At 43.2% G+C, this 230686-nt stretch carries 228 protein-coding genes, 1 other RNA gene and 1 pseudogene (1 of these 230 only partly in view); 125 read left to right on the plus strand and 105 right to left on the minus strand.

Annotated elements, in window-relative coordinates; translation table 11 throughout:
* The first annotated feature begins 150 nt into the window (after positions 1–150).
* The 9 genes from U5K72_01325 (at position 151) to U5K72_01365 (ending at position 7710) form a co-directional block, all read left to right on the plus strand.
* Positions 151–1239, plus strand: a complete 1089-nt coding sequence (locus tag U5K72_01325; GenBank protein ID MDZ7717442.1) for a family 10 glycosylhydrolase — start codon at positions 151–153, stop codon at positions 1237–1239.
* Between the two features lie 500 nt (positions 1240–1739).
* Positions 1740–2930: a glycine C-acetyltransferase gene (kbl, locus tag U5K72_01330; GenBank protein ID MDZ7717443.1), complete on the plus strand. Its 1191-nt coding sequence runs from the start codon at positions 1740–1742 to the stop codon at positions 2928–2930.
* Between the two features lie 142 nt (positions 2931–3072).
* Entirely contained in the window at positions 3073–3453 is a 381-nt protein-coding gene (locus U5K72_01335) for a four helix bundle protein (protein ID MDZ7717444.1), read from the plus strand.
* Between the two features lie 91 nt (positions 3454–3544).
* Entirely contained in the window at positions 3545–3721 is a 177-nt protein-coding gene (locus U5K72_01340) for a hypothetical protein (protein MDZ7717445.1), read from the plus strand.
* Positions 3705–3875, plus strand: a complete 171-nt coding sequence (locus U5K72_01345) for a hypothetical protein (GenBank protein ID MDZ7717446.1) — start codon at positions 3705–3707, stop codon at positions 3873–3875. Before U5K72_01340 ends, U5K72_01345 begins: the two co-directional genes overlap by 17 nt.
* The gene (locus tag U5K72_01350) at positions 3850–4521 is read left to right on the plus strand and encodes an NAD-dependent epimerase/dehydratase family protein (protein MDZ7717447.1); all 672 of its coding nucleotides are present in this window, start codon (positions 3850–3852) and stop codon (positions 4519–4521) included. The genes U5K72_01345 and U5K72_01350 overlap by 26 nt, the downstream gene beginning before the upstream one ends.
* A gap of 134 nt (positions 4522–4655) precedes the next feature.
* On the plus strand, positions 4656–6221 hold the full coding sequence (locus U5K72_01355; GenBank protein MDZ7717448.1) for an amidohydrolase family protein: 1566 nt from the start codon (positions 4656–4658) through the stop codon (positions 6219–6221).
* A 477-nt stretch (positions 6222–6698) separates the two neighbouring features.
* Entirely contained in the window at positions 6699–7313 is a 615-nt protein-coding gene (locus tag U5K72_01360) for a hypothetical protein (protein ID MDZ7717449.1), read from the plus strand.
* Entirely contained in the window at positions 7273–7710 is a 438-nt protein-coding gene (locus U5K72_01365; protein MDZ7717450.1) for a hypothetical protein, read from the plus strand. The genes U5K72_01360 and U5K72_01365 overlap by 41 nt, the downstream gene beginning before the upstream one ends.
* A 131-nt stretch (positions 7711–7841) precedes the next feature.
* Here the strand turns inward: U5K72_01365 and U5K72_01370 are convergent, their stop codons facing one another.
* The 11 genes from U5K72_01370 to U5K72_01420 all read right to left on the minus strand — a co-directional run bounded on the left by U5K72_01370 (position 7842) and on the right by U5K72_01420 (position 16584).
* Positions 7842–8576: a carbohydrate-binding family 9-like protein gene (locus U5K72_01370; GenBank protein ID MDZ7717451.1), complete on the minus strand. Its 735-nt coding sequence runs from the start codon at positions 8574–8576 to the stop codon at positions 7842–7844.
* Between the two features lie 135 nt (positions 8577–8711).
* Positions 8712–9551 carry a hypothetical protein gene (locus U5K72_01375; protein MDZ7717452.1) on the minus strand — a complete coding sequence of 280 codons (840 nt, stop codon included), beginning with the start codon at positions 9549–9551 and terminating at the stop codon, positions 8712–8714.
* Positions 9552–9562: 11 nt separating this feature from the next.
* Positions 9563–9832, minus strand: coding sequence for a hypothetical protein (locus tag U5K72_01380; GenBank protein MDZ7717453.1), 270 nt, complete (start codon positions 9830–9832; stop codon positions 9563–9565).
* Positions 9833–9925: 93 nt separating this feature from the next.
* Positions 9926–10609, minus strand: coding sequence for an ABC transporter ATP-binding protein (locus U5K72_01385; GenBank protein MDZ7717454.1), 684 nt, complete (start codon positions 10607–10609; stop codon positions 9926–9928).
* Between the two features lie 274 nt (positions 10610–10883).
* Positions 10884–12107, minus strand: a complete 1224-nt coding sequence (locus tag U5K72_01390; GenBank protein MDZ7717455.1) for an FtsX-like permease family protein — start codon at positions 12105–12107, stop codon at positions 10884–10886.
* Between the two features lies 1 nt (position 12108).
* Entirely contained in the window at positions 12109–12906 is a 798-nt protein-coding gene (locus U5K72_01395; protein MDZ7717456.1) for an FtsX-like permease family protein, read from the minus strand.
* Positions 12907–12947: 41 nt separating this feature from the next.
* A complete protein-coding gene (locus tag U5K72_01400) occupies positions 12948–13331 on the minus strand; it encodes a hypothetical protein (protein ID MDZ7717457.1) in 384 nt (127 codons plus the stop codon).
* A 101-nt stretch (positions 13332–13432) separates the two neighbouring features.
* Positions 13433–14188, minus strand: a complete 756-nt coding sequence (locus U5K72_01405) for an outer membrane lipoprotein-sorting protein (protein ID MDZ7717458.1) — start codon at positions 14186–14188, stop codon at positions 13433–13435.
* A complete protein-coding gene (locus U5K72_01410) occupies positions 14175–14753 on the minus strand; it encodes a TetR/AcrR family transcriptional regulator (protein MDZ7717459.1) in 579 nt (192 codons plus the stop codon). Before U5K72_01410 ends, U5K72_01405 begins: the two co-directional genes overlap by 14 nt.
* Before the next feature lie 463 nt (positions 14754–15216).
* The gene (locus U5K72_01415) at positions 15217–16272 is read right to left on the minus strand and encodes a family 16 glycosylhydrolase (GenBank protein ID MDZ7717460.1); all 1056 of its coding nucleotides are present in this window, start codon (positions 16270–16272) and stop codon (positions 15217–15219) included.
* A 72-nt stretch (positions 16273–16344) separates the two neighbouring features.
* Positions 16345–16584: a hypothetical protein gene (locus tag U5K72_01420; protein ID MDZ7717461.1), complete on the minus strand. Its 240-nt coding sequence runs from the start codon at positions 16582–16584 to the stop codon at positions 16345–16347.
* A 187-nt stretch (positions 16585–16771) separates the two neighbouring features.
* Between U5K72_01420 and U5K72_01425 the strand changes: the two genes are divergently transcribed.
* The 4 genes from U5K72_01425 to smpB all read left to right on the plus strand — a co-directional run bounded on the left by U5K72_01425 (position 16772) and on the right by smpB (position 20431).
* Positions 16772–17992, plus strand: a complete 1221-nt coding sequence (locus U5K72_01425) for an arginine deiminase family protein (GenBank protein ID MDZ7717462.1) — start codon at positions 16772–16774, stop codon at positions 17990–17992.
* 35 nt (positions 17993–18027) lie between these two features.
* Complete coding sequence (locus tag U5K72_01430) at positions 18028–19233, plus strand: site-2 protease family protein (protein MDZ7717463.1); 1206 nt, start codon at positions 18028–18030, stop codon at positions 19231–19233.
* 163 nt (positions 19234–19396) lie between these two features.
* The gene (locus U5K72_01435; GenBank protein MDZ7717464.1) at positions 19397–19831 is read left to right on the plus strand and encodes a hypothetical protein; all 435 of its coding nucleotides are present in this window, start codon (positions 19397–19399) and stop codon (positions 19829–19831) included.
* Positions 19832–19945: 114 nt separating this feature from the next.
* Entirely contained in the window at positions 19946–20431 is a 486-nt protein-coding gene (gene smpB / locus U5K72_01440; GenBank protein ID MDZ7717465.1) for an SsrA-binding protein SmpB, read from the plus strand.
* A gap of 112 nt (positions 20432–20543) precedes the next feature.
* Here the strand turns inward: smpB and U5K72_01445 are convergent, their stop codons facing one another.
* From U5K72_01445 to U5K72_01460, 4 genes are all read right to left on the minus strand, one after another.
* Positions 20544–21062 (minus strand): DUF4168 domain-containing protein, encoded by a 519-nt coding sequence (locus tag U5K72_01445; protein MDZ7717466.1) that lies wholly within the window; start codon positions 21060–21062, stop codon positions 20544–20546.
* A gap of 132 nt (positions 21063–21194) precedes the next feature.
* An RNA gene (gene rnpB / locus U5K72_01450) (RNase P RNA component class A) lies at positions 21195–21599 on the minus strand.
* Between the two features lie 569 nt (positions 21600–22168).
* Complete coding sequence (locus U5K72_01455; GenBank protein ID MDZ7717467.1) at positions 22169–22903, minus strand: hypothetical protein; 735 nt, start codon at positions 22901–22903, stop codon at positions 22169–22171.
* A gap of 19 nt (positions 22904–22922) precedes the next feature.
* Complete coding sequence (locus U5K72_01460; protein ID MDZ7717468.1) at positions 22923–23975, minus strand: Nif3-like dinuclear metal center hexameric protein; 1053 nt, start codon at positions 23973–23975, stop codon at positions 22923–22925.
* Between the two features lie 347 nt (positions 23976–24322).
* Between U5K72_01460 and U5K72_01465 the strand changes: the two genes are divergently transcribed.
* From U5K72_01465 to U5K72_01495, 7 genes are all read left to right on the plus strand, one after another.
* A complete protein-coding gene (locus U5K72_01465) occupies positions 24323–25021 on the plus strand; it encodes a YggS family pyridoxal phosphate-dependent enzyme (GenBank protein ID MDZ7717469.1) in 699 nt (232 codons plus the stop codon).
* A 96-nt stretch (positions 25022–25117) separates the two neighbouring features.
* A complete protein-coding gene (locus U5K72_01470) occupies positions 25118–25432 on the plus strand; it encodes a hypothetical protein (protein ID MDZ7717470.1) in 315 nt (104 codons plus the stop codon).
* A 2-nt stretch (positions 25433–25434) separates the two neighbouring features.
* The gene (locus U5K72_01475) at positions 25435–25800 is read left to right on the plus strand and encodes a hypothetical protein (protein MDZ7717471.1); all 366 of its coding nucleotides are present in this window, start codon (positions 25435–25437) and stop codon (positions 25798–25800) included.
* 12 nt (positions 25801–25812) lie between these two features.
* Positions 25813–26169 carry a hypothetical protein gene (locus U5K72_01480; protein ID MDZ7717472.1) on the plus strand — a complete coding sequence of 119 codons (357 nt, stop codon included), beginning with the start codon at positions 25813–25815 and terminating at the stop codon, positions 26167–26169.
* A 97-nt stretch (positions 26170–26266) separates the two neighbouring features.
* Positions 26267–26872, plus strand: coding sequence for a DivIVA domain-containing protein (locus U5K72_01485; protein ID MDZ7717473.1), 606 nt, complete (start codon positions 26267–26269; stop codon positions 26870–26872).
* Between the two features lie 27 nt (positions 26873–26899).
* Positions 26900–27736 carry a purine-nucleoside phosphorylase gene (locus U5K72_01490; GenBank protein ID MDZ7717474.1) on the plus strand — a complete coding sequence of 279 codons (837 nt, stop codon included), beginning with the start codon at positions 26900–26902 and terminating at the stop codon, positions 27734–27736.
* 214 nt (positions 27737–27950) lie between these two features.
* Positions 27951–28733, plus strand: coding sequence for a hypothetical protein (locus U5K72_01495; GenBank protein ID MDZ7717475.1), 783 nt, complete (start codon positions 27951–27953; stop codon positions 28731–28733).
* Here U5K72_01495 and U5K72_01500 read toward each other — a convergent pair.
* Positions 28715–30181, minus strand: coding sequence for an aminotransferase class V-fold PLP-dependent enzyme (locus U5K72_01500; protein MDZ7717476.1), 1467 nt, complete (start codon positions 30179–30181; stop codon positions 28715–28717). The genes U5K72_01495 and U5K72_01500 overlap by 19 nt on opposite strands.
* A gap of 126 nt (positions 30182–30307) precedes the next feature.
* Between U5K72_01500 and U5K72_01505 the strand changes: the two genes are divergently transcribed.
* A complete protein-coding gene (locus U5K72_01505; protein ID MDZ7717477.1) occupies positions 30308–31450 on the plus strand; it encodes a glycoside hydrolase family 18 protein in 1143 nt (380 codons plus the stop codon).
* A 51-nt stretch (positions 31451–31501) separates the two neighbouring features.
* Here U5K72_01505 and phoU read toward each other — a convergent pair whose 3' ends face one another.
* The 16 genes from phoU to U5K72_01585 all read right to left on the minus strand — a co-directional run bounded on the left by phoU (position 31502) and on the right by U5K72_01585 (position 49204).
* A complete protein-coding gene (gene phoU, locus U5K72_01510; protein ID MDZ7717478.1) occupies positions 31502–32155 on the minus strand; it encodes a phosphate signaling complex protein PhoU in 654 nt (217 codons plus the stop codon).
* Between the two features lie 29 nt (positions 32156–32184).
* Positions 32185–33021, minus strand: coding sequence for a phosphate ABC transporter ATP-binding protein PstB (gene pstB, locus U5K72_01515; GenBank protein MDZ7717479.1), 837 nt, complete (start codon positions 33019–33021; stop codon positions 32185–32187).
* A gap of 12 nt (positions 33022–33033) precedes the next feature.
* A complete protein-coding gene (pstA, locus tag U5K72_01520) occupies positions 33034–33900 on the minus strand; it encodes a phosphate ABC transporter permease PstA (GenBank protein ID MDZ7717480.1) in 867 nt (288 codons plus the stop codon).
* The gene (gene pstC, locus U5K72_01525; protein ID MDZ7717481.1) at positions 33897–34895 is read right to left on the minus strand and encodes a phosphate ABC transporter permease subunit PstC; all 999 of its coding nucleotides are present in this window, start codon (positions 34893–34895) and stop codon (positions 33897–33899) included. Before pstC ends, pstA begins: the two co-directional genes overlap by 4 nt.
* 276 nt (positions 34896–35171) lie before the next feature.
* Positions 35172–36290 (minus strand): phosphate ABC transporter substrate-binding protein PstS, encoded by a 1119-nt coding sequence (gene pstS / locus U5K72_01530; protein ID MDZ7717482.1) that lies wholly within the window; start codon positions 36288–36290, stop codon positions 35172–35174.
* 799 nt (positions 36291–37089) lie between these two features.
* Positions 37090–38049 carry a GTP 3',8-cyclase MoaA gene (gene moaA / locus U5K72_01535; GenBank protein MDZ7717483.1) on the minus strand — a complete coding sequence of 320 codons (960 nt, stop codon included), beginning with the start codon at positions 38047–38049 and terminating at the stop codon, positions 37090–37092.
* A 224-nt stretch (positions 38050–38273) separates the two neighbouring features.
* The gene (locus U5K72_01540) at positions 38274–39254 is read right to left on the minus strand and encodes a permease (protein ID MDZ7717484.1); all 981 of its coding nucleotides are present in this window, start codon (positions 39252–39254) and stop codon (positions 38274–38276) included.
* A gap of 23 nt (positions 39255–39277) precedes the next feature.
* Entirely contained in the window at positions 39278–39670 is a 393-nt protein-coding gene (locus U5K72_01545; GenBank protein MDZ7717485.1) for a rhodanese-like domain-containing protein, read from the minus strand.
* A gap of 19 nt (positions 39671–39689) precedes the next feature.
* Positions 39690–39926 (minus strand): thioredoxin family protein, encoded by a 237-nt coding sequence (locus U5K72_01550; GenBank protein MDZ7717486.1) that lies wholly within the window; start codon positions 39924–39926, stop codon positions 39690–39692.
* 1149 nt (positions 39927–41075) lie between these two features.
* A complete protein-coding gene (locus U5K72_01555; protein MDZ7717487.1) occupies positions 41076–41822 on the minus strand; it encodes a sulfite exporter TauE/SafE family protein in 747 nt (248 codons plus the stop codon).
* Between the two features lie 33 nt (positions 41823–41855).
* Entirely contained in the window at positions 41856–42272 is a 417-nt protein-coding gene (locus U5K72_01560; GenBank protein MDZ7717488.1) for a carboxymuconolactone decarboxylase family protein, read from the minus strand.
* 412 nt (positions 42273–42684) lie between these two features.
* Positions 42685–45864, minus strand: coding sequence for a molybdopterin-dependent oxidoreductase (locus tag U5K72_01565; GenBank protein ID MDZ7717489.1), 3180 nt, complete (start codon positions 45862–45864; stop codon positions 42685–42687).
* Between the two features lie 38 nt (positions 45865–45902).
* Positions 45903–47081 (minus strand): NrfD/PsrC family molybdoenzyme membrane anchor subunit, encoded by a 1179-nt coding sequence (gene nrfD / locus U5K72_01570; protein ID MDZ7717490.1) that lies wholly within the window; start codon positions 47079–47081, stop codon positions 45903–45905.
* A 30-nt stretch (positions 47082–47111) separates the two neighbouring features.
* On the minus strand, positions 47112–47756 hold the full coding sequence (locus U5K72_01575) for a 4Fe-4S dicluster domain-containing protein (protein MDZ7717491.1): 645 nt from the start codon (positions 47754–47756) through the stop codon (positions 47112–47114).
* 157 nt (positions 47757–47913) lie between these two features.
* Positions 47914–48108, minus strand: coding sequence for a hypothetical protein (locus U5K72_01580; GenBank protein ID MDZ7717492.1), 195 nt, complete (start codon positions 48106–48108; stop codon positions 47914–47916).
* A 22-nt stretch (positions 48109–48130) separates the two neighbouring features.
* Positions 48131–49204 carry a hypothetical protein gene (locus U5K72_01585; protein MDZ7717493.1) on the minus strand — a complete coding sequence of 358 codons (1074 nt, stop codon included), beginning with the start codon at positions 49202–49204 and terminating at the stop codon, positions 48131–48133.
* 570 nt (positions 49205–49774) lie between these two features.
* Between U5K72_01585 and U5K72_01590 the strand changes: the two genes are divergently transcribed.
* From U5K72_01590 to moaCB, 9 genes are all read left to right on the plus strand, one after another.
* The gene (locus U5K72_01590) at positions 49775–50446 is read left to right on the plus strand and encodes a thioredoxin domain-containing protein (GenBank protein MDZ7717494.1); all 672 of its coding nucleotides are present in this window, start codon (positions 49775–49777) and stop codon (positions 50444–50446) included.
* Positions 50447–50560: 114 nt separating this feature from the next.
* Complete coding sequence (locus tag U5K72_01595; GenBank protein MDZ7717495.1) at positions 50561–50998, plus strand: vitamin K epoxide reductase family protein; 438 nt, start codon at positions 50561–50563, stop codon at positions 50996–50998.
* 443 nt (positions 50999–51441) lie between these two features.
* Complete coding sequence (locus tag U5K72_01600) at positions 51442–52314, plus strand: molybdopterin molybdotransferase MoeA (GenBank protein MDZ7717496.1); 873 nt, start codon at positions 51442–51444, stop codon at positions 52312–52314.
* A gap of 143 nt (positions 52315–52457) precedes the next feature.
* On the plus strand, positions 52458–52643 hold the full coding sequence (locus U5K72_01605) for a hypothetical protein (GenBank protein MDZ7717497.1): 186 nt from the start codon (positions 52458–52460) through the stop codon (positions 52641–52643).
* Positions 52640–53230 (plus strand): molybdenum cofactor guanylyltransferase, encoded by a 591-nt coding sequence (locus U5K72_01610; GenBank protein ID MDZ7717498.1) that lies wholly within the window; start codon positions 52640–52642, stop codon positions 53228–53230. The genes U5K72_01605 and U5K72_01610 overlap by 4 nt, the downstream gene beginning before the upstream one ends.
* On the plus strand, positions 53220–53453 hold the full coding sequence (locus U5K72_01615) for a MoaD/ThiS family protein (protein ID MDZ7717499.1): 234 nt from the start codon (positions 53220–53222) through the stop codon (positions 53451–53453). Before U5K72_01610 ends, U5K72_01615 begins: the two co-directional genes overlap by 11 nt.
* A 3-nt stretch (positions 53454–53456) precedes the next feature.
* Complete coding sequence (locus U5K72_01620) at positions 53457–54587, plus strand: HesA/MoeB/ThiF family protein (GenBank protein MDZ7717500.1); 1131 nt, start codon at positions 53457–53459, stop codon at positions 54585–54587.
* Positions 54580–55017, plus strand: a complete 438-nt coding sequence (locus tag U5K72_01625) for a molybdenum cofactor biosynthesis protein MoaE (protein ID MDZ7717501.1) — start codon at positions 54580–54582, stop codon at positions 55015–55017. The genes U5K72_01620 and U5K72_01625 overlap by 8 nt, the downstream gene beginning before the upstream one ends.
* A gap of 4 nt (positions 55018–55021) precedes the next feature.
* Positions 55022–55939 (plus strand): bifunctional molybdenum cofactor biosynthesis protein MoaC/MoaB, encoded by a 918-nt coding sequence (gene moaCB / locus U5K72_01630; protein ID MDZ7717502.1) that lies wholly within the window; start codon positions 55022–55024, stop codon positions 55937–55939.
* 534 nt (positions 55940–56473) lie between these two features.
* Here the strand turns inward: moaCB and U5K72_01635 are convergent.
* The 6 genes from U5K72_01635 to U5K72_01660 all read right to left on the minus strand — a co-directional run bounded on the left by U5K72_01635 (position 56474) and on the right by U5K72_01660 (position 62398).
* Entirely contained in the window at positions 56474–56779 is a 306-nt protein-coding gene (locus U5K72_01635) for a hypothetical protein (GenBank protein ID MDZ7717503.1), read from the minus strand.
* Positions 56780–57136: 357 nt separating this feature from the next.
* The gene (locus tag U5K72_01640; GenBank protein ID MDZ7717504.1) at positions 57137–57541 is read right to left on the minus strand and encodes a hypothetical protein; all 405 of its coding nucleotides are present in this window, start codon (positions 57539–57541) and stop codon (positions 57137–57139) included.
* 1254 nt (positions 57542–58795) lie between these two features.
* A complete protein-coding gene (locus tag U5K72_01645; protein ID MDZ7717505.1) occupies positions 58796–59494 on the minus strand; it encodes a sensor histidine kinase in 699 nt (232 codons plus the stop codon).
* Positions 59491–61734 (minus strand): PAS domain-containing protein, encoded by a 2244-nt coding sequence (locus U5K72_01650; protein ID MDZ7717506.1) that lies wholly within the window; start codon positions 61732–61734, stop codon positions 59491–59493. Before U5K72_01650 ends, U5K72_01645 begins: the two co-directional genes overlap by 4 nt.
* On the minus strand, positions 61731–61907 hold the full coding sequence (locus U5K72_01655) for a hypothetical protein (GenBank protein MDZ7717507.1): 177 nt from the start codon (positions 61905–61907) through the stop codon (positions 61731–61733). The genes U5K72_01650 and U5K72_01655 overlap by 4 nt, the downstream gene beginning before the upstream one ends.
* 347 nt (positions 61908–62254) lie before the next feature.
* Positions 62255–62398 (minus strand): hypothetical protein, encoded by a 144-nt coding sequence (locus tag U5K72_01660; GenBank protein ID MDZ7717508.1) that lies wholly within the window; start codon positions 62396–62398, stop codon positions 62255–62257.
* A 1039-nt stretch (positions 62399–63437) separates the two neighbouring features.
* Here U5K72_01660 and U5K72_01665 point away from each other — a divergent pair.
* From U5K72_01665 to cfa, 11 genes are all read left to right on the plus strand, one after another.
* Positions 63438–63626: an arsenic metallochaperone ArsD family protein gene (locus U5K72_01665; GenBank protein ID MDZ7717509.1), complete on the plus strand. Its 189-nt coding sequence runs from the start codon at positions 63438–63440 to the stop codon at positions 63624–63626.
* Between the two features lies 1 nt (position 63627).
* The gene (locus tag U5K72_01670) at positions 63628–63945 is read left to right on the plus strand and encodes a metalloregulator ArsR/SmtB family transcription factor (GenBank protein MDZ7717510.1); all 318 of its coding nucleotides are present in this window, start codon (positions 63628–63630) and stop codon (positions 63943–63945) included.
* Positions 63946–63970: 25 nt separating this feature from the next.
* Positions 63971–64735, plus strand: coding sequence for a metallophosphoesterase family protein (locus U5K72_01675; GenBank protein ID MDZ7717511.1), 765 nt, complete (start codon positions 63971–63973; stop codon positions 64733–64735).
* 159 nt (positions 64736–64894) lie between these two features.
* Positions 64895–65275, plus strand: a complete 381-nt coding sequence (locus U5K72_01680) for a hypothetical protein (protein MDZ7717512.1) — start codon at positions 64895–64897, stop codon at positions 65273–65275.
* Between the two features lie 6 nt (positions 65276–65281).
* Entirely contained in the window at positions 65282–65725 is a 444-nt protein-coding gene (locus U5K72_01685) for a DinB family protein (protein MDZ7717513.1), read from the plus strand.
* A 188-nt stretch (positions 65726–65913) separates the two neighbouring features.
* Positions 65914–66549 carry an arsenite efflux transporter metallochaperone ArsD gene (arsD, locus tag U5K72_01690; protein MDZ7717514.1) on the plus strand — a complete coding sequence of 212 codons (636 nt, stop codon included), beginning with the start codon at positions 65914–65916 and terminating at the stop codon, positions 66547–66549.
* 201 nt (positions 66550–66750) lie between these two features.
* On the plus strand, positions 66751–68535 hold the full coding sequence (arsA, locus tag U5K72_01695) for an arsenical pump-driving ATPase (protein MDZ7717515.1): 1785 nt from the start codon (positions 66751–66753) through the stop codon (positions 68533–68535).
* 159 nt (positions 68536–68694) lie between these two features.
* Positions 68695–69528 carry a universal stress protein gene (locus tag U5K72_01700; GenBank protein MDZ7717516.1) on the plus strand — a complete coding sequence of 278 codons (834 nt, stop codon included), beginning with the start codon at positions 68695–68697 and terminating at the stop codon, positions 69526–69528.
* 52 nt (positions 69529–69580) lie between these two features.
* Positions 69581–70663, plus strand: coding sequence for an ACR3 family arsenite efflux transporter (gene arsB, locus U5K72_01705; GenBank protein ID MDZ7717517.1), 1083 nt, complete (start codon positions 69581–69583; stop codon positions 70661–70663).
* 155 nt (positions 70664–70818) lie between these two features.
* Positions 70819–71154: a metalloregulator ArsR/SmtB family transcription factor gene (locus U5K72_01710; GenBank protein MDZ7717518.1), complete on the plus strand. Its 336-nt coding sequence runs from the start codon at positions 70819–70821 to the stop codon at positions 71152–71154.
* A 344-nt stretch (positions 71155–71498) separates the two neighbouring features.
* Positions 71499–72629, plus strand: coding sequence for a cyclopropane fatty acyl phospholipid synthase (gene cfa, locus U5K72_01715; protein ID MDZ7717519.1), 1131 nt, complete (start codon positions 71499–71501; stop codon positions 72627–72629).
* Here the strand turns inward: cfa and U5K72_01720 are convergent.
* A complete protein-coding gene (locus U5K72_01720) occupies positions 72611–72775 on the minus strand; it encodes a hypothetical protein (GenBank protein MDZ7717520.1) in 165 nt (54 codons plus the stop codon). The genes cfa and U5K72_01720 overlap by 19 nt on opposite strands.
* A gap of 41 nt (positions 72776–72816) precedes the next feature.
* Here U5K72_01720 and U5K72_01725 point away from each other — a divergent pair, with 41 nt between their 5' ends.
* From U5K72_01725 to arsB (U5K72_01760), 8 genes are all read left to right on the plus strand, one after another.
* Complete coding sequence (locus U5K72_01725) at positions 72817–73092, plus strand: transposase (protein ID MDZ7717521.1); 276 nt, start codon at positions 72817–72819, stop codon at positions 73090–73092.
* A gap of 207 nt (positions 73093–73299) precedes the next feature.
* Positions 73300–73632 (plus strand): metalloregulator ArsR/SmtB family transcription factor, encoded by a 333-nt coding sequence (locus U5K72_01730; protein MDZ7717522.1) that lies wholly within the window; start codon positions 73300–73302, stop codon positions 73630–73632.
* 27 nt (positions 73633–73659) lie between these two features.
* A complete protein-coding gene (locus U5K72_01735) occupies positions 73660–74538 on the plus strand; it encodes a universal stress protein (protein ID MDZ7717523.1) in 879 nt (292 codons plus the stop codon).
* A 6-nt stretch (positions 74539–74544) separates the two neighbouring features.
* On the plus strand, positions 74545–74976 hold the full coding sequence (locus tag U5K72_01740) for a DinB family protein (protein ID MDZ7717524.1): 432 nt from the start codon (positions 74545–74547) through the stop codon (positions 74974–74976).
* Positions 74977–75291: 315 nt separating this feature from the next.
* Positions 75292–75915 (plus strand): arsenite efflux transporter metallochaperone ArsD, encoded by a 624-nt coding sequence (gene arsD / locus U5K72_01745; GenBank protein MDZ7717525.1) that lies wholly within the window; start codon positions 75292–75294, stop codon positions 75913–75915.
* A gap of 56 nt (positions 75916–75971) precedes the next feature.
* Complete coding sequence (locus U5K72_01750) at positions 75972–76526, plus strand: TRC40/GET3/ArsA family transport-energizing ATPase (protein ID MDZ7717526.1); 555 nt, start codon at positions 75972–75974, stop codon at positions 76524–76526.
* Positions 76468–77745 (plus strand): ArsA-related P-loop ATPase, encoded by a 1278-nt coding sequence (locus tag U5K72_01755; protein ID MDZ7717527.1) that lies wholly within the window; start codon positions 76468–76470, stop codon positions 77743–77745. The genes U5K72_01750 and U5K72_01755 overlap by 59 nt, the downstream gene beginning before the upstream one ends.
* Positions 77746–77780: 35 nt before the next feature.
* Positions 77781–78821 carry an ACR3 family arsenite efflux transporter gene (gene arsB / locus U5K72_01760; protein MDZ7717528.1) on the plus strand — a complete coding sequence of 347 codons (1041 nt, stop codon included), beginning with the start codon at positions 77781–77783 and terminating at the stop codon, positions 78819–78821.
* Between the two features lie 111 nt (positions 78822–78932).
* Here arsB (U5K72_01760) and U5K72_01765 read toward each other — a convergent pair whose 3' ends face one another.
* The 6 genes from U5K72_01765 to U5K72_01790 all read right to left on the minus strand — a co-directional run bounded on the left by U5K72_01765 (position 78933) and on the right by U5K72_01790 (position 85761).
* Entirely contained in the window at positions 78933–80060 is a 1128-nt protein-coding gene (locus tag U5K72_01765) for a porin (protein ID MDZ7717529.1), read from the minus strand.
* Positions 80061–80168: 108 nt separating this feature from the next.
* Positions 80169–80849 (minus strand): PhoU domain-containing protein, encoded by a 681-nt coding sequence (locus U5K72_01770; protein MDZ7717530.1) that lies wholly within the window; start codon positions 80847–80849, stop codon positions 80169–80171.
* Between the two features lie 49 nt (positions 80850–80898).
* Entirely contained in the window at positions 80899–81912 is a 1014-nt protein-coding gene (locus U5K72_01775) for a Na/Pi symporter (protein ID MDZ7717531.1), read from the minus strand.
* 318 nt (positions 81913–82230) lie between these two features.
* Positions 82231–83229, minus strand: a complete 999-nt coding sequence (locus tag U5K72_01780; protein MDZ7717532.1) for an isoaspartyl peptidase/L-asparaginase — start codon at positions 83227–83229, stop codon at positions 82231–82233.
* 464 nt (positions 83230–83693) lie between these two features.
* Entirely contained in the window at positions 83694–84377 is a 684-nt protein-coding gene (locus U5K72_01785; protein MDZ7717533.1) for a slipin family protein, read from the minus strand.
* Between the two features lie 34 nt (positions 84378–84411).
* Positions 84412–85761 carry a nodulation protein NfeD gene (locus tag U5K72_01790; protein ID MDZ7717534.1) on the minus strand — a complete coding sequence of 450 codons (1350 nt, stop codon included), beginning with the start codon at positions 85759–85761 and terminating at the stop codon, positions 84412–84414.
* Between the two features lie 675 nt (positions 85762–86436).
* On the opposite strand from U5K72_01790, the gene argF reads away from it, so the two are divergent.
* The 5 genes from argF (at position 86437) to U5K72_01815 (ending at position 91940) form a co-directional block, all read left to right on the plus strand.
* The gene (gene argF, locus U5K72_01795; GenBank protein ID MDZ7717535.1) at positions 86437–87411 is read left to right on the plus strand and encodes an ornithine carbamoyltransferase; all 975 of its coding nucleotides are present in this window, start codon (positions 86437–86439) and stop codon (positions 87409–87411) included.
* Between the two features lie 45 nt (positions 87412–87456).
* Positions 87457–88737, plus strand: a complete 1281-nt coding sequence (locus U5K72_01800) for an argininosuccinate synthase (GenBank protein MDZ7717536.1) — start codon at positions 87457–87459, stop codon at positions 88735–88737.
* 322 nt (positions 88738–89059) lie between these two features.
* A complete protein-coding gene (gene argH / locus U5K72_01805; protein MDZ7717537.1) occupies positions 89060–90364 on the plus strand; it encodes an argininosuccinate lyase in 1305 nt (434 codons plus the stop codon).
* Between the two features lie 192 nt (positions 90365–90556).
* Positions 90557–91444 carry a serine hydrolase gene (locus tag U5K72_01810; protein MDZ7717538.1) on the plus strand — a complete coding sequence of 296 codons (888 nt, stop codon included), beginning with the start codon at positions 90557–90559 and terminating at the stop codon, positions 91442–91444.
* Positions 91445–91544: 100 nt separating this feature from the next.
* Complete coding sequence (locus U5K72_01815) at positions 91545–91940, plus strand: TraR/DksA C4-type zinc finger protein (GenBank protein ID MDZ7717539.1); 396 nt, start codon at positions 91545–91547, stop codon at positions 91938–91940.
* 325 nt (positions 91941–92265) lie between these two features.
* On the opposite strand, the gene U5K72_01820 is transcribed toward U5K72_01815, so the two are convergent.
* Positions 92266–93024: an SUMF1/EgtB/PvdO family nonheme iron enzyme gene (locus U5K72_01820; protein MDZ7717540.1), complete on the minus strand. Its 759-nt coding sequence runs from the start codon at positions 93022–93024 to the stop codon at positions 92266–92268.
* 193 nt (positions 93025–93217) lie between these two features.
* Between U5K72_01820 and U5K72_01825 the strand changes: the two genes are divergently transcribed.
* The 3 genes from U5K72_01825 to U5K72_01835 all read left to right on the plus strand — a co-directional run bounded on the left by U5K72_01825 (position 93218) and on the right by U5K72_01835 (position 96261).
* Positions 93218–94306 carry a M14 family zinc carboxypeptidase gene (locus U5K72_01825; GenBank protein ID MDZ7717541.1) on the plus strand — a complete coding sequence of 363 codons (1089 nt, stop codon included), beginning with the start codon at positions 93218–93220 and terminating at the stop codon, positions 94304–94306.
* A gap of 169 nt (positions 94307–94475) precedes the next feature.
* Positions 94476–95801, plus strand: a complete 1326-nt coding sequence (locus tag U5K72_01830; protein ID MDZ7717542.1) for a hypothetical protein — start codon at positions 94476–94478, stop codon at positions 95799–95801.
* 52 nt (positions 95802–95853) lie between these two features.
* Positions 95854–96261 carry a VOC family protein gene (locus U5K72_01835; GenBank protein MDZ7717543.1) on the plus strand — a complete coding sequence of 136 codons (408 nt, stop codon included), beginning with the start codon at positions 95854–95856 and terminating at the stop codon, positions 96259–96261.
* Positions 96262–96289: 28 nt separating this feature from the next.
* On the opposite strand, the gene U5K72_01840 is transcribed toward U5K72_01835, so the two are convergent.
* Entirely contained in the window at positions 96290–96691 is a 402-nt protein-coding gene (locus U5K72_01840) for a MarR family transcriptional regulator (protein MDZ7717544.1), read from the minus strand.
* 120 nt (positions 96692–96811) lie between these two features.
* Entirely contained in the window at positions 96812–97801 is a 990-nt protein-coding gene (locus U5K72_01845; GenBank protein ID MDZ7717545.1) for a hypothetical protein, read from the minus strand.
* A gap of 378 nt (positions 97802–98179) precedes the next feature.
* On the opposite strand from U5K72_01845, the gene U5K72_01850 reads away from it, so the two are divergent.
* The 4 genes from U5K72_01850 (at position 98180) to U5K72_01865 (ending at position 101699) form a co-directional block, all read left to right on the plus strand.
* The gene (locus U5K72_01850) at positions 98180–98947 is read left to right on the plus strand and encodes a segregation/condensation protein A (GenBank protein MDZ7717546.1); all 768 of its coding nucleotides are present in this window, start codon (positions 98180–98182) and stop codon (positions 98945–98947) included.
* Positions 98944–99225, plus strand: a complete 282-nt coding sequence (locus tag U5K72_01855; protein MDZ7717547.1) for a hypothetical protein — start codon at positions 98944–98946, stop codon at positions 99223–99225. Before U5K72_01850 ends, U5K72_01855 begins: the two co-directional genes overlap by 4 nt.
* Positions 99155–100630 carry a M20/M25/M40 family metallo-hydrolase gene (locus tag U5K72_01860; GenBank protein MDZ7717548.1) on the plus strand — a complete coding sequence of 492 codons (1476 nt, stop codon included), beginning with the start codon at positions 99155–99157 and terminating at the stop codon, positions 100628–100630. The genes U5K72_01855 and U5K72_01860 overlap by 71 nt, the downstream gene beginning before the upstream one ends.
* Before the next feature lie 217 nt (positions 100631–100847).
* A complete protein-coding gene (locus U5K72_01865; protein ID MDZ7717549.1) occupies positions 100848–101699 on the plus strand; it encodes a hypothetical protein in 852 nt (283 codons plus the stop codon).
* Positions 101700–102658: 959 nt separating this feature from the next.
* On the opposite strand, the gene U5K72_01870 is transcribed toward U5K72_01865, so the two are convergent.
* From U5K72_01870 to U5K72_01900, 7 genes are all read right to left on the minus strand, one after another.
* Positions 102659–103126 (minus strand): hypothetical protein, encoded by a 468-nt coding sequence (locus U5K72_01870; protein ID MDZ7717550.1) that lies wholly within the window; start codon positions 103124–103126, stop codon positions 102659–102661.
* 16 nt (positions 103127–103142) lie between these two features.
* Entirely contained in the window at positions 103143–103862 is a 720-nt protein-coding gene (locus U5K72_01875) for a hypothetical protein (GenBank protein MDZ7717551.1), read from the minus strand.
* A 213-nt stretch (positions 103863–104075) separates the two neighbouring features.
* Positions 104076–104471, minus strand: a complete 396-nt coding sequence (locus U5K72_01880; protein ID MDZ7717552.1) for a hypothetical protein — start codon at positions 104469–104471, stop codon at positions 104076–104078.
* A 203-nt stretch (positions 104472–104674) separates the two neighbouring features.
* The gene (locus U5K72_01885) at positions 104675–104800 is read right to left on the minus strand and encodes a hypothetical protein (GenBank protein ID MDZ7717553.1); all 126 of its coding nucleotides are present in this window, start codon (positions 104798–104800) and stop codon (positions 104675–104677) included.
* Between the two features lie 308 nt (positions 104801–105108).
* Positions 105109–106494 (minus strand): T9SS type A sorting domain-containing protein, encoded by a 1386-nt coding sequence (locus U5K72_01890; GenBank protein ID MDZ7717554.1) that lies wholly within the window; start codon positions 106492–106494, stop codon positions 105109–105111.
* Entirely contained in the window at positions 106436–109756 is a 3321-nt protein-coding gene (locus tag U5K72_01895) for a GLUG motif-containing protein (GenBank protein MDZ7717555.1), read from the minus strand. The genes U5K72_01890 and U5K72_01895 overlap by 59 nt, the downstream gene beginning before the upstream one ends.
* A complete protein-coding gene (locus U5K72_01900) occupies positions 109757–110188 on the minus strand; it encodes a hypothetical protein (protein MDZ7717556.1) in 432 nt (143 codons plus the stop codon).
* Between the two features lie 682 nt (positions 110189–110870).
* Here U5K72_01900 and U5K72_01905 point away from each other — a divergent pair.
* Both U5K72_01905 and U5K72_01910 read left to right on the plus strand, forming a co-directional pair.
* Positions 110871–112937, plus strand: coding sequence for a hypothetical protein (locus tag U5K72_01905; protein MDZ7717557.1), 2067 nt, complete (start codon positions 110871–110873; stop codon positions 112935–112937).
* A 106-nt stretch (positions 112938–113043) separates the two neighbouring features.
* A complete protein-coding gene (locus U5K72_01910) occupies positions 113044–114900 on the plus strand; it encodes a hybrid sensor histidine kinase/response regulator transcription factor (GenBank protein ID MDZ7717558.1) in 1857 nt (618 codons plus the stop codon).
* 106 nt (positions 114901–115006) lie between these two features.
* On the opposite strand, the gene U5K72_01915 is transcribed toward U5K72_01910, so the two are convergent.
* The 8 genes from U5K72_01915 to U5K72_01950 form a co-directional block, all read right to left on the minus strand.
* Positions 115007–115138, minus strand: a complete 132-nt coding sequence (locus U5K72_01915; GenBank protein MDZ7717559.1) for a hypothetical protein — start codon at positions 115136–115138, stop codon at positions 115007–115009.
* A 382-nt stretch (positions 115139–115520) separates the two neighbouring features.
* Positions 115521–115907: a T9SS type A sorting domain-containing protein gene (locus U5K72_01920; GenBank protein MDZ7717560.1), complete on the minus strand. Its 387-nt coding sequence runs from the start codon at positions 115905–115907 to the stop codon at positions 115521–115523.
* Positions 115908–115965: 58 nt separating this feature from the next.
* Positions 115966–117444 (minus strand): hypothetical protein, encoded by a 1479-nt coding sequence (locus U5K72_01925; protein ID MDZ7717561.1) that lies wholly within the window; start codon positions 117442–117444, stop codon positions 115966–115968.
* Positions 117386–118525 carry a BspA family leucine-rich repeat surface protein gene (locus U5K72_01930; protein MDZ7717562.1) on the minus strand — a complete coding sequence of 380 codons (1140 nt, stop codon included), beginning with the start codon at positions 118523–118525 and terminating at the stop codon, positions 117386–117388. Before U5K72_01930 ends, U5K72_01925 begins: the two co-directional genes overlap by 59 nt.
* Positions 118509–119837, minus strand: coding sequence for a BspA family leucine-rich repeat surface protein (locus U5K72_01935; protein ID MDZ7717563.1), 1329 nt, complete (start codon positions 119835–119837; stop codon positions 118509–118511). Before U5K72_01935 ends, U5K72_01930 begins: the two co-directional genes overlap by 17 nt.
* Positions 119838–119901: 64 nt before the next feature.
* Complete coding sequence (locus U5K72_01940; protein ID MDZ7717564.1) at positions 119902–120558, minus strand: BspA family leucine-rich repeat surface protein; 657 nt, start codon at positions 120556–120558, stop codon at positions 119902–119904.
* Positions 120559–120656: 98 nt separating this feature from the next.
* Positions 120657–120947, minus strand: a complete 291-nt coding sequence (locus tag U5K72_01945; protein ID MDZ7717565.1) for a hypothetical protein — start codon at positions 120945–120947, stop codon at positions 120657–120659.
* Positions 120948–121040: 93 nt separating this feature from the next.
* A complete protein-coding gene (locus U5K72_01950; GenBank protein ID MDZ7717566.1) occupies positions 121041–121949 on the minus strand; it encodes a hypothetical protein in 909 nt (302 codons plus the stop codon).
* Positions 121950–122143: 194 nt separating this feature from the next.
* Here U5K72_01950 and U5K72_01955 point away from each other — a divergent pair, with 194 nt between their 5' ends.
* The 5 genes from U5K72_01955 to U5K72_01975 all read left to right on the plus strand — a co-directional run bounded on the left by U5K72_01955 (position 122144) and on the right by U5K72_01975 (position 128244).
* The gene (locus U5K72_01955) at positions 122144–122713 is read left to right on the plus strand and encodes an ECF-type sigma factor (GenBank protein ID MDZ7717567.1); all 570 of its coding nucleotides are present in this window, start codon (positions 122144–122146) and stop codon (positions 122711–122713) included.
* 236 nt (positions 122714–122949) lie between these two features.
* The gene (locus U5K72_01960) at positions 122950–125343 is read left to right on the plus strand and encodes a protein kinase (protein MDZ7717568.1); all 2394 of its coding nucleotides are present in this window, start codon (positions 122950–122952) and stop codon (positions 125341–125343) included.
* A gap of 217 nt (positions 125344–125560) precedes the next feature.
* The gene (locus tag U5K72_01965) at positions 125561–126583 is read left to right on the plus strand and encodes a nucleotidyltransferase family protein (protein ID MDZ7717569.1); all 1023 of its coding nucleotides are present in this window, start codon (positions 125561–125563) and stop codon (positions 126581–126583) included.
* Positions 126584–126919: 336 nt separating this feature from the next.
* Positions 126920–127531 (plus strand): SLC13 family permease, encoded by a 612-nt coding sequence (locus U5K72_01970; GenBank protein MDZ7717570.1) that lies wholly within the window; start codon positions 126920–126922, stop codon positions 127529–127531.
* 131 nt (positions 127532–127662) lie between these two features.
* Positions 127663–128244 (plus strand): Na+/H+ antiporter NhaC family protein, encoded by a 582-nt coding sequence (locus U5K72_01975; protein MDZ7717571.1) that lies wholly within the window; start codon positions 127663–127665, stop codon positions 128242–128244.
* A 113-nt stretch (positions 128245–128357) separates the two neighbouring features.
* On the opposite strand, the gene deoC is transcribed toward U5K72_01975, so the two are convergent.
* On the minus strand, positions 128358–129068 hold the full coding sequence (deoC, locus tag U5K72_01980; protein ID MDZ7717572.1) for a deoxyribose-phosphate aldolase: 711 nt from the start codon (positions 129066–129068) through the stop codon (positions 128358–128360).
* 159 nt (positions 129069–129227) lie between these two features.
* On the opposite strand from deoC, the gene U5K72_01985 reads away from it, so the two are divergent.
* On the plus strand, positions 129228–129773 hold the full coding sequence (locus U5K72_01985) for a hypothetical protein (GenBank protein MDZ7717573.1): 546 nt from the start codon (positions 129228–129230) through the stop codon (positions 129771–129773).
* 231 nt (positions 129774–130004) lie between these two features.
* On the opposite strand, the gene U5K72_01990 is transcribed toward U5K72_01985, so the two are convergent.
* Positions 130005–133055 carry a CHAT domain-containing tetratricopeptide repeat protein gene (locus U5K72_01990; protein ID MDZ7717574.1) on the minus strand — a complete coding sequence of 1017 codons (3051 nt, stop codon included), beginning with the start codon at positions 133053–133055 and terminating at the stop codon, positions 130005–130007.
* An 847-nt stretch (positions 133056–133902) separates the two neighbouring features.
* On the minus strand, positions 133903–134856 hold the full coding sequence (ftsY, locus tag U5K72_01995; GenBank protein MDZ7717575.1) for a signal recognition particle-docking protein FtsY: 954 nt from the start codon (positions 134854–134856) through the stop codon (positions 133903–133905).
* Positions 134857–135352: 496 nt separating this feature from the next.
* On the opposite strand from ftsY, the gene U5K72_02000 reads away from it, so the two are divergent.
* Positions 135353–135604: a hypothetical protein gene (locus U5K72_02000; GenBank protein MDZ7717576.1), complete on the plus strand. Its 252-nt coding sequence runs from the start codon at positions 135353–135355 to the stop codon at positions 135602–135604.
* Positions 135591–135875 (plus strand): type II toxin-antitoxin system RelE/ParE family toxin, encoded by a 285-nt coding sequence (locus tag U5K72_02005; protein ID MDZ7717577.1) that lies wholly within the window; start codon positions 135591–135593, stop codon positions 135873–135875. Before U5K72_02000 ends, U5K72_02005 begins: the two co-directional genes overlap by 14 nt.
* Positions 135876–135990: 115 nt before the next feature.
* On the opposite strand, the gene U5K72_02010 is transcribed toward U5K72_02005, so the two are convergent.
* A complete protein-coding gene (locus tag U5K72_02010; GenBank protein MDZ7717578.1) occupies positions 135991–136584 on the minus strand; it encodes a CDP-alcohol phosphatidyltransferase family protein in 594 nt (197 codons plus the stop codon).
* Positions 136585–136885: 301 nt separating this feature from the next.
* On the opposite strand from U5K72_02010, the gene U5K72_02015 reads away from it, so the two are divergent.
* Positions 136886–137488, plus strand: a complete 603-nt coding sequence (locus U5K72_02015; protein ID MDZ7717579.1) for an NUDIX hydrolase — start codon at positions 136886–136888, stop codon at positions 137486–137488.
* A 164-nt stretch (positions 137489–137652) separates the two neighbouring features.
* On the opposite strand, the gene U5K72_02020 is transcribed toward U5K72_02015, so the two are convergent.
* Together U5K72_02020 and U5K72_02025 are read right to left on the minus strand one after the other, a co-directional pair.
* Positions 137653–137943 carry a hypothetical protein gene (locus tag U5K72_02020; GenBank protein MDZ7717580.1) on the minus strand — a complete coding sequence of 97 codons (291 nt, stop codon included), beginning with the start codon at positions 137941–137943 and terminating at the stop codon, positions 137653–137655.
* Positions 137944–138079: 136 nt separating this feature from the next.
* Positions 138080–138487: a helix-turn-helix domain-containing protein gene (locus U5K72_02025; GenBank protein MDZ7717581.1), complete on the minus strand. Its 408-nt coding sequence runs from the start codon at positions 138485–138487 to the stop codon at positions 138080–138082.
* Positions 138488–138918: 431 nt separating this feature from the next.
* Between U5K72_02025 and U5K72_02030 the strand changes: the two genes are divergently transcribed.
* Positions 138919–139941 (plus strand): metal-dependent hydrolase, encoded by a 1023-nt coding sequence (locus tag U5K72_02030; GenBank protein ID MDZ7717582.1) that lies wholly within the window; start codon positions 138919–138921, stop codon positions 139939–139941.
* A gap of 143 nt (positions 139942–140084) precedes the next feature.
* A complete protein-coding gene (locus tag U5K72_02035) occupies positions 140085–140567 on the plus strand; it encodes a thioredoxin fold domain-containing protein (protein ID MDZ7717583.1) in 483 nt (160 codons plus the stop codon).
* Between the two features lie 284 nt (positions 140568–140851).
* Here the strand turns inward: U5K72_02035 and U5K72_02040 are convergent, their stop codons facing one another.
* The 3 genes from U5K72_02040 to U5K72_02050 form a co-directional block, all read right to left on the minus strand.
* A complete protein-coding gene (locus U5K72_02040; GenBank protein MDZ7717584.1) occupies positions 140852–142138 on the minus strand; it encodes a mandelate racemase/muconate lactonizing enzyme family protein in 1287 nt (428 codons plus the stop codon).
* Between the two features lie 107 nt (positions 142139–142245).
* Positions 142246–143193 carry a hypothetical protein gene (locus U5K72_02045; protein MDZ7717585.1) on the minus strand — a complete coding sequence of 316 codons (948 nt, stop codon included), beginning with the start codon at positions 143191–143193 and terminating at the stop codon, positions 142246–142248.
* Between the two features lie 271 nt (positions 143194–143464).
* Positions 143465–144901, minus strand: a complete 1437-nt coding sequence (locus tag U5K72_02050; GenBank protein MDZ7717586.1) for an alkaline phosphatase — start codon at positions 144899–144901, stop codon at positions 143465–143467.
* A 349-nt stretch (positions 144902–145250) separates the two neighbouring features.
* Here U5K72_02050 and U5K72_02055 point away from each other — a divergent pair, with 349 nt between their 5' ends.
* The 3 genes from U5K72_02055 to U5K72_02065 all read left to right on the plus strand — a co-directional run bounded on the left by U5K72_02055 (position 145251) and on the right by U5K72_02065 (position 150626).
* Positions 145251–147314: a S9 family peptidase gene (locus U5K72_02055; protein ID MDZ7717587.1), complete on the plus strand. Its 2064-nt coding sequence runs from the start codon at positions 145251–145253 to the stop codon at positions 147312–147314.
* Positions 147315–147437: 123 nt separating this feature from the next.
* Positions 147438–148277 carry a monofunctional biosynthetic peptidoglycan transglycosylase gene (gene mtgA / locus U5K72_02060; protein MDZ7717588.1) on the plus strand — a complete coding sequence of 280 codons (840 nt, stop codon included), beginning with the start codon at positions 147438–147440 and terminating at the stop codon, positions 148275–148277.
* Positions 148278–148493: 216 nt separating this feature from the next.
* Complete coding sequence (locus U5K72_02065) at positions 148494–150626, plus strand: tetratricopeptide repeat protein (protein ID MDZ7717589.1); 2133 nt, start codon at positions 148494–148496, stop codon at positions 150624–150626.
* Between the two features lie 25 nt (positions 150627–150651).
* Here U5K72_02065 and U5K72_02070 read toward each other — a convergent pair whose 3' ends face one another.
* From U5K72_02070 to U5K72_02085, 4 genes are all read right to left on the minus strand, one after another.
* Complete coding sequence (locus U5K72_02070; GenBank protein ID MDZ7717590.1) at positions 150652–151338, minus strand: HD domain-containing protein; 687 nt, start codon at positions 151336–151338, stop codon at positions 150652–150654.
* Positions 151339–151525: 187 nt separating this feature from the next.
* Positions 151526–152428 carry a sulfurtransferase gene (locus tag U5K72_02075; GenBank protein ID MDZ7717591.1) on the minus strand — a complete coding sequence of 301 codons (903 nt, stop codon included), beginning with the start codon at positions 152426–152428 and terminating at the stop codon, positions 151526–151528.
* A 669-nt stretch (positions 152429–153097) separates the two neighbouring features.
* Positions 153098–154270 carry a hypothetical protein gene (locus U5K72_02080; protein MDZ7717592.1) on the minus strand — a complete coding sequence of 391 codons (1173 nt, stop codon included), beginning with the start codon at positions 154268–154270 and terminating at the stop codon, positions 153098–153100.
* 222 nt (positions 154271–154492) lie between these two features.
* Positions 154493–155704 carry a hypothetical protein gene (locus U5K72_02085; GenBank protein ID MDZ7717593.1) on the minus strand — a complete coding sequence of 404 codons (1212 nt, stop codon included), beginning with the start codon at positions 155702–155704 and terminating at the stop codon, positions 154493–154495.
* 184 nt (positions 155705–155888) lie between these two features.
* Here U5K72_02085 and U5K72_02090 point away from each other — a divergent pair, with 184 nt between their 5' ends.
* From U5K72_02090 to U5K72_02120, 7 genes are all read left to right on the plus strand, one after another.
* Positions 155889–156326 (plus strand): CHRD domain-containing protein, encoded by a 438-nt coding sequence (locus U5K72_02090; GenBank protein MDZ7717594.1) that lies wholly within the window; start codon positions 155889–155891, stop codon positions 156324–156326.
* Between the two features lie 39 nt (positions 156327–156365).
* Positions 156366–157013 carry an SDR family oxidoreductase gene (locus U5K72_02095; protein MDZ7717595.1) on the plus strand — a complete coding sequence of 216 codons (648 nt, stop codon included), beginning with the start codon at positions 156366–156368 and terminating at the stop codon, positions 157011–157013.
* A 107-nt stretch (positions 157014–157120) separates the two neighbouring features.
* On the plus strand, positions 157121–157276 hold the full coding sequence (locus tag U5K72_02100) for a hypothetical protein (GenBank protein MDZ7717596.1): 156 nt from the start codon (positions 157121–157123) through the stop codon (positions 157274–157276).
* Positions 157277–157360: 84 nt separating this feature from the next.
* Complete coding sequence (locus U5K72_02105) at positions 157361–157795, plus strand: lasso peptide biosynthesis B2 protein (protein ID MDZ7717597.1); 435 nt, start codon at positions 157361–157363, stop codon at positions 157793–157795.
* A gap of 18 nt (positions 157796–157813) precedes the next feature.
* The gene (locus U5K72_02110; protein ID MDZ7717598.1) at positions 157814–158158 is read left to right on the plus strand and encodes a hypothetical protein; all 345 of its coding nucleotides are present in this window, start codon (positions 157814–157816) and stop codon (positions 158156–158158) included.
* 18 nt (positions 158159–158176) lie between these two features.
* Positions 158177–159754: an asparagine synthase-related protein gene (locus U5K72_02115; protein MDZ7717599.1), complete on the plus strand. Its 1578-nt coding sequence runs from the start codon at positions 158177–158179 to the stop codon at positions 159752–159754.
* Between the two features lie 95 nt (positions 159755–159849).
* Positions 159850–160125, plus strand: a complete 276-nt coding sequence (locus U5K72_02120; protein MDZ7717600.1) for a PqqD family protein — start codon at positions 159850–159852, stop codon at positions 160123–160125.
* A gap of 133 nt (positions 160126–160258) precedes the next feature.
* Here U5K72_02120 and U5K72_02125 read toward each other — a convergent pair whose 3' ends face one another.
* Positions 160259–160528: a hypothetical protein gene (locus U5K72_02125; GenBank protein ID MDZ7717601.1), complete on the minus strand. Its 270-nt coding sequence runs from the start codon at positions 160526–160528 to the stop codon at positions 160259–160261.
* A gap of 160 nt (positions 160529–160688) precedes the next feature.
* On the opposite strand from U5K72_02125, the gene U5K72_02130 reads away from it, so the two are divergent.
* Complete coding sequence (locus U5K72_02130; protein ID MDZ7717602.1) at positions 160689–161648, plus strand: Gfo/Idh/MocA family oxidoreductase; 960 nt, start codon at positions 160689–160691, stop codon at positions 161646–161648.
* A 1014-nt stretch (positions 161649–162662) separates the two neighbouring features.
* Here U5K72_02130 and U5K72_02135 read toward each other — a convergent pair.
* The 8 genes from U5K72_02135 to U5K72_02170 all read right to left on the minus strand — a co-directional run bounded on the left by U5K72_02135 (position 162663) and on the right by U5K72_02170 (position 170322).
* Positions 162663–163586, minus strand: coding sequence for a hypothetical protein (locus U5K72_02135; protein MDZ7717603.1), 924 nt, complete (start codon positions 163584–163586; stop codon positions 162663–162665).
* On the minus strand, positions 163567–163899 hold the full coding sequence (locus tag U5K72_02140; protein MDZ7717604.1) for an FAD-dependent oxidoreductase: 333 nt from the start codon (positions 163897–163899) through the stop codon (positions 163567–163569). Before U5K72_02140 ends, U5K72_02135 begins: the two co-directional genes overlap by 20 nt.
* A gap of 192 nt (positions 163900–164091) precedes the next feature.
* A complete protein-coding gene (gene pgm, locus U5K72_02145) occupies positions 164092–165738 on the minus strand; it encodes a phosphoglucomutase (alpha-D-glucose-1,6-bisphosphate-dependent) (protein ID MDZ7717605.1) in 1647 nt (548 codons plus the stop codon).
* A 356-nt stretch (positions 165739–166094) separates the two neighbouring features.
* Entirely contained in the window at positions 166095–166613 is a 519-nt protein-coding gene (locus U5K72_02150) for a DUF6141 family protein (GenBank protein MDZ7717606.1), read from the minus strand.
* Positions 166610–167221, minus strand: a complete 612-nt coding sequence (locus tag U5K72_02155) for a nitroreductase family protein (protein ID MDZ7717607.1) — start codon at positions 167219–167221, stop codon at positions 166610–166612. The genes U5K72_02150 and U5K72_02155 overlap by 4 nt, the downstream gene beginning before the upstream one ends.
* A gap of 130 nt (positions 167222–167351) precedes the next feature.
* Positions 167352–167909 carry a hypothetical protein gene (locus U5K72_02160; protein MDZ7717608.1) on the minus strand — a complete coding sequence of 186 codons (558 nt, stop codon included), beginning with the start codon at positions 167907–167909 and terminating at the stop codon, positions 167352–167354.
* Between the two features lie 1037 nt (positions 167910–168946).
* Complete coding sequence (locus U5K72_02165; protein MDZ7717609.1) at positions 168947–169240, minus strand: hypothetical protein; 294 nt, start codon at positions 169238–169240, stop codon at positions 168947–168949.
* Between the two features lie 311 nt (positions 169241–169551).
* A complete protein-coding gene (locus tag U5K72_02170) occupies positions 169552–170322 on the minus strand; it encodes a M90 family metallopeptidase (protein ID MDZ7717610.1) in 771 nt (256 codons plus the stop codon).
* Positions 170323–171079: 757 nt separating this feature from the next.
* Between U5K72_02170 and U5K72_02175 the strand changes: the two genes are divergently transcribed.
* The 17 genes and pseudogenes from U5K72_02175 to U5K72_02255 all read left to right on the plus strand — a co-directional run bounded on the left by U5K72_02175 (position 171080) and on the right by U5K72_02255 (position 180734).
* A complete protein-coding gene (locus U5K72_02175; GenBank protein MDZ7717611.1) occupies positions 171080–171646 on the plus strand; it encodes a 3'-5' exonuclease in 567 nt (188 codons plus the stop codon).
* Positions 171647–171661: 15 nt separating this feature from the next.
* Entirely contained in the window at positions 171662–172177 is a 516-nt protein-coding gene (locus U5K72_02180; protein ID MDZ7717612.1) for a CRISPR-associated endonuclease Cas3'', read from the plus strand.
* 112 nt (positions 172178–172289) lie between these two features.
* On the plus strand, positions 172290–172811 hold the full coding sequence (locus tag U5K72_02185) for a hypothetical protein (GenBank protein MDZ7717613.1): 522 nt from the start codon (positions 172290–172292) through the stop codon (positions 172809–172811).
* Positions 172756–173421 carry a hypothetical protein gene (locus tag U5K72_02190; protein MDZ7717614.1) on the plus strand — a complete coding sequence of 222 codons (666 nt, stop codon included), beginning with the start codon at positions 172756–172758 and terminating at the stop codon, positions 173419–173421. Before U5K72_02185 ends, U5K72_02190 begins: the two co-directional genes overlap by 56 nt.
* Before the next feature lie 296 nt (positions 173422–173717).
* Positions 173718–173918, plus strand: a complete 201-nt coding sequence (locus U5K72_02195) for a hypothetical protein (GenBank protein MDZ7717615.1) — start codon at positions 173718–173720, stop codon at positions 173916–173918.
* A complete protein-coding gene (locus U5K72_02200; GenBank protein ID MDZ7717616.1) occupies positions 173915–174292 on the plus strand; it encodes a hypothetical protein in 378 nt (125 codons plus the stop codon). The genes U5K72_02195 and U5K72_02200 overlap by 4 nt, the downstream gene beginning before the upstream one ends.
* A gap of 350 nt (positions 174293–174642) precedes the next feature.
* Positions 174643–175059, plus strand: a complete 417-nt coding sequence (locus U5K72_02205) for a hypothetical protein (protein ID MDZ7717617.1) — start codon at positions 174643–174645, stop codon at positions 175057–175059.
* On the plus strand, positions 174989–175468 hold the full coding sequence (locus U5K72_02210; GenBank protein ID MDZ7717618.1) for a hypothetical protein: 480 nt from the start codon (positions 174989–174991) through the stop codon (positions 175466–175468). Before U5K72_02205 ends, U5K72_02210 begins: the two co-directional genes overlap by 71 nt.
* A 190-nt stretch (positions 175469–175658) precedes the next feature.
* A complete protein-coding gene (locus tag U5K72_02215; protein ID MDZ7717619.1) occupies positions 175659–175826 on the plus strand; it encodes a hypothetical protein in 168 nt (55 codons plus the stop codon).
* Positions 175827–175874: 48 nt separating this feature from the next.
* Positions 175875–176441 (plus strand): type I-E CRISPR-associated protein Cse2/CasB, encoded by a 567-nt coding sequence (casB, locus tag U5K72_02220; GenBank protein MDZ7717620.1) that lies wholly within the window; start codon positions 175875–175877, stop codon positions 176439–176441.
* Between the two features lie 117 nt (positions 176442–176558).
* Entirely contained in the window at positions 176559–176951 is a 393-nt protein-coding gene (locus U5K72_02225; GenBank protein ID MDZ7717621.1) for a type I-E CRISPR-associated protein Cas7/Cse4/CasC, read from the plus strand.
* A pseudogene (locus tag U5K72_02230) lies at positions 176854–177693 on the plus strand (type I-E CRISPR-associated protein Cas7/Cse4/CasC). The gene U5K72_02225 and the pseudogene U5K72_02230 overlap by 98 nt, the downstream one beginning before the upstream one ends.
* Before the next feature lie 78 nt (positions 177694–177771).
* Complete coding sequence (gene cas5e, locus U5K72_02235; GenBank protein MDZ7717622.1) at positions 177772–178377, plus strand: type I-E CRISPR-associated protein Cas5/CasD; 606 nt, start codon at positions 177772–177774, stop codon at positions 178375–178377.
* A 2-nt stretch (positions 178378–178379) separates the two neighbouring features.
* Positions 178380–179282, plus strand: coding sequence for a type I-E CRISPR-associated protein Cas6/Cse3/CasE (gene cas6e / locus U5K72_02240; protein ID MDZ7717623.1), 903 nt, complete (start codon positions 178380–178382; stop codon positions 179280–179282).
* Between the two features lie 125 nt (positions 179283–179407).
* Complete coding sequence (locus U5K72_02245) at positions 179408–179623, plus strand: DUF433 domain-containing protein (GenBank protein MDZ7717624.1); 216 nt, start codon at positions 179408–179410, stop codon at positions 179621–179623.
* On the plus strand, positions 179620–179952 hold the full coding sequence (locus U5K72_02250; GenBank protein ID MDZ7717625.1) for a hypothetical protein: 333 nt from the start codon (positions 179620–179622) through the stop codon (positions 179950–179952). The genes U5K72_02245 and U5K72_02250 overlap by 4 nt, the downstream gene beginning before the upstream one ends.
* A gap of 164 nt (positions 179953–180116) precedes the next feature.
* Positions 180117–180734 carry a CRISPR-associated endonuclease Cas1 gene (locus tag U5K72_02255; protein ID MDZ7717626.1) on the plus strand — a complete coding sequence of 206 codons (618 nt, stop codon included), beginning with the start codon at positions 180117–180119 and terminating at the stop codon, positions 180732–180734.
* Positions 180735–180760: 26 nt separating this feature from the next.
* On the opposite strand, the gene U5K72_02260 is transcribed toward U5K72_02255, so the two are convergent.
* The 6 genes from U5K72_02260 to U5K72_02285 form a co-directional block, all read right to left on the minus strand.
* On the minus strand, positions 180761–181615 hold the full coding sequence (locus U5K72_02260; protein MDZ7717627.1) for a universal stress protein: 855 nt from the start codon (positions 181613–181615) through the stop codon (positions 180761–180763).
* Positions 181616–181682: 67 nt separating this feature from the next.
* Entirely contained in the window at positions 181683–182813 is a 1131-nt protein-coding gene (locus U5K72_02265; GenBank protein ID MDZ7717628.1) for a chemotaxis protein CheB, read from the minus strand.
* A gap of 306 nt (positions 182814–183119) precedes the next feature.
* Positions 183120–185609 (minus strand): hypothetical protein, encoded by a 2490-nt coding sequence (locus U5K72_02270; protein ID MDZ7717629.1) that lies wholly within the window; start codon positions 185607–185609, stop codon positions 183120–183122.
* Complete coding sequence (locus U5K72_02275) at positions 185602–191808, minus strand: glucoamylase family protein (protein MDZ7717630.1); 6207 nt, start codon at positions 191806–191808, stop codon at positions 185602–185604. Before U5K72_02275 ends, U5K72_02270 begins: the two co-directional genes overlap by 8 nt.
* Positions 191809–191909: 101 nt before the next feature.
* Positions 191910–192158: a hypothetical protein gene (locus U5K72_02280; protein ID MDZ7717631.1), complete on the minus strand. Its 249-nt coding sequence runs from the start codon at positions 192156–192158 to the stop codon at positions 191910–191912.
* 346 nt (positions 192159–192504) lie between these two features.
* Positions 192505–192675, minus strand: coding sequence for a hypothetical protein (locus tag U5K72_02285; GenBank protein MDZ7717632.1), 171 nt, complete (start codon positions 192673–192675; stop codon positions 192505–192507).
* Between the two features lie 791 nt (positions 192676–193466).
* Between U5K72_02285 and U5K72_02290 the strand changes: the two genes are divergently transcribed.
* The 20 genes from U5K72_02290 (at position 193467) to U5K72_02385 (ending at position 214384) form a co-directional block, all read left to right on the plus strand.
* Entirely contained in the window at positions 193467–193919 is a 453-nt protein-coding gene (locus U5K72_02290; GenBank protein ID MDZ7717633.1) for an NADH-quinone oxidoreductase subunit A, read from the plus strand.
* 38 nt (positions 193920–193957) lie between these two features.
* A complete protein-coding gene (locus U5K72_02295) occupies positions 193958–194455 on the plus strand; it encodes an NADH-quinone oxidoreductase subunit B family protein (GenBank protein MDZ7717634.1) in 498 nt (165 codons plus the stop codon).
* Positions 194456–194475: 20 nt separating this feature from the next.
* On the plus strand, positions 194476–194961 hold the full coding sequence (locus tag U5K72_02300; GenBank protein ID MDZ7717635.1) for an NADH-quinone oxidoreductase subunit C: 486 nt from the start codon (positions 194476–194478) through the stop codon (positions 194959–194961).
* 18 nt (positions 194962–194979) lie between these two features.
* The gene (locus tag U5K72_02305; protein MDZ7717636.1) at positions 194980–196119 is read left to right on the plus strand and encodes an NADH-quinone oxidoreductase subunit D; all 1140 of its coding nucleotides are present in this window, start codon (positions 194980–194982) and stop codon (positions 196117–196119) included.
* Positions 196120–196223: 104 nt separating this feature from the next.
* Positions 196224–197252, plus strand: coding sequence for an NADH-quinone oxidoreductase subunit NuoH (nuoH, locus tag U5K72_02310; protein MDZ7717637.1), 1029 nt, complete (start codon positions 196224–196226; stop codon positions 197250–197252).
* 19 nt (positions 197253–197271) lie between these two features.
* Complete coding sequence (locus U5K72_02315) at positions 197272–197862, plus strand: NADH-quinone oxidoreductase subunit I (protein ID MDZ7717638.1); 591 nt, start codon at positions 197272–197274, stop codon at positions 197860–197862.
* A gap of 3 nt (positions 197863–197865) precedes the next feature.
* Positions 197866–198384 (plus strand): NADH-quinone oxidoreductase subunit J, encoded by a 519-nt coding sequence (locus U5K72_02320; protein MDZ7717639.1) that lies wholly within the window; start codon positions 197866–197868, stop codon positions 198382–198384.
* Position 198385: 1 nt separating this feature from the next.
* Entirely contained in the window at positions 198386–198721 is a 336-nt protein-coding gene (gene nuoK, locus U5K72_02325) for an NADH-quinone oxidoreductase subunit NuoK (GenBank protein MDZ7717640.1), read from the plus strand.
* A gap of 39 nt (positions 198722–198760) precedes the next feature.
* Positions 198761–200797, plus strand: a complete 2037-nt coding sequence (nuoL, locus tag U5K72_02330; GenBank protein ID MDZ7717641.1) for an NADH-quinone oxidoreductase subunit L — start codon at positions 198761–198763, stop codon at positions 200795–200797.
* 38 nt (positions 200798–200835) lie between these two features.
* Complete coding sequence (locus U5K72_02335) at positions 200836–202413, plus strand: NADH-quinone oxidoreductase subunit M (GenBank protein MDZ7717642.1); 1578 nt, start codon at positions 200836–200838, stop codon at positions 202411–202413.
* Positions 202414–202427: 14 nt separating this feature from the next.
* Positions 202428–203918 carry an NADH-quinone oxidoreductase subunit N gene (locus tag U5K72_02340; GenBank protein MDZ7717643.1) on the plus strand — a complete coding sequence of 497 codons (1491 nt, stop codon included), beginning with the start codon at positions 202428–202430 and terminating at the stop codon, positions 203916–203918.
* Positions 203919–203976: 58 nt separating this feature from the next.
* Positions 203977–204402 carry a hypothetical protein gene (locus U5K72_02345; GenBank protein ID MDZ7717644.1) on the plus strand — a complete coding sequence of 142 codons (426 nt, stop codon included), beginning with the start codon at positions 203977–203979 and terminating at the stop codon, positions 204400–204402.
* 120 nt (positions 204403–204522) lie between these two features.
* Positions 204523–205098 (plus strand): Rrf2 family transcriptional regulator, encoded by a 576-nt coding sequence (locus U5K72_02350; GenBank protein MDZ7717645.1) that lies wholly within the window; start codon positions 204523–204525, stop codon positions 205096–205098.
* 179 nt (positions 205099–205277) lie between these two features.
* The gene (locus U5K72_02355; GenBank protein MDZ7717646.1) at positions 205278–205649 is read left to right on the plus strand and encodes a 4Fe-4S dicluster domain-containing protein; all 372 of its coding nucleotides are present in this window, start codon (positions 205278–205280) and stop codon (positions 205647–205649) included.
* Between the two features lie 116 nt (positions 205650–205765).
* On the plus strand, positions 205766–206203 hold the full coding sequence (locus U5K72_02360) for an Rrf2 family transcriptional regulator (protein ID MDZ7717647.1): 438 nt from the start codon (positions 205766–205768) through the stop codon (positions 206201–206203).
* Positions 206204–206275: 72 nt separating this feature from the next.
* Complete coding sequence (gene nifJ / locus U5K72_02365; protein MDZ7717648.1) at positions 206276–209845, plus strand: pyruvate:ferredoxin (flavodoxin) oxidoreductase; 3570 nt, start codon at positions 206276–206278, stop codon at positions 209843–209845.
* A 90-nt stretch (positions 209846–209935) separates the two neighbouring features.
* Positions 209936–210943, plus strand: coding sequence for a dihydroorotate dehydrogenase-like protein (locus U5K72_02370; GenBank protein MDZ7717649.1), 1008 nt, complete (start codon positions 209936–209938; stop codon positions 210941–210943).
* Between the two features lie 163 nt (positions 210944–211106).
* The gene (locus U5K72_02375; GenBank protein MDZ7717650.1) at positions 211107–211457 is read left to right on the plus strand and encodes a 4Fe-4S dicluster domain-containing protein; all 351 of its coding nucleotides are present in this window, start codon (positions 211107–211109) and stop codon (positions 211455–211457) included.
* Between the two features lie 60 nt (positions 211458–211517).
* Positions 211518–213365: a 2-oxoacid:acceptor oxidoreductase subunit alpha gene (locus U5K72_02380; protein MDZ7717651.1), complete on the plus strand. Its 1848-nt coding sequence runs from the start codon at positions 211518–211520 to the stop codon at positions 213363–213365.
* Positions 213366–213367: 2 nt separating this feature from the next.
* Positions 213368–214384 (plus strand): 2-oxoacid:ferredoxin oxidoreductase subunit beta, encoded by a 1017-nt coding sequence (locus U5K72_02385; GenBank protein MDZ7717652.1) that lies wholly within the window; start codon positions 213368–213370, stop codon positions 214382–214384.
* Positions 214385–214487: 103 nt separating this feature from the next.
* Here the strand turns inward: U5K72_02385 and U5K72_02390 are convergent, their stop codons facing one another.
* From U5K72_02390 to U5K72_02410, 5 genes are all read right to left on the minus strand, one after another.
* Entirely contained in the window at positions 214488–215432 is a 945-nt protein-coding gene (locus tag U5K72_02390; protein MDZ7717653.1) for a hypothetical protein, read from the minus strand.
* A gap of 1014 nt (positions 215433–216446) precedes the next feature.
* Positions 216447–216767: a hypothetical protein gene (locus tag U5K72_02395; protein ID MDZ7717654.1), complete on the minus strand. Its 321-nt coding sequence runs from the start codon at positions 216765–216767 to the stop codon at positions 216447–216449.
* Positions 216768–217266: 499 nt separating this feature from the next.
* Positions 217267–218124: a hypothetical protein gene (locus tag U5K72_02400; protein ID MDZ7717655.1), complete on the minus strand. Its 858-nt coding sequence runs from the start codon at positions 218122–218124 to the stop codon at positions 217267–217269.
* Positions 218125–218132: 8 nt separating this feature from the next.
* Positions 218133–218540, minus strand: coding sequence for a hypothetical protein (locus tag U5K72_02405; protein MDZ7717656.1), 408 nt, complete (start codon positions 218538–218540; stop codon positions 218133–218135).
* Positions 218541–218754: 214 nt separating this feature from the next.
* On the minus strand, positions 218755–219624 hold the full coding sequence (locus U5K72_02410) for a hypothetical protein (GenBank protein ID MDZ7717657.1): 870 nt from the start codon (positions 219622–219624) through the stop codon (positions 218755–218757).
* Between the two features lie 451 nt (positions 219625–220075).
* On the opposite strand from U5K72_02410, the gene U5K72_02415 reads away from it, so the two are divergent.
* Positions 220076–220984 (plus strand): polysaccharide deacetylase family protein, encoded by a 909-nt coding sequence (locus tag U5K72_02415; GenBank protein MDZ7717658.1) that lies wholly within the window; start codon positions 220076–220078, stop codon positions 220982–220984.
* A 132-nt stretch (positions 220985–221116) separates the two neighbouring features.
* Here U5K72_02415 and U5K72_02420 read toward each other — a convergent pair whose 3' ends face one another.
* Positions 221117–221575 carry a hypothetical protein gene (locus U5K72_02420; protein ID MDZ7717659.1) on the minus strand — a complete coding sequence of 153 codons (459 nt, stop codon included), beginning with the start codon at positions 221573–221575 and terminating at the stop codon, positions 221117–221119.
* A 228-nt stretch (positions 221576–221803) separates the two neighbouring features.
* On the opposite strand from U5K72_02420, the gene U5K72_02425 reads away from it, so the two are divergent.
* Positions 221804–222493 (plus strand): dienelactone hydrolase family protein, encoded by a 690-nt coding sequence (locus U5K72_02425; GenBank protein MDZ7717660.1) that lies wholly within the window; start codon positions 221804–221806, stop codon positions 222491–222493.
* Between the two features lie 97 nt (positions 222494–222590).
* Here U5K72_02425 and U5K72_02430 read toward each other — a convergent pair whose 3' ends face one another.
* A complete protein-coding gene (locus U5K72_02430) occupies positions 222591–222788 on the minus strand; it encodes a dodecin family protein (GenBank protein MDZ7717661.1) in 198 nt (65 codons plus the stop codon).
* 53 nt (positions 222789–222841) lie between these two features.
* Positions 222842–223288: a DUF2267 domain-containing protein gene (locus U5K72_02435; GenBank protein ID MDZ7717662.1), complete on the minus strand. Its 447-nt coding sequence runs from the start codon at positions 223286–223288 to the stop codon at positions 222842–222844.
* Between the two features lie 341 nt (positions 223289–223629).
* Between U5K72_02435 and U5K72_02440 the strand changes: the two genes are divergently transcribed.
* On the plus strand, positions 223630–223881 hold the full coding sequence (locus tag U5K72_02440; protein MDZ7717663.1) for a hypothetical protein: 252 nt from the start codon (positions 223630–223632) through the stop codon (positions 223879–223881).
* A gap of 204 nt (positions 223882–224085) precedes the next feature.
* Here U5K72_02440 and U5K72_02445 read toward each other — a convergent pair whose 3' ends face one another.
* From U5K72_02445 to U5K72_02470, 6 genes are all read right to left on the minus strand, one after another.
* Positions 224086–224655 (minus strand): putative PEP-binding protein, encoded by a 570-nt coding sequence (locus tag U5K72_02445; GenBank protein MDZ7717664.1) that lies wholly within the window; start codon positions 224653–224655, stop codon positions 224086–224088.
* Positions 224540–226531, minus strand: coding sequence for a phosphoenolpyruvate synthase (gene ppsA, locus U5K72_02450; protein MDZ7717665.1), 1992 nt, complete (start codon positions 226529–226531; stop codon positions 224540–224542). The genes U5K72_02445 and ppsA overlap by 116 nt, the downstream gene beginning before the upstream one ends.
* Positions 226532–226610: 79 nt before the next feature.
* A complete protein-coding gene (locus U5K72_02455; protein MDZ7717666.1) occupies positions 226611–227369 on the minus strand; it encodes an SDR family oxidoreductase in 759 nt (252 codons plus the stop codon).
* 798 nt (positions 227370–228167) lie between these two features.
* Positions 228168–228863 carry a response regulator transcription factor gene (locus U5K72_02460; GenBank protein MDZ7717667.1) on the minus strand — a complete coding sequence of 232 codons (696 nt, stop codon included), beginning with the start codon at positions 228861–228863 and terminating at the stop codon, positions 228168–228170.
* Positions 228838–230247 (minus strand): PAS domain S-box protein, encoded by a 1410-nt coding sequence (locus U5K72_02465; protein ID MDZ7717668.1) that lies wholly within the window; start codon positions 230245–230247, stop codon positions 228838–228840. Before U5K72_02465 ends, U5K72_02460 begins: the two co-directional genes overlap by 26 nt.
* 119 nt (positions 230248–230366) lie before the next feature.
* Positions 230367–230686, minus strand: partial view of an HAD-IA family hydrolase gene (locus U5K72_02470; GenBank protein MDZ7717669.1) — the 3' end only. Its footprint extends 397 nt past the window's final position; 320 of the gene's 717 nt are visible here — the last part of the coding sequence; its start codon lies off the right edge, out of view — the gene reads right to left on this strand; it ends in the stop codon at positions 230367–230369.

A 230686-nucleotide genomic window follows, 5' to 3' on the forward strand; every position in this document is an offset into this window, starting at 1 on the left:
GCAGAGCATTTAGCGGAGGCATCAGGGGTGTGTTCACGGTATGCAATCACGAAACACACCCCTCGTCATACTGCTAAACGCAGTCTGACTTTTCCCTCTCAAGAGGGGAATTCAAATACAATCCTTATTAACGAAAAATAACCCACCACCATGAACAGAAAATCATTTCTCAAGAAAGTTGGAACCGGAACAATTGGCCTCACCGCATTACAGACAATGCCTTTTCAAGTAGCAAATGCATTCCAGGGGCGAAAATGGAATTCACAAAACTACGCATGGATCTCCAATCACAATGGAACAGATGATGAACTCCGAACTCGCCTTGAACTCATGAAAAACGCCGGGCTGGATGGGATTCTTCCGTCGGGTCAGTATGAAAAGTGGATTCGTCTGGCTGAAGAGTTTGATCTCGATGTTCACGCTTGGTTCGTAACCCTTCAACGGGGCGGCGATGACTGGCTGATCGAAAATCACCCCGAGTGGTTTATGGTGAACCGGAATGGAGAATCATCCGTCGATAACCCTGCTTATGTAGATTATTACAAATGGCTCTGTCCAACAAGGCCTGAAGCGCAGGAATACATCCTCAACAAAGTGGATGAGATCCTGAAGATCTCAGAAATCAAAAGTGTGCATCTGGATTATATCCGCTACCCCGATGTGATTTTGCCGATCCAGTTGCAGCCTGGTTATGGAATTGTCCAGGATAAAGAGTATCCGCAGTACGATTACTGTTTCTGTGATACGTGCCGGAGCAAGTATGAGAGTTTGTATGGCAAAGACCCGATGGATCTCGAAAATCCAACCGAGCACGATACCTTCAGTCAGTTTCGATACAACCAGGTTACGCATCTGGTAAACAGAGTGGCCATGAAAGTCCACGATCATGGAGTGAAATTAACAGCCGCTGTTTTCCCCACACCTGATATCGCGAGATCCCTCGTTCGCCAAAACTGGCCTGACTGGAATCTCGATGCCGTCTTCCCGATGCAGTACAACCACTTTTATCACAAACCGGTGAGCTGGATTGGGCAAGCCGCCGCAGAGGCGAGAAGAGAATTGCCAGCCACAACAGAAATGTACAGCGGACTTTATGTACCGGAAATGACTCCCATCGAAGTTTCCCAAGCCTATGAATATGCAATGGAAAATGGTGCGAATGGAATCTGCATCTTCTCAGATCACAGCATGACACAAGAGCATTGGGATTATCTGAGCCGGGTGTTACAAAAAGGCTAAATGTACAACGGGCAGCTTGCCCGTTACTGATCAATTCAGAACAATCGAAATATGAGGAATAGGATACCTGACTTCAGTTCAATATCTAAACTCATGGCCTTCAACTGAACAACTGTTCACTGGGCCGGAGAAGCTCTCCGGCGTACAACGGGCAGCTTGCCCGTTACTGATCAATTCAAAACTACCGATACGTGTTGGTCAGGTTACCAGCCTACAGTTCAAGATCTAAACTCATGTTCTTCAGCAGAACAAAGATTAGAGCCGGAGAAGCTCTCCGGCGTACGACAGGGAGTCAGCCGTATCTTGTTGAAGTAATAATACAAAAACCTCCAAGGTTTCCTTTGAGAATTAGCAATCAATAAGCTTATCTCCTCTCTTTTCATTATAAAAACCTTGGAGGTTTCAGACCGGACAAGCTGTCCGGCGTACTTTTTTTTCTTACTTTTGAATGGAATTAAACTGACACCATCCCCTTCAAATATGAAAATAATTAAGGCATTATGTATACATCTCTGAAAGACAATTTGCGTGAGGAATTGGACCAAATCAAGAAAGATGGACTCTACAAAGAAGAGCGGGTTATCACAACTCCCCAGGGTGCCGTGATTCAAACAACTCAAGGCAAGGAAGTCATCAATTTTTGTGCGAATAATTATTTAGGACTTTCCTCTCATCCACGGGTGATTGAAGCTGCGAAAAAAACGGTTGATGAATATGGATATGGAATGTCCTCCGTGAGATTCATCTGCGGAACGCAAACCATTCATAAAGAGCTGGAAGCCAAAATTGCCGAATTTTTGGGGATGGAAGACGCCATTCTCTACGCCGCTGCGTTTGATGCCAACGGCGGTGTTTTTGAACCGCTTTTGGGACCGGAAGATGCCATTATTTCTGATCAGCTCAATCACGCATCCATCATCGATGGTGTTCGATTGTGCAAGGCTCAGCGATATGTGTACAAACACAACGACATGAATGATCTCGAAGAGAAACTGAAAGAAGCCTCCGATACCCGAACCAAAGTGATTGCCACCGACGGCGTTTTCTCGATGGACGGCACCATCGCTCAGCTGGATAAGATTTGTGATCTGGCTGAAAAGTATGATGCTTTAGTGATGTCCGACGAATGCCACGCCACCGGATTTGTTGGAAAAACCGGCCGCGGCGTTCATGAGTATCGGGATGTGATGGGACGAATCGATATCATTACCGGAACGCTGGGTAAAGCACTTGGCGGAGCTTCCGGCGGGTTTACCGCATCGCACAAGGAAGTGGTTGATATGCTGCGACAGCGATCACGTCCCTATCTCTTTTCAAACACCCTCGCGCCGGCCATTACCGGAGCCTCGATAGAAGTACTGAATCTGCTGAGCGAAACAACCGAACTCCGTGACAAACTGGAAACCAACACAACCTATTTCAGAGAACAGATGACCGACGCCGGGTTCGACATCAAACCAGGCTCGCATCCCATCGTGCCGGTCATGCTCTACGAAGCCAAACTGGCCCAGGATTTCGCCGAAAAACTTCTTGAAAAAGGAATTTATGTGATCGGATTTTTCTATCCAGTTGTTCCCAAAGGCGAGGCCCGAATTCGTGTTCAACTTTCCGCGGCGCATGAGAAAAAGCATCTGGACCAGGCTGTGGAGGCGTTTTCGGAGATAGGCAAGGAACTTGGGGTGATCAGTTAGCAGTAGGCAGTAGGCAGTAGGCAGTAGGCAAGGTTAATAAATGGTACTTTATTATGTCTTCGAGTTTTCGGAATTCGCCAAATGTTAAATTGACAGTTGACAATAGGCAATTGACAAATCCCCGAATGATAAGCGAATAATTATGGCTTCTAACTTTAGAGATCTGACGGTTTATAAAAAGGCATACTCTTTAGCGATGGAAGTATTTGAGGTTACAAAATCATTCCCGAAAGAAGAAACATATGCATTGACCGATCAGGTCAGAAGATCATCTCGTTCTGTTTGTAGAGCTATAGGTGAAGGATATCGAAAAAGGCAGTATCCAAAGTATTTTGTAAACAAAATGAGCGATGCAGACATGGAAAATACTGAAACTCAAATATCACTCGATTTCGCTGAATCTTGCGGATACATTCAACCAGAATTGAATCTGAAACTTCGAGAAAAATCAGAAGAGGTGGGAAGGTTGTTAAATCACATGATACAATACCCCGAAAAGTACAGAAGAAAATCGGGTTCGTGATGACAACAATTTGTCAACTACCTATTGCCTACTGTCAACTTCTAATGAACTGGGAAAAGACTCAAAACGATTTTAATTTTAAAAACACAAAATGAGCAAGATATTAATCACCGGCGCCTGCGGACAACTCGGGAGTGAACTTACCTCCGAACTTCGGCGAATTCATGGAAATAATCAGGTAATTGCATCTGATATTTCTGAACCAAATGACCGGCTTGGCGAAGGTCCATTTGAGCACCTGGATGTGACAGATGAATCGAAGAATTAAAGAAATTGTCGACAAATATGATGTAAAGATCATCTATCATCTCGCCGCTCTCCTCTCTGCCAGTGCAGAGAAAAATATCTATCTCGGGTGGAAGCTCAACGTTAACGGACTGCTGAATGTGCTTGGAAGTGGCCAGGGAAAAATCAGTCGATAAGATCTTCTGGCCAAGTTCCATTGCTGTTTTTGGGCCGGATGCCAAAAAGGAAGGCACACCTCAAAACAGCGCCTGCAATCCAACAACCGTTTACGGAATCAGCAAGCTGGCCGGGGAGCAGTGGTGTGCGTATTATCACAGAAAATTTGGGGTGGATGTTCGGAGTCTTCGGTATCCCGGTTTGATTGGGTACAAAGCGATGCCCGGAGGCGGCACGACGGATTACGCTGTAGACATCTATCACAAAGCAATTAAAGGCGAGACTTTTGATTGCTTTCTCGAAAAAGACACCAAACTCCCGATGATGTACATGCAGGACGCCGTGAAAGCGACAATCACTCTGATGAATGCTCCGTCTGAGAAGATTTCGATTCGAACCAGTTACAATGTTTCTGCCATCAGTTTTTCACCTGAGGAGATTGCCGAATCGATCAAGCAAAAAATTCCCGGATTCGAGATTCAATACAATCCCGATCACAGACAGGAGATCGCAGCCACCTGGCCGGACAGTATCGACGACTCCAAAGCGCGCGAGGACTGGAATTGGAAACCCGGTTATAATCTCGAAAAAATGACGGATGATATTATTAAAACATCTGCCAGAATTTTGGGATCTGGAAGTGCCGGATACGGTTCGGTAAGTTAAGAGAAAGAAATCCCTCCTCGAGGAGGGTGGCTGAAATTTGTGCCTTTGAAATTTCAGACGGGAGGTGTTTTCAGGAATCAATGAAAGCAACACCCCTCAGATCCATTAGATGAATTATTCACGCCCAATCGATTATGACATTTGATAAAAAAATTCTGACTTCCCTCTTTCTAATATTCACCTTTCTGATCTCTTGTTCTGAAACCACCCCATCTCAAATCGAATATGATCTCCTAATCACAAACGCTCAAATCGTAGATGGCACCGGAACCGAGGCTTATTCAGGACATCTCTTAGTCGATGGCGGAATCATCCAAAAAGTGGGTGAGTTTTCTGCGGATACGATTCAGGCTGCTCAAACTATCGATGCAGAGGGACGAGTCGTTTCTCCAGGATTTATCGATACGCATTCTCATGGCAATCCGCTTGAAACACCGCGATTTGATAACTTTCTCTCGATGGGTGTAACCACAATCAGCTTGGGACAGGATGGAGGCAGCCCGTCCACAACCGACCTTTCCGGCTGGATGGATCGGATTGATTCTGTCGGCACCGGTCCGAATATTCTCCACTTCATGGGCCATGGAACTTTACGGCAATTGACCAACACCCCGCAACAGCCGATGCTCTCCGATTCTAATCTCGAATCGATGGTGGACCTGATGAACGATGCGATGGATAATGGGTCTTTTGGGTTGACTACAGGACTGGAATATGAATCCGGTCGCTATGCCACACTCCCGGAGTTGGTCGCGTTGGCGGAACCCGTTGCAAATCACAATGGATTGGTGATGAGTCATGTTCGCAGCGAAGACGATAGCGAGATTGAAGATTCCATTCGAGAGCTGATTGAACAGGGGAAAAAATCCGGCGCGAAGGTCCACGTCTCACACATCAAAATTGTGTATGCCAATGATCCAAAACGGGCGGAAGGTGTGTTGGCGTTGATGGATGAGGCGAGAAAAAGCGGTGTTCAGATTACTGCTGATGTCTATCCATACACAGCAAGTTTTACAGGAATTGGAATTGTGTTTCCGAACTGGGTTACACCTGGAAATTTTGATGAGATCAAAGAGACTCGCCGTGCAGAACTTGAAGAATATCTTCGCAATAGAATTGAAAAACGAAACGGCCCCGAAGCCACGCTTTTCGGAACGGCACCCTGGGCCGGAATGACTCTGGCTGAGATAGCCGACTCCCTCAACAAACCGTTCGAAGATGTGCTGATTGATGATATTGGCCCAACCGGAGCCAGCGCTGCCTATTTTGTGATGAATGAAGAGGTGATGAAACGATTCTTGCAAGATCCCCACGTGATGGTTAGCTCCGACGGCAGCCCAACGATGCGCCACCCGCGAGGCTACGGAAGTTTCGCCAAAATTATTGACAATTATGTGATGGAAGAGAATCTTCTGACGCTCGAAGAAGCCATCCATAAAATGACCGGACTTCCCGCAGAAACACTCGGCTTATCCGACTCCTCCCAGGTTGAAATTCCGCGCGGACTGATCCGCGAAGGCTTCGCTGCTGACCTTCTGATTTATGATCCCGCCAATGTTCAAGATCTGGCTGACTTCGAAAACCCCCACCAGTACGCCCAGGGGTTTGATTGGGTTTTTGTAAATGGGGAAGCGGTTATTGAGGAGGGGGAGAGGAATGAGATAAGGCCGGGTGGGGTAATTAGAAAATCGGTTCAATAATCTCAACTGCCGAATCCACTTCGGCTGTCGAATTTTCCGTCTGCCATTCATCGGATGATTGAACCCGTCAGACCGCTTCAAGCGGTCAGACGGGTAGCCAAATTCGAGCTATACATTTATACGATGAGTCGGTTTAGACCCTATAAATTCGCCAACCGAAAAAAGCGGCAGGTGAAAGGAGAGTATCGACTGCCAAATCCATCTTGGCTGCCGAATCTTTAAGGCTGTTTTTCGTGGAATTCGATAAAAAAAATCACATGGCCCTCTACGGTGCAATCGGCAGACGATGATACTTCTATAATTTTGAAAGATATTTTCAAATCCTCTCTTTGGCTACTTCCATTAAATACGCCTTTCACATAAAATCAGAAATCATTTATAAACAATAAATTACACCATAATATCCATTGAATTTTTTCTGTCATTTATTAATCTTTTAAAAAGTTTTAAATAAACTCATAAAAAAGTTTGCAGACAATGATTCATCAAAAGCTTAAAAAGGGCAAAGTTATAAATTTTATCTTCTTATTACTTATTTCCGCTTTGGTGAGCGGATGTGGCACTTCTGATTCAACCGAAGTTTACCAGTTAACGGCTAATTCAACTCCGGCAGAGGGCGGAACCGTCAATCCATCTTCCGCGGAATACGATGAAGGAACCACCGTTCAAATTGAAGCGGAACCTTCCGAAGAATTTCTGTTCGTACAATGGGAAGGAGATATAACAGGAACAGACAACCCACATTCTTTTGAAATTACCGACGATGTTGATGTCACAGCGATTTTTGAAAGAAAGCAGTATACACTAACATTAGAAACAGTAGGTGATGGCAACGTTCAGGAAGAGATCGTTCAGGCACCCAAACAGACGGATTATGAACATGGAACGGTAGTAGAGCTCACCGCTATACCAGAACAAAGCCGGGTTTTTACCGGTTGGCAAGGTGATCTCGAGGGCCAGCAAAATCCGGAAACTATTGTTGTTGAGAGTCCAAAATCGGTAACGGCTGTGTTTGACTGGGGATCTCCGGATAATGAAGATTGCCTGACTTATGATGCCAGAGAATATCGAGATAGAAGAATTTGGAGATAACTGGCGTCTTGTGGAAGGAAATAGCGCAATTCTGTTGTTTGAAGAGTTTGAAAATGCCAAGAAGGCTCAGGAAATTATACAGTATTATGAGTTTAGCAATCATTGCTTTGTTGATCGCCCAAACGCACCAATGGAGTATTGGCTTGTTGACGGCGCACCTGCTGAAGTAGATGAAGATGTTCCGTTTTCTGAGGACTGTTTAGAAGTAAATCCTGAGAATGTTGAAATTGAACAGTCTGGAAGTGACTGGCATGTTGTGGATGGCAACTCACTAATTTTTACGTATGAAGATCGTGCCGAGGCGGCCAAAGCCCGGGATACTATTCAATTCTATGGATTTACCCAAATTTGCTTTGTTGGACGTCCTGATCCCGGAATGCAGTACTGGCTTCGATAAATATTTGCTGTTTAAAAAACGATAGGTCGTTTGATAAGGAGATCGGCTGCTGAATTCTTTTCAGCTGCCGATTTTTGTTTTAGGGTACCTATGATTCGCCAGCTCAAAAAAGCAATGAGCAGGCGAGGTACTCACTCAAACATCAACACCCCAAAGTTTTGATAGTCGTGGAAGTTCCCTTCGAACGGACTCCATGACCAATAGGCTCCCTCATCATCGTAATCAACCCGGTAGAAATTCGCGCGCCAGGTAGTGCCGGGTTTAGGGTCAATATTTTTTAAAGGATGAAGCAGCTTGTACGGAATAAACATCTCCGCTGTCCATGAGTCTATGGAGGCTCCATTTTCCTTTTCACCGTTTGTGACGGTTGTTTTGTGGCGCACTTTTCGGTCCTCCCGGTAGGTGTCATCAAACGGAATCCAACTCAAAAGCTCTCCATCTATGTTTGATACAATGAGCGGCAGTTCGTAATCCAGCGGGGTGATCTCATATTCAAAATAGTCCGGCTCCGACTGATTCGTCCACAGGAAAACCTCCACCACATCACCCAGCCAAAGATTTTTAAAATTTTCCGTAAAAGGCGTGGTTACCAGGCTATCTTCGTTTTGAAACAACACGTACAACCCGGTTTCTGAATAAAGTAGCTTCATTTTGGTTGCCCTCTCAGGCGTATTATCCATCAGATTTCTCTGGGTAATGTCAATCCATTCCGTTTGATTCCATTCTTCGGCTGAACCATCACCTGTCAATTCAAAATCACCTGTTTTCTTTACTGTATGATTGGGTCTTTCAATCGGTTGAATTTGTCCATATACCAGCGTTGAGACAGAAAAAATCAGAAGAAAAAGTATGAAGATATGTTTCATTTGTGTGGCTGACTTGTTTGATTCGGTTTCAATCAAAATAAATTGTTTTACCCATTTTAAAAGAATTGATTTTGACGAGGGATTTAAAGAGTCACAAATTTGGCAGATGCAAAAAGACAATCGGCAGACGAAGTTTTAATAACTCCATTTCAGACGGAAATAAAGCACATTTGGTGTGTCTATGAATTCAGTTAGAAATGAGCCTTTCAACAGTTGAGCCAGAGCTAAAAAATCGATGTTATTGGTAAGTGAGTGAGAAATCTGGGGAATCAATATCACAAATTCTTCATCGAAACTTCCTAATACTCCGCCGGAGATATTTGTTAGAGGTGTTACGGGGTAGGAAGCGCTCAAATAGAATCCGGTTTTAGTAACAAACAAATTGTCAGCGCTGGGAGGTTGGAGAAGTTCAAAAACCGGGCTTCCTCGTCCCCTATTCCCTCCGTTGTACAGAACCTCTCCTTGTGCATACAGTGAATTCGAAAACATGTAATCTAAACCAGTTGTGGCGGTAATATTTCCTTTCGATTTCAAAAAGTTCTCCTCCGGTTGAAAGTAGGAGATCTCGCCTTTAAAACCGGCATCTTTAATATAACCGGCCCAACCAATACCAAGGGTAATCTTATCAAAATAATGCCCGCCTATAAATTGCAGATCGTATTGATTCCAGTTGGTTCGGTACATCCCGGCGATTACCATCTCCTCGAACGTCTCGCCAAGCTTAACAGCCATTTCAATACTGGAAGCAAAATCGAGGTTGTATATGGCGGAAACGGCATCCACGCCGGGACGCTCTTCGTAATCGAAATCAAGAAATGCGTAATTGTTGAACAGGTCGTTGGGATTCCACACGTAGGTTTTTCCCCAGTTAATTCGCTGCCGACCGGCATAGATCTCCAGCGGTCCATTAAAATAGCTAAGATGCAGTCGGTCGATTTGGGAGTGTAACAGCAGCTTATCCGAATCTTCCCACACCCACCACAGATCTACAAGGTCAGGATCATTCTCATAGAACGCGTTCCCAGTCCCGGTGTATGTCTTACGCTATATCCGCTCAATAATCTTGTTCGAATATCTGCATTCAGTTCAAAATTATGCGTAAAACTCCACTCCGTTTCCAGCCGGTGATGCAAAATATTATCGTACCGAAAAGTTGATAAACCATTATCAATGGATACCTGTCCAAGTTCTTTCAGATATCCGCTGATATCAAGAATGTCAGAGAATTGGGCTTTTGATGAAAAAGGCAGGCACAAGAATTAATAAGAGGAAAGCGCAACTCTTGAAGGTCCGTTGGACTCTTCCAGCTTGCTTTGGTTTGATGATATTCTCTCTTTTTTGAGTACTTTTCATCTCTTTTCATCTGTATCAATTTTACCGTCCACGAGGGTTACCACTCTCCTCGCACGGTCAATAACCCGCTGATCGTGGGTGGAGAATACGAAGGTCATCTCTTCGCGTTCATTCAGTTCCAGCATCATGTCCAACAATTCTGCGGTGGAAACGGAATCGAGATTGGCAGTCGGTTCATCGGCCAAAACAAATGCGGGTTTGGATGCCAGCGCTCTCGCCACGGCCACACGCTGCTGCTGTCCTCCGGAAAGTTCTGAAGGTCGTTTGTTAATTTTATCTTCCAGGCCAACCTCTTTTAACAACTCCATACTTTTTTTGCGACACTCTTTTGCCGGGCGACCCTGCATCTGCATGATGAAGGATACATTTTCGATCGCTGTCAAAACCGGAATTAAATTATACGCCTGGAACACAAACCCGATGTGATGCAGCCGAAAATTGATCAGCTTACGGTCTGAAAGAGTGCTCAAATCGGTATCCTGAATCTGTGCTCTTCCTTCGGTCGGTTCATCCAATCCACCAATAATATTGAGCAGAGTTGTTTTTCCTGATCCGGAAGGCCCCACGATAGACGTAAACTCCCCTTTCTCAATCGTGAGATCCACTCCTCTGAGGGCATGAACCGGCACCTGATCCGGGTTGTACACTTTGGTTAATCCGGTTGTTGTTATGACTGACATGGCGATCTGGTTACAGGTTGCGGGTTACTTGTTCCGAAGGCCTTCCTTCGGAACATTGCCCTTGGAAGCTCTGCTTCTGGTAAAATATCTGTAGTGTTTGAATCCATTTGATTGGTGTGATGGTTGAATGGAAGCGGAGCTTCAGGTTGGCGTTCCGAAGGAGGACCTTCGGAACGAGTAAAAAGTAGCAACACTCATCCGATGACTGTTTTGTATAAAATTTGATGTTCATGAATTTTGTACTTGATGTTTCCACATTCCGCACTCCTCATCTTTAATTAAACTTTCGAATCGCTTGAACGGGTTTCAGCTTTAAGGTTCGCCAGGCGGGATATAAAGCTGACAATAATGACGCCGCTGCAATCATCAGCATGATATTCAGATAATACGGCCATGTGAGTGACGGATACACGACCGTTCCGATTCCCCACTGATTCAACCCCTGTGCAAACGCACTCAAATCTATTCCAACATTTCCAAAATAGGTGATAAAGATCCAGCCCAGGAAGACTCCGCCGGGAGCGCCCACCATCGTCAGAAATACAGTTTCAATCATTACCATACTGAAGGTTCGCGATTTATTCATTCCAATGGCACGCAGCATTCCAAGTTCGCGGGTTCGTTCCAGGACGGCCATCAACATGGTGTTGATGATGCTGAAGATCAGGCCAATAATAATAATGATCATTACGATGTAGAGTGTGAGATCCATCATATCAAAAGAGTATCTCAACTCGGGAGCAATATCTCGCCAGGTTTTTACTTCTACATCGGGGAACTCTTGCTTGATTTGTGCTGCATACATTTCAGCCATCGAAAGATCATCCGTATCTATCCTGATATTGTGGATGGCATTCATATTTCCAAGAAGCCCGTTCAAATCACTCTTCCGGACAAATACATTTCCTTCATCAAACTGATTCATAAAAGTGTCGAAAATTCCTGCAACACGAAATGCTCCACCGGTGATATCACCCGTCACGTCCTGGAAACTTAACACCATTCTTGATCCTAATTCCAGGTCAAGCCGTTCGGCGAGTTCAATGCCAATCAGGATTGGATTCCAGGTGGTGGTGTTAATCATTTCGCCCTTTGTGATATACTGCTTCACAGTCAGTGAGGTATCTGCTTCAAGATCAATTCCGTAAATGTTAACCCCAAAACTGCTGTGGGGACTTTGAGCCAAACCGGTCGCCATACTTTTGGCCGACACATCTTCTGTATATGATTTTTCTTCAGCATACTGAATGATCTCATCCGCATTTGAAATGGAAAATTTCGGATTGTTGAGATCCCCGAATTGAGGGTGCTCAATCTGGATGTGCCCGATAGATAGTTCAATCTGGTTGTGCAGATAATCTTCCATAAATCCGTTAAAAAATCCTGCACTGAAAATACCGGCCCAGGTTCCCAGCAGCACCGCTACAATGACCACTCCGCTGCGCGCCGGATTTCTCCATACATTTTTCCACCCGAGTTTTATGATGTTTTTGACCATATTATCCTCTCAATGCCTCCACCGGGTTGAGCCTGCTGGCTTTAATCAAAGGAATAATGCTGAAAACCAATGTGATGATAAAAATTGTGACAGCCTGCGAATAGAACACAACCGGCTCGGTGGAAAATTGCATCACAGCTTCCATTCCATAGGATTGATATACCTCGGCAATATCACCTGAAAACTCGATGGGATTGATGTTGAAATACCATGCAATGGGAATCGAAACCAAAATACCGATTCCGCTTCCCACCAGCGCCATCAACAGAATTTCGATTGCCAGCATCAAGGCGATGACAAAACGCGGCGTTCCAACCGAAATCATCACCCCAAATTCGTAGGTTCGTTCGGTAATCATCATCAACACCGTTCCTAAAATTCCAAAGCCTACTACGATGTACAAAACAAATATCATGATCAATCCGGCGCCTCGATCGGCTTCTATGGTTTGAACCAATTCGGGCATCATCGTTTGCCAGCTCATAACTTCGAACTCATCAGAAAATATTGATTGAAGACTCTTTACGGTCGCATCAACCTGTTCCGTATCATCCAGGATAATGGAGAGGGAGGTCAGACGGTTTTCTGCGGCAAGAAAGTATTGAGCCGTTTCGAGCGGCATCATCACCAGGTTTCGGTTGAGCTGTGGATTTGGAAAAGCAATGGTCCCGCGGATTCTGTAGAGGCCGGTGGCACTTTGTCCCCTGAAACCCTGGCCAATCATGACTAAACTATCGCCAAGCTGAACATCCAGCCGCTGCATTAATTCCTGGCCCAGGATTACGGATCGCTCATTCATTACTTTCAAAGTATGACCCGGACTGAATACGCTTTTCGGGATCACTCAATGATTTCTCGGCATTCTACATCTATTCCCATCACCATCGCAGGCCGGCTTTGATTTTCTCCTGCTGCCAGTGCAAACGATTCCAGCCGGGGAACCACGGCTTGTACAGATTGCTCGCTCTGAATGTTGGCATATACCGAATCTGCAGCAACGAAGGTATTATCGAGTGTTTTATCCTCCCAGTAACCTTTTCCATGGACCTGCACATATCCAGAAAACGTGCCTACCGTGTTTTCAACCATATCTGTGTACTGCCCTTCCTGCATGGAACGCATCACAGCTGCCAGTAAAACAGCCACAACAATGGAGAGCATCGTGATAATTGTACGACGCTTATTCCTCCAGATATTTCGCCAGGCTAATTGTAAGTATAGCATATTTAGTTGATGCTAAAGTATGTAGCCGTCAGACCGTTTGGAGCGGTCAGACGGCTGAAGATTTTAAACTGATAACTGCTTATTGTTTACTGCTAACTGTTTCACTGTACCCTCTTCATATTTTGAATGCTAAAGAAACTTTCAGAGATATCGATATTGAATTCAATATCCTGGTACGTAATAACCGTTCTGTTTCCTTCCTCTTCAACAGGTATCATCTCCATTTTTGTTGGAATGAGCCGTCCCCCCAATACTTTCACCTCAGATCCAGCCATGATGCGAACCAACGTATCATCTTCATCAAAATATTCAACCCGAAGGTTCAAATATTCATCTTTTGAAATATAGCTGACTACCCTCGCCCACACGATGGGAGCATCCGGTTTAGGGATCATCTCGATAACATGGCAATCGTACCCATCCACAGTCTCACTATCCATCATAATGTATGTATAATCTGTTATGACCGAAGATTCGCGAACCAGATCATTATTGGAAAAGTCAGAACCCATCCACGACTGGCTCATCATAGAAGGCGGCATTTTGATGGTCCGGTTTACATCCGGCAGCCAGTTCCATATTTCATTGTTTCTCATCAGGAATGATGTTCCTTCATCACGGGCAGGGGCAGTAATCAAAATCAGGCTGTAATCTTCTCCCAAGCTCCAGCTTTTCATGGATACACTTCGGGTCCAATTAGGGCGTACAATTTCCATTGTAATCTCTGCTCGCGAACTCTCGCCCTCCATTTTTTTATATGCTTCGCGTACAATTTCTTCAGCTGATTGAGCCGAAACTGAAATTGAAATCAACCCAAACAAACAAACTGCAATAGCAACTCTTTTAATCAGGTACATATTCCTCCAGTATTTTAGCTTTTAATTCCTGTAACGGATAATCATCGCCCATAGCAATATATCCCATCAAAATTCCATCCAACATGGCCCCCAGTTGATACGCTTCCAGTTCGGGCTCGGAGCACCCCAAATCCCACATAATCTCTTTAAACATCAGAATCTGTCTCTCTTGAACTTTATCCAGTTTTGGTTTGAGGCTGTCAAATACATCCGGTTGAAGCGCTAACGAAACCATCAATCGGCCCATTCCCGTTTCGTTCTCTATGAAATCGAAGGTTTGCTCCAGGGTTTGTTTGATCTTTTCCACGGGACCAGACTCTTCCGGGAAGTCCATCATTTGATCTCCCATGCTCACCAACTGATCAAAAATAGCTTCTAAAATGGCTTCTTTGCTATCAAAGTAATGATAGATCAGTCCTTTGGAAATCCCTGCTTTTTTAGCAACTGCCGCAATACTCGTTTTAGAATAGCCTTCATTGGCAAACAACTCGAATGCAGAATCAATAATTTGCTTTTGGGTTTGCTGCCGAATTTCCTCGTTTTGTTGTGCTGTCCGTGGGCTCATTTTTAATTGACTAAACGTTCAGTCAAAAATTTAGATAAAAAATTGTACAAAACAAACAAAATACTTCGATTACGCTTCGGTGCCTCAATATGAGGTGAGCGGAAGTCCTGTAATGAGTTTTGAATCTTGTTAGTATAGCAGCCGGTAAATTAATATAGTGTTAGAATCAATAAATCAATTTAATAGTCAACTTTAAAAGAGGCCACAAAAGCACAAAAACACTAAAAATTTTGTGGTTTCGTGTTTTTGTGGCTATCTGATTGGCTATACTTTTTTAAAGATTATAACACTAATTGGGGAAAGACAATTAGAATTGCAGGATACTCTCATTACTCAAATACACGAATGTAATCCACTACCATCTCTTGAGGGAATTCGGTGGTTTGATCGGGCGGACCGGGCCAGTTCCCACCCACAGCCACATTCATGATGAAAAAGAAGCGCGCATTAAAAGGATAGAAATTTACATTGGGATCGAAGCCGAAAAGGTCTTAAACCATTGATTGTCCACATACCAACTAATTTGATCTTTCTCCCAAACCAAGGTGTAGACGTGAAACTGATCGGAATATGTTCCGCAGGATAACCCCTTCATACCGGTTGATGAATCGTATCCGCCATCATCGTAATGAACAGTGCCGTGAACAATGCTTGGTTCATGCCCAACCAACTCCATGATGTCAATCTCACCGCTCATCGGCCAGCCAACCTGATCGATATTGGCACCAAGCATCCAGATAGCCGGCCAGATTCCTTGTCCTTTTGGAAGTTTGGCGCGGATATCAATCCGGCCGTATTGAAGTTCCACTTTATCTTCGGTTTTGATTCGTGCCGATGTGTAGTCACTGCCATCCTTCCGGGCAGTTATTGTAAGCATACCATTTTCGACATTTGAATTCGAATCGATATCCGTGTAATCCTGAAGCTCTCTATTCCCCCATTGGCAGAGATCAGGACAACCATCCCCAATTTCATAGGTCCAATCGGCGGTGTTTAGCTGATCACCATTGAATTCATCACTCCATTTTAAACTCATGGACGGATATTCTTCAGGTGTATAAAATCCATCTTCATCCGAGAGGATTTCGGCCATATCATCGTTGTCAGAAATGGTGATTATAAATGTTGTTGAACGGCCATCAGCTGTCAGCTTTACTTTAAATGTTTCCGAGAGTTCAAAATACTCATCACCCATCACCTCTACCGGAATAACGGCTTTTAAATTATCGGGACTAAAGGTTATCTCTCCATTTGTTGCATTCAGATCATCCCCATTTAATGCCGTTCCCTCTTCAATTTCATACGATACAGTTACGTCCGAAACCAGCGACCCCTCCAAATTAACAGGGATTTCGGCGATGGTATCAGCATTACCCTCAACTATTGTTGCAGTTTGAATCGTGAGCTTGTCAATTTCATTTTCCTGATTACTCTCTTCACTACATCCTGAAAAAATCATGAACAGAATAAAAAAGAGAAGAAGTATAGAACTTTTGGCGGCACTCAATGCATCAATCATTTTATAGTACAATTTGATCGGTCGTTTGATACTAAATTAACAATATTTCACAGAACAAATTGCATGAACCTCTCAAAAGAGTTGAATACCGGCAGACATCTCTACCCAAAAATCGAAATTATGAGTGCCTCTGTTGCCATCAAAAAAGGAATACCATGAATAGTTGGGTGCTTCAACGCCATTGGTACTCAAACCGGGAAGAAGAGTCACCCGAAAAGTTCTATACTTCAGGTCAGAATTTTGTTGAGCTTTTGTTGTTTCAAGCCCCAGAAAACAGGATAATAAAAGTAAAAACAGCAGATTTTTCTTCATTTCTTTGGATAGTATAGTTGAGCTTATTTATTAAAAACCAGTACGAAAAAATGGCTTCTTTGTTTTATAAAAATGATCCAAAAAATTTGTTTGTATGAAAGCCAATTCTCACACTTTACTGATCGATTCTTCTTAAAAAAGCTGCACGAAAAAGCGTATCTTCATCCTCTCATTTAACCTGAACTCTATGAATATCAATATTTCTTCTGAAACCGGCGTGCTTCGGGGCTTGATTGTACATTCGCCCGGACGTGAAGTTTCCCTGGTGAATCCAAATATTAAGGAAGAGCTTCTTTTTGATGACATCATCTTTGAAAGTGATGCCAAATATGAACATATCGATATGCTGAAAATCTTCAGCACTGCAATGCCTGATGATGGAGAAATTTTTGAAATTCTGGATCTGGCCGAGGAGGTTTTTGCATCAGAAGATATACGCGCAGAATTTATTGAATGGATGATTAAAGAGCAGCCATTTGAAAATATTCATACCGTAGAAAAAGAACTTATCCGGCTCCATCCGAAAGAATTTGTCCGGTTTGTGGCCGAGGGAGTTTTGGGAGATCACACGTTCAATCTTCATCCAGCCCCCAATTTACTGTTCACCCGCGATCTTGCCGCCGTTGCACGAAATACTGTAATTCTTTCACGAGCAGCAAAAGAAGCCCGGGCAAGGGAATTTTTGTTGATGCGGACGATTGTGCATCATCATCCACTGTTTGAATCGGTAAAAGAAAACGCCATAACAGTTGGCGGGCATCAAACCATCGAGGGCGGAGATGTATTGATTGCATCAGACGATATTGTACTGATTGGTATGAGCGAACGCACCTCATTCAGCGGTTTGATGGGAGTTGCCGAGCAGTTACTGCATCACGGAGTGGAACATGTGCTGGCAGTTGATATTCCCAAACAACGATCGTCCATGCATCTCGACACCATTTTTACATTTGCAGATAAAACTGAATGTGTAGTCTTTCCACCCTCTATTGAGGAGAAAGAGAATAATGTTGTAGATCTTTTTTTAAACGGTGATGCAGTTCAGTGCAGGCAGTGTACATCTCTGAAAGAGATATTGGAGGAATTAACCGGCAAAGAGTTTACGTTTATTAAATGCGGCGGCGAAAAACGTATCGATCAGTTTCGGGAACAATGGACAGACGGTGCAAACTTGTTTGCCCTGGCACCGGGAATTGTTGTAGGATATGGCCGCAACACAAAAACGTTTGAGGCGTTAGTGAGCCATGGCTACAGGCACATGAACCAATATGAGTTTATTGAAGAATTTGAAAACAAAGATCTTAATCCTGAAAAAGAGGGTAAGATTGCAATCAGCTTTGAAGGTCACGAACTTTGTCGGGGCCGGGGCGGAGCGCGTTGTATGACGATGCCCATTTCACGTACATGACAGTTTTAATTGAAAAAAATTTAATCTGAAGTAGTTTGGCATTTCCAGAGGCAGAAACACAGACGCAGGAACTTCCCAATATTAAAGAGCAGCCTAAGAATCAACCCGGCTTATGGACTATCCTGAAGCATGTGGCGTTGTTTATTGCCACGTTTGCATGCGTCACATTCGTCGGAATCTTCTGGGTGGGTCAATCGGCAGATACCGCATCTTATCTTGATATGTGGCCGGAAGGAGCTCTATTCGCCACTTTGCTTCTGGCATTCCTGGCCACGCATGAGTTCGGACACTATTTCGCAGCCGTTTATCACAATGTAAAAGTTACCCTGCCTTACTTTATTCCTATTCCACTCGGGATTGGAACCATGGGCGCCGTTATTAAAATTGAAGAGCGCATCCAGGAAACGAAGAAACTGTTTGATATCGGTATAGCGGGGCCAATTGCAGGCTTTCTGGTGTCTCTTATTGTTTTACTTTATGGATTCTCAACCCTGCCTGATCCATCATTCATCGAAAATTTTGCAGGACACGAAGAGGTTATCAGCCATGTTCAGGAAACGGGACAGTACCCGGAAACGCCCCCGGAAATTGAAAATGCGCCCGAGGGTTCAACCATTATGCTGGGACATACTTTACTGTTTTCATTCCTGGCCAGCTTTTTTGAGAATGTACCGCCCATGTACGAAATGTATCATTTCCCGTTTCTTTTTGCAGGATGGCTGGGACTCTTTTTTACAGCGCTGAACCTAATGCCGATTGGCCAGCTTGACGGCGGACATATTTTATACTCTTTGATTGGATACAAAAAACACCGAACGGTGGCCAGAATTTGCTTTGGATCTATTGCTACACTCGGAGGAATTGAAGCGATCCCTTTTCTCTTTCTAAATATTGACGGATGGATGCCCGGATATGGATTTCTCTCCATAATGCTCTGGGCACTAATCTTATTATTTCTGTTTAGAAAAGGATTTTACAGTGAACATGTCTGGATCGCCCCCATGTGGGCCATATCTCTGATATCAACGGTAGCATACCTTTATTTTACATCCGGGTTTACACAAACCGGATCGTTAATCTGGGTATTTTGGAGTTTCTTTCTTGTTTATTTTGTAAAAATGGAACACCCTCCTGTTATCTTTGAGCGGCCATTGTCGCCATGGAGGAAACGGCTCGGCTGGATCAGTATGGCTGTATTTATCCTCTGTATCAGCCCGACACCCATTTATTTTGTGAATTGATAGCTTCCCCCTTTGAAGGGGGAATGTGAGCACGACGAATGTCGTGTGAACTCGGGGGATGACACCCCGTTCTCACGACATTCAATCATGCGCACATTCCCCTTCGAAGGGGAGATTAATTTACCTCAAACTATGACCTGATATTTAATCCTTTTTTCGTTCAATGAACCTTCTTAAACTTTCGATCCCTCTTTTTCTCTTACTCCTGATCTCCTGCGGTGAATCTGAACCCGATGTTGTAGATGAAAACGCCCCGCTTCCCGAAAAGGTAGATCAGTTAATTCAGGCCAATGAATATGAAACGGCTCTCTCTTTGTTGAGTGAAGAAAATCAACAAGATCCAACGATTCAACAACTGCTGGAAAAAACACACCTCAATTACGGGCTTCACAGCATGAATACATTCGATCAGACCGAGATGAGAACACGTATGAACAGGGCTCTAACTCAATTTACAGAAGTGTTACGCATCAACCCGGAAAACCAGGTTGCCCGAACGAATATCAACCAAATTCTGTCGATCTATAAAACCATTCCTGACCGCAACCCCGAGCCGGATGTTTTGGAAGGATTAGAAGAAGTGGGAATTGAGTATTAAAAATCTTGGGTTTCCATCGGCTACATTGTCGTGTTCATTATTCTGAGTTCAACAAGAATCTGCTTACCTTGTTCAACAGAGAACGAATTCTAAACCTATCAATCACAAATCGCATTGGCGAAAAAGAATCAAAACTCAAATACAACACCCACTCTAAAAAACCGCAAAGCCCGGCACGATTTCCATATTGATGAAACGTATGAGGCCGGTATTTCTTTGAAGGGTACAGAAGTTAAATCACTGCGCCAGGGGAAGGCCAGCCTGAATGAGGCTTTTGCTTATCTGCAGAACGGAGAGGTTTGGTTGAAGAATATGTATATCAAACCGTATAAGTTTGGATCCTATGCTAATCACGATGAGAGACGCGACCGAAAGCTATTATTGAAACGAAGGGAGATTCGCGAAATAGACAAGAACATTAATCAGAAAGGGTATACTCTTGTACCACTCAAGCTCTATTTTAAACGCGGATATGCAAAAATTCTGATGGGATTAGCTCGTGGTAAAAAACAGTACGACAAACGAGAAGACATTAAAGAGAAAGATATACGCCGCGAACTTGACCGGAAGATCAAAGGGAATTACAGCGTAAACCTGTAACCAACGTAAATTCTGGCAAGCTTTACCCTGAAACCGCGAAATCTCTCCTTGAAATAAAAAAGGCCTGATTCGAAATGAACCAAGCCTTTCAATCAACTTTTATTGTAAACTGTTATTGTTGGTTGCCTTGTTGTGGTAAGCCCAACTCATCTTCCACTCGGGACATCAGTTCGGGATCTTGTTGCGCTCCCATTATAATCTGCTGATATCGCTGCATTGTTAAACCATTTTCCTCAATTTTAGTGCTCATTTGCTGACGAGCCTCGGTTTGAATCTGCATGAGTGTTGGCTGCAACGTTTGAATTTTGGATTTCTCTTCATCCGTAATATTCACCTGCTGTGCCATTTGTGGATTCTGCATGGCCATCATCATCTGTTGAAATCTTTCAAAAGTCAGGTCTTCCTTTTCAACTGCTGATCTTATTTTCTCCTGTGTTTCTGCCTGAATAGGCTCTAACTCCTCAACAGCCTCTCCAAGTTGTGTGATCTCTTCATCGCTGACATCAGATGAGGTAGGTAAATCTTGCTGTTGCGGCGGCATTTGCGGTTGCTGCTGCGCCTGAGCAAACATAGAACCGGCAGCAAAAAGTGAACAAATAAGTGTAAGTACTAATTTTTTTGAAATATGCATTATGTAGAATTAATTCTTGTTGAATTTGCAGTTTGCTAACTACTGCAAGATGCTTTTATTATGATTAATTAAATGGCACATCATCTCAGATGTTTCGAAGAAAATTGGCTATTTCAAGACGAAACAGCCAATTTGTTTAGGTTTTCGATAAGCCGAATTCTGTACCCCAACTATAAGTCGGGGTGGCAACCATTTATCTGGCCCCGATGTTGCCATCGGGATCGTATGCGTTCTACCCGGTTGTATAGCGACGAGTGGCGCACAACCTGCGTGAACTTGCACCCTGTAAGGTTTGCCCTGCCCCCGAATGTCACCACCGGGGCGGTGAGCTCTTACCTCACCTTTTCACCTTTACCCTCCGAAGCTTCAGCGAAGGAGGATTTACCCCGTTCTTCTCCACTTTGAAGGGAAGTCTGTTTTCTGTGGCACTGGCTATCCCGTTATTGATCCGGAATCTTCCCGTTAGGAAGTACAGTACTCGTAGGTGTTCGGACTTTCCTTCCCGACCGTGGCCGGAACGATTGCCTGAAAACCTTTTAAAAGATAATGATTATAAGGCGATTTAAATAACGATTGGACTGACGATTCCATTTTGCAGAAATATTAAACCGCTCGCTGAGCTGGTATCATCCGTTCTACAACGGGCAGCTTGCCCATTATTTCTAAACGTTGATTCAGTTACGCTCACTACACAACGGAAGAATGATTCAGTACGGTTGTTCCCGATATGATATAAGAAGGCTTTGCAAAACCGTGGGTATGCGTCTATCTGAACTCGATTCAGATTCTCCATTCGTCTTTATAGCCAGTATCTGGAGATCCTGAATCAAGTTCAGGATGACGGTCATTGTTTTGCATAGCCTTCTATAATAGATCTATATCATATTGTACGTATTTAGCGCGCGAAAGACTCCTTGTTCCAGGCCATTCATCGTTTCGCCCTCTCCCCCGCGAGAGGGGTGAGGGCGAAAAAACGGTCTGTGCCAAGAGATTGGCTTTTTTTCGTCTGTCAGATCGCTAAACAGGTACATCAGATCTATTCGATACCGGAGAAACCCCGGTAGTTCGGGATGGGCCGGTCACTCTCCGGCACATAACGGTCAGATTTAAATCTCAAGCTGTTTTTTAGCCTCTTCAAAAAAGGAGGGATCAATTACAATACGGCCGCTGTTTTCGTCAATAATAACTTTGTTCTTGCGGCGAACTTCAACCTGCGTTTGGGGAGGGAGTGCCATTCCCAGGGCAGCGCCTTTCTCCATACCGACAACAGCAATTCCGTTTGATAAACCATCTCTGAGACGATTATAGCTGCGAACGTAGCGGTTGTCAAGCTCTTCTTCCAGCTCTTCTCTTTTTTCAAGGAGCTTCTCCTCTTCAGATTTAGTGTTCTCAATAACTTCATCAAGATTCTCTTTTTTCTCTTCGTGAAGTTTATTGGTCTCTTCAAGCCTTTCCTCTATTTCACCCAATTTCTCATCGAGCTCTTCCTGGCGTTTTTCAATCTCTTCGATTCTTGAAGTTGAGTTTTCAACAAACTGTTTTTGAGCCTCAATCTCTTTAGTCAGAGCATCGTACTCTCGGTTGTTTCGGACAGTTAGTTGCTGCTCCTCGTACTTCTCTGTTTTTTCAAGAGAAGACTCAATTTCAAGCTCCAGTTTTTTCTTTTCGCCTGTAAGCTCTTCCTTCTCTTCCTTGAGCTGATTAATTTTAGCGTTTAACCGGTTAATATTTGTTTCAATGTCCAGAACTTCTTCTGGTAAATCACCACGGAGCTGCCGTATTTCATCAATCCGGCTGTCAATGTATTGAAGATTTGCGAGTTGTTGGAGTACCTCTTGCATGGTATTGAATTAGGAAATTTTAAATGTTTTTATTTTCAAATTCGGTAACGTAAATCTCCATCGGGTTTGTTACGTTTTCTGTTGCGTCAACCTGCAGGTTTTCAAACGCTTCAGATAGTTCTTTACGGATCGCTTCTACAACCGGGAATTCACTTTCATAGTGCCCGGCATCCACCAGTAAAAAATTCGTTCGTTCGATAAAGTAGTCATGATATTTAATATCGGCGGTTACAAAAGCATCTGCCCCCGATTTTATGGCTTTGTCCTTCAGAAAAGCACCAGCTCCACCACATACAGCTACTTTTTTAATTCGTTCTGCATTGCCGGAATATCGCAGGGAAGGAACATCCAGTGCCCTGCATACCAGATGTAAAAATTCATCCTTCGCAATTCCATCATCAGGATAGTAGCCCAACACTCCCATTCCAAAATTATTGGTTGGGGTAGACATCTCAATCACCTGGAAACTTCCCTTTTTAAGCAGACCCTCTTTCTCGAGCGCATTGCGAAGCTGCGAAACGTAGTGCTGATCAATAATCGCTTCAAAATTTTTCTGGCCGTCTTTTCTTCCGTCCACTTCATAAAAGTGAGCTTCCTCGGCAGAATAGTAATTCAAAAGTTTTAAGACGGCTTCAGTGTCCTCATAGTCCGTAGTGAGGGAAATTTTACGGCTAATGTTATAAGCTTTATCGAGAAACTGAAGGTTATCCAAACCCAAATTATTTGCCAGTACAAACGAAACACCATCCAAAGCAGCGTCTAAGTTTGTGTGTGCGGACAGAAGGGCAATGTTGTTTCGGATCATTTTATAGATGATCCGCCCTTGCTCGTGGGTGGGATTGATGCTGGAAATTTCTTTGAAAATAAGTGGATGGTGGGAAACAATGAGTTCACATTCTTTCTCGAGTGCTTCATCAACAACCTCTTCGGTCACATCGAGGCAAACAAGAATTCGTGAAACAGAAGCCTTGGGATCGCCAAGTAAAAGTCCAACATTATCATAACTCATTTTTATGCCCGGGGGAGCCCACTGGTGCATAAAGTTTGTTATATGACTTACCTGGATGTTCAAGTTTGTTCTCCTCCCCTCAAGAATTGATATGTTCTTTCAGACTTTCGGGATTTGAACCCTGCGGCTTTCCTATGTATGGACTTTCGCTGGTGTGTCATTGTTTTTTTCACAGATCTCAAAAATACGAATCATTTTATTCCATTAAAAACAATTTTTATCCATTTTTACCTGATCTGATAATTAAGTTTGAAAACCTGTTTCTTTCATATTGAAAATTGGAATCAAATCTGAGCTTTTACACATTACTTGTGTTTATGTGAATCAATCAGATACCTTTATTGTATTATCTTGTAGTTGCAGCAATGAATTAACAACTGTCTATAATAAAACGTGCCAAAAGATTTTCTATGAGCGAAATTATACATGAACGATATCAACAGGTAAAAAACCAAATTAAAGAAGCCTGCATAAAAGCGGGCAGAGATCCCTCAGAAGTATTACTAATTGCAGTAAGCAAACTGAAACCGGATGAAGATATCCATGAACTGCTAAAAGACAATCAGGTTCACTTTGGCGAGAACCGTGCGAAGGCCCTGGAAGACAGAATGGAGTCCATCCCGGATGAATCAATTCAATGGCACTTCATCGGGAATTTACAGACCAATAAAATTAAATATATGGCTCACCGGGTAAACTGGATTCAATCGGTTCATAAAAAGAAAGCCCTGAAAGAGATTGAGAAGCGAGCATCGAGGGAGGGAAGAATCATCAATGCCCTGGTTCAGGTAAATATCAGTGATGAAGATCAAAAAAGCGGATGCGATCCCGAAGATTTGGAAAAAATTCTAAAATACGGACAGGATCTTAAACACACGCGTGTACGGGGGTTGATGGGAATGGCAACCTTTACAGATGACCATGATGTTGTTCGGCCTGAATTTAAACTCTTGAAACAACTTTCGGATGAGCATCAGCATTTAAATGATGGAGCTGTAAACCTGGAGCATATTTCCATGGGAATGACAAACGACTTTACTGTGGCTATTGAAGAGGGCTCCACCATGGTTCGCATTGGAACAGCCATTTTTGGTGAGCGCAACTATTAAAGAGTACAAACGTTATAAAAATCGTCTTGAAAAACTTGCTATTTACGCATTTGATCTTTTACATAGACCGTAGGGTTCAATTTAAATAAACACATTATGTCTGGCGCTTTAGTTGCTGTTATTATCCTGGTTGCTATTCTTGGAGGATATTTGATTGACTATCAAAAGAACAAGCTTCAATGGGAGTCTAAAAATAGTAAACAGGATGAAGAGGTAGATGACCTGCGTAAATTGGTTCAGCAGATGAAAAAGAGAATAGAAAATCTTGAAGCCATAGCAGCACAAAATCCGGATGATTTTAAAATGAACGATGCAAATCCCCGGGATTTTATCGAAGTTGATGATAAGCAGTCCATAACGGAGGAAAACAAACAAAAAGTGGCTGACCGTGCAAAAACAAAACGTGAATAAATATGGAATATCTACAATTTCTTGAACCGTGGATGATCCCCATCGTCATTATGATCTGTGTGACGGTGATTGTTATTGTCTCGTCTGTAACAACGATTATCACGACGTCAATAAAGGAAAAGAACAGGAGTGGAGAACTGACCGAAAACAAAGAGTTTTTAAATGCTCTGCGCGAATTCAAAGAGAATATGGATTCCCGTGTGCAAAATCTTGAAAAAATTGCGGCGGCTGAAAATCCTGCCGCAGACAGATCGAAAAATCGAGTTACTCAAAAACAGAGTTCAATTGAGTTTGATTTAGATGACAACAGAACTGAGAAGGAAGCATTGAACCCGCCATCTAAACTCAAAAATATGTTAAACAAATAAATAACCGCTATTATGAATGAAGATATTTTTATCGTAGCAATTGTATTTGGCAGCATCGTATCGATCGTCTTTTTAGGCGTTATTGGCAGTATTATCAAGGCCTGGGTAAAAAAGGGATCCTCAAAGAATCTCTCTGAAAACCAGGAATTTCTATCCGCACTCCGGGAATTTAAAGAGAAGACCGATCAGCGATTATCGAACCTGGAAGCTATTGTTAGCGACGAAAAACCCTCGTCTCAAAAGAGATCAAGCACGAAAGAGCTACCCAAAAAAGAACAAAAAAGTGCTATTGAGATAGAAATTGAAAATGATGACAAAAAAGAGGACTCAAAAGAAAGTGGGAAATTGCGCAATATGTTAAATCAATAACTGTTAATTTTGGGGACTGTTTGTTTTTAAGACTTTACTCTATTTTATTATTTCATAGCTACAACATCTTATTGAATCCACATAGATCATCCCCCACATGAAATTAACAGCACTTGAGATCAAACAACAGCAGTTTGAAAAATCTCTCCGCGGTTACGACACAACAGAAGTTCAATCTTACCTGAATCTTATTGCCAGCGAATGGGAGCATATGGTTGGAAAAATTCGCGAGCTCGAAAACCAGGTTGATAAAATGAACAGCAAACTACAACACTACGAACGGGTAGAAGAAGCACTGCATGAAACCCTTCAAACTGCTAAAAGCTCTGCCGAGGAGAAATTGAGTGGAGCAAAAAAAGAGGCGAATATGATTCGCGAAAAGGCCGAGATGGAGGCAGAATCGATTGTTAAGGACGCTAATCAGCAGCGCAGGGAAGTCCGGCAAAGCATCATGCAGCTTATTGACAAACGCGAAGAGATGATTCGCAGCATGAGATCTTACCTTGAAAATACGCAGGAATCCCTCGAGCAATTCAATAAAGACGACCGATCACTTTTCACACCACCCGAGCACATCGAACAGGAAGCCAATCCTGTAGTTCAAAAGGAAAAAACAAAAGAAGAGAAGACGCATTCACCAAAGGAGAGCCGTAACATCCCCGGAGCGGAAAAAATTGACGATATCATCGACGAACTTGATTAATGAATCACCTTTTCAATATTTAATAAAATGGCATTAGACTCAGTAAAACTCTTTAGGGAAAAACGCGACGAAGCTTTACAATTTATTCAATCTCATACAGACTTACGTCCCAATTATATGTTAATACTGGGAACCGGTTTGGGGCAGCTTGCCGATGAGATGAATATAGTTGACCAGATCTCTTACGATCAAATTCCTCATTTTCCTGTTTCAACTGTGGAAAGCCATGCCGGAAAATTGCTGTTTGGCACTCTTGGCGGAAAGGAGGTGGTAGCCATGCAGGGACGCTTCCACTATTATGAAGGATACACCATGCAGCAGATCGTTTTCCCGATTCGCATACTGAAGGAGAATGGAGCTGATACACTGTTTGTAAGTAACGCTTGCGGCGGAATGAATCCCCAATATAAACGGGGGGATATCATGCTGATTTCAGATCATATCAATCTGTTGGGAGACAACCCGCTCATCGGCCCGAATGATGATGAACTGGGACCAAGATTTCCTGATATGAGTGATCCTTACACCGAACGTTTACGTGAAATTGCACAGACTGTAGCACTTGAAGACTCCATACCGATGCATCAAGGCGTGTATGTAGCTGTAAGCGGGCCAATGCTTGAAACCAAATCTGAATATCGTTTTCTGCGTTTGATCGGTGCGGATGTGGTTGGAATGAGTACCATCCCTGAAGTGATTTCTGCCGTACATATGGGAATGGATGTTTTAGGTATTTCCGCAATTACAGACGAATGTTTTCCCGACGCACTGGAACCTGTTAATATCGAAGATATTTTAGAAGCGGCCGGCATAGCAGAACCTAAAATGACAAAAGTGATCATCCGGGTTTTAGAAAAACTATAAGCACGAGTGGTTTAAAGTTAAAGTTTATTGATCAGAGTTTGATGTCAATAACCTTAGACATTGAACCTTAAACTTTAAACCAATTTTAACTACGGATAAATACTTAAATTTTGCCTGGTACTGTTATTCTTTTTGGAAAGATTGTATTTTGCATATGGAGTTCAACAGATCATTTTCCTTTTTACTTTAACCTCTAATCATATAGCGTCACTGCATGAGCACAGACGGTTTTAATGATGGTTCCACTTGGAACGAATTCCAATGGGAGTCTCACCTTAATGAAATTGAAAAGCGCAGCGAACAGTTGCGGCGATTCATCACCTCTGACCCAAAAGGAAAAACCCCTCGATGGATTACTCTTTTGCAGGAAAGCCTGGATGAACTGGATGCCGTTGAAGCATTCATAGAAGAGGAACTTCTGCTTGATGAAGCTTACTTTCCCGAAGATGAAGATGACTGGGAAGATGATGAAGATGAGTTTGATGATGACGACTTTTTCTTCAAAGATTCATCTTTTCCGTTTTATGATGAAGAGGATGAATTTGACGATGACGATTTTGACTATGGCGAAGAATGGAAAGAGTTAAGCGATGATTTTACGCTCTCCGATTATGGCTCCATAGAAAACCTTGATATCTACCAGGATGCCCGATCCTATGCTGTTGATACTCTGAAATGGGCTGAAATGATTCCCCGGCAGATGCAAAACAAACATGTACATGATTACATCACCAACGTTCTGAAGATAACGGCCAAACTTGCCGGTGGTTATTCGTTTGGCTTTGAGCAAGATGTGTTGGGCGGAAACATCGCCTATACAAAAAAAGCTCTCTACAGTGCCAATTCAGCGTTGAAACATCTTCATTACATGAAAAAGGAACCTTACATTACCTCTCTTGCCTATTCTAAATTTCACGAGCGGTTGTTTGAGCTTCGAAACGATATAGGAATTTACATCCAGGAATTACGAGATCGATTTCAGCTGGGGCTTGAATAGCCGCGCTTCTCTTTAATCTCTCTAATTTTTTCCCGGATGATGTCAACCAACTCATTCACCTCATTCAGATGTGTTCGTACCGACAGAATTGCAACACGAAAAAAGAAAACTCCATCCACTTCTGTTGTTGAGAGGAAAAAACGCCCATCTTTTAAAATCAATTTGTGAAGCTCTCTATTTAATGCATCTAAATCATCACCACCGGGATTCCACCGAAACATAAAGATGCTCAGTTGAGGTTCAGGGCCAACTTCAATTTCATCCATCGACTTCATCTTTTCCCACAAGTATCGGGCTAATAACTGCTTTTCATCCAGGGCATCCCGAAATCGTTTCACGCCATGTAACTTCAACGGCATCCACATTCGTAAGCCCCGAAAATGTTTACTCAATTCAGGTGATATCTCAGCCGGAGAATAGATACCGGATTTAATATTCGCATCTTTCATATAGTTGGCTTCAAAGCGGTGAGCTTCGGCCAGCTTCTTCACATCTTTTACAATTAGAGCGCCGGTTCCGTAGGGAAGAAACAACCCTTTGTGGGGATCCATCACAACAGAATCTGACTTTTCAATACCCTTGAGCTTTTTCTTCCCATCTTCCGTCAGGATAAAAAATCCACCGTATGCGGCATCCACGTGATACCATAAATCGTTCTTTTTTGCCGTTTCACCAATCTCATCCAATGGATCTATCGCCCCGGTATCAGTTGATCCGGCCGATGCCACCACAACCCAGGGAATCAATCCATCTTTCCGATCCTGATCTATGCTTCTTTCCAGTTCAAATGGAATCATCCGAAACTTATCATCCATCGGGATATACCGGCGGTGGCACTCTCTCATCCCAATAATATTCAGCGCCCGGTCTACGCAGTGATGTGTTTGCTTCGTCAGATATACTACGGCTTTGGAATAGTCCGCAGCTTTTAACCCGGCACTGTCTCTTGCCGTAACCAACGCTGTGAGATTTGCATGACTTCCGCCGGATGACAAATACCCACCCGGCTGCTCATCATACCCGATCAATTCACACAACCAGTTTATAAGCCTCGTTTCAATAACAACCGCTCCGGGCGAGGATGCATACACTCCCGCATATCGATTGGTCATAGCAGCTAAAAAGTCTCCTACAGCCGATGAAGCCAATCCTCCGCCGGGGATATAACCAAAATGGCGGCCCGATACGGTATTAAGGCCGGGCCGAACCACAACATTTTCAATTTGCCGGATGATCTTTTCTGCCCCGCCGGGTTCCTCATTTACCGGTTCATCCAGCAATTTTTTTACGGATTCATCAAACTCCCGATATGCTTTTTGATCTTGCTGAGAATCATAAAACCGATTGGCATAATTGATGGCCACATTTTGCAGGTGAATTCTCTCTTTCGGATCTGGATCTAACTTTGAAGAACTTTGTTTGAGTTCTATAAGTTTTTTTTGAATCATCTACTGGGCAAATAACTTTTGATATTTTAATTGGTTCAAATATCGCGAAAATTTTTTCCATTTTAGACAAACATTCTGTACTTATTCTCTAATTAAACCTCAACTCATTCAGATAAAATTCACGGCATGAAAAAACTGACTGCACTCTGTATCACGTGTTTCATTTTCTTTCTTTCATCGAGCCTGCTTTTCGGTCAGCAGAACAACAGAGGTGATTATAAAATTGTAGGATATGTAGCCGGCTGGCACGATTGGTCCACCGGGATGATTGATGCACAGAAACTCACTCACATCAACTACGCTTTTGCTGATATTATTGACGGCAAAGTTGCCTCGTACCTGGATAATGATAACTACAACTTTCGGATGCTGGATTCGCTCAAGACAGATAATCCCGATCTGAAAATTTTGATTTCGGTCGGCGGCTGGTCTCGTTCCAAATTCTTCTCAGACGCAGCTTTGACAGAAAAATCCCGCGAACTGTTTGCAGAAAGCGCTGTTGATTTCATGAAAAAATATAAGCTTGATGGCGTGGATCTCGACTGGGAATATCCCGGATTATCCGGCGATGGAAATGTCTACCGCACAGTAGACAAACAGAATTTCACGCTGATGTTAAAAACATTGCGCGAACACCTCGACAGGCAAACAGAATTAGATGGGAGAGATGAGAATCCATATTTACTGACTATTGCCACCGGTGCCAGCAAAAATTACCTGGAGCACACCGAAATGCACAAAGCCCATCAGTACCTCGATTTCATCAATATTATGACGTACGATTTTCACACCGGCGGATCGCCTGTTGCGGGTCATCATTCCAACTTGTATCCATCGCAAAGCATCCATTTTACGGGTCCATCGGCCGATCAATCGGTACAATGGCATATTGATGCCGGAATTCCGTCTGAAAAGCTGGTACTTGGCGTGCCGTTTTATGGAAGATCGTGGTCAGGTGTTCGGCCAGAGGATAACGGTCTTTATCAATGGACGGGCGGTGACGAACGCGGCTCAGCCGGATTTGACAGGCTTAAAGATGAACTGATCAACAAAAATGGATTTACCCGTTACTGGGATGATGAAGCCAAAGCCCCTTACCTTTGGAATCCCGATACACAAACCATTTTTGTGTACGATGATGAGGAATCACTCCAAATTAAAACGGATTACATCAAAGCTCGCGGCCTGGGAGGAGCGATGTTCTGGGAATACAGCAGTAATCTTGGGGAAGAGTTGTTAAATGTCCTCTATGATGGCTTGAATGATTGATACTCAAAAAAATAAATAGTCTCTCTCTTTTTAAACCTGATTAAGAATAGACTATAAATCCTCGGCCATTTCGCCTGACACTAAATAGATAATACGTTCGCAAATATTGGTTACCCGGTCGCCAATTCGCTCCAGGTTATGGGATGCCCACAACAGATGAGTACATTGAGAAATATTATCGGGATTTTCGATCATAAACGAGAGAAGCTCTCTGTAAACCTGGTTGTACAGATCATCGATATCATCATCCTGGCTGTGGATCATTCTGGCGGATTTTTCATTGTGATTCACATACGCCTTCATCGAATTTTCAACCATATCTACTGCAATTTCTCTCATTCGCGGAACATCAATCAGCGGTTTTACGTGCTTCTCATCACCAATCATCAGAGTGATTTTTGCAATTCCGGCAGCATAGTCACCAATTCGCTCCAATTCTGTATTAATGGTAAGAAGTGCAATCAGTTCTCTTAAATCAGAAGCGACCGGCTGCTGTGTAGCAATGAGATTAATACAATCATCTTCAATTTCCCAGCGAATATCATTGATGATTTTGTCCTCTTTTTTAATCAGTTTCGCTTTTTTCAGGTCCTGATCAACCAAAGCATCTACAGACTCTTCAATCGCTGATATAACTTTTTCTGACATATCAATCAGCTTCTGATTAATCTCTTCAATTTGTTCTTGTGTTATCGTATTCATCATAATATCCAAATTACTTAAAGGCTATATCACTATCCAAAACGCCCTGTAATATAATCTTCTGTCTTCTTCTTTGTTGGATTTGTAAACAACGTTTTTGTATCTCCGAGCTCAACAAGGTTTCCTACATAGAAAAAAGCCGTTTTATCAGAAACGCGGGCTGCCTGCTGCATATTATGAGTAATAATGACAATAGTTATATCCTTTTTCAGCTCGTGTATTAAATCTTCAATTCGAAGTGTTGATTGAGGATCGAGTGAACTGGTTGGTTCATCCATCAGCATCACTTCGGGTTCTACGGCTAAAGCACGTGCTATAGAGAGGCGCTGCTGCTGCCCGCCGGAGAGGTCAACAGCGGCTGTATCTAAACGATCTTTCACTTCATCAAACAGAGCCGCCTGTTTCAGGGCTTTTTCACATGCTTCGTTTAGCGTATTTTTATCCCGGATTCCCACCAATTTTAAACCGGCCACAACATTATCATAAATAGACATGGTTGGAAACGGTGTGGGCTTTTGAAATACCATACCAATTTTTCTGCGGATAATAACCGGGTTGATATCCTCGCCATAGATATTGGTATTTTCAAGAAGTACTTCTCCTTCAACTTTGGCAACCCTGGTTAGATCGTGCATTCTGTTTAGCGCACGTAAAAAAGTTGTTTTACCGCATCCAGATGGACCAATCAGTGCCGTAACTGTTCTATTTTCAATTGGAATAGAGATATCTTTTACACCGATCTCTTCTCCATATTTTACAGTTAGATTTTTGGTTTCCATTTTTAAACTCATGTCACGATGGTCTTTGGTTTCATAGAATTTAATAGCAGATTTCTTTTGCTGTTTTGGCTCTTTGACTACAATCGACATAGTATCATCTCCCTAACTTTGCTGCATTTTATGTCTTGTTAAATACCTGGCGGTTACAAATGTTAAGATTACAAAACTAAACAGAACGATTGCCGCTGCCCAACCCATACCATGCCACTCTTCGTAAGGACTGATAGCCAGGCTGTAAAGCCGCTGTGGCAAGGTATCTACCGGCTCGAAGAAAAATCCCAGCCAACTGTTGGGCAGGTAGTTATTGCCAAAAGAAGTAAACAGCAATGGAGCCGCTTCACCTGCCGCACGGGCAAATGCCAGCAGAACGCCGGTAACCAATCCGGTTTTAGCCGCGGGCACGACCGTTGAAAGTACCACTCTCCAACGGGGAATTCCAAGCGCGAGACCGGCTTCCCGGATCGTCCAGGAGATTCCCTGAAGAGCACTTTCGGTTGTTCGGGCAATAATCGGCAGCATCACAAAACAGAGGGCAACCGAACCGGATATTCCCGAAAAGGTTCCCATTGGTTTAACAATTAAAACAAACGCAAACAGTCCTTTTAAAATGGCCGGCATTCCGTTCAGCGTATCATTCATAATTCTGAGAGTGGGATTCAGCGCATGCTCGGGATATTCGGAAAGCATAATGCCTGCACCTATTCCAATCGGCACGGCGATAGCCAAAGCGAGGAGGTCAACAACTACAGTTCCAAGAATGGTGTGAACAAGGCCTGTAGGCTCTCCCAACATAGCCCTTGATGGCGAACCAAGTTCTTCTGTAAAAAAATCGTAGTTTAAAGCACTCACTCCCTCAATAATTACATGAGCGAAGATAATAACCAATGGAGCAAGCACAACGATTGTTGCAACAATCAGCAGGCCCTCCATTATTTTTTCATGAATTCTGCGCCTTTTTAAACTTTTCATACTGCGTTGCTGCCTCCAACTGAAATTTTCCTGTTAATGTATGCAGCGGTTAGATTTACAATTAGTGAAATAATAAAGAGAAGAAAACCGATCGCCATCAAACTGGACAGATGCAGGCTTTCAACCGCCTCACGAAATTCATTCACAATAACAGACGGCATCGTTGCGGCGGCACCGAAAACAGAAAACGGAAGCGTGTTTTTATTACCAATCAACATAGCTACGGCCATTGTCTCGCCTATTGCACGGCCCAGCGACAGAATAGCTCCGGCCACAATACCGCCTCTTGCATAGGGTAAAACAGCCATGCGAATTACTTCCCACCGGGTTGAACCCAACGCCCACATCGCTTCCCGCTGATCTTTTGGAACGGCCTGGATGGCATCTTTTGCAAGAGATGTTGTGTAGGGCACAATCATCAGTGCCAAAACAATGGTAGCGGTAGCCATTCCATACCCGATTGGGTTTCCAAGTATCGGTAATAGCGCCGGATAACTTGCTTCTGCCCATTCGTAAATTGGTACGTAAACCGCGTCACGCAACCAGGGTGCAAGGATAAAAATACCCCAAATCCCGATAACCACACTCGGGATGGCTGCAATGAGTTGAACTAAATTGTCGATAATACTTGAAAGCCATTTAGGTGCATACTCTGCTGAAAATATAGCCACCGCAAGAGCCGGGAAAAAAGAGATCAGCAGTGCAACACTGCTGGTAATAATAGTACCGAAGAGAAATGGCCATGCACCAAATACCAGTTGAACAGCAGGGTCCCAGGTTGTATTCGTAAGGAACTCAAAAAAACCGAATTTATGAAGAGCTAAACTTCCCTCATCATATAAAACCCAAGCCATCCCCAGGGCAAGTAATATGATAGAAATCCCCAGGCTTATGACGACTACAGAGAAGATTTTATCGCCCAGCCACCGGTAAAGAATACCCGGTTCTTTTTTTAATTCGTCCCCGTCAGGCGACTGCTTTGATAATTCAGACATCGTTTAAAATTCTATTTATCGCAGAGTTAAAATATTCTAAAATGATTAGTGTCGAGTCAAGAATCAAATGTCGGTTAAAAAGTCCCCTACTTTCCTCCAAAGGGATACCTTCGGGAGAAGGGGGAAAGCGAACGGAGTGAGCAGGGGGAATGTACACCCCTCCCGGCTTCGCCGTACTCCCCTCCAGGGGAGAATAACCACCCCGGCCCCTTCTTCATAAGGAGGGGAAAATTATAACTCCATTCAGAAAACTGAAATTTTATACTTGACATAGTACTATATCAACCCTTGTTCTTCGAGTAATTTCCGTCCAATCTCTTCACCTTCCCATTTTATCTGCCGGATCATCGCGATATTTTTTTCTAAAGCTGCATCCGGAATTCTCGCAAAGCCAAGCGGTTCCGCCAGATCCTGCCCTTCCGTGATACTCCAAATCAGGAATTTGACAAGCTCTTCTGCCTGCCGCCGGTTTTCAATGGCATTGTTTTGATCGAGATTTTCATAAACCAGCATCCAGGCAAAACCGGCAATCGGATATCCATTTTCGGCCGGTGTATTGGTAAACAGAATTCGTGTGTCATCGGGCAGTTCAATATCTGCGGCTGCCGTGGTTGCTTCGTAGGAGGGTCGAATAACATTCCCGGAACTGTTTATTACCGATCCGTACGACATATCGTTTAAGACGGCATAGGTAAGGCTGTTATATCCAATGGCACCCGGTGTATTCATCACCGTTCCGGCAACTCCTTCGTTTCCGTTACCCCCAATCCCGGTTGGCCAGTTGACGCTGGTTGCATATCCTACTTTTTCTCTCCATTCATCAGAAACTCTGGTCAGGTAACTGGTCCACACATTTGTGGTTCCCGATCCGTCCGATCTGTGGACAACCGTAATGTTTCTGTCCGGCAGATCTACATTTGGATTCAGCTCGGCAATTTTGGCATCATTCCATCGTGTAATATTCCCTAAAAATATATCGACCAACACCTCACCGCTAAACACAAGGTCTTCTTCAACCGATGGCAGGTTGTAGGTTGGCACAACATCAGCCAGGGTTATGGGCATATTAAACGCCTTTCCACCTGTCTGCTCTTCGATATTTGCAATCACTTCATCGGAGAGAAAAGCTTCACTCATTCCAAACATCACGGTCTGTTCCATAAATTGCCGGACACCTCCGCCGGAACCGATGGACTGATAGTTGACGGTAACACGACGATTTGTAAGATCTCTGTATTCATCAGCCATATTTGTAATTAATGGCGCAGGAAATGTAGCACCAGCACCCAGTATGTTTGTTTGTTCCTGCGAAGTGGATCCCTCTTCACCCCCACCACACGAGATTATTAAAACCGACAGAACCAGAACTCCTAATAAGCTGCTAAGTCTTTTCATTTTGATATAACGGATTTTGTTAATTGCATTTTCTGAAATCATTTAGTTCTAAAACTTACAAACTCAATGTTACCTAACTATTAACAATTGGAAATTAATGCGTTCATTGGTAAAAGGACCCTAAGCGTCCGAAGGTCCATCTTTAACAAAGTGATCGCTTTGTGGGAAACGTTCTTTTATGGAGACTTGCTTTAAGAAAACATGACGCTTGCCCCAACGGGATGCCTTGAGTAAAGAGCTTCCGCTCTGTCTGTCTGCCGAAACCTCGGCAAAGGTAAGCTTCAGCCGCTTCTCCAATAGGGATCCATCGCGGGGAAGGACATTTTTTGGTTAACCGGCAAATGCGTGGGAATTAGACTGAGGACTTACCCCATTTTTATGATGTAACCTTGTTGCACATGCTTTATTCTTTTGTCTTGATACAAAAGAAAGAAAAGATCAAGGCTGTGAATAGTCGGCGGCGGACACGAGTTCACCGTGGAATCCTTTCAATGGTCCATATCGCCCAAAAACTTTAAAATTCGCTATTCACCGGTATGAAAGGATTCTTCTCACGGTTCAATCGTTGTCCTTTTTTCCGCCAACTATTCAAGGCCTACCCATACTAATTAATTAAGTTTCCACTTATAAAATAATACAAAGTATTGATATTATTTTGTTTATAGATTATGAATTTTGAATTTCGGGGTAACTCCACAATTAGACTGGGTAGATTTTTTCATTTACCCAGCAAATTTGCAATGGGTATTTAGGATGGGCTGTAAAAAAAGATTGGCAAATTTGTTGGCTGAGGCTTCAATCAGCCGCCAATTGTTGTCATCGTCCGGTTTTTCTGATTGGATAAGTTAAACATACCGGCGTGTTTGGCTTTTTTGTGATAGAGTGCTTCCCTTATGATGGATTCCAGGTTGTCGCCATTTCGTAAGGGTTGCAGAAGATTGGTCTCGTCGGGGGAGAACAGGCAGTTTTTGATGGAGCCGTTGGCCAGCAGGCGAATGCGATTGCAGCTTCCGCAAAATTGCTCACTCATGGAACTGATGACACCGATTTGTCCTTTGAATCCATCGATGGAGTAGTGCTTGGTGGTGTCATGCGGGGCATCTTCATCACGAATTAATGTGTATCGCTCCGAGAGGCGTTCCCGGATCTCATCTGCCGACACCATTTTTTCATTATTCCAGCGGTTACCGTCAAACGGCATAAATTCGATGTAGCGGATAATGATCGGAAGGTCTTTCGCAAGTAGCGCGAAATCTGCAATCTCTTCCTCATTCATTCCTCGCATCACCACCATATTTATTTTGGTATTAAATCCGCGCTCCACAAGGGTATAGATATTTTCAAGCACGCGATCAAAGCCAGAACGGCGGGTGATCAGGTTGAATTTATCGGCGTCCAGCGTGTCCAGGCTGACATTTACATTTCTCAGGCCGCATGATTCAAACACGTCAATAAACCGGTCGACGATCAATCCGTTGGTTGTGATGGCAAGCTCAACCGGCCGCTTGCCCAGTTCGTGAAGAATGTGATCGGCATCTTTTCGCACGAGAGGCTCCCCGCCGGTAAGGCGTATTTTATTGACTCCCAGTTCAATAAACGTATCAATAATTTGCAGCAGCTCTTCGTAGCTGCAGATATGTGATTTCGGAGTCAGATCAATTCCTTCTTCCGGCATGCAGTAGGTACAGCGAAAATTACACCTCTCGGTGAGAGATACTCTCAGGTAATTGTGAACGCGTCCATGTTTGTCTTTTAACATGTATTATTGGATATCGATGTTCAAAATTCTAAATACTGGCTGCGGAGCAAGTTCAATCTAATAATCAGGTAAATTTTAGTTTTACCCACATCCTAAAAAGTACGCTGAATAAAGCTCATTTTAAAATCATTTCGGTCGCTTTTCTGTCCACTACCGCAACATTATCAAGAAGAGATATTTCGGTAATTTTCCCTATTTCATTCGATGTGAATTAGCTACATGAATTATAATAGCAAATTAAACAGGTACCCGGAAAGAATAATGAAGAGGGTAACGATTCCGAAAAAGATGGCAATTAATTTAAATGTCATCACTTTTTTCAACAGAGTACCTTCGGGCAGAGATAGGCCAACCGTAGCCATCATAAAAGCCAGGGCGGTTCCGAGCGGTATCCCTTTTGTGACGAAGACTTCAATAACCGGCACGATTGCCGCTGCATTTGCGTACATAGGAACAGCGAGTATTACCGCAGCCGGTACAGTCCACCATCCGCCACCGCCCAAATAGGTGGCAAAAAAGTTTTCAGGAACATATCCGTGCATGGCAGCGCCAATACCAATTCCAATGATAATGTAAACCAAAACACCGCTGACAATACCCCACGCTTCCCGGGATATTCCGGGCAGGCGATCCCGAAACGAAGGATTCTCTTCCTCATGATATTCTGTATTTGACTGGTTGGAGTTCTCAATGATTTTTTTGGCCCAGTCAGAAAGCAAGGGTTCTAAATTGAACTTTCCTAAGAGCCAGCCGCCAAATGTACCCAGCAGAATTCCCGATCCGGCGTATATCAGTGTGGTTTTTACACCAAACAGCCCGATAAACATCGCAATTGCGATCTCATTTACAAGCGGTGAGGTTATCAAAAACGCAAATGTTACGCCCAGCGGTATTCCACCCTGCACAAAACCGATAAACAGAGGTACGGACGAACAGGAGCAAAAAGGTGTGACCGCTCCAAAAATTGCCGAGATAAAGTACTCCAAACCATACAGCTTTTTCCGGTGCAGAAACGAACGAAGCCGTTCAACCGGAAAATAGGCGTTTACGATTCCCATCAGGAAAACGATGATGAAAAGCAGAATGAGTATCTTTATGGTATCGTATACAAAAAAGTTCAGGGCTGTTCCAAGCTGTGAATCCGGACTTAATTGTATCGTCGAAAAGATGAGCCAGTCTGCAAATGATTGAATCCATTCAAACATAGTATGAACCTGCTTCTAATTTTTTAATTTGATGACGTACTGCAGCAAGAATCACCCATGCTGCCATCAAGAATGAACTGGGGATCACCAATAGTTGGAAAACCCTTTGAAACCCAGCGATTCAAACCAAATTTCATATTTGCCACGAGGTTGTTGTCGAACCCATTGTGAATGAGAAAATTAACAGCTCTCAGGCTTCTTTCACCCATTCGACACACAACCACTACCTGCTCATTTTTTGGAATATCGTTATAGCGATTTTCAAACTCAGATAGTGGAATGTGCTTGATTTTCGGCGCATCAAACGCCAGTTGATCAACTTCATTCTGTTCACGTACATCAACCAGTAATGCCCCGTCTTTAATCCACGTTTGAGTCGTTCCGGGACATATTTCTTTTATTTGATCTTGTTCCATTGTGCTTCTCTTGATTTGTTTACTGTTCCAATAATTTTTTGATTTCACTCACCTGGGCCACTCGTCCCTTAATGTGAATTGTGTCGTCAATCAGCAGTACCGGAGTCGTTAATACGTTGTATTTTAACATCTCTTCCATCTCTTCTACTTTTTCTACATCCGCCTGAATATCTGTATCCTCTAAGGCTGTCAAAACATTTTGATAGGTGGTTTTACATTTAGGGCAACCGGGGCCGAGAATTTTTATTTTTTTCATGTCTGATTAAGTATGTTTGTGTTTTTATTTCATCGCAAATATACGAATAATTACTCCATTTATCGTAATTTTACGATGAATAGGTTGATTGTTTTTATCTATTGATATCATCAGGGAAGTTATTTACCGAGAATTGAATTACTTTTGGCTCTATTTTGATCGGTGTGGGTAAAATTAAGTATTCTTTTATTACTACAAGATACAAGCCCAATCTACACTGGTATTCTGCAGTCAGCAATACGACCCTGAAAGAGGACTTACCCCATTTTTATGATGTAAACATGTTACATGTAGTTTGTTCTTTTGTCTTGATCCGCCGGTGGTCGGAGATTCTACAAAAGAACGAAAAAAATCTAGGCCCATTACACTCCCATGTTTACCATTTCCACTTTATAAAAATTATAAAACACTGATTATATTTGTCTTAGATATTTTAATATGAAAATATTGGGTTAACTTCTCGACCCTGAAAGGGTTATAGAACACAGCCTGGGGCATCGCCCCAGGTAAACGGATACAGGTTAAAATACCATCGGCTCTTCATCCAATTATAGCACATATCCCATTTCGATGGTTGTTCTCCGGGCCGAAACAACGCCCAGTTACTCCTAACTGATTCACAGACACGACCCCTTCGAAAAGGCATGGAGCGTTGATGGCATCTGTTGCCTCGGGATATGATTGACTCGAACCTGCAAACCTGGGGCGATGCCCCATAAGCGTTAAGTTAAACTAAATATAGTAGAAATTGGTAGAATTTCCCCTCCTTATGAAGGAGGGGCTGGGGGTGGTTGGACCGGAATCTCTTCCTTCAAAAGGAGTGTGAAAAATGACATGACCTATTTGAACCACCCCTTAATCCCCTCCTTGGGAAGGAGGGGAGATATTCAGAAACTCAAAATATATTATAAGTAAATATTAAGTTAGCGTTCATGGGGCGGTGCCCCAGGCTGAAATATGTGACCCTTTCAGGGTCTGATTCAAAAGCTGATATCAGGAGTATCTATCTCATTTAAAACCTTTCAAAATTATTGAAAAGCAAATAACCTTCATTTGTAACTTGTAATAAAAAACCATCTCATATCCACACTGATCAATATAGAGACGAATTGTTTAAATCCGTGATTGGTTTCTACTACCAAACACATGTTAAAACGCAAACTGTGCAAGCATTTTAATACCTGCAATCAGCAAAACGATGGAGAGCAAATATTGGATATAAAAAGCCTTCACTGATTTAACGCCATAACGGGAACCGATAAAACCACCAATCACGACAGGGATAACAAAATAGAGTGCCAGAGGCCACTGTATCTGTGTTGAAAACGCATGGCCTATGATTCCGCTGGTAGAATTGACAAGAATAAACAGTGCGCTCACAGCCGCAATATTTTTCAATTTTCCCCAGCCAAGGAAGAGCATAAACGGAGTTAGAAAAATACCGCCTCCCACGCCAATCAGCCCCGAAATAAATCCGATCACCAAACCTGAGAGTAGCGCAACAGGAACATGAATAGGTTTGTTTTGCTCTATTTCCTCTTTTTTTAATGTTCTCAGAAAGACGATTCCTGCCATTAATAAAAGAACCATACCGACAATCGTGAAAAACAGATTGGCACCTACAGTAACATATCCGCCTAAAAAAGCGGCCGGAATTGAAGTCACTGCAAACGGCCAGAAAAGAGTCCACTCAAAATGTCCGCGGCTCCCATAGTTATAAAGTGCAATAGATGATACCAGGATGTTGAGAATCAGCACCACGGGAACCAGTTCCGGCGAAAAATATCCGGTGAGTGTAAGTACAGCTATGTAACCCGAAGCACCGCCATGGCCGACTGAACCGTAAATAAACGCAATCAATAAAAAAAGAAACAGCAGATAGAGAGGAAACTCCATTATAAACTTTGAATACTACCTGTAAGGATCTATTTACTCTTCTGCTTCTTCATCAATAATATCATCCACCCAGGTCATGGCAGCCATCATCGACGGCATTCCAAGTGTGGGCAACAAGAGCAATACCACATGATGAATCTCTTCCTTTGTGCAGCCTGCCTCAAGTGCTTTCCTCGTGTGTGAATGCACAGCTCCCTCTTTTTGAGCTCCGCACGACATCGCCAGTTTCACAAGTTCTCTCGTTTTCTGATCGATGGGACCCGCATTATGAACAGCATGGCCCAACTGGGCATACGCCTGGCCCACATCGGGGTATTCTACTGTAAAATCGATGAAGGGCTTGTGGGATGTTTTTTTTCTTTTTGTCCATAAATTCTTTTTGAATTTAAAAAGTGGTGAGGTGCTGAAAACTATTTTTCGGCACCATTGAGTAATGTAATCATTTTGCATGTGCTTAGCGGTGAAAAAAGCAATCACTCCAAAATCTGAAAAGTTTTCAATTCGTTTATTAATTATCTATTACCGTCTGCTTTAGCTGACGGAGAATTGGGGATCAAGAAGGAACTGGCTTTAGCCACAATCGGCTTAAGAAACTCATTTTATCATATAAGGCGAACATCATCCCTTTAGCTTTTCCCAACCATACTTTTTATATAAACTCATGTTCTGTTCCTTTCCGAGAGAGATCAGACAATGAGCATATCAGATGTGGCTAAAGCCACTCGTTTTCTGGACGCTGCTTGTCCGTCAGCTAAAGCAAACGGTAATGGATATCTCTGGCTTTCTTGTAGCCTGCTTTCCCGAAATATATCGAGGGATTTTCAGTTCCTCAAACCGCTAAACAGAAACATAATTTTATTGATTACACTTTTTCCACTTTCACCCAGGTATCGTAAAATACCGCGCTGCCGCCAGTAATATCGCTGAAAGCCGTGTTTTTCAAATAAGGATCTACAGCCATTACGGCATTGGCGTGTATACCACGTCCGCGACGTTCATCGCCTTCAATCACATCACCATCCACAATAGTATCACGGGCACCGTTACCCCACTGGCCAAAGCCAAGCGAGAAAGTAATGGTGCCGGGGCGCAATCCTTCTACAACTTTAATTTTGCCTTTTACTTTTTTGGTTCCCATTTCACCAAGGTTCCAAATTCCTTCCGGGTTGGTTTTGCTTTTAATGATGACCTCATCATCTGATTTTAACCCTTTTTCACGTGCTGTCATACTGTTCATCAGCACGTAATTTTCAGGACTGATGGCCAACAGCCAGTATGAAACGTTTGTTCTGGATTTTGTCTGTGTTGTTTGCCGATACGTACTCAACTGAAGATCATAGCCTTCTTCCCAATCTCTGACTTCTCTGCCAAGGCTATCTGTAACGGGGTTATGCTCAGGAATACCACTGAAATGTTTACCGGTCATACTGTTAATGGTTCTTGCCGTATTTTCGCAATACATATTGACCTGTTTATCATAAGCATTGGTAAGCTGCTCACCTTTGTAAGTATCCGGATAGTTCATAAATCGCCCGCCTCGCGTCATCACATAAGCTACTTTTTTCCAGAGTGTTTCATCGCCAACGCTCTCTTTCCAGCGGTTGACATCAAAGACATACGGTTCGATGTGTTTCCGGGTCTTTTCCAGAAGCTCGAGTTCTTCAACTGAGGCATCGGGCACCGGTGTACCATCGGAAGCCATGTTGGCCACCATTTTCAGATAGAAGTGATCGGGATGGGTGAATTTCTCGCCCTCTCCAAATCCATTTTCTCCAAAGCCGCTCAGATTTATGCCTTCAGCAAACGCCATGAGCATACTTTCCAGGCTCATATACTGCTCTTCGCCGAATACCTTACAAGAATCTACAAGAGGAGTAATGACCGGAGTACGAACACCCTGTACGGTTTGGGTACAGTTGGGATGCGTACCATGAAATTCCCATCGTTCGAGGTAGGTTCCGTCCGGGAAAATATAGTCAGCGAATGCGGAGGTGGCCCCCACCGTAATATCACTTGCAATAAACAGAGGTATTTTATCTGTATCGCTCATAATTTCATTGAGCTCATGTCCGGCAGGCAGCGAGTAGTTCGGTGCTCCCATATACATTATAAAAGCTTTGACCGGGTACGGATAGGCGTCGCCCATGGAAGGAATCACTTCCTGATAGATATCAGACGAAAGCGGATACCACGGTCGTTTAGCCGGGTAGCCTTCAAATGCGGTATGCTTTTCATACGACTCCCCGTGGCGTACGATGTCGGTGCCAAACGGGTATAACTTATCAGGATGCATATTTTTAAGGTAGAATGGGAGGCCATCTTTACTGCCATCTACATTGTAGGTAGATGGATAGCTCAATCCACCTTTCCAACCATAATTACCAATCAATAAATTCAGGCTCATCCATGCCGCAACATTATAATAGCCATTTGTATGCTGGGATACTCCGCGGTGAATATCCGCCACTGCTTTTTTACCGTGTGCTGTAAATTCCCGTGCAACTTCGGCAATCAGTTTGGGCTGAATATCACAAAGTTCAGCCCACTCCTCAATAGTATACTCTTTGGATGATTCATAGAGTAACTGCATACTGCTTTTTACTCGAATGCCACCAACCGTTGTATCTACTAACAGATCTCCGGTAACGGCGTTTCGGGTATCATTTGGATTTAATGATCTGATATTGCCGTTTTCCAGTACAATAAATTGATCTGAATCTCCTGCCGGACGGATATTGGAAGGCAGGTCACCTGCTCTCAGAAAATCGCCCGGTTCTCCGTTTTGGTCAATTTTTACCAGCCAAGGCGCGTTGCTCCAGTTGGGTTCATTAACAGCCGTGGCTGCTGCCTTATTTGCCGCTCGCAGGTAGGTTTCGTCATATCGTTTATTGTCGATAATCCATTGGATCAGTGCCAATGCAAGTGCTGCCTCGCTGCCGGGTTTAGCCGGCATCCATTTCCAGGCTTTGGCTGCCAGCTTGCTCATTCTTGGGTCAACGACCGCAAACTTGAGCCTTCCTTCAGTAAGTCCGTTTGTAATTTTGTTTGTTCTAAGCGGGGGGCCGTAACCACCTTCAAAAGCGTTTGATCCGGCAAAAATGACAAATTCGGAATTCTGTAGATCCGCTTGCCAATAGGCTTTTTCACTGCCGGTCCATTCTCCGTCAATGTATTGAGTATTCATAGCTTTAGAAGCAAAATAGAGTGATCCCTGGCATGTTGTAGTGTGTCCAGGTTTGTTAACACTGCCGAAAGCTTCATGCACAAAGCGTTTTACAAATTCGGATCGGCCGGCTTTCATACGTCCGTAATTGAATACGAGCTGGTTGTTTTTCGGGCCTAAATCGGGATGATCAGGATCGATGAGTTTATCCAGATGCTCACTGTATTTTTGTTTGAATTGAGCAACGGTCATCTCTTCGTTATGAATTTTATCCACATCAGCTTTCATATCCTTCATCAGTTTGGGATCGCGCATGGCGCAAATATCCTTCAGTCCTTCAACCTCGCGATTTTCTTCACCCTGCAGGTGGCTGAATATCTTACCACCATTTACAATTTCATTTACGGCCTGATCATAAGGAATGCTTTTCCATTTACCGCTTCCACGCTTCCCATCTCGTTTCAACACGGTACGAATTCGGTATGGATCATACATGGTTTGGATGCCGGCCTGACCTTTGGGACATATGGCACCGTCCAGTTTTGCAATCTGCTTGTTGGCCGGACTGTGATTGTAGCGTATATGAGGATTCATCGTCCAGGGGCTGAACGGATTCCCGTCAATTTTAACTACCACTCCGTCAGAAATTTTTGCTTTAATATGGCATCCTGTATTGCAATTTAGGCAGGTAGTGTAGATGATATTTTCCGGGTTCGCAATATCATAGAACTGCTCTTCGGAAAGTTCTCCAGACATCACTTTTTCCGTCATTTCGTCCGCGCGTTGGCATTGCGATAACAGTGCCGGAACACCACCAACAAATGCTGCTGTTTTTAAAAAATCTTTTCTGCTAACGCCTTTTTTATTTTCTGAACTCATATCAATACCGTGCTTAGTGATGAAAAATTTTGTGATGATTACTGATTATCAAGTGTTCGTTCGAAATAGGGCTGAAGGATGTATTTATATCCAAGCGTAAAAATGAATAGTGCAAGGCCAACGGCGAATATAACGACCAACCATTCAACCAATGCGGGAGTGTACTCGAACGATAACTTAGAATGATTAAATGCCTCCGCAATTCCTTCCATGCCCGACATTGGATAGGCCAGTCCAGGAATGATAATATTGACAGGAACCATGGAGAAGCCGATCAGATAGAAAACAGCAGCGGCTCCCATTGCTTTTAAGTTTTTACTATAAAAGAACAGCAGTATAAGTGGAATTACGATCCCTATACCAAGGTGTATGATCCATGTGGTCCACCAGTAGGGACCAAAAAGAACAAGATCCAGGGCATCGTTATAGGCCGGGACATTGGGAAAAGCAATAATTAACGCGTTCCCGAGAGCTGCGATAATTCCAATAGAGATCGCTCCCAAAAACGCACGAGATAAATTTTCTGCTGTATCTGTATATGCTTCTGTTCCCTTAGTTGGAGAGAATAGCAGATGAATAAGGGTCAGTAGCGCGACACCTGCCACAATAGAGGCAATGAAGAACATGAGCGGCATAACCGATACGTTCCAGAACGGACGCGCTGCAACCACACCAAACAGGGCTCCAACCAAACTAATAAAAACAATCCCAATCGGAACACTGATATAGCTCAGCCGTTTCAGAAGCACATCCTTATTTTTAATGGTGGCGTAGAGCATGCCTAACAGCAGAAAAATAAAGAGGATATGCGTCCAGATTTCCCAAATCATTACCGAGCTAAAGCTGGGTTCCAGGAACACTTTCCATGCCCGGAATGGGTGACCAAGTTTAGTTCCCACAAGAGTCATCGCTGCCGCCAGTGCGGATATTGCAGCTATGAGCACCACGGGCGTCAGCTTTTTCAAAGATTTCATTTTCATGCCATAGTAGAGAATAGTGAAGGCAAGAATGGTCCCTACTTCTATCCATATCATATAGATATATGCGCCAACCAGAAGACCCCAGGGAACATAACTGGTGAGAGCGCCGTGATTGTGCATCACAAACATCTGGAACAGGCCAATAGCTCCGACAATTAAAGCCAGAATGGCTACACCCAATGATATTCTGAAATCTTTTTTTCTTTCTATTTTAAATGTTGCTGTGCTTGAAGACATAACGAAATGTTCTAAAGTGTTAAAGATATATCAGGTGAGGTAGTAAACCCGCGGTTTGGTACCCAGCTCTTCTTTCAACCTGAATTGATTGCGCTGTCCAATCAGTTCTGAAACCAGGCTATTTGGATCGTTTGCATCACCGAAATAGGTGGCATACCCGATGCAGGTGGTTACACAGGATGGAAGCATGCCTTCATCGAGTTTATGCGTGCAGAAATGGCACTTTCGTACACTGCCAATCACAGGGTCTCCCGATTCGTGCGTATAACCTTTGCCATATTCGTAATTGGCTGCTATTTCATACGGCTGCTTGGCGGGAGTTCCATCGGTGTAATTAATACCAAAATCGAACGTCCGTGCGTGGTACGGACATGCTGTAATGCAATATTTACATCCAATACATTGGTCGTAATCCATATCAACAATACCATCAGGCCGTACCCAGGTTGCATTTACCGGGCAAACAGGTACGCAGGGAGGCTCCTCACACTGCATACAGGGTCGCGGCAGCGATTGTTGAGATACGTTTGGATAGGTTCCAATTTCTTCTTCAATTACCGGCCGATAAACCACGGCCGGAGGAAGATGATTCTCTGCAACACAGGACACTGTACAGGCACCACAACCCGTACATTTTCGCAGATCGATGATCATCACCCAGCTTCGTTCCTTCAATGGGTTTTTCCATCGCCATGCTGCAGTTCTTTCTGCATTCGGATGATCATATTTTCATGCTCATCTATATCAAAGACAGGCCATATCCTTCAAGGAAGTTGATCATCCGGTGCATCCGTTCAGGATCTTCTTCAACGGCTGCCAAGCCCTTCTTTCACTAACAGCCGGTAAAGACATACATTCCGGTTCCGAGCAGAGTTATTGCCTGTTTTAGAAATCGTTTACGATTATTTTCCGGCATTTCCTCCACCGAGTCTTCCGGCTCCATTCCAAAGATCTCTTTTAACTGATTCTCGTCCTCAACTACTGAGATATCTTTAGTGGGCTTTTCTGACTTGTAAAATGGATTCATAATCTTTGGATTTTAGTATCGGCTAAAATGAGTAATAAATGGTTGTTCTCAGAATAATATCTGTTTTACGGTCTTCAATTTCATCTCTTTTTTCATCATAAATATTAAAGTAGAGGTTGGGCATGATGCTTACCCGTTCTATTGGCTGGTATTTTAACCCAAGGATTACAAGGGATTGATTGGAAAAAAACCGGAGATCGTTGGGATATATTTTATTGGTACTGAAATCAGTGTCGGGATCAAACCTGTCATATCGCCCAAAAAATTCTAAATCATTACTGATTCGAGGTATGTTAAATGCAGCGAATACCGAATATAAAAGTGGCTTTACTTCATTAAATCCCTGAGCTGTTTCTACATTATTAATAATTCGGGCAACTTCCCCGCCAAGACGAAATCGATCTGTCTCATAGCCTAAAAATCCGCGAAGAATAGAGTTTTCTCTGTCATCTCCCTGCGACTTATAGTTAAACATAGTTTCAACTGTAAGTCGGCTGTCCAGAAATTTTGCGAATACAGATCCGGTGTATTCCAGCCGCTTGGTTTCTGTTGGCCTGTTTCCGGTTCCGTTTCCTACCAACGTAGTAAAACCGAAGTTTGAATTTTCATCAAACGTTGCACTGTATGAAATACCCTGGTCAGCAGAGCGTCCAATGCCCCGGGCATCCAGAGCCTCTTTTTCTACGGAACGGTATCCGAATGATTTTTCCGGAAAGGAAAAGATTGGAGTTGGAATAAGCCCAACGCTCACAACATTGTTGTGAAGAAAATCTACTGGAACATTCCACCGAATATAGCCAAGCTTCACAATTGGAGAAAATTTTCCGCTTGGATCTATCGTACCCGAATTTGTTTCAAATAGAACACGAGTTGTTAGATTACTTGAAATATCATGATCGAAGCCCACATAAATTCTACGTAGGTTACCTCCGATGGCGTTTTTCTCAGTATTCATAAATTCTCCACGTCCCCAGAGCGCCTCATCTCCATCCGCTTTCCAATACATATCTCCAAAAACGTATCCCCAAACTTCTAATTTTGGTTCATCTTCGGAACTGGTTTGGGCAGTTACCACTCCCTGGGTTAAGGAAGGCAAAGCCCAAAAATATTATTCCAATTTTTAATAAGAATCTCATAATCAATGAATTTTATTTATAACGGCTTTTTTTAAACTAAGACAAAGGTATTTATTCCGTCATTAAAGTCCGAAATACCTTTTTCTTTAACTATTAGTAGAAACCTGTGTATCAGATAGGTGGATTCATGAAGAGGCTATGGGGGAATTCCTGATAGTTAAATTATTTGACTACCATTAACATACATTTAGTTGTTAGAGGGCTTTGCAAAACCGTGGTTATTGGTCAATCTGAACTCGATTCAGATTCTCCATTCGTCTTTATAGCCAGTATCTGGAGATCCTGAATCAAGTTCAGGATGACGGTCAGAGTTTTGCAAAGCCTTCTGTTAAAAAATCTTGCGGGAGCCTTAGAAGCACCAATTTTTACTCTTCCCATTCCATTTTTGGTTCGTTTAAAAAGTTGTGTGGAAGTATTTAAACGTTCTCTTTATGTAATCTATACATTCACTAAAAAATATCATCAAACCCAATAATTAAGTAGCTGTTCTATCAATATCGCTACTGGTTATCATCATCAAATTTATGCTAATGAATAAACGTATTCTGTTATGGAGCACCCTTATTGGGGTAATGCTTTTAATTGTATATATAATGATAAGCCTTGCAGATAATGAGCCGGTTTCATCGGTAAATAACGACGCACCAAACACAATTAGTAGTGATGATATACCCGGCATTCTGCAAGTAAGAGGAAGAGACTGGACCAAAGGTAACCCCCAGGCTGAGGTTGTTATTATAAAGTACAGCGACTTTCAGTGTCCGGCATGCAGGTATTATGCTGCTTTCGACGATCAGCTTAGCAAAGAGGCAGGAGAAGAAATTCTCTTTGTGTATCGCCATTTTCCATTACAAAGTTTTCAGTATTCGCGGATGGCAGCCATATATGCTGAGGCTGCAGGTAGACAGGGAGAGTTTTGGAGTATGCATAATCTCATCTATATAAACCAACACCAATGGTCAGGAGGTAATGCTGAATCACTATTTCGACAGTATGCAGAGACCCTGCATCTTGACATGGACCAATTAGATAAAGATTTGCAGGATCCCTCTATTGCAGAGCGCATACAATCGGACTACGAGAGCGGACGAGAACTTGGGGTGAATTCCGTACCTGCTCTCTTCATTAACGGTGACCGTATTCAGAACCCAAATTCACAGGATGCCTACCGCGAGCTGATAGAGTCGTATATTAACGAATAACTATTATTACAGGGAACTTTGAAACAGTATTGTTTTGACCTCCCCAACCCTCTCCTAATGATTCAACAGGGGATTATGAGGAAGTCTTTCAAAGCCCTTTCAGAAAAAAATCAGATGGACAAACCAACTTCAAACCATTTTTCTTGGGTAATAGCTTATATGGCTTTTGCACTCTTCGGTTTTGCAGATTCAGCCTATCTTACCGCATCACATTATTTGGGCAGCTTGCCGGTTTGTACGGTGTTAGAGGGGTGTGATGAAGTAGCATTAAGTGAATATGCAACGATTGGGCCTGTGCCAATAGCCCTGCTCGGATCACTCTTTTATTCGGGTTTATTAGTAATTGGTGTTGTATGGTTAGACACGAAAAAACCCTTTCTATTTCGATACCTCCCCTTTGTAACAGTCCCTGCTTTTCTTTTCTCTATGTGGCTTGTATATGTAATGTTTTTTGTGATCAATGCACTTTGCATCTACTGCCTGATGTCAGCAGGATCTACTACTCTTATCATGCTGCTATCAATCCGGTTTCGCAGGGTATTATTACATTAACCATACTTCAGCAGTTAATCTACTATCAAGGAAACAATAAAATATTGGGCATGGAAGACTTCGGAAGTCTTTACAAACATTTTCAAAAGCTGTGTTTTTATTTATAAAATCAACTCAAACGATACTAAAGAAGACTTCCGAAGTCTTTGCTTTTAAAGCCTCCTGTACGTTAAAAATATGATGCCTTATTTTTTCGAGGCGTGTAATTTAATCAGGGCTGAAATTGAAAATTCGACTGATTCATTCTTTTCCAACCACCCCTAAATCCCCTCCTTGAAAAAGGAGGGGACTTTAGATACACTTTGATACAGATTAAGAATCAAACTCAAGTTAATAAGATTATATGTCAAGGCTGTAAAAAGCTTACATTTGTACTGCTGGACCAACAAAATTCGACTGCTCCGGCAATGATTCATATGTTACACTGAAATAAATGTCCTTCTATGATTTCTATTCCTGAAGCTAAATCACGGTTATTCAACATTATCCAGCCTCTTCAACCCGGCAACAGACCGGTATCTGAAAGTGAAGGCTACATTTTGGCAGATGATCTTTTTTCTGATATCTCTATTCCCATGTTCAATCAATCGGCAATGGATGGGTATGCTGTGAGAGTTGAGGATGAAACACTGGCCAGCCAAAAGAATATTACTTTACCGTTGAAAGGGGAAGTTCAGGCCGGCGGGTTTTTCAATGACGCCATCACGCCCAATAGTGCTGTGCGTATTTTCACAGGTGCGCCAGTCCCGGACCAGACCCGATGCGTGGTTCGCCAGGAGTATGTGGAAACGGACGGAAAATCAGTGATCATTTCGAGTGAGGATATAGCCGGTGAAAACAATATCCGGCCGGCAGGTTCCCGGATAAAAAAAGGAGATTTAGCACTGAAGAAAGGTTCCAAACTTACGCCCGCAGCCATCGGCTTTTTGAATGCTTTGGGTATTTCTGAGGCAGAAGTAATCCGAAAACCAGAAGTGGCTATTCTTGCCACAGGTAACGAGTTACGAAAACCGGGTGAAGAATTGCAGCCCGGCGAAATCTACGAAAGCAACTCTTCCATGCTGAACGCCGCACTTCGGCAGTCCGGCTTTACCGCACAAATAGCAGAATCGGTTCAGGATACCTCGCAAGATTTGAAAACATCATTGGAAAACCTGTTGAATCAATCTGATCTGGTTATAACAACTGGCGGCATCTCGGTGGGTAAATACGACCTGGTGAAACAGACGCTTGAGGAGCTCGGCGTTGAGCAGATCTTCTACAAAGTAAAACAAAAACCGGGCAAGCCGATCTACGCCGGCAAGAAGAGGAGATAAACTGGTTTTCGCACTGCCCGGAAATCCCGCCTCAGCCCTGGTCTGTTTCTATGAATATGTGCTGCCATCCATTAAAAAAATGAGCGGTTATTCTGATTATGAACTTCCCCAAAAAAACCTGCCGCTGACCAATTCGTTTCACGATGAATGATACCCGTGCTATCTTTTATAAAGCCAAGGTTACTAATGGAGAAGTAACCATTTTAGGCGGACAAGGATCCGATATGCTCCAGACCTTTGCCGAAGCTAACGCACTGGTACTGTTGCCTGCAGGAGAAAAAGAATATAAACCCGGAGACAACGTGGAAACTCACTTGTTGCCTGTATGAAAAATTCAAACCCGATCACCGCCATAATATTAGCCGGTGGACAGAGCCGCCGGATGGGTCGCGACAAAGGGTTGGTTTTGTTGAATGGCAAACCGATGGTACAGCACATAATAGATAAAGCCCAAACTATTACGAAGAAGGTTATGATTATCACGAATCAACCCGGCTACGAACATTTTGGCGTACCCACCTATTCCGACCTGATACAAGACAAAGGTCCGCTGGGTGGAATTTACACCGGACTCCACTATGCGCAAACAGAATACAACCTGGTGCTCAGTTGTGATATTCCCCTGGTTCCTGTTTCTTTCCTGAAAAGACTGGTAAATTATCAGGATGAATATCAGGCGTGGGTTCCGGTTCAAGGAGAACAATTGCAACCGCTCTGCGCTGTTTATAAAAAAGAGATTGCGGACCGAATGAAATTATCTATCGAAGACGGACAGTTAAGCATGCATAAATTTCTTAAAACAATTAATACGGCCTTCATAGATGTTTCAGATGTTGAACCTGAATATAAAAACTGGTTTGCCAATTTGAATACCCCCGAAGAAGTAAAAGAACATGAGACAAATTATGACGATTAAAGCAACATTATTCGGAGTGCTGGCGGACAACGCTCAGGCCAGTAAAATTGAAATTTCAGACGTATCAACAACGGAAGAACTGTTACAAAAAGTGAACAGCAAGTACCCTTCATTTAAAGGTGTGAATTATAAAATCTCTGTTAATCAGGCCATTGTTTCGGGAGATCAGAAGATTTCTCCCAATGATGAAATCGCATTGCTGCCGCCATTTTCAGGAGGTTGAGGAATGTTATCTGAACGCGAACAGAACCGTTACAGCCGGCATTTGCTTTTGCAAGAGCTGGGACCTGAAGGCCAACAAAAATTAAAGCAGGCCAAGGTGTTGGTAGTGGGCGCCGGCGGACTGGGATGCCCTGTTCTGCAATACCTGGCGGCTGCGGGTGTGGGAACGATCGGGATTGTGGATCATGATGTGGTGGAATTGACGAATCTTCAGCGGCAGGTGATTTTCAGGGAATCGGATATTGGACATCCCAAGGCAGAACGGGCTGCCGATTATCTCCGCAAGCGGAACTCACTGATCGACATTCAGCCACACAACACGCAGCTTACAAGCAGTAACGTCCGGGAACTGTTTGAACCTTATGACATGGTCGTGGACTGCACGGATAATTTCAGCACCCGCTATTTGATTAATGATGCCTGTGCCATCCTGAAAAAACCGATGGTGTACGGATCTATTCATCGCTATCAGGGTCAGGTGAGCGTGTTTCATGATTACCGCAGCTCGAAGGAACCGCCATCCTACCGTTGCCTGTTTCCACAGCCGCCAGAAGAAGGATCGGTCATGAATTGCGCGGAGGCCGGTGTGCTCGGTGTATTGCCCGGACTCATCGGAACCGTGCAGGCGAATGAAGTCATTAAATGGATTACAGGAATCGGGGCTGTTCTATCCGGAAAATTGTGGATGCTGGATGCGATGACCATGAACACGACCCTGTTGACACTTGAACGAAATCATGAATCAGCAGAACAAACCCCAAAGAATTTTGAATCACTTCAAGCATACAGCTACGACTTCGCCTGTGATACCAGCAACATTCAGGAAATTACGCCCAAAGAGCTCGAAGAACTGCTTCAAACATCAGATCAGCTCCAATTCATCGATGTGAGGGAATACCATGAGGGCGACTCGCCGGTGGAATTGAAAGGACGCCGCGTTCCTTTGAGCAAGCTGAAACAGAAACTGGATAGCATCAAACTTAAAAACAAAACAGTTGTTTACTGTGAAGTTGGCAAGCGCAGCGCTTCGGCTATTCGTCAGCTATCAGAAAAAGATCACAATAGCAGCCTGTACAATCTCAAAGGCGGGCTCAAAGAATGGAATCAATTTCAACAAAACGGACACCATGAGTAAATCATCATCGCTTTTTATGGAAGGGGCCATCACCCCGGCGTTTATTTCAGAAGCTATTGCCAAACACAGCACCAAAACCGGTATCGGTGCCCACCAGATATTTTTGGGACAGATCCGCGCCGATGAAAAAGAAGAGGGTGTGGTGCAATCCATTGAGTTTACCGCTTACCGGGAGATGGCGGAAAAAAAGTACGCGGAGATTCGTGAAGAACTCTTTGATGAATATTCCCTGTCGTGCATGCACGTGTATCACAGCCTGGGAAATATCAAGGTTGGCGAAATCAACCTGTTTGTATTTGTCTCGTCCAAACACCGGAAAGATGCCACCGAAGCCTGCAGGGTTTTGGTTGAAAAAATTAAAAACGAACTGCCGATCTGGGGAAAAGAGATCCTTGACGATGAAAATTATAGCTGGAAAGTAAACCGATAAGATTATGGTCGATATCACACATAAATCATCTACGCTCCGGTATGCAAAAGCGCAGGCCGTGGTAAAGGTTAGTAAACAGGAAACCATCACAGCCATTGAGCAAAAAAAGGTGCCAAAAGGAGATCTTTTTGAAATGGCCAAAGCGGCCGCGCTCTTCGCCGCCAAACGAACCAGCGATATGATTCCCGATTGCCACCCGCTGCCCATCGAATATGCCGGTGTAAACTTCACCATTGAAGATTTAACCATTCGAATTGAAATGGAGATCAAAACCATCTACAAAACCGGGGTGGAGGTAGAGGCGATGCATGCAGCCAGTGTGGCGGCTCTCACGGCGTATGATATGTTAAAACCGATTGATAAAGAGATCGAAATCGGCTCTATAAAACTGCTCGAGAAAAAAGGGGGAAAAAGCAGCTATTCCAAAAAACTTCGGGAAGGACTCTCGGCCGCCGTTATTGTCTGCTCCGATTCCATCTCGAAAGGCACAAAAGAAGACCGGGCCGGAAAAGCGATCATCGCCAAACTGGAAGAGTCTGACATTTCCATAGCAGAATACACGATTATCCCGGATGAGAAGAGGCAGATTGTTGACCTCACCCAAAAACATGTGGATCAAAAAACAGATATGATCATCTTTACCGGCGGCACGGGAATGTCGCCCCGTGATGTAACCCCCGAAGCGCTGCGCCCCATGCTGGACCGTGAAATTCCGGGCATCGAGGAAGCCATCCGCAGCTATGGACAAGACCGCACGCCCTACAGCATGCTCTCCAGAAGCGTGAGCGGGCTCATTGAAGACTCCCTTGTGCTGGCCCTGCCCGGCTCAACAAACGGTGCCAAAGAAAGCATGGATGCCATCTTTCCGCACGTACTCCATATTTTCAGGGTAATGGAAGCCGCCCGGCATGATGAGTTGTGAAATTTTAGGGGTATTTGAACACGAAGAAATTCATCTGTGAACTGACCGTTCAGAATCCAAGAGATTAAGTTATTAAGGATCTACATGAAACATTGTGGGTAAATGATTTTTTTCTCAACAGCCTAAGTATTTTGAATATAATTGGAGAATATGAATCCTGCAGTAGGAGACGCTGTCGGCCTTGAAAAAATTGGCGGAATGAGGGAGCTGGAGGATCTGCGGGGACCTTTTATCATACCGGTGAGAAACCAATTAACAAGCGTTAAGTGCGGCGGACCATTGATAAAAGGTAGCAGAAACTCCGTGACCGCCGACAATTTTTTCACAGCCTTGAATTTTTGGTTCGTTTTGTTTCAAGACAAAATGAACAGAAAGGTTCTCCATGATCAATTGATTTGGTTTACTTACCCACAATGGTTCCCGTAGTTATTTATTTCCGCGATCAGTACTAATAGTTTGGTGTAAAATCATACAATCGTTCAATTGCCATTTATTTGAGAAATTGACTTGAATTTTCTTGCTGAAATATCCGCTTTAAAATTCATAATGCCTTTTTTCTTCAGGTACTTTTCTTACCTGGTCAATGTTTTCGATGATACGATCAAGTGTCAGATTTAATGCATCGGTATCCGGTAATTTACCGAAGAATAGGTCTGTTAATTCATCTTCATCTAACGATCGGATTTCGGAAATTAAGTCGGTGGCTTTATTCAGGTACTCTTCTTCGTCTTTGCAACTTGAGGCTAAAACTCCAAAACGAAGTGTCAAATCGTGGTCGAATTTTTCTGCCTCTATGATGATACCTTCATATGCCTCAGTCGATAAATCGTCAGTGTCCATAGTCGCTTTTTTTAATCCAATTATTATTAAACAGGATGAAAAGTTGAGATCTCTTCTATCATTTCCAAACTTTCATTCAACGATTCATTAGAGACACTACATTTATTGATTTCAGTTTCTCTATCAAAGGCTGACACTGACTTTCAAATCTGTTTTTTTCGAATTCACTACGTTTCAAATTTATCGTAGAAGGCTTTGCAAAACTCTGACCGTCATCCTGAACCTGTCTGCCGAAGCTTAGTGCAAGCAGGCTTGATTCAGGATCTCCAGATACTGACTATAAAGACGAGTGGAGAATCTGAATCGAGTTCAGTTTGACCGATAACCACGGTTTTGCAAAGCCTTCTCCTATTCTTTCTAATGGTTTTTAAAATACCACTTCTTGTAATGATCAATCATCTCTTTATTTTTATCCGTTTCATCCACCTCAATAAAATGAAGATAAATTTTTTTAGTTGCATTCCTTGAAGTTTTACAAGAGCATTTTATCGGTTGTTTTGATCTGTTTTCTATTATACCCTCTACTTTTATTTGAACTCTTTTTTCACCAAACATCCCATTATCGATATTGTGATATCCGACAAATGGAAATTCTAATTTTTCATTAAGAAATGTAGCATACTTCTCAATATTACCAACAGTATACTTTAACTGTAAAGATTCCAGTTCTGATAAAAATTTCTTCCTGTTTTCTTCCTCCAGGTTTTTAAAGAAATCTTCATCAACAAATTCAATAATTATTTTCTTATCCTCTTTTGCCATCTGTTTGTTCGATTAAGTATAAATCCTGTTCTGATTAGCCTTGGTTCGTACGTATGTTTGATTCATGGTATTCTTAAAATAACAAGGGTATATATAAGAACGTAGTTACACCTCATTTTTTCATGAACTCAAACCAGTCGAATTCTAACAGTGGTTCAATATGGCACTGATATTTGAATTGGTGATTACTTAAACCCAACGACTCGAATATTTCGTGCCTGTTTAGCGACCTGAGAGTGATCGTGCTTTTCGATCTCCTGCAAGAGTCGCAAAACTTGGCTGTCATTGCAAAATGTCTGTGAACAACCGAACTCTGACAGGATTTCACTACGTTCAAGCTCTGTCAGGTTCTCAGTTCGCGCTAAACAGATACAATATTTTCCTTTCGGGAATGCTGTGTACAGAGTACGAACATCTGTAACAATTGAGCAGCAGCTTGGTCACTATCTTTATCGTGATCTTGGTTGGCACCTCCACCTAAAACTCAATATTTCTAAAATAGCGCTGAACTTCTTTCTCACCGTTTCCATCGGTTTTCCTGCTATTCTCGTAAATCCTGGTTGTCGATTATAGATTAATTAAATTCGGCCTTGATGGGTGGAGGAATTGCATGATTTGCAGCACAGCACGGGAGAAATCGCTCTGCGCGCTCACCCTGTGAGCATTCGCAGAGTGTACCCGTGCGGGCAAACCATGCCCGGAAGCCATCACAGCCGAGAGTTTTTGATTACTTTTGGCGGTCCAAAAGTAATAGGAAAGAAATAGAATAGGGCAGTTTATGCCGTTTTAAAGCATATTTTAAAAATCTGTAATCGGTACCTCCAATGGAATACTGGGTTCCTCTTTTATATTATATCCTGATTAATCCAGGACAAGATGTAATCCTTTTCCATTTGGGTATCACGTACTCCGACCTCACGGGCCTGTTGTTGAATTTCTGCAGGTACAATCATGTGATTATAGCGGATTTATGGACATCCCACATTTACCACTTCTCAATGTTTTAATTGCCTCTCGTGGATTCGATAATCCTCAATTTACCTACAAGATCAATCCATTACGTATTGAAAACCAGACAGAAGAATATTTCGAATGAAGGAGATTCGACTTTACACAACCAAAAAAAGGCTGATCATTAGCCCACAACTATCTTGTAAGATGAGAGGATGATTACTATTTGGATATAGCATTCATTGAACAGAATCTATCCTTGTAATTGACGGAAGAGAAAACTCCCAAAGATGTAATTCCAGTTTAAATTCCAATATTACTATGAGCCCCTTTTTGTCTTTCTTTAAAGGTGAACTCTAATCCAAAACCATCCTTATTTAACAACTTATAATCGGCTTCCAGTTGTCTTAACAGGAGGTGTACGATATTAAAGTCTGTATCTTTTGGATTTTCAAATTCCAATTTATCTATTCCGGGTCCTGTGTCATGGTAACGCACGTTATAGGATCCATTGAGACTGGAAATATTTATTTGAATGTGTCCTCGCTTGTTACGGTTCAACGCATACTTCGCTGAATTTGTAAGTAATTCGCTTAACAACATTCCCAAAGGTGTGAGTTCATTAACATTCATCTGCAGCCTATCAACCTGCAGATCCACATGGAGCCCATCACCAACATTTATGGTATCTGTAATATGCTCAATCAAATGGTCCATATACTTTTTAACATTGATATCCACCAGATTTGATCCTTCATGCAGGAGCTTGTGGATCTCCGCAATGGAATAGATTCGGGTCATCGCCCTCTCAAGGGTTAATCGCTCGGGGCTTTGTTCATTAAGATCCTCCAGTTGCAATTCCAGAAAACCGATAATAATGGCCAGGTTATTTTTTACCCGATGGTGGATCTCCTGGACAAGCGTTTCATTGACCTGTTGTTGGCGAACTTCATCAGTAATATCCACAATGAGCGTATCCCATTGAATCGTGCCGTTTTTCAACTGTGTGGGGCGCCCGGTTCCCCGTATCCATTTTTTTCACCCTGTGGAGTCTCTATTCGATATTCTTCATACCACGGTTGCAGCGTTTCTGCAGATTTTTCAACTGATTTAGTAAATCTGTCTAAATCTCTCTTATCAACAGATTTCCACAATTTTTCGGTTGATTCCTTAGCTTCCTCAGTCGTAACTCCAAGTATCCGTTCAATACCGCTGCTGATATATACCATTTTATCGGTGCCATCAGATCTCAATATATACCGGTATAAGACACCTTCGATATTATCAACAATCGCCGTGATCTGTCGTTGATTGGCGGCTAACTCTAACTCTTTTGCTTTTCGATCGGTAATATCCTGAACCACTCCATGGAGTTTAACAGTGGTTCCCTGCTCATCTGTATTGGCAAAACCATCCGCATGAATGTACTTTTCTTTGCCTTTTTCTGTGTGAAGTTTTAGATCCAAAGCATAGCTTTCTCCAGTTTCAAAGGCTCGTTCTACCATCTCATGATGAAGTTCCGCATCCTCGGGGTAATAGGCAGCCAACTCCTCATATCCCGGAGGTCCCAGGGATGGATCCCGGTCATAGATCTCATACATTTGATCTGACCAGAATATCTCTCCTGTTTGAATATCATAATCCCAATCTCCAATCTTTCCAATCCGTTGAGCTTCTTCTAATCGATGCTGCTTCTCATTTAATTGACTTACGTTATTTTTACGCTCCGTGATGTCTTCCTGGATAGAGAAAAACTTGACTACATTTCCATGCTCATCTGTAATGGGTGAAACATCCAGATCAACCCAATAGGGTTCTCCGGTCTTGGTATAGTTGAGAATTTCTGCTGTGAACTCCTCCCTGTTCTCCAACTTTTCGTGCATGAAGGCCACCGTCTGTTGGTTGGTGTCAGAACCTTGTAAAAAATCCGGTTTTTTTCCTTTTACCTCTTCAAATAGATATCCAGTTTGTTTCTCAAAAGCACGGTTCACCCATTCTATTTCCCGATCCAAAGTCGTAATAATAACTGCATCTTGTGTTTCACTGGCAACTTTCGAAAGCATCTTCATTTGGGATTCGGCTCTCTTGCGCTTGTCAATATTCTGGAAACTTCCGTATACCCGAACGCACCTTCCATTTTTGAAGACCGGTTGACCTATCGTTCGAATCCACCGTTCATTCCCTCTGCCTGTCACAATTATAAGCTCCAGATCCCAGGGTATGCCCTGTTCTACGGCTTTTGTAAAGGCTTCAGTAATGGTATCCCGATGTTTGCCCTCCTTATAAAAGTTGAGGCCTTCGGAAAGAATGGGTTCATAGCCCTTCTTCATTTCATGAATTTTGTACACCTGGGGAGACCACATCATTGTTGATTCAACCAGATCCACCTCCCAGTTCCCAATTTGTGCAAGATCGTTGGCACTCTCCAGAAGCTTCTGTTTATGGTCCAGTTCTTTTTTGTCCAGAAGTCGATTGATTTTCAGTGACAATATGTCCAGTACCGACTCAATCAAATGCTGTTCTTCAGTTAAAAAAGGCCCGATATCCAATGCAGATTTTTCTTCCAGGTAGATCACCTGAATGATAAGAGGGCCATTCGTTATCGTATCATTTGTAGCCGTTAATGACCATGGTGTATCTCTGTAATTCTCAGTTTGATAGCTGTTCCCATCATATTTTATAATGGCTTCTGTAATGCCCGGATATTGCAAACCTGCTGGCAAATAATCGACAACTTTGGACAATAGCTCTGAAATCGAATATTTTTGTTCATCCATTCGTGAAATTTGATGCAGGCATTGCTGCTCTTTAACTCTTTCTTGAAGATGGTGGAGAGCCACATCTCTTTGCTGCTGGATTTTAACCCTTTCCCTGTAATGTAAGATCTCTCTTACGACCACTGGTCTCAGGCGTTCAAGTTCATCCTTGTTAATATAATCGTCTGCACCCGCCACCATGATCTCCACAGCTTTTTTCTCACCCAGATATCCAGACACCAAGATGAAGGGCAGGTCCGAATGGTTTTTCACGATGTCAAGTGCATCCTTGCCCGTAAAATCTCCCAGGTTATAATCACTAATAACCAAATCTGCCTTGTCCTGTTCCAGGGACTCCATCAGCCCGGATATGGTCTGAATACGAATGATGACCATATCCAGTTCACTTTTGGCCAACTGTAGTTCAATCAACTCCGCATCATCGGGCTGGTCTTCTATAAGCAGAACTGTGTATTCATTTTTCATGGTAAGTCCACCATTAAATAAAAAAGGGTTGAAGAAGTCGTTCCATAGCCAGCCTGGATTTGCTTTTGGAAAACACTATTGTATGCATGAATAGTATGGCTTGGTTGATCACCTGCAATGAATAATGGAAAAGTAGAAAGCTCTGGAATCTCTTTTTTTATCTGTATGCCCATATCTTTCTGTTATTTTTTAAGTTCTACGAGCTTCATAAACTAACAGGCAGGTAATATTTATTATTAAATATTTAATAATAAAAATCCATTTTTTTATCAAATGCTAAAAACAACGTATCAGTATTCATGCTGTAGCGTATTGTCCTCCCCATTCAGATATGTTTTAGGAGGCTTTGAAATACCCATCTGTCGGTTGTTTTTACCGGCTGATGGGTGTCCCCAACCCGTCAGCCCGCACATACAGCGTGCAGACGGGCAGTAATGCAAAGCCCTCTTTTATTTGGACAGATCACTTGAATGATAGGTTGTCGTGTTATTCCAAACCCTTCACTATAATCAGGGCTTCTTCAAAAAATCGAAGAGTTTTTAAATGCCACAGCTTTAAAAGTATCCTCTTCATCTAATGTCACCCCGGTAAATGTATATCTGCCCTGCAACCGTAGTTGATCGAGGTAGTGAGACAGGTATTTATATCTATTGGAGTGATTCATTTTTTTTCTTAGAAACAAGTTTAGCCTCCCTGACTGCGTTACGAAGATGGATCTTCGAAACGAGCAAAAATGAGGGAATTGGAGTTAATTTAAAAGATTGAATATCGCCTTTCGCTAAAGCATTATAGTGACAGTAAGATGGACCTTCGTAACTTGTGTTAAGTCAAATATGAAATGTATGAAGCAACCTGTCAGCACCCACTGGATCTGACAGCGTTGATTTCTTGACGCTGACAGAAACCCGGAAAAGCACCGGGAATGCTGTCAGGTCTATATCCGACAAATGAGAATTGACATGACATTAGCAGATCATCATCACAGAAGGCTTTGCAAAACTATGACCGTCATCCTGAACTTGATTCAGGATCTCCTGATACTGGCTATAAAGACGAATGGAGAATCTGAATCGAGTTCAGATTGACCAATAACCACGGTTTTGCAAAGCCCTCTGTTCATGTAAGCTTCCTGCATTTAATGATGTCATTATAATCCCTAAAAATAAATTAACAGCTTCTTATCAGAGTATTTACAAACCACACATACCGCCGGAACAGCAACCTCCAGTAGTAGGTGGCGTGGAAGATTCACTTTTTGAATCAGTGAGGGCGATTCCGCTAAACACCTGCGTAAACTCTTTTGATGAGCAGTTCTCACATTGCAGTGATGATACCATTTCCTGCTTTTTATCGTACGATGAGCGGAACTCGATGATCTCTCCACAATCGACACACTTATATTCGTATAAAGGCATGATGCTGAAATTTTTTGTTGAAAATTAACTTTTTGATCCGAATTAAATCAAACAGAAAGAAATCAGCCTGTAATTCGGAGTGTTTTGTCTAAATATAGAAAATTTTTTAATGAGTGTCTTTTTCAGCTATTCAGAAATAAATCAAGGGAAAGAAGAATTGTGATTGGAAATCACTATCATTAATCGTATTTTTACGATTAAATAAAAGGCTTGCTAATCCGAATAAAAAAATAGCATGAGATCCGAAATTAAGATTGGATGTTTTAAACCATCACAGACAGATAAAACATGACAACTCAGACAGACACGAAAACAATTTTAGAAGTTTATGATCCGGCAATGTGTTGCAGTACCGGCGTCTGCAGCCCGAATGTAGACGACGAAATTGTCAGTTTTGCAAATGATGTAAAATGGTTAAAGACGCAGGGGGTAGAAGTAAAACGTTATAACTTGGGACAGGAGCCGGAAGCGTTTTAAAATGAATCCACAGGTTCTCTCAAGGCTGCAAAAGAAAGGCACTGAATGTTTGCCACTCATTTTAGTAAATGTAGATGTGGTATCAGAGGGCGGCCACCCCGGAAGGATTACAATTCTGAAAATTTTAATGGAGCGAGATTCTTGTTTCTGCGGTGATATTGCTGATGTTCTTCCTCTGGCACAATCTACTATATCACAACACTTGAAAGCTCTGAAAGAAGTCGAATTAATCTCAAGAACTGTAGATAGCGTTCGTACCTGTTACTGTCTTAATCCGGATGCAATTAGTGAACTAAATAATATATTATTAATCCTCTAAACTTGTTAAAACCTGCTGCTGACTTATGAAAATCGCCCTTTTTAGTGATATACATGCAAATATTGATGCCCTTAAACCAGTACTTAATGATATCTATAACCGTAAACCTGATGCCGTGTATTGCCTTGGGGATCTTGTTGGATATGCGCCCTATCCAAATGAAGTGATTGAAACCATCAGAGAAAAAGGAATTCCGGTCATTGCAGGAAATTATGACCAGGGTGTCGGATTGAAAAGTGATGACTGCGGCTGCGCTTACAAAAATGAAGAAGATGAAGCCAGGGGTGTTGAATCCATCACCTACACCAATAAGATTATCTCTGAAGAGAATCGAAAGTATTTACGGTCACTTCCCGCACATCTCAGAGTTGAGTTTGGGGTGAATACGGATCCTTATCATCTGCTGCTTGTACATGGAAGCCCCAGGAAAATTAATGAATATCTTTTCGAAGACCGACCCGATAAAAGCATGATCCGAATGATGGAGAAAGCAAACGCTCATCTCATGGCGTTTGGCCACACCCACAAACCTTATCACAAAAGATTGGAAGACAGCGACGGGAACTTTCGCCATGCGATTAATATCGGATCCGTGGGAAAACCGAAGGATGGCGATCCGCGTGCCTGTTATGTGACGCTGGAGTGGGAAGATGACCTGGATTTGTCCCGCCCTAATGGACTAAACGTTGAATTTATTCGTGTGGAATATGATGTTGAAAAAGCAGCAAAAGCAGTTGAAGAGAGTCCGCTCCCCAATCCGTTCGCTGACATGCTCCGTAATGGAGGTTGATTTTTATTGAAATATGCGGAAAAAGGTGCACTCGTTTTATCAAATAAATTTAAGAAGCTGAATTTGAAACCAAAGAACATACGGAATAAAACTACACTGATTACACACCAGGGTGTAATACCTTCATTAAAACTTTCAAAGATCAATAAAAACAGTCCTATGAGTAATATCAAACCTTTTTCGACAAAAAACCTTTACGCTTACTCAGCGGTATTTATCTCGATGACCATCTTAAGTCTCCTGCTTTGGAGCCTCTATCTGATGATGAAGTACGGCGGATTTGAACTTCAATACTTCTCCACATATAGCATGGAACTTGTCTTCAGCTTTATAATGGTGATGAGCGGAATGATGATCATGTTTGTTGCTTCTCTGTTGAATTTGAGAAAAATGAGATCGGGCTGGGAGAAAATGGCGAAAGGAGAACAGGATGTAGATATCCCGAATGTTTGGTGCCCGGTTTTGACAACCGCCAAGCAGGCTGCAGAAGAGTTCACAAAAAACAAGATAGACCCAACAAGAATAGAAACTAAAAAATAAAAGATTATGAACAATCAACTATTTTACGACATGTGGAAGATGGGACGAACCCGTTTAACCAATCAGCTGGAAAGCATGAAAAAAGAGGACTTACTGAAACGAGTTCACAGCGATAGCAACAGCGTGGGCTGGCTGATGCGCCACATCGCAGAAGTGGAATTGTTATTTGCCAAGAATGTCTTCGGACGAGAGCTGAAATTAAAAGCTCAAACCATCGGCTCCATCGCCAAAGACCACGGACAGTTTGATGAGCTTGAACCTCTGCTGGAGCTCATAGAAAGAGCGGGAGATGAACTGGGTGCAGCCATTCAGGAGATTGAGGATTGGGAAGGCGAAGTTACTACGGCTGAATTTGGCACTGTCACCCGTGCGGAAGCTCTTGGCAGAATAACAACACATACCGCCTATCACGCTGGACAGGCTGCGCTGGCAAAGAAATACGGGGAATAATTAAATTCCAGAATTCCCCGAGTCCAGCATTATGCTAGTCAGATGTATATAAAAACAGTAACTAATCTGAAAAAGGCTGGGCCATCCGAATAAAAAAATAGCAGGAGATCCGAAATTAAGGTTGGATGTTCAAAACATTAATCGTAATTTTACGATGAATAAAATAACCACTCACAAATAGGTATAAAATGACTACTCAGACAGACACAAAAACAATTTTAGAAGTTTATGATCCGGCAATGTGTTGCAGTACCGGCGTCTGCGGTCCCGATGTAGACGACGAAATTGTCGATTTTGCAAATGATGTAAAATGGTTAAAGACACAAGGAGTAGAGGTAAAACGCTACAATTTGGGTCAGGAGCCGGAAGCGTTTAAGATGAATCCACAGGTTCTCTCAAGACTGCAAAAGGAAGGCACTGAATGTTTGCCACTCATTTTAGTGAATGGAGATGTAGTTGCAGAGGGCGGCTATCCGGATCGATCTCAACTCGAAAAAATGCTGGAAATTAATTCAAACACAAAAAAATCAACTGCTGAAGGTAAACAGATGGATCAATCACAAAATGTCATGACAGAACAAGTACAAGAGTTAGTTGCATTAGGTGCAGCTTTGGCATCAAATTGTGAATCTTGCCTTAAATTCCACTATAAAAAATCAAAAGAACTGGGATTGACGGAAGAGGATATTTCACAAGCATTGCAGATTGGTCAAAATGTAAAACAGGTTCCGGCAGGCAACATGATCAAGCTTGCAAACAAATTGTTGGGTGTAGAACAACAAGCTCCTGCAAACGGATGCGCTCCGGGCAGCGGATGTTGTTAGTGAAAATTCCCCTCTTGAGAGGGGAAAAGTGTAGACGAGCATGCGAAGCATATCGAGTCAAGCGAAGGGTGTGTTCTTTTGATTAACTCATTGCCCTGCTAAACACACCCCTGATGAAATCGCTAAACGCGTTTTCATCTGTCCCCTCTCAAGAGGGGATTTACTACCAAGAAATTTCAAGCCATTAGAACCAATACCATTATGAAGAACTTACCGCAAATCACACCTTATATCTTTTTCACCGGCAAAGGCGGAGTGGGGAAAACTTCTCTTGCCAGCGCAACGGCCGTTAAACTTGCCGATGAAGGCAAAAGCGTGCTGTTGATCAGTACCGACCCGGCCTCAAATTTAAAGGAGGTTCTTGAAACGGATGTGACGGAGAAAATCACTCCGATAAAGGGAATTGAAAACCTGCATGCGGTTAATATTGATCCGGAACTGTCGGCGGAGGAGTATAGAAATCGGGTAATCTCTCCCATGGAGGATATACTTCCTGACCATGAAATTGAAAAAATACGGGAAGAATTGTCCGGCGCATGTACTACGGAGATCGCTGCGTTTGACGAATTTGCACGATATGTAGCGGGCGATGAGGATGATCAGCCGTATGATGTGATCATTTTTGATACGGCGCCAACGGGTCACACGCTTCGTTTGCTGGAACTGCCCGCAGCGTGGAGCGATTTTATTGAGTCGAATCCTGATGGAGCTTCCTGTATTGGACCGTCATCTGCGTTGAAGACGAGCCAGGAGCGCTATCAAAAAGTAGTGGAACGCCTGCAGGATGAAGGATCAACGACCATCTATCTTGTGAGCCGCCCGGATGGTTCCGCACTTCGTGAGGCCAACCGATCGGGTATGGAGCTGGATGAAATGGGGCTCTCAAATCAGGTACTGTTGATCAATGGATATTTTGAGCCGATTGACGAAACCGATTCATTTGCCATCAAGATGAAAGAGAGAGCGGATGAGACTTTGGAAAATATGCCCGAACGCCTCAAAAAAATGGAGCAGATGGTATTTCCGCTAAGGCCGTATAATTTACTGGGACTTGATCGCTTGCGGACTGTTTTTGAATCGCTTGATAAGGAAGCAATCAAGAGGGATAGCACGTCTATTTTAACGGAAGATCATGAAAGTGAGCTGCCTGATATAGATGCACTGGTTGATGATATCTCTTCCGAAAAAGAGCACGGACTGGTTATGACTATGGGGAAAGGCGGTGTGGGTAAAACCACGATCGCAGCAGCAGTTGCCTTTAAACTGGCCGAGCGTGGATATCCCGTTCACCTGACCACCACAGATCCTGCAGCCCATTTGATGGATCATATCGGAGAGATGACAATACCCGAAAATATGACGGTGGATCGCATCGATCCGGATGAAGAGAAGCAAAACTACATTGAAAAAGTGTTAAAACAGCGCGGAAAGAATAAAACCGATGAAGAGCTGAAGCTGCTGCGGGAAGATCTGGAATCTCCCTGTACGGAAGAGGTTGCAGTTTTCCAGGCGTTTTCGAAAGCGATCCATGAGGCCAAACGGAAGTTTGTGGTGATGGATACGGCGCCGACCGGACACACCCTGCTGCTGCTCGATACAACGGGAAGCTATCACAAAGAGATTCTCAGAAACACACAGATGGATAAAGACAAGCTTAAAACTCCATACATGTATCTGCAGGATCCGGATTACTCCAAACTGCTAATCGTTGCTCTGCCGGAAACCACTCCGATTACGGAAGCGGCAAAGCTTCAGGATGATTTGAGAAGATCCAATATTGAACCCTACGCGTGGATTGCCAATCAAAGTATGTCGGCAACCAATATTTCAGATCCTCTGCTCAAGCAGCGGGCAGCTGAAGAGGTTCCGCTATTGGATGAAATCGATAAAAAACATGCAAAAAAACTCTACGCGATTCCATGGGTTGCAGAGGAACCGGTTTTGAAAACACTTGTATCAAAACAGAAAAAGGATGTTACGGCCTGAAAAAGAAAGAGTACAAATAAACCTCAGTTCAATTCTTAATCTTTAATGAAATGCTCCAAAAGTCCCCTTTTTACGAAGGAGGAGAGCATCTTTTATCATAATTTTAAAATCGAACTAAGGTTTATAACATAAATCTAAATCAATATTTGGAGACATAAAATGAAATTAAAACACGCTCTAATAGCTCTCGACTTGTCAAAATCCAGTAAAGATCTGGTGTACTGTATGGGTGATCTTAAACCGCTTGGGATTGAAAAAATCACCTTGGTTACGGCCGTTTCAAAACCGTATCCCGGCGGGCCTGAAAAATTTGATACGTCATCCTTTGAAGCCAAGCTGGAATCCTATTCACAAGACTTGCGCGATCAGGGGTTTGATACAGATTGGGAATTAAAAATAGAATCGAATATCTACGCTCCGGTTACCATTCTGAAAACAGCAAAAGATCTTCAAGCTGATCTGCTAATTTTGGGACACCGAGGCCATAATCGTTTTTCTGAACTTTTTCTCGGAAGTGTAGCAACAGAAGTTATTCAAAGAGCGATTTTACCGGTTCTTCTGCTCAGAATATCAGATGATCCCGACAAGAATAATGTTTCCATCTGCAAAAACATGACTCACAACATGTTACTGGCTACTGATTTCTCAGAAAACGCCGACAGGGCAATGGAAGTGTTTGAAAATGAAAAGTTGAGCCAATCCAAAGTCACGATCTTTCACGTTCAACCTACTTCAACCAATGATACTTCTGCGTTAATGGAAGATCGTGAAAACAAATTAAAAGAAATGGGGCTGAAGCATGTCCGGTCGGATACAAAAAGAGGTAACGTTGGACTGACAATAACAGAATATGCCGATGAAAATGATATCTCCATGATTATTATGGGGTCCCAGGGTAAAAATTTTGTGGAAAACCTGTTTGTTGGAAGTAACAGTATGCGTGTTGCCCGTCACACGTCAAAACCACTATTATTGATTCCGGCTGACCGCTAATCATTTTTTTTAATAAAAAATATCATCTAACACATAATTAAATAGAAGAATAGTGTCTGAAGAAAAAAAATCGATCGACTTTTTTGAAAAGTACCTTACCGTTTGGGTTTTAATCTGTATTGCAGTTGGAATTGGCCTCGGATATCTCGCCGGGGATTCCATTGAGGTGCTTAGCGACTTTAACCTTTACAATGTAAACATTCCCATCACGATACTGATCTGGGCTATGATCTACCCGATGATGCTGCAAATTGACTTTGATTCATTGAAAGATGTGGGTAAAGCTCCGAAAGGTGTTGTCTGGACTGTTATTATAAACTGGGCGATTAAGCCGTTCACAATGGCTTTCTTTGCGTGGATCTTCTTTTATCACATCTACGGCGCGTGGATTGATCCATCCATGGCGCAGGAATACATCGCCGGAGCTATTTTATTGGGAGCCGCACCCTGTACGGCCATGGTTTTTGTGTGGTCGTATCTGTCTGATGGCGACCCTACGTATACGCTGGTACAGGTTTCCGTAAATGATCTTTTAATCCTGATTCTCTTCATCCCGATCGTAGCTTTTTTATTGGGGATTACAGATATCACCATTCCCTACAATACACTGGTAACATCTATTGTGGCATTTGTGGTTATTCCATTGGTTGCGGGTTATTTCACACATAAGATACTCGTGAATAAAAAAGGAATGGAGTGGTATACCATACGATTTCTGCCAAAATTTAAGCCGGTATCGATAAGTGCTCTTCTGTTGACGTTGATTCTTTTGTTCGCCTACCAGGGAGACCGGATTTTAAATGACCCTGTAGTCATCCTGCTCATCGCCGTTCCGCTGATTATCCAAACCTATTTCATTTTCTTCATAGCATGGTACGGTGGAAAATGGCTAAACCTGAACTACCAAACCTGTGCACCGGGTGCAATGATTGGAGCCAGTAACTTTTTCGAGCTGGCGGTTGCCGTGGCGATCATGCTGTTCGGCATTCAATCGGGTGCCGCGTTGGTTACGGTTGTCGGTGTACTAATCGAAGTACCGATCATGCTGTCGCTGGTTAAGTTTGCCAACAGTCAAAGAGCGAGCTACAAAACGAGTGTTGAAAGAAAAGAAGAGAAAGAAAAAGTAATGGAATAACTCATATTTCCTACAACGAAAAATATTGTCTCGCCAAAGTGATGGTGAAATGATGCTTCCCAACTGTACAAAAAGTAAGAAGCAGTAAATGCACATTGAAAAGAGAATAAAAGTGCGGTTTATTAAATCGTAAAATTACGATTAATGTGACACTTATGGGCATTACTAAAGCAAAATTATTTAAATCCTCGCAAAAGCGATCCGCTGAGTTGATGAAAGCTCTCGGACATCCAGCGCGTGTTGCCATTATAGAACTGCTCGCAGATCGGGAAACTTGTATTTGTGGAGATATAGCAGAAGAGCTGCCGCTGGCCCAGTCAACCGTTTCGCAACATCTAAAAGCACTAAAAAAAGTTGGTATTATTACCGTTGAAATGGATGGTGTGCGAACTTGTTATTGTTTGAGTGAAAAGGGAATTCAGGAACTAAACGATCTATTGATTCCATTAATTAACGATGTAACAACCAAAAATAAGGAGAACTGCTGCTGATATGAGTACCAATAAATAAAGACAACTATCCCTGATCTGTAATGGGACATCCCATAGAAGACATTGAAACTACATCCAGCTAGTTTCCCTGCTGGCGTAAGCCTGGCGCTGATTATACCTGCAATGTCTTCTCTGACCAGTTTAATGTTGGAGAAAGGATAGGACTGGTGGCAGGCGGTTCCTTTTTGAGAGCAGTCCTGTATGCTGTGGATATACATCTGCCCTATTTTCCATTTATCATCGCCGTGTTAACGGTTTCGGTAGCTAAGGTCGCAAGGGTTATCAGGTGCAAACGCAACTTTAGATAGACATCTATTATAATATAAATCCAAGTAGGTCTCATCATGAAAAACGTAATTAAGACTATTCAACCGCTGTTGGAGTCGGCGGATATCCGGATTAACGGCTCCCGTCCGTGGGATATTCAAGTGTATGACGACCGGTTGTTTGAACGGGTTATTCGCAAGAGTTCCCTGGGATTGGGAGAAGCATACATGGACAAATGGTGGAATGCCGAAGCCCTCGACCGGTTTTTTTATAAAGTCTTGCAAGCGGGACTGGAGGAAAAAGTAATGTATAAACCGGTGGTCATCCTTGAATATTTAAAATCCCTGTTGACCAATCGTCAAAGTAAAAGAAAAGCGTTTGAAATCGGCGACTACCATTACAATATAGGGAATAGCCTGTACCGGACTATGCTCGACAAGCGCATGGTTTACACCTGCGGGTACTGGCAGGAAGCCGATACGCTGGATGAAGCCCAGGAAGACAAGCTGGAGCTGGTATGCCGAAAAATAGGCCTGCAGGAAGGCCAGCGCGTGCTTGATATCGGCTGCGGCTGGGGCAGTTTTGCCAAATATGCCGCTGAAAATTATGGGGCCGAGGTGGTGGGCATCACGGTATCCGATGAGCAGGTGCAACTGGGCCGGGAACAATGCAAGGGCCTGCCGGTGGAGATCCGGCTGCAGGATTACCGCGAAATTAATGAGCCGTTTGATCATATTGTCTCGTTGGGCATGATCGAGCATGTGGGGAGTAAAAATTATCGGACCTTAATGCAGGTGGTACACCGATGTTTAAAAGACGAAGGCGTCTTCCTGCTGCATACCATCGGCAGCAACAGGTCGGTACACACCACTGACCCGTGGATCGAAAAATACATCTTTCCAAATTCCCACCTGCCTTCCATCCGGCAACTGGCCCTGGCTTCCGAGGGACTGTTCGTGATGGAAGACTGGCAGAACTTCGGGCCCTATTATGACAAAACCCTGATGGCCTGGCATCAAAATTTTGAAGACCATTGGGATGAATTGAAATCGAACTATTCCGAGCGGTTCTACCGCATGTGGAAGTATTACCTGCTCAGTTGCGCAGGCAGTTTCCGGGCGCGGAAGAACCAGCTCTGGCAGATTGTTTTTTCGAAGCAGGGTATACCCGGTGGTTTTATTCCACCCCGCTATCGCAGGGAAGAGTAATAGCCGGGCACTACAGCCATACCGGTCAACCCGCCATGCCGATTCTTTTTATATTTGGGTGTCTGCTGCTTAAACGCATTTACAACTACCGAGATGAGACCCTGGCCAAAGCCCGGGTAATGAATCGCTATATACGGCAAAGCCATCCCTGCAGTGCAGTACTTTTGCGGGGAGGCCTATTTCCAGCATACGGTTTCGGCGAAGGGCAGGCACCGAGCCCATTATTGGACACCTGAAAACCGACCGCCGCATGAGACAGAACTACCTGCACGGGGAGGAATCGTCCCAAATCAACGCCTATTTGGCTGCAGCCGGATGGAATTTAAAGAAATGGATGGAACAGTGGATCAGAGATGGAAAAAAATTACTGTGTTTTATGTGGTTGTATCTTGTTGGTAAATCTTACCACAACCCAATTTTTAGTTCTTTAGGATCGACTATATATTGGAGTGATTCATTTTAATTTTCAACTGCATAACCCGACGAAATTCATCTGGTTATGCAGTTAATAACTTTTTTTTCTTAGAAACAAGTTTAGCCTGCCTGCATTACGAAGATGGACCTTCGGAACGAGCAGATCATCACAAGACATTTGGCGGCAACTCGAAAATAATGATTGACAAAGGGAATAAGACCCTGTACTTTAATCGTATAATTACGATATACGATTATGGCACTTACGAAAGCATCTTTATTCAAAGAAAATCACATTCAAACGGCGGAACTTGCAAAGGCTTTATCACACCCGGCAAGATTAGCTATTTTGGAAATTTTGAGCCGGCAAGAGAGCTGTATTTGCGGGGATATAACCAGCGAATTGCCGCTGGCTCAATCTACCGTCTCACAGCACCTGAAAGTGTTGAAGTCGGCCGGGCTCATAAAAGGGGATGTGGAAGGAACAAGTACCTGCTATTGTATCAACCCAACTACATTGAATGAACTGAAGGAGCTAATGGATGATTGGTTTGAAGCATTTACTCCTGATCATTTATACTGTTGTTAAAACCCAATACGAACCATGGAGAGAACTATGAAAAAGAAAGCCATTTTAGCCACCGATCTTTCCGAAACCGCAGATCTGCTGCTCGACTGCACCGATCAGTATAAGGCGCTGGGAATCGAATCCATAACGCTGTTTCACGCACTTGGAATCAGCTATACGAATTTTGCCGGTTATACCTTTATGGATAACACGAAGAAGAAGCTGAACGAGCTTAAAGAGCAGTTCGAGGAGAAAGGCTTCAAAACGGAGATTGTTCTAAAAGAAGGACAACCCGCCCGGGAGCTGGTTCAGTTTGCCAAAAAAGATCCGGAAACGCTGATCATTATTGGAACCAAAGGCATGGGATTTGCCAAAGGAGTTCTGATCGGCAGTACGGCCGACCAGGTGTTGCGATTTGGGGAAAATCCCCTTCTGCTCATTCAACTTCTCGATAAACTTGAAGAAAACAACGATCCGGCAAAATGTGAATTTTACTGCCATGATATAAATCGAAACGTATTGTTTGCAACCGATTTTTCGGAGCCGTCTGAACAAGCCTTTTATCATTTCAAAAAGCAGGTAGCTCCACAGGCCGAACACATTTTGTTGATGCATGTGCAAAACTGGGAAGCGATGAAGCATCGTGATGAAAAAGAGATTCAAAAATTCAATGACATTGACCAATCCAGGCTCGAACGCCTGAAAGAAGACCTGCAAAAAGTTACAGAAGCTGCCATTGATATAAACATCACCACCGGAGTCCCCTCCCAGGAGATCATCAAAACCATGAAGGAGCATTCTGTATCGCTGGTGGTGATGGGGGCCCAGGGACGAAATTTTATATCCGACCATATTTTAGGAAGCACTGTCCGACGAGTCATCGAAGGCGGAAAAATCAACACATTGGTAATCCCTTCAACCAAATAGATAATTATGTACAATAAACTCTGGAAGATGGGGCGAACCCGCCTGACCAATCAGCTTGATTCCATTGAAGAATCAGACCTTACCAAAAGGCTGCACCCTGATGCGGCATCAATCGGATGGCTCCTGCGTCACATCGCGGAAGTGGAGCTGTTGTTTGCCAAGAACGTTTTTGAAAGAGAACTGAATGTAAAAGCACAAACGATTGGCTCTATCGCGAAAGACCGGGGACAGTTTAACGAACTCAAACCTCTGCTCGACCTGATTGAAAAAGCCGGAGAGGAACTGGGGCTGGCGATCAGTGATATTGACGATTGGGAAGAAAAGGTATCCACCGCAGAGTTTGGTACTGTTACAAAAGCGGAGGCCCTTGGCCGCATTACAACTCATACCGCATACCATGCCGGCCAGATTGGCCTCGCTCTGAAATACGGTGAATAAATAGTATCTCTATGAATTTTCTTACAAACAATGAACTACCTCGGGGCAGAACCCGGGAGGTATCCACTTGAAACCTATAATTTATTCGATAAAGTATGCGGATATTGGTGAGTGTCCCCCTTCGAAGGGGGCAATGGGGGATGATCAATCTCCCCTCGAGGGGAGTACGGCTTTAGCCGGGAGGGGTGTAATGCTTCAGAACCAAGATATGGTCAATTCAGAACTTCAAAAGTCATCCCCCGGCTCAATTTAGATTAAATAATTGTTCTACTGCCAAAAAAATTTAAGTGAAATCAAAAAAACAAGTCAGAAAAGATGAATACACAAACGGATATACAAACAAAAATTGAAGTGTACGATCCCCCAATGTGTTGCAGCACCGGCGTGTGCGGACCAGAAGTGGATCAAAAACTGGTGGATTTTAATAACGACCTGAAATGGCTGAAAAGTCAGGGTGTGGACGTACAGCGCTACAACCTGGGCCAGGAACCCGAAGCGTTTAAAAGCAACCCGGAAGTTATTACGCGCATTCAAAACACGGGAACTGAGATTCTGCCGATTATAGTTGTAAATGGAAAGCTGAAAATGGAAGGAGATTATCCTGCCCGTACGATGCTGAAAGAGATGTGTGAACTGGATGAAAAATCGGCAAATAAAGAAGTGGCAGATGAAACACCGGAATCCATCTATAATGCACAAATTAATGAACTGGTAGCGATAGCGGCTTCGCTGGCATCGAATTGCGAATCGTGCCTGAAATATCACTACAAAGAGGCCGAAAAACTGGGTATTGCCAAAGAAGACATTGCCCGAACCTTGCAGATGGCACAGCAGGTAAAAGAAAATCCAACTTCCAATATGGTACAACTGGCCAATAAATTGCTGGGCGTACAGCCTCAACCATCCAACGGCTGCGCTCCCGGAAGCGGATGCTGCTAAATTTATAGCTCACGAAATAAAAAACTTTTAAAAATCATCAAGAAGAATCATCTATTATGTTATCTAAAATTACCCCATATATATTTTTTACCGGAAAAGGCGGCGTAGGTAAAACAACGCTTGCATGCGCCACAGCTGTTAAACTTGCGGATGAAGGAAATCGCGTGCTGCTGATCAGTACCGATCCGGCTTCGAACCTGGGCGATGTGCTGCAAAGCGAAGTAAACGACAAGGTTCAGCCCGTTGAAGGAGTCAGCGGCCTCGAGGCGATCAATATTGACCCGGAGATTGCGGCCGAAGAGTATCGAAATCGCACACTGGAACCGCTTGAAGATATTCTCGGAGCCGATCAGCTCAAGAAAATACGCGAAGAACTTTCCGGGGCATGCACCACCGAGATCGCTGCCTTCGATGAATTTTCCCGGTTTGTAGCCGGCGAGCATGAGGGCGAGGACTATGACATTGTGGTGTTTGATACCGCCCCCACAGGACACACGCTTCGTTTGCTGGAACTGCCGGCGGCGTGGAGCAGCTTTATCGACAAAAATCCGGATGGTGCATCTTGTCTCGGTCCGACCTCATCCGCTCAAAAGCAGCAAAGAGCTGTATGAAGAAGTGGTAAGCCGGCTTCGTGATGAGGATGCCACCACGGTTTACCTGGTAAGCCGTCCCGAATCTTCTGCTTTAAAAGAAGCCGCCAGATCGAGCCGGGAACTGGACGATCTTGGCCTTTCCAGTCAGTTGTTGTTGATCAACGGGTATTTTGAACCGCTGGATGCCGGTGATGATGTGGCTTTAGAAATGAAGAAAACCGCCGATCAGGCCATTGAACAGATGCCGGAGAGTATTCAACACCTGGACCGGGAGATTTTTCCGCTTCGTCCGTATAATATTCTCGGTATCGACAAACTTCGAAAGGTGTTTGAACCGCTGGAGAAAGAGGAGATCATGGCCAATCATACCGCTGACCTGGAGAAAGAACCGCTTGCTTCACTCCCCGACCTGGACAACCTGATTGGCGACCTCACCCGGCAAGATCACGGATTGATTATGACGATGGGTAAAGGCGGGGTCGGAAAAACGAGTGTAGCTGTTGCCGTGGCCCTGAAACTGGCCGATAAGGGATATCCGGTTCATCTCACCACTACCGATCCGGCTGCTCATCTCACCGATCAGTTGGGAGTAATGGACACCAATGATAATCTCACCGTAGATCGCATTGATCCCAAACAGGAGACACAAAATTACATCGAAAAAGTGATGCGGCAGAAAGGCAAAAATATGGATGAAGAGGGACGCAAGCTGCTCCGGGAAGACCTGGAATCCCCCTGTACCGAAGAGGTCGCTGTTTTTCATGCATTCTCCAAGGCCATCCAAAAAGCGAAACGCCAGTTTGTGGTCGTTGATACGGCACCGACGGGGCATACGCTTCTTCTGCTTGATACGGCCGGCAGCTATCACCGGGAGATCCTGCGCAACACCAATATGGATAAAAGCAACTTAAAAACACCCTACATGTATCTGCAGGATCCCGAACACTCCCGTCTGCTGCTTGTAACGCTTCCAGAAACCACGCCGGTGAACGAAGCGGCACAGCTTCAGGAAGATTTACGCCGGGCTGATATTGAGCCGTATGGATGGATCGTCAATCAAAGCCTTTCTGCAACGGAGGTAAGTGATCCCCTGCTGGTACAGCGGGCGAAAGAGGAATTGCCTATTTTGGAAACCATTCAAAATGAGAAGGCCAAGCGCCTCTACTCCATTCCCTGGATTCATGGTGAATCGGTAGCACATCGCATGGCCTTTACCAATAAAAAAGAGTTAGCTTAAATCAGAATTTATAGTTCATAACAAAAAATAAAAACATGAGCAGTAACGAAAAGAAAATGGATTTTTTTGAGCGATACCTGACGGTGTGGGTATTGCTTTGTATCGCTATCGGGATTGGAGTGGGCTACCTGTTTGGCGACAGCATTGAAGTGTTGAGTAAGTGGGAAATTTACCGGGTCAATATTCCGGTCGCTATTTTGATCTGGATGATGATCTATCCCATGATGCTCCAGATCGATTTCGGATCCCTCAAAGAGATCGGTAAATCGCCCAAAGGCGTGGTTTGGACCGTGATTATTAACTGGGCCATTAAGCCCTTCACCATGGCCTTTTTTGCGTGGATCTTTTTCGACCAGTTGTATTCGGCATGGTTAAGCCCGGAACTGGCCGACCAATATATCGCCGGGGCTATTTTACTGGGAGCGGCACCCTGTACGGCGATGGTTTTTGTGTGGTCCTATTTATCGGATGGAGATCCCAATTATACGCTCGTGCAGGTTTCGGTGAACGACCTCCTGATATTAATTCTGTTCATCCCCATCGTAGGATTGTTGCTCGGTATTACCGATATCACCATTCCGTATGGCACGCTGGTCGCTTCCGTGCTGGTATTTGTGGTGGTTCCGCTGGTTGCCGGATATTTAACCCACAATATTCTCATCAACAAACGAGGAGAAGAGTGGTATCTCAACCGTTTTCTGCCCAAGTTTAAACCGGTATCTGTTTCGGCTCTGCTGATTACCCTTATTCTGTTATTTGCCTACCAGGGAGATAAGATCATTGACCAACCTTCAGCTATCTTTTTCATCGCGATTCCGCTTATCATTCAAACCTATTTTATCTTTGCGATAGCGTGGTATGGTGGCAAATGGTTATTAAAGCTACCGTATCAGGTATGCGCTCCCGGGGCAATGATTGGTGCCAGTAACTTTTTTGAACTGGCCGTTGCTGTGGCCATTGCCCTTTTTGGACTGCAATCGGGAGCAGCGCTTGTAACCGTGGTTGGTGTGTTAATTGAAGTACCGGTGATGCTTTCGTTGGTACGATTTGCGAATAAAAGCCGTGTAAATTATTAGATAGCTTTTCAGAACCAGCCGATTGTTTTTTTCAAGATCTTTAAATGAAACCTGCTAACTGACTGAAAAATAGATGCATTTGTTGTGCTTAAATAGAGAATGAGAACGAAGCTAAAAGTAATACATCGCTCTTAGTGAACTTATCACAGGGCTGGTATCGGTTAGATCGCCTGGTCTGTCGGTTACATCTACAAATATCACATTCAGCATAAACCGCAAATTGGCTGCAGCGTAGTGGTTTAATGCAACTGTAATATTGCGTTGTTTACCTCCGATGTAGTTTGAATCATTCAAATCCATGTAACTGAGACGTGCACCAATCTCCCATGCGCCTGTTTGATTGTCGAGCTTCACTCCATCAAAAGTACCGTCCGAATACGTTCGTTTTCCGCCGAAAATGTAACTGCTTTGCAGATGCCATCCTCCAAATGTCGGATTTCCAGCCGATTTCAAATCCACATTAACTTGCAAATATTCGGCTGCAAGCGAAAAGGAACCCAGAAGATAAGCCGCCTCCAGCCCCTTTTTTAAAGTACTGTTTAGATTGGGGTTTTCAATAGCCAGGCTGATTAACGCTTTGCCGCCTTTGCTGTCGCGCGCTTCCGGGCGGTCACTAAATTTTATGGACCTGTTATCTTTCAGATCCTCATAGACAACAGAACCGCCCAAATGAACTGTTCCGCCTGCAAGTTTGGGAGTATAAATTCCCCGCAGAGCAATGCCAAGCGGCATATCCCCTTCTATACTGCTCTTTTCACCGAGAGCACGACCAAAAATCATGCTCTTCATACCTCCATGACTGCCGGAATATTCATATGCAATGCCCATCCGCCAGGCATCGGTTATGATATTGCTGTTTGCGGCACGTTCAATAAACGTGATGTTGTTTGAGCTTGTCAACTCATTGAGACCTTGCGGAACTTTGAACTGTCCAAGCCAAAGACGGCCGCCGTGATTAAACGACCGTCGAAGTCGAAAATCATTTGGGCTTACATCGCCCTCGGCAAAATCCACCTCAATTCGGCCGTCCCATTTTTCCAGCAAACTGCCGTTAACTCCTATGCGTGCACGCCGGTTGTTAAACCCATTGCTGAATTCATCCGTATCATCCAAACCCCAAAATGCGTCCATGTGCAGGCGTCCCCTGAGTTCAAAGTCCTGAGCATTCAATACAGGTGTCAAAATTAATAAAGAAAAAAATGTCAATAGTGCACATACACAGAGTACTTTTCTTTTCATCTGATCTAATTTTTAATAACGGCTTTTTTAAAAAATATCCTGAATAAACTCACTAATAAGTGAGTAAAAAATGATTCAAATATTCCTGACTATAGCTGATAAACAGACTTATCGGCCTACAAGCATTTCGGAATGGGTTTTCAATTTTCTGCCGGCCAACGCTTCCTGTACGTTAAATATATGATCACCAATTTTTTCGAGACGGGTAATGTAATCGAGGAAAATAACACCGGCTTGAGACGTATAAACACCCTGTTCCAGGCGCCGATAGTGAGCATCCTTCATCTTATCACGCGTATCATTGATCTCGTTTTCCAGCTCAACCGCCGCTTCAAGATCTACATTTAGCTCGCCGTTTACATTCTCCATATTTTCGCGCATCAGCTTTACTGCTTTTAGAACCACATCAAGGTAATCACTTACTTCCATCACGGCATCTTTTGGCAGTGCCACCTCAAGCTCCATCATATCCTCAAACGTTTTGGACATTTGATAATACAGATCGCCAATTCTCTCCAAATCGTTAACCATACTGTGCATAGCCCGGACTTTTCGGGTAGCATCATCAGAAAGATTTGCACTGGATATCTTGGTCAGATAGTCCGAAACCTCAAGTTCAATGTTATCGGTAATCTGCTCGCGTTTTGCAATCTTTTCCAGAAATTTCTCCTGCTTTTTCTGTTTTCTGAAAAAGAGTCCGGAGAAGCTATAGTGCATTTTTTCAACCAGTTTTCCAAAGAGCTCTATCTCTTTATGGGCCTGTGCAATAGAAAGTTCGGGTGAAGACATTAACCCCGAAGAGATATATTGCAGGCGGAACGCCTTGTCGGATTTGTCTTTATCTTTTTGGACGCGTTCTACAAAGCGCACAATAGCGGGAACAAAACCGATCAACAGCAATAACATTTAAAATATTGAAGGTGGTGTGAAATAACGACAAACCCAGAGTTGCTGAAGCTCTGGCCTCTTGCGAATTTCCAAAAATTGAGCCCGAAGCCGGATCAAAATAGAGCATGGCTGCATCAATTCCCTGCAGAAACGGATTGATCAGAAAGAGCATCCATAAAACCCCTATAATGTTGAATATAAAATGAAATCTCGCTGCCCGTTTTGCATGCACATTTCCAACAATCGCGGCAATATTTGCTGTTACTGTTGTTCCTATATTTTCCCCAAGAATCATAGCGGCGGCGATTGGAAAATTGATCCACCCTTCAAAGAGCATTACAAGCGTAATAGTGGTTGCTGCAGAAGATGATTGGGTCAATAGTGTAAGAGCTGTTCCAATAAACACAAAAAGTATAATCGATAATACTCCAAATTCAGTGAATGAGTCAAGAGCGGCAAACATTTCGGGATTGTCCTGGATATTGGGAACGGCATTTTTGATAAACTCCAGCCCAATAAAAAGTATCCCGAAACCAATCATGGATTCAGCCAGGTTTCGAAGTTTTTCCTTACCAAAAAACAAAAATGGAAAGAAAACGCCAATCAGGCTTACAGCTATGGGGGTAATCTGCATTTTGAATCCAAAAACAGAAACCATCCATGCTGTTACAGTGGTGCCTATATTGGCCCCCATAATCACACCGGTGGACTCCACAAGAGTGAGCAATCCTGCATTTACAAAACTAACCACCATTACGGTAGTTGTTGTAGAAGACTGGGTGATTGTTGTTGCACCAAATCCTGTTAAGAGGCCTCTGAACCGGCTGGTAGTCATTCCCTTAAGAATGGATCGAAGACGGGAACCTGCAACTTTCTGTAATCCTTCGCTAAAGACTTTCATTCCATAAATGAAAATCCCGAGAGCTCCAATAAGTTGTAGAAAATCAAAAAAAGAGTAGGTCATATAACGACTATCACAAACAAAAAATCAAAACGGCATCACAATATCAGTAATATTTTTGCAACTGTAAATGCACGTTTGCCTCTGAACAGATTTTTCAAGCCGCCAGGTATTTATACCTAAATTTGTTTACCGGTAAAGGCATTATAAGAAGGCTTTGCAAAACTCTGACCGTCATCCTGAACCTGTCTGCCGAAGCTTAGCGCAGGCAGGCTTGATTCAGGATCTCCAGATACTGGCAATAAAGACGAATGGAGAATTTCAATCGAGTTCAGATTGACCAATTACCACGGTTTTGCAAAGCCCTCTATAATTGATTTTTCATTCCTTTTCCCAAATCATGACCGTACGGTTTCCGTGCGAATCGACGGAGCCGCGAAACATCCCGGCGGTATTCATTTTCATTGATATATTTCCTTCATAATCCACCCCGATAAACCCTGCATCACCGGGATTGAGTCGTTCGGTCAACAGAAATTCCATCGCCTTATCGAGGCTTGTATCATTAAATTCCATATAATTCGCAATGGTATTTGCAGATACATTTCGCATGATCTGCTCGCCCCAGCCGGTTGCCGAAATAGCCGCCACATGATTGGCAAATGTCCCGGAGCCAATAATCGGTACATCTCCCACACGCCCGAACTGTTTATTGGTCATGCCCCCGGTTGATGTTGCCGCTGCGAGTTTTCCATCCATATCTAATGCAACTGCTCCAACGGTTCCATATTTAAACTCATCGGGAATAGCCTTTTCTTTTCTGATATTTGATTGCTCTTGAGCTCTTTGCCATTGCTCGTAGCGGCGTTGGGTATCATAATAGTGGTTCTCAACTCGTTCCACTCCGGTTTGGTCAGCAAACTCTTCAGCCCCTTCACCCGAAAAGAAGATATGCCGGGAGTTGGTCATCACTTTGCGAGCAAGTGATATTGGATTTTTTATTGTGGTAACGCCCGTAATTGCACCGGCGGCCAGTGTGCTCCCATCCATAATGGCTGCATCCAATTCATGGTTTCCCTCGCTTGTGTACACCGCACCTCTTCCTGCGTTGAACAGCGGATTATCTTCCAGAACTCTCACTGTCAACTCAACGGCATCCAGTGCAGAGCCACCCTCACTCAACACCTTTTCACCAACAGATAGTGCCTCCTCCAATCCATCATAATACAGTTGTTTGATTGAATCGGGCATCTCTTTTGAAATGACACCCGCACCACCGTGCAAAGCCAGCGACCATTTCGTTTCTTGAGCAATTGTGGTTTGATTCAGTCCGCTAAAAAGAAGCATAACTACTGCACACAAAAATAGAATCGTTCTCATTTTATTTGATCCGGTTTGAGGAAAATTGATAGTTGAAAATAGACGAAGATCCATAGAAAAGAAAAACCCGGCTCTTTTTCTGAACCGGGTTTAGAAAGTATTTACACTGGCATTATTCAAATAGCGCAAGCGTCTCGCTTGTGCTCAAGCCATTGTAAAGGGCACAAGTGTGGACACTTGCGCCATCCCGAGTATTTATCCATTGACTTTATTCAAGATGGCGCAAACGTCCTCGTTTGTGCCCCTGCGTTGCTGGAATGTTAGAATGGTCACGAGCGGGTCAACTACGCTAAAGCTTTATACCTATTTAGCGGTTCAAATTAAATAACTTTATTTCTTTAGCTGATCCAAATCACTCTTGGACTATCTATTTGCTATTCTACTCTTTCTTCTTCGGCCGGAACGACTCAAGAAAGTCCATCGGCAGCGGCAGGAATGCAAATGTGGCATTTTCTTCGCTGATTTCATTCATCGTCTGCAGGAAGCGCAAGCTGAAGAGCCGTTGGTGTTTTCTCAATCATTTCACCGGCCTCAACCAGTTTCGTGGCAGCTTCAAATTCACCTTGTGCATTAATCACTTTCGCACGCCGGTCACGTTCTGATTCAGCCTGCCGTGCCATCGCTCGTTTCATGCTTTCAGGCAGAATTACATCCCGCACCTCAACAGAAACCACTTTCACTCCCCATGGGTCTGTTTGCTTGTCAATAATGTCCTGGATTTTTTTATTGATTTTTTCCCGTTCGGCAAGAATTTCATCCAGTTCAAACTGACCAATTACACTTCGCAGTGTTGTTTGTGCCAGCATGGAGGTAGCCGCTATATATCGTTCTACCTGGATCACCGCTTTTTCGGCATCCACAACGCGGAAGAATGTAATAGCATCCACGTTTACCGTAACATTATCTTTGGTAATTGCTTCCTGCTTGTCCACATTGATTGTTAAGACCCGCAGGTCTACTCTTTCTATCTTATCAATAAAGGGAATCAGTATGATGAATCCCGGTCCTTTTGTGCTTTGATATTTACCAAGCCGGAAGATTACTCCGCGTTCATATTCCCTCAAAATTTTGAACATTTGGGGAAGAAACACCGAGAGGAAAATCACAATGGTGATTACCCAGACTAATGTATTGGTAAGAGATTCCATATTAAGCTCCTTTTTTTTATTTGATTATATCTGATTATACATTTTCCGTTTCATCGATATTCTTTTCGTGGGTGGGTTCTACAAATACCCTCAATCCCTGAAATTCTACAATTTTGCATGGCTCGCCTTCTTTCAGTTCATGCTCGCTTTCGGCTGTCCAATATTCACCATCAAAAAAGACACGTCCGGGCTGATTGGGCTGAATCGAATCGACCACTTCAACAGTTTTTCCAACAGTAGATTCCAACCCTGACCGCGGTGGATTGAAAAGAGATTTAATCCCATAAGTTACAATCCATCCAAAAAATGCTACCGTTAATAGCGTTGCAGGAACCAGCCAGAATAACGAGATCTGCATCTCGTCGGGTAAGTCCTGGAAAAGCATCAATGCCCCCAGGAAAAATGAGACTGCCCCGCCGGATAAAAGAATACCAAAAGTTGGCGTAAATGCTTCCGCAACAAATAAGATAATTGCCAGTCCAATCAATAGAAAACCGGCCAGGTTAATTGGCATGGCGGCTACTCCATATAAAAGGAGAATTAACGCAATCACACCGGAAACCCCGGGTACAATTGCACCGGGATTGGTCACCTCGCCAATAATCCCGTAGATGGCTACCATCGTTAAGATCAGCATGACCTCCGGTCGCAATAAAAAACTAAAAAACTGCTCGGCCAGGGTTTCATCAATCCGGCTGATGGTGGCATTTTGAGTATTTAAAACCCGATCTCCAATCTCCATACCATTCATTTGAACCAGCAGGTCATCCAGGTCATTAGCCATAATATCAATCACATTCAGTTCAAGGGCTTCATCCGAAGTGATAGATGCCCCGTCGCGAACGGCCGACTTTGCCCACTCTGTGTTCCTTTCTCGTTCGCTGGCAATCGATTCAATGAAACTTTCCGAGTAGTTAAAAATCTTTTTCTGAGCCACGGTATCCATCTCTCCGCCTCCCATGGAAATGGGCGATGCCGCACCAATATTGGTGGCCGGTGCCATAGCCGCTACATGAGCCGCCAGCGTTATAAACGTTCCCGCACTTCCTGCATTCGCTCCACTTGGCGAAACATAAACCACCGTGGGATGATCTGTGCCCAACAACTCCTGAACAATATCCTGTGTTGAATCGAGAAGTCCGCCGGGAGTATCGAGTTCAATAATGAGAGCTTCATCCCCGTTCTCAACAGACTGCCGAATGCTTCGGGTGATGTATTGCGTAACCGTTGGGCCAATGGTCCCCTCCACACGAATAACGCTAACCGAAGGCTGCTGATTCGTCTCATCTATAGCTAATGAATCAACTTGAGTTGAATCTTGCAGGGCCAAAAAAATACCCGCGAAAAAAAGTGTAACTGCCAATAAGAATTTATTTGATCTCATATCAGGATAATTGAAATCTTACTTTATTGGTTCCATATTAAGGTCAATCATTTTAAATCTCTATCTATAATATACAATCTTTTAGCCGGATACGTGATTTCATACTGGCTGATCCTAATTTTAGTTTTGCCCAAAACGTTTCAAGAAGGCTTTACAAATAATTTTTCATGGATGCATTTGATGACAGATTTTTTGCATTTCAATAACCAATCCATTCACATTTTACCCACCAAACCTTCCCAAAGGAAGGGTAAGCATTTGCTTTATGCCCGGCATAATGAAGTGGCATCTCATTACTTATAAAATGGATTGATCCCAATTTTGTGATCCATTGTTTCGATGATTATCAACCAGTTATTTTGAATGGTTTAGGCAGTTCTGCCTGATTTAAAGAATTTGTGATCAATCAAAAAAAACATTTGCATTTTATTTTCCATACAGCGAATTTTCAGTCATGAAAAATTCTACACACATACAGTCTGCTAATCTTCGCCGTCGCCGCCCATTGGGCGTGTGATAATAGTGTGTAGTTTCGGCTACTAAAGAACTTATCGCAAGCCCGCTCAAATATACTGAGCGGGTTTTTTTATGTGCATCCGAAACGCTTTTCAACTCTCAAATGCACCCTTCGAGTTCTTCAATCCAAACCATTTACAACCATAACGAACCATAATCATGAAACATTTACTAACAATCGGCGAATTAGACCCCGATCAAGTGCAAGGCATTCTTGATTTAAGTCTACAGTTGCAGAAACAATCGCCACAAATACTACAAGGAAAAAACATCGCTTTTGTTTTTGAAAAACCATCCCTGAGAACCAAAGTTGGAGCGGAGGTAGCCATCAATCATTTAGGCGGAAACGTTGTGGATGTGGACGGCGACCTGATGTTCTCCAGCAGCAAAGCCGTACCCTTTAGTTTCCGGGAATCTCTTTATGATGCCATGAAAAACGTATCTCAGTGGTGTGATGCCATATTTGCCCGGGTTTATTCACACAGTACTCTCGAAAAAATGAAACAGTATGGAGTTATACCGGTCGTGAATGCTCTGTGTGATCTTCACCACCCCATGCAGGCGCTGGCAGATATTCTAACCATTCAGCAGAATTTTGGGAAGAATGAAAAGATAAATCTTACCTTTGTGGGAGATGCAAATAATGTTGCCCTTTCACTCTCAGAAGTAATGCTCTATTTTGGCCATAATATTACATTTACCGGACCTGAAAATTATGGGTGGGATGATGAAAAAATCGAGTACTTTTCAAAGCTATCGTCTGAATACGGCGGTTCTTTTCAGGTAGAAGATGATCCCAAAAAAGCTGTTTTTAATTCGGATGTGGTATACACCGATACATTTATTTCAATGGGACAAGAGCATATGTATGAAGAAAAAATTAAGCATTTCGAAGAATACCAGGTAAATGAGGAACTCTTTTCGCAAGCGAAAGAGGAGGCGGGATTTATGCACTGCCTGCCTGCCCACCGGGGCGTGGAAGTAACGGATGATGTGATAGATCACAAAAATTCCTGGGTCTATCAGCAGGCCAAGAACCGAATGATTGTATCAAAAGGAGTTTTTACAGCTCTTTTATACCCAACTCTGCTTTCAGGTAAAGACACGCTCAGTTCGCTTAAAGCCAAATTTTAATGGATATAACACAAATTTAAACTCACTCAATACTGAATCAAAAAAATGGAACAAGAAACCACTTATAAAAAAGTAGCCTCACACGAAGCAGAAAAAGGAACTTTTAATACGTGTCTGCTTCTCTACTCCGGCGGCCTCGATACCAGCGTAATGCTGAAATGGATCCAGGAGGAGTATGAATGTGATGTGATTGCACTGACTATCAATATTGGCCAAACGGCTGATAACCTCGATGCCATCAAAAAGAAAGCCCTTAAACTGGGTGCAAAAGATGTAATTGTATATGATGCGAAAGAGGAGTTTGCCGAACTCTGCACCGAAGCGGTAAAAGCCAATGCCGACTACCAGGGCGGATATGCACTCGGTTGTCCGCTGGGCAGGGTGATGATCTCCCAACTGGCCGTTCAATTCGCTTCTGAATATGGATGTGAAGTCATTGCACACGGATGCACCGGAAAAGGAAATGACCAGGTTCGGTTTGAAAGTTACATCACTACGCTGAATCCCGAACTAAAAATCATTGCGCCGGTTAGAGAATGGGGCATGGGCCGCGAAGAGGAGATTGCGTATGCACATGAGAACGGAATTCCTGTCGATCAATCCAAAAAATCACCTTATTCCTATGATGAAAATATGTGGGCCAATACAGGTGAGGGAGGAGAGATTGAAAACCCCGAATTGATACCACCCCTCGAAAACATTTTGAAATGGGCGAATACTCCTCAAAATGCACCTGATGAAGATGAACTCGTTGAGATTGAATTTGAAAACGGAGCGCCGATTGCTCTGAATGGTGTTCAACAGGAGAAAAAAGATCTCATTCAAACACTGAATGAAATTGGTGGTAAACATGGCGTTGGTGTTTTTCACCTGATTGAGGACCGGGTTGTGGGACTGAAGGTGCGTGGAGTTTATGAAAATCCGGCTGCACACATTTTAATCCAGGCTCATAAAAACCTGGAGCAACTGGTTTCCACCAGGGAAGAGAATGAACTGAAAACGCTAATGGATCAGAAGTGGGCGTACCTCGTTTACGGAGCCAAATATTTTGAACCGGTTGTGGATAATATCCGGGCGTACATCAACGAACAGAACAAAAAAGTGACCGGTACGGTGAAGGTTCGGCTCTATAAAGGAAATTGTGATGTGGTTGCACTTTCATCTCCCTATTCCTTGTTTGATGAAAACCTGGCGACGTTTAACAAGTCCGCCGCGTTTAACCAAAACGCATCCTCCGGCTTTATTGAACTGTGGAATCTGCCACAAAAAACGGCGTACCAGCTGAAGCAGACTGTGAAGAAGGCAGAACGCAAAAGTGAAAAGTGAAAAGTGCTGGAAAGTGCTGATGGCGCAAGCGTCCTCGCTTGTGCCCTTGTTCCACAAGCACGAGCGAGACACTCGCACTATCATGTATAATGTAACGGGAAAGGAAGCCGGAGCTTCCGAGGAGACATTCCGAAGGTGGACCTTCGGAACGAGTAAAATGTCATTGCGAAGGAGCGATAGCGACTGCGGCAATCCCCGAACGTTTGCATGCAGAAATTGCCGTGGTAACTGCTCGTAATACAATTCGCGCACTTTTGCGTTTTGCCTTTTCACTTTTCACTATTTTACCAAAAACCTAAATTCTACTTTTAAACCAATACCCATGTCCAAACTCTGGCAGAAGAGTAACACCGATACTGAAACCAGCGCATCCAAAAAGGCGGAAGCGTTTACTGTTGGGAATGACTACCTGCTTGACCAGGAGCTCGTTCCTTACGATATCAAAGGCTCGATTGCTCATGCAAAAGCACTCCACAAGATCGGTATTCTTTCGGATGATGAACTCGACAAATTGACCCGCGCTCTTCATGAAATCCTGGAAGAATGGAAAGAGGATAAATTCGAGATCCGGCTTGAGGATGAGGATATGCATACCGCCATCGAACTCTCGTTGGTTGACAAGCTGGGCGATCTGGGCAAGAAAATCCACACAGCACGATCCCGAAATGACCAGGTGCTCACCGCCGTCCGACTCTATGAAAAGAAGCAGCTTAAAGAGATCATCGGTCTGATTAAACAAGTGGCCGGAGCAATTCTTGAGTTCGCGGAAAAGCATCAAAACATCCCGATGCCCGGTTTTACACACACCCGAAAAGCGATGCTAAGCAGTGTTGGATTATGGGCAGGTGCGTTTTCTGAATTGTTGATTTTACAGGCAGAATCTTCCAAAGGAGTTGAGTCGTTGGTTGACAAATCTCCGCTTGGATCTGCCGCCGGATTTGGAACCTCGTTTGATATTGACCGGGAGCAGGAAGCTGAAGATCTTGGATTTTCAGATCCGCTGATCTGCTCAACCACTGCACAACTTTCCCGCGGGTGGACCGAATTGCAGTTCGTTCAATATCTGTCAGGAGTAACGGCTGTTCTGAATCGATTTGCTTCGGATGTGATTCAGTTCAGCAGCTCCGCATATCCCTATTTTGATTTGGATCCCGCCGTTTGCACAGGCTCATCCATCATGCCGCAAAAGAAAAATCCGGATGTGGCTGAACTGCTTCGGGGCGGTCATTCCGAATTGATCGGTTTTGCATCTTCCCTTCAAATGCTCACAACCAATCTTGGAAGTGGTTATCACAGAGATCTGCAGTTGAGCAAAGAACCGGTTCTGAAAGCCGTACATAAAACCAAACAATTATTAGAAGCGGCTGAACTGCTCATCACCCATATGAAGCCCATCAAAGAAAACCTTGCCGAAGCGTGCAGTTCCGAAATCTTTGCCGCTGAAGCCGCCTACGATCTCGTCAAAGAAAAAGGCATGACCTTTCGCGAAGCCTACCGATATATCGGCGATCATCCCGAAGAAGTGGAAGACATTTCCGCCGAAGAGATTTTGAAAAAGTATACGCACCTTGGCTCGCCGGGGAATGCGGGGTTGGAGAAGTTGAGGGAGAGGTTGGAAAGACTTTGAACAAACAACCTGGCAGAGCACGAACAAAGTGAGTTCCTGCCAGAGTTGTGGATTTAGTTTTGGCTCTCTGAATGCGCGACTCTTGCAGGACACCGAAAAGAACGGTGACTCTGCCAGGTCGCTTGTTCGCAATGACTGTGATTACTATTATTATTTTCAGTCAAACCTTAATAACAAACCACCAACAAACAGATGCATCCCTATTTTCTGTTGATCCTTCTCTTCCTCACAGGCTTTCGTCAAACCGATCCGAAAATAGAGACCCTAAAATCAGAGATTGAAGAATATCTGTCTGAACAAGAAGGCACCTACGCTGTTTGGTTTCAAGATTTACAAGATGAGGATCAACATTTTGCCATCAACGAGGACACTCTATTCCACGCGGCGAGTACCATGAAAACGCCGGTGATGATTGAGCTTTTCAAACGGGTGGAAGCCGGTGAGTTGAGTTTGGATGATTCGATCAAAGTGGAGAACAAGTTTTACAGTATTGTGGATGGATCGGAATTTCAGATGACCATCAGCCCGGAAAGCAACGATCCCATTGAAAAGAAAGTGGGTGAGAAGGCGACGATCCGGGAACTGAATCACGCGATGATTACGTATAGCAGCAATTTGGCAACGAATATTCTCATCAAGCTGGTTGGAGCCGAGGAAACGACACAAACAATGCGTGAACTTGGAGCGATGAATATCCAGGTTCTGCGTGGCGTGGAAGATCTGAAGGCGTTTGAACGGGGACTCAGTAATCGGACGACTGCGAAAGATCTTGGTATCATTCTTGAACATCTTGCAAATGGCACGGCTGTGAACCCGGAGATGGACCAACAAATGATCGAAGTCTTACAGGACCAGTATTACCGCGATATTGTACCTGCAAAACTCCCCGAAGACGTTATTGTCGCTAACAAGACCGGGTCTATCACGGGTGTGGAACACGATTCAGCTGTTGTTTACCTGCCTGACGGTTCATCATACATTTTGATCTTCCTCTCTAAAGATCTTCCGGATAATGAAAAGGGACGAGAGATTGGGGCAAAGATATCCCGAATGGTTTACGAGTTTATTGCTTCTGAATAAATCCGCGAAGTTTTCGAAAACTTCGCGGATTTTGTATACGAAACGCCATCTGCCTGAAAATCATTTTATAAGCAGAAGTTGAACAAAGATTGGTAGAATTATGGCTGAAGTAGAGAAAAAATCACCCGCGGAAAATTCCCCTTTAACAGATGAAGAGCTTGAACATTTCAAAGAGAAACTCCTGCAAGAGAAGAAAGAAGCAGAAAAAAACATAGAGGAGGCAAAACAGAGCTTAGAAGAGATTGACAGTAACTATGAGGATGCCAAATCCGCACAAGATCATCATCACAGCGACTTGGCCACAAAAGAGGACACCAAGCTGGCCCATCTCACAGCGATTGATAAAAACCAGGAAAAACTGGAAAAAATTACCGTCGCGCTGGACAGAATTGGAACCGGTGATTATGGAATTTGTGTAGAAACGGGCCAACCTATCCAGAAAGAACGGCTTGAAGTAATGCCGTATGCCATTCGAAGTGTTGGGGCAAAGGATTAATTTTTAAATGTCTTCCCTCTTTTAGGGGAGTTCGAATTTAGTCTCGATGGGTGTTTTAGAAAGATGCCAGTAATGTGGAGCACAAGCGAGAGTTCCTCAAGTATTCGCATCTATTCATGGGTCGAATTTAGTCTCTGCCAGTAATGTATAGAGCGCAAGCGAGACGCTTGCGCTATCCAAGTATGCAATTATTGGTAAGTTACCCCTCGGTCTGGGTAGTTTTAGAAAGATGCCAGTAATGTGGAGCACAAGCGAGACGCTTGCGCTATCCAAGTATGTAATTATTGGTCATCCCCCCCTTGCCCCATTGAAATAAAACATTTTTCTATTCCTTCTCAGAAACAGCACATCGAAAACCCACGGTGTGGTCTTCGAGATCACCGAGAACGCCAACACGCCAATAGGTGCGGAGAGTTACGTCTTCGCTGTTAAAACTTCCACCCCGCACTACACGCATCGCTCGTTCATCGAGGGGATAATATTGAATGGAATCGGGGTTTGTTTTATAGAAAGGGTAGTAATCTCCAACATACTCCGATACGTTTCCGCTCATATCATACAAACCCAATTCATTTGGCTGTTTCGTACCAACCAGGTAAGCGTAAGGACCACTGTTTTCAAGATGCCGGGCATAATGGTCAAGGCTGTCTGGGTTCGAGGTACCCGCATAAAGCTGATGTAATCCACCCGATCTTGCAGCATATTCCCACTCCTGTTCCGTCGGGAGCCGATAGCCGTAAGCATTGCAAAAAGCAAGCGCGTCTTCCCACGTGACATAAATCACCGCCCGCTTCCCTCTTCCACGATCATCATCTCTTGGCAGCGGCCGTTCTGTTGCTTTAGCAAAAGCATCATACTGCTCGTAGGTTACTTCATACGTTCCGATGTAAAAATCATCAAGAGTGACTTTGTGCAGAGGAAGTGAATCGTCATTTTCTCGTTCGAAACTATCTCCCATCAAAAATGTACCTCCCTCAACTTTTGTCATCTCCATTGGAAGGAGCTTCTCTCTTATAGTCGGTTGAAATAGCGCACATCCCGATAGGCCCAGCAAGAGTGTGATCACAAATAACTTCTTAATCATACTATAGAACTAATACTAATTTATTAGTAGAAAATAAATCGCTTTTGGTTCAGATCAAAAAAGAAATCTGCTGGATGTCAATTTCGTAAGTCACTCAAAGTTTAAAACAATCCCTGTTTAGACTTGTGCGATAGTACGTGAATTGTTTACTATAACTTTGACTGAAAAATGATTTATAAGCAATTCTTTAGCCATGAAAAACAAGTTTTTAGCATTCATTGTACTATTCATTATTCCTGTTTCTGCATTCTGCCAGGTTGAGTTGGACTATTATCTCCCCGACGATGTTGAGTTCAACCCGGAAATCCCCACACCTGAAGAAGTCATTGGCCACCAGGTTGGCGAGTGGCATATCACACATGACAAGCTGGTAAACTATATGTACGCCGTAGCCGAGGCATCCGACCGAGTGACGATTGAAGAGTATGCACGATCCTATGAAGACCGGCCGCTTTTGATTTTGACAATCACCTCGCCCGAAAATCATTCACGAATCGAGCAAATCAAACAGAATCAATTGGCGTTGACGGTGGCCGATCAATCCGGTGATGTAGATGTTGAAAATCAACCCGTAGTTATAAATATCGGCAATAGCATTCATGGTAATGAGCCAAGCGGGGCAAACTCCTCCATGCTTTCTGCTTATTATTTTGCTGCTGCCCATGATGAAAAGATTGAGAATATTTTAGAGAACTCGGTCATTTTACTTGATCCGTCTTTCAACCCCGATGGGCTCAACCGTTTTGCCACATGGGTGAATATGCACAAAAGCATAACAACCACAACCGATCCCGCCGACCGCGAATACAATGAACGATGGCCAAGCGGACGAACCAATCACTATTGGTTTGATTTGAATCGCGACTGGATGCCCGTTCAACATCCCGAAAGCCGCGGACGTATCGCAAAATTTCACGAATGGCGACCCAATATTTTAACAGATCACCATGAGATGGGATCGAACTCCACGTTCTTTTTCCAGCCGGGAATTCCATCCAGAACGCACCCGCTAACGCCTCAAATCAACCAGGATTTAACAGGACAAATTGCGGAATTTCATGCCGATGCACTCGACGAGATCCAGAGTCTCTACTACTCCAAAGAATCCTTTGATGACTTCTACTATGGAAAAGGATCTACCTATCCCGACCTGTTTGGAACGATTGGAATCCTCTTTGAGCAGGCCAGTTCGCGTGGTCATGCCCAGGAAACCGATCACGGAGTTCTGAGGTTTCCGTTTCACCATTCGGAATCAGTTTACAACGGCACTTTCTACGGTTGATGCTGCCGTTGCCCTACGAACGGATCTCCATGAGTACCGAAGAAGTTATTACCAGGATGTTCAGCAGGAAGCATCAGATGCCGATACTGAAGCTTATGTAATTGGAGATCAATACGACCAGGGGCGTAATTACCATTTTGCCGATCTGCTTTCGAAACACAATGTTGATATGTATGAACTCTCGGAAGACCTTGAAGTAAATGGACAGGAGTTTAAACAGGGACGTGCCTGGGTCATTCCAACGGATCAAACCGAATTCAAGTTTATTGAGGCGATGTTTGAAACCCGCACCGAATTTTCGGACAGCCTCTTTTATGATGTATCCGCGTGGACGCTTCCATTTGCTTTCAATCTCCCTTATGCAGCGTTGGATGGCGGAGACTTTGATAACGATCTGTTGGGCAATCGGGTTGAAAATCCTGAATTGCCCACAGGTGAAGTTGTTGGTGGGGAAAGTGATTATGCCTATATCTTTTCATGGGATGAATATTATGCCCCGCGAACTTTATACCGGCTTCAGGATAAAGGGATCCGCACAAAAGTGATTCAACAACCAACCACGGTTGAGACTCCAAACGGTACCCAGGAATTTGATTACGGATCGATTCTTGTTGCACTCGGCACACAAGATATAGATGCTGATGAAGTGTACAAGGAACTTCAAACCGCTGCTGAAAATGATGGCGTGGATATCTACAATGTAACTACCGGGTTAAGCACGAGTGGTGTGGATCTCGGAAGCCCAAGTTCGGAGGTTCTCGAAAAACCAAAAGTGGCTATTTTAGCCGGTGAAGGAATCAGCAGTTACGATGTTGGAGAGGTATGGCATCAGTTCGATCAGCGTTACAAAATTCCAATAAGCATGATTGAGAAAGATAACCTTGGATCAACAGATCTCGGCCGATACAATACGATTATTATGTCTGATGGCAGATATGGAGATCTCTCCGAAAATGATATTTCCGAATTAAAGCGATGGGTCAGAAACGACGGTGTTCTGATTCTACAGGAAGGTGCGATAGACTGGGGAATCAGCCAGGAATTGGTCAATTTAACTGCAAAGGAGGACAGCGGCCGATTCGATTTCAGTGATGATCTGAACTATGCCGATATCTCAAATGCCCGTGGTGCTCAATTAATCGGAGGCACCATTTTCAATGCTACCCTCGATACCACACATCCGCTTGGATATGGATATGATGATAATGAAATCTATATTTTTCGAAGTGGTACTCAATTTTATGAACAGCCTGAAAATCATTTTTCCGTGCCGGTTTCTCTTACGGAAAACCCACTTGCCAGCGGTTACATCTCTGAAACCAATCTTGAGTTAATCAGAAATACGCCCTCAATTATTGTGGACCGGTATGGTGGTGGACGCATCATCAGTTTTGTAGATAATCCAAATTTCAGGGCATTTTGGTTTGGACAGAATAAGCTTTTTGCCAACGCCATCTTTTTTGGCCGCACGATTTATTGGGCATCGACGAATTAAAATAACTCTGCGATGACCTGTCGGACTCTCGCAGGTTCTAAAAATTTGAACTATGAAAATTTCAGGAATCCTTGAAACCTGTTTGTATGCCGAAGATTTGGAAAGAGCCAAATCATTTTATTCAGCATTACCGGGAATAGAGTTTCTATCAGAAGAGCAGGGACGACATATCTTTTTCCGCTGTAACGGGAGCATGCTTTTAATATTCAATCCAAATCACACCGCCAGAGAACAAACAGAGGTCGATGGTCAACAGATTCCTCTTCACGGCAGTAAGGGAGAGGGTCATATCGCTTTTTCAATTGACGAAAATAACCTGGAAGAGTGGAGGCAGTTTCTCATGGATAATCAGATTCCCATTGAATCGGAGGTTACCTGGCCGAATGGTTCTGTGTCACTCTATTTTCGAGATCCCGCGGGGAATAGTCTGGAACTGGTAAGCCCCTCAATTTGGCAGTAAATTAATGGTCGATTTTTGTTCTCTCTTTTTATTTCTCTTCCTGTAAAAGATGAACTCCGTGCAACAGAAGCTCGTTAGTTGTATGTACATATTTATCGCCAAGAGTGCTTTTTAAGTCTTTGACAGCATTTTCAAAGCTCTTTTTAAGAGCAGGGGATATGCCTTGTCCTTTACGGCTCAGCGTAATCATTGCAGTTCTGCCCACCTTCTTTTTTTCAACCAAATCTTTTTTTACAAGCTTATTTACAAATCTCGTGATGGTTGAAGGAGCAAGATTCATCTCTTCGGCGAGATCGTTTTGGGAGAGTTCAACCCGATCTTGCAGGATCAAAAGAAGTTCTGCATATGAGGTCGCTAAATCGAACTCTTCAAAGTAAGAATCAAAATGACGGGTTATTTCCCGGCTGAATAAATTGGCTGCTGAGTGCATTGTATCTCCGCTAATTGTACATACAATTAATGTGCATAAATTTTATCAATCCTCAAAACAGAAAAGGGAACTGACCTCATCGGCCAGTTCCCTCTTAATAGGATAGATCAAAAAGTGATTCTAATCTTTCGGCCAGTTGCCATATACATTGCTGAAAGATGCTTTATCTGTACCCAAAGGCTCTCTTACCGGGCCAAGATAGGATGCATTCATCACAGCCCTCGGCGCTACATGTAATTTGTTATTTCCATTCGTCACAAAGATTCTTCCGAAATGACCAAATCCAAGCGCGTGTCCATTTTCATGCAAGGCCACTGTTTCTATATCTATCCCGGATGAACCATCGTTTGACCATGCAAAATTATCATTGTACCACACTTCTTTCAGGGCTATAACATTAGGTTCTGCTGTCCATGTGAATGTAAAGGTGACTCCCAAAACGGAAGCACTTGCCCCTGGCCCAAGCACTGAATCAAAAAATGATCCGGGTAAAAAGCCAATAGTCGATATATCCGCAGCAAAGGGATTCTGCGTTAAGCCCGGAAAACTTAATATAGCACTCGGAAAAACTCCTGCCGGCGTTGGAACTTTAAGAATATCCAGACCGGAATTCTTCTTCAGGTTATTCCATGTTTCAAAAGAAGCATCTATATCCGGCTCACTGTTAATTGAACCATTAGCCACAGCAAAGGGGGAGAATACGGTATGAGTCAAATCATTTCCCGATGCGCCGCGGCGTGCATCATTTGGCTGCCATTGAGATGGCAGGGTTTTGGTTCTGTCATTTGCAAGAAGTGTTTGCCCGGCCTGAAATCCGCCGTTACTTGTATAGGTGATCGTCTCGGCCATCACAAGCTTTATATTATCAAACCCTTTTTCTGCCAGCTGGCTGTTGATCTCTGCAAGATGTTCACTGTACACGCCCTCTTTAATTCCACCGGTGTTGGTTGTATTTTTGCCCTTTTTGGCACTTTCGACTTCAACATAATCAACACTTAGTAATCCTTCTTTCTCAACAGTATCATTACTAATTGTTGATTCTTCACAACTCATGAAAATGGCTAAACCACAGACAAGTAGCGTAGTTAGTACTTTTTTTGAAAATAGCATAATTGATTGATCTTATGTTGATGATTAGATGTTATTTATTGTACAAATGTAGACAGTAAAATAGATGGTATCTTTTCCTGCCCTTGGATAGATAGGATGGCTCAGAGTACTTTTTGTTACAATAAAAATTCTTCCAAAATTATTAATTGTTGCTGCTAAATACTTTACAGGAAGGCTTTGCAAAACTCTGACCGTCATCCTGAACTTGATTCAGGATCTCCAGATACTGGCTATAAAGACGAATGGAGAATCTGAATCGAGTTCAGATTGACCAATAACCACGGTTTTGCAAAGCCCTCTACAGAAATATCAAATGCGCTATTTGTCATTTCGTTTTGAGTTCATGAATTACGATCTTTTGATGAATCCAATAGCATCATGTACAGAGTTCAGCTAAAAAATTTCGAAGGTCCTCTTGATCTGCTTCTCTTTTTCATCAAAAGAGATGAGCTGAATATCTACGACATTCCCATCTCACACATTACCCACGAATTCCTCGAATATATCCGCCTGATGGAGGAACTGGATCTTGATGTGGCCAGCGAATTCATTTACATGGCCAGCATGCTGATGTCCATTAAAGCCAGGATGATGCTTCCGTTTGAAGGCGACGAGGAGGAGGAACTGGATGAGGACGATCCGAGGTACGAGCTGGTACAGAAACTGCTGGAATACAAGCGGTATAAGGAGATGGCGGAGAAGATGACCATCATCGACGAAGAAACTCAGAAAAAGTATTACCGTGGATATCCCAAAGCAGATGAGGTGGAAAAACAAGCTACTGGCGAAGCTCTCAAAGATGTTACCCTTTTTGATTTGATGGGAGCCTTCCGAAAAGTTTTAGCAGATATTAAACGCCAGCACACCTATCATAAAGTAGAGAAAGTTAGCGTTACAGTAGAGGAGCAGGAAGAATATGTGTTGCAAACACTGCAGGAACATGGACGTCGTTCATTTATTGAGATCTGTTTAGAATTAAACAACAAGTCGGTTGTAGTGGTCACATTTCTTGCTATTCTTGAAATGCTCAAAGAACAACAAATAAACCTGTTTATTGAAAACGATGATCCTACCCAATTTTTTATCGACCTGAAACCGGTGGATGAAATTATCGGTGAGGGCAACAATGTTAGCGAATCAGCATGAAGTATTTATTTTTATCCCTGTCTATTCTCATTACAATTCCAACTTTTACAACTGCTCAAACCTACTCAACAGACACAGAAGAACTTACCCGTTATTCTGAGTCGATTACAGCAGATTTTCTGAAAAAGCATTTAAGCGTTCTGGCCCACGATAGCCTTGGAGGGCGCGATACAGGAACACCCGGTTTAGAGAAAGCAGCTGATTATCTTGCTGAATTTTATCAATCTATCAAGTTTACAGCCCAAAGGAGAAGATGGCACCTATTTTCAGCCCTTTGAATTAAACGCCACGGTTACTGACAGCCTCGTATATAATACATATCGGGCAGATAGCGGCGACACATTGTTTGTCAACCAGAGTGTGGAAGTCAAAAATTCCAACACTGAATTTGTACGGGGTATCGGTGGGGCCGGGCCTATTGAAGGAGATATAGTATTTGGGGGATTTGGCGTAGATGACTCTTTGAACGGCGTAAGAAACCTGGATGGAGATGCCATCGCCAATAATTGGGTCTTAATTTTTGAACAGATCCCCTATGTTGTAGATGATGATACGTTGGTCAGCACAAATTACACAGGCAGAGATCGGCTTATCACACTTATCCGGGACTACGGAGCCCGAGGTATTTTGTTGATTCCGGATCAGACCGAAAACGAGTTCAATGAAATGGCTGCGATGAATTCTCAAACCATCAGTGTACCTGAGAATCTTGAACTGGCCTATCGCGGCGGCGGACGGGGTTCCTACACACCACCTTATGCCTACACATTCATCAGCCCGGAATTTGCAGCTGAAATTTTGAACGTTGACAATGAGCAGGGATTAGAAGAGCTTAGACAAAATACGGTTGAAAACCTGCAGAATTTTCGTTCTGAAAAAACATCGTATTACCTGGAATACACCCCGTATGAGGGACAAAAAACGATCGAGACAAATAACGTTCTGGCCTATTTCGAGGGTGCAGATCCCGAATTAAAAGATGAGGTTGTGGTGGTTATGGGCCATTACGATCACGTTGGACTCGGATCACCAAACGAAGAGGGTGATTACATCTACAATGGGGCAGATGATAACGGCAGCGGAACGGCAGGACTGATGGCCATTGCCAATACATTTCAAGAAGCGGCTCAAGATGGTTACAAGCCCAAACGAAGTATCCTGTTTTTACACGTTTCAGCTGAGGAATCCGGGCTGCTGGGTTCACGTTACTATTCCGATCATCCCGTTATTCCAATCGAGCAAACGGTTGCTGCACTCAACACAGATATGATCAGCCGCAGTGATCCTGAACATATTGAAGACGGCAATACCGATTATGTGTACCTGATTGGCGGAGAAATTATCTCATCACAATTAGACAGCCTGGTTCAGGATGCCAATCAAAAAAGTGTCAACATGACGTTGGACCGCGGATATAACGACCTGAATGATCCCAACCAGTTTTACCGGCGGAGTGACCACTGGAACTTTGGGCGGTTGCGAGTTCCGTTTGTCTTTTTCTTTACAGGTGTTCACGAAGATTATCATCAGCCCTCCGATCATATAGAGGACGTGGATTTCGAAAAATTTCCCAGAGTCGTTCAGTTGATTTATAATTCCGCCGTAAACATTGCGAACTTTGAGGGACGCCCACAGGTGGATAATGAAGAGTTTATTGAGATTACAAGTGAACAGTCACGGTAGTGTTACAATCTTTAAAAAAGTATAGTTAATCGAGTAGCCACAAAAACAGGAAATCACAAAATTATTTGTGTTTTTGTGCTTTTGTGGCCTCTTCTCAAGTTGGTTATTAAATTGATTTATTGATCCTGAGACTATGTTAATTTCCTGGTTACTACAGTAGTGAGTAGAATCAGTGATCCAACTTGCTATTCATTTTCATAGCTATTACACTCATCCGATGACTAAGCAATCTCGCAATACCATCCCATTTCCACTGGATGACGTTCAAATCCAACAAGTCGATTCTGTCAGTCAAATCCGGGAACCAGCTTACTCCAACAGCTGGATGAGCATCAGCCCCACCGAATTTTCGATGACGGTAAAGAATGTTGGGAGCTTTTACGCTTGCAATGGCAAACGAATCGAATATTCTCCTGATAAAAAAGCAGATGCTGCCTCCCTTGAACTTTACATGAATGGCTCAGTATATGGAGCAATCCTTCATCAGCGCCGGATTCTCCCTCTTCACGGAAGTTCATTCATATACAATCAAAAAAGTGTGATGTTCTGCGGAGATTCGGGGGCAGGAAAATCCTCATTAACAACCTCTTTTTGTCTGAACGGTGCCGGCTTTTTAACCGATGATGTGACACCCATTCTTTTTGAAGAGGGGAAGCCACATATCTGGCCAAAAACGGGTAAAATCAAATTGTGGGATGACAGCCTTCAGCAATTCAAGAAAAAGAAAAGTGACCTCACAAAAATTCGTCCCGAAGATGAAAAGTATTATTTCGAGATTGAATCAAATCAAACGGAAGCCTGCCCGTTGAATTCCATTTTGATTCTGCAGGTTACTGAGGATGATGATGTCTCGTTTGAAAAAGTAGAAAAAGTAGAAGCGTTTTCTTATCTGCACCAGGAGATCTACAGGAGAGAGTACCTGTTTGCGATGCCGGAGGCGGAAGCGGCTTATTTGAAGAAAATAAGCTCTATTTGCGAGCAAGTTTCTATTACAAAAGTGCAGCGGCCTCAATCCATCTCAATTGGGAAAATGCGTGAGATTATTGCAAATCATCTTAAATCGATCTGAGAGATGGCTCGACGACCCCATTTAAAAATTGTCGTGTTGTCCAGCGCGCTTTTCGCGTAGCCATATCTGGCGTTTCTTGTTGGAGAAGGAAGCCTCAATTCCAATTAACGCAATGGGGGCTGATCACGGAAGCTTGTACCGGCGTCGATTTTCTCGTGCGTGTGCTTCGCTCGACGGGCACTTGGGCAAAAACTGTGCATCCGATTTGTCAAGTTGCAACGCCGGATGGGCAACTAAGGGATGGCTGGATAACTACCCGGTATTCGATACGGACTCAACGAGCTCCGTCTCCTGACCAGAATCCGTGCTGACGTCCGCGATCGTCGGATTATCCCAAATCGATTTAACTCGCAGCGATTACCGACCTCATTATCCTCGATTGCAGGCGTCAACTCCGCCGATTATCGCGCGATGTAAAGCTCCGTAGCCGTAGTGGCAGGATTTGACACCTCGGTTTGCAGGGGAATCGTCGGGGCTATACTGGGCGCTTGCGAGGATGGCAATGATCACCTTATACGGTTCAACAATCGGCAAAGTCAATGAGGGGCTTGGCCCCGGTCGAGTTCTGAATAAGTGTTTGTCTGTCCATGACGATGACATTTTTTCTAAAACCGGCATGAAAGGATCCGATCTCAGCCGGTGCACCCGATTGAGTCCTTCCCGGGGACCACCCTGACCGGAGAGCCCATTTCAGGCGGTCATGTTTGCCAAATAACCCTTCGACTCCTTGCCGCTTATAACTCTTGTGCCATAAAGACTGATGCTATTTATGTCTGTAGAATCATTTTACTGCTGTAAATATACGGGGTAACTTCTCAGCAACTAATTGATATTTATACAGTTGCAATTAATCGGAGGTGCCCATACTTCAAAACCGGTCAATCCGTTCCTGAAAAATAAATAGTTCATTTTACTCTCCTAACGGAGACCAATCGGGAAAGTAGGATGAACTCTGGTTATCATCTGTGATATTTGTTAATCCGGAGCCATTTGCGTTGATCACGAAAACGTCGTACGAATTCTGGCTCTTCATCCCTGTTTGAATCGAATGCAATCTTAGTGCCATCCGGCGACCAACTCGGGAAGCGATGTTCTATACTATTATCTGCAACATCTGTAAGGCATTCAATGTTTGAACCATCTGCATCTGCCACGCAAATCTCCCAGGATACTTCCGATTCCAAATTACTGCGAAATGCAATTTTACTGCCATCGGGCGACCAGGACGGGTTCCCATAAAAAACCTCAGAATCCCGCAATAAATCAGCCCGGCCTGTTCCATTCACATTTATTGTACTTATATATATGGGAATACCACTCTCAACTACATGAAAAGCAATCGTATTGCCATTTGGCGACCAATCCGGCCACCACTCGCCGGTGGGAGAATTGGTGACATTCGTTTTTTCGGTTCCGTCTGCATTCATAATAAATATATCTCCCTCACCACCTTGATACGTATGAGTGATAGGCTATTTGAGATCCATCCGGTGACCAACTGGGAAACTCATTAAAGCGCTGAGGATCGTTTGTTAGATTTTCAAGATTTTCTCCATCGGCGTCTACCATCCAAATTTGGGATGTTGAAAACCCGCCTCCTTCAGAAACAAACAGAATCTTCATGCCATCCGGCGAAACCGCAACTTTCCAGTAATCGCCAACACCAAAGTCTGTTATCTGGGTGATGTTCTCTCCATCTGGATCAGATTTGTAGAGGTTTGCCGCTCCGTTCTCGAACCTGGTGAAAACAATTTTATTCCTGAGTATTCCAATACAATTGATCTCAAAATTAACACTTGCGGTTTCACTTCCTGTTATTTCTATGGATTGTGGATTTTCACTGCTCATTGTACAGTGATCTGCTATGTCTGAAATCTCAACACTATACATTCCCGGTTCCAGATTGTTGAATGTTCCAGTGTCATTGGCATCCACATTTTTGGTTCCGCTGCCCTGCACAGTCACCCTAAAGGCGGGTGGGTTTTCGTCACCACCAGTTGTTACAATCTGTACTTCCACCGATCCCAATTCAGGGTCAGCATTCGTCGAACTATCACCGCATGAAATCATTATCCCGGCTGGAACCAACATCAATAACAGTACAGTAAAATAGTGATACCTTTGTCTTCTCTTAGTGGGTTGTAACTTGTTTCGTCGATTCATAGGAATTTTTGTTGATTTTTAAACTGAAAAGTTTTTTGGATTTAGAGTCACATTCTGTTTTTAGATGCAACAATTCATCTGCAATTGGCTCATCGTATCCGGAAATGGCTTAATCAATAAGCCGGTAAGACTTTCAGGATATTCCGTGAGCTTATTTTTTTTGGATTTGAAAGTTTGAAAAATGCCGGAGAAGTGTGTTCTCTTGATCAATTCTTATTCAACTACTTTCACTTCCAGCTTCGCATAATTCTCTCTTACATCTTCCAGTTGATTCATAAAGAACTCAACCGCCTCATCTTTTCTCGCTTCATTTACACTGATGTAGTATGTGGGAGAACCGATTACCACCTGATATTTTAGTTGGCCATCTTCTTTGGCGAGCTGATCTGGCGTTCTATTTACGGTATTTCCTCTTGATCCATCGTCTCTGATAACTGTAAGTTCATACGAAGAGGCACCGGACTGTGGATTAAAATAAGCCCGAAAGCCTCCATTCGATATGTTATACGTTCCATCTGAATTTTCATTAACCGGTACGAACGTCTCAAAGCCAACTTCAAACAGATTTTCACCACCGGAACCAGAGTCACTGGGGCAGCCATATAACAAAGATTAATAGAATAATAGACAGGAATAGTTTGAACAATTTTTTCATGAGGATTAGATGCTTTTTAGATGTTGATAACATGAGACCAAAACCGGCTGTAGAACCAGTTTCTTACCATATCATGCAACAACTGCCCCTGAAAAAGCTCAGATTATTTTCTCTCTCTAAATATTATTGAAGCTCTTGATGTCAATCTTTTAATACCTTACGATTGTTGTCCCGCTTCGGGAGGATTTTGAGGATCCGGCCCCTGCGCTGTATCGCGGCTGATAGACAAGGTTTTGAGCTCGGGTTTTTTCCAGATTTTACGTGAGTTGGATTGATTTTTCATATCTATTGGTTGTTTTATTTAAAGAATTTCGGTTTCATTCAAGCGACCTGACAGCGTATCCGGTGCTTTCCCGGATTCCTGTAAGCGTCGCGACAGCATGCAGACTTGCTGCATTTCTCCGCTAACGCTGACAGGAACTCCACGTTGTTTCGTGCGCTGTCAGGTTGGCTTTGCATTATTTCACTACCGTTTTCATTCGCTCCCAAAGTCGTGAGACCCGTCGGGTTTTCTTTTTTTAAGAAGGTTATCATTATGTTCGTCTCAAAACTTTTCCACAGCAAACCCGACGGGTCTTTTTGGGGTCGATGTTATTTTAGTATTGTCAGTTTCCTCGTCATAATTTGGCTGCCAGCTACCAGTCTGTACAAATACACCCCGCTTGACAAATTCCTCGCATCAAAGTTAACGGTGTGCCGGCCGGCCGATACTTGTTCATTCACCAGTGTGGCTACATTCCGTCCAAGCATATCATAGACTTCAAGCCGAACCTCACTGCTCACGGGTAATTGATAACTGATCACTGTTGTAGGGTTGAACGGGTTCGGGTAGTTCTGCGCCAGGGTGAAGTTATCGGGTGTGGCGCCGAGTTCGGTTAAACCGTCTACGCCAACAGATGCAATTAACAGTTCGAAACGAGGAGTGGAGCCGTCTGACCGCTCCAAGCGTTCTGACGGCTGGCTTGCTGCCACGTCCAGATCCGCGAAGTCTTCTAAAGACTTCGCGGATCTTTCTTCGCCTGAAACCTCCAAGGTTTCCAAAACCTTGGAGGTTTGCTCTGGATTAATCTCAAAACTGTACGTTGACCCTTCCCTAAGCTCCATCACTTCACCTGTTTCATTATCCCGCAGAAAGTAACTGCCGATGAAGGTATGCGATTCGGGGAGATTCCAGTCCATCGTAAACCTGCCGGACTCGGTGGTTTGGATGTCCAGCGGGATTCTGATTTTCTCGTCCATCGCTGTGGGAAGAGCCTGCAATGCGTAGGGATTGTTTTCCTCATCCAGAGAGTAAAACGACAGATAGTTCTGTGCCAGGCCTGCTGAACTTAGTTTCGGAGCATCGATCAAATCGGACCCTGTGGAGGCTTCATCATCAAACAGAATACGGGTAGTGTTGGTGAAGGATGTTTTCTGCTGATCTTCGCTGTTCACATTCATCGTGATCAGGAAGCGGTCTGACGGCTCGTCGTCTTTAAAGTATCCGTTTACATCCGCTTCCACATACGTACCGGCCGGAAGTTCCATGCTGTTATTTGCATCCGTGAGCCGCAGCCAGATCGACTGGAACGGGGCGATCACCACATCATCACCGCCGTCACAGCTCAGGTTCATATAATCTCCGTTGCCATCGTTGGCTGCCGGATTCCAGAAATAGGCGTTTTTTGGAATATTGTTTAGATCCGCTTCGCACAGATCTATCGCAATCGGGTAAGGATTTCCCCACAGATAGAAACTGTCTTCCGTTTCCTGCTGATCGGGGTCGTAAAAAAAGCTCTCTTCATAACTTCCATCCAGGTTGAGCCAGTTGCCGGTGGAGCTGGTCAGCGTTTTGGGGAATCCATCATCCGAACCGTTGTTGTCATCGTCACCATACACATACGCGATGACTGCATCCCCAGTATTCAATTCAGCATCATCATTTTCCACCGGCTCCCACACATACTCTTCCTGGTTTAGCTGTTTGAATATTGGCAAAGTCCGCTCCCGGGCTGTCTGAACCGGGAAATCCCTGCGTCCAGATCGGCTCAAAAAGATCTCCTACGGTTTCTCCGTCCGCCGGCGAGCTCAAAAATCTCCAGCCCTCTCCCTCGTAGCTTAAATTGACACTTGTAGCGGCTACATCCAGGCTCATCGTGTAGGAGTCTTCGCTGGTGTTTCCACCGGCATCTTTGATGGAAAACTGGAAACTGTCGTAGCCATACCCGTACTCTTCTGAAGATGGCGTGTAAATCAATTGTTCATTATCAATATTGCCGACGGAAATTTCATCGCTTGTGGACACCTCACCGCCGTCCAGTTCCAGAACTCCATTGAACCCGCTCATGTCCTCGATAATCACAATGTAATTGTTGTCCGTTACTCCAAAATCGGCGGGACTGAATGTGTAGGATTGGTTATTCGCAACCAGAATGCGGTTATCAGACGCTTCTGGTTGATCCAGGGTGGTAAAACTGAAGGTTTCACTCCAGTCTCCCGCGCCACCCGTATTTACGCCGCGTACGCGCCAGTAATACATCGTTGAGAAGTCCAGTTCTGTAGTCGTTTGAAATTCGGTATCTGTAATTTCACTTTCGTTAATCACGGGATCGGAAAAATCGCCGTTGGGCGATACGACCAGGTCGTAGGTATCGGCTCCATCGGCCTGGTTCCATTCAAAGAGTGGCCTCAACGGAACGTCCTCAGCTTCATCAGCCGGATCGGTCAGAATCACAATCTCAGAGCTTTCGGGAATCGTGGAAAAACTAAAAACCTCGCTCCATTCTCCGCTTCCCGCTTCATTCAATCCCTGAACCTTCCAGTAATAGGTCGTAGAATTTTCCAGATTGTTTGGCGGCTCATAGGTATTGTTTACGTTGTCAGACTCATCAATTAAAAAATCAGAAAAATCATTATTCTCAGAAATGATCAAGCGGTAGTTCGTAACTGTTTCATCAGGCTCCCAGGTAAACTCAGGAGAAAGACTTACGTTCACAGCTTCATCTTCCGGTGCAGTTAATACAATTGGGTCCGGCGGTAAAAGGGGCTCGCCCTGGAATTCGTAGGCGCCCATATCAACCGTTCCGCCATCGTAGATACGGTCGTTGCCGGCAAAGTCGGTGGTCATTCCTTCAGCATCCCCGCCGGACTCGTAGGGAGCGTTGGTTCCCGCGTTGATGGCCGGACTAACATGTTGCAGAGTATAGTCGCCGTTGACGGGATCAGCAAAGATTGGATCAAGGTCTGAACAACTATTACAAACCAAAGTGCCCTCTCTAACGACATCATCCGCCCCCCCAACATTCAGGATAGAATTTTTGATATCGGTTGTTGCATCTTCACCGTTGAAAAATTCATTCGCTTCATCTTCTGCCGAATTTCCCCAAAAGATTGAATTTACAATCCTCATATCGCCATTGCTAAAAATTGCACCCCCTATCCCATTCTCTGCACTATTATTAACGACCGTTGCATTAATTAATATAACATCACTATCTCCGATAGACAGGGCACCGCCGGCGGCTCCACTGCCTAATGCGCTGTTATCAACAAAAACAGCATTTATGATTAAGAGAGAACCGTTTAAACCTCCGCTTATGGCCCCGCCCTCAGCATATGCACTGTTGGATTCCATACGTACATTGACCAAGGTGGAACGGCTGTTGTCGTTAGCCATTCCACCTCCAAAAAATGCGGTGTTATGTGCCAGAACTACATTATTCAGTGTTAGAAAACTGTTTTCTGTATTAAATATCCCCCCACCGACTAAAAGTGCCCGGTTACCTTCAATGACGAGATTTTTAAGGGTGGGATTGCCATTTTCGTTATATATTCCGCCGCCGTTCTGATGAGGGGCACTTGCATTATAAGTGTTACCGGCTGTGATAGTAAATCCATCCAACAGGGCTGTATTGCCAGTCCCACTACCGGTGACCACATGATAACTGTTGGTACCTTGAATGTGGTCGGTTTGGGACAGGGTTTCTGAATAGTTGTCACTGTCGGTATCCGGGGCAAACGGGTTGTCATTCCCGTCAATATCCCCGCTGAGGATGGTTTCGTTTGTTTCCCAATCACGCCCAGAAAGACTGGATTCTCCACCATCAAACCCGCCATATATTTCTACATTGTTTACCAACAGGAAAGTGGCCCCGCGGTCGGTATCATCGCTGGTGGGAACGTACAATCCATCCGCCACCCAGATTTGCAGTGTGCCGTCGGTATCCCCGTCCCAGTTTTCACCTGCCCAGCTCAGCGCATCACGCAGTTCGGGAATGGCGTTCTCCCAGGAGTTACCGCTCCCGTCGCCGCCATCTACGTTTTGGTCGACAAACAGTACGTTATTCTCATCGGGAAAAATTCTAAACAAGCCGGGAATGGGATTGACTTCCGGCTCGGCTCCCGGTTCGTCGTAGGTTATCTCCTGCAGGTATGGATAAGAGGTGTACATGCCGGATTCAATCTGCCAGGTATCTGTAAAATCGAAATCGGTAAACGAGGCCTCCTGTCGCATCTGGGTACTGGTAAGGCCAGTAGTTCCTGAAGCGTCTCCTTCTCCAGCGCCAGTGTTAGTACCACTGGTTTCGGTATTCCAGTAGCTGTTGGTGATTGTGTTACCAGGCTCAATTGAACCCACCAAGCCACCGATTAAACCTGTTCCACTCACATTACCCGTAGCATAAGTATTGGATATGATACCACCATTTGTCCCCACCAAACCGCTGATGTTGAAGGCTCCATTCACACTACCCGTAGCATGACTATTGGATATGCTACCATCATTTAACCCCACCAGACCACCGGCCGTATTTCCGCTGATATTCACATTAGCCGTGGCATAGCTACCCGTGATGTCGCCATTTAAATTTTGACCCACCAGGCCACCGACAATGAAATTACCTTTCACGTTACCTGTGGCGTAGCTGTTCATGACTTCACCAATAGAAACGCCCACCAGGCCACCTGCATATCGATCGCCGGTCAGGTCTACAGCTACCATACCTATATTGCTGAGCTCTACGCCCGCATCAATCGCTCCGAACAATCCGATATAATTTTCATCTCTGCGATCTATAAACAACCCGGTAATAGTATGTCCATTCCCATTAAAACTACCTTTGAATCGACTATTGTACGTAGCTATAGGATCCCAGCCATCCCCGCCGTTCCAGTAGGCTCCTGAGGGGTCGCCGGTGGCGGTGGTTAAGTCGATATCGGCAACCAGGATGTAGTGGGCGTCCATGATCGTTTCGGATCTCATTTAATCCTTCCGCACTGTCGATTTGATACGGATCTCCCGAAGAACCGTCTCCACCGGCAAACTGGGCCTGTGCGGTGGCGCCTGCAGAAGTGAAAGCATGAAGGAGTCCAAAGACGCGCCAAACCATTGTTCCTCAATCTGTTTTAATGCGATGTGAAAACCAGTTGTGATAATGAATTCATTGATGATGCCATAGTCATACCTGCTGTGTGTTGTTGTACCGAGTGGGTAGAGTTGTGATGTTGATTCACTCAAAAAATAGAAAGAGCAGTCTTTGAACGTGTCCAGAATATCTTTGAAAACGTCCAAAAAGTGTGGAATAATGGCTGTTTTCGGGATAATCTGTGGTTTTGGTGTGCCTGCTACATACAGGCAGACGCATGACGAGGAGATGTCTCGATTCGCTCCGAAATGCACATATCGTGTGGACACAAGTTGCTTTATAGTACTTCAACTGGATGATAAATAGTTTTCATGAGATCCTCCATGCAACCCCGACAGGAAAATCGCAGTCGGGGTTTTCGGTCGGGATGACAAGGGTGTGGTGGGTATCGGCGGCGGGCAGTACATGAGGTTTTTTCAAACACGGCCCTCTATGCCCGCCGCTTCCTCACCCCCCTGTTGTGTCATCCCGACTGAGAGAGCGGAGCGAACGCATGGAGGGATCTCACTGATATAGGCTATCATGACTCCACGACTCATAAAGACTCCATAAAACTTGATACATGTCGAATGTATCAACTACAATAGTGTGCAACGCAGTACGGCGAAGTTCGGTAGTCTCGAAATAACGGGCGGCCTTGTGTAAACACCCGGCGTTTCAGGTTCACTGCCACAATTCCATTTCCAATTACGCCGGTTCTTTGGCGATTCTACTGGCAGCGGCGTTGGACAAAACTGGATTCAAGATGCATATTTGATACGCCGCGATGGCCCAATGGCACCGTTGTCATTTCGACCGGAGCGCAGCGGAGTGGAGAAATCCAATGGTAATGTGGTTAATCACTGGAAAGAGATGTCTCGGTCTATTCTGAAAAGCTCTCTTTGAAAGTGTCCAGAATATCTTTAATATCATCCAAAATCTACATCATGAAGGCTAATTTCGACGTTTCCTATGAATCTGTTGTTCTTGACTCTTGTACTTTTCCTACAGCAGTTTGTTCTTCCAGCAGGACAGGAATATATCATTCAAAACTACACAGTTGAGGATGGGTTACCTGTTAATTCCGTCAACAGAATGGCACAGGATGCAAACGGCTACCTCTATTTTGCCACAACGGATGGTCTTGCCCAGTTTGATGGATATGAATTTGTGGTTTACAATTCCGGCAACACCCCGGGGCTTTCTTCGAACCGAATTTCAGAAATGATCTATGTTTCTGTACATGATGAACTCTGGCTTTTACATCCTGATGGTTCTTTGACTCACAAAACCGGCTCTACATTTCAGAATTATCCAGCCATCCAAAATGGACGCAGTACCGTAGCTGTTGAATTGCATCTTCAGGAAAAAGAAGATATTTGGATTGCTACCGACTCAGGACCTGCAGAGTTCAACAGGGCTACTAATCAGTTCGTGTTTTTGGATCAACCACTTTTGCAATCCGATAGCTGGGCCTTGGGGTGGACGAGCAATCAGACCTTAATGATTGTGAATGAAAATGGACTTATTCATTTGAAGAATGGCAATGCTATACAACTTCTTGAACCAAACGAATTCCCGATTTCTTTTCGGTCGGTTACAGACATTAAAGAAGATGATGGTTATCTGTGGATTTCCGGAAACGGTGGTACTTTCAGATACTCAATAGATGAGGATCGAATTGATTTTCGTTTCAATCTGGACCAAGACCCAAGCCATGTATGGGGGGTGCACCAAATGCCGGATCAATCTATGCTGATCAATAGTTCAGAAGGGTTTTTTAAATATAATCCTTCATCCGGATCAGTGAATATTTACGGCCCTGCTTTTAACGCTACAACAGAGAGAACAAATCTTATTTATGAAGGAAAAAATGAAGAAGAGATATTGATCAAGTTCAGCAATGTACGTATAAACAACCAAACCGTATTAACAACAGATGATATCATTTCGGGTTTTTTAGACCGTTCCGGCTCATTATGGGTCTCTACTCTTTATAACGGAGTGTATCAAATCCGAAAAAGTATATCGTCGAATATCACATCTGATCAAATACCCGGGTTTGAGAATATTTATCCCGTCATTCAAACAGATGACGGAGCTATTTGGGCCGGTAGTTTTCATAACGGAATTTACAGAATCACAAATAACGGATACCAAAACTGGAATTCCCAAAGCAGTCCTTTACTGGCAAATAATTCCCGATTTCTTTTTGAAGATTCAGACGGTACTCTTTACGCAAGTATAACACATCAAGGATTATGGACATATGAAAATGACAGCTGGCGGAAACTGGATGGGTTGGAATCCGTGACCGGCCCAGAAATTACGGTAGAGGCCATGCACGAATACAATGATGGATTCCTGTTAGGCACTTCTGATCGGATGGTATCGTATCAAAACGGTGATTTTAGCTTGTTTAACGATTTCGAAAGCGCATCAGAAAATCCATTCCAACATGTACGGGTCATTCGTGAAAACCATCGGGGCACTCTGTTTACCGGTTCATTTGGATATGGGCTCACCATATTGAAGGATAGAGTGGCCCGAAATTACAGGGTTGAAAACAGCGGCCTTCAAAGTAATTTTATCCGCGATATTTTTGTGCAGTCTGAGGATACGATCTGGGTCGCAACCGAAGATCTCGGTTTAAACCGCATTGTTCTGAATTCGAATGCGGTTCCCACCGAGTTTACAAGAGTGATGGAACAAGACGGCCTGATTCACAACTCGCTGCACAGGATTATAGAGGATACGGAGGGCAGGCTGTGGATTAGTTCAAACGGCGGAATCATGGCTATACCTCTTCGGGGTTTGAATGATTATGCAGATGGTAATTTGGAAAACCTGCCGGTGATGGGATTCAACGAAAATGACGGAATGGTCAACCGGGAGGCGAACGGTGGTGTACAGACAGCCGGATTCATTTCAAACGATCAGCAGCAGATCATCTTTCCGAATCAGCGGGGATTGACTGTCTTTCATTTATCACGATTAGAAGAAGCAAGGATCGGGGCAGACTATCAAACCTGTAATTGAAAATATTGCATTTGCCGATAGTACAATCCATGCCGACCAATATGCTGAGGTTTCACTGCCAAAGTCCGAACGAAATATTCGCATTAAATTTACAGCTCCGAATCTGGTGTCTCCTGAGCGCACAATTTTTCGATACAAATTAGATGATGTACAAAGTGAATGGGAAATATCCAATGATATTCGGGAGGCTGCATTTACAAATGTGCCGCCGGGCTGGCACACGTTTCATCTGGAGGCGTATCAACCCAATGAACAGGAAGAGATAAAAACTGCCACCATAGACATCTTCATTCCATACTATTTTTATGAAACCAATTGGTTTTATGGAATTATGATTCTTCTTGGCCTTTGTAGTATGTATGGCGGAATCCGCTATCGCACGCGTTTATTGAAGAGGCGTGAAAGGGAGCTTCAAACCAGGGTCAGTCAACAGACACAAGAATTGCAGGAAGCCGCTGAACAGAAATCCCGTTTCTTTTCAGGGATTACCCACGAACTTAAAACGCCATTATCTCTCATTGCCAGTCCGCTGGATGATCTCCTGGAAGACGGAATAGAGCTGTCTGAGAAAAATACGAAGGAACGGCTTCAACTCATGAAACGAAACAGCGACCGACTGCAAAACCTGGTCGATCAAATCCTGGGAGTGAGTAAGCTGAACGCAGACAAGCTCTCGCTCACTTTCAAACCCGTGGATATTGCGGAACTCACCGGACAACTTTTAGGGCAGTTTCAGTCGAGTCTTGATCAGAAAGAGATTACACTAAGCTTTGAATCAGATAAGATTGATGAAAAAATTTACCTGGATACTGATGCCTGGGAGCGAATTATCATCAATTTGATGAGCAATGCTATTAAGTTTTCACCACGGAAATCCACCATTCAGGTCAACCTATCGAACCTGGGTGATTCTGTAGCTTTGAGGATTAAAGACGAGGGAGTGGGGATTGATAAAGAGGAGGCCGAAAAAGTATTCGATTATTTGTACCAGGCTGAGGGCGCCTACTCTGCTGAAGGAACGGGCATTGGGCTGTACCTCGTAAAAGGGTTGGTGGATCGTATGGGGGGAGAGGTTCGAGTTGTCTCAAATAAAGGCGAAGGTGCGGAATTTATCGTAACTATGAAGAAGGGATACTCGCATTTAAGAGATTCAGATACCATTATTCATTTCCCTGTATCACGCCCTGTGGAACAAAAGAAGAAAGAAACAGACAAGGATCTGTCTATCAACCAACATGGAATCTCATCAAAAAAAGAACACCTGCTTTTGGTTGAGGACAACGACGATTTCAGGAATTACCTTCAATCTGTTTTATCTGAAGAGTATCAAGTAACCGTTGCACGTGAGGGAACGGAAGCACTTGAGTTATTGCAAGAAGAAAAAGTGGACCTCGTGATATCGGATGTAATGATGCCGAAAATGAATGGCCTGGAGTTTGTGAATAACCTGCGGAAACAGGAAGAATACAAGAAATTGCCGGTGATTTTCTTATCTGCAAAAAACCTTGACACGGACAAAGAAGCCGGGCTCTCCTCCGGTGCGGATGTTTACCTGACGAAGCCGATTAAAAGTAAACTCTTGTTATCTCAAATTGAGGCAGTATTACGAAGAGAAAGCATTTTAAAAGGCAACCAGCTGCACGAAGAAGATGGAGAGGATGAACTCGTAAAGGAAGTTCGGGAAATTGTATACCGGCAATTGGCAAACCAGGCCTTAAGTGTAGAATTACTGGCTGATGCACTTTTTGTAAGCCGCTCGAAATTATACGCAGACTGGAAAGAAGTTTGCGATACCTCCCTGAATGCATTCATTAAAAAATTACGCCTTGATGAAGCCAGGAAATTAATCAAAGAACAGAACTTTAGCGTCCAAGAAGCAGCTACAGCTGTTGGTTTTCCCGATCCGAATTACTTTTCTACCAGCTTTAAGAAAGAGTTTGGTGTGAGTCCTTCGGAGGTGTAAGGAGACATTGGATGTTTTCTTATTCGGAAGCTACTATGAAAGGAAAAAATATATTGATCCTCTTTCACTTTTTTAAATGGCAAGAAACATCCAATGTCTTTCTATGTTAAGAAGCCTGCGACTCATAATCCGGCGGATCTTTCGGGCCGCTTTGTTGGGTTCCAACGCTGATGGACAGTGTGGTGATTTCCGGTTTTTGCCAGGGGGCCGGGGTGGGTTGGTTGTTATTGTTTTTCATGGGCTGGGTTATTTTGCTTAGTTCTTTGTTTTGTTTTATTGAAGCGACCTGACAGCGTATCCGGTCCTTTCCCGGATTCCTGTAAGCGTCGCTACACGTGCGATCTTGCCGTATTTTCCCGCTAACGCTGACAGGAACTCCACGTTGTTTCGTACGCTGTCAGGTTGATTTTGTATTATATCACCACCGTTTACATTCGCTCCCCAAGTCGTGAGACCCGTCGGGTTTCCTTTTTTTGAGAGGGTTATCATTATGTTCGTTTCAAAACTTTTTCACAGCAAACCCGACGGGTCTTTTGGGTTAGTTTATTTTACTTAGTTCTTTCTTAGGCCCTCACCCCAATCCCTCTCCCGCGGGGAGAGGGATTGGGGTGAGGGAAGTACTACTTCAATATTGTCAGTTTCCTCGTCATGATCTGGCTGCCCGCAACAAGCCTGTACAAATACACTCCACTCGACAGATTCCTTGCATCAAAGTTTATGGTATGCCGCCCGGCCGAGACTTGGCCATTCACCAGCGTTGCAACATTGCGCCCAAGCATATCATACACTTCAAGGCGCACCTCACTTCTCACGGGTAACTGGTAACTGATCACTGTAGTAGGGTTGAACGGGTTCGGGTAGTTCTGGGCCAGGGTGAAGTCATCTGGAATCGCGCCGAGTTCGGTCAGGCCGTCCACGCCGGTGGCGGCAATCAGCAGTTCGAAGCGGGCAACGGAGCCGTCTGCCCCGACAGCATCTGTCAGGTCTGACTGCTGGCTTACTGCCATTCCCAGATCCGCGAAGTCTCCTAAAGACTTCGCGGATCTTTGATCTGACCTGTAGATCTCAAAACTGTACGTTGACCCCATCCCTCAGTTCAATTACCTCACCGGTCTCATTATCCCGTAGAAAATAGCTCCCGTTGAAAATGTGAGATTCCGGAAGAGTCCAGTCCAGGGTAAACCGGCCTGACTCTGTGGTTTGGATATCCAGCGGGATTCTGACTTTTTCCTCAATAAGATTCGAAGCCGGCAGGCTCTGGAATGCGTAGGTTCGTCCGTCTGCATCCATCGAGTGGAAGGAGAGCCAGCGGATGGCCAGCCCTTCGGCGCTGAGCTTGGGTGCATCAAACCGGTCGAGACCTGCCGTTGCATCATCGGAAAACATTAAACGGGTGGTACCGGTAAATGCCTCGTTCTGGCTGGTGGTCTGGAGAGTGACGATGTAGCCGTCAATCAAGCCGTCTGACCGCTTGGAGCGGTCTGACGGCTGGTCGTTGCCCTGATCCAGATCCGCGAAGTCTTCCCCAGACTTCGCGGATCTTTCTATCTCTTTAAAATATCCATCTTCAGTGCCTTCAAGATACGCTGCCTCGGGTATTTCCAATTCCGGGCTGTTTCCCGTTGTTCGCACCCAGAATGACTGGAACGGGGCGATCAGCACATCTTCAGGTGCCGCGCAGTTCAGGTCGATGTAATCGCCGTTGCCCACGTTGGTATCCGGATCAGTTGTGCCGTTTGCGTCCGGGTCCCAGAAATAGACCGAGGTGGCCATGTCTGTCTCAATAAACTCACAGAAATCCAGAGCAATCGGGTGCGGATTGCCCAGCAGGTAGAAATTGCCGGGATTGGGCGAGGTTCCGTCTCCATCATAATCCAGGCCGATGAAGCTGTGGCTGCCGTCCAGATCGTTCCAGTTATCATCCGATTCTACCGTTTCGGGCAGGTCTTCGTCCAGCACGTACACAATAAACGGTGTTCCCACGCCCGGTTCATTGCTATCCGATTCAACCGGATCCCATTCATAATTGTCCTGATCCAGCTCGTACAGCGTTTGCGAGGGTGGCGGACCAGTTTCTACCGTAATGCCCGAAAACAGGTCGAAATAAGAATCCCCGTCCGAGGGATTGCTCATAAACCGCCAGCCTTCGCTGCCTAACAGTTCTGCGAAGATGGTTCCCAAATCGATGGTCAGCGTGTAGGATTCTTCGCTTTCCACATCGCTGTCATCCACAATAGTGAAGTCGAACGAGGTAAAGTTGTATCCGTACGCATCCGAAGGTGGGTTCCACGTGAGCAGGTCGTTGTTGATGTCGCTGACTGGAATCAGATCATTCACGCTGACCGGATCACCGTCCAGCTCCAGATCTCCCTCGTCCGGCAGAGATACTATTTTGATGGAGAAATCATTGTTCGATATTCCAAAATCACTCTTCGATAAGTTATAATCTTCAGCATTGCTCACGAAGATTCGCTGGTCTTCTCCTTCAGGCGAGTGTACAGCCGGCAGCAAGACCATCATCATTAATGGTCCAGTTATGGTCATCGATCAATGCCTCACGGGCATCTTTTCCATTACAATAGGTAAGACCATCAGCTCCTAATATCATATCATTTTGAACGGCCTGAGATTCCCAGCCGGTAAGCGTGGCATCGTAGTTTTCTGTGGAGAGGCCAGAATTATCAAACATTTCTGTCATGCCTTTGAACACCTTGGAAGAGTTAACGCCGCTAATATCCCAATTCCCCAAATCCTGATTGAATGATTCTGCGCCTTTAAACATCTCTACCATATTCCCGACGTTGCCCGTATCCCAGCTCCCGATGTCCTGATTGAAAGCTGACGCATTTTTGAACATCCATCTCATCTCTGTAACGTTTTCGGTATTCCAATCGCTGATATCCTGATCAAAGGCAGTAGCATTGAAAAACATTGCTCCCATATCCGTAACATTTTCAGTGATCCAGCCGCCGATATCCTGATTAAAGGAGCTCGCGTTTTGAAACATAAACCACAACGTCTCTACATTAGACACGTCCCAGGTGCCAATATCACGGTTAAAGGAGGTAGCGCCACTAAACATTTGACCCATATCGGTTACGCTGCTCACATCCCAGTTGCTCAAATCTCCATCAAATTTTAAGGCACCTCCAAACATCAAATGCATAGAGCTGACGTTGCCGGTATTCCAGTTATTTAAATCTTGATTAAAGGAACTCGCGCCATGGAATAATCCATTCATGGTCTCAACATTAGAGACATTCCATCCGGAGATATCCTGATTAAAAGACATTGCACCTTTAAACATTCCTCTCATGTCCGTCACATTGGTGGTATTCCAGCCACCAATTTCTCCATTGAATTGTAAAGCTTCACGGAACATGTTCTGTAAGGTGGTAACCTTAGAAAGATCAGGTATATCGGATGCGTTATATGTTAAATTGGCGGCACCGTAAAAAGCATTCTCCATGCTTTCCCAGGCTACATCACCCCACTGTTCGATGGTGAGGATTTTCTCCTTATCCTCTTCATTATTGAAATAGATTCTGGGAAAAATACCCGAAATCTCCACCCGGTAGGTGCCTTCCGATGGGAATGTGATGGTCAGATCACCTCGATTGTCCATTTCCGTTCCGTTTATCGAGGGGTGCCGCTATTTTCTCCCAATAAACGTCATAATCGTACTCATAACCACGTGATTGTAAAGAAGGAATCTCTATTTGATCGTCGTTTGAATCACCCGGTTTATCGGTTTTCCAGGTGGTGATGAAAGGACGAAATTCACCGCAGCTTTCTGCCAGGGCATCGTCATTGATGGTCCAGTTGTGGTCGTCGATTAACGCCTGTCGGGCAGCCTGGCCACTACAGTATGTGAGTCCGGCTGCTCCCAATTCTATATCATTTTGAACGGATTGAGCTTCCCAGCCAATCAACGTGTTGTCGTAGTTTTCTGTCGAGAGTCCGGAATTGTCAAACATAGAGTTCATACCTACGTTTGCGTTGGAATTCGTAATACCGCTGATATCCCAATTCCCCAGGTCCTCATTGAATGAAGAAGCACCCGAAAACAAAAAGACCATACTCCGAACACTGCTCACATCCCAGTCGCTCAGATCGCTATTGAAGGAGCTGGCCTCAGCAAACATCGCATACATACTTTCCACACTGCTAACGTCCCAATCGCTTAAATCCCCATTGAATGAACTTGCAGATAGGAACATACGCCTCATATTCGTGACACTCTGCACATCCCAAACACTCACGTCTTTGTTGAAGGAGCTGGCCCCGGCAAACATGTTTCTCATATTGGTCACTTTGCCCACATCCCATTCACTCAGATCCCCGTTAAAGGAGGAAGCGTTGTTGAACATAAATGACATATCCGTTACGCTACTCACATCCCAGGTTCCTACATTTCCGTTGAAGGTGGTTGCCCCTGAGAACATAGCTGACATGTCGGTCACGGTACTGACATTCCAATTACTCAGGTCTCCATTGAAGGAGCTGCCAGCAGGGAACACTGAAAACATGGAGGATAAATTGGTAACGAGAGATAAATTCGGCGCATCTGTGGCGTTATACGTTAAATTCGAGGCTCCAAAAAATGCATCTTCCATCGAATTCCAGGCAACATCTCCCCACTGCTCGATGGTAAGAATCTTCTCTTTATCACCCTCATCATTGATAAAGATCCGTGGAAAATCGCCTGTTATCTCCACCCGGTATGTACTTGCCGAGGGGAACGTGATGGTCAGATCACCCGTGTTGCCCGTTTCCGTACCGTTTATTGATGAGTCGGTCGTATCCTCCCAGTAGACGTCATACTCGTATCCGCCGCCTTCGGTGGGGATTGTGATTTGATTATCGTTTGAGGCACCATCGTTATCTGTTTTCCAGGTGGTGATAAATGGACGGAACTCTCCGCAATCCTCTGCCAAGGCATCACCTGTTATGGTCCAGTTATCATCAATCCATCAGGGACTGCCGGGCCGACTTCGCCGTTCACAGTAGGTAAGGCCGTCTGCACCCAGATGTCACTTCGCTTTGCACCGATTTGAGACAGCCCAGCCGGTCAGTGTAGTCATCGTAGTTTTCTGTGGAGAGGCCGGAGTCATCAAACATTCCACCCATTAGCGTCACATTACTCACATTCCAGCTACTCAGATCACGATTAAATGATGAAGCATTTGAAAACATGCCACTCATATCGGTAACGCTACTTACATCCCAGTTACTCAGATCCCTGTTAAAGGAAGATGCATAAGAGAACATAAATCCCATATCAGTCACACTGCCTACTTTCCAATTGCTTAGATCTCCGTTAAAGGAGTCAGCAAATCTGAACATTAGATCCATTTCGATTACATTGCTCACATTCCAGCTACTGATATCTCCATTAAAGGCGCTGGCATTGTCAAACATTCGCCTCATGTTTGTGACACTGCTAACATCCCAATTATTCAGATCTCCTGTAAAGGACCTTGCTCTTTGAAATACACTTTCCATGTTAGTCACACCACTCACATCCCATCCGTTTAAATCCCCGTCGAAGGTTGAGGCTCCGAAGAACATATCAAGCATATCAGTTACAGCTGATAAATCGGGAGTATCAGTGGCATTGTATGTCAAATTGGTAGCCCCCATGAATGCAGAATTCATCGATGTCCAGGCGATATCCCCCCACTGTTCAATGGTAAGAAGCTTCTCTTTGTCTCCTTCGTTATTAAGGTAGATCCGTGGAAAATCGCCGGTAATTTTTACTTCATATTCTCCTGCGGATGTATAGGTGTGTTCAAGAAAATGTTCAATATCATCGCCGGGATTCGTGTTGTAGTCCTCATCACTGTTCCATCGCCCCAGTCTACGTTAAAATCGTAGCCGTTTCCAATCATCGGAATACGAATGGACTGATCGTTGGATGCACCGGGGTTATCGGTTTTCCAGGTGGTAATGAAGGGTGCGAATGTCTGTGCAACAATAGTTGAAGCTGCAAAACCAAAAAACAGTAAAATGAATTGGATCAAAAAAACATGTAGAAATTTATTCATGACGATTATATTAAAATTGTAACAGGCACTCCCCCCGACATACCCTGTTTTGCCAGTGTTATTCCTACATGCAATAAAAGCTTTCGAAATAGCTCAAAAAGTAAAATCTTTTGCAGATCCTGCACTTACCCACGCCAGCCCTCCTGCAGCCGATGCCAGTCCTGTATCTCCGAGGCGGGTTGTTTCACCGGTTTCGGGGTCAATTCTGTAAAGTGCGCTTGAATCACCCATACGGCCGGTTGCATAAAGCATGTTTTCGGACCCGTTAAACGCAAGTCCGGCCCCAGCCCATAAACCACCGGTATCACCGATACTTTCCCAAACCCACTGATTCGAGGGCTGGCTCACATCCAGAGCATAGAGTTCGCGCCGGAATTGAGGTTGTGATTCAGATCCCCTGGCCAGTCCGTACAGAATCCGGTTTCTTGCGTCGAGTGCCAGCCCCTCTATATCGGGTTGATTTGGCGGGCTTAAAACCGTTTCAATCGTTTCCCCCGTATTCGGATTCCTGATATGCAAAAACCCGTTTGAGCTTGCATACAGAATTTTATCTTCTGGGTCATAAGCCAGGCCCTCGGTAAACGCCTGTCCGGAGGGGTCACCGATTACTGAGGCGCTGCTTCCATCAGGAGCGATTCTGTGCAGTGCAAATCTATTTGAACCGATCAACGGTTCTCCTGCCCTTACAGCCGCTAAACCCACACTTACCTCTTCAGCACCGGTTTTGCCGTCACCAACCCTGAATGCTTCAGCAGTCTCCGTATCAACAACATGCAGGCCGTTTGTATCGCCGCCAACACTTAAAAACAGGCCACTTTCAGGGATCTCACCTGGACCCTCATCTTCTGGTTCCTCACCTGTAGTATTACTGCTGCAACTTATTGCAAGTGTTGCAAACACAACTATTAATAAGGCATATCCAATTATTTTTGAGTGAAGTTTATTACCATAGAAAAGAGAGGTTTTATTCATCTGCATCAATATTCTGATTTTGTTAGTCATTAGATGTTGTCTTACTCTCTTATGCATTTATTCTGATTAAATCAGCTCAAAAAGATCTTGCTTGATGAAAAGTTTTATGTTTGTGAGTAGAGTTGCCCTCATTTAAACCTTATAGTTGCGAATTTTACTCCAATTCGGTTACTTTCATTCAAGTCTTTTCCACGATTTTCAGAAAAGCTTTTTAATACTGCGTTATGGCAAACCGAAGCAGAGAGCTGACAAAAATTCTCAACTCATTTTCGGAAAACTCCGAATCTATCAATGAAGCACTGCCGCTGGTGTATGATGAACTGCGAGTTCTGGCACAGCGAGAACTACGCCACGAGCGCAAAGGCCACACGCTAAACACCACCGCCCTCGTACACGAAGCTTACATGAAACTTATAAATCATCCCCCAAAGGGAGAATGGGACGGTCGACATCACTTTTTTGGCATCGCGGCACGGGCCATGCGCCAGATTCTGGTGAACTATGCCAAAAAGAAAAACCGGAAAAAACGGGGCGGTAAGCAAACTCCCGCAGAATTTGATGAAGGGATCTATCTTTCAACAGAAAAAGCGGAGGAGATCGTTGCGCTTGATGAAGCTCTCGGAAGGCTTGAAAAGATTAACGAACGGCAGGCAAGGGTGATAGAGTGCCGGTATTTTGCAGGGTATAATATAGAAGAGACGGCTGACATTCTGGAAATTTCGCCTGCTACTGTAAAAAGAGACTGGACAGTGGCAAAAGCGTGGCTCTATAACCAAATTTATCCAGCAGAATAAACAGGTATTTTGTAACACAACAACTGAATGCTTTGAGCAGACACGGGTTGGATCTCTTTTAATGAATGCGTTGCACGATGGTCTGAAAAGTTGGCCTTGAAGCATTCCCATTGCATGTTATTATTCTGATTGATCTTTTTTGAGCAGTTCTGTTGCATGATATAGAAACCGGACACAATACCATATCTGCTCCAAGATAATTTTTATTTGTCCGCAACAAGTCATTCTAAAAAGCGATGCAAAAAGAACAGTGGCTGGAAATTGAAAAGTATTTTCATCAAGCTCTTGAATTATCAAAAGGGGAGAGAGAAGTATTTTTCCGGAATCTGAAAAGTTCCAACCCTGAAACAGCCTCATCCGTTAAAAAGCTGCTGAAATCTCATTTTGAATCAGAACATTTTCTTCAGCACCCCGTCCTCGATGATTTGATATCCATTCCAAACCAGCGGATCGGTCCGTGGAAAATTATCCGGCAGATCGGGAAGGGAGGAATGAGCATTGTATATCTTGCCGAACGAGCAGATGGCCGCTTTTCAAGAGAAGTAGCTGTTAAATTTCTCTATGGCCTTGATAACAATCGTGATATGCAGCAGCGGATGAAAACCGAACAATCAATCCTTGCACAACTGAACCACCCTAATATCTGCAAGCTGCTGGATGCCGGTATTCATCAGAATCGCCCCTACTTTATCATGGAATATATTGACGGCCCGGTTATTGATAACTGGTGTATATCAAAAAACCTGTCTGTGCGGGAACGGCTTTCCCTCTTCATGCAGGTTTGCGATGCCGTAAGTTATGCCCATCAGCGGCTGATCGTTCACAGGGATATCAAACCATCTAATATTTTGGTGGATTCATCCGGCACCGTAAAACTTCTTGATTTTGGCATTGCAAAGATTATTGGCGATCAAGAAAAAAACAGGTCTGTTACCCTAACCGGCAACCATGTGATGACACCGGAGTATGCAAGTCCCGAGCAGATTCAAAATCACCCCATAACCACGGCAACCGATGTTTATGCGCTGGGACAACTCCTGTTTCTCCTTCTTACGGATACACTGCCATTCGATTTTACAAAGAAAAGTACCTACGAGATTTCTAAAACGATCTCTGAAATTGATCCCGTAAAACCCAGCCAAAAGATTACTGAAACAGCGTTGGAAGAATCATCGGAGCGGACAACTCTGGGAGGGTTCACACGAAAACAAGCTGCAAAACAGTTACGGGGTGATCTTGATAATATCGTTTTAAAAGCCTTGCGAAAAGATCCGCAGCGGCGATACCAATCAGCCGAAAATTTAAAAGCCGATATTCTCAATTATACTGAGAACAGGCCGATAACAGCCCGGCCGGAATCCCGTATCTATCGAACGAAAAAATTTGTTCAGCGTTATAAAACTTCCGTTATAACAGCTCTTGTAGCAGCAGTTTTATTGATTAGTACTACGATTTTTGCCGTTTGGCAGGCCGCTGAAGCCAATTCCCAAAGAGAAGTTGCTGAAATGCATTTTGAAAATATTTGGGAGCTTGCTAATTCACTGATATTTGATCTTCATGACGCCGTATCAACCCTCCCGGGTTCTACTCCGGCCCGCGAACTGATTGTTGAACAAGCATTAGATTATCTCGATCAGCTTTCAGACACAGATAACGCAACTCCTGATCTCCTTCTTGATCTTGCCAGAGCATATCAAAAAGTAGGCGACGTTCAGGGAAATCCAACCAATAACAATCTTGGAGATCACCAGGAAGCTCTGCTGAGCTACAATAAGGCCATTGAAATTGCAAATACCGTTTTGATACAGGATTCATCAAACACCCGGGCCCGCGAAATAATGGCGATGATTTACGAAAAAATGGGAGATGTAGAAGGAGTTCTGGGAGAACTTGAGTCCGCAGAGCAGAGCCAGGTCGCATCGTTGAACTTGTACCAATCCATTGCTGAACAATTTCCTGATGATCCCTCAAGGCAGTTTTCATACGCTGTCTCGCTCATCAAATTGGGTGACCTGATGGGAAATCCGAACTTCAGCAATTTAGAAAATCCGGAAGAATCGCACCGTCTTTACCGGGAGGCTGAAACCATTCTGTTACCCATTTACAATCGCAACCCGCAGAATACCCGGTACATAAAATACCTGGGAATTGTTTATGAGCGGATGGGAACTATGTTCGAGTATGAAGATCGATTAGAAGAGGCCGCGTGGTGTTTTGAAGAGTCTATGAAACTGAGAACTCAACTGGTTGAACTTGAACCAATGAATACAGAAGCGGTCCGCGACAAAGCTGTTGCTCACGAAAAGATGGGGCACATCTTAAAACAGTCGCACAAATTGGATGAAGCTTTAACCCAATATTTGGAATCTCTTGAGATGTTTTCCTGGCTTGCAGAGATCGATCCTCAAAACTCGCAGGCACAGCAATCTGTGGCTATCAGTTATATCCATCTTGGAGACCTCTACTACCATCCCGATGATCCCAGTTTTGACGATCCGGCACAGTCGCGTGAGTATTTTAAGCAGTCAAAAGAAATTCTTCTTGATTTAGCTGAAAACGACACAGCAAATACACGAACTGATTTTTTAATTGGACTTGTGAACCGCCGGTTGGATGCAATAGAAAATTGATGACAGCTTTATACCTACAAAAAAAAGTCCGTCACTTTGTAGTGAGACATTGGATATCTTCCTGCCATAATTTAGTCGGTTTTTAAACACCATATCTCAGCCAGATTTTACTTTTTTAGCTTTCTCAGACATCCAATATCTGCCCGATTTGGTGTTTGCCACCAGACTTTGATATACTCTTTTCGATATCGGCAATAAACATTTTAAAGACTCTATTTTGGATCTAAATCGCAACATCCTCCGTAACCGCCACCGCCTTTCTGAACGACAGATTGATGATTTTCTGGAAGAAAAATCTGCCAATGAAACTCCGCAAGATCGTATGCAGCGAATGCAGCAAATTGCCTTGTTACTGAAAATTATAAAGCTTTTGAGAGAGCATGGTATTGAGGTTATAAATCTGAAGGGACCTCTTTTGTCAGAACGTATTTACGGCGATCCCACCTACCGCTACTCCCGCGATTTCGATATTCTCGTTGAGCCACATGAAGTAAATAAAACATTTAATTTACTTCATAAAGAAGGCTACTCTTTCCCCGGTTTTAAATGGCCGGGATCCAAAAAAAGACAGGAAATTGCACTCCATTTTTTGAACCAGATTGAGATGGTCCATGAAAAATCCGGGGTGATGATTGAGATCCACTGGAAACTGTTTTCAACAAGAATCACACAACAAAAAACACTCGATCACTTGATGCAGGAAAATATTGAAACTGTTGAGTTTGGGGGAGTGGAATTAAACAGGTTCTCGAATGAATTTGAACTGTTTTACCTGATTGTCCACGGGGGGATCCATGCATGGTTTCGGCTCAAGTGGTTAGTTGATATTCGTGAAATGCTAAACCGAAAAACAATTGATTGGGAATCATTTCATCACATCATATCTGATTGCAATGCTCAAAGATTAACAGGAATCTGCAACGCTATGCTTCGCGAATATTTTCCCGACGGGACTCAACTTCCCAATACTTCTTCCGCTCCAAATCATCTCTCAAAAATTGCTTCTAAACAGTGCCGACGGCAGGAGAACGATCCTAAAGCCTCAATAAGCAATACCATGCGGTTGTTATTTTACAGGGTGCAATTGTTCCCTGGTTTTTACCATAAATTGGATGTATCAAAAGTCCTCACATTTTATAAAACGGATCTAAAGTACAACTGGCTGCCGCCTTACAAATTTGTCTACTACCTGTTTCGCCCGGTTGGGTACCTGTTGAGGAGAGTTGGGGTTTTGAAGTAGTTTCAATTTATCCTCGGAATTAAACATGCTTTACTCAAACTCGACAGCCGAATCCAGTCAAGAGACCCGTCGGGTTTTTTGCGGCAAGAGTATCAACAATCAAAATCAGCTATTGCCTGTGGATAGAGAAACGGGCTCGATGTCAAACTCGACAGCCGAATCCATCGAGACTTGGGTTTTTTGCGGCAAGAGTATCAACAATCAAAATCAGCTATTGCCTGTGGATAGAGAAACCCGACGGGTCTTTGTTAATTTTTGTTTCCCTGCCGTTTATGCCTTCTTCCGCTAAATTCTTTATAATCCATCAGTCAACTTCTAACCAAGGTTTAAATTCTTATGGGGATATTTTTGTGGCTGTTGCTTGTCGTGGCACTTCTGGTTTGGGGAACTGTGCGATGGAATTTGCATCCGTTTTTGGGACTCTTGCTGAGTGCAATTATCATTGGGTTTCTTGCCTCACTTCCTGTTTCTGATATTATCTCCGCCATTGGAAGCGGATTTGGTTCCACACTCGGCAGCATCGGGATTGTGATTGCGGCTGGTGCCATCATTGGCGAGTACCTGGACCGAAGTGGAGGTGCGCAAGTGCTCGCCAATAAAATCCTGGATACGGTGGGAGAGAAGAACGCCCCGCTCTCTATGAGCCTGACCGGTTACATCGTCTCCATTCCGGTGTTTTGTGATTCGGGATTTATCGTACTCTCGGCTCTCAATAAGGCTATTTCAAAACGTGCCAAAATTCCATTGACGGTACTTGCCGTTGCCCTGGCTTCGGGATTGTATGCAACTCACGTATTTGTACCGCCAACTCCCGGTCCGCTGGCCGCCGCAGCCACACTTGGGTGCCGATGTGGGATGGGTTTTGATTCTCGGGCTGATTGTTTCCATCCCCGTGATGGCCACTGCATTAGCCTGGGCTATCATTTGGTGCAAGAATTTTTCAATTGATTTCGACACTTCTGAAGAAAAAGAATCGGCATCATTTCAACCGCCATCATTTACTTTTGCGATTGCACCGATTTTGACTCCAATCGTATTAATCGCCCTCAAATCCATTGCAGAACTCCCCTCATCGCCCTTTGGAGAATCGTTTTTTGTTTGATCTTTTCGTCTTTGCCGGAAATCCCATTATTGCACTGCTTGTGGGTGTGGGGCTTTCCTTTTTGATGGTAAAAGGAAGCAGGGAAACTGATCAGCATTCCTGGCTGGAAGAGGGATTGAAAAAGGCGGGCATCATCATTCTAATTACTGGAGCGGGCGGTGCATTTGGATCTGTTCTGAGAGAAACCGAACTCAGCCAGTTTGCCTCGCAATTTACCGATATGGGCGAATTCGGTATTCTCATTCCATTCCTGATTGCCGCTTTTCTGAAAACAGCCCAGGGTTCATCCACCGTTTCCATCATTACTACTGCGGCCATTGCGGCTCCACTTTTGGCTCCGCTCGGACTTGAATCGGCCATCGGAAAAGCGTTGGTTGTTTTGGCTATTGGTGCAGGCTCTCTGACCGTTTCACACGTCAACGACAGTTACTTTTGGGTGGTTGCCAAATTCTCGGAGATGGATACATCAACTGCCCTGAAAACGCATACCATTGCTACCGCAATTATGGGAGTAACGGGTTACCTGACGGTACAGGTGTTAGCGTGGATATTGATTTAGACTTTTTATCGGATTAGCCAGCCGTCTGAAAGCTTGCGCAGGCCTGGGCATCTATCACTCAAAAAATCTTTTTGATCTCCTGAATCCACCTCAACCATACTCTCATCTCTTCTTCAGTAAAAACGTTTTTTAGCCTCTTCAAGCATCGCTATTGTTGCGGTTGCGCCCACACGGGTTACCCCCAACTCTTTAACCCTCAAAAGGTCGTCCAGTGTTCTCACTCCACCCGCAGCTTTTACCTGTACATTCTCCGGCGAGTGTTTTCGCATCAATTTTAAATCGTGCTCAGTGGCTCCCTGGTAGCTGTATTTACCATCCGCACCTTTTACAAACCCATATCCCGTCGATGTTTTTACAAAATCTGCACCGGCCGAAGCACAAATCTCGCAAAGCTTAATTTTAAACCGGTCATCTGTAAGGAAATCATTTTCAAAAATCACCTTCAGGATTGCGTTATGGGAGTGTGTTTCTTCTGCCACAGCACGAATTTCATCTTCTACATACTCCCATTCTTCCTGAAGTACCTTCCCTATATTCACAACCATATCGATCTCAACAGCTCCATCTTCGCACGCATTTTTAGTTTCGTTGACTTTAATTTCCGTTGCCGAATTTCCATGAGGGAAACCAATAACGGTTCCAACCAACACATCCGATTCTTTTAGCCATTCCACAGCATCTTTAACAGCGTAAGGTTTTATACAAACGGAAGCTGTATCATATTTTTTGGCCACCATACATTCTTCTTTCAGCTCATCATCCGTCATAGTTGGATGAAGTAGTGAGTGGTCTATCATCTTAGCGAGTTCTTTAACTTTATCCATCTGTCTTTTAACATTTTATTTGTAGAGTTCCTGTCAGCAAAGTAATAATTCAGCACAGAAATATCACTTAAACCTACTATCAAACCTGGGATGAAACGATCTGATTCTATCTATCATTTTATAGATGAATATTAAATATAAACAAATACTTAATACTCTATGAGTAATAAAGTAATTGAAAATTATACAACGGACTTATACGAACTCATTAAACACACTCAAACCGTTATTCGAACCCAAAAAAATTCGGATAAGTTAATGAATCCAAAAGCTGTTGATCTGCTTCATGATATCGACATGGCATTAACCAATCAGATCAATTCCCTTGAAGATATGGGTATTCTGAACAGTGGAACTAAGAAGACAGTGAAGGATAAACTTGCGAAGGCCACCGGAAAAATTGCCGGGCTTGTTGACAGTGCAAGAGATGATGCTGCTTCTAAAATGATCCGGGATGATTATACTGCACTGAGCATGATTGCATCCGGCTATACGATGTTACACACAACCGCACTTAGTGAAGACAATGATAATCTTGCCACCTTTACACAGGAAAGCCTGACCAGAATTGCGCAACTTATTACGGACACAAGTACAGTGCTGCCTCATATTGTAGCCGAAGAAATGGACGCTTCAGATATTGCGGATAAAGCTGAGGAGAATACTCAGAAAGCCTGGAAACCTGAGAATTTTCTTGTCGAGTAATCTAATTTGATGAACAGAAGCCCTGCCTGGTGGCAGTACGTGTTTAGATGCTTCGATAAATTATCTTGAAGTGTCCGGAGCGCAGCGGAAGCCCTTAAAGCGTCACGTTTTCAGTAATACGACCGAACGCTTCCCGCAAAGCGATCCCAAAGGAAAGGAGCTTCATTCCATTACGCACTCTTGAAGGTTCTTTTCGTGCTTAACACGTACTGGTGGCAGGGCTTTTTTTATCTAACGCCCCTGTAGTACAAAAGCCGCCCAATTTCTCGGTGCAGCAAATTCCGGCTGATCGATCAAGTCCATCTTTGCCATCTGCAGGGCTTTTGAATAGGAATGACCATCTTTCACATATCGATAAAATTCAATCATCAGGTTTGCGGTTGGCTGGTCATTTACTTTCCACATCGATACCATCAGGTTCGATGCACCGGCATAGATAAACGCCCTTGTAAACCCGATCATCCCTTCACCCTTATAAACAGTTCCCAGCCCGGTTTCGCAAGCCCCCAATACCACCAGGTCGGCATTCATATTCATATTGTAGATGTCATTCACATATAATACTCCATCGTCATCTTCCTCACCCCAAAAAGCGATGCCCGACAAAGCGGGGTCTTCCTCATTTACAAATGCATGAGTTGCAAAATGGATATACTCAAAATCTTGAAATGAGGTCGATTGAACAGTTGATTTAGTAGCCTCCTTTCCAAGAAGTATATTTACATTCTCGGGAAAAATATACTCCATCCATGTTTCTCGTTCTCTGAATATTTTGGCGATCTCATCAGTTTCGTATCGCGTGAGCGGTAGAGGTGACAGATCGGCTATATACCGCGATGCTGTAGTTTGTTCTTCCTCCCGGATCGTTGATTCATTAAATGGAGCAACGGCAAACAAATTTTGGGGATTGGCAATTTTTTGATCCGTTAACATCTTCAGAACGGTTGCTGAGGGTACATACGATATTTGATAATCGCGCAGCAGATATGGAAAATTATAGTAGTTTGAATGATTGGGTGCCTCTGTGAGAAGCATTTCGAATGGCAGATAGTAAAGAGTCTGATCGGGGACAATAATCAGAGAATTTGAATCCAACTCAGATACCACAGGCTTTACCAGTTGATTGTATAAATCATTTGCTAATTCAGAATATTCAGAAGATCGATCTGAGAGAACTGAACTTCGAAGAGATTTGATTTTTGATGAAAGTGAATCGGCCGGCCCCAAAGAATAAAACCTGATATCCTGCCGGTTCAGCACCAGGGCAAATACCTCCTCTTCGCTCACAATGTAATTAACCAGCGCCTCGTCATCCTCAAGCAGATCAGTTATTATCTCGCGATTTGCATAGCTGTGATCGTACTTTAAACGGAAGTAATCGGGGTAGTTGCTCTCCAGCTGTTCGGTCAATCTGCTGAGCTCGCGACGGGATTCAAAAAGTGAATCGCGATATGCCGAAATACTGTCTTGATTGGCCTCAAATCCTTTCTCCTGCTCCGCATTTAGTTGCTGGTAAAAATCCGCAATTTGATTGTTGATGGATGATTCCCGGTCTAAGACTTCTTTAGGAACGCCGGCGAAATTTTTTGCCTCGATATCCTGCAGCAGTTCCAAAGCAATGCGCGATCGGCTCAACTCGCTGGTCGCCAAAATCTCCTCTAACCATTTATCATTTCCCGTTTCTTCATACAGATAATTGTACGCTTTGATGGTGTTGGTAAATAGGGAATAATTTTGGTCAACAAGATTAAGCTTCGAGGCCTCACTTTGATAGGAATGCTGCAAAAAATCAACAACTTCTGTTGCCGTTGAGTAATTCTGAATAGCTTGGTGAAGATGTTTTTTACCTCCCTCAGAACCATATAGTTTGATATGCATATCGCCCACCCCGGCGGCTGCATCCAAAAAAAGCAAAGGATGCGATAAACTGCCGGCATCAAACCCATTTTGCGGCTGAATTCCGTTTTCACTCACGATCCTGTCATATACTTTCTGATAATTCTCCAGCGCCGTGACAAAATTCTTTTCTTCTTCGTATGAGTCGCCAATATTCAACAAAATATCCCAGATATCCGGATGATTTTGGCCCAAACGATTTTTAGTAATTTGCAGAGCTTCCCTAAAATATTCTCTTGCTTTGGTGTACTGTTCTATTCTCGTATAAAACTCCCCAATATTTATATAAGGAGTGATAAGGTTGGGATGATCAACTCCATAAGTCTCCTCGCGAATAGAGATGGACTTCTGATAATTTTCCAATGCGGCATCGAAATCTTCGTTTTCCATATAGATACTCGCCAGATTTGAATACCCGATAGCCGTATCAATATGATTTTCTCCGAGTATATTCTCTTTGATTCGCTGGGCCTTTTCAAGAATCTCTGCAGCTCTTTCAATTTCATCCATCTCGGTGAACACAACGCCGGCATTGTTATAAGCACCGGCCACCCTCTCATGATTTTCTCCGTAATTCTCTCTGAAAATATCTGCTGTACTCAGAAAATAATCTGCTGCCTGACCGTAATCACCCATAATGTAATAGATGGTTCCGATGCTGTTATGCAGTACACCAACCTGTGGATGACTTTCTCCATGGAGTGCCTGAGTTACATCCAGTGCTTTTAGAAAGTAGTCCATAGCTCCCTGGATATCGCCGAGCTTTCGGGTCAGAAGTCCCATATTGTTGTAAGAATGAGATAGAAATCTGAGTATTTCATCATCTCTCTCAATTCCACTTAACGATTTCACAGCTTCTGAATATGAATCCAGTGATTCACGAAAATATCCGGCCGCCTCTTCCAGGTAACCTGATGCCATAAACCCGCGTGCACTCGGTAATCCGGAAAACTCCGGCTCATTCGCCATCTCCATCATTCGTTGAACTACCTGGCGGGCTCGCTCAAATTCTGTCATATCCACATAGAGAAAAACTTTTTGTGTATTGATCTCCATCTGAAGTGGATGCGGAGTTGTCAGCTCTTTTTCTAAAATTTGTTCGGCTTCTTCAAGGATCTTTTCAGACGACTCAAAATTCCGATTAACACGGGCGATATCAGAAAGGTAGGTCTTCGCGTCAATACAAATTTCGGCCTGAACCGGGGCTTTGCAGAGGTTCTCCGATGCCTCTATAAACATCTTTTTTGATTGCTCATAATCACCAGCCTGGAAAACTTCTTCTGCTTGTTCAAAAAGATTTTTGGCATCTGTTACAGGTTGGGCAAATAGAGATTCCGAAGTCAAAAACAGTGCAGCCAGCAATAAAAGTTTTATGCAGTGAGACACAAACGAACCCAGATTTTAAACGAGAACAGGTTGAGAAGTACTAAAATATCTTGTTCACATTACTAAACGATTCCCTATTTGTAAAGAATCAGAGCATTTTTTTAATCTTGCTGAAGTTTTTCCATCACGAAATAACAACAGATGGTGCAAGTGTCTCACATCAGCCAAGGATAACGGGTTAGCTAACTGTTATACGCCGGACAGCCTGTCCGGCTGTGAGAACGCCTTTTTGAATGGATAAAAAATTTTTACAGTTTGATTCTGAAATAGCGCGAGCGAGACGATCAAGCTATCAGATTTATTAAAACTTCCAGATATTTTGATACCAGAAAATCAAGGGAAGGAGTAAGAATAGCGTTTATAGGTAACGGGTCAGCGTCCCGTTGTACATGTACGCCGGACAGCTTGTCCGGTACTAAAAGCCTAAAATCCTATACCGATTGGAGTTCGGGGATGTACACCCCACCCGACTAAAGTCGGACTCCCCTCAAGGAGTGAATTCTTCCTTTTCCGCAAGCAAGAGTACGAGGCAGGCAGGATGAGAACAAAAACTCGAAATCAATTGAACTGCTCTTCTGAGGTAACGGGTCAGCGACACGTTGTACTTTTATTTCCCAAACAAGGCCTTTACAAACGTTTCTTTAAGATAGCGCAAGCGTCTCGCTTGTGCTTGTACTTAATGTTTATTACAAAAAAAGAGCGACTTAACTACGTTAAAACTTAGCAGACCGAATAAGCTCGCCCCAGCAGGTGTTTTTATTGTTTGGTTGATAGGTCACAAAGCAAAAAACCTGGAATCCAGTGAGAATAACGTTTACAGGTAACGGGCAAGCTGCCCGTTGTACTTTTATTCCCCAAACAGTGCCTTCACAAATCCGTCTCGTTCAAACACCTGGAGGTCTTCAATCTGTTCTCCCACGCCGATATATTTTACCGGCACATTCAGTTCGTTTGAGACTCCGATCACAATTCCGCCTTTGGCCGTGCCATCCAGTTTAGTAAGTACAAGCCCGGTAATATCTACTACGTCTGTAAATGCGTTGGCCTGCTGCATGGCGTTTTGTCCCGTGGAAGCATCGAGTACGAGGAGAATTTCGTGAGGAGCGCCGTCCACCACTTTGCCCATTACCCGTTTGATTTTGGCGAGCTCTTCCATCAGTGATTTCTTGTTATGAAGTCGGCCGGCTGTATCCACCAAAACCACATCGGCCTGTCTTGATTTTGCAGCAGCTACTGTATCATAGGCCACAGCAGAAGGATCGGCATTTTGTCCCTGTTGAATGATCGGCACATCCGCACGCTCACTCCAGATCTTAAGCTGATCCACCGCTGCTGCGCGAAATGTATCAGCAGCTCCGAGCATTACGTTCTTACCGGCTTTTTTATAGAGGTGTGCCAGCTTCCCAATGGTCGTTGTTTTCCCGACTCCGTTCACACCTACAATCATTATTACATGCGGTTTTGCAGGAAAATCGGCATCAAACTCTGCGGGCTGTTCGGGCCGGTTCTCCTTCAGCAGCGCCGTAATCTCCTCCCTCATAATCTGCTGAAGCTCATTTTGTGTGATAAACTTATCGCGGGCCACACGGTTTTCAAGCCGGTCGATAATTTCAATTGTTGTTTTTACGCCTACATCTGATGTAATCAGCGCATCTTCCAGATCATCGAGAGTAGCGTCGTCAATTTTATCTTTCCCGGCAATGCTTTTACCGATCTTGTTGAGCAGTCCTTCACGGCTCTTCTCAACTCCTTTATCAAGCTTCTCTTCCTTTTTTAAACCAAGTTTATCTAACCAGCCCATTCGTTCGTCTCGTTTCAGGTATCAAATTTCGTTAGGTAGAATATACGATGATTACGGGTAGACGTGAAACGGCAAAAAACTCATTCAAGGACCAGGGAACTCATCACATGAGCGGACAAGTAAAAATACTGAAAATAGACCCGTCGGATTTTTTTATGACTTGAGCTGTGCGTAAAAATTACGAGTTGCACCTGCACGGGAAACCTGACCGGTCTTTCGCGCAGCACAGCAAAGAGCGACTCATCGGCTGACTTAATGTGGAAAACAAAATACGAAAGGGCTTTGCAAAACCGTGGTTATTGGTCAATCTGAACTCAATTCAGATTCTCCATTCGTCTTTATAGCCAGTATCTGGAGATCCTGAATTAAGCCTGCCCGTGCTAAGCTTCTGAAGACAGGTTCAGGATGGCGTTCAGAGTTTTGCAAAGCCTTCTACGAAAAAGTTAGTTGTCAGTGGTGTTGAATTGGTGTAAATTTGCATCAAAAAGGAATCACTATGACACGACAGAGCATAACTTTTACCAAACCCAATAACGATTGGTTGAAATCTCAGGTTGACAAAGAGGAATATTCCAGCAAAAGTGAACTTGTTAATGACTTAATCCGCCAGGAGAGAAAGCGTCATGATCAATTAGAATGGATTCGGGCTAAATTAATAAAAGCAGAACAAGAAGATTTTACTGATCAATCGTTCGAAGAAATTTTGGCCGAGTCTAAAAAAGAGTTACGAGAGGATGGCCAATTATAGGCTGAACAAACAAGCCAAAAAAGATCTGATACGTATTCATCAATATGGAGTCTTGAAATTTGGTGTAGATCAGGCAGATCAATATCTGAGAGATTTTTTTGATCAATTTGAAGTGATCGCTCGCTATCCTGAACGATATCCAAAAGTAGACTTTATACGAAAAGGATACCGAAGATGTGTATGTGGAGTGGATAGCATTTATTACAGAGTTCAACACGAGATTGTTGAGATTATGGCAATTGTGGGCCGACAGGAGATGGATCTTATGTAAGCTTTTTTATAAAGTCACCGAGGAAAGATGCAATGTGATTCGGCAGGCGAAAGACCCAATCGCCAGCCGAAGTCCTGATCGTCTCACGTCTCACGTCTCACGTCTCACGTAAAACTTAATTAAACTCCGCCCCGGCCATAATCTTATTGTAGCGAATGGTGTATTCAATAAAGGAGTAGACCATCAATATCACGGAAAGAGTCATCAAATAGAAATGAACCTGGGTGGCATCCGGGAAGAAGAAGATACTCATCCAGTAAAGTGCCATGCCATTCACGGAGATCTTGCCCGACATGATAGACATCGCCACTTTCCCTGTTTTTTTCTTGATACGGGCTGATCCCCACATAATCATCAGATCGCGAGTTACACCCAGGAAAAAATACCAGAGAGGAATCCAACCTAAAACAACTGTGTACAGAAACAGGAAGAAGGCCATCAGTTTATCTGCAACGGGGTCAAGCATTTTTCCAAGTTCAGATCTCTCATTTCTAAGCCGTGCCACGAGTCCGTCAAAATAGTCCGAAACACCACCGTAAACAATCAGGGCAACAATAGCGAAATTTGTTTCATAATCATTTTGAATATGCAGGTAGATAACCGGTGCAGCTACTAACACCCTTGTAAGAGAGATAAAGTTCGACCACGTGTAAATGTGCTTGGTAACCAATACCTTTTCACCATCGATATTTGATGTAGTTTCTCTCATTTAGGTTGCTTCAATACGGTTGATTAAAATGTTGCATGAATTCTATAAAAAATGACTGCAATAAAAAAAGTGCAATTGTCCTTAATAAATATGTAATTCTGAACTCTATTCCCCATGGGAGTCCTTTAGACATTATTTCTATTTCAAAACCCGGAGATACCGGATCAATATCCGGGAAAACAATATAAAGTTTATGGATTTTTCCAACATCCTTTTAGTACAGTCTCAGCGTAATATTTACTATTCTTATATTGAGGTCATGGCACTCTAATAATACAGTTTATAAAACAGATAATTAGGAATGAAATATAAAGATTTACGCAGCATCGAGCAGGCTGATGCAAAACTCCGAGAAAAAAAGTTAACCTCAAAAAAAGTATTTGACGGTAAATTGCTTCACGTCTATTCCGACGAAGCCGAACTTCCCGACAACTCTACTTCGATCCGCGAGTGGATTAAACACCCCGGTGCCAGCGCTGTGGTACCTGTTTTTGAAGATGGAACCATCATGCTTTTACAGCAATTTCGGTATCCTCCCAAAAAAACCTTCATCGAAGTTCCGGCCGGGAAAATTGATCCGGGTGAAGATAAAAAAAGAACAGCCGAACGGGAACTGTTTGAGGAGAGTGGTATCAAATGCGAACAATTGGAAAAAGTTGGTTCCTTTTATCCTGCTATCGGCTATGCGGATGAAATTATTTATGTATACGCCGCGTGGGGTTTAACAGAAGAAGCACAATCCGTGGATGAGGATGAATTTCTGTTGAAATACCGCATTCCATTTTCTAAAGCTCTGGAGATGATCAAAACCGGAGAAATTACGGACGGGAAAACAATCTGTTCGCTGATTCAAACCTCGATGTGGTGGAGAGAGAATACTCCGTTTGAGGTGGATTTGGGATAAAATTGTACGCCGGACAGCTTGTCCGGCTCCCTACCTAAAAAATAAAGCCCTACGCCTACCGCGTTGTTCGAGGATAAACGTTTGTACAAACACATATCGAATTGAAAGTGAACTACAATTCTGAGGGAACGGGCAAGCTGCCCGTTTTACAATGGCAACCGTACTCAATCTTCTTTAATCACACCCTCACTCAACGCCAATTCATAAAGCGACTCATGCAAATTCTCCCGATCCAGGTCCCCGCGGTTGATAAGGGATTCAATCTCCTCACCCGTAAACATCATCAACATTCCATGCTGACGAAATTCCTGATCAATGTTTCTTGGATTTGTTAATCGCATTTTACCAAGGTCCAAGCCATTGGGGCTTACTTTTAGATTCACCAGACAGTAGTACTGATCTGCCGGTTCATCCCCGAAATCAATGCGTTGCAGTTTTGTGTCTTTAAATTTCATAAATAATTAGATTTTTTTGCGAAAAGACCTGTCAGCGTCCGAAGGTCCTGACAGCGTCGGATGGCCAAATTAATGAGAAAATGTTTTAAAAGTGATGGCGCAAGCGTCTCGCTTGTGCCTTTATTGTGGGGATGGGTCACTCAGAATATCGTTCAATAAAATCCCTTGCCTTAACAATCTCCATGATTTCGCCGCTTTCTGCATTGGTGATTTGCACCTGGAACAAGCTGATGATCGCTTGATTATTCAAACACTCCAGAGTTTCGGGAATTGTTTCACACTCTTCAGTCTCACTGACCAGATCGTTCACCCCCTGAACCACATATTTCAGGTTTTGTTTTTTCTTTTTCTTGGGCGTTTCCTCATCCGGCGGATTAAAGTAATCACGAATGGCTTCTTCGGTAACAAACCACTGAACCCCCAGCTTTCGTCCGCGGATTCGTCCTTCGCGAAGGTACTTTCGAAGAGTCATTTTGCTGATACCCAAACGTTCGTGCAGATCGTCAATGGAATAGAGCGTTAGTGAACCTATTTTTCTCGGCATTTCAATCTTTAATTAACAACTATTACTTATCATTAGTTATATAAAGAAAAACAATAAAATAATATTAACGTTCTTTATCAAGACAATATGAATTTCATTTGGAGTGAATACCCTCAACCCTGTATATTGTAAGTAATTGATCAAAACAAAAAGCCCTTCTCTGATCAGTTTTCCATTTTTACCTGCCTCTATGGTTTCAATAAATACGACTCTGCTTAATCTTTCTAATCAATCGGAAACTCTTATAAAATGTGCAGTACAAACCCCTCAACTATTAATAATGGGTAGTAATTTCTGTGTTGCTCTTCAACTCTTATCGATTGGGAAAAGGGTTTAAAATGTTTTAACGGCCTATTCAATAGAATCTCTCCAATTTTGGTTAAAATATGAACCCTATTTGCAAACTATCATTTTCACGCTGACCAGTTCCTATGGACTCAATTACACAAATAACTCTCGGAGCGGCTGTGGGTGAATTGCTTCTGGGAAAAAAGATTGGATATCGCGCGGCGGCTTGGGGAGCACTGCTTGGTACTGTACCCGATCTGGATATACTCGCGAATCCTTTTTTAGACAACGCGGCGGAGATCCGTTTCCACCGCGGTTTTACTCATTCAATTCTCTTTTGCCTGCTCGCATCCCCAATGTTTGGATTTGCCATCAACTATCTTCAAAAAAAGTGGGAGGTGGGATGGAAAAAATGGACTCAGCTTGTGTTCCTGGTCTTCTTTACACACATTCTGCTGGACGTACAGACCACCTATGGCACGCAGATTTTTTACTTTTTCTCAGACTGGCCGGCAACAACAGATTCCATCTTTATCATCGATCCGCTGTACACCTTTACACTACTCATTGGATTGGTACCAGCGCTTTTTATGAACCGCCGGTCAAAAGCACGCTCACTTTTCAACAAAACCGGACTACTCCTTAGCACGCTCTACCTGGTCTGGGGATTGGGAATTAAAGCGCATGTTCACAGCGTGTTTGATGCGTCGTTTGAAAATCAATATGGCTATTACCATCAGATTAAAACCACACCCAACGGCCCCTCTACATTTTTATGGACGGGCTATATTATCCGCGAGGATACGGTCTATCAATCCATCTATTCCATTTTTGATGAGGATACCGACTTGCAATTCCGGACCATCCCAAGAAATACGGAGTTCATTGAGAAGATTAAGAACGATCGGCCAGTTGAAACACTGCTCTGGTTCTCCCGGGGATATTACACTGTTGAGAAAGAGCAGGGCGAGTTGTTTTTTTACGATTTGAGATTTGGCCGAAGTGACCTTTGGCTAACCGACAGTGAAGAACCTCCATTTGTTTGGCAAAACCAGATCCTCTTTGATGAGTATGGAAATGCAACCAACATTGAACAACAAACTCCCTCTTTTGAAACAAGATCTACCATCTTTTCACGTTTTATTAACCGTATAAAAGGTGAATAAATCTTTTTATATTTGAGCGAGCAGGGGGATGATAACCGGTTGCTATTTTAAACACGGAAACTGATTTTACAATTATCACGAATCATCCCCCATAACCCCCTTCGTAGGGGGACACACTTTACCATTATTTTGAACAAGATATTATGTCCAGAAAAGTAATTATCGGATTGTTGATTGCCGGTTTCATCGGTGTTTATGCATTCTATTCGTTTCAGCAGGTTCAGCCGGATGAAATTGAAAACGCACCCGAATGGATGCCACTGGAAACTGCCCAACAACAGGCCTCAGTCGGAAATAAACTCATTATGATCGATATCTTTGAAGTTGGCTGCCAATACTGCCGTGCAATGGAACGGGAAGTATATCCCTCCCCAAGCGTTCGCGCCATTTTGGACCGCGATTTTTATCCCGTAAAAATTAACGGCCATTCTGAAAGTATGATCACCTACAAAGGAGAGGAGATGACCGAACAACAATTTGCCAGTGAAATGGGCGTAACTGCCTATCCATTCACCGTAATTATGGACGGCGAAGGAAACGTCATTGACAGCCGCCGGGGCTATATGAACATTGTGAATTTCTCTCGTTTTTTGAAGAGTACGGTAGAGAAGAAGGCTCAGACCTGAATCCGGTTAAACTTTTTTGAATAGATTTGAAGATTTCGAAAGTCATTAGTAGAATGAGATAGCTTGTATTAATTTTTAGCAAGACCACTCCTCCGATGGCTCCTGTCCGCCATGATAACTAAAACGAAACTCAATGAATTATCTGCGGAAATCAGCCAGAGAATAGACTGGAGATTCTGAATTAAATTCAGAATGACGGTTTTCTCTCCCGTCTCCCGTCTCCCGTCTCCCGTCTAAAAATCTGATATCAAATATCGCATATCTCCAATCTCAAATCACGCTTACTACTCAAAAAACGGATATCCTTCCGTAGCGTATTTCCGCATTCCCTCTTCGTTGATCTCTACACCAATACCCGGTTTTTCTGATAAAGGAATAAATCCATCCACCACTTTTTCGCCGTCGTAGGTTACAATCTCATCAAACATTGGGTCTTCGTGGAAATAGATCTGCCACTCCATAATCATAAAGTTCGGGACAGATGCACATACATGAGCGCATGCCATCGCTCCCAAGTAAGACGATACCATATGCGGAGCAAACGGTATGTAGTAGAGCTGTGCCAGGTTGGCAATACGCTGGCCCTCTCCGAGACCGGCCGCTTTTTGAAGATCCGGCATGATGATATCCACCGCTCCGATCTCAAAAAGCTCGCGAAAATCGTGTGCCAGGTAGAGATTCTCACCCGTACAGATGGGCGTGCTGGTCTCTTCCTGTATATGTTTATAAGCTTCCGCATTTTCCGCCGGAATTGGTTCCTCCAGCCACATCAAATTCAGCGGCTCCATTTTTTTTGCTACTTTTTTGGCACTTGGCAGATCATACCTTCCATGCATATCCGCACAGATATCAACATCATCCCCAACCTGTTCACGGGCGGCAGCCATCTGGTTGTACATTCGCTCGATCTCGGCATGGCTGGCCGTCCAGTTGTATCGGTCGTACTTATTGGGATCGTTCGCCTGGTCCAGGTCGAACTTAACGGCAGTCATTCCGTAATCCACGGCTTTTTGGGCACTTTGGGCAAACTCTTCGGGAGAGGGTTGATTGGATTGATACAGAGCCGTATCCATGTACACACGCATTTTATCACGAAATTTGCCGCCCAAAAGCTGATACACCGGCAGATCCAGCGCTTTACCCGCCAGATCCCACAATGCTGTTTCTACTGCTGCCAACGCCGCAAGGTACATTCCGGATTGAGCTCCTCCGAACACGCCACCACGGCGAATCTCATAAAACAACCGGTGGATATCTAACGGATTTCTACCATTGAGCCATCCGGCCCATCGCTGAACAAGTTGATCGGTTCCATGCACCGCGTCTGCCCCCTCGCCATGACCTACAATATCCTGGTTGGTATAGATCTTCACGAAAAGATGACTACCACCACGAATAAATCCGGTTTTTATATCTGTTATTTCAAGGTCGGTGGGACGCGAGTATCTTTTTTTATTACCAACCGCATTTTCAAGTCCCATTCCTGCAGCGGCAAACGGAGCAGCGGCCATCGTTCCGGCTCCTAATACACTTTTCTTTAAGAATGATCGTCGTGACTGTTTTTTATCCATGGTTGTTCCTTTTAATGTTTTAATTCATATCAGGTTCACCGGAAGGGATGTACATCCCCCTGCTCACTCTGCTCACTCCGTTCGCTTACCCTTAAATCAAAATTTACTCACCAGGTCCTCGTTTCCAACAGTTCCTGGATCTGTTCTTTCGGAACCGGAAGTTCATCAATATGCTCTTCCAGCCACTGAGAGAAATCCCGCTCAATTTCATCCGACCACCGGGCATCGATCTGGCCGGAGGAATATACCCCTTCGCGTATCCGTTGCTGACCAAACATATCCCGAAGTCGTACAATCTCTGATGTTTTTACAACTCGTTCTGCCAGATGCGGCGGTATAAAAATTACTCCGCCATCCCGGCCAAGCACTACATCACCAGGCATTACCATTACCTTACCAATTCGAGTCGGCGCATTCATACTGACCAGTGTGGTATTCAGTTCACCGTCGGGATTATTCAAATGATGGGAGGGATGATAGCTCTTATAAAAAGCAGTGAAACCCTCTATCTCCTTTAGACCTGCTACATCACGAATGGCACCATTGTAAACAATGCCGTTACCAGAATTGGTGTAGATGGCATTCCCCACATTATCACCGATAGTGGGGCCATCTATGTGAGCCCCGAACTGATCGGCCACATACACATCCCCCTGTTGCAAGATCTCAACCGGCCAGGAGTTTTGAGATCCGGTTCGTCCGGCTTCTTCTCCTTGCTGATCAATAACACGGTGAACATCCGGGCGGCCCGGCATAAATGTTGCCGTTAGTGCCCGCCCCACCAGAACGCTGTCGGGATTTAAAATCTCCCAATCTTCGGCATATTGGTGTTCAAAATTCTCTCCGCGCAGAACTGCCCAGGCTTCCTCGAGAGTTACAAGTTTCATTCTCTTTAAAATACCGCCAGATACTTTGGGGCGTCCGTCAGGCAACCGTTCACCATCCCATTCAGGGGTCAGAGCAATCACTTCATCGGGTGAAAGTTGTTGACTATTGGCGGTTGGAATGACTAAAAAAAGAAATAAAAGAAAAGACAGAATGGTAGAAATCTTCATATTTTTTATTGAAATCCTTTGAAATTGAGTCCTGTAAACAGCTTCAAATAAGCAATATAGCAGAATAGACTCTAAAATCAATGGTGACGGACACAACCGTAACCGGCTACTCTCTGATGATACACAAATCTGAAAGTCAACGTGCAAGGTAGATGACAATTCCGAAGTCTTTCAAAACAAGATCAATTCTTCCTCCATTGTAATGGGAAGTTAACTTTAGCAAGATTTCGACAGAGTTCGGAAGTCTACCTATATCTTCAATCTGAAATCATCACTGTTGCGCGTAAGCACGCACATTTGCCATATCTACCATCAGATCGAAGAGGTCTGTATTTTTAACGAAGTTCGGTAAACGGTCGCTGCCCGGACCCCAGGCGGCAAGTTCTACATAGTCAGCGGTATGGTTGGTACTCATAAAGTAGATCCCGTTGTAGTTGGCAAGTACTCCGGATAGTACAGCACCTGCTCCCGACCGATACCGGAACGGCGCCTCAAATTGTCCCCGAAATGCCTGCCGTACCATTCCAGCTTCTTTTCCTGTAATTTGAGTCTGGGTAGCAACCTCAACAGCGTTGCGAATCTGAGAAGCGGTGGGGGTGCCGGTACTCAACTCATCATACAACCACTCAAAGCTGTGTTTGTAATCAAACAGCGTTTCCAGGCTTTCATCAGAATCTAAATATCGGTCTCCCATTCCGCTTAAACCAGGATTCGAGTTTCCGTGATCGGTTGCTAATATCACAAGAGTATCGTCTCGGTTTTCCGTGTAATCCATCACAACCTTTATGGCATCATCAAAAGCGATCTGGTCGTAGACTAAACCGGCGGCATCATTTGCATGAGCGGCATGATCAACCCGGGCCCCTTCAATTTGAATCAGAAATCCATCTGAATTTTGTTCAAGACGCTCCAGTGCTGCCGAGGTCATCTCTGCAAGTGTAGGAACATTTTGCTGCAATTGCGGAATTGTTTGATGGTCGATGGTATAGGGCATATGTGAATCAGAAAAAATACCCAGTAATTTCCCGTTTCGCCCTGCACTTGAAAGTTGAGATTTATCTTTGACAACTGTATATCCGTTTGCTTCAAATTCACGATAAAGATCAATACCGTCGGCACGCATACCCGGATCAAAATGACGATTTCCTCCACCCATCAACAGATCGTAACGTCTTTCGGCATACTGTTCGGCGATCTCATCCTCCATGTTTCGGGATGACATATTTATACCAAATCCGGCCGGGGTGGCATGAGTAATACGAGCAGTGGTGACGAGTCCGGTAGATTTTCCTGCATCTCTGAATATTTCACAGATGGTTTTGTACTCCTCATCGTTTGGGCCCCAGTTTACAGCACCGTTATTAATTCTCTGGCCCGATCCCCAGGAAGATGCTGCCGCTGCAGAATCGGTTACAACGGAATCTAAAGATGCCATATCCATCAACCCGCGGTGGTATTCACGGTCGGATTCATAAAGCTGTATCCAGTTTGTTTTTTCGCCAAATTGCTTCTGTTTTACGATATCAGCAAGTGCCATCGTTCCGGAACTCATGCCGTCAGTAACAAGAAAAATCACATTTTTTGCATCACCGAATTCGGAACTTATTTCCTTTTGTGCATTGTTTTTCCCCAACAACCCACTGCCTAATGCCAGGCTTGAGAGGGCTCCTGTTTTTAAAAAATCACGGCGGCTAAATTGATTACTCATCAGATATTTATTTTAGTTTCAGAGGTTCGATTCATTACATTTAATCGGTTTCAATACAGGCTGACAGTTCGCCCTTTTTCCAAACAAAAAAAGATTTAACCATTTAGCAATTAAAGATTATTTGACTGAAGCACTCAGTTTGGACAAGAGCTTGAATGTGGGTGTTCCATTTGAATAAAAATTCACCCTTCATGCTCAAACTAACATTTAGATCACTTTTTTGGTAACTGCAAAGCATGATACATATTGCAGAATAAGGACCAGGTTTAAAGAAATCATTAAGAGATCTGAAATTTTCTTTTATTGTTTTGAACTTAACTAAAAAATCATCTATAAATTATTCCATCTTATGAATAAGAAAAATTTGCTCTTTTTCAGGCTCTTTAACATTCAATATGTATATGGGCTGCTCGCATCTGTTTTTCTGACTTCATCTGCGGCCTTGGGCCAAAATGTAGTTACTCCGCAGCATATCGCCGAGATGGAGACAGTTACAAGTTCTCAACTCTCGCCGGATGGAGAATATATTGCATATACTGTCAGCACTCCTGCTGATCCTTACGTGGAAAATGTAGAAAACAGTATACACCTCTACCTGTTAAATGTATCTGAAGGAACCACAACACCCTATTTCACGACCGGATCTGTAAGCTCGGTCCAATTTCGGCCAGGCCAGGAAGCTATCACATTTTTAACCAAACGGCCCGGCGATGAAACCCGCTCGATCTATCAAGTTCCGGTTACGGGTGGAGAAGCTGTTAAAATATTTAGTTTTGATCAGGATATTCTCAGTTATTCATGGCACGATGATGGCAACCAGATCGCTTTTATGGCATTTGAGAAAGCTGAAGAATCCGACTCCCCGCTGCCATACAGTGCTAATGTTTTTGAAGAAAACAAACCACAACAGCGGGGATATATTACTAACATAGCCATGACCAGCCGGGTAGCTCGGAAATTACCTGTTGATGGATCCGTGTATAATATGGTTTGGAGTCCAGAAGGAGATCGTCTTGCAGTGTCCGTAGCGCCAACTCCCTTTGTGGACGATCAGTTAATGAATCAGCAGATTATAGTTGTAGATGCAAATAATGGTGAAATATCAGCGGAAATAAACAACAAAGGAAAACTCGACCAGATTGAATGGAGTCCGAACGGGCAGAGACTGGCATTGCTTGCAGGTTCAAATATTAATGACCCAACTGCCGGTCGAATCATGATTGTTACTTCCAGAGGAGGAGTTCCTCAAATTATAGACAGGCAATTCCGGGGTGCCTACGATCAGATTGAGTGGATAGAGGAGAATTATATTCACTTTTTGGCAAGTGAAAGTACGGCTTCACGAATTGGAAAACTTCGGTTTGACAGCGGCGAAAAATTGACATCATTCTACTCTGATGAACATCATATCTCTTCCTTTTCCATCTCAGATTCAACCACATATACATTTATAGCCAGCAGGTCCAATCATCCCGGTGAGGTATTCTATTTCTCAGGCGAGGAGAATGATATGCATGAGCGGATGACCTATCACAATGAGTGGCTGAACAGTGTTGAACTGGGCGAGCAAGTTGTTGTTAGTTATCAAACAAGAGACGGAGAATACGAAATTGATGGTTTGTTAATCTATCCTGTGGGTTATGAAGAAAACTCAACAGTTCCTGTGATTGTTCATGTGCACGGCGGACCAGAATCTCACTATAATAATGGGTGGCTGACCAATTATTACATGCCCGGACAGGTTGCCGCCGGAAAGGGATACGCTGTTTTCTATCCCAACTACCGCGGAAGCACCGGGCGTGGAATTGATTTTGCATTTAGCAGCCAGGCTGATATTGCCGGCGCTGAATTTAATGATATTATAGACGGCGTTGATTTCCTTATTAAAATTGGTATTGCTGATCCCAACAGAATTGGAATTACCGGTAAATCTTATGGCGGATATGCCGCTGCCTGGATGAGTACCTACTATTCCAGCCGTTTTGCTGCATCCGTAATGTACGTTGGAGTAAGTGATAATATCTCAAAATGGGGCGAGAGTGATATACCGGAGGAGCTCTATCTTGTTCACACCCGTAAGCGGCTTTGGAACGACTGGAGCTGGTTCCTGCGGCGGAGTCCCATCTATCACGTAGCAAATGCACAAACACCCATTCTGATCATTCACGGAGCCGATGACACCCGGGTACATCCATCCCAATCTCTTGAACTGTATCGGCACCTGAAAGTTCGTAAACCTAATCTGCCCGTAAGGCTTGTAAACTATCCGGGAGAAGGTCATACAATATCAAGCGCATCCGCTAAGCTCGACTACAACTACAGGATGTTCCGGTGGCTGGACACATATTTAATGACCGGTAACACCTCCGCTGAAAAACCACACTGGGATGCCCCTATTCCGGGAAAAGAGTAGTTCAGGTTTTCAATAAAATATTTTTGAAACCCCATTCTCTGTATTGGGAGTGAGGAACTTCTTTTTTTCATACCTGAAATGCATTATATATAGGTCATCATCTTTGATCATTGAATGTTCTAAATGCTTTCAGAAATTATAAAATATTTAGGCACCACGGTTTTGGTGATTGTGCTGCTGGTCATTCTCACCATCTTATGCCTCAGATGGGTGAACCCACCTTTTACTGCATTTTCTTTGCAGGCAGACTGGGAGCAGCTGGACAAAGAATCGTATGATCTGCGGACTGAATGGGTGCAATATGAAGATATTCCCGGACACTTGATCTGGGCTGTGATTGCTGCGGAAGACCAGCTTTTCTTTGAACATTTTGGATTTGATTTTGAATCGATGGAGGAAGCCTGGGATGAACACCAAGAGGGAGTGCGAACCCGCGGAGCCAGTACAATTTCTCAACAGGTGGCAAAGAATCTTTTTCTGTCACCGGCTCAGTCATACATCAGGAAGAGTGTGGAAGCCGGGCTAACTTTGGTCATTGAACTTCTATGGCCAAAAGAGCGCATCATAGAGGTCTATTTAAACATTGCCGAATTTGGTCCCGGCATATTTGGCATTGGGAAAGCATCGAAAATCTATTTTAACAAGCCTGCTCCTCAACTTACACCTGAGATGGCTGCCCTTTTTGCAGCCGTACTCCCAAGTCCTAAACGCATGCGGGTAAATCCTCCATCGCCATATACAAAGGAACGCAGCCAATGGATTTTAAAACAGATGACTCAACTAACAGGAGAAACGTATATTACTACGGATAACAACTCACCAGGTAAAGCAGATTCGGTTGGAACAACCCCAAAAGCAAAAGACTCACCTGTTGAACCGGATACAACGTACAACAAAAATCAGCCGGACACCCTTATCCGTTCTATCCCCGATACACAGGAAATTCCGAATGATTCTATTTGATCATTTTATGGAAAACTCAATACATTCTATCTTCCTATATGATAGACTGTTAAATAAATAGAGTTTTTCAAAACTTTAGAATATCTTAATGTAAAATTCTGATTGTTTATCAGCCAAGGCACTTCTTCCACAGAGTTTCCTTACGGAGAAGTTCTCTTTTTTTACTCAATCTATAAACACGTTACCCTGTTAGGGATCAGTGATCTTTAAACTATCATGCGATTAATTACGACTCTTCTCATCATCATCCTCTTTGTTCTGCAGGGGCATGGAATGAGTCTGGCAGATCTCAGTACCAAGCAACAAGAGATCACTGAAAAAGATACCAGTTATGTTCGCGAGTTAAACAACAGGAGTATAGATTTGATCAACGAAGGCAAACTGGACTCTGCCTATACGTTGATTGAAGAAGCGCAAACCCTGGCTGAATTTCTGAATGATATTGAAGGTGAATCTTATGCAGTTTCTAACCTGGCAAAATATTATGATACGAAAGGACTTCCTGATTCTGTAATAACTTCTATCGCCCCCAGATTAAATCGCTATAAGGGAACAGAAAAATACACCCGAATGGGTAACCTGCTGGCAACGGCTCATCATGAAGTGGGTAATTTCCAGGAATCCCTGAAACTCTATCGGGAGATGCTGGACATTGCACGCGCGGAAAATGACACTCGAATGCAGATGGGGCTTACCCAAAACATGGGAAACAGCTATAGTTCTCTTGGGGATATGCCCTCTGCCATAGACAGTTATCTTTCCAGCCTTGAGATGGCCGAAGAACAACAAGACACCCTTGTTATTGCCGTAGTGCTGGACAACCTTGCCTCTGTAAATGTTGATCAGGAGAATTTCGAACTTGCCGAAGAGTACCTGTTCCGTGCGCTGGATCTAAACAGGGAGATCGATAATTTGAGGAACCAGATCACCAATCATATCAGCCTGGGAGTTTTGTACAAGGAGTGGGATAAATTTGAATTATCTGAGGAGCATTACGAACGTGTACTTGAACTTGCAGAGCAGACAGGGAATGTCCTTAGCCGAATACAGGCCATTTATAATCTCGGAGTATTATATACTGAAATGGAACAAACCGATAAAGCTCTTGAGTTTTATCGGGAATCACTCCGCCTTAGTGAAGAGAATAATATTCCTATTGGATTTTTCTATAACCGCGCAGGTATGGGAGATCTGTATGCATCGCAGGGAGAATACAATCTGGCTATCGAAAATTACCAGGAAGCACTGGAGATTGCCGAAATGATACAAGCAACAGATATGGTGAAAAATGGCCTCCGGAATCTGTATGAAACTGCTGAAGAAGCAGGAGACACAACCCTGGCTTTCAGCTACTTAAAAAGGTATTCATCTCTCATCGACAGTCTTTCTCAAACAGAACGAGAAGAAGCCCTTGCAAGACAAGAGGCTATGCTGGAACTGCGATCCGAACAAGAGAGAACTGAGCTCCTGGAGGAAACAGTGAGTACACAGCGCACTAATACGATTCTTATTTCTGTAATTTTGGGAATCCTGGCGATTGCATCATTCTGTCTTGTAATCATGTATCGTAAACAAAAGAAGGCCAACACCCTCCTGAGAACCAAAAAGAAAGAGTTGGAGGATGCCAATAATGTAAAAGATAAACTGCTCTCTGTGCTTGCTCACGACCTTCGAACGCCGATCTCTAATATTCAGGGAGTGGTTTATATGATTCGTGAGAATCTTCTCGACAAGGAGGATATTGACAACGCCTTGACTCATATTGATTTTCAGTTGCAGCAGGGAATTAACACTCTTACCAACTACCTGGAATGGGCACAGGATCACCGGAGTGGTATTACGGCAGATATGGAAGATTTTCTGATTTTGGATGCTGTCGAGGAATCTATCCACGAAATTCAAAAAAGTGCCGAGAATAAAGAAGTTGAACTTGTGAACCGTGTGGATCCTGATATCTCGGTCCATGCCGATAAGCACATGATAAATGTAATTCTCAGAAATTTGCTTTCAAACGCCATCAAATATGTTGACACCGGAGATGTAGTTACGGTTGGTGCGAATGAAACGGAAAGCGCAGTTGAATTATATGTTAAAGATACCGGGAAAGGGATTCCCAGGGATAAACTTAATAATCTATTCAAACCCTTTAACCGCGTAACTCGCGGGACGAAAGGAGAGATCGGTACCGGCCTCGGGCTTTCACTGTGTAAAGAATTTAGTGAAAAACAGGGAGGAGACATCCGTTGTGAGAGTGAGGTTGGAAAGGGAACAACATTCACAGTTGTTCTCCAGAAACCAAGGGAAAAAGTAAACTCACAAACTGTCTCAAAACAAGAAGAAGTGCAGTAGATTTAATCTATATCCGGTAATTCTTTCATTTTACTTCTCTTTTTAATTCACGCAGATATTCTTCCATAAACTGTACCCGACGTTCAGCCTCTTTTTTTGCTGTCTTGGTATGCATCAAACCGGGCAGCTTAAAAAGCTTTTCGTAAAAATGGTCGATGGTCCATTTGCCATCATTTGGCTCTCTGTTTTCTGATAGCGGGTCCTCCGGATCATACAGCGGCCGATCCAGCTTTCCGCCCACCATCAGGCAGCGCGCAATCCCAATTGCGCCGATAGCATCCAGCCGGTCGGCATCCTGTACAATTTTCGCTTCAATGGTTTTTGGCGGAATTCCTGCAGAAAAACTGTGTGCTTCTATCGCATGTTTCACCCCTTCAATTTTGTCTGATGGAAACACAATGCCGGATAAAAATTCACCCGCTTTTTCAGCCGCAAACGCTGAGGCTTTTTTACGCTCGGGATGATCTTTGGGGAGTATTACACAATCGTGAAGCCATGCAGCGGCAATTACAATCTCAGCATCGGCAGATTCGTTTTCCAGGATCTGCTTTGCGTTTGTTACAACGCGTAGAATATGTTGGATATCGTGGGCAGAATCTCTTGAGCCGATTAGCTCACGTTCGATGAATGTTTGGCAATGTTCTTCGAGGTTTTTAATATTTGGTTTTTCTGATTCCTGCATTGGACATCTTAAATCGTAAGGGTAATTCATGAATTAGTATGTGTTTAGCGACCTGGCAGAGTGCGATAGCTCCTGCCAGAGTCGCGGGTTGCAGTTTTTGAAAATATTGCCTTGATCCACAACTCTGACAGGAACCGAAAAGCACGGCGCTCTGTCAGGTTGTTTGACTCAAACCGCTAAACACATACATGAATTACCCTTACTACACATATATTTATTATTCTACTACGGAATCTTCTCTGTTTCCATACTCCGCCCATGAAGCCTCATACGGACGAACGGAATCATAACCCATCAAACGAAGTGTAAAATAAGCATGAGCCCCGCGATTATTGGTTTGACAATGCGGAATGATCTCTTTGTCGGGTGTCAAACCCGCTGCTGAATACAGCTCCTGGATTTCATTTGCTGATTTAAAATAAGGCACTCCTTCCGATTCAATGACTTGACTCCACTCCAGGTGGATTGCGTTGGGAATATGTCCGTTCTTCTCGGCTCGTTCAGTTTCACCTGTATATTCTCCTTCTGATCGAACATCGAACACAATTTTATCAGGATCTGATGATGCGGCCATGACCGTTTCAAAATCACAAAATCTGGATTCCTGCACAGTTGTGGTAAAATTTCCCTCCATTGACACATTTCGTGATTCTTCAACTGTTGGATAATCATTTTCCATCCATGCAGCATACCCTCCATTTACCAGCGATGCATTAGAAAAACCGTAATATTCCAGTGCATAAAAAAGTCTCGATGCAGCCAGGCTATTCCCCTCATCCATGATAACCACTCGATCTTCTTGATTCAGGCCAATGCTTCTCATTTTTTCCTGGAATAATTCCGGTCCGATTAAAAAATTGGGTATTGGATGATTCGGATCGGCAAGTTCAGGGATGGCTGCAAAATGAACGGCTTCCGGGACAAAGGGCCCGGTTGTATTTGAACGGGCATCAATCAACAACAGGTTTTCATCCGATAGCATGGTTTGCAATTCATCAGCTTCTACCAAAAGATCAGCATTGGGATAATGTTCGAGGCTCTCAGTTTCGTTTGTTGAACCGGAACAACCTGTATAAATAAAAACAAATAACAGAAGGATAAATGTGTAACTCTTTTTCATAACGATGTTTACTGGTTTTAAATGGAAGATTTGTTTTTCTATTAATTATTATTTCAACAATTGGAGGTTGATAATTTATCTGTGCGACAATTCTTAATAGATAACCTACCCCTTTTTTATGATGTAAACTTGTTGAATGTACTTTGTTCTTTTGTCTTGATACAAAAGAACGAAAAAAAATCAAGGCTGTGAATACTTGGCGGCGGACACGAGTTCACCGTGGAATCCTTTCAATGGTCCATATCGCCCAAAAACTTTAAAATTCGCTACTCGCCGGTATGAAAGGATTCTCCTCACGGTTCAATCGTTGTCCTTTTACCCGCCAACTATTCAAGGCCAATAACTCTTCAATAATTATCATTTTCATTAAAAATATTATAAACCATCGATTATATTCACCTTAAATAATTTAATTTAAAGTTAATGGAGTAACTTCTTTTCTCAATACAGTCACCCAATTTAAGAATGCGAATTTAGATTTCCAGTCAGGAACCTAAGAAACTTAGTTTTTCTTACTCAGAATGCAGAATAAGTAATTGGTTAAGGTGGCAGTCACAATTTTCCAAAATAAGCATTATAACTTCATAAACCGTCCTTTTCTACCTCTTTCCTATTACCTTTTGACCAGAATTAGAGACTGTCAGTCGCAGATCAACATTACTAAATATTTTACTCGGACAGGTTAAAATATAACCTGGGGCGAAAGGGATTTCCCATACTGCTGCCGGGGTAAAAAGAAGCATGCAGAGGCCCAAGCGGGTAAAGGGCAATACCTTTGGTTCTGCCGTTGAGCATTCGCTGTATCACAGGCCTGGGGATGTGAATATAACGCGGGGTGTCTTCTTGTAAAGGTATGTCAATATCAATAATCATCTGGGTGTTGAGCACCTGTTCTATCGGTTCATTCATTGTGAATGAGTGATAAGTTACTTCTTCGCGAATCCAGCTTTCATCTCCACTCAAAATTTCAACAAGTCGAATCCGGTTGAGTTCAGGCAGGGCGGTTTCCTCGGTATACGAAAAAGAGTAAGGCACGAGCTCCAGCATTCCATAGCCCTCAGCAGTTCTGTTCCGGTATCTATTTAAATTCCATCGCAAGAGAATAATTTTAGAATTATCAACGGACAGAATTGGTGTGCCTCCATCTGCCCAGCTTCTAAAGTTAACTTCGGGGTACTCGGCATCAATCATTCCGGTTTCAAGGGCTGGCACTGAATAGGCAAACTCCTCTGGCTGCGGAACTGGTGGCGGATATGGTACCTGCTCACCCTTATCGGGTGTTGTGTCCGAGACATTCACAATATCTACTCTCACGTAATCAACGTCCAGGGTATACACAAGCGGCCCCCAATCCATAAGCGCTATATGGGCGTTAATTTGATCTCCCGGTTTTACATCAAATTGGCGGGTCGTCATACTGATGGTGTGCCATTTATCAGAATGCGGAATATCGAATTCCATTAAATGAGCGTAATTATCAGTTGTACGCTGTGTCCGCAGTTGCATGTTTAGCCGCCGAGGAGCGTGGCTTGATCTTACCCTGGCTTCCATTTTCAGTTCATAACCTGGCTTCGCAAGTTCTTCATAATCCGAAATATCTGCTGACAGTGTTCGCATGATGGCCCACCATATATTGTGTTTGTCATTTGTGGCATCCACTACAAACCGGGCAAAACCATCGTGCCACTCCAGCGAACTTACAGCTTCGCCATCACCCGTAAATGTGACCCATTCCGATTTCGGTTCGCCATCAAACGTTTCCAGAAACTGGCTGTGAGAGGCTGTAGCTCCGAGTAGAAACAACACCATCAAAGATGAGAACCATCTGAATAGTGAAATCATAATCGTACAATAGTTTTAAGATTTGGGTATCAACCCAAAAGATAAGAGTCAAAAATTAAAAATTTATTTATTGTGAGTGGATCGTTAGAGAGCCTGGCCACAAGGCACACCACTGACAAATATCGATCGCCCGATCGCTGAATGAGGGATCAAACGTATTAATTCTTAAGATACCCATCGGACGGTAAACCCAACCGTCTGATGGGGTTTTCAAAACCATTTTTAATCCCTGCTAAAGTGATAGTCAGCAAATTTTATGTATTGATCCCAATCATAGAGTGAAAGGTCGTGCTCGCCGCTGCGAATATGATACCCGGTATACGATTCGATGATCGGCTGATTTACGGGTGGCATCTCATCCGGTACATTCACCGGAAGCTGATAGATTTTTTCATACAGATCCGAAGCGTGTTTCAGTGCTAAGAACTCGCCTTTGGGATCGGCTCCCGGATCTTCTTCCGCGCTTCCTACATAGACCGGGCGGGGAGCTATTGTAGAGATCAGCATATGTTGATCCACCGGTAGGTCTGCTTCGCGATTGTTGTATTGCTCAAGGTTATCGCAAAACCAGTGCGGTCGTACATCATTCAAAAGCTTAATAGTTTCACTGAATTCACGCTTATAAAGAGCCGCACCGCCGCAACCCGACTCATTTGATACCACTATTGCAAATCGCTCATCGTTAGCTGCCGTCCACAGCGCAGACTTTCCGCCTCTTGAATGTCCGATTAGAACCACCTGATCTTCATTGATCGCAGGATCTCTCTCAAAATAATCCATGATACGCATAGCACCCCATCCCCAGGCACCGAGCGCTTTCATGCCGTCCGGCTGATTGAGCTGCTCCGGGTAGAGTTGATCCACGATATCGTGGTGCCATGTTTCCTTGTCATCGTCGGCTACATCTCCAACGTGAAACGCCGCCATCGCATAGCCTTTTGGAATCACCCGCTCAACCGGCCAGAAATCCATCTGTACTTCACGAGTTGGATCGATATTTTCAACCGGGCGGTGATTGATCAAAAGAAAAGCGGGAGCCGGTCTTTCTGCAGCTTTTGGAAGAAAGAGATTCAAGCGGATTGTGATGCTGTTACTATTCCTGCGAACCGTAATATCCACCTCTTTCAGCGTGGCGGTTCCGTTTATAGCTGTTGGATCTTCATTAATCAGATCAAATTCGATCGCATCAAAATGATCGGGAATCTGTCCATATACCAACTCCTCGTAAAGAGCTATAATTTCAGGGCGCCGGATATTTCTCCAATCGCGAACCGTTGTAACCCGATCACCGTTTTCAGTTTCCAGGATAGACGGCAGAGTATAATCAGGGACTTTCGATTCATCGTAGTTGAGCTCGTAATCCTGGCTGAAACCCATATTTACAGCTATCAAAAAGAGCAATAAAAAAAGTAAAAAAGAACCGATTTTTTTCATGGCTTTTGTCTCATTTTCAACTTGTTTTTGATTAAAGTACATTTTTATTATCAATAATGTACATATTCGGGTACCACCCGCGAATATCTGGTAAAAACTATTTAAGATTCAGAAATCGTTACAATTACAGAGCGGTTAAAATTATTTCCAAGTTCCTATTGTTATGTAATATAAATGGATGATTATGAAGTCAAAAAAGCTTTTACTGCTAACATGTTTTGCCCTCATATCTGTAATAGCTATGGGCCAAAGCAATAAAGCTACTGTTCTTTTAAATGGTGTTGAAAGAGTACCCAATGTTCATACACCAGCTACGGGAACAGCCGAGGTATGGATTGAGTCTGACTCACTTTACGTGAAAGGAGAATTTTCTGATTTACTAAACAGGTATTTTTCGAGCAACATCCATTTTGGCAAAAAAGGCGAAACCGGAAATCCTATCTACAAACTTCAGCCGGATCTCTCAGAAAATTACAGGAGCGGAACATTCGACCCGGAAAAGAATAAATTTCCGCTGAGCGATGCCACGCGGGAGGCGTTCAATAACGGGATGCTCTATATGATTGTAGCCTCCTACGATCACCGGCGGGGAGAAATACGCGGACAAATCAATCCAAATTAAAATTCAGTCATTTTTAAATAAACCGATCAGATTATAAACATGAAGATTACAATTGTTGGCGCACACGGAAGTATTGCCATGTTACTGCACCCAATGTTAATTGAAGCAGGGCATTCAGTCAGAGGAATCATCCGAAAAGAGGAACAGGCAGATGATCTGCGTGAACTCGGGGTTGAACCTGTTGTTGCAGATATCGAAAAACTGGATGACATTTCGGAAGCAGTGGGAAACGTAGATGCTGTTCTTTTTGCCGCAGGAGCAGGGCCGGGAAGTGGCGCAGCCCGAAAATGGACGGTAGATCGTGATGGCGCCATCAAACTGATGGAAGCCTGCCACAAAAACGGCATTGACCGATATCTCATCATCAGCGCGATGGGACTCGACGAACCCCGCGGAAGTGAAGTGTTTAAAGTCTATCAGAAAGCAAAAGCAGAAGCCGACAAAGCCCTTCGAAAGAGCGGCCTGGATTACACTATCGTAAAACCGGGACGGCTGACGGATGAACCGGGTACCGGAAAGGTTTCTATCGGTAAGAATTTAGAACGTGGTGAAATTCCGCGGGAGGATGTAGCTGCGGTTTTGGCAAGGGTTTTTGAATCGGACGAAACCATTGGTATGGAGTTTGATTTGGTGAAGGGAGAAAAGCCTATCGATAAAAACCTTTTCAGCAAGACAAAAAATTTATAAAGAGTAAAAAAATGAAATTCTCTTGTAAAACCGCCCTTTTTTAACTAATCTTTCTTGCGGTAAAGAAAAATAAACTTGGCTAATTATCTAACTTAATTCTATTTCTTATGGGCGTACAAAAAACATCTACAGAAGACATTAAAAAATGGGAATCTCCGACAATCATAGAACTTGATATTTCTGATACAAAATTTGGCGAACAGGGTGATGATGACGGAGATGGCTTTGGGGAAGGAGATATCAATCCTCCTCCACGAAGTTAATAAAGTTATTGGCCGGCCTTTTTATATTGAGGTGCTCTGTTGGGTTTTGTTTGCTTTTATCTCATTGCTCAATAAATTCCCTGTATGAAATGGGAAGCTCTAAAAATCTTTATCAAAAAACCAATTTATGAGAAATTTCATCTCATAAAAATCAGTGCATACGTTGCCTGGTATCGTTTTTTCATTTTGAGCTTTTCTTTTAAGAAACTTTCCAAAAAACTTGGGGAACTGAATACGATACCTCTGCAAGCCGATAGCAAACCGGAAACTTTCAACCTTGCAGACAAGATAAGGCATGTCAGCCAGGTTGTGCCGTGGGAGTCAAAATGCCTGGTTCAAGCTGTCGTTGCAAAAATTTTGTTACGAAAAAGGGGGATCGAAAGCACTCTCTATCTCGGAGTTCGAAAAGCAGAAGATGGTTCATCGCTTGAAGCACACGCCTGGCTGGACGTGGGCAATCAAACCATTCTGGGTGGAGATGTCTCCGATCAGTTTACTGTGGTTTCGAGTTATACGTAAGTCAACGATGGAGATTTTATGAGTGCAATCTTTGGGTTCTGTTCTTTTGATGATTTACCGACATCGCATATCGAACAGAACATTCAAAAAATGAAGGAAGCACTCGATCTATGGGCTCCCGATGGTTTCAAAACCATTATTACCGATTCGGCTGGTTTTGGTATTGCTGTCCAGGCTTTGCGGGATGTAGATCAACATCATGCTGCCCCCGATTTCATATCAAAAATCAGATCTCATCCTGTTTACCGCTTACCGCACGTCTTGATAACCAGAGAAGAATTGATTGAACGGTCCTTACATCAAAAAATCAAACCAAAGCACGATTCAGAACTGATTCTGGAACAATATCTTCAAAATGGATAAAATGCTCCTCAGACATTGATGGGCGACTGGGCATTTGCCGCTTTCGACTCAAGAAAAAAACAATTGACTCTTGCCCGCGATCACATCGGGAATACGGCCGTTTATTACACGCGAAATCGTTCGTTTGTTGCATTTGCACCTACGCCTCATGCACTGCTTGCCCTCGAGGGTGTTTCAAATGAACTGGACGAATGGAAACTTGCCTGCGACATGGCCCGGTTTCCTCAACCTGAAACGGCCGATCATACTAAATGGAAAGAAATACGGCAGCTTTTACCCTCTCATCAATTGTCAGCCGACTCCCAAAATCTCTCTGTGGAGCGTTATTGGTCGTTTGATGAAATACCCTCTGTTCGTTTCAATTCTGATGAGGAGTATTATGAACAATTTCGAAAAGTGATGAGCCGGGCTGTTCAAACCCGAATCGAGGGATATAGAAATGTAGGAACCACCTTAAGTTCCGGTTTTGATTCCGGTGCTGTAACTGCCTTTGCCGCAAAACTTCTTGGCGAAGAAAACAGATCGCTTTCTGCCTACACCTCAGTACCCCTCTACAAAAATGTAGAAGGTATGCGGGAAAGTGTGGTTGATGAATGGCCGATTGCACACAGCCACACTCGTTTATATCCCAATATCAAGCATATACCGGTTGACGGTCAGAGCTCCGCTCCGCATCAGGTTTTGAAGAAAATTGTGTATGAATACGGGGAAACCGTGCTTACAACGGGGAATGCATTTTGGATTGAAGAGATCCTTCAGGAAGCCAGCGAAGATGGAATACAGGTTTTGCTGACCGGTCAGATGGGGAATGGCGGTATCTCCTGGAATGGCAGCCGAAACCAAATTTTGTACCATTTTTTAGAAGGCCATTGGAAAACGGGAATTACTTCAGTGAAAAGTTTTAAAGCAAACTACGGTGTAAGCTGGTACAAGGTTCTAAAGTACCTTTTTTTATGGCAGCTTTTATCACCTGTCAAAAAAACGTTGAAGCAGATTGCAAACCCAAATAAACCTCTTTGGAGCCCTGCTGCTCCCATAAATCCAGATTTTGCCGAACGCATGAGTTTAAACACTGCGATCCGTGGATCATTATTGACCGAATATAAACACACACTGGAAAGTCCCGGCAAGAGCAGAGTTCAAATTATGGATGTAAATGCTCCTATCGTCTGCGCAACCTGGCATCGAGACGGAGCTAATCATACTATGGATATTCTTGATCCAACGGCTGATCTCCGATTATTAAAGTTTTGCTTTGGGATTCCGGATGAGCTTCACGCAAAAGAAGGAAGGCAACGTCTCCTAATCAAAAATGCACTGAAAGATATTGTCCCTGATGAGGTTTTAAACTACAAATACAAAGGCCGTCAGGCAGCGGATATTGGCCTGCGGTTGCTGGATTATAAAGAGGAACTGAAATCCGAGATCGATTCTATATCAGACATCCCAGCTGTTCAGGAGTATCTTGATATTTCCTCCCTTTACAAATCTTTGGAAAATTTATCTCCGGATTTATCCTATTCAGAAAGCTATCAACATTCCACTCGTTTGTTATCCGGTCTGATGTATGGATATTTCCTGGATAGATATGGGTAAGAGAAATCCCATCAACTAAATAAACCTGCTTGGCAGTTACGTTTGTGATCAGTATTATTCAGCAAATAAACAGATGAGCTTTAAGTAATCTATTCATGAATCGGGATACAACAATCATTCGAACCAACAAAGCACTGGTCTCATCCATTGAGGATGAACTGGTGATGTTTGATGCAGAAGCCGGCCAATACTACGGGCTGAACAACGTCGGTACTGCGGTTTGGAATCACCTTGAAACGAAAAAAACGGTTGACGAACTCGCGGAGGTTCTCACCACAGAGTTTGACATCACCGTAGATGAATGCCGCAAGGAGTTAATTGAGTTTCTGCCCGAGCTTGAGGAGAAAGGGTTGATTGAGGTTGTAGAATAATTCTCTCCCTGAGAAGAGACTGATGACGGAGCGTTGAGCAAAGTCAACAAATTCGATTACTTTACGAAACACAATCCAGGTTCATTCACTAATCTTTCATAGATTTCAGATTACTTTATTTCGTCTACAATAACTAATCACAACGCCCCATAAATAACTCCCGAAACGCCAAAACCGCCAACCATCCCGTTATCACTGCCCCGAATCCGAACATAACTCTGCCAATCACCTGGTTCGTAGCCTCCGCGATAAAGGGAATTCCACCCTGGATATCCTCTCCATTTACGGCGACCCAAAACCCAATGATGGATAAACTCAGGCAGATCAATCCGCCAAACACAGAGCGCCATTTTGCTGGCTTGGTTTTATGATCCTGTTCTTTTTTGGTGATTTTTATGGGCATGGGCAGCAATTATTATTTTTTGCCAATATAGGTTGGGAGCGGAGTTCTTGTAAAGCATTCCTGAATGTTGATCTGAAATCTCTTATCCTTTTATAGATAGTCAATTTCCTTATTAAAAAGTGGAAGAACCTTTCAACCAAATTGTTTAAAAAAAGAGATTATGAAAAAAATTCGAATTGGAGTTATCAGTACCGCAAAAATTGGCGTTCAAAAAGTGATCCCGGCGATGCAGCAAGCCGAACGTTGCGAAGTTGCAGGAATCGCATCCCGAAATTTGAAAAGAGCAAAATCTACAGCCGATGAACTTTCCATTCCCAAAGCGTATGGATCGTACGAAGATCTTCTTGAAGATCCCGATATCGATGCGGTCTATATACCCCTTCCCAATCATCTGCATGTGCCGTGGTCAATTAAATCTCTTGAAGCTGGTAAGCATGTACTCTGCGAAAAACCTATTGGAATGGACGCTGAGGAGGCACGAACATTGTTGGCTGTCTCCAAAGAATATCCGGATCAAAAAATTTCTGAAGCCTTTATGTATCGTCAGCATCCCCGGTGGAAGCGAACAGCTGAGCTGGTCCACTCGGGTGCCATCGGAGAACTTAAAGCGGTTCACTCCTTCTTCTCCTATTACAATGATGATCCTGAAAACTATCGCAATAGTGCCGAAATGGGAGGCGGGGGATTGATGGATATCGGGTGTTATTCGATCTCACTGGCCCGTCTTCTGTTTGACAGCGAGCCACTTAGTGTTCATGGCGAACTGGAGTACGATCCCGAATTTAAAACCGACCGATTGGCATCCGGATTACTGCGCTTTGAAAACGGAACATCTGTTTTTACATGTGCTACTCAATGCTTTAAAGATCAGTATGTAAAAGTGTTTGGTACCAAAGGAAAAATCGAAATGGATTGGCCGTTTAACCCCGACTTTACAAAAACCCAACGACTACAGGTTGTAATCGACGATGAGGAAACCATTGAGGAGTTTGCCCCTGTTGACCATTTTACACTTCAGGCTGAGGCATTTGCGAAAAGTATTTTAGAAGACGGCCCCGTTCCCGTTTCGCTGGAGGATTCCATCAAAAATATGGAAGTAATTGATAAGATGAGGGCGTAGTTGATTGCAAAACTTACTGACTTGTTCTGAAGGTCCTTTTTGGAACCTAGAGAGAAGCTCTTTCAAGTTCAGTTCGAAGACAGCGGAGATTCGGACAATCCGAGTCTGGCCAATATTATCATTGTCGTTTCGCGATAAGCGGTTCAGATTGTATAATATTTATTGCACTTGATACAATAATTTGTTCCGCTTAATGAACATTGTATCGCAACGAAAAAGGACACAATTGATTGAAGCCTAACTGAAAATCCAAACATACTGAGCAATAATTATAGTGTTGCAATATCCAGTTGCCATGTTTCATTGCAAGAAGCACTGGTTTCCTGACAGATGTTTTGAGTATAGAGTTTCGGGAACTGTAATAAACTCTCCTTCACAGAGATAATTTAACCAGCCAAATCCAGTCCAAGGATAAAGTCTCGTCTGCCTGCCTACATTTTTCCTTCGAATGGAATAATTTTTTTGACTGCTGATCCGACCTTGAAATTCCTCGATATGCCGTTGTCCATCTGCCTTTTAACCGTAGTAAGCTTTTGGTTCTTTCAATCCTGTCTTTCACCCCGTTAACTTCATCATACCTGATCATCTCTCGTTCTTTCTGCTACATATGTCAGCTTCATGTCGCCGAATGCTGTGGCTGCGTTGAAGGATTTTTTTCAAGAGCGGCTGTTGCAGTTTCTCAATATATGCAGGTACAATCTGGTCGTCATGCGGCATAATGAAATACGATACTTTCCCATCTCAACCGCCTTTTCCATCAGAAAATTAATGTTTTCGACCCAACCTAAGTTTTCATTTCTGCCGAATCAGATAAAATCTCTCGTCTTCATTGAATAAAAGATTGAATAACCTGACACTGTATTGTCATTTGAGCAGTCATCTGAAATTAAAACTGTCAAAATTAGGATAGTTTTGGCTTTTGCAGGCAAAGAAGCGTTTTTGTGATAAACTTCTCTGCATTATAGGAAGGCAGGCAGGCGATAACTTTAGGATGTGAGGAGTTCATACCCATTATTAAAGTTGTTGATACACATTTTCAACATGATCTGCAGTATCCATTGCAAACATAGGCGCAGTTGTTAGTTTTCCGGTTTCTACGGAATGGTAGCCGTCGTACGATGTAACACCAATGTTTGATCGTTCATGGAGCCGGCTGTTTTTATTATCAACGTCTGTTCTTCCATGTGCAACAATAATGCCTGCATCTACAATTTTAGGAGTGCAATTTCTAATGGCCGGGTACCATTTTTCTGTTTCACCAATCAATTTTTCTGATATTTCATCAAAATCCTTCTTCGGCACATCTCCCCGGCTTGGCTCATTCCACGATTCCGGCGGTTCAATACTGCTCGACCAACCACGGCACGCATCCGGATACCAAGATATATAGGCGGTGTTATCCGGCCTAATAACAACATCACCAAATTTGCCAATCACCATAGTTGCAGAGGGACAGTTATTCATCTCTTCAGGAATATCAGCAATGACCCTGTATTTAAGCCGATGTAAAATTTCCTTCGGCGGCGATATTCCTAACGTTTCATCTAATCGATATTTAGAGGTCCATGTAGCATTTACAACCTGTAGCGACTTTTTTTTCCATGTTCTTTTTTGATGTTCCCCCTCAATCACATAACCGTTCCCGTTTTTTGAGATTGCCTGAATTTTGCGGCCTCCCAAAAAAGTAATATTTGAATGATTATATATAGCTTTTCGAACATGTTTAGCGAGTATAAATGTATCTATGGCCAACTCACTGGTGCTAAATCCACCTTGTAGGTGATCAGTGTTAAAGTGTTCCGCAAGGGTCTCTTCAGAACATCTGTGAACCAAGCAATCCGGTGTTCTTCCTAAATAGTGCAACGATTCTTTTTCTGCTCTCTCCCTGTACAATTCCTCCAGTTGATGATAGCGTTCTTCAAGCTGTTCGGTATCCAAAAAAGACTGGTTTGATACCAGAGTAGTAGAATGGCGTGCCAATATTGAGATCTTTTGCTTCTTTTCCAATCCACCTCGACATGTAAGGAGCAAATCGTAGAGATGCTTTAAGCATAAGTTTCGGTGTTTCAAATTCAGGATCATTTACATACACCAACCCCAAATGAACCTTTCCCTCATTTCGAAAACTTGATCGGTTGAACGGCACCGAGTCCTGATCTAACAAATCAACGGAGTATCCCCGATTTGCCAGTTCCAGGGCAATGCAGCACCCTTGTACACCCGCACCAATAACAGTTATTTCTTTCTTCATAAAGCCAACATATTTCTGTATCTAATATCCGCTATCAAATGAACAGGCGCTTGATTGATTCCAAAGGTTCCACTCGGAATCTTAAGAGCGATGCTCTGCTTCAGGTTCACAACCCATCAGAAGCGGAGCTTCTATTGGGCGTTCCGAAGCAGGAGCTTCGGAACGAGTATTAAATAAAATTATCCCAAAAAACTATTTTCCTAACACCGAATCCACAATTGCCTTCGCCTCTTCCTGGATCTGTTTGAGGTGATCGGTTCCTTTAAAGCTCTCCGTGTAAATTTTGTAGATATCTTCCGTGCCAGACGGGCGAGCCGCAAACCAGCCATTTTCGGTTTCAACTTTCAGCCCGCCGATAGGCGCATCATTTCCGGGTGCTCGGGTGATCTTCTTCTGAATGGGTTCTCCGGCCAGTTCATTCGCCTGAACCTGGTCAGGGGAGAGATCTTTCAGAATCGATTTTTCCTCGATAGTTGCGGGTGCATCCAACCGTTCGTACACCGGGCTTCCAAACCGGTCTTCCAGATCTTTATAGTGCTCATCCGGGCTTTTGCCGGTTTTCGCTGTTATTTCAGCAGAAAGAAGACACAAAATAATTCCGTCCTTGTCGGTGGACCAAACGGTTCCATCTTTTCTTAAGAAGGATGCGCCGGCACTCTCTTCGCCGCCAAATCCATAAGATCCGTCTTTTAGTCCATCCACAAACCACTTAAAACCAACAGGTACTTCAGCCAGCTTTTTGTTGATCGATTTCGCCACACGGTCAATCATACTGCTGGATACAAGCGTTTTCCCAACCGCAGCTTCATCACTCCAGCCCGGCCGGTTTTGAAACAGGTAATTGATGGCCACCGAGAGATAGTGATTCGGATTCATCAAGCCGGTTTTAGTGACAATTCCGTGGCGGTCGAAATCGGTATCGTTTCCGAAAGCGATGTCGTATTTGTCCTTCAGATCAATCAGGCTGGCCATGGCGTAGGGTGAGGAACAATCCATGCGAATTTTTCCGTCTTTATCCACCGTCATAAAACTGAAAGTCGGATCTACCCGCGGATTTACGACCTCAATATTCAAGCCGTATTTCTCAGCAATCGGCTCCCAATATGCAATTCCCGAACCTCCCATGGGATCGGCACCGATTCTCAATCCTGATTCTGCAATAACCTCTAAATCGACTACATTTTTAAGATCATCAGTATAAGGTTGAACATAATCATGAATTTGGGTCGTACTTTTTTCGAGCGCTTTTTTAAGCGGAATTCGGCGCACTCCCTTTAACCCGGTTTTTAAATACCGGTTCGCCGCGTTTTGAATTTCATTTGTAATTTCTGTTCCTGCCGGGCCCCCGTGGGTAGCATTGTATTTGAATCCTCCGTCAGATGGGGGGTTGTGAGAAGGGGTAATGACTATACCGTCAGCCTTATGCCGGGAATCAGATTTATTTCGATTCCAGGTTAAAATTGCATGCGAAACGGCAGGTGTCGGCGTGTATCCAAAACCATCCTGATATCGGATTTCAATACCGTTTGCCGCCAAAACTTCAATGGCGGAAACCATAGCCGGTTCAGAAAGTGCGTGGGTATCCATTCCCAGGAAGAGTGGGCCGTTAATGCCTTTCTTATTTCTAAAATCAGCAACGGCCTGGCTGATAGCTAAAATATGATTTTCGTTAAAGGTAGAATCATTGGCCGACCCCCGGTGACCCGATGTTCCAAAGGAGACAGCGTGTTTAGAGTTACTACTATCCGGAATTCGGCTGTAGTACGATGTAATCAGTCGTGGTATATTCTCAAGAATTGTGTGCGGTGCCGGTTTACCTGCAAGTTCGTGATTGGACAAAATAAGCCTCCCGTTTCGTTCTAATATGTTTTAGTTATCAAAAATTTTTCTCTACCCGAAAATGATTGATAATACTATTAATGGCAAGTTACTGTACTCAACTTACAGGAATATTTTTTGAGGAATTTGGAGTGGTATTCTCCCTTTCAGGGAGACAGAGTTTTTCAACCGTTCTTGAAAAACTCAGAGGGGTGTCTCGTGCTGGTGGTATCATCAGTGTTGAATTGCCACTAAAACATAAAATCAAAAAATTTTTTTTGAATAGACTTTAGAAAGAAAGGTGCTCTGAAGATATTTTAGAAGAAAGGGCTACACTACACCTAATACACTTCTTTCGTGATTTTGTGCTTTAGTGGCTAAAGAACTTTACGATCCCGGGAGAACTTTTTATAAGCTCTTACAACCTCCTCAGGTTCATCTGAGGAAAAGTACACCGGTCGGCCTGCTCTTAAATAAACTTTCACTCCTTTCTTTCCACTGATGATATACCCCTTGCCTTTTCGTCCCCATCGAATTCCCCATCCGCCAAAATCTAAAATGGGGCGATAAGTAACCGTCTCCATTGATTCGATATCAGCTAACCGGTACGAGTGCATTCTGAGATGCAGCGGAAACAGCCGATAGTAAAAATTTTCCGAATCTATCTTAATGATCAGTTTCATGCTAAAAAGTGCAAGAGGGAATCCAATGCCAATAACAATCCAAATAATAATCATTACTGAATCGGGAGCGGAATTACTGCCAACCGGATTATCCAGGATAAACTGCTGATAGGTTAAATACCAGATGAGAGCAGAAACACCGATTATGAGAATCCACATGAAAGGTTGCTTGCATTTCTGAACCGATTTGAACTCTTTGGGTTGATTTATCATAAAAACGTAGCGATTTCTTTGAGTGGTTTTTTTGTGATGTCGGGAACTTTTGCATCCTCAGCCGGGTAGCCGGTTACCAAAATCAAATAAGCACGTTCGTTTGAAGGACGATCCAAAATATCATTCAAAAATTTCATGGGATTTGGGGTGTGAGTCAGAGTAACCAGACCCGAGTGGTGAAGCGCAGTTATCAGCATTCCGGTGGCAATTCCCACCGACTCTTTTACATAATAGTGCTGAATTTTCTCTCCGCTTTCGGTCACCTCATAATTTTTAGAAAAGATCACAATGAGATAAGGGGCAGTTTCCAGGTACGGTTTATGTTCATCCGTACCGAGAGGTTCCAACACTTCCAGCCATTCATTGGGTGCTTTCTCGTTATAAAACTCTTTTTCTGCCTTCTCGGCTTCAATCCTGATTTTCTTTTTTACTTTGGGATCAGACACCACCACAAAATGCCACGGTTGCAGGTTGGCCCCATTTGGTGCTGTACCCGCCGCTTTAATGGCATCTTTGATAACCTCGACAGGAACGGATCGATCCGAAAAATCGCGAACAGTCCGGCGCCGTTTGATATCTTGGTAGAATTCAGATGCCCGTTTTTTCATTTCGTCGGGGGGGTATTCGCGATAGTCGGGTAGGGGGATGAATTTTGGCGGCACTCTTTTCGATAATGATCGTATCTGCGTATTTAATTATCTCATATCAGTACAAATAACAAAATCAAGTAAAATGGATTTAAATGAATCGCTCGAATACAATATCTGAAGTTTCATGTGGCATATAGCGATAATGATAGCGGATGATTTCTGATTGTAAACTATTATCTGATAGTCTCCTATCGGCAATATGTTGATCAGCATCTTTATCTGGATTGAATAGCATGAGACCATCAAACCAAAAATTATCTTTTATTCGCTTGATGTATATAGAAATATCAGGCTCAACACCGATCTTAGAAATTATATTCATAATACAAATCCCTTCAAGTATTACAATACTATAATCTCGACATGAACTCTCATAATCTTTGTACAGATCATTAAACCGAATGTGTTTTGAATAGCCATCTTTATTTTCATTTACATACTGGTCTATCTCTAAATGTTCTGCGTCAAGTGCATTTGCCAACGAAATTGCTAAAGTAGATTTTCCAGAGCCATCCCGCCCATCAATTGTGATTAAGCCAAATTCGCCAGAAATAAGTTTTTTTCTAACCGTTTTTTCTATTCCTGAAAAGTCTCCACAAACCTGTGCAGCCATTTTATTAAAAACCTGTTCTTTTTGGGGCATCATCCTTTTCAGCTAAATAGTTTGCGATATATCTAATCACTATGACAAAAATCGCAGATACAGCTATTCCAAATGCAAGTCCAAAATATCCTTGAAAAAGAGTACCAAAAAAAGCCACGAGAACAACTCCGAGCCCAGCTAACAGTAAACCTACTATTAACCAAAACCAACCTAATAATGCAAAAGCTATTCCCGCTGAATAAATCCAAACCGCAAAACCAAATACGCAAGAAATTATAAATCAGGAATCGCAGAAAAGCCACGGGTTTTATCGGGAAGGACCAAGAGGGATAAGAACACGAAGATTGCAGATAAACAGATATACCCGAGCAGTGGATAAATGAACTCATAAATATAAAATGCAGTTTCAACTATCCATTCTCTGATATCATTATATTTTGGAATAGGTTTAAAAATATTTTGGATATTAAAGTTCTCATTTCATTCTTTTTTTTTCGAGAACTCTGACAGCATCTAAGCTGTTTTTGCCTTTCTTGTTTTCAATTTAATGGATCAGGCCTTCTTTATCCAATAACATTTTTGCAATCTGTGGTATCACCATTTAATACGGCATAGCATTAACGGCCGTATTTCCAAGCCCATCTTGTATATTCACGTCGATATGATTCTCTTCTTTGAAAATATTTTCAACCGCAGGGGAATTTCCATCTTCGACTGCTTTGAAAAAGGCATTTTTCCTTCTCTTCTCACCTTTATTTTTGGCAAGAGACTTTGTGAAGCTCTCTATTCAATCTTTTCCTGAGTTTTATAATCTGCTTTTTTGTACGGTCGAATGAATTGTCTCTTTGTAATTCTTGTAGGTTCAATGGTTTTTTCGTTTTAAGATTGTTGGCTGATATCCTCTGGCAATCAACAGGCGTTCCGTTTGATATTTCTGAATCAATTTGCACTGTAAAGATTTTCAATAATTACCGTTATCATACCAAATCTGGAGAGTATTGGATTGCCATCATTAAGCAGCTTAGACAATTTACTCTGTACTTTTTCAGACTCAACGATGCCAAAATTTTTTAATAATTTCAAGAGCTTCTTTTTCTTGTTCTTCCTCCTTCTCGAGCAATTCTTCCATAAATATTTTGTATATCAGAATTAGTCCTCTCAACCAATAAATCTCTTGATACTTTATAATTATTAGAGGTTTTATTTAAAATACTCAGTGCCCGTTTGCTGATCACAAATGTTTTCCTTTTCTGTTCTTTATGATCAGGATGATTATGATCTTTTAAAGATTTGATAGTAGCTTTAGAAAGCTCGTTCTCAGTAGTAATTAAATCGAACACTTCTTTTGCTGTAAAATTGAACGTTTCAGTCATCCAATTTATAGCCTGAATACTCTCAGTACTCAGCTTAAATGTCGTACGCTTAGATTCCTTTTTTGCCTGTGTAGATTTTCAGCTATCAACTCCGAAAGCTTTGTCTTTTGAAAGTTTCATACGATTAATTTTTTACTAATGATTACTGCCCATAGAATAGCTATATCCGCTATCAGATGCAAATAAGTAATCTTGATTACTTTATATATTTATATATACTTATAGTAATCTATTAGTTGTCAACAATCTCATCTTCCATTAACCGACATTATGAACTTAATCCAAAGATTCTCCGGTTCCGGCGAGCCGGGTTACGTGGGCATAAACGATCCCGGATCAATATTATAAAACGATTTTAAAACATCGTAAAGCTTCGGAAATTCCTCCCGGAGTTGATGAGGATGCAGAAAAAAGGATTCAGTGGCTACTGAAAACAGTTCGGCAGGATCTGTTGCGCCATAGAAATCCAGCACAGAATTTATTCTCCGCCGCTCTTTGTATTGCAATGTTTTGTAAACGTGAGCCAGGATTCGCGTCCACTCATCGTCCCGAAAAATTTCACCATATTCACCGATGCCAGCCGTAAGTCCATACTGATGGTCCAATTGATGGGCAAACTCATGAAAGATCAAATTGTGGACTGAAGATTGGTTTTTAATATTTTCGCGGATATCATCCCAGGAAAGCACAATACTTCCCAAATCCCAGGATTCTCCCTTCCGCGCTTGTGTCCCTTCACTGATGACGCCACCCTCCCTTTCCTCCCGGACAGGTGCCATATAATCATCCGGGTAAACAAGAATGGATTGCAAATCAGAATAGTATCCGGCCGGCTCCCCCAAAAGAAGAACACAGGCATACGCAGAAATAATCACTTTTTTCTTTTCTGTCATCTCCAGTCCATTGCACCCTTCAAACAATTTTTCATCCATAAAAATTACCAGGTGGTTGCGAAGCGTCTGTTTCAGGTTATCCGGAAGCTGACTGTAATAGGGAACTTCTGTGTACAGTATCTCTTGCCACGATTCGGGAAACGATTGGTACAGCAGCCATTTTCTTCGAAAAAATTGGAATATCGGCATAATGCTGGGTGTATATACTATTGAACAGGATGATTCAGGAGGACTTACCCCATTTTTATGATGTAACCTTGTTGCACATACTTTTATTCTTTTGTCCTTGATACAAAAGAACGAAAAAATCAAGGCTGTGCAATAGTTGACGGCGGACACGAGTTCACCGTGGAATCCTTTCAATGGTCCATCTCGCTTATAGCCCTTTAATTCCGTTTCTCGCCGGTATGAAACGGATTCTTCTCAGCGGTTCAATCTGTTCGTCCTTTTTTCCGCCAACTATTCAAGGCCGATCTAACCGGATTATTCACGAGAAGCATAAAATATATGAAGGCTTTGCAAAACTCTGACCGTCATCCTGAACTTGATTCAGGATCTCCAGATAAAGGCTATAAAGACGAATGGAGAATCTGAATCGAGTTCAGATTGACCGATAACCACGGTTTTGAAAAGCCTTCTATATATGAGACAGTTCTGGATAAGAGCGGCCTTTCCAAAAAAAGATATAATTTCTGCCTTCCTATCACAGTGTATTTAGTTTTCGGGATGACACAACCTGTCACTCAGCCTGCCTATTTTGCATCTGTATTGAAATTTTAGTATTTCGACTTAATAACTACATAAGCAGAGGGTACTATTTATGAGCCTGAATTCAAGAATGAGGCCAAATACAGAGACAATTCTATTTTCGAAACCAACTATCAAGAGTTCTTTATAAATGGTTGAGTTTAAGCTATCAGAAAATGATTTATGAAGCCCATACCTAATGAAAGCAAATTCATATTTTATTCAAGAAATCAGGCTAAACAAACCCGGCGGATCAAAATCTGTTGAGCTGGCAAATCTCATCTTCTTTGATATTGAAACAACTGGTTTAAGGCCAGATAGAGGTGCAAAAGTAACTGAGATTGCTATAATTGATCGAAACAATTGTTTGTTTAATTGGATGGCAGAAGCAAAACACAATAATGATGCATTCACTAAACAATTGTATGAAACTTTAAAACACCTGAAAAATGGAGTGGTTATAGGCCATAACCTCTCTTTTGATTTTTGGTTTATTTCTTATGAGTCTGACAGACTTGGACTTGCAGGACCGGATATTCGATTTATAGACACTCTCAGTCTTGCCCGAAAAATACTTCCCGACAGGAATTGCTATCAATTAGGAAGTCTGTTGAAGGAATTTGACATCAAGATAAGTGGTGAATTGCACACTGCAATCACAGATGCTGAAGCAACAAGAGCGCTTTTCTGGAAATTGATAGAAAAGGTGGGCATCTCAACCGTAGGAGAAGCCGGACTGAAAAAACTCAAATGGTCAAGTTTTTAAATAGGAGAAATAGCTATGAAAGGAGAACCAACCAGTTTTTGGGCAAAACTTAATCAAAATGAAGAGGGTGAAATCCTGGAATGGCATTCATTAATAGCTCATTCAGCAGATGTGGCCGCTGTAACGGAATCACTTTTTACCCGGACCATTTTAAACCAACGTATAGCGTCACTCATTGGCTGGGAAAAATTATCCGATGCGCATGTCGCTCGTCTTTCGGTTCTTGCAGCTATCCATGATGCCGGTAAGGTTAATCACGGTTTTCAGAATAAAATGTACAAATCCAAACAACCGAAGGCCGGACATGTTTCCCCAATTGTTGAGTTGCTTGATGCGGATCTCAAATACCAAGAAATGTTTTTGATTCCCCTTGGTATTGATAAGGTCTTGCAATGGTTTCCTGATCAAATTCCCGCCATTCATTTTTTGCTTGCTACGTGGGGCCATCACGGGCGACCGGTTCCTATTCAACATCATTTTAAAGCTACCTTATGGAAAGAAACCGATGGCAGAAATCCTAGAAAGGTTTAAAGGAATTGGAGAGGCCGTTCAGCATCTGGTTCCCAAATGCTTTTAAAGAGAATATTCGAGCCATTTCCTGCAGATCCGGTTTTTCAGCATACTTTCAACGGACTGCTTGACTTTGGCTGATTGGCTGGGTTCAGATCCAAAGTTTTTCAAGTTTTCTGAAACTGAAGATCATTACATAGATACAGCTCGTAAAAACGCAGAATATGCAATAGAGAAACTGGCGCTTGATCCTCAAAAACCGAGAAAACAGCTTGAGGCAGATCCAATTCAGTTTAACCGAATAGCAGATTTTAAACCGTTCGACATTCAACAACAGTGTCTTGATCTACCGATACATAAGAGTGGCAGTCTTTCAATTCTGGAATCGGATACAGGGTCCGGAAAAACGGAGGCAGCGATTGCGCGATTTGTCCGTTTGTACCAGGAAGGATTAGTTGACGGAATGTATTTTGCAGTCCCTACGCGGAGTGCGGCCACTCAACTTTATGAACGGGTGGTTGAAGCAACACGGAATGCATTTCCGGTTGAAAAGACAAGGCCACCGGTAGTACAAGCCGTTTCAGGATATATTAAAGCAGATGCAGAAGAAGCACAGGCTCTGCCAGATTTTAAAGTTCTTATGGCCGGAAGATAAACGCGATCTTCTTCGCGAAAGAGGGTGGGCGGCAGAACATCCCAAAAGATATTTGGCAGGTGCAATCGTGGTGGGTACTATTGATCAGGTATTTCTTTCCACATTGCAGGTAAACCATGCGCATATGCGGGCCGCAGCACTGCTTCGACATTTTCTTGTAGTAGATGAGGTGCATTCTTCCGATGCATATATGACCAAATTATTGGATCGAGTTTTGGATTATCACCTGGCTGCGGGTGGACATGCACTTTTAATGTCAGCCACCCTCGGTACAGCCTCACGGATTCACCTGACTACAAAAAAACGAAATAAAGTTCCTGCACCGGATGAAGCTAAAAATATTTCTTATCCGCTTCTCACGCATGTCGATTCCACAAGAAAAAATCCCGAAGAATATCACGCATCCTCCTCCGGGAAGCAGAAGAAAGTGAAAATAGAGACGAAGGGTTTTGCAGCTTCAGAAGATGAAATTGCAACGATTGCGATTGAGCAAGCAAAAGCCGGAGCCAGAGTACTCATTATTCGAAACCTTGTGAAGGACTGTGTGAAAACTCAAAAAGCGCTGGAGGATAAATTAGGAACAGAATCCGACTCACTTGTTTCAAAGTAAACAACATTGCCGCACCCCATCACTCGCGGTTTGCCCCGGATGACAGAAAACGCCTGGATCATGAAATTGAAAAAACCTTTGGAAAGAAAACTGAGACAAACATTCTGTTATTAGCCGTGGCCACTCAAACGGTTGAACAGAGCCTGGATATCGACGCGGATATTTTAATTACCGATCTATGTCCGATGGATGTATTGCTGCAACGAATTGGGCAGGCTCGCATCGTCACGAGCGAGACCGTCCTGAAGGATTTGAAACGGCCAGATGTGTAATTCTGACTCCGGGAGATCGGCGATTTGACCGAATCCATTGATCATAATGGAAAAGGCTCAAAAGGAAAACATGGATTGGGCACCGTTTATCAAGACTTGCGGACGATTGAAGCCACCTGGCAGGTGCTGGAAGATGAAAATATGGAATACTGGAATATTCCGGAACACAATCGTGAACTGGTGGAACGAGCCACACATCCAACTCATCCTCCGGTCATTGGTTGAAAGAGTTTGAAGGAAAATGGGTTCAGCATCAGGAACATATAGCAGGACAGGAATTTGCCGACAAACAACTGCCCGGACTGGTGGGAATCGACTTCAACAAACCGTTTGGTGAGTCGGGATTTGCAGAGGATCTAAAGCAAGTAAAAACACGGCTTGGAAGAGACGACTATAGAATTTCTCTACCGAAAAATATCGATGGGCCATTCGGGGAGAAAGTCAGTGAATTGAAAATTAATGAGTGGCAGTTAAGCGTGGTTCCTGAAGAGACCGAACTTGAGGAAGACGCCATTCAACCGTTTGAAGGAGGATTTAAATTTTCCTATTACGGAAAAAACTTTCGGTACGACCGCTTCGGACTGGATTTGGAATCTTAACACTTTTAAAAAACCGCTATTATGAGTTCAGATATGCACTATTCACTTTTAGATGGTTCGGTTATCACTGCCCGTTATCGAAATGGAGAAACGTCAACAACCAATCTTGCCCGAAATCTTCTGTGGGCTTCTGGATGATTCTATTGTAAGTTTTGAAGCATTGCAACCGCACCAGCAGCAGGCCTGGTACAGTTTTTTGGTCCAACTGGCAAGCATGGCCGTTGCTCGTGAAAATAGCGGAGAGATACCAAACCAGCCAGAGAATATGGAAAGATGCTACTGATAAGCCTTGCTGACGGCAGTGAAGCCGCCTGGCACCTAGTGGTAGAGATGATTCCCAGCCTGCATTTATGCAGCCGCCAATCCCGGAAGGTTCTTTGAAGGAGGCCGGTTACAGTTCAGATATTCAAACACCGGATGAGTTGGATATGCTGGTGACATCGAAAAATCATGATTTGAAGGGAAACCGGATTCTTAGACCCGATCCTGAACATTGGTTATTTGCACTATTAACATTGCAGACCATGGAAGGCTTTTTGGGAAGAGGGAATTACGGCATTGTAAGAATGAATGGTGGTTTTGGGAACCGCCCATTAGTTGGATTAAGTCCTGAAAAAAGTTGGGGAAAACGATTTTTGAGAGATGTAACAGTGTTGTTGAAAAACAGATCAGGGTTATTGAATTTATATACTTCAAATGGGCAAACTTTGCTTTGGCTCCCTCCTGGATGGGAAGAAAACAAGTGGAATTCCTTTAGAGGAATGTGATCCCTTTTTTATCGAAATTTGTCGGCGAATTCGCCTTACAAAAAATAACGATCAAATCTTATGTCTTCGGACAAATACGAAAGCAGGACGTGTTTCAACATCGGATGATCTAAATGGAAGAACTGAAGATCCGTGGACACCTATAGAAAAAAAAGGAGTAAAAGCGTTAACTCTTGGAGAATCAGGTTTTACCTATGAGTTAATTCAACAACTTTTACTTGGCGAAGAGTATGCTACTCCCATCGCACTTGAATTTCAGCATGATGAAAAAGATGGAGCCTTTCTGATTTGCAAAGCCTTAGTAAGAGGTCAGGGAAAAACAGATGGACTTCACCGTAGAATTATCCCCATTCCACCAAAAGTTACTGCCTCTCTTTTCAGCAAATCTTCTACGAAAGAGAGATATTAGCTAAACGAGCAAAAGGACGAATCTCTTCACCTATGATGTCCAACGAAAAATATTACGCCCTGCCATATCCAGCCTCTTAAGCAGTGGTACTGAACAGCGTGTAGAGTATGATAAAGTAGCTCCATGGATAAACCGTTTTGACCGTGAAATCGACCGACGGTTTTTTGAATCACTTTGGGCTTCAGTTAATATGGAATCCGAAGAGGCAAAACAGCAATGGGAAGAGATTTTGCTCGAAGAAGCGGAAAAAATATTTAAGGAAGCGGAAGCGAAGCACTCCCATTGCCCAGCTTCGGCGGCTCCGGGCCGTCAGCAAAGCCCGCTCCATGTTTTATGGACAGGTACGCAGAATATTTGAATACGCCGGAAAACAAGAAACAGCCAACCAGTAATTTTAGGAACAGTTATGAGTACTGAAATCAACACGGAGACCAATGAAATGAAACAGGAATCGAGTAATCGAATCGAGTATGGAAAAATCGTCGGCAAGGTATCAGCTATGATGCAACAAGATGGAGCCCTCTCGACCGGGGAGATGGCAGATCTTCGCCGTATATCTCCTGATCAGCCCTTTACTCCTGCCCTGTGGCGGCTATTGCTAATGCAGGATTTGGATCACTCTCCGGGCTGGATTCGGCAGGAGCGGTGGGAGCGCCGGTGGGCCACGCTTTTCATGGGAATGGCGCATTGTGCCGGACTTCACAATTATAACCTATCCCTGGGTGAAGCACTTGCCGAGGCGGGATGGTCCGAGTTGCGGTTTGTTCAACTGATGAGAGCAACGGATGAAACTCTTGAAACCCACCTTAGACGTGTTGCACAGTTTTTAGCGGGGAAAAACCAGGAGGCAAACTGGACCGATGTTGCCCGGTTGCTGTTTTATCAAAGCGGAGAGGCCGGGGAAAAGATACGCCTGTCCATCTCGCGCGATTACTATTCCAAAATCTACAAGCAAGAACAGGAAGCAAAATAAATTTCAAAAGTAAACTTTCAATTAATCAAACCACCATTATGAGCCAACCAAAATTTCTTCAATTTCTACACACTGACCTCTTACCCGGAACCCTTTTAAACCGCGATGATGCCGGTTTTGCAAAAAGGTTACCATTCGGGTGGTGCCACACGTACCCGTGTCTCCTCGCAATGCCTGAAATACCACTGGCGTAATTTCCAGGGAGAAAATGCCCTACATGATATCGATGAGTTTGAAAAAACATTTCGCTCCAGGGAAACCTTTCAGCGAAAACTGGCACAACCCTTAATTGATGAGGGATACCCGGAACCCTTGGTTCGGGCCGGAACAGGTGCGCTTAAAGAGTTTTTGTTAAGTGGTAAAAAAGCAAGTAAGTCTGATATCGAAAAACTAATTAATCCCGGTGAAGATGATGATCCTTGGGAAGAGCTGGAAACAAGCCAGATTACCATATTTGGTGAACCAGAGATGCGTTATTTACGTGAGCTTGTTAAATCGCAAAATCGATGAGTTAAAAGATGAATATTCGGTTTTTTGGGAAAATGATGAAGTGGCGGACAAAGAGGTTGTTTCCGAAGCCGCAGATTTAATGAGAGATTTTAACAAAGGTGATCTGAAGAAGAATCTAAAAGGTCTGAAATCGGCATCGGGGCTTGATGCGGCTATGTTCGGTCGAATGGTAACCAGTGATATTCTTGCCCGCGGTGATGCTGCAATTCATGTTGCCCATGCGTTTACCACGCACTAAGAAGAGAGCGAAAGCGACTACTCTTGCAGCCGTGGATGAACTCCGCCGGATGAGCCGGAAGAGAAGTGGAGAATTGGGGGCCGGACACATTAGGACAGTACAGAACTTTCAAGTGGACTTTTCTACAATTACGTTGTTGTGGATATCCCGCTTCTGATCTCAAACCTGGAAGGTGTTGAGAGAAATGAGTGGAAGAGTGTTGACAAGTCGATGGCTGCGGAAGTGGTGAACCGCCTGATTAAAATCGTTGCTACCGTATCTCCCGGTGCAAAATTGGGTTCAACAGCTCCTTATTCCTATGCCCAATGCCTCATGGTTGAAACTGGAACTTCTCAGCCGCGAACTCTGGCGAATGCATTTCAACAACCCGTTTCCAAAAACAGCAACGGAGTATTAGCGAATAGTTACCATGCACTCGGTTCATATATCAAAGATATGGATGAAATGTACGGAAACAGTACAGAACGAAAATTAGCTGCAACCGGTCCTAAGGAGACTCTTTAGAAAATATTGGAATTGGATGGTGTAACCTCTGTACCAGAAATAGCTGACTGGGCTGCAAATCAAATAAAAAGAGTATAGATGGATATCCTTATCCTTCGGTTAGATGCTCCCTTAATGAGTTTTGGAGCTCCTATCATTGACCGTCATGGTAAAGTACAGCCCTATCCTGCACTATCGATGCTTGCAGGAATGCTGGGGAATGCATTTGGGTATGATCACAGCGATTTTGGAAAACTCGAGGCCCTCCAAAAACGGTTGAGATACGCATCTCGGCAAGATCGGGCAGGACAGCAGATTCAGGATTATCAAACCGTAGATCTTTCCCAGGAGTTTATGCTGGATCATAATGCCTGGACAACTGAGGGCTGGCTGGATAAACGAAAAGGAGGTTCTTCCAGTAAAGGAACCCATATTCGTCTTCGGGATTACCGGGCAGATTCCATTCACACCGTTGCCGTAACCCTTCAACCTGCAGATGAAAAACCAACCATTGAAGATCTGCAACAAGCCCTTCAATACCCGGAACGACCGCTTTTTATCGGACGTAAAACCTGTCTGCCGGCCACTCTCGGTTTTGTCAATAAAATGGAGTGCGAATCCCTGACGGAAGCTTTGCAAAAGGCACCACTTTCTAAGCGGGCGGATCAACGAGTACCGGTTTCCCGCCTGGTGGCCTTTAGATGAAAATGAAAGACAGCCCAAAGCAGATTTCGAAGAACCTGTTACAGATCGGCGCGACTGGCAAAATCAAATCCATGTGGGTGAACGGTGGATTGCCCGGGGCGAAATTGAAATTCAAACAGAAGAGTGATTCCATGAGTGAGATTCAAACAAAAACAAATTATATGATACAGATGTGGCTCGATTCCCGGCAGCTCATGCAATTGGGACGCATGCTGCATCTGCCGCTGAAAAAGGTGGGGAATAACTACCTTGTGCACTGTGCGCTTTCTGAGCTGTTTCAGGATCAGGCTCCCAAACCGTTTAGCGTGGAAGACCATCACAGGCAGATTGCAGATTATAATGGGCAGGCGATTCGGGTATTATGCTATTCCGAACTGGATTGGGAAACCCTGCAAAATCTTGCCAAAGGTTTTGCCAGTCCAACGATCTATGAGATTGTGGACTGGGAACGGATGGCTTCTAAACCAATGCCCGCCGAATTTCCGGATGGAATGGAACTGGGATTTGAGCTAAGGGTTTGTCCAGTAGTGAGAAAAGCATCCGATGGTCCTAAATGGCGAAAAGGACAAGAACTTGATGTATTTCTATCCAAAGTCTGGGAAATTGACGATAAAACAGTGGAAGTTGACCGTGAAAAAACATACAAAGAGTGGTTGATCCATTACTTTGAAAAACAACATAGCGCTGACCTGATTTCACTGAGTGTGAAGCGGTTTTCCATTGAGCGAATGTCTCGCAGAAATCACCAGCAGAATCGAAAAGTAAAAATCATTCAACGTCCGGACGTAACCTTCACCGGTACTCTGAAAATACGAAATGGTGAAGAATTTAAAGAGTTGTTGTACAGCGGCATCGGCCGCCATAAAAGTTTTGGGTTTGGGATGCTGAAAATCCGAAGGGCATAAATGGTTACGATATATTGAGGCGTTTAGAAACTTTCGCAATACATAAACCTTGGGATTGTAAAATTTCCAAGTCGCCCGGTCGTTGCCTATATTACTCAATCAACAATAACTTTTCTTCCATTAGAATGGCTTCCTATAGTAATCTTATCGAAAGGCGTAAAGACATTCTTGGTGGCACACCTGTTTTTAAGGGTACACGTGTTCCTGTTAGCACCTTTTTGGAATATCTGGAAGCCGGGCATTCCCTTAATGAATTTCTGGAGGATTTTCCCACGGTAACCAGACACCAAGCTGTTCAGGTGCTTGAAAAGTTTAAAGATCAACTTCTTCAGCCACAATGATTAACATTTTGCTGGATGAATGCCTGCCAAAAAAATTAAAGTACAGAGTTGAAGAGTTAGATTCGACCTTTTTTGTACAAACAACTCCCGACATGGGATGGGCAAGTTTATCGAATGGAAAGTTATTGTCTGTTGCTGAGAAAGAGTTTGATGTTTTTATAACCAGTGACAAAAACCTCAGCTTTCAACAACCTATCCGATCTTCATCGATTCAGGTTGTACTTCTGAAAGCCAGAACCAATACATATGAAGATTTATTGCCATTGGTCAAGAAGTTACCTTCGGTTATCAAAGCCCATGTACCCGGTAAGTTTATAGAAATCGCGTAGATATCTGTTTAAAAAATGACTATCTGTTAACTGGCAATTATGACTTGCTGCTATTGGAAAAATTGGTGAAACAGAAATCAAAACCATTTCTGAGTTTTTGGATGAATTCAGTAATAAGCACACACCTCAACGAGATAATCTCCTCATCATAACAAGATATCAATATGGTACTTAAGGGCAGACTTGGTCTGGAAACAGCGCGTGTTCCTCACGCAGACAGGCACGGATTGCTGTGGCTGGAGAGAGGAAGGCTGGCAGTTGAAGATGGAAATCTTGTGTTTACCACCGCCGGCAATGATAAACTGGATGCCGGAGCTTATGAGATCCCATTTCAGCAGATATCAAGTTTGTTACTCGGGCCCGGCACGGTAATCAGTCACGATGCTCTTCGGTTACTTGCTCGTCAGCAAACAGGAGTACTTGCCGTAGGTTCAAAAGGCATACGATTATACGCTTTCAGCATGCCTTTTGGACCAGACCGTTCTGCACTTGCAAGAAAACAGGCTCTTTTATGGAGTGATGAAAAGACACGGATTGACGTCGTGCGAAAAATGTATGCCTACCGATTCGGTGAACCTCTGCCTGATTATGCCCGTGATATTGCTTCACTCCGGGGAATTGAAGGGAAACGAATCAAAAAAGTGTATGAACGTCTCGCCCAGCAATATGGGGTTGAATGGAAGGGAAGGAGATTCTGTGCCATGTCGGGCGCACTAAAAAAATCCGCCCCGGTAATTCAGGGCGGATTCACTCTTAACCCCCCACGAAAAAGCCAAAATTAAGGCTATACAAACAGTAAGCATCCCATCTATGGACTCAGAAAAAGCGGACCTTCGCTTTTTGTAATCATAAAGTGAGTTGTTGAACCAAAGGTTGCTCTCCTGAGTGCCGAAACTGAATGCGCACCCATCACAACCAAATCCGGCTTCTTGCTCATCTGTCTCTCGAGTAAGCGTTTCCCTACATCTCCGTGATCCAAAACCACTTTGGTTATATAGCTAAAATGATGTTCTTTCAGGAAACTCTCTGCCTGACTCAAAACCACTGATGCTTCACCTGCATCTTCACTGGAATTACTTTTGGGAACATTGACAAGCTCAATGTCCAGGTCGCTTCCGTATGGTAACAGATGAACAAAAGCCTGCAGAGATCTTGCGGCAGGCGAACTACCGTCGAAGGCAACCATTAACCTTTCCACATCATGATAGGTATCCGTTACAACCAGGGTTGGTGCCACACCATTTTTTACAACATTGGCAAGTGTTTTGGTATCCATGTCGGGTTCATTATAGAAAAAATGAGAATCTCTGCCTACAACCAGCAGATCGTGATATTTCATCTCTTCAACAATCATCTCAAAAGATGCTCCATGCCGGGTTACATTCCGGTGTTTTACATCAGCTTTCTGAACAGCATTGCTAAATGAGTCTAACAATTCTTTGGCTACTTCTCGGGTTTCCTCGGTCAATTCCTCCCAAATATAGTGTCCATACATCTCCGTTCCGGAACTGCCAACACCAATCACAGGCTGAATATTGGATGTATCCACAACAGCTAAACCCGTGAGACTGGCATCAAATCTTTTTGCCAAACGAATGGCATAACGGGTTGCTATGGGTGTATCCTGATCGGGATCGAGTGCTACTACTATTCGTTTAATCATCGCCTTACCTCCATCTTGTTCTCTTTAATTTTCTCTTCCTCAATACTGTGATATCAAATCTTCTCTTTTAATGATTGGGGACTTTTGAATGAACAGCGGTTTTTGCAGACTTCTTTGGCCTCATGATCCGTTTTAAGATTTCTCTGCCCAGTTGATGGCTGTGATATTGTGGAATAGAACTGTCTATGGATTGCACATTCCCCGGCAGATCCCAAATCCTTGAACTTTTTCCACTTTCCAACAAAACTTCTCCACCGGCCGCCAGAAGTTTCTCCGCTCCGCGAACGCCGTCTTCCCCTCCTCCGGATAAAAACACTCCCAAAACACGGCCCTGATAAAAATTTACAGCCGATTTCAAAAGAACATCAATTGACGGCCTGAATTTCATCTCCCTGGGGCCTCTGTGCTTATTTATTACCTGTCTTCTGCCTCTGTTTTTTATAACTGTATGAAAACCACCGGGAGCCACATATACCTGTCCCGGCAATAAAATACTGTTTTGTTCCGCCTCCCTGACATTAAGCGGAGTTATCAAATCAAGATCTGCCGCAAATTCCCTTGTATATATTTTGGGCATATGCTGAACGATAATGACAGGAACCGGAATTTGATCGTTCAGTGAAGAAAGCAGTTCATAGAGTGACTGAACGCCCCCCAAACAACCGCTTATAACAATTAACTCAAATGGCCCTTTTTGTGTTGATTTACTTTGTGTGCTTACACTCGAAGTTTGTGAAAGAAATATTTGATTCCCGATACCGGCCCGCATATTTATTTTTGGTAAAGCCTTTATTAAAGGCACTATTCTCTTTCTGAAATGTCTCTCTGCAAGCACAACTCCATGGTTATTTTCGGGTATGGTGATATAATCAAGAGCTCCCATTTTTAAACCAAAAAGTGCTGCCTGTGCGCCTTGAGAATTTAAAGGAGTCAACAGTACAACCGGAATTTCGGGATGCATGTTGATGATGCTTTTCAGCAGCCAAATTTCTCTTGAATGAACTGAATCCAAGCTCAAAAACAACAAGTCCGGACTCCTTTTTTCAATTTCCAAAAGCGTAGTATCGTTTTCGGAATTGCCCATTGCGTACAGGTCAGAAATGTTGCGTTCACCCTTCAGAATCCGCGACAGCATTTGTCTAACCAAAACACTCGGAGCAACAATCATTACGTTTATATGATGAGAATTGGCTGACATCTTTCCGGATTTTAATGTTTGATTTGTATGTAAAATATCAGCTTCCATTGAACCTGTCCGTATGCAAACTATTGAATGATTAGTAATCTATAGTTAAGAATCGATGTAGTGTTTTCCACTACACCATAATGCACATGCTTTTACAACATGCTGCCGGTTACGTACATGTTTAGCGGTTTGAGTCAAACAACCTGACAGAGCTCCCGACAGGCTTGTCGGGATCCTGTCAGATTTCCCTCGAAAACCGATCCACGCGACTCTGGCAGGAGCTATCGCACTCTGCCAGGACGCTAAACAGATACCCGGTTACTCCTTTTTCATACTCAGTATAATCTCGTGTTGACAACCATCTTTATTGAGAGGAATCTTTAACGGTTTCTCTTGCTTTCCAATCGGTTCGCCATTTATCTCTCCGTATAGTTTTCCTGTTTCAACAGACTCCGGATTTTTGACAATGATGTGACAAGTAGTCTCATTGTCATCCAGCGTAATAGTTATTTCAAACTCATCCCAATCAGACGGAATTACCGGGTTTAGCTCAATAAAATCCTTGCCGGGCCGGTATCCTAATATGGATTCCAGGGCTACACGATACATCCAGCCTGCTGATCCGGTATACCAGCTCCAACCCCCGCGGCCGGTCAATGGCGGCTCACCATACACATCTGCAGCTACCACATATGGTTCAACTTTGTAGTTCTCTGCGGCATCCCGGTCCAAAGCATGATTTATTGGATTGATCATTGAAAAATAGCGCATCGCTTCATCCCCCCGGTCACTTTCTGCAAATGCCCGAACCACCCATAGAGCACCATGTGTATATTGTCCGCCATTTTCACGAACACCGGGTATATAACCTTTAATGTATCCCGGATCTTTTTCTGTCCTGTCAAACGGTGGTGTCAGCAGTTTTATAATTCCATCTTTTTCTGATATGAGATGTTCTTTTATAGCTTTCAACACCTGTACTCTCCTTTCCCTGGAAGCCACACCCGACAGGATAGACCACGCCTGGGAAATCGCATCTATGGAACACTCCTTATTTTGGGCTGATCCAAGCGGCGAACCGTCATCATAAAACGCACGCAAATACCAGTCTCCGTCCCAGCCGGTGGTATTCAAATTCTTCTTCAGTTTTGCGGCCTCGTCACGGTATCTCATCGCCCGATCCGGATCATCCATTTTTTTACAGATCTCTTCAAAATCGACCAATATTTTGTAGAGGAAGAACCCAAGCCAAACACTTTCACCTTCTCCTTTTTCCCCGACAAGATTCATCCCGTCATTCCAGTCTCCGGTACCTATCAGCGGTAGTTCATGTTTGCCAAATTTCAGTGATATTTCTATCGCTTTACAACAGTGTTCATACAATGATTCTTTAGTACGTGATATTTCCGGCTGCAGGTATGCTTCATGTTCATGTTCCTCAAGTGCTCTTGCCTGAATGTATGGTATCTGCTCGTCCAGGAGAGGCCAATCATCCGTAATTTTCAGGTAATAATGAGTCACAAATGGCAGCCACAGCCGATCGTCTGTAATTTTTGTACGCACTCCGCGCCCTGTGGGCGGATGCCACCAATGTAAAACATCGCCTTGCGGAAACTGGTGTTTTGCATGAAGTAAGATCTGATCACGAACCATCTTCTCATCCACAAAAAGAGCTGCCATTGAATCCTGGAGCTGATCCCTGAAACCATACGCTCCTCCTGCCTGGTAATATGCCGTTCGTGCCCACATCCTGCTCGATAGATTCTGATACATCAGCCATCCATTCACTAAAAGATCCAGTGATTTGTCCGGCGTTTTTACTTGAATACGAGATAGTTTCGAGGACCAATATTGCTGAATATTTTTAAACTCTTCACCCGCATTTTTTGGTTTTCTAAATCTGTTTACCAGTTTAACTGCAGCTTTGCGACTTGTTGTCTCTCCATCCAAAAAAACCAGTTCAGCAGTTTCTCCGGGATCAATAGTTACAACCTTTTGAAGAGCGATGCACGGGTCTTCACCTTCAACCATTTTATTCTTTAATGAATTATAAAATTTTAGAGCAACCGGCGAACTGAGGTCACGATTTCTCCCAATAAACTCCTCGCGGCTTGTTGTATAGAAAAACGAATCCTTACCTGCCCCTGGCCCCATTGAAGCAAACATCACCCGGTCGGAGAATTCATTGTTATAATGATTTTGCAAAAGCAAGATCTGTTCATCATCCACAAGATCGGGAATTACAAATCTCGAAGAACTTGCCCGATCTACTCCAAGCACTGTTTCCAAATAATGAAATACAGACAATCTGCGTGTTTCATTACCCAAATTGGTAAGCGTGAGCTTTGAAATTTTCACCGGATCATCTTTCGCAACAAATTGCAGCAACTCTTGTTTGATCTCTGCCGAACTGTGCCCGAACCGTGTATATCCAAATCCGTGTGAAACGGTATATATTCCGTTACCGGGAACGGGGCCGGGTGTGGGCGACCAGTACTCTTTTCGGTCTTCATCGCGGATGTAAAATGCTTCGGAATGGGGATCTTTCACCGGGTCATTCGACCATGTGGTCAATTTATTCTCCCTGCTATTTTCACTCCATGTATAACCGGCACCCCGTTCGGTTGTCATAAATCCAAAATCCCGGTTGGAAATAACATTTATCCATGGTGAGGGTGGTAATAAAAGCTCACCTGTTTCACGATCTCGTTTAACAATAATTCGATATTCATCTCCATCCTCCGAAAAACCACCATAACCGTTAAAGAACTGAAGCCCTTTGCTTTCGCCTTCAACTTGATCAGCCATTGCGTTCTCCAGTGTTAAACTGAGAGGGCTTATATGGCGCTGTATTCTGATCATGATTCCAAGATTGAACGTCCATATCACTTCCTTTCTGTGGTAAATCATGCAGTTTATTATTCAGTATAACATGAGCTACACTCAATAGAAGCGTAAGGTCGGCCGAAGGAATCTGGTCGGTTCGGCGGAAGAAAATACCTCCCCGTTTATTTATCATATCCCGTGCCATCGAGGATTCACAGGCTGTTTGAATAGCTTCCTGAACTTCGTCGGCATAACTTGGCGGATGGTCATTTAAAAAGAGCATTTCAGTGTCCAGCCCCTTCATTCTCCAGAATGTATGTGCCTTCAGGAGAAGCCGAACATGTTTTATCTGATCGGTCTCATCAAGCCTGAAAATGACCAATGGCAGATCTCCGGAAATTCCGTAAGCCCACAAATCCTGCTGTTTTTTCCGGTTCTCTTTTAACGTGTTAAAATTTATCCGCAGTTGTTCATCGGCATATAACAGAAACGATTTTAGTTTTTGAAAATAGTGTGCTTGCCTGGCATTGAGCCCAATATGATTTAACTCAACAAGGCTGTAGACGGAAGCCATATCTATCGCTCTATTCACAGCATATTGATTGTCGTACATATCGGCAAGCTGAACGGCATCTTCGCGGCTTTCAGCATATCCCAACCCAAATGTACATTCAACTTTCTCTCCGGATTTAATTACAAATGATTTGCGAAGGCTTACAATCGGGTCTGAAATATTTCCAAGTGTTCCATGTAGCGTTCCATTTTCGTCCATGGCAGCCGGATGGCTCAACGATCTTCCTCTTCCAAGAAAAACGGCCCGATCTGTTTCATACTGCAATGGTTCGGAGTCGTCGGAATACAAAGTTGCAAAACTGTGTACCATCCATTTTTCGCTTTCTTTGTCACTTCTGGGGCGTCGTTTAACAATCAGCGAATGTTCTTCCGGCAGAAAGTCCGTTTGAATAAATAACTTGGAAAATGCAGGATGAGATTTATGATGTTCATAATCATTTAAAACAACTTCGGCGTAGCTGGTCAGTTCAATTTTTCTTGGTTCTTGAGAATAATTGGTTAGTGTAATCTTTCGCAGCTCAATAGGATCATCCGGGGCTACGCTGATCTCCGTTGTCGTTTCGATCCAGTTATCCACTCTTGATGTTACCAACTTCCCATTGTGAAACCAGGTGTCGTAACGATCCGGTTTTACTCTCACGGGCTGGTGCATGGCCGACCAAAACTTGCCGGTTTCCAAATCTTTCACATAAACAAACACGCCCAGCGGATCTTCCGTAGGATCTGAAATCCAATTATTCAGAGAGATACCGTTCTTTTTAGCCATCCCCGTACCGGCATGAGTTACAAATGTTGAGAAACTGCCATTGGAGAGCAGTTGCAATCTTGGCGGACTCTGATCCAGCTCTTCAATTCCTGCATGCTCCACAATATCCTGTACAGATTCTCTTTCTCCGGGCTCCAGTTCAACATCAATTGGGTGCGGTTCTTTAATGGGCACTCCCCTGGGTATTTTCTCCTGCAAAATAAGTTCACAAGACCTGATGTAGGCATCTGAATGGAAATAACGGTTCACAGACCAGTTATTTAACAGATTTTCTATGGCCAGCAAGCTCATCCCTTGATGATGCACCATATATGTTTTAACCACATTGTAAGCCTGACCCTCCTGAAGATGAGAAGTGGTGAAATCTACAGCATCGTAAAAACCAAACAAGCCTTTTGCCCCGATTTTTTCGAGTTCCTGCAAGTTCTTAAAAGATGCTTTTGGGTCTATCATCATTGCCAAAACGGAAGCGTAAGGTGCAACTACGTATGCATCGGCTAATCCACGTTTTAGCCCGAGTCCCGGAGCTCCAAACGCCCTGTATTGATAATGCATATCCAGGTTCAGAAAACTGTAAGCACTTTCGGAAAATCCCCAGGGGCGGCCTCTTTTATTTCCATATTCCCGCTGCCACTCTATCACATTGTGGTAGGTGTGTGAAATCAATGTTTCGGGATAGGAGCGCATGAAGAGCAATGGCATTAAATATTCAAACATAGTGCCACCCCAGGAAAGTAAAATTTCCTGCTGATTCAGACTCGTCAGCCGGCGGCTCAACCTGAACCAATGCTTCACCGGAATATCTGCTTTTGCTATTGCAATGTACGATGCAATTCGTGCTTCACTTGCCAGCAGATCATAAGTCGCTTTATCTGGCTGGGCTTTCTCCACATTATACCCTACATAAAACAATCCTCTTTTTTTCTGATAGAGAAATGAGAAATCCATATTATGAACGAATCTCTCACTACTTGAAATGATCTCTCCGGCCTGTTTTTGCCATCGTTTTACAAGAGTTTTCTTTTTCGGTTCATTTCCAAGATGCTTGATCTTTTTACTGAGCTCAGAAGGCGAGAATTGATTTAAATTCGGCAGATCTACCTTCAAAAGTCCCCTGTACTCTTCGATAATTTTCTCCATTTGCCGGAGAGGGCTCTCCATCCAGAATATCAGGTCATTCAAAACTTTGTCGCCCAAACGATTTCGTAACGACATCAAATCGATAGAGCACATTTCTTTGGCATACTTCTTACATTCCTTTACCAGTTCATAGGATTCAGCAAGGGATAAATCTTCACCATTAGCAAGCATCTTCAGGATCTCTGACGTGTGCTCATTTACGTTCTCATGACAATCCTCAGGCAGAATTCCCTTTTCCCAATATTCATTTAGAATTTCCCGCACCGTACGGATTGTGATCTGTAATCCCTCGAGATATTTTTTATTAAAGCCGGGAGTTGTCATTGACTCTTTAATCGCTTCCTTCACGACTATTAAACACGCGGCAAGATTCCCTGAATCTACGGTAGATATATATTTTGGACTTAGTATCTCTCCAAGTTTTGTATCGTACCAATTGTAAAAGTTCCCCCGGTGCAGCTCAAGTTTTTTCATGGAGTGAAGAGTATTCCTGATTCTCTCTAAAAACTCGGTATATGTGATAAATCCCATATTATAAGCCACTACCACAGATCCTAATGCCAGTCCTATATTCGTGGGAGAGGTGCGGGCAGCAGCCGGAAGCGGCGGATCTTCCTGGTAATTATCGGGAGGCAGCCATGAATGTTCTTCATTTACAAAACGCTCAAAATAGAACCATGTCTGCCGTGCATACTGTTCTAAAATCTCCTGGTCTGGTTTGTCCAGGCTCTCTGTTTTTAATTTGATGGGTTCGCTCATTTTTTTCAAAATAATGGGCGATCCTGACCATAGCACAAAAAATGGTAACGCTACCCACAAGTGCGTCATTTGCGTATAGATCGGTATTATTAGAATCCCCAGCCCCAGCAGAACAGGAACAATCATCATTCGCATATAACTTAACAAGGAAAACCTGCTCATCTGCTCAGTCTGAAGAGCTGATGTCCATTCTAACAACGATTTTTTTGAAATGTATAGCCTGTACAGAGTTCGGGCTATGGCATCAAGGTTAAGAATGGCCTGGTGAGGCAGTATGATGAGCGTACTGATTGCCTGAAGAGAGTTAATTTTTAGATTTGCTTTCACTTTAACAATGTAGAGCTTCCACTGAACGCGGGCAGGACGGTTCACAATATCAGCAGAGAGGCTCACATATATAGGAAATGCCAGGATTCCGAATGCAGCAAGTGTCCAGACCCATGCAGAACCCGGTAACCAGAACCAACCGGCTAAAAAGAACAATGTTAGAAAGAATGGATTGAGCGACCGGCGTAGATTGTCAAAAATTTTCCACTTCGATAATTGATTGATGGGATTCTCTTTCTGCCCATTTTTACCCGGAACTTTAGAAAACAACCAGGCTGCAATTTGCCAGTCTCCCCGGATCCACCTGTGATTTCTTTTACTGAAACTAATATATGTTGACGGGTAGTCGTCAAACAATTCAATATCTGTAGCCAGCCCCGCCCGCAGGTAGGTACTCTCTATCAAATCATGCGATAAAATCCTGTTCTCCGGGAAGCGCCGGTCAAGAACTTTGTGAAATGCCTCTGCATCGTAGATTCCTTTTCCTGTAAAAACTGCTTCGCCTGCAAGATCCTGGTAAATATCGGAAACAGCAGTTGAGTAGGGGTCCAATCCAACATGACCTGAAAAAATTCTTGAAAACCAGGTGTTTCTTGATGATTCGGGAGGGATGGATATGCGCGGCTGAATAATACCATAACCCTTTGTAATGCATTCCTTTTCTGAATTGTAAATAGCTTTGTTTAAGGGATGCGATATGGTTCTTATGAGATCCCTGGCACTGTCTGGTGGTAGTTTTGTATCAGCATCCAGTGTTATTACATACCGTACAGGTTTGACTTTTACAGACTTAAAAAAATTACCCTCAATCCAGTGATAACTGGTTTTTTCATCTGCATTTTGCAGGAGCCTGTTAAACTCTTCGAGTTTTCCGCGTTTACGCTCCCAGCCCATCCAACAGTTTTCTGTCCCGTTCCAAAGGCGTTCCCTGTGAAGAAGAAAATATTTATCACCAAATTTAGAGTGAGCGCTATTGTTTAACTTTCGTATTTCGCTTTTTGCCGCTTCGATGATGTCAAGATCTTCACGTCTTTCTTTTTTGGATGCATCCCTGAAATCAGACAGCAGCGCAAACTGTATAGACGCATCTGGATTTGCCAGTGATTTTATTTCCAGCTCTTCTACTTGCCGAACCACATCTTCAACCGAACTAAAGAGGGTTGGAACCACAACCATCGTGCGTGATTCATCCGGAATAAACTCTTTAAATCCCATTTTAGGAAGTATTCTTGGAGGCAACAGAAATGCAAAAAAACGATTCACAGAAGAGACCGAAAGATCCAGGGCAGGAAAAAAGGTAATTACTACAAGAATGGTTATGGTTATAGATGAGGCACTAAATGCACCGATCGTGAGCCAAAGAATCAGCATTAATACCAGGGTATGAAGAGCAATTGCCAGTGTGTACATCCCCGTGTGCGACTCTAAAAAATGTACTATCCTTTCCATCATTGGCATTCTGTAACCAACCTCATCAACCAGTTCGAAGTATCCATCACCCATTAAATAATACCCTATATGGTTTTTTAGCTCTCCGTTTTCTCTCTTTGAACTCTTTTGCTCTTTTTGCGATGATTTTTTTTCAGCGAGTATAAGTACCTGTTCGGCCGTTTCTGTCTCAGACAGTTCGCAACGCCGGCTTAGTCTTTCAACTGTTTGACGATAGGTATCGCGGGTTTTAAAATCCATTTTTTTATAGATGCCGGCCGGATCGAGGCTTAATATCTGCTCTAAAATGGAGCACTCTTCCACAAATTCCGACCAGTCCATCTCCGAGGAAAGGCGCAGAGATATCACGGCATTCTGTATGCTCACCTGGATTCGCGATTGTTTCTGAGCTTCTATTCTCATTGCATCTTCCAGGCTCATATCTAACTGCCTGAACCTGTAACTGAACCATCTCTTTTGATCCTCGAGCAGTAAACCGGCCTGTTCTAACTGCTGGTATAACTCAATAAGCTGAATATTTATACCCTCTTTAGGCTGGTCTTTGAGCCAATTTGACAACAGATTACTTGTTACTCCCGGCTCTTTATTTTCAACCTGTTCCAGTTTTTTGATAATACTCTGAACACTTTTACGAATCTTTTTTCGATAAATGATTCTTGAAGCTTTTTCGGCAAGCCTTTGGATCAATATCAGGCGAATCATAATCGGAATTGCCCAAATTTCCCCAATCATCAACGTGTTAACCTCTTGATAGTTCTTCAGGTAAACAGCCAGAACATCGGGATCCAGCAGATTGTCGGTCAACGTTAAATAATCGAGTATCAGCTCATACACACGGGGCAATCCCTTGAATTCTCCATCAGTTATTGAGGGGATACTCACTTGATATTCCCGGGGGAAATCTACTTTTACCTGGACAATCTGCTCCTGGATGATGTAGAAATTGTCAATCAACCATTCGGCCGCCGGGGAAAGATCCTGTTCTTTTTTGGCCAATCTTGAAAGTAGCCGGTAAGCGTCAGTCAATGTTTTCCTGGAATCATCAAGAATAGACTTTACGCGTACTACATCAGTCCCGTAAATTGCTGAAATCTGACTCTCCGCCAGGTTTACAGCACTTTTTTTTAATTTTTTATGGCTATAAGAAACGGTTTGATTGTCTGCCATCTAATTCCCTTCTCCATGAATATTTTGGGATATCTTCAATATCGGGAAAACTCTTCATTCTGTTTAAAAGAATTCTATGACAATTTTTGAGGGGGAAAATATTACATCATATCACGAAATGAATCATGCCTGCGGTGTAACAGCCAAACGATTATTACACCGAAAAGAAATGTAGAGGATGCCGTTTCAATCAAGTGGCTCATACGAACACTCGCATCAGGAATAAGAGGATTGGCCAGCAGGTGTCCCACATTTTGGGGTACGCTTAAAAACAGCCCGACAAGGAGTGCCGTCCACCAAACATTAACTCCGGATCCCCGAATGATTGGAATCGCGCAAAGTGTCCACAACAACGCCCTCAATGCCTGGAAGGGAAATAGTCCAAGAAGTTACCCCGAAATTTTAAGTTTAAGCATGTTAAAATAATAAATAACAGTAGTTTAATATATTTAACAAGTGGAAATGGCGATTTTGGGAAAATAACCGACCTTGAATAGTTGGCGGGAAAAAGGACAACGAGAGAACCGTGAGAAGAATCCTTTCATACCGGCGATGAGCAAAATTTAAGGACTGAAAACCTGATGGACCATTGAAAGGATTCCACGGTGAACTCGTGTCCGCCGCCAAGTATTCACAGTCTTTTCGTTCTTTTGTATCAAGACAAAAGGACATACAACATGCAATAAGTTTACACTTTCAAAAATGGGGTAAGTCCTCAAACAGTCCCGGATCACTTTGAAGGATATTTACCGTGTGTTCAAAGAATGGTGATATCTCTCCCGGTGAACCATAAAATGCACGCAATGACGGGTTCTGCCACGCAATAAAATAACCGGCCATCCAATAGAGGGTTATATAAACCAACATAATTACAGTTAATTTCCAAACCCACTTACAGTAATTGATGAAAGAAAATACCACGTTTCAATTTGGGTGAGAATGGTCATCGCACCATAATATGAAAAGGAGAGTACCGCGGAGAGTTTTAACCCTTTCCAGCGTGATGTCAGAATTAAAAAGAGAATCACGGCAACGTGGGTAGAAGTATAGATCAACAAACCAATTCTATCTGAAACCTGACCAGCGTGATGTCAGATAGAGAATCATGGCACGTGGAAAAGCAGTCATGAACCGATAGAGCCGAGCATAAAAAACACAATAAACAGAACAAGCAGAAGTGCAAGTTTTAAAGCCCATGCCAAAATTGACCTTATTGTTTTCATATGTATCCCTGATCCTTTTGCTGAAACGAGATAGTTGTTAGAAGGTATCTTAAACCTCTTTTATGAATATAACGTGAGTTCGATATAAGAAAACTGATGAAGAATTGAACCAATTCTCCCCTAAAAAGGGGAGACTAAGAGGGGTGTCCATAGGATTTTTCATCATTTCTGATGAACATCCCCCTGAATCCCTCTTTGTTTAAGTGGGACTTTCAATTCTAAACCTTATCTCGAATTGACATTAATGTAAATCAATTTTTAAAAAAAGACGCTCATAACATCTGTAACTTTTAAAGTTTATTAATTCTAATAAACTATTGTTTTTACTACTCCTTTATCAAATTCACAACTTTTTTTTCTTTATGAGTAAAATGATTTTGGATAAATAGGTATAAATATCATAATTTATTTTTTAAACGAACTAACTTTAAACAGATGATTACAGATTTTGGTTATGTCCTTCTCTTCATTGTAACAGGTGCCCTGTTTGTCGGAATAGCTCTGTTTGCATCAAAACTTATACGACCTGACCGGCCGAACGACACCAAACTAATGACTTATGAATGTGGTGAGATACCATTCGGAGATGCCAGGATCCAGTTTAACAACAGGTTTTACATCATAGGATTGATGTTTCTGATTTTCGAAGTTGAAATTCTACTTCTATTCCCCTGGGCGGTTGTATTTAAAGATATTGGATGGTTCGCCTTTCTGGTAATGTTTGTTTTCGTATTCCTGATTTTCATCGGATTTATTTATGAACTCGGGAAAGGCCATTTAAAATGGGATATACCGGCCCCCCTTATTCCTCGATATGAAGAAAACTTTGGGGTTATTGAAGATGAGGATAAAGAGAAGGGAGTCGTTCAATCAGCTAAAAAATTATAGATAGAGAAAATTATAAAGTAAGTACCTGAATTATGGGAATGCTCGATAAAAAATACCACGACAGCAACATCATCATCGTATCGCTTGAAAAGGCGTTGAACTGGGCAAGGAAAAACTCCCTCTGGTACGAACAGTTTGGGCTTGCCTGCTGCGCAATAGAGATGATGGCCACGGCGGCATCCCGTTACGATTTTGACCGATTTGGTATCATACCCCGCTCTTCACCGCGGCAAGCCGATGTTATGATTGTGGCCGGAACGGTAACCATGAAAATGGCATCGCGAATTAAACGGCTCTACGAACAGATGTCGGAACCCAGATATGTAATTAGTATGGGATCTTGCTCCAACTGTGGCGGGCCATATTGGGAACATGGATACCATGTTTTAAAGGGTGTAGACAAAGTGATTCCTGTAGATGTGTATGTGCCCGGATGTCCACCCCGGCCTGAAGCACTGCTTGAAGGTTTTTTGACACTTCAACAAAAAATCACGGATGAAACCATCATTGAAAACAAAAAGGAAACCGGCACCTGAATTGACAGATTGAAATTAATATGAAACGACCTGAAGAGATTTTTAACTATCTGGAAGAAAACTTTAGTGATGCCGGGCTTGAATATCAAACTGGTGATGTTGGAGAACCCTGGATTTTGGCTGAGGCCTCCTCTCTGAAAATGATCATGAAAATGTTACGGGATGATCCGGAGCTATCCTTTGATGTGTTAATGTGCTTAAGCGGCGCTCACTATCAAAAAGAAGAGGAGTTGGGCGTAACCTATCATTTAAACTCTACAAATATTGGCCATAAACTGGCTGTTAAAGTCCGTGTGCCGATCGATCATCCGCATGTGCCATCAGTTGAATCGATCTGGAAAACGGCGAACTGGCACGAACGGGAAGCGTTTGATATGGTTGGAGTAATTTTCGATGAACATCCCAATCACAAAAGAATTCTCTGTCCTGACGATTGGGAGGGCCATCCGCTCCGAAAAGATTACGTTCAACAGGAATTTTACCAAGAGATGCCAACCGGCGAATAAGGAGATCTTATGGAAGTGATGATGAACGAAGTTGATAAAAGTAGCGAAAAAAGAGAGATGGTCATCAACATGGGGCCACAACATCCGTCTACTCACGGGGTACTTCGGCTGGAGCTTGTTTTAGATGGCGAAGTGGTTAAAGAAGCTCGTCCCAATATTGGGTACCTGCACCGTTGTTTTGAAAAATACGCAGAGAAGTTGGGCGACTATACCAGCGTAGTTCCTTACACCGATCGTATGGATTACGTATCAGCTATGAACCAGGAATTTGGATATGTAATAGCCATAGAGCGAATGCTTGAATTAGAAATTCCCGAACGCGTGGAGTATATCCGGGTAATCATGGCGGAATTACAGCGAATTGCAAGCCATCTTCTTGGAATCGGGGCATTCGGACTCGACCTCGGCGCCTTTACTCCGTTCCTCTATCTTTTTACCGAGCGAGAGAAAATCTTGAATATTTTTGAAAAAACCAGTGGTGCCCGGCTGCTCTATAATTATATGACAGTGGGCGGCTTGATAAAAGATGTTCATAAAGATTTCAAAAAAGATACGGCTGAATTTGTTAAAACCTTCAGGCCAAAAATTAAAGAGCTGAATGACCTGCTCTCATATAATAAGATTTTTATAAACCGGACAGCTAATATTGGAGTATTGCCTGAAAAGGTAGCGCTCAATTATGCCGCATCAGGACCTGTATTGAGGGGGTCTGGCAAGAAGTGGGATCTTCGAAAAGATGATCCCTATTCCATCTACGACCGGTTTGATTTTGACATTCCCACAGGCAGTGGAGAGATGGGAAGCCTCGGCGATTGCTGGGACCGCTATATGGTTCGTGTTCGCGAAATGGAGCAAAGCCTCCGAATCATTGAACAGGCACTTGATGGTTTGCCAGAAGAGGGAGATGTAACCGAAGCCGTGCCTAAACGAGTTCGGCTCAAGGAAGGTGAACTTTATATGCGAACAGAAACGCCCAGAGGCGAGCTTGGCTACTACATCATAAGCGACAAGTCGGGCGGCCCGTTTCGTGTAAAAGCACGCGCACCAAGCTTTGTCCATCTGAGTGTGCTTCCCGCCATTTCGAAAGGAGCCCTCATTGCAGATTTGGTTGCGATTGTAGGAAGCATTGATATAGTACTTGGAGAGGTGGACCGCTGAAAAAAATTCAGAGATAACAACAGAGAGAATGGTTTGTATGGATTAAATGAAACCATCTCTTTTGAAACAGATGAATAAGAGTTTAACAACTAAAATGATAATTAATGATTGAGTCATACGGAAATATCAATCCTGTTCTGGCCACACTGATTCATGCTTTTATCCCGCTCACAATCATACTTGTATATGCACTTGTTGCAATTTGGGGTGAACGGAAAATTGCGGGATTTATCCAGGACCGTCTCGGTCCCCATCGCGTGGGAGGATGGCACGGATGGGCACAATCCATTGCCGATTTACTGAAATTAATTCAGAAAGAGGACATTGTACCGAAAGACGCCAGCAGATTTTTGTTCAAATTTGCACCTTTTATGATGTTTGCGGCATCCTATGCGGCCTTTGCGGTTTTGCCCTTTAGTAGTTGGTATATCGGGAGTATGATCAATATTGGGGTGTTTTACCTGATAGCAATTACATCCGTATTAACATTAAGTGTAATTATGGCTGGTTGGGCTTCAAATAATAAATGGTCGTTACTGGGAGGAATGCGAAGTGCTGCCCAGATGGTCAGTTATGAAGTACCCACCATCGCCACTGTTTTAACGGTTATTGTCGTATCAGGTTCTTTAAACCTGATGACGGTTACAGAACTTCAATCCGGCAATGATATTCTTGGATTTTTACCTAACTGGTTCATCTTACAGAATCCATTTCTGATTATCGCTTTTGGCATCTTTTTCATCTCAATACTGGTAGAATCGCACCGGGTACCTTTCGACCTGCCTGAATCTGAATCTGAATTAGTTGCGGGGTATCAAACCGAATACTCAGGAATGCGATGGGCAATGTTTATGCTTGCCGAATACGCCGATATGCTGTTGCTCTCGCTGCTGGGAGCCACACTTTTCTTTGGAGGCTGGAATAGCCCGTTCGGCAGTTTTATGTCCGGGCCGGCCTGGGGATTCTTCTGGTTCATGCTGAAAGGCCTCTTGTTGGTATTTGTAATGATGTGGATTCGCTGGACTCTGCCGAGATACAGGGTCGATCAACTTATGCATATTTGCTGGGGTATTCTTATTCCGGCAACGTTTATCAATCTGATGCTGGTGGCTCTGTGGGAAGTAATTTTTTAAAATTTAGAAGTTTAAAGTTATGGCAACTGTAATTAAAGAAGGATGGAATACATTTAAATCCATATTCACCGGAATGGGAGTGACGTTTCGCCATCTTTTTCAACCGGCGGTAACCGAATTATACCCTGAAGAAAAAGTAGATCTACCGGAAGGTGCCCGCGCAAAACTCTATGTAAATATTGATGACTGCATAGGATGCAATCTCTGTGCACGGGCCTGTCCTGTAAACTGCATTGATATTGAAACGGTAATGGCTACGCCGGATGTGGACCTGGGAAAAACATCCACCGGTAACCCGAAACGATTTTGGCTCACCCGGTTCAATATCGATATGGCAAAATGTATGTATTGCGATTTGTGCACGTATCCATGCCCAACCGATTGTATATACATGGTTCCTGAATATGAGTATTCGGATTACGATCGCTCCAACCTGGTCTATCACTTCAGCGATTTAGGGCCAGAAATGGTAGCCGAAGTGAAAGAAAAAGCGGAAAAAGAAGCTGAACGGAAAAAACAGGAACGCGAACAAAAAATGAAAGAGAAAAAGGCCAAAGCCAAGTCCAAGAAGAAACCATCGGAAAACAAAAAAGACGAGGAGGAGTCCTGACAGATGGAATTTACAGCAATCCTTTTTTACCTGTTTTCACTGGTTACAATTGGGGCCGCATCCTTTATGGTGTTTTCTAAAAATATTGTTCATTCGGCCTTTGCATTGATGTTTACCCTGATTGGAGTAGCTGCCTTATACGTACTTCTCTACGCTGATTTTCTGGCAGCTACCCAATTACTCGTTTATGTGGGAGGTATCCTGATTCTGATTCTTTTTGGTGTAATGCTCACATCACAGGAATCCGCCAAATTAAATTTCAAAACAGTAACAGTAAATATTGTACCTGCTTCAATTTTATCGGTTGCTGCACTTCTGTTATTAATATTTGCTTTTACAACCACAGAATGGGCACCTGAAAACATAGCTGCACCCGGAGAAACCGTAAGCGTTTTAGGAACTATGCTGATGAGTGATTATCTGTTACCGTTTATTATCGCAGGTGTGTTACTGCTCATCGCCATTATCGGTGCCATCCTGATGGCTACCCGGATCACTACAAAAACAACTGAAAGCAACTGATATGGAAAATTCAATAATACAATGGCTTTCAACTCCCGGCCTCACACACTTTTTGATCGTTAGTGCCATACTGTTCTCTTTAGGAGTGATGGCCATACTATCAAAACGAAATGTAATTATGGTCTTGATGGGAGTAGAACTGATTCTGAATTCAGCCAATATCAATTTTATTGCGTTCAGCCGTTTTACAGATCTCTCGCTGGACGGACACATGATCGGGCTTTTCGTCATCATCGTAGCGGCGGCAGAAGCAGCTGTTGCACTGGCAATTGTACTGAATGCGTACAACCGCTTCAAAACAATAAACCTTGATGACATGAGCATATTGAAAGGATAATGCTGCAAGAAATGAAAAATTCATAATAGAAAATATCGCATGTTTACAATCTTACCCATAACGATTCTTCTGTTACCTCTGCTGGGATTTATACTACTGATTTTCTTTGGTAAGAGATTGCCGCGCCATGGAGATTGGCTTTCTACCGGTTTGATTTCGACATCCCTGTTGTTGTCACTTTTCCTGTTAGTTATAAAGGTAAGCTCCTATTCAGGAGAGATGATTTCCAACACCTTTACATGGGCACTGGTGGGATCAACAAATATTGAGATAGGAATCGCAATTGATAATCTCGCGGCGGTAATGCTTGTTGTCGTAACGCTTGTGAGTACATTAGTACACCTCTTTTCGATCGGCTATATGAAAGACGATCTCCGGTATTCACGATATTTTGCATACCTGGGATTGTTCTCTTTCTCGATGTTGGGAATTGTAATTACCAACAACCTTTTGTTGATGTACGCAGCATGGGAATTGGTTGGACTTAGTTCTTACCTGCTAATTGGTCACTGGTACGAGAAGAAATCTGCATCAAATGCAGCGAACAAAGCATTTATTGTAAACCGTATTGGAGATTTCGGGATGTTCATCGGGATTATGATCCTGTTCTTCACATTCTCAACCTTCACTTTCGAAACCATTTTTGATTCGATCAACGGGGGGCAGCTTCCGTTTGGAAGCCAGGGATGGCTAACTGCAGCAGGCGTCTTGATCTTCTGCGGGGCGGTTGGTAAATCAGCCCAGTTTCCGCTCCACGTTTGGCTGCCCGATGCGATGGAAGGTCCCACGCCTGTCAGTGCACTTATCCACGCCGCAACGATGGTTGCAGCAGGTGTGTACCTGGTGGCTCGCGTCTTCCCGATGCTTACGGCCGATGCTTTGCTTGTGATCGCCTACATAGGCGCCATTACCGCACTCATCGCCGCAACCATTGCAATTACCCAGTTCGATATCAAAAAAGTATTGGCTTACTCAACAATTAGTCAGCTCGGGTATATGATTATGGCCCTTGGCGTAGGTGCTTTTACGGCTGGGTTTATGCACCTCGTAACCCATGCTGCTTTCAAAGCCGGGCTTTTTCTGGGTGCAGGAAGTGTAATCTACGCCATGCATGCGAGCCTTCATAAAGCGGATGATCATCATACAGATGCGCAGGATATCCGCAACATGGGCGGGCTGAAATCAAAAATGCCGATTACTTACATCACCTTTTTGATGTTTACGTTAGCTATTTCGGGTATTCCTTTTACTTCAGGCTTTTTAAGTAAAGATGAAATTCTTGCAGGAACCCTGGCCTTCAGTACGCTGAACGGGCACTGGTTGCTACCGGTCATCGGTTTTGCAGTTGCGGCTATGACCGCTCTTTACATGTTTCGCCTGCTTATTCTCACTTTCCACGGGAAGCCTGCCGATGAATCAATCTTTTCAGAGATCAAGGAATCTCCTTACGTAATGACAATTCCGCTGATTGTACTTGCCACACTTTCTCTATTTGTGTTCTACAGTTTCAATCCTTTGGGAGCTTCAAGCGGATGGTTTTACGCAGCAATTGAACGGCCTCTGAGTGTTGTGCCCGAAATGATGCAACCGGCAACACAGCATCTGTTTCACGAAGCTGTTGAAAATGTGCATGGGCTGGCGATGACCATATCTATTCTTATGGCCGGCGCCGGGGTATTGTTGGCATTTGCCATGTATCAATGGAAGAAAGTCAGTGCGGATAAACTCGCAAAACGCGCAGGTGTTCTTTACAAAGGGGCTTTTAATAAATGGTATTTCGATGAGATGTATGACAAAGTATTCGTTGGTGGTACACTATTACTCACCCGAATTTTAAGATGGTTTGATGAAAACATCATCGACGGTATCGTGAATGGTTCTGCATGGGTCACTCTGCATATTTCTACCATCAGTGGTTGGATTGATAACAATATTGTAGACGGATTGGTGAACGCCACGGCAAATACCGCTGACAGAGCCGGCGGATTACTCAGCAAAATTCAAACAGGAAAAGTACAGGTATACCTGGTCTATGTTGTGTTCAGTTTCCTGGTACTCTTCATCCTGTTTTTATAAAGGATATTTAAAAGAAAACATTAATAGAACGTTAAACTATGGAACTTCAAATATTTGGCATCGGCATTCTAACCTGGCTTGTGTTTATCCCGATTGTAGGAATGGCAGCCGTTTTACTGATTCCCGGAAAAAACGAAAATGCTATTCGCTGGACGGCTGCTGTCTCCACTGGAATCCAACTTGTCCTGGCTGTCATTATCTTTTCTGTTTTTGACCGAACAAAAATCGGGATTAACGAAGCCGAAAGTTTCCAGTTTGTGGAGCATCTCAGCTGGATCACGGTTGATTCGGTTCCCTGGGTTGGGCGTATAGAAATAACCTACTTCCTGGGTCTGGACGGACTCAGTGTCATCATGGTCATCCTGACAGCACTCATCGGTTTCATAGGAGTCATCTCTTCGTGGAACATCGACAAGATGGTGAAAGGATATTTTGCCCTTTACCTTCTTCTTGTAACGGGAATGATGGGAGTTTTTGTAGCGCTCGATTTCTTCCTCTTCTTCATTTTTTGGGAAGTAATGCTTTTGCCGATGTACTTTTTAATCGGCCTTTGGGGCGGCCCGCGGCGGGAATATGCAGCCATCAAGTTTTTCCTCTACACATTTGTAGGCGGCATCTTAATGCTGATTACTATGCTTGCACTCTACTTTAGCGTTGCTTACACAGATCCCGCAACCGGTGAGACCATTCATACATTCAATATGCTGCATATGATGAACCCGGAGAATTTCATTGATGGCGGACTTCTGACTGGGGTGGATACAACCTGGCGTTACGTTGCATGGATGGCACTGTTTATCAACTTTGCAATTAAGATTCCTCTTTTTCCATTTCACACATGGCTGCCCGATGCCCACGTTGAAGCTCCGACACCTATCAGCGTAATTCTTGCCGGTATTCTACTGAAGCTTGGAGCGTATGGCCTGCTCCGTATTAACTTCCCGATTTTTCCGGATGCCACAATCTACTTCGTCTACTTTATGGCAACACTTGGAATGATCAGTATCATTTATGGAGCCCTTTGTGCAATGGCACAGGACGACTTCAAAAAACTGATTGCCTATTCATCCATCAGCCATATGGGAATTGTGGTTCTTGGAATAGCCGCACTTAATACACAGGGAATGGTAGGCGGAGTACTGCAGATGTTTAACCACGGTATTATTACAGCCGTACTCTTCCTTTCCGTTGGCGTACTTTACGACAGAACACACACTCGCGGTTTATACGACTTTGGAGGAATTGCCAACCAGATGCCTAAATATACGGGCATTGCGATGATCGGTATGTTTGCAGGCCTTGGCCTTCCGGGGCTGAACGGATTTGTAAGTGAGCTCTTCTCGTTTCTGGGTGCATTCCAGGCGTACAAGTGGATCACAATTGTATCCGTAACCGGTATCATCTTTACGGCGGGCTATATTTTGTGGACAATTCAGCGGGTATTCCTGGGCGAACGGCCTGAGAAACTAAAAGATCTCAAAGATCTGACTCCACGAGAAATTCTCGCTTTCACACCGCTGATTATCCTCATTATTTTTCTCGGTATTTATCCCGCGCCGGCCATTGAATTGATGAATACATCATTGAGCTTCCTGGTTGAATTTGTTACGAACTGAAGAAATTGAGAGATATGATCGAACAAACATTATATAGCATTAGCCAGTTTTACCCGGAGATCATCATCATCCTGACGCTCTGTGTGATTATTATTGCCGATCTCATTATCAAAAATAACAAAAACACTACCGGCTGGATTTTGCTGGGTGGATTCGTCTTGTCAGGAATAGCCATTCTGTTGCAAACAGGACAAAATGGGTCCATGTTTTACGACATGGTTGTTGTTGATCCATTTTCTGTTTTTTTCAAATTACTGCTCATCCTTGCTGGAATTTTTATAGTTCTCTTTTCACTGAAGAACCGGGAGCTCGACGAATACTCTTCAAGAAAAGGTGAATACTACATGCTGCTGTCCGGTATGATGCTCGGCATGTTCATGATGGTAAGTTCAACCAACTTGCTGATGATTTACATTGCCTTTGAAATAACCAGTATCAGCTCTTATGTGCTGGTTGGATTTACCAAAAAAGCAACTTCATCAGCTGAAGCCTCCACCAAATATATCATTTATGGGGCGGTTTCTTCCGGTGTGATGTTATATGGCATCTCAGTTTTAATTGGATTTACAGGTGCTGCAGATCTTGTTGCAATTAACGAAGCGCTGCTGAGTCGAACTGATGTTCCCTTTATTGTGAATATATCCATCCTGATGATTTTAGTAGGTATGGGCTTCAAAATTGCAGTGGTACCTTTTCACTTCTGGGCGCCTGATGTTTATGAAGGAGCACCTATTACCATTGCTGCAATACTTGCAGTAGCATCTAAAACCGCTGCGTTCGGTTTGTTGATCCGGTTTTTCTCCGTCTCCTTTATCGATTCAGAAGGAGTATTGGAAACAGGAATTTGGCAAACTATTGAGGGAGTTCAGTGGACGACTCTTTTGGGAGGAATGGCGGCATTGGCGATGATAGTTGGAAATCTTACTGCACTCCGGCAAGATAACATTAAACGGATGCTTGCTTACTCAAGTATAGCTCATGCCGGATACCTTTTAATGGGGGTTGTTATTTTAGCCCAGGAAGGCTTGACTTCAATCATGTTTTACCTTGTCATATATCTGTTTATGAACCTGGGGGCTTTTTATGTAGCTATGCTCTTTTCAAATTCTATTCAAACTGAATCTATTGAAAAATATAAAGGTCTTGGATTCAGAGCTCCTCTTGAAAGTATAGCTTTAACAATTTTTTTAATCTCTCTGACAGGACTGCCCCCTACCGGAGGATTCGTAGCGAAACTTTTTATTTTCAGTGCCGCGATCAGCGGTGGCTGGATCTGGTTGGTAACAATTGCAGGTATCACTACTGTGATCTCTCTTTTCTATTATATCCGGGTAGTAAGAAACATGTTTTTCTACAAGCCGGAATCTGATGCAGGTATCATTAATTTCGATCTGTCATCTAAAACCATTTTACTAATTCTATTGATTCCGGTACTGGTGTTTGGAGTTTACTTTTCTCCAATCCTTGAGTTTGCCAAAAATTCTGTCCAAATATTTGGAATGTAAATACTAACAAATTACACCTTTTGATGATATAAAATCATAACCTTTAACCCTTCGAATTATGGATAATCAAATTATACATGAACTGTTTCAAAAAGCTGAAAAAGATCTTGCCGCAGCCAGGGAAGAGCTCTACCAACCGGCTGAAGATGTAGTAACGTATTCAGTATGCGTATCCTCAAGAAGGGCTTTATACAATTTTTTGAAGTGCCTGTATATTCTCTATGCCAATGAGAATGATGACCCTGTTAAAGAACACCAGACGATTGAAGAACTAATTACATACTGCAGCAAGTTTAACGAGCAATTAAAAGATATAGATTTTTCTGACCTCAATTGTAAATGCCAGGAAGATATTCACGAAAATAAAAAAGAGGCCTACTATTGCAATAATGTATCTAAAGTAAGCTATTGCAAAAAACTTGCAGAAGAGGTACGCACATTAGTTATAGAAAAAGGTGGTAAAAACATTCTGGAGGAAGTTTAACGAATATCACAAAGGAATTATTCGCAGCAGCTAAGGAATTGTTTATATTTAGGCGCTTTATACCTTTTTATCCAATTATTAAAATTTCTCTAAACTTCGTAACTCAATTATAGCACCATAATGTTTTCAACCTCATGCCATTACGGTCTCCAGGCAATGATATTTATTGCTCTGCACGCTTCAGAAAATGAAAATGTAGGGCTCACTACAATTGCCAAAGAGCAAGATATACCCAAACATTTTCTCAGCAAAATCCTTCAAATGCTGGTGAAGCATAAATTGCTTGTATCTATGAAAGGGCCTACGGGCGGATTCAATTTAAATCGTCCGGCTGATGAAATAACACTCATCGAAGTTATTGAAGCGATCGATGGATTGGACATGTTTAATAAATGCGGAATAGGATTCAAACGATGTAATGATGAACATCCATGCCCTATTCATCACGATTACAAAAAGGTCAGAAATCGCATCCAGGAGCTTTTTGAAACCAAAACACTCAATGAGCTGGTAAAAGATGTGGAGAGAGGGGATAGTATAGTAAGCCTGGGTAAACCTCAGGATAGTTTAGAAGGCTTTGAAAACGTGTATCGTCAATCTGAACTGATTCAGATTCTCCATTGTCTTTATAGCCAGATGGAGATCCTGAATCAAGTTCAGGATGACGTAAGTTTTGCAAAGCCTTCTTATATTTGATTATGGTTATGGTTTAAAAAAAGACTGACCTATAACCAGGATTTTTTCAATAACTGAACAAAAGAAGTCATCTTTAGACTGTGAATAAATAAGCTTTTTATTACTTTAAATTGGAGTTTTTTATCTAAATATCTTATATATAAAGTGTGATATAACCATTTAACCAGTGGTAAGCTATTATGGCCTTATTGATCAACGACAGATGCATTAATTGTGGATACTGTGAAAAAGAGTGTCCAAACCAAGCCATTTATGAACCTGGAATGGAGTGGACATTATCAGAAGGTACAACATTGAAGGGGCGTTTCACTCTGTTTAACGGCAGGAACGCAGATGTAAATGATGAACACGAACCTCTGTCGGAAACCTATTATTTCATTGTTCCTGAAAAATGCGCAGAGTGTAAGAATATTTATTCAGAACCTCAGTGTATGGTTGTCTGTCCTAATCCTGAAAGCATTGTTGTGCATCCCGGCTATAAAGAGACAGAAGCAGAATTGACCGAAAAACAGGCATTACTTAATCAACAAACCTTTACCACAAAAACTTAATACCAGAGGGAATTCAGTTCATACATATACCTGTGAAATTATTACCAGGAAATGATAGAACGACCTCTTTTTACAAATACTGACGAGAGACTGATACACATTTAAATTCGGCAATTATGTTTTCAGCATCATGCCATTATGGATTACAGGCAATGTTTTACATCGCATCTCACTCTACAGAAGAAATCAATGTAGACTTGAATACAATTGCGCATGAACAAGACATTCCAAAACATTTTTTAAGTAAAATTTTACAATTGTTAGTCAAAAACAAACTTCTCATTTCAATGAAAGGACCCAATGGAGGATTTCGTTTAAGCCGTCCTGCTGATTCAATAACACTCATTGAAATAGTAGAAGCCATCGATGGACTGGACATCTTTAAACAATGTGGAATTGGCTTTCGGGAGTGTGATGAAAGCGATCCATGCCCTATCCATACTGACTATAAAAAAATTAGAGATCATGTAAGATATCTGTTTGAGCAAAAAACATTGAATGCCCTTACAAAAGACGAACTGGGAGGAGATTTTCTTACAAACATTGCCACATAGTACAAACAGGATCTAATGAATTTTAATTAATCGAACTTTATTGATTTAACTTTTTTCGGAGGAAATAATCTCATGTCAAAACATATGGTAACCATTGACGCAAATGAAGCTGCGGCGTATGTCGCTCATAAACTAAGTGAAGTAATCGCCATCTACCCGATCACCCCGGCCTCTCCGATGGGAGAATGGTCAGATGAATGGTCCATGGCCGGGAAAAAAAATATCTGGGGCACAGTACCTGATGTGATTGAACTACAAAGTGAAGGCGGTGCGGCAGGAACCCTGCACGGCGCTCTTCAAACGGGTGCTATGGCCTCTACATTTACGGCTTCTCAGGGTTTACTGCTCATGATGCCCAATCTCTATAAAATTGCCGGAGAATTGACGCCTGCTGTAGTACATGTAGCTGCACGAACCGTTGCTACTCATGCACTTTCCATCTTCGGAGACCACAGTGATGCCATGGCTGTACGTCCAACGGGCATGGCAATGTTAAGTTCTAACAGTGTGCAGGAAGCGATGGACATGGCCTTAATTGCACACGCAGCTACTCTTGAATCAAGAATTCCTTTCCTCCACTTTTTTGATGGATTCAGAACCTCACATGAAGTTCAAAAAATTCAGCAGATCGATCCTGAAATCATGAATCAGATGATCGATGAGAACTGGGTTATTGCTCATAGAAAGCGGGCATTAACACCGGATAAACCTGTACTTCGGGGTACGGCACAAAACCCGGACGTATTCTTCCAGGCCCGGGAAACGGTGAATTCATATTATAATGCCTGTCCCGATATCGTTCAAAAAACAATGGACACGTTTGCTGAACTGGGCGGACGTTCTTATAAACTATTCCAATATCATGGCCCGGAAGATGCTGATCGTGTAATTATCCTCATGGGTTCTGGTGCTGAAACGGCTCATGAAACTGTTGAAAGACTCAATGCACAAGGCGAAAAAGTGGGTCTTATTAAAGTACGTCTTTTCAGGCCGTTCAGCATGTCTCACTTAATAGAGTCGCTTCCGGAAACTGTAAAAGGTATTGCCGTTCTTGACCGTACAAAAGAACCGGGTAGTGCAGGAGAACCTCTTTATAATGATGTTCTGGCTGCGATGCATGAAAATCGTTCAGAAAAATGGAAAGATTTTACCCATGATGTAAAAGTGATTAACGGCCGATATGGACTCTCCTCTAAAGAGTTTACCCCTCCTATGATTAAAACTATTTTTGATGAACTTGAGGAAGAGAAACCAAAAAATCACTTCACAATTGGCATTCATGATGATCTGACCAATACAAGCCTTGAATACAGCGATGAGGCCTGGGAAACTGAAGAAGGTGTATTTGAAGGATTATTCTACGGACTGGGAGCTGACGGCACGGTAAGTGCCAACAAGAACTCCATAAAAATTATTGGTAACAATACCGACAACTATGCGCAGGGTTATTTCGTGTATGACTCGAAAAAATCAGGTGCAACAACGGTATCTCACCTGCGATTCGGTCCCAACCCGATCCGGTCAGCCTATTTGATTGACAAGGCTAAATTTGTGGCTTGTCACCAGTTCCAGTTTCTAAGCAAGCTGGATATGCTGCAACATGCCAAAAAAGGAGCAACATTCCTCTTGAATGCTCCCTATGATAAAGATGAAGTTTGGGACAACATCCCGGATAAGGTTCAAAAACAGATCATCGATAAGGAGCTGAAATTCTACAGCATTGATGCTTATAAGGTGGCCAAAGATACGGGAATGGGTACTCGCATCAATACAGTAATGCAAACCTGTTTCTTTGCCATTTCAGGCATTCTTCCAACTGATAAAGCAATTTTGCTGATTAAGGATGCCATCAAGAAAGCGTATGGTAACAAAGGCGAGAAGATTTTGAAAAGCAACTATGCTGCTGTAGACAACTCTCTTGAGAACCTTTTTGAAATTGAAGTACCCGATAAGGCAACTTCAGATGTTGAAATGAAACCACCTGTTCCTGAAGAAGCTCCTGAGTATGTACAAAAAGTGATTGCTGAAATTATTGCCGGAAATGGCGATGATCTTCCCGCAAGTGCTTTTGAACCGGATGGAACCTTCCCAACAGGAACCACAAAATGGGAAAAACGAAATATTGCCATGGAGATTCCTGTACTGGAACCGGATATCTGTATTCAATGTGGTAAGTGTACGCTGGTTTGTCCCCATGCTGTAATCCGGATGAAGGCGTTTGACGGAGAACTTCTTGAAGCCTCTCCCGAAACCTTTAAGTATATGGATGCACGTGGCCGTGAATGGCCGGATAATACCAAGATCAGTATCCAGGTTTCACCGGAAGACTGTACAGGTTGTGAGCTTTGTGTGGAAGTTTGTCCGGCAAAAGACAGGAAAAAAGTCAGCCGTAAAGCTCTTAACATGGCGCCGATTGACCCACTTATCGAACAGGAAAAAGAGAACTGGGATTTCTTCCTTACACTACCTGAATACGATCGTTCTGAACTGAAAACAGAAACGGTTAAAGGGGCCCAGTTCCTGGAACCACTCTTTGAATTTTCAGGTGCCTGTGCCGGTTGTGGTGAAACTCCATACATCAAACTAATTACACAACTGTATGGCGATCGAATGGTAATTGCAAATGCCACAGGTTGTTCTTCCATCTATGGCGGCAACCTGCCATCTACGCCATATACCACAAACAGTGATGGGTACGGACCTGCCTGGTCGAACTCCCTGTTTGAAGATAATGCCGAGTTTGGCCTTGGTTTCCGACTCACAATTGACAAACAACAGGAACAAGCCCGTAATTTATTGAAAAATATGAACGGGGCGATTGATTCAGAGTTGAAAGAAGCTATTCTGAATGAGGATCAATCTACTGAACCGGGAATCTATGAGCAGCGCGAACGTGTGAAAAAGCTCAAAAAGATCCTCGAAGATTCCGATGTAGAGAATGGCAAGATGCTTCACAGCCTGGCTGATTACCTTGTGCGTAAAAGCGTCTGGATCTTTGGCGGTGACGGATGGGCCTATGATATCGGATACGGCGGCCTTGATCATGTACTGGCAAGCGGCCGCGATGTAAATATTCTTGTGATGGATACGGAGGTTTACTCCAACACCGGGGGACAGTGCTCCAAAGCAACACCGCTTGGTGCCGTAGCTAAATTCGCAGCCGCTGGTAAACGAGTGGCCAAGAAAGACCTTGGGCTGATGTCCGTCAATGGCGGTAAAGCCTACGTGGCAAGAGTAGCGATGGGTGCAAACGACATGCAAACGATGAAAGCGATTATTGAAGCCGAAAGATATCCCGGACCCTCAATTATCATCGCATACAGTCACTGCATTGCACATGGATATGACATGAAGAATGGATTAACGCAGCAGAAACTTGCAGTTGATTCTGGCTATTGGCCGCTCTTCAGATACGATCCGTCTTTAGCAAACGAAGGGAAAAATCCGTTCCAGCTCGATTCCAAAGCACCTAAGATAGATCTGAAAGATTACGCATACAACGAGATGCGGTATCTGATGCTCGCCAAAGCGCAACCGAAGATTGCGAAAGAGCTCATGACACAAGCTCAAAAAGAAGTGAAGGAGCAGTGGAAGATCTACGAGAAATACGAAAAAATGTATGAACCCAATGGGGAGGAATAGATCCATTCATTCTGAATAATGGCGGGTAGTTTTATGAATACCCGCCATAAACATCCGAAAATATTAATTGACTAAAAAACTTTACCTGATATGAATTTAGAAACAAAATACCTTGGCCTTTCCCTTAAAAATCCTCTTGTTCCGTCGGCCTCCCCGCTTTCAAGCGAAGTGGACAAAGTTAAAAAACTTGAGGATGCCGGTGCATCAGCAGTGGTGATGTATTCTCTGTTTGAGGAGCAGATTACTATGGAAAATGAGGCACTTGACCATTTTTTGAACACTCCGCAGGAAAGCTATGCCGAAGCACTCAGTTATTTTCCGGAGCCGCAAACATATCACAATCTTCATGCGGAAGATTATCTTGAGCAAATAGAAACTCTTAAGAATGCCGTGGATATTCCCGTCATTGCCAGTATCAACGGTATATCAGAAGGGGGATGGATGTCGTACGCCAAAAAAATGGAAGAAGCCGGAGCAGATGCTCTTGAACTCAATATTTACTATATCGCAGCCGATCCCGATTTGACATCGACCGAAGTTGAGGAGATGTATATCAATGATGTAAAAGCTGTAAAAAAAACGGTGAACATCCCGGTGTCGGTAAAACTTGGCCCATACTTTAGTGCCTTTGGAAACATGGCCACCCGTATTGAAAAAGCCGGAGCCGACGGCCTCGTCTTATTTAATCGGTTCTACCAACCCGACTTTAACCTTGAAGACCTTGAAGTTGAGCCAAGTCTCGCACCAAGCAGCTCTTTTGAAAAAAGGCTGCCGTTACGCTGGATCGCTATGTTGCGGCCACATCTGTCTTGCAGTTTAGCCGCCACAACAGGAATTCACACCGCAAAAGATGTGATAAAAATGATATTGGCTGGTGCCGATGTTGCCATGATGGCTTCTGTACTTCTCTATAAAGGTTCCGAAGTGTTAACTACTATGGAAAAAGAGATTAAACTCTGGATGGAAGAAAAAGAGTATGCTTCTCTTGATGAAATGAAAGGAGCTATGAGCTCTGCCTCTGTCGGAGATCCAAGCGCCTTTGAAAGAGCTAATTACATTAAAGTATTGCAAGGTTTTCGATTAGACAATTTTAGATAACCTAACTATCTATACTGAATCTAAATTTCAATCATTAACCAGGATAATTGTTCAAACTACAGCTTTTGATTATCTTATTTATAGAGTTTTTTGTCTAAATATCTAAATTACGTTTTGAGAGAAAAACTTGAATAAAATCACCTTTAAAATAATTTAAAATATCATGTCAGTTTTTATCACCGATACATGTATCAATTGCGCAGCATGCGAACCAGAATGCCCAAATCAGGCAATTTACGAACCCGGTGCCGAATGGTCTATGGCCGAGGGAACTGAACTTTCGGGTACAGTCTCTCTTTTAAACGGAACCGAGGTTGACGCAGATGAAATGCAGGAACCGCTTTCAGACGAGTTTTATTTTATTGTTCCTGACAAATGCACAGAGTGTACAGGATTCCATGAAGAGGAACAGTGCATTGCATTTTGCCCGGTTCCCGATTGTATTATTCCGGATCCGGATCATGAAGACAGTGAAGATGAACTTATGGCAAGACACGATTTCTTGCACGGATAATTTTTTCTTCCTCATTCTACATTTAAAAAAATACTTTCAACGCATCAAAAATCACTGGTTATGACTGAAACAGTTTTAACTCCTGAGATGAAGAAAGTCGTAGTTCGATTTTCCGGCGACTCTGGAGACGGCATGCAATTAACCGGAGACATGTTTTCTCAATCTTCCGGTATTGCGGGTAACGATTTAACAACTATTCCTGATTTCCCTGCTGAAATCAGGGCTCCCCAGGGAAGTATCGGAGGCGTATCCAGTTTTCAGATCCAGATCGGAGGTACTGAGATCTATACTCCCGGTGATGATGTGGATGTTTTGGTTGTGATGAACCCGGCAGCTCTGGCGGCAAATTTAAAATTTCTGAAATCGGGCGGGGTAATCATAGCGGATAAGGATAACTTCAATTCCCGAAATCTAAAAAAAGCCAATTTCGATGAAAATCCACTCGAGGACAGTACACTCAAAGACTATTTTGTAATTGAAGCTCCGGCTACATCTCTTACCAAAGAGGCTTTGAAAAATCTCGGCCTTAAGATGAATGAGATTACACGCAGCAAAAACATGTTTGCTCTCGGTGTAGTTCTGTATCTGTTTAGCAGGCCTCTTGATAAAACCATAGACTTTATCGAGAAAAAGTTCATTAAAAAACCAACGTTGGTAGAAGCCAATAAACTTGCATTAAATGCAGGTTATAATTTTGCGCACAGTACTGAACTTATTGGGCAATCTGTTCATATACCACCGGCTAAACTGCCAAAAGGCACCTATCGGAATATCGATGGTAATAAAGCAGTTGCATGGGGACTCCTGGCAGCAGCAGAGAAAAGCGGCAGAAAACTATCCTTAAGCTCTTACCCGATAACACCTGCTTCCGAAATTCTGCATGAAATTTCGGCCCGCAAGGATATGGGGGCAATTGTACTTCAGGCGGAAGATGAAATTGCTGCTGTTACCGCTGCAATTGGAGCCGCATTTAGTGGAAATCTCTCAGCTACAACCACATCAGGGCCGGGAGTATCCCTAAAATCCGAAGCGATGGGCCTTGCGGTAATTGCAGAAATACCACTTGTAATTGTTAATGTACAACGCGCCGGGCCTTCAACCGGACTGCCTACAAAAACAGAACAGGCCGACCTTAATCAAGCTCTCTATGGGCGCCACGGAGAAGCTCCTATGGTTGTAATGGCTGCAAGCTCTCCCGATGATTGTTTTCATTATAGCTATAAAGCTGCAAAAATTGCTATGGAACATGTTACACCCGTTCTTTTACTTTCAGATTCATATCTGTCGAGCGGAACAAGTCCATGGAGAATTCCGGAAAAAGAGGAGTGGGAAGAGATTAATATTCCAAGATTTAAAGGGACTCCAGATGAATGGGAACCTTATATGCGTCAGCCGGAATTCTTAAACCGATACTGGATGGTTCCGGGCGACAAAGGCTTTGAACATCGAATTGGGGGGCTGGAAAAGAAAGAGATAACCGGTAACCTGACGTATGAGCCGCTGAATCATGAGAAAATGACGAAAATAAGGGAGGAAAAAATTCAGCGAATCGCAAAGAAACTTCCAAAACAAAAAGTAATCGGAGCAGATTCGGGTAAATTATTAATTGTGGGGTGGGGAAGCACTTATGGTGCTATCAATACAGCCGTTACAGAATTGATAGAAAACGGAGAAGAGGATATTGGTTTCACTCACTTCAACTACATTAATCCACTTCCTGAAAATACAGAAGAAATTTTAGGTAACTATGATCAGATTTTAGTCTGCGAGGTCAATAATGGACAGTTTGTAAATTATTTGCGATCAAAGTTTTATCAATATTCGTTTAAACAGTTTAATAAAATCCAGGGACAACCCTTCTTCACTTCAGAAATAAAAGCTGAAATTATAAATCTATTATCGGAGTAGATATGCAGGTAGAAACAGTTAAAAAGAACGATCAAAACCAACTGACCAGAAAAGATTTTAAAAGCGATCAATCGGTTCGATGGTGTCCGGGGTGTGGCGATCATTTGATTCTGGCAACAATGCAGAAAGCATTTGCCAAAATGGGTACAAAAAAAGAAAATATACTCAGTATTTCGGGGATTGGGTGCTCATCGCGAATCACCTATTATCTTGATACATATGGTATACACTCCATTCATGGACGAGCGATTGCCGTTTCTACCGGGGCAAAACTGGCTAATCCAGATTTGAATGTTTGGGTATTCACAGGAGATGGCGATTCAATGGCCATTGGCGGCAATCATTTTATCCACGCATGCCGAAGAAATATCGATCTGAATGTGGTTGTCTTTAACAACAAGATTTACGGCATGACGAAAGGCCAGTCTTCTCCTACAACTCCCATCGGCCAAAAAACCAAAACCGCACCTGAAGGCAGTTATGACAATCCGTTTAATATTGGAGAAATAGCAATCGGGGCAGGAGCTACATTTTATGCCCGTGTTCCTGATAACGATCTGAAATTACTTGAAGACGTTATGCTGCAAGCTCATCAACACAAAGGGATTTCCATTATTGAAGTACTGCAAAACTGTGTGATTTTTACGGATGGAATTCATGAACAGATCACCAGCAAAGATTCTAAAGATGAAAATCAGGTTGTTCTTAAGCATGGAGAGCCGATACGGTTTGGCAAAGAAGAGATGGAAGGACTAAAAATTAATGGTATGCGGCTTGAAAAAACATCGGCAGATGATACAATTATACATGATGCAGAAGAAGCGGATACAAACATGCATCTGTCATTAACCAGGTTAAAATTACCTGATTTTCCTGTAGCAACCGGAGTAATCCGTAAGGTTAAATCCGAACCTTATGAGAAAAGAGTTCATGATGTAATAGCCGATCAAAAAAACAGAACTGAATTTAAAAGTGTTGAGGATCTATTCCATAGCGGTAATACCTGGGTAATCAATTAGATCGGTGAGATTTTAGCGCAGTACACGAATCAAATTTCCTGATGCATAATCCGGGGTAAAGCTTTTGGAGCGATTACTATTATTAGCACAATAAACCGGTTCATCAATATACTTCCAGGAACATTCTTTCACCGGCCTTCACTTTTCTTTTGAGCTGTTTCCGGGTCCAGTCCATAGGATCTACATCTTTGACCTCATCTTTCAGATTCAGGTAATCGTACAAGCCCATCATACCTAAAATCCGGAAGATTCCGGTTTCCATACCTTTTAAACCGCAGACATAAATCAGCGTATTGTTTTTCTCAAGAATGGGGAACATCAATGCCTTTTGGTCAATGATGGTATACTGCACATATGGTTTCGTGCCATCCGGCCGAGGATCTTCCCTGGATATCGATTTCAGATAGTGAAAATTTTTATGCTTTTCGGCAAGCTCTTCAAAGAGAGGCCGGTACAACAGGTCCGTGCGATACGGGCAGCCGAATGAGAGTACAATATCATTATTCATCCCCGAGCGCAACAGGTCCAAAACCATTCCCCGAAATGGCGCAATTCCGGTTCCGGTTGCCATAAATATATAATTATAGTCCTCCGGATTTTCAGGCAGGATGAATCGCTTTCCGCTTGGGCCGGTCATTTGCAATTTAGCACCTGCACTTTGGTCACACATATAATTCGAACAGACTCCAAGAGTTAGTTTATGCGTTTTCCAGTGTTCGTTAATCTCTCGTTTTACAGTAGTTGCATATATTTTTCCATCTCCATACTCTCCACCTGTGGGTGAGCAGGTTGAATAGAGCCGCAGTTTGTGAGGGCGTCCGTTTTCATCCTCGCCGGGAGGCAATACACCAACGGCCTGTCCCGGTACAATACTGTTTTCAAGCAGTGTGCCGGATACATCAAACTCAATATGTCTCACAAAATTGGGGCTGGCGGCATCGGTACAGATTTCATTTTTTGTAATGGGTACCTCTGCCGGATTGCTGGGTTTGTAATGGAACATATCAACGTCCGGCAGTCGAATTTCCTGGTCCTTTACATCAGGCATGGTGTTCAAATATTGATTTTATTTTTGTGTAGTGTTCCAGTCAAATACAGCGACTGTATCGGGTTAAATAAAAGTGGCATAAAAAATTGGTTATTGCGCTGAGACTGTTCAAAAAAGATCTCCTTCTGAACTTGATTCTCCAAAGGAGTCCCTGGAACAGAATTTCCGATCTATATTTATGTCTGGCGATGCCCGGTCGGAGTCCGGCATGACAACATAGAATATATAATCTTAAAGTACATTCTTTTTGGACAGTCCTTTTTTAAATACCTCTGCTGTTATTAATCATTTTATATCCAGCAGATGGATATTCAACGATCTCCCCTTCAAAGAAATGTATTTTCTTCAATTTTGAAACTTAAATCCCCTGTTTTCTTCGGTGTTGTTTACTGCTTGGTTTGATATGGTTTAATTCCCCGACCTTCTGGGCTGAAAAAGACAAAAGTCCTTCTTTTTTGATTTTGAAGAGGAGAGCGAACTTGTCCGCCGTACAAGACGTTGAAATGCGGGCGGTGTGAGCCGGGGTGTGAGTTTCTAAGTTCTGAATTGATCATATCTAAATTCTGAGAAGGTTTTGCAAAATTATGACCGTCATCCTGAACTTGATTCAGGATCTCCTGATACTGGCTATAAAGACGAATGGAGAATCTGAATCGAGTTCAGATTGACGCATACCCACGGTTTTGCAAAGCCTTCTCTGAAGCATTACGGATCATCCCCATTGTCCATCGAAAGGAAGACACTTCAAGAATAACGTATAGGAGGCTTTGAAATACCCATCTGTCGGTTGTTTTTACCGGCTGATGGGTGTCCCCAACCCGTCAGCCCGCACATACAGCGTGCAGACGGGCAGTAATGCAAATCCCTCGTATAGTTAACTTAAATTTTTTGGATGTGATGATACCTCACGGGTTCTGCCCCGAAATAGTTCCTATAAAAGACGAAACAAAGTAATCCATTGAGTGACTACCACTTATTAAACAAACTCAGGGGCTTTCCCGGGAACAACAGCTCTCACGCTTCGATGCGATGTTTTGGTATCCGCCCCTGAGTCCGTTTCTGGCAATTCAACCTCAAACAGCTTTGCCAGATTTTGTTTATCGCTCTGTATTTCGAATCTGCAATCTCTCTATCTTTTTTGCCATGCGTTTTTTGGATGGCCTCCTTGATTTGTAATTTTGCAGTCTCTCCATCCGGTATGTTTAAAATGCCGAAAAAACAGGCCTTTATTACCGTGTTGATTTCATCATCAATACTACACTCTCTTGTTACTTTACACGCCACTCTTGCAACAGCCTCGTTGGCCTCTAATGTAGTTGTTTGGAGATGTTTCATTTTTCCTCCGTATAACCTCTTCAAGGTTCACTATATTTAAAATAGGTAACAGCATACTCCTGTAAAACAGGGAGAAACTGAAAACTGCATAGGGGATTTGCTTAGTTGTACGCCGGACAGCTTGTCCGGCAATACTAAATTTAAATCTTGCCTGGATATTTTGATTTCAGACTCACTGCCACATCGTTTCAGTTTGGTATGTGTTTAGCGGATTGAATTAAACAACCTGACAGAGCACCGTGCTTTTCGGCTCCTGTCAGAGTTGTGGGCCAAGACAATATCTTCAAAAACTGCACCCACTATCCGAGATAGCGCAAGCGTCCCGCTTGTGCTCGTAGTTCATGTCTATACAGGGCACGAGCGGGACGCTCGCGCCATCAGGCATTAGGAAACTTAAACCGTGGCGGGATAATCTGGATTCAGTATGCCTGCCTGACATCCTCGACTTGTCTTAGAAATAACGGGTAGAGGGAACGGGCAGGCTGCCCGTTGTACAAAATCATTCAACATTTTTTAAAACAAGGGCAGTGCAGGCAATGGACACCAGCAATATAGTTGGAATGATAAAAATGACCGGGATGATATTCTGTCCTAACAGCCCCATGGCAATAATCTTGGCAAGAAGAGCTGTCATCAGAATGCTGAGAAAAACCAGGTACACGGGGCCAAGGAGGAATCCCATTGGTTTTTTCTGTATGAAAAGTACTCCTGTAACAAATGCAATTGGAAGAAGCAGCCCGAGGTCCAGTCCCTGTACAATCAGGGTTGTATAGTGTTCTGTTTGTTTTGGAATAATTGTCCCGTCAAGCAGTGGCGGAACCACTACTCCGAGCCAAAGTATGCCAATAGCAAGCGTATTCAAGATGAGAAATCCACCAGCTGTTTTAACCGGCGTCTTTTTCGAAAATCGGTCGGGTAGTTCATCCATATCAAACGAAAACATCGTCAAAGTAAACCCAAAAAACGAGGTTCCAAGCAGCGCTGCATACAGCAGGAAAAGAACGTTGTACATTGCCATCACCAGGTAAAAAAGATAGGTAACCAAAAAGTAGCCAAGTGTACCTGCCAGCAAAAAACGGCCTTTCAGCGATCCATTCCTCGTCCACAAAAATGAGATCCATAAAAACGGAATCGCAATGAAAAGTGTCACATAATCCTGTGCAATGCCCTGTGGCGCTACATCGGCCGACATATCTCTGTACAATCCCTCACCATAAATTTGAACGGTTTCTCCCCTGATGGATTCATACTCATAAGACCCCGGACCGCCGCTTGAAAATATTCCCATGGAAGCAGCCACGGCTGCCATGATCGATATCATCAAAACCAGAACTTTTACCGGCTTTTGATTCTTCATCACGGTTCCTATTTATCTGATCGGTCAATCATTCGGATCCAGGAAACCAGAGTAATAAGTATGCCGGTCACCCCATAGATCAATTGAAGAGGAGGATTCGAAATATAACCGATCATATATATTTCAACGGCGATCCATATCATAAGAGCAATACCCGTAATAAAGGAACCTGTAATCGCCCAGTCTTTGCCTTTCCACAAACCGGCATAACAGATCATCGGAAAGATGCCCAGTACCACAAAAAGTATCACGCCGGGAATTAAATAGGTGTCAAATATTGAGTTTAATAACCATTCCTGCGGAATGCCTAAAGCCTCACCGGTTGGATCCAGGATCAAGCCAAACCCTCCTGCCAAACCGCTCAGTCCTTGAAAGCCGACCAAAATATTTAGAATCCTCTTGAATAAAGTTTTCATACTCTGTAATCTTGATTTTACTGTTCTGCTATAAAATAGAATAGATTACAATAATTTTGAATAGGGAAAATTCCTATAATCAGTTAGATATGCCTGGAACCCAAGCAGATGTAGAAGCTTATTATCTTTTCACTCCGACCATTCAACCAATTTGATCCATAAAAAAAGCGGTGAGATCACTCCCACCGCCTGAATAAACATTGAGTTTTATTCTTTAATCCCGGATGCCAAAGTATTTCTTAACCTGCTCATAATTGTTGAGATCGATTGGCAGGCTTTTAGCTTTGGCATTTAAACTCTTGCCCCCGGGGATAAGTACATAACGAAAATCTATTTTCGTACTAAGCACCATTGGAAGAGTCGTAGAATTGTCTGGATCCAAATAGCCAATCGTCAATTGCTGAGGTTTTAACTCAAAAAAGAAACTATATTTGGGGTTAGCCGGGGTATCTCCCTTACCTATGGGAAGTGAATAAATAGACTGTGTATTTAAATTTGTATAAACCTTAACAACACCACTATCTAATATTTCTTGTGTCATTGCGTTTGCTGAAATATCAAAATAACGATATTTGGTTGCATTAAATGTCCCCTCTTCCCATTGCTGTGGATTTACCCAATCTGAATACATTACATTGGCTGTCCCTTTCAGATTGATAGGCGTACCCCAACCACTGTCGGTTTTTGGGCCATAAAGATCGAATGTTGACGTGTTCAAAAAATAGTCGCCGGGTTGTCCCATTCCTGCATCAGGGGCTGAGGTTCCCGAATGTATTTGACTGCCGTCTTCGCCATCTTCACCGTCTGCCCCGGGAGGTCCCTGTAAACTAAGCGGTGTACCCCAACCCGACTCATTTTTCGGTCCGTAAAGTTCAGCATTATCACGGTCCAGATAATAGTCACCAACAGATCCAGTGTCAGAAGAGGGTGCGCCGGTTCCAGCCAATATCATACTGCCATCTTCACCGGCGGGTCCTACAGGTCCCTCAGGACCTTGTTCACCAGCCGGACCTTCAGGGCCTTCGGGTCCTTCACAGGCCATAAAAATTCCTAACCCCAAAACCAGTGATAAACATAGAGTCATGAGTCTTTTTAAATAAATGATTGAGCTTTTTTCTAAGTAGTTATTCATTGTAAGTGCTTTTGATTATTTCTCTAATGAAATGAAAGTGTTCTGTAGCTATTGATACTTCTGTTAGATTGGTTTTTCATTAAATTTATAGCCATCTATTAGTAGAAGTGAGCCTGTTTATGTAAGGCATCTGATCGGCTAAAAAATAAAATTGTGTTTGCAGAAGCCAAAACCATCCCGGCCTTCAACTTCAAAGAATCAGTTCTTCAAGTTGATCTCTAAGTCAAATACCATCAGTTGTACTTTTCAATCTAAATCTTCAAATTTGAAGATTGATTAACCGATGTCTAACCATCATCCAGATAAACATGTTGATATGATTTTCTCAAACTCTCTCAAATGCACACTATTCATTTTGATATCTATTGGACTTAGCCTGAACCCTAAAACCTCTTACTCCCAAATGAATCAATCTCAAACCCTTGCCGAACAACTGGGCTACCCAGCCGATGCTAAACTCCTTATTATCCATGCCGATGATTTAGGTGTTGCCCACTCAAAAAATGCAGCCGGTACTTCAGCCTGGGAGCAGAACGGTATCAATTCGGCCTCCATTATGGTTCCTACACCCTGGTTTCCTGAAATTGCGCACTATGCCAATAAAAATCCCAGGTTCGATTTGGGCCTGCACCTCACATTGACCTCCGAATGGATGTATTATAAGTGGGATGGCGTGCTTCCATCAAACGAAATTTCTACCCTTTTAACTGACAAAAATTACTTCTACCCAACAGTAGCTGAGGTGGTGGAAAATGCCGATCCCACTGAGATTGAAAATGAGATCCGTGCCCAGGTGGAACGTGCATACCAGTTTGGCCTTGAGCCAACTCACCTCGACAGCCATATGGGTACGTTGTTTTCTCATCCCGAATTTTTTGAAGCATACCTGCGAGTCGGAGAGGAATACAGACTTCCGGTTCTGGTTCCTGATAATTGGATTGAAGATGCGATGTTTTCTGATGAAGAGGCACGAAATCGAATTATGCAACTGTCTGAGGAGTACCCGGTACATGTACAGGAAGTGATTATGCTGGATTCAAGCACTCCTGAAAGCGATTGGTTTGAAAAATACGACAGCGAAATTAAAAACCTGGAACCTGGCTTAAACGAAATTTTGCTGCACCCCGCGTATGATGATGCCGAGATGAATGCCATGACCATAAACTACCATCATAATTTTGGTGCCGAATGGCGCCAGCGCGATTACGACTATTTTACAAGCCAACGAGTGAAAGATCTCCTTGAAGAAGAGAAGATCAAACTGGTTACATGGCGGGAAATTCAGAAATTAATGTATCCGGATTCAGAATAGCGACCCGGTTGAATAGAAATCGCATTTTTCAAAGCACCACAAATCTCTAAAAGATATTCCATTTAACGCGTTTACCGGTTAAAGGACCTTCAAGCGTCCGCAGGTCCTTGAAGCGTCCTTTTTGGTGATTTACTATAAGAAGACGTGACGCTTGAAAGACTTCCGCTCCCAGGCAATCCAGTGTGGATGTCCGTTTTCATCGCGAAGTCTGAGTAACTTATTCCCTTGTTTTAATTCTTGTGCAACTATTGCGGATTTGTCATTCAAATCCATCCGTGATCCTATTACTGAAATGGTTTCTCCTTTTTTAAATTTTTCATGTTGCATTTTCATATACCATACAGGTCCAAGGTAAATCGGAATCAGTTTTTCATCTGTCTGCAGTATCAACTCCATGCCTTTACTTTCGCTGTTGTCTTTACCTGAATATGTGATATCAACAACTTTACCAGATATTTCTTCAACGGTATTCACATCAAATTCCCGATGATAACCCTTTTGTCGATTCTTGTATTGATATCCGGCAAGAGCAACACCTGCTAAGGTAACCAGAGCAGCTCCGCCTGCAATTACTTCATTCCTTACTTTCATAACTCCCTCCTTATTACGGTTCTCTTTTTAAAAACTGTTCAAATCAAATCTGAAAATCCAATTACTATTACCTAATGCGCACGTAATTAAATACCGACTGTAGTTGTAAGGGAATGGATTACATGGTTTATAGCTAAACCGAGGAGTAGGTCTTATGGGCTGCACCTATGGCGTAACACTTAAATAATCGGGAGTTTTTAATATAAACTTGAATTAGGGGAGAGATAAATGATGATGAACATAAAGCAGGTAACCATCCCGATTGGGGATGATGATATTTCCGCAACGATTAGCAAACCGGATGTTGCAAAAGGAATTGTGATTTTTTCGCATGGTTTGGGCAGCGGACGATTCAGCCCGAGAAATGTTAAAATTGCCAACCAATTGCAAGATGCCGGTTTTGCAACACTCCTATGCAACTTGCATGATAGGCAAGAGCAGGATGCAGATTCTGTAAGTTTTGATCTCAAAAAAATAGCTTTACGCCTGGTGTTGATTGTTCTGTGGTTAAAAAATCAAAGTCAGTATGATAAGTTGCAGCCTGCTCTTTTCGGATCAAGTACAGGAGCTGCAGTAGCAATAAAAGTTGCTTCCGAGCTGGACGGGATTATCAAAGCCCTGGTATGCCGGGGAGGACGAGTTGATCTTACCGAAGAGTATGTGGCCAAAGTAACGGCTCCAACACTGCTTATTATTGGTGAGCTTGATTTTCATCTTATTGAGGTTCATAGAAAAATCTTTAAAAAACTTACTGCCCAAAAAGAGATGGCCATAATTCCGGGTGCTTCTCACCTGTTTGAAGAACCCAAAAAACTCGAAGAGGTCGGAAAAATTTCGGTTGAATGGTTTAGTAAATTTTTGAACCAACCAAACCCGGAGCACAAACGGATAGATGTAGATATTGAAGATAAAGTATAGCTTGCCTTAGCAGGCAAATCACACATATCAATCATTTAAAAAGGGGTCCAAAAAATTGAACCCCCTTTTAGATCCTGAATTTTACCTCCCATAATTTCTAATTCAAAACAAATGTAATCTTCGCATTTACTCTGTATGTTTTAATAGTGTTACCTTCAACAATCCCCTGAATGTTTTCCACATACACGCTCTTAATATTATGAACGGTTTTGGATGCATCAATCACGGCATTCTCAACGGCTTCTTCCATCGTTGATCCTTCTGCTATCACTTCTATTACTTTTGCTAATGACATAATCTCACCTCATGTTTTTGTTATCGTTTCCTGCTTTCTTACTCCATTGTGTTTTACCAAACCGCTGCATTTTGAATTTCCTTGTCCCAAAGATTTGCAATATCCTTTGGCATAGATTGTTTTACATCGTCTAACTCCCCAATACTTACATGTTCATGTAAAACTCCCAAAACAGAGCTTAATGCTTCCTCGGCAGACAATTCGTTGGACGGGCCCAACTCCTTTCGTATCCTGTCAAGAAATTGTTCAGCGTTCATTTTTTCTCGTTTGCCAGATGGCCGGTATCCTTCAAAAAAGTAACCCCGTAACAACACGGGAAGTTGTGCCGAAAGATGGAATGCTTCTTCAAGGGTGGTTCGGTCTCTGATGGCATGCAAAACAGCTCGCAATGCATTAAAAGCCCAGTCTTCTCTTTCAGGGCAACTGGTTCTCTCAACCACATCGTAAACCCACATTAACGTTTCTTTGCATTGTCTGTCAAAATGGACCTTTGTATTCATTTTTTCTCCAAATCCAATTCTTTTCGCTTCTTCTACACCAATATTTGAAATTCAATTCTATTTACTGTAATCCCCCGTAAATCAAAATCGTAGTCTATTATCTCATCCTTTAATAGGGGTACTGATTACATGCAGAGATGAATGACACTATTAAAAATAAAAGAATAAGTACCCTGGGCTCACTTTTACGTTTTGATACCTTTTTACCGCAGAATACTCGTGGTTTTCCCTACATTTATAATCGGGAAAATTCTATAAATAAGGTTGAATCCGTTGTATTAAAATCCACTGTTTATCTGCATACATTTATAACAGACATTAGATAATCTAAGGTGTGTATTATGAAATCAGAGATTCAAATAATTAAAATTAAACTCGATGTCCCCGATTCAGTGATTGAATATTTTCAACGTGAACAACAGTGGGAAAACGAGGGAGGCGCAATTCCCCGCAACGAAGAAGCTGAACTTGAACATGATATTCAGGTTCCGCTAAAACCAGGCATCTCTTACTTTGTGATGGATGGCCGGCTTGATATTGATGGTGACCATCTGTACTACATCGCTGATATTCACCAGGATAAACAGGGCTGAGTTGTAAACCCACCAGGCATTCAGAAATACAACCATGTTTGAGAAATTGTTCCATCGGCTGAGGGCCGCGCTTTCCTTTACCAAGAAGCATGCCGGCCCTGTTGCTGAGCCTGAACTGCAGTTGCTAAAAGCATTACAACCATCAGCAAAAAGCTAAATTTTACGTTTTTCATCACTCTTCTCCTTTATTTTTAATTCGTCTCTTTAGGTTATTTGATATTCTAAGTTCCTGGTCGATCTTTTTTCTGCATCCGTTACTTTATGAATCACATCGATCACACTATCCGGCACCACTGAAATGGAGTCGATACCACATTCTACAAGAAAAGCGGCGTATTCAGGATTATCACTGGGTGCCTGGCCGCAAAATCCTACACTCGTTTCTTCCTCATGCGCCCGCTCAATCACTTCGCGAATAGCTGTTTTTACAGCCTCGTCATTTTCACTGAACAGGTGGGCCATCTCTCTTGAATCTCTGTCTACTCCAAGGATGAGTTGTGTCAGATCATTGGAGCCAATAGAAAATCCATCAAACATTTGTGCAAATTTTCCTGCTAAAATATAGTTCGACGGAATTTCACACATCATATATATTTGAAGGCCTTTTTCTCCCCGATTGAGTCCATTATCAGCCATTACGGAAAGCACTCGCTCTGCTTCATCCAGCGTACGGCAAAATGGAATCATAACGATCACATTGTCCAGACCAATCTCTTCTCTCACTTTTTTCAGAGCCCGGCATTCCAGCTTCAAACCCTTCACGATATCCTTCACTGTAGTACCTTGAAGCACCTCTCCAGCCAAGCATTGGATTTTCTTCATGAGGTTCAAAATGCCGACCACCAATCAAACCTGCATATTCATTGGTTTTAAAATCACTGGTGCGAACAATCACCGGATTTGGATATTGAGAGGCCGCTATTTTAGAAATTCCGCTTGCCAGGCGATCTACAAAATAGAGCTTCATATCACTGTAGCCGGACGTGAGTTTTCTGATTTTTCTGAATTCGTCTTCATTGTCAATTTTCTCGGGATGAACCAGGGCCATCGGGTGGATTTTTATATGATTGCTGATAATAAACTCCATCCGCGCAAGCCCGATCCCTTTTACGGGAAGTTTCCACCATTTAAATGCCGATTCGGGTGTGGCAAGATTCAACATTATCCGGGTATGTGGCTCCGGAAGGTCAGACAGATCTGTTTCATGAACATCAAATTCAAGCAAGCCGTTATACACATAACCGGCATCTCCTTCGGCACTGGATAGCGTAACCTCCATTCCGTTTTCAATAACCTGTGTGGCATCTCCGGTTCCAACAACTGCAGGAATTCCCAATTCTCTGCTAACAATAGCGGCATGGCAGGTTCGACCGCCAAAATCGGTTACAATTCCAGAGGCCCGCCTCATCGCCGGAACCCAGTCCGGTTCAGTCATTTCTGTAACCAGAATTGTATTCTCATCAATATCTTTTAAATCGGTGGCATCCCGAATCAATTTAGCTTTCCCGTTTGCAATACTGCTGCCTATGCTTACCCCGGTTACAAGTGTTTCATGTTTTCCGGGTTTCAAATTGTAAGATTTGAAATAACCGTTTTCTGCCACTGAGTGAATGGTTTCGGGGCGAGCCTGAAGGATATAGAGCTTCCCGGTTTCATCTTCTTTCACCCATTCAATATCCATCGCTTTTTGATAGTGGTTTTCGATAGCTACACCCCATCGGGCCAGTGTCAGAATCTCTTCGTCATCCAATACAAATTTATCTCTTTCTGCAATATCTGTGGGAACAGTTATTGTGTTTCCATTTTTATCTGTGGCGTAGATCATTTTTACCTCTTTTGAACCGAGGGTTTTTTCAATGATTGGCTTATAGTCTGTATTGCTCAGATGTGGTTTAAACAGATAGTACTGATCCGGATTTACCGTTCCTTTTACAACCGTTTCGCCCAGTCCCCAGGCTCCTGTAATTACAATGGCATTTGGAAATCCTGTTTCCGTATCTACGGTAAACATTACGCCGGAAGAGCTTTTATCTGCCCGAACCATCTTTTGAACGCCCACCGAAAGAGCTACTTTCAGGTGATCGAATCCCATCTTTTCCCGATAGATAATAGCTCGATTTGTGAAAAGTGATGCATAGCAGCTCTTACAGGCACTCAACAGACTTTCGGATCCATTTATATTCAGATACGTTTCCTGCTGACCTGCAAAACTCGCATTGGGCAGATCTTCGGCTGTTGCACTGCTTCTCACGGCTACATCAACAGTAGCATTTCCGGAGTGTTTCGAAGATTTTTCCTGGTATTTTTTACATAATATTTTGTAGGCATTATGAATTCCCTCTGCCAAGGGGGTTGGAAACGTACTTTTAAGAAATAATTGCCGGATTTTTCGTCCCGCCTCATCCAACTCCACCTCTCCATTTTGATATGCTTTTAAAATATCCTGAACGGGGGGCTCAAGATTATTGGAATGAATAAAATCCCAGTAAGCTTCGGAGGTTGTTGCAAATCCGTCCGGCACAGAAATTTGTTCTTTTTTAAGGTGACGTATCATCTCCCCAAGCGAAGCATTCTTCCCGCCAACAACCGGCAGATCCTGTATGTCCATTTCAGAAAACCAAATGATGTAGGGTTTAGATAGCTTATTCATAATTTTTTTATGTTATATTTTTTTGCTGATTTGGCACCTCATATCTATCAGACTGTTGCATTCTTTTGGCATTTCTATATTATGGAACCGTATATCCTCCATCTACCAGTAACGTATGTCCTGTTACAAACGAAGATTCATCAGAGGCAAGCCATAAAACAGCATCCGCAACTTCTTCCGGCCTGCCCAACCGCCCCATGGGATGAAGATCCACAACGCTTGCTTTCATCTCCTCGTCGGTTGTAATACCGGCCTTTTCTAACATGGGGGTTTCAATAAAGGCGGGAGCGATGGCATTGATGCGAATTCCTTTGGCTGCATATTCCAATGCCGCCGTTTTAGTAAGACCAATTAAACCGTGTTTTGCAGCTGTATACGCGGGTGCATTTGCAAATCCAACCGTACCTAAAATTGATGAGACATTAATAATAGATCCTTCACCATTTTTCAGCATAGCCGGTATTTCATGCTTCATACAGAGCCATTGACCTTTCAAATTAATATTCATCACACGGTCCCACTCTTTTACAGAATAATCGGCTGTTGTTGCTAATTCGCCACTCACACCGGCATTATTGCAGGCAATATCTAATTGTCCATATTCACGAAGGGTTTCTTTAATTAATTGCTTTACCTGTTTTTCATTGGAAATATCAGCAACAACAGGTATAGCTCGCCCACCCTGATTTTCTATCATTTTGGCAGTTCTGAACACCCCTTTTTTATCAATATCGCAAAGAACCAAAGAAGCGTCTTTATTTGAGAATATGATCGCCACCTCTCGTCCGATACCGGATGCTGCACCAGTAATAATCGCAACTTTATTGTGTAACATCATCGTTATACCTCCGGCAGTAATTTTAAAATAGATAGTACCGGAACTTGTCAGGCTCCGGCACTGAATTCTTCAGTTAACTTTTATCTCTTCACCTTATACATTTTCAGTTGACTAAAATGCATTAAATACCCGGGTTTGCTAACCGGACCTCACATAGGAAAGAAAAGAAGAGTTGGACACATAGTTTGCAGTCTGAGCCTGAAACAGGTTGTAATGGAAGGCTGATTTTTTCTTTAGGGATTTTCCTTACAATCGCCTTTGTAGCAGGCAAAACAGGAGTACCTGAGAGTCTGTTAGCTCCTGACAGAGTTCGGATAATTACTGATCCTTATCGATCAGTTCCCTCCCCATTTTATACTGATGGCTGGCATTATTTACGGAATGACAATTGCCAGGACAGTTTATCCCGTTATGAGGCTTATTTTTACAAACTGCCACCGGTAGCAACTAATTTTGCCCAAAAGCGGGGCAACACCATTGAGGAAGTGACAGTTAATTTACCCGTAGTTCCAACTTTCAAGTATAAGGAAGATCTCTCATCCTTCGGCCTTGATTGGTGGAGGGATTGCATGGTTTGCAACACAGCACGGGAGAAATCGCTCTGCGCGCTCGCCTTGTGAGCATTCACAGAGTGTACCCGTGCGGGCAAACCATGCCCCGAAAGCAATCATAGCCGGGAGTTTTTGATTCCTTTTGGCGGTCCAAAAGGAATAGGGAAGAAACGGTATGAGGCTTTTATGTTGTATCAAGACGTATTTTTATGAATCTGTCACTGGTAGGATGTAGGCATTTCACAACCTAATACTCGCTTTCTACCCACTTCACGGCATGATACATCATCTCAGTAGAGTTCTTAAAGCTCAATTTTTCCTTAATCCTGGATCGATAGGTTTCTATGGTTTTGGAGGCCAGGTGTAGTTGATTTGCTATTTCGTTGCTGCTTTTACCTCTCCCAATCAGTTCAAATACTTCAAGTTCGCGATCACTTAGTACATCCACAGGAGATGTAATGGAATTCTTTTTTCCCTGCATAGCATTCATTAATAGTTTTTCAGAAATCTCTTCGCTAACATAAATACCTCCCCCAAGTATTTTTTTTATAGCCTTCAGCAAGGTTTCGCTTTTTTCAAATTTCATTACATATCCTTTTGCCCCGGCTCGTAACGCGCGTTCTGCATAAAGAGATTCCTCATGCCTGGAGACCATCAAAATTTTTTGATCAGCCTTTTGGAAGATCACATTCTTTACAAGTTCAATCCCGTTCATACCGGGAAGAGATACATCTACAATCATTAAATCAATATCATTATCATCCAGTTTTTCCAACACCTGCTCAGCTGTTTTCAGCTGGTACACCACTTCGTAGCCAAGTTCAGATTGAATGGTGCTTGCAAGTCCTTTCCGCATCATCGGATGATCATCAACAATCAATATTCTTTTTTTAAATGTTTGATTCATAACGCCTCCATTATCTCCCGATATCCCCAGGTTCATTAAAATGTTCAAGATTGTTTGGTATGATGCATTGTACTCGTGTTGTTTCATCTTCTGTTCGAGAGATATCCAATATTCCGCCGAGCATTTCAGCCCTGTACTTCATGATTTGAATACCTGAACCTCCTTTCTGAACAGAATTCGGATCAAATCCCTTACCGTCATCTTCTATAGTAACAGATGTATGAAGTTTATTCTTTGCAAGGCGTATGAGAATCGCTTTTGCCTCAGCGTGTCTTACGGCATTATTTACCGCCTCCTGTACAATCCGGTAGATATGAAGTGCCATGTAGGGGTTCTCAAATTCAACCTGTCCACTTTCTGTATAGGAACAGTTTATGTTGTACATTTTTGGAATTCGATTCGCTAAATTCCCCAAAGCAACACACAGCCCCATTTTTTCCAGATCTACCTGTACCAGGCCACGGGAGAGGGTTCGGGCATATTCATCAGCATCGTTAATCATTTCTGAGATTTCCTGAACTTCATCGGCACCGGGAACCTCATTAGCTTTTAGTTTCCTGGCAAGATTTTCCGCAACCATCCGGGTGCCGGTAAGCATTTGTCCTAAGCCGTCATGCAGATCCCTACCAATTCGCCGCCGCTCCTCATTGGCAATGTCCAGTACTGTTTTTTCCAGCTCTCTTTTTTGGGACAGATCCCTGATTATACCCAAAAACATTCGTTCTCCCTTCCAGGGAACTTCACTTACGGACAGGTTTATGTGAAAAATTGTCCCATCTTTACGTAAACCTTTAAAATCAATTTTGCCACCTTTTGTAATCGTGTCGTCCAAACCTGTAAATCTTTTCAGAAACAGATCTTGATTTTCACTGTAGAAGGAGGGAATAAGCAGGTGTACTTTTTTGCCAATGACTTCCTCTTTTTGGTAGCCAAACATTTCGACAGCGGCAGGATTAAAACTCAAAATATCTCCTCTCTTATTGGTCGTTATAATTGCGTCAACGCTTGTTTCGAGAATGGTTTCTTCAAGAGCTTTAATCTGCTTAAGATTACGCTTTGCAATTTCCAGCTTTTCAATGCTGTTCAGCGATATCACGCAGTATTGATTTTTTAGATCCTCATCGAACGTGGTCTTTGACCGAACATTCAGCCAAATTCGACTGCCGTCTTTACATTTTCCCCTCCATCTTTCATTGTGCTTATCATCGTGGCTGCATCTTTCCAGTAAGCATTTGAAAGGCATCTTACAATCGCACAGAACTCGAATTGATTTCCCGACGATTTCGTAGTGTTTATAGCCGAATATACGTTCGCAAGCGGGGTTCCAATATTCAATAATACCATCGGAATTGATCACCAAAATCCCGTGCTGAATAGAATTCAGTATCTTTAAATGAGACAAGGTTAATAATTCCTGCATTGATTCTCCCTTTTACTATGACTCAATACACTCATTAAATCCCGGACAGAGCAAACCGAACCGCTAATTATTTGAAATTAAAGAATTGAACCCACCTTTAGTATAGGTATAATCCCTATTTATGGATTAAAATAAAACCGATAACGCTCTCTCTTTCCGGCGGGACAGACCTTTATTTTTCCGGAATCCCGAACAACTTCTGCATTCTGAAAATCGGGCTGAACAAATGTTGCTCCTGCAGTGGTCAGTGCATCAGATTGATTATTTTCATTGATCCCCACAACCGTAGATCCCGCGCCGGATGCAGCTTTCACTCCGCTAACTGAATCTTCAAAAACTATTACATCCTCAGGATCCAGATCTAATTTCTCTGCTGCAAGACAATAGCATTCGGAATTTGGCTTACCATTTTCAACAAGATTTGCGGTGATCATCACTT

The sequence above is a fragment of the Balneolaceae bacterium genome (genome assembly GCA_034521495.1).
In the GTDB taxonomy this organism is placed as follows: Bacteria; Bacteroidota; Rhodothermia; order Balneolales; family Balneolaceae; genus Rhodohalobacter.

Excerpts from the sequence above, each read along its gene's own strand:
- U5K72_01325 (MDZ7717442.1), top strand. The coding sequence starts at position 151 with ATGAACAGAAAATCATTTCTCAAGAAAGTTGGAACCGGAACAATTGGC.
- kbl (MDZ7717443.1), top strand. The coding sequence starts at position 1,740 with ATGTATACATCTCTGAAAGACAATTTGCGTGAGGAATTGGACCAAATC.
- U5K72_01335 (MDZ7717444.1), top strand. The coding sequence starts at position 3,073 with ATGGCTTCTAACTTTAGAGATCTGACGGTTTATAAAAAGGCATACTCT.
- U5K72_01340 (MDZ7717445.1), top strand. The coding sequence starts at position 3,545 with ATGAGCAAGATATTAATCACCGGCGCCTGCGGACAACTCGGGAGTGAA.
- U5K72_01345 (MDZ7717446.1), top strand. The coding sequence starts at position 3,705 with ATGAATCGAAGAATTAAAGAAATTGTCGACAAATATGATGTAAAGATC.
- U5K72_01355 (MDZ7717448.1), top strand. The coding sequence starts at position 4,656 with ATGACATTTGATAAAAAAATTCTGACTTCCCTCTTTCTAATATTCACC.
- U5K72_01360 (MDZ7717449.1), top strand. The coding sequence starts at position 6,699 with ATGATTCATCAAAAGCTTAAAAAGGGCAAAGTTATAAATTTTATCTTC.
- U5K72_01365 (MDZ7717450.1), top strand. The coding sequence starts at position 7,273 with ATGATGCCAGAGAATATCGAGATAGAAGAATTTGGAGATAACTGGCGT.
- U5K72_01370 (MDZ7717451.1), bottom strand. The coding sequence starts at position 8,576 with ATGAAACATATCTTCATACTTTTTCTTCTGATTTTTTCTGTCTCAACG.
- U5K72_01385 (MDZ7717454.1), bottom strand. The coding sequence starts at position 10,609 with ATGTCAGTCATAACAACAACCGGATTAACCAAAGTGTACAACCCGGAT.
- U5K72_01390 (MDZ7717455.1), bottom strand. The coding sequence starts at position 12,107 with ATGGTCAAAAACATCATAAAACTCGGGTGGAAAAATGTATGGAGAAAT.
- U5K72_01395 (MDZ7717456.1), bottom strand. The coding sequence starts at position 12,906 with ATGAATGAGCGATCCGTAATCCTGGGCCAGGAATTAATGCAGCGGCTG.
- U5K72_01400 (MDZ7717457.1), bottom strand. The coding sequence starts at position 13,331 with ATGCTATACTTACAATTAGCCTGGCGAAATATCTGGAGGAATAAGCGT.
- U5K72_01405 (MDZ7717458.1), bottom strand. The coding sequence starts at position 14,188 with ATGTACCTGATTAAAAGAGTTGCTATTGCAGTTTGTTTGTTTGGGTTG.
- U5K72_01410 (MDZ7717459.1), bottom strand. The coding sequence starts at position 14,753 with ATGAGCCCACGGACAGCACAACAAAACGAGGAAATTCGGCAGCAAACC.
- U5K72_01415 (MDZ7717460.1), bottom strand. The coding sequence starts at position 16,272 with ATGATTGATGCATTGAGTGCCGCCAAAAGTTCTATACTTCTTCTCTTT.
- U5K72_01420 (MDZ7717461.1), bottom strand. The coding sequence starts at position 16,584 with ATGAAGAAAAATCTGCTGTTTTTACTTTTATTATCCTGTTTTCTGGGG.
- U5K72_01425 (MDZ7717462.1), top strand. The coding sequence starts at position 16,772 with ATGAATATCAATATTTCTTCTGAAACCGGCGTGCTTCGGGGCTTGATT.
- U5K72_01435 (MDZ7717464.1), top strand. The coding sequence starts at position 19,397 with ATGAACCTTCTTAAACTTTCGATCCCTCTTTTTCTCTTACTCCTGATC.
- U5K72_01445 (MDZ7717466.1), bottom strand. The coding sequence starts at position 21,062 with ATGCATATTTCAAAAAAATTAGTACTTACACTTATTTGTTCACTTTTT.
- U5K72_01455 (MDZ7717467.1), bottom strand. The coding sequence starts at position 22,903 with ATGCAAGAGGTACTCCAACAACTCGCAAATCTTCAATACATTGACAGC.
- U5K72_01465 (MDZ7717469.1), top strand. The coding sequence starts at position 24,323 with ATGAGCGAAATTATACATGAACGATATCAACAGGTAAAAAACCAAATT.
- U5K72_01470 (MDZ7717470.1), top strand. The coding sequence starts at position 25,118 with ATGTCTGGCGCTTTAGTTGCTGTTATTATCCTGGTTGCTATTCTTGGA.
- U5K72_01475 (MDZ7717471.1), top strand. The coding sequence starts at position 25,435 with ATGGAATATCTACAATTTCTTGAACCGTGGATGATCCCCATCGTCATT.
- U5K72_01480 (MDZ7717472.1), top strand. The coding sequence starts at position 25,813 with ATGAATGAAGATATTTTTATCGTAGCAATTGTATTTGGCAGCATCGTA.
- U5K72_01485 (MDZ7717473.1), top strand. The coding sequence starts at position 26,267 with ATGAAATTAACAGCACTTGAGATCAAACAACAGCAGTTTGAAAAATCT.
- U5K72_01490 (MDZ7717474.1), top strand. The coding sequence starts at position 26,900 with ATGGCATTAGACTCAGTAAAACTCTTTAGGGAAAAACGCGACGAAGCT.
- U5K72_01495 (MDZ7717475.1), top strand. The coding sequence starts at position 27,951 with ATGAGCACAGACGGTTTTAATGATGGTTCCACTTGGAACGAATTCCAA.
- U5K72_01500 (MDZ7717476.1), bottom strand. The coding sequence starts at position 30,181 with ATGATTCAAAAAAAACTTATAGAACTCAAACAAAGTTCTTCAAAGTTA.
- U5K72_01505 (MDZ7717477.1), top strand. The coding sequence starts at position 30,308 with ATGAAAAAACTGACTGCACTCTGTATCACGTGTTTCATTTTCTTTCTT.
- phoU (MDZ7717478.1), bottom strand. The coding sequence starts at position 32,155 with ATGATGAATACGATAACACAAGAACAAATTGAAGAGATTAATCAGAAG.
- pstB (MDZ7717479.1), bottom strand. The coding sequence starts at position 33,021 with ATGTCGATTGTAGTCAAAGAGCCAAAACAGCAAAAGAAATCTGCTATT.
- pstA (MDZ7717480.1), bottom strand. The coding sequence starts at position 33,900 with ATGAAAAGTTTAAAAAGGCGCAGAATTCATGAAAAAATAATGGAGGGC.
- pstC (MDZ7717481.1), bottom strand. The coding sequence starts at position 34,895 with ATGTCTGAATTATCAAAGCAGTCGCCTGACGGGGACGAATTAAAAAAA.
- pstS (MDZ7717482.1), bottom strand. The coding sequence starts at position 36,290 with ATGAAAAGACTTAGCAGCTTATTAGGAGTTCTGGTTCTGTCGGTTTTA.
- moaA (MDZ7717483.1), bottom strand. The coding sequence starts at position 38,049 with ATGTTAAAAGACAAACATGGACGCGTTCACAATTACCTGAGAGTATCT.
- U5K72_01540 (MDZ7717484.1), bottom strand. The coding sequence starts at position 39,254 with ATGTTTGAATGGATTCAATCATTTGCAGACTGGCTCATCTTTTCGACG.
- U5K72_01545 (MDZ7717485.1), bottom strand. The coding sequence starts at position 39,670 with ATGGAACAAGATCAAATAAAAGAAATATGTCCCGGAACGACTCAAACG.
- U5K72_01550 (MDZ7717486.1), bottom strand. The coding sequence starts at position 39,926 with ATGAAAAAAATAAAAATTCTCGGCCCCGGTTGCCCTAAATGTAAAACC.
- U5K72_01555 (MDZ7717487.1), bottom strand. The coding sequence starts at position 41,822 with ATGGAGTTTCCTCTCTATCTGCTGTTTCTTTTTTTATTGATTGCGTTT.
- U5K72_01560 (MDZ7717488.1), bottom strand. The coding sequence starts at position 42,272 with ATGCAAAATGATTACATTACTCAATGGTGCCGAAAAATAGTTTTCAGC.
- U5K72_01565 (MDZ7717489.1), bottom strand. The coding sequence starts at position 45,864 with ATGAGTTCAGAAAATAAAAAAGGCGTTAGCAGAAAAGATTTTTTAAAA.
- nrfD (MDZ7717490.1), bottom strand. The coding sequence starts at position 47,081 with ATGTCTTCAAGCACAGCAACATTTAAAATAGAAAGAAAAAAAGATTTC.
- U5K72_01580 (MDZ7717492.1), bottom strand. The coding sequence starts at position 48,108 with ATGAATCCATTTTACAAGTCAGAAAAGCCCACTAAAGATATCTCAGTA.
- U5K72_01590 (MDZ7717494.1), top strand. The coding sequence starts at position 49,775 with ATGAATAAACGTATTCTGTTATGGAGCACCCTTATTGGGGTAATGCTT.
- U5K72_01595 (MDZ7717495.1), top strand. The coding sequence starts at position 50,561 with ATGGACAAACCAACTTCAAACCATTTTTCTTGGGTAATAGCTTATATG.
- U5K72_01600 (MDZ7717496.1), top strand. The coding sequence starts at position 51,442 with ATGATTTCTATTCCTGAAGCTAAATCACGGTTATTCAACATTATCCAG.
- U5K72_01605 (MDZ7717497.1), top strand. The coding sequence starts at position 52,458 with ATGAATGATACCCGTGCTATCTTTTATAAAGCCAAGGTTACTAATGGA.
- U5K72_01610 (MDZ7717498.1), top strand. The coding sequence starts at position 52,640 with ATGAAAAATTCAAACCCGATCACCGCCATAATATTAGCCGGTGGACAG.
- U5K72_01615 (MDZ7717499.1), top strand. The coding sequence starts at position 53,220 with ATGACGATTAAAGCAACATTATTCGGAGTGCTGGCGGACAACGCTCAG.
- U5K72_01620 (MDZ7717500.1), top strand. The coding sequence starts at position 53,457 with ATGTTATCTGAACGCGAACAGAACCGTTACAGCCGGCATTTGCTTTTG.
- U5K72_01625 (MDZ7717501.1), top strand. The coding sequence starts at position 54,580 with ATGAGTAAATCATCATCGCTTTTTATGGAAGGGGCCATCACCCCGGCG.
- moaCB (MDZ7717502.1), top strand. The coding sequence starts at position 55,022 with ATGGTCGATATCACACATAAATCATCTACGCTCCGGTATGCAAAAGCG.
- U5K72_01635 (MDZ7717503.1), bottom strand. The coding sequence starts at position 56,779 with ATGGACACTGACGATTTATCGACTGAGGCATATGAAGGTATCATCATA.
- U5K72_01640 (MDZ7717504.1), bottom strand. The coding sequence starts at position 57,541 with ATGGCAAAAGAGGATAAGAAAATAATTATTGAATTTGTTGATGAAGAT.
- U5K72_01650 (MDZ7717506.1), bottom strand. The coding sequence starts at position 61,734 with ATGAAAAATGAATACACAGTTCTGCTTATAGAAGACCAGCCCGATGAT.
- U5K72_01655 (MDZ7717507.1), bottom strand. The coding sequence starts at position 61,907 with ATGGGCATACAGATAAAAAAAGAGATTCCAGAGCTTTCTACTTTTCCA.
- U5K72_01660 (MDZ7717508.1), bottom strand. The coding sequence starts at position 62,398 with ATGAATCACTCCAATAGATATAAATACCTGTCTCACTACCTCGATCAA.
- U5K72_01665 (MDZ7717509.1), top strand. The coding sequence starts at position 63,438 with ATGACAACTCAGACAGACACGAAAACAATTTTAGAAGTTTATGATCCG.
- U5K72_01670 (MDZ7717510.1), top strand. The coding sequence starts at position 63,628 with ATGAATCCACAGGTTCTCTCAAGGCTGCAAAAGAAAGGCACTGAATGT.
- U5K72_01675 (MDZ7717511.1), top strand. The coding sequence starts at position 63,971 with ATGAAAATCGCCCTTTTTAGTGATATACATGCAAATATTGATGCCCTT.
- U5K72_01680 (MDZ7717512.1), top strand. The coding sequence starts at position 64,895 with ATGAGTAATATCAAACCTTTTTCGACAAAAAACCTTTACGCTTACTCA.
- U5K72_01685 (MDZ7717513.1), top strand. The coding sequence starts at position 65,282 with ATGAACAATCAACTATTTTACGACATGTGGAAGATGGGACGAACCCGT.
- arsD (MDZ7717514.1), top strand. The coding sequence starts at position 65,914 with ATGACTACTCAGACAGACACAAAAACAATTTTAGAAGTTTATGATCCG.
- arsA (MDZ7717515.1), top strand. The coding sequence starts at position 66,751 with ATGAAGAACTTACCGCAAATCACACCTTATATCTTTTTCACCGGCAAA.
- U5K72_01700 (MDZ7717516.1), top strand. The coding sequence starts at position 68,695 with ATGAAATTAAAACACGCTCTAATAGCTCTCGACTTGTCAAAATCCAGT.
- U5K72_01710 (MDZ7717518.1), top strand. The coding sequence starts at position 70,819 with ATGGGCATTACTAAAGCAAAATTATTTAAATCCTCGCAAAAGCGATCC.
- cfa (MDZ7717519.1), top strand. The coding sequence starts at position 71,499 with ATGAAAAACGTAATTAAGACTATTCAACCGCTGTTGGAGTCGGCGGAT.
- U5K72_01720 (MDZ7717520.1), bottom strand. The coding sequence starts at position 72,775 with ATGGCTTTGCCGTATATAGCGATTCATTACCCGGGCTTTGGCCAGGGT.
- U5K72_01730 (MDZ7717522.1), top strand. The coding sequence starts at position 73,300 with ATGGCACTTACGAAAGCATCTTTATTCAAAGAAAATCACATTCAAACG.
- U5K72_01735 (MDZ7717523.1), top strand. The coding sequence starts at position 73,660 with ATGAAAAAGAAAGCCATTTTAGCCACCGATCTTTCCGAAACCGCAGAT.
- U5K72_01740 (MDZ7717524.1), top strand. The coding sequence starts at position 74,545 with ATGTACAATAAACTCTGGAAGATGGGGCGAACCCGCCTGACCAATCAG.
- arsD (MDZ7717525.1), top strand. The coding sequence starts at position 75,292 with ATGAATACACAAACGGATATACAAACAAAAATTGAAGTGTACGATCCC.
- U5K72_01750 (MDZ7717526.1), top strand. The coding sequence starts at position 75,972 with ATGTTATCTAAAATTACCCCATATATATTTTTTACCGGAAAAGGCGGC.
- U5K72_01755 (MDZ7717527.1), top strand. The coding sequence starts at position 76,468 with ATGGTGCATCTTGTCTCGGTCCGACCTCATCCGCTCAAAAGCAGCAAA.
- arsB (MDZ7717528.1), top strand. The coding sequence starts at position 77,781 with ATGAGCAGTAACGAAAAGAAAATGGATTTTTTTGAGCGATACCTGACG.
- U5K72_01765 (MDZ7717529.1), bottom strand. The coding sequence starts at position 80,060 with ATGAAAAGAAAAGTACTCTGTGTATGTGCACTATTGACATTTTTTTCT.
- U5K72_01770 (MDZ7717530.1), bottom strand. The coding sequence starts at position 80,849 with ATGTCTTCACCCGAACTTTCTATTGCACAGGCCCATAAAGAGATAGAG.
- U5K72_01775 (MDZ7717531.1), bottom strand. The coding sequence starts at position 81,912 with ATGACCTACTCTTTTTTTGATTTTCTACAACTTATTGGAGCTCTCGGG.
- U5K72_01780 (MDZ7717532.1), bottom strand. The coding sequence starts at position 83,229 with ATGAGAACGATTCTATTTTTGTGTGCAGTAGTTATGCTTCTTTTTAGC.
- U5K72_01785 (MDZ7717533.1), bottom strand. The coding sequence starts at position 84,377 with ATGGAATCTCTTACCAATACATTAGTCTGGGTAATCACCATTGTGATT.
- U5K72_01790 (MDZ7717534.1), bottom strand. The coding sequence starts at position 85,761 with ATGAGATCAAATAAATTCTTATTGGCAGTTACACTTTTTTTCGCGGGT.
- argF (MDZ7717535.1), top strand. The coding sequence starts at position 86,437 with ATGAAACATTTACTAACAATCGGCGAATTAGACCCCGATCAAGTGCAA.
- U5K72_01800 (MDZ7717536.1), top strand. The coding sequence starts at position 87,457 with ATGGAACAAGAAACCACTTATAAAAAAGTAGCCTCACACGAAGCAGAA.
- argH (MDZ7717537.1), top strand. The coding sequence starts at position 89,060 with ATGTCCAAACTCTGGCAGAAGAGTAACACCGATACTGAAACCAGCGCA.
- U5K72_01810 (MDZ7717538.1), top strand. The coding sequence starts at position 90,557 with ATGCATCCCTATTTTCTGTTGATCCTTCTCTTCCTCACAGGCTTTCGT.
- U5K72_01815 (MDZ7717539.1), top strand. The coding sequence starts at position 91,545 with ATGGCTGAAGTAGAGAAAAAATCACCCGCGGAAAATTCCCCTTTAACA.
- U5K72_01820 (MDZ7717540.1), bottom strand. The coding sequence starts at position 93,024 with ATGATTAAGAAGTTATTTGTGATCACACTCTTGCTGGGCCTATCGGGA.
- U5K72_01825 (MDZ7717541.1), top strand. The coding sequence starts at position 93,218 with ATGAAAAACAAGTTTTTAGCATTCATTGTACTATTCATTATTCCTGTT.
- U5K72_01830 (MDZ7717542.1), top strand. The coding sequence starts at position 94,476 with ATGTATGAACTCTCGGAAGACCTTGAAGTAAATGGACAGGAGTTTAAA.
- U5K72_01835 (MDZ7717543.1), top strand. The coding sequence starts at position 95,854 with ATGAAAATTTCAGGAATCCTTGAAACCTGTTTGTATGCCGAAGATTTG.
- U5K72_01840 (MDZ7717544.1), bottom strand. The coding sequence starts at position 96,691 with ATGCACTCAGCAGCCAATTTATTCAGCCGGGAAATAACCCGTCATTTT.
- U5K72_01845 (MDZ7717545.1), bottom strand. The coding sequence starts at position 97,801 with ATGCTATTTTCAAAAAAAGTACTAACTACGCTACTTGTCTGTGGTTTA.
- U5K72_01850 (MDZ7717546.1), top strand. The coding sequence starts at position 98,180 with ATGTACAGAGTTCAGCTAAAAAATTTCGAAGGTCCTCTTGATCTGCTT.
- U5K72_01855 (MDZ7717547.1), top strand. The coding sequence starts at position 98,944 with ATGAAGTATTTATTTTTATCCCTGTCTATTCTCATTACAATTCCAACT.
- U5K72_01865 (MDZ7717549.1), top strand. The coding sequence starts at position 100,848 with ATGACTAAGCAATCTCGCAATACCATCCCATTTCCACTGGATGACGTT.
- U5K72_01870 (MDZ7717550.1), bottom strand. The coding sequence starts at position 103,126 with ATGAATGCAGACGGAACCGAAAAAACGAATGTCACCAATTCTCCCACC.
- U5K72_01875 (MDZ7717551.1), bottom strand. The coding sequence starts at position 103,862 with ATGAATCGACGAAACAAGTTACAACCCACTAAGAGAAGACAAAGGTAT.
- U5K72_01885 (MDZ7717553.1), bottom strand. The coding sequence starts at position 104,800 with ATGAAAAATCAATCCAACTCACGTAAAATCTGGAAAAAACCCGAGCTC.
- U5K72_01895 (MDZ7717555.1), bottom strand. The coding sequence starts at position 109,756 with ATGAGATCCGAAACGATCATGGACGCCCACTACATCCTGGTTGCCGAT.
- U5K72_01905 (MDZ7717557.1), top strand. The coding sequence starts at position 110,871 with ATGAATCTGTTGTTCTTGACTCTTGTACTTTTCCTACAGCAGTTTGTT.
- U5K72_01915 (MDZ7717559.1), bottom strand. The coding sequence starts at position 115,138 with ATGAAAAACAATAACAACCAACCCACCCCGGCCCCCTGGCAAAAACCG.
- U5K72_01920 (MDZ7717560.1), bottom strand. The coding sequence starts at position 115,907 with ATGGCAGTAAGCCAGCAGTCAGACCTGACAGATGCTGTCGGGGCAGAC.
- U5K72_01925 (MDZ7717561.1), bottom strand. The coding sequence starts at position 117,444 with ATGACCATAACTGGACCATTAATGATGATGGTCTTGCTGCCGGCTGTA.
- U5K72_01930 (MDZ7717562.1), bottom strand. The coding sequence starts at position 118,525 with ATGGACAATCGAGGTGATCTGACCATCACATTCCCATCGGAAGGCACC.
- U5K72_01940 (MDZ7717564.1), bottom strand. The coding sequence starts at position 120,558 with ATGAATTCTGCATTCATGGGGGCTACCAATTTGACATACAATGCCACT.
- U5K72_01945 (MDZ7717565.1), bottom strand. The coding sequence starts at position 120,947 with ATGAATAAATTTCTACATGTTTTTTTGATCCAATTCATTTTACTGTTT.
- U5K72_01950 (MDZ7717566.1), bottom strand. The coding sequence starts at position 121,949 with ATGACTAACAAAATCAGAATATTGATGCAGATGAATAAAACCTCTCTT.
- U5K72_01955 (MDZ7717567.1), top strand. The coding sequence starts at position 122,144 with ATGGCAAACCGAAGCAGAGAGCTGACAAAAATTCTCAACTCATTTTCG.
- U5K72_01960 (MDZ7717568.1), top strand. The coding sequence starts at position 122,950 with ATGCAAAAAGAACAGTGGCTGGAAATTGAAAAGTATTTTCATCAAGCT.
- U5K72_01970 (MDZ7717570.1), top strand. The coding sequence starts at position 126,920 with ATGGGGATATTTTTGTGGCTGTTGCTTGTCGTGGCACTTCTGGTTTGG.
- deoC (MDZ7717572.1), bottom strand. The coding sequence starts at position 129,068 with ATGGATAAAGTTAAAGAACTCGCTAAGATGATAGACCACTCACTACTT.
- U5K72_01985 (MDZ7717573.1), top strand. The coding sequence starts at position 129,228 with ATGAGTAATAAAGTAATTGAAAATTATACAACGGACTTATACGAACTC.
- ftsY (MDZ7717575.1), bottom strand. The coding sequence starts at position 134,856 with ATGGGCTGGTTAGATAAACTTGGTTTAAAAAAGGAAGAGAAGCTTGAT.
- U5K72_02000 (MDZ7717576.1), top strand. The coding sequence starts at position 135,353 with ATGACACGACAGAGCATAACTTTTACCAAACCCAATAACGATTGGTTG.
- U5K72_02005 (MDZ7717577.1), top strand. The coding sequence starts at position 135,591 with ATGGCCAATTATAGGCTGAACAAACAAGCCAAAAAAGATCTGATACGT.
- U5K72_02010 (MDZ7717578.1), bottom strand. The coding sequence starts at position 136,584 with ATGAGAGAAACTACATCAAATATCGATGGTGAAAAGGTATTGGTTACC.
- U5K72_02015 (MDZ7717579.1), top strand. The coding sequence starts at position 136,886 with ATGAAATATAAAGATTTACGCAGCATCGAGCAGGCTGATGCAAAACTC.
- U5K72_02020 (MDZ7717580.1), bottom strand. The coding sequence starts at position 137,943 with ATGAAATTTAAAGACACAAAACTGCAACGCATTGATTTCGGGGATGAA.
- U5K72_02025 (MDZ7717581.1), bottom strand. The coding sequence starts at position 138,487 with ATGCCGAGAAAAATAGGTTCACTAACGCTCTATTCCATTGACGATCTG.
- U5K72_02030 (MDZ7717582.1), top strand. The coding sequence starts at position 138,919 with ATGGACTCAATTACACAAATAACTCTCGGAGCGGCTGTGGGTGAATTG.
- U5K72_02035 (MDZ7717583.1), top strand. The coding sequence starts at position 140,085 with ATGTCCAGAAAAGTAATTATCGGATTGTTGATTGCCGGTTTCATCGGT.
- U5K72_02040 (MDZ7717584.1), bottom strand. The coding sequence starts at position 142,138 with ATGGATAAAAAACAGTCACGACGATCATTCTTAAAGAAAAGTGTATTA.
- U5K72_02045 (MDZ7717585.1), bottom strand. The coding sequence starts at position 143,193 with ATGAAGATTTCTACCATTCTGTCTTTTCTTTTATTTCTTTTTTTAGTC.
- U5K72_02050 (MDZ7717586.1), bottom strand. The coding sequence starts at position 144,901 with ATGAGTAATCAATTTAGCCGCCGTGATTTTTTAAAAACAGGAGCCCTC.
- U5K72_02055 (MDZ7717587.1), top strand. The coding sequence starts at position 145,251 with ATGAATAAGAAAAATTTGCTCTTTTTCAGGCTCTTTAACATTCAATAT.
- mtgA (MDZ7717588.1), top strand. The coding sequence starts at position 147,438 with ATGCTTTCAGAAATTATAAAATATTTAGGCACCACGGTTTTGGTGATT.
- U5K72_02065 (MDZ7717589.1), top strand. The coding sequence starts at position 148,494 with ATGCGATTAATTACGACTCTTCTCATCATCATCCTCTTTGTTCTGCAG.
- U5K72_02070 (MDZ7717590.1), bottom strand. The coding sequence starts at position 151,338 with ATGAATTACCCTTACGATTTAAGATGTCCAATGCAGGAATCAGAAAAA.
- U5K72_02075 (MDZ7717591.1), bottom strand. The coding sequence starts at position 152,428 with ATGAAAAAGAGTTACACATTTATCCTTCTGTTATTTGTTTTTATTTAT.
- U5K72_02080 (MDZ7717592.1), bottom strand. The coding sequence starts at position 154,270 with ATGATTTCACTATTCAGATGGTTCTCATCTTTGATGGTGTTGTTTCTA.
- U5K72_02085 (MDZ7717593.1), bottom strand. The coding sequence starts at position 155,704 with ATGAAAAAAATCGGTTCTTTTTTACTTTTTTTATTGCTCTTTTTGATA.
- U5K72_02090 (MDZ7717594.1), top strand. The coding sequence starts at position 155,889 with ATGAAGTCAAAAAAGCTTTTACTGCTAACATGTTTTGCCCTCATATCT.
- U5K72_02095 (MDZ7717595.1), top strand. The coding sequence starts at position 156,366 with ATGAAGATTACAATTGTTGGCGCACACGGAAGTATTGCCATGTTACTG.
- U5K72_02100 (MDZ7717596.1), top strand. The coding sequence starts at position 157,121 with ATGGGCGTACAAAAAACATCTACAGAAGACATTAAAAAATGGGAATCT.
- U5K72_02105 (MDZ7717597.1), top strand. The coding sequence starts at position 157,361 with ATGAAATGGGAAGCTCTAAAAATCTTTATCAAAAAACCAATTTATGAG.
- U5K72_02110 (MDZ7717598.1), top strand. The coding sequence starts at position 157,814 with ATGAGTGCAATCTTTGGGTTCTGTTCTTTTGATGATTTACCGACATCG.
- U5K72_02115 (MDZ7717599.1), top strand. The coding sequence starts at position 158,177 with ATGGGCGACTGGGCATTTGCCGCTTTCGACTCAAGAAAAAAACAATTG.
- U5K72_02120 (MDZ7717600.1), top strand. The coding sequence starts at position 159,850 with ATGAATCGGGATACAACAATCATTCGAACCAACAAAGCACTGGTCTCA.
- U5K72_02125 (MDZ7717601.1), bottom strand. The coding sequence starts at position 160,528 with ATGCCCATAAAAATCACCAAAAAAGAACAGGATCATAAAACCAAGCCA.
- U5K72_02130 (MDZ7717602.1), top strand. The coding sequence starts at position 160,689 with ATGAAAAAAATTCGAATTGGAGTTATCAGTACCGCAAAAATTGGCGTT.
- U5K72_02140 (MDZ7717604.1), bottom strand. The coding sequence starts at position 163,899 with ATGAAGAAAGAAATAACTGTTATTGGTGCGGGTGTACAAGGGTGCTGC.
- U5K72_02150 (MDZ7717606.1), bottom strand. The coding sequence starts at position 166,613 with ATGATAAATCAACCCAAAGAGTTCAAATCGGTTCAGAAATGCAAGCAA.
- U5K72_02155 (MDZ7717607.1), bottom strand. The coding sequence starts at position 167,221 with ATGAAAAAACGGGCATCTGAATTCTACCAAGATATCAAACGGCGCCGG.
- U5K72_02160 (MDZ7717608.1), bottom strand. The coding sequence starts at position 167,909 with ATGATGCCCCAAAAAGAACAGGTTTTTAATAAAATGGCTGCACAGGTT.
- U5K72_02165 (MDZ7717609.1), bottom strand. The coding sequence starts at position 169,240 with ATGACTGAAACGTTCAATTTTACAGCAAAAGAAGTGTTCGATTTAATT.
- U5K72_02170 (MDZ7717610.1), bottom strand. The coding sequence starts at position 170,322 with ATGCCGATATTCCAATTTTTTCGAAGAAAATGGCTGCTGTACCAATCG.
- U5K72_02175 (MDZ7717611.1), top strand. The coding sequence starts at position 171,080 with ATGAAAGCAAATTCATATTTTATTCAAGAAATCAGGCTAAACAAACCC.
- U5K72_02180 (MDZ7717612.1), top strand. The coding sequence starts at position 171,662 with ATGAAAGGAGAACCAACCAGTTTTTGGGCAAAACTTAATCAAAATGAA.
- U5K72_02190 (MDZ7717614.1), top strand. The coding sequence starts at position 172,756 with ATGCAGAAGAAGCACAGGCTCTGCCAGATTTTAAAGTTCTTATGGCCG.
- U5K72_02205 (MDZ7717617.1), top strand. The coding sequence starts at position 174,643 with ATGCAGCCGCCAATCCCGGAAGGTTCTTTGAAGGAGGCCGGTTACAGT.
- U5K72_02210 (MDZ7717618.1), top strand. The coding sequence starts at position 174,989 with ATGGGCAAACTTTGCTTTGGCTCCCTCCTGGATGGGAAGAAAACAAGT.
- U5K72_02215 (MDZ7717619.1), top strand. The coding sequence starts at position 175,659 with ATGGAATCCGAAGAGGCAAAACAGCAATGGGAAGAGATTTTGCTCGAA.
- casB (MDZ7717620.1), top strand. The coding sequence starts at position 175,875 with ATGAGTACTGAAATCAACACGGAGACCAATGAAATGAAACAGGAATCG.
- cas5e (MDZ7717622.1), top strand. The coding sequence starts at position 177,772 with ATGGATATCCTTATCCTTCGGTTAGATGCTCCCTTAATGAGTTTTGGA.
- cas6e (MDZ7717623.1), top strand. The coding sequence starts at position 178,380 with ATGAAAGACAGCCCAAAGCAGATTTCGAAGAACCTGTTACAGATCGGC.
- U5K72_02245 (MDZ7717624.1), top strand. The coding sequence starts at position 179,408 with ATGGCTTCCTATAGTAATCTTATCGAAAGGCGTAAAGACATTCTTGGT.
- U5K72_02250 (MDZ7717625.1), top strand. The coding sequence starts at position 179,620 with ATGATTAACATTTTGCTGGATGAATGCCTGCCAAAAAAATTAAAGTAC.
- U5K72_02255 (MDZ7717626.1), top strand. The coding sequence starts at position 180,117 with ATGGTACTTAAGGGCAGACTTGGTCTGGAAACAGCGCGTGTTCCTCAC.
- U5K72_02260 (MDZ7717627.1), bottom strand. The coding sequence starts at position 181,615 with ATGATTAAACGAATAGTAGTAGCACTCGATCCCGATCAGGATACACCC.
- U5K72_02265 (MDZ7717628.1), bottom strand. The coding sequence starts at position 182,813 with ATGTCAGCCAATTCTCATCATATAAACGTAATGATTGTTGCTCCGAGT.
- U5K72_02270 (MDZ7717629.1), bottom strand. The coding sequence starts at position 185,609 with ATGGCTGATCAAGTTGAAGGCGAAAGCAAAGGGCTTCAGTTCTTTAAC.
- U5K72_02275 (MDZ7717630.1), bottom strand. The coding sequence starts at position 191,808 with ATGGCAGACAATCAAACCGTTTCTTATAGCCATAAAAAATTAAAAAAA.
- U5K72_02285 (MDZ7717632.1), bottom strand. The coding sequence starts at position 192,675 with ATGTTGGTTTATATAACCCTCTATTGGATGGCCGGTTATTTTATTGCG.
- U5K72_02290 (MDZ7717633.1), top strand. The coding sequence starts at position 193,467 with ATGATTACAGATTTTGGTTATGTCCTTCTCTTCATTGTAACAGGTGCC.
- U5K72_02295 (MDZ7717634.1), top strand. The coding sequence starts at position 193,958 with ATGCTCGATAAAAAATACCACGACAGCAACATCATCATCGTATCGCTT.
- U5K72_02300 (MDZ7717635.1), top strand. The coding sequence starts at position 194,476 with ATGAAACGACCTGAAGAGATTTTTAACTATCTGGAAGAAAACTTTAGT.
- U5K72_02305 (MDZ7717636.1), top strand. The coding sequence starts at position 194,980 with ATGATGAACGAAGTTGATAAAAGTAGCGAAAAAAGAGAGATGGTCATC.
- nuoH (MDZ7717637.1), top strand. The coding sequence starts at position 196,224 with ATGATTGAGTCATACGGAAATATCAATCCTGTTCTGGCCACACTGATT.
- U5K72_02315 (MDZ7717638.1), top strand. The coding sequence starts at position 197,272 with ATGGCAACTGTAATTAAAGAAGGATGGAATACATTTAAATCCATATTC.
- U5K72_02320 (MDZ7717639.1), top strand. The coding sequence starts at position 197,866 with ATGGAATTTACAGCAATCCTTTTTTACCTGTTTTCACTGGTTACAATT.
- nuoK (MDZ7717640.1), top strand. The coding sequence starts at position 198,386 with ATGGAAAATTCAATAATACAATGGCTTTCAACTCCCGGCCTCACACAC.
- nuoL (MDZ7717641.1), top strand. The coding sequence starts at position 198,761 with ATGTTTACAATCTTACCCATAACGATTCTTCTGTTACCTCTGCTGGGA.
- U5K72_02335 (MDZ7717642.1), top strand. The coding sequence starts at position 200,836 with ATGGAACTTCAAATATTTGGCATCGGCATTCTAACCTGGCTTGTGTTT.
- U5K72_02340 (MDZ7717643.1), top strand. The coding sequence starts at position 202,428 with ATGATCGAACAAACATTATATAGCATTAGCCAGTTTTACCCGGAGATC.
- U5K72_02345 (MDZ7717644.1), top strand. The coding sequence starts at position 203,977 with ATGGATAATCAAATTATACATGAACTGTTTCAAAAAGCTGAAAAAGAT.
- U5K72_02350 (MDZ7717645.1), top strand. The coding sequence starts at position 204,523 with ATGTTTTCAACCTCATGCCATTACGGTCTCCAGGCAATGATATTTATT.
- U5K72_02355 (MDZ7717646.1), top strand. The coding sequence starts at position 205,278 with ATGGCCTTATTGATCAACGACAGATGCATTAATTGTGGATACTGTGAA.
- U5K72_02360 (MDZ7717647.1), top strand. The coding sequence starts at position 205,766 with ATGTTTTCAGCATCATGCCATTATGGATTACAGGCAATGTTTTACATC.
- nifJ (MDZ7717648.1), top strand. The coding sequence starts at position 206,276 with ATGTCAAAACATATGGTAACCATTGACGCAAATGAAGCTGCGGCGTAT.
- U5K72_02370 (MDZ7717649.1), top strand. The coding sequence starts at position 209,936 with ATGAATTTAGAAACAAAATACCTTGGCCTTTCCCTTAAAAATCCTCTT.
- U5K72_02375 (MDZ7717650.1), top strand. The coding sequence starts at position 211,107 with ATGTCAGTTTTTATCACCGATACATGTATCAATTGCGCAGCATGCGAA.
- U5K72_02380 (MDZ7717651.1), top strand. The coding sequence starts at position 211,518 with ATGACTGAAACAGTTTTAACTCCTGAGATGAAGAAAGTCGTAGTTCGA.
- U5K72_02385 (MDZ7717652.1), top strand. The coding sequence starts at position 213,368 with ATGCAGGTAGAAACAGTTAAAAAGAACGATCAAAACCAACTGACCAGA.
- U5K72_02390 (MDZ7717653.1), bottom strand. The coding sequence starts at position 215,432 with ATGCCTGATGTAAAGGACCAGGAAATTCGACTGCCGGACGTTGATATG.
- U5K72_02395 (MDZ7717654.1), bottom strand. The coding sequence starts at position 216,767 with ATGAAACATCTCCAAACAACTACATTAGAGGCCAACGAGGCTGTTGCA.
- U5K72_02400 (MDZ7717655.1), bottom strand. The coding sequence starts at position 218,124 with ATGAAGAATCAAAAGCCGGTAAAAGTTCTGGTTTTGATGATATCGATC.
- U5K72_02405 (MDZ7717656.1), bottom strand. The coding sequence starts at position 218,540 with ATGAAAACTTTATTCAAGAGGATTCTAAATATTTTGGTCGGCTTTCAA.
- U5K72_02410 (MDZ7717657.1), bottom strand. The coding sequence starts at position 219,624 with ATGACTCTATGTTTATCACTGGTTTTGGGGTTAGGAATTTTTATGGCC.
- U5K72_02415 (MDZ7717658.1), top strand. The coding sequence starts at position 220,076 with ATGAATCAATCTCAAACCCTTGCCGAACAACTGGGCTACCCAGCCGAT.
- U5K72_02420 (MDZ7717659.1), bottom strand. The coding sequence starts at position 221,575 with ATGAAAGTAAGGAATGAAGTAATTGCAGGCGGAGCTGCTCTGGTTACC.
- U5K72_02425 (MDZ7717660.1), top strand. The coding sequence starts at position 221,804 with ATGATGATGAACATAAAGCAGGTAACCATCCCGATTGGGGATGATGAT.
- U5K72_02430 (MDZ7717661.1), bottom strand. The coding sequence starts at position 222,788 with ATGTCATTAGCAAAAGTAATAGAAGTGATAGCAGAAGGATCAACGATG.
- U5K72_02435 (MDZ7717662.1), bottom strand. The coding sequence starts at position 223,288 with ATGAATACAAAGGTCCATTTTGACAGACAATGCAAAGAAACGTTAATG.
- U5K72_02440 (MDZ7717663.1), top strand. The coding sequence starts at position 223,630 with ATGAAATCAGAGATTCAAATAATTAAAATTAAACTCGATGTCCCCGAT.
- ppsA (MDZ7717665.1), bottom strand. The coding sequence starts at position 226,531 with ATGAATAAGCTATCTAAACCCTACATCATTTGGTTTTCTGAAATGGAC.
- U5K72_02455 (MDZ7717666.1), bottom strand. The coding sequence starts at position 227,369 with ATGATGTTACACAATAAAGTTGCGATTATTACTGGTGCAGCATCCGGT.
- U5K72_02460 (MDZ7717667.1), bottom strand. The coding sequence starts at position 228,863 with ATGAACCTGGGGATATCGGGAGATAATGGAGGCGTTATGAATCAAACA.
- U5K72_02465 (MDZ7717668.1), bottom strand. The coding sequence starts at position 230,247 with ATGCAGGAATTATTAACCTTGTCTCATTTAAAGATACTGAATTCTATT.